This window comes from Streptomyces sp. NPDC058257 (assembly GCF_042881845.1).
Lineage (GTDB): Bacteria > Actinomycetota > Actinomycetes > Streptomycetales > Streptomycetaceae > Streptomyces.
Window position 1 is genome coordinate 1 of record NZ_JBHVXJ010000014.1, and the last position, 227720, is coordinate 227720.

Sequence of the window (227720 nt, forward strand, 5' to 3'; positions counted from 1 at the left end):
GCATCCCACCGCCCCCGCCTCCGTCGTACGTCTGCCCCCGCCTCCGCCGTACGTCACCGATCACTCTCCGAGCAGCCTGCGGGCGCCGAGGGCCAGCGAGATCTCCACGACGTCGCCGACGCGGGTGAGGCTGCGGCCGGTCAACTGCTCCACGCGCCGCAGCCGGTTGAGGACGGTGTTGCGGTGGCAGTAGAGGCGGGCGCCCGCGCGCTGCGCGGAGCCGTCGGTCTCCAGCCAGACGGCGAGCGTATCCAGGAGAAGGTCGCGGTCGGCGGGGTCGAGGGAGCGCAGCGGACCGAGGACCCGCTCGGCGAGCGCCTCCGCGAGTTCGGGCGACGAGACGACGAGGGCGTCGGGCAGACGTTCGTCCAAAAGGACGGTGCCGCCGCTGCGGGGGCAGGCACGCAGCGCCGTGTCGGCGAGCCGGCGGGCGTGCGGGACGGCGGCAAGGCCCTGCACGGGTGAGCCGATGCCGACGCGGGCACCGGCGGGCAGGGTGAGGGCGGCGCCGAGCGCGGACAGTTCGGCCGCCGGGCCGCCATCGGCGGCGCCGAGCAGCACCAGGGCGTACTGGACCCCGGGAGCGGAGTGGCGCAGCATCCGCGTTCCCGTCGGCGGAGTCAGGTGGTCGCAGTGGCTGTCCTCCCCCGCCAGGGCGATCACGGCGTACCACCCGGCCTCGGGCAGAGCGAGGACGTCGGCGGCGGTGGGCAGGTCGGTGAGGCGCGCGCTTCCGTCGAGGAGACTCGCGGTCAGCAGCCGCAGCCGGTTCTCGTGCTGCCAGGCCATGCGGCGCTCGGTGCGGCGGTAGGCGTCGGCGACCACTCCGCAGTGTTCGTCGACGAAGTTCCATACGTCCGTGGCCACATGGATGAGCAGCCCCATGTCGTCGGGATTGCCGCGCGAGACCTCCTCCACCAGGCCCTGCCACACCATCGCCCCGCCGAGCCGGAAGGCGTGCAGCAACGCGTCGAGGGGCAGGCCCCGTTCGGCCCGTGCCCCGGCGATCTGGATGGACGTGCGGTGGGCGTCCTCCCTGGTCTCCCCCGGCTGGAGGAGCGAGGTGACGCTGCACCGCAGCGAGCGGTGCACCTCCTGCCACACCTCGGTGGGGCGGGCCTCGATGTCCGGCCGGTAGGCCGGCTCCTGTTCGCGCAGTGTCGCGACGAGCCGGTCGGTCATCGAGGCCAGGTCTCTCAGCAGGGCGCGGGTCGCCCGGTGCAGCACGGCGACGGCTTCGGCGTCGAGGAGGGAGCGCGAGCCCGGTGCGAGCGGGGTGATGGCGGGCACTTCGTGCAGGGGCCCGGCCCGTGACCGCAGAACGTGTGGCATGGGGCCTCCCCGGGGAATGTGCGCACAGCAGGATCTTCCTGACGCCCGAAGAATGGCATACCGCCCAGTCGGTACCTAGAGGTGTGCGGCAATCTCCACATCACGGTCCGGCAACCCGCCGTCACCGGCGAGCAGGCGCGACAGCTCGACGCGGGAGCGTATGCCCAGCGCGGCGAACACATTGCGCAGGTGGTGGTCGACGGTGCGGTGGCTCACCGAAAGGCGCACCGCCACCTCGCGGTTGGTGGCTCCCTCCGCCACATGACGGGCGATACGCTGCTGTTGCGGGGTCAGTGCCGCGAGCGGCCCGGGGCCCGGCTCGCCCGCCACCGCTTCGCCGGCGGCGCGGAGTTCACCGCGGCTGCGGTCCGCCCAGGCGCGCGCTCCGCACCGGTCGAAGCCCACCAAGGCGTCCCGCAGCGGACCGCGCGCCTCGCGGGTGCGGCGCCTGCGGCGCAGCCACTGGCCGTAGAGCAGCTGCGTACGGGCGCGTTCGAACTCGCCGGGCGAGCGGTCGTGGTGCGCGAGTGCGTTCTCGTACGCGGCGGCCGTCTGCTGCGGCGGGGCGAGGAGGGCGCGGCAGCGGGCCAGCTGTGCCGGGGCGAGCCGGTCCGCGGTGGATCCGGCCCAGCGGGTGAACTCCACCGTGGCGCTCTGGGCTTCCGCCGTGCGCCCGGCCCGGACGGCCGCCTCCACGAAGCAGGGGACGGCCAGCATCCGGACGGCGAAGTGCCCGCGCCGTGGGCCCGGGGCGACCAGTGGAGCGAGCCGGGCGGCCGCGTCCGCCGGACGTCCGGCGGCGAGGTCCGCTCGGGCGACGGCCCAGACGGCGAGCGTGGCGGCCTGGGTGAGCCCGTGCGGCCCCGCCCCCGCCGCCACGGCCGCCGCGTGCGCCGAGCAAGCCTCCGCGTCGCCCTCGACGGATGCGGCGAGGGCGAGTACGGCGTGCAGGGACACCGCGACATTGGGCTGCCCGATGCGGTGCGCGGCCCTGAGTCCTTCCAGGGCGTGCGCCCTGGCTCTGGTGTGGCGGCCCGCGCGCAGTTCCCCGTAGGCCAGATGTTCCAGGGCGCGTGGCAGCAGGACCTCGGGGCCATAGGCGCGTACGGCCGCGAGTGCTCGGGCGCCCGCCCGGCAGGCGCTCTCGACCTCGCCGACGACCAGAGCCGCGGATCCGGCCCGCAGCAGCGCGGCCGGTTCCCCCGTCGTGGGTACGTCGTCCACGCAGCGGCGCAACAGGGCGTGCCCCTCGGCGGTGCGGCCCGCGAGGACGGCGCACATCCCGGCGCGGTAGGACTCGAGGGACGGGTCGTCGGCGCATACGGGTAATCGCGCCATCGCCTCCTGGTAGGCCGCGACGTCGCCCATCGCCCAGGCCGCCTCCGCGGCGCCGATCAACGCGTGGCGCGCCGGTTCCGGCGGCAGCAGGACGGCGGCGGTGAGCAGGGCCTCCCTGGCATCGGCAGCCGGGCCGTCGGAGAGCGCGAGCAGTCCGCGCACCCGGTGGACGCCACCGTGGGCGGGGACGGCAGCGGTGCGGGCCAGGAGGGCGCGGGCCCGTACGGGGTCCCCGGCGAGGCGTGCTGCTTCGGCCGCGTCGGCAAGGCGGTCGGTGCGCAGTGCCGTGTCGGCGGTGAGCTCCGCGGCACGGGCCAGCGCGGTGGAGCGCTCAGCGTGCGGGCGGGGTGCGGTCGCCGCATCGGCGAGGGCTCCGGCGAGCCGCGCGTCGTGGTCCCCTGCCGCGCAGGCGAGTTGGATCAGGCGGGAGAGATGGTCCCGGCAGACCGCGGCGAGGCGGGCGTGGGTGGCTCTGCGGCGGGCGATCGGGGTGCGGCGCAGTACCGCGCGGCGCAGGAGCGGGTGAGTGAAGTGGATGCGGCCGCCCGCTCCGACGACCGCACCGGCGGCTTCGGCGGGCGCGAGTCCCGAGGGGTCGCCGCCTGCCCGCAGCAGCAGGGCGAGGTCCGCGCCCGCGCCGTCGGGCTCGTGCTCCCCGGCCGCCGCCGCGAGCAACAGCAAGGAGCGGGCGTCGCCGGGCAGCTCGTCGATGTGGGCGGCGTAGTCGTCGAGGAGGTCTTCTCCGCCGGGCAGTGGGTCGGGCAGCGGGGTGCGTCCGGCCAGCTGGTCGGGGGTCAGGGCCTCGACGAGCGCGGTGAGCAGGCGCGGGTTCCCCGCGGCCTCGCGTATCAGCCAGGCTCCGACTACGGGGTCGGCGCGGTGTTGGGTGAGACCGTCGAGCAGGGCGACGGCCGCGTCATCGCCGAGCGGACTCAGACGCAGGGCGGTCAGACCGTTCAACTCCTCTGCTCCTGAACGGTGTTCGGCGAGGGTGAGCAGTACGGCAACGGGTCTTTCGGCGGGCAGCCGACGGAGCTCCGCCAGGAGCGCGGCCCGGGCGGCGGGGTGCCAGGTGTGCACGTCGTCGATGCGGACAAGCAGCGGACCCTCGTGCGGCAGCGCTGCCGGGACGACTGTCCGCACCGATGGGACCGGGTCACAGATCGCCCGCGCGTACTCCACGAGTGCGGTGCGGCCGAGGCCGGGCTGCCCGGTGAGGACGAGCACTCCGCCGCGACCGGCGCGCAAGCCTCCCACCAGGGATTCCACGGCGGCGATCTCCTCGCTGCGGCCGTGGAGCTCGGGGGGCCTGAGCGCGCGGGGTACGGTCGTCGAAAGGGTCACGCCCGCACGTTACTTCCGCGTAACACAGTCCGGAAGTCCCGCGTCCGCAGGGCTGGGCACGCCACCAACGGCCGCCGTCTCCCGGTGTGCGCGGGCACAGTCGGGGATGGACGAAGGCCCCTCAGTGACGGAACGTCAGGATCAGCTAGTGTGCGGGCAGTTGCCGCGGTACTCCTCGATCGTGAGGCTCGGCTTCGGCAGCGGGCAGAGGAACTGCTCGTAGCGGGTGTCGTTGTCGATGAACCGCTTCAGCCAGGAAATGCTGTACTTCGCGATCGTCGTGTTGGACGAGTTCGGCGTGAAGTGGGTGGCCCCGTTGAGCTCCAGGTACGCCTTGTCCAGGGAGCTCGGCAACGACTGGTAGAACGGCTCGGAGTGGGTGGCGACGGGGGCGACGGTGTCACCGTCCGCGCCGACGACGAGAGTCGGCGTCTTCAGCTCGGGCCAGGTCGTGTCGAGGTTCCAGCCGGTCAGCGGGATCGCCGCCTTCAGGGACGTACGGCTCTTGGCGGCCTCCAGGGTGCCTCCGCCGCCCATCGAGTGCCCCATCACACCGAGTCTGGAGACGTCGACGCGGCTCCGTACCGAGCTCGTCTTCGTCAGGTAGTCGAGCGCGGAAAGGAGTTGCCGTCCCCGGCTGTCGGGCTGGTCGAGCGTGGTGAGGGTGTCGATGGTGAAGACCACGAAGCCCTGCGACGCGAGCCGCGGACCGAGCCAGGCGATGCTCGACTGGTACGCGGTGAATCCCGGGGAGATGACGACCGCGCCGAAGGTGCCGTCGGCGGTGGACGTGGGGTAGTAGACGGTGCCGCCGCCGAAGCCGGACACGCTCAGCGAGGAGACGCTGGTCTGCGAGACGGCGTAGGAGCCGCGCGAGGCCTCGATGCTGGAGACGCTCGGCGCGGGGCCACGCTCGTACGGGTTGTCGGCGGCGGCCTGGGCGCCCGGTGCGAGACCGGTGCCCAGGAGGCCGGCGGTGGCGACCGCGGCGGCCAGAGCTGCCCGCACCACAGGGCGGGAGAAGACGTGCAGGCGCACGGAGGGGTCCTCTCTGTCGTGGCGGGGCCACACAGGAGGAAGGAGATACGCCCCGGTGGAGACCGCCGTGTTCGTTGGCGGTCCCCACCGTGGCGGTGTCGACGGGGTGTCGACATCGGTGAAATCACCGGTGTCGTACGGACGTCGTCCCTCTCGTCCCCGTCATCCGCGCAGCGGGCCCTCGCATGTGTAATCCGAGGTTCCGGCGCGTCCGCCGGTCCAGATGTCCACCTCGCCGAAGGCGCAGTTCATGTCGGTGAGGTTGTTGGCGCCGCCCGACGAGCGGTCGAGGATGTAGGCATCGACGGTCTCGGACATGTCCTTGAACACCAGATCGGGGTCTGCCGCGTCGCTGAGGTTCGCGGTGATCCGACCGGTGCACACGAACCGTGGGCGTGCGGGGGCGCTGGTGGCGCGGCAGTCGGGCGCGATGCCGGTCATCGCGGTGAACGAGGAGCGGACCTGGTCGGCGGTGCTGTCGCGCAGCCGGTCCAGAGGGACGTACTCGGTGTCGGGGACGAACAGGTCCTCGACATGCGCGATCTGCTTGTCGAGGAAGGCGTCGTAGGCGCTCTGCAGCCCGGCGTCCCTGCCGAGGCGGTCGCGCCACGCGTCAAACGCGCCCGGGTCGTCGGAACGCAGATGGCGGTACATCTCCTTGACCAGCGCGGGGCGTTCGGTCCACAGGAACTCGAAGAACGTGCCCGCGTAGTCGTAGAAGCGGAAGCCGTCACCGTCGTAGGTGGCGTGCAGCAGTTGGTTCACGCTCATGCGCGGCCCGCCGCCCGCCGTGTCATCGATGATGCCCTGGATCAGGGACTTGCGGACCTTGATGCCGTCGTCGCGCGTGGCACCGTCGAAGAACTCGGCCGTGCCCTCGTCCATCGCGGTCGTCCGGTCGCCCTCGTACCAGCGTCCTTCACCGAAGAAGCCGGGTACCGCCCAGCGGCCGTTGAGGTAGTGCGTGTACTCGTGGCGGAACAGCTCCTCCAGCGTCAGCGTGGAGTCCTGGGGAACGCGCCGCTGGTAGGTGTAGAAGGTCGCGCCCTGCTCGATGTAGACGCCGCCGTTGTCGGTGCCCATGCCGGTGAGCAGCGGATGGAAGTTCTCGTAGTCGGCGCGCGAGGCGTACAGGACGGTGTTCAGGGTGGCGTTGGGGTCGCCGCCGAGCGGTTCCTGGGTGCCGACGACGCGGTGGAACTGCGCCTTGACCTGCTTGCTCGCGTAGTAGAGCTGATCGACGGTGTCACGGCCGAGGGCGGTGCGGACCTTCATGCCGTCCTCGTCGTACGTGTACGTCTGGGGGAAGAGGCGGCGCTCGATGTCGTCCCTGCACACCTTGTACGGCTTGCAGGCGTCGAACTCGATCAGCCAGGTGACGGCCTTCGCCCACGGAGCGCTGCCGTCGCCGAAGGTGCGGGCGGTGATGTCCAGGAGCGGGCCCAGCCCGGTGACGATCTCGGTGCGCAGGGCGTCGATCTGGCCCATCCGGCCGTACTCGCTCACCGCGTCGCGCACCACCCAGGCATTGGGCCTGCCCTTGAGGTGGGCGTATCCGCCGAACGCCTTGAATGCGGCGCGGTAGGGGGCGTCGGCGGCCACGGCGGCGCGGAAGGCGGTGTCCTGGTTGCCGGGGTAGACCCCGAGGTAGTTCAGGGAGAGCGCGGCGAGGGCGGCCCCTGCCCAACTGGCGTCCTGGGCGGTCTCGGGGTGGGCGGCGCCCATGGTCGCCAGGACCCGCTTGACGAGCGGGAGTTGATGCTGGCGCAGCCCCGCCGCACTGGCCGCGGTCAGCGCCTCGCGGAGCGTCTCGGCGTTGGAGCGGGTGGCGTCGAAGGCGTGGGCGCCCCTGCCGAAGGCATCCACGGCCTGTCGCATGGCGGCCAGGGTCGCCGGGTCGCTGATGTCGACCTCGTCGTGCGAGAAGCCCTGGTAGGAGACGGCATGCAGGTACGTGAACATCTCAAGGAGGTGGTTGCCGTCGGTGCCGTCGTGGGATGCGGCGAGCTGGGTGATGCGCTGGGAGACGGCCTGGATGTGCGCCCGCGACATCACCGGGGCGAGGCGCTGGTCCCAGCTCCAGATGAGACCGCGCAGACAGCCGTCGGCGGTGACGGCCGGATCGGCGAGGAACGCCGTGAACTCCGCGGGCGACAGACCCTTGACGCCGTCGAGGGTGCACGGCACCGACTCCTTGCCGACGGTGGCGCGGGGCGCGTCAGCAGCCGTGGCCCTCGCCTTTCCCTTCGGCTTGTCCGTACGGGGGCCGGGGACGCGGCCCTCTGCCAGTCCGCCGGGGGCGGGGAGCTTCGGGGCCGCGGACTTCGGCGCCTTGGCGCGACGGTCGACCCGGTCGAACGGGCTCGGCGCCTCAGGCCCTGGCGCGGCGGGTGAGGCGGTGGCCGGGCGCCGGGCCGGAGCGGCGCCGTCCGCGCGAGCGGCCGGTGCGGCTGTGGCGCACAGGGTCACGGATATCGCCGCGGCGAGCACGGATCTGCGCAGGGTACGGGGCTGGTGCACGACAGGCTCCTGATGTGTGGGAGGTGGGCCGAGCAGTGCGTACGCAAGGCGCGAGGAGACCTGCTGGCCCCAACTTGCCTATGTGCAGCGGCATGTGAGAAGCAGAGGTCGCGCCATGTGATGCGTAACGTAGTAATGTGAAATGGTACTGACAACCCCTCAGGCACGGCGGCTGCGTACAACTCCCCTACATCACAGGAGCGTTGGCCCTGACCAGGTATCCTGACGGCACATCAGATTCTGAGCGAGAACAACGTGACATTGTACGCTGGTGAACCACTCGGGCACGGGCACGCGGGCCACGGCGCGCGGGCCACGAAGGGATCACCGCCATGGGCCACCTCACGCAGCGCACCCTCGTCATTCCCCGGGAGCGGCTGCGTGATCAGGTCGCCCACCATCTGCGGGCCGCGCTGATATCCGGCGAACTCAGGCCCGGCGAGGTCTACTCGGCGCCCGTGCTCGCGGAGGACTTCGGGATCTCCGCGACGCCCGTGCGCGAGGCGATGCTCGACCTGGCCCGCGAAGGCCTGGTGGAGCCGGTCCGCAACAAGGGCTTCCGTGTCACCGAGGTCGACGAACGCGATCTCGACCAGTACACCGAGATCCGCACCCTCATCGAAGTCCCCATGATCGGCCGCATCACCCGGTCCGCGGCGCGCACGGATCTTGAGCAGCTGCGCTCCGTGGCCGATGAGATCGTGCGCGCGGCCCGCGACCACGACCTCATCGGCTACCTCGATGCCGACCGGCAGTTCCACCTCTCCCTGCTCGCGCTCGGCGGCAACGACCGTCTCGTCGAAACCGTCGGCGACCTGCGCAAGCGCTCCCGCCTGTACGGGCTGACGGCACTCGACGAGCGCGGCCGGCTGATCCCGTCCGCGCAGGAGCACATCGAGCTCCTCGACCTGATGGTGGCGGGCGACGCGGAAGGCGCGGAGCAGTGCATGGCACGCCATCTCGGGCATGTGCGCTCACTGTGGGCCCAGGGCACCAAGGAGCAGGACAAGGTGCAGGACAAGGAGTAGGACAAGGAGTAAGGCTCAGCAGGACCTACTCGCGGGTTCGTTTGATTCTTCAACGCACCGCGCGATTCGTTGACGCGGACCGTTCACATCTTTATGGTCGCCTGACCTTCCCGGCGACCACGCAACGGAGCACAATGAGGTCCCTCCCCCGCACGGTCCGGTTCATCGCACCCTTGCTCGTGGGTGTGCTTGCGGCGGCCGTTCCCCCCACCGCGGCGGCCGACAACGCGACCCCGAGCACCGAAGAGCCGGCGACGCCGGCGCCTTCCCCCGGTGACGGCTGGACGATGACGTCGACCCGCATCGACGCGAAGGACACATACCACGCCTTCGTCGGCAACGGCTATCTCGGCCAGCGCGTCGCCCCCAACGGAGCCGGATACCCGGCCCCCGACGGCGCCAAGACCGGCTGGCCGCTGTTCACGCCCCGCTACGACGGTTCCTTCGTCTCCGGGCTCTACGCGCACACCAAGGGCACCACCGAGAACCGCCAGGTCGCCGCCGCCCTGCCGACCTGGACCCCGCTCACGGTGTCCACCGGCGGGCCCGGATCCGAGACGTTCACCTCCAGAACGTCGGCCGCCCGGATCTCGCACTATCGGCAGAGCCTGGACCTGCGCCGCGGTCTGGTGCGGACCGAACTCACCTGGACGGCCGCTGACGGCCGGGCCACCGATCTCGTCTACGACGTCCTCGCGGACCGTGCCGACCCCCACGTCGGCGCCGTACGCCTGCGCATGACCCCGCACTGGAACGGCGACGCGAAGGTCACCGACCGTATCGACGGACGGGGCGCGCGGCGCATGACGCCCACCGGCGGCGGCGCCCGCACCGGCGGGCGGACCATGGCCGTGGGATTCCGCACGGACGGCACGAAGACCGAAGGGGCGGTCGCGTCGACACTCCGTGCCGGGCAGGGCGTACGTACAGGAAATGAACAAACCTCGGCTGACGCACATAAGTTGAGCGCCCATCAGTCCCTCGGCCTCCCCGTCCGGTCCGGCCGGACCTACGAACTCACCAAGTACATCGGCGTCGACACCGCGCTGACCTCACGCTCCCCCGAACACGACGCCGTAGCGGCCTCGCAGCGGGCGGCCGGGCGCGGCTGGGACGCACTGTTCGCCCGGCACACCGCCGCCTGGCGCAAGCTGTGGCGCAGCGACATCGAGGTGCCCCGGCAGAGTGACCAGGGTGACCGGGGCGGACAGGGTGATCTCCAGTCATGGGTGCGGTCCGCCCAGTACGGACTCCTCTCCAGCACCCGCACCGGCTCGGCCGACAGCATCTCCCCCACCGGCCTGAGCAGCGACAACTACGCCGGGCTCGTCTTCTGGGACGCGGAGACCTGGATGTACCCGGCACTGCTCGCCGCCCACCCGAACCTCGCCAAGTCCGTGGTGGAGTACCGCTACCGCACCCGGGACGCCGCCCGCGCCAACGCGAAGAAGCTCGGCCACCGCGGTCTCTTCTACCCCTGGACCAGCGCGAGCAAGGGCGACCTCACGTCCGAGTGCCACAGCGTCGACCCGCCGCACTGCCGCACCCAGAACCATCTGCAGAGCGACGTGGCCCTGGCGGCCTGGCAGTACTACCTCGCGACCAAGGACACCCACTGGCTGCGCACCCGCGGCTGGCCGGTGATCCAGGGGATCGCCGGGTTCTGGGCCGACCGCGCCACGCGCAACGCCGACGGCAGCTACTCCGTCAAGGACGTCGCAGGTCCCGACGAGTACAGCAACGGCGTCGACGACGGCGTCTTCACCAACGCGGGCGCCGCCACCACGCTGCGCACCGCCGCCCGCGCCGCGAAGATCCTCGGCAAGGACGCCCCGGCGAGCTGGGGCACCGTCGCCGACAAGCTGCGCATTCCCTACGACAAGAAGAAGCAGGTCTTCCAGCAGTACGACGGCTACAAGGGCTCGGTCATCAAGCAGGCGGACACCGTGCTCCTGATGTACCCGCTGGAGTGGCCGATGTCGAAGCGGGCCGCCACCAACACCCTCGACTACTACGCGGCCCGCACCGACCCCGACGGCCCCGCCATGACCGACTCGGTGCACGCCATCGACGCCGCCTCGATCGGTGAGCCGGGCTGCTCCGCGTACACCTACCTGGAGCGTTCCATCCGGCCCTTCGTACGCGGCCCGTTCAACCTCTTCTCCGAGGCGCGGGGCGACAAGGCGGGGGCCACCGACCCGCTTTCGGGCTCCCCGGCACAGAACTTCACGACCGGCCAGGGCGGCTTCCTCCAGGTGTTCACCAACGGCCTGACCGGGCAGCGGCTGCGCGAGAACAGCGTGCACCTCGACCCCATGCTGCCGCCGCAGCTGTCCCAGGGCGTCAAGCTGAACGGGCAGCACTGGCAGGGCCGTACGTACGACATCGCCATCGGAGCGCATGGGACCACCGTGCGTCTCACCCACGGCGAGCCCTTCGAGATCGAGACCCCGCAGGGCAAGCAGATCGTCAGCCAGGGCGCACCCGCCCACCTCAAGACCCGCCGCCCGGACCTTGAGCCGACCGACAATCTCGCCAGGTGCCGTACGGCGAAGGCGACTTCGGAGCAGCCCGGCCAGTACGCGGGCGCCGCATTCGACGGCAGCACCGCCACCGCCTGGGTCTCCGACGCCGCCCGCGCAACCCTCACCACGGACCTCGGCGAGGTCTCCCGTATCTCCAGGATCACCCCGCACTGGACGGACGTGAAGCCGACGAAGCACAGCGTGCAGACGTCGCCGGACGGGCGGCACTGGAGCCATGCCGCACCGGACGGAGACACGGCAGCCCGCTATGTCCGGGTGAAGATCACCTCCAAGAGCGCGAAGAAGCCCGCAGGCATCAAGGAGTTGACCGTCAACCGATAGATCGCGGCGGGAGCGACGGTGAGGGCACGAAAAGGAGTGCCTCCACCGTCGCTCCCGTTGTTAGCCTGCCGGGCATGGCAGACGAGGCGTACGAGAATCCGAGACTGGCGGCGCTCTACGATCCGCTCGACGCGGACCGCGGCGACCTGGACGTGTACGCCGATGTGACAACGGAACTGAGAGCCCGTCAGGTACTCGATGTCGGGTGCGGCACGGGTACGTTCGCCCTGCTCCTGGCCAAGCGCGGGCTGCGGGTGACGGGCGTCGAACCGGCTGCGGCCTCCCTCGACGTGGCGCGGTCCAAGCCCGGCGGCGAGCATGTGCGGTGGATCCACGGCGACGCGACGGCGCTCCCGGAGCTGCACGTCGACCTGGCCACCATGACCGCCAACGTGGCCCAGGCCATCGTGGACCCCGAGGTGTGGGACGGCACCCTGCGCGGCATCCGTGCCGCGCTGCGGCCGGGCGGCCATCTCGTCTTCGAGACCCGCGACCCGGCCCGACGGGCATGGGAGCAGTGGAACCGTGCCGCGACCCGGCGCACGGTCGCCGTCGAGGGCGTCGGTGACGTCGATACCTGGGTGGACGTCACCGAAGTCAGCCTGCCGCTGGTGTCCTTCCGCCACACCATGATCTTCACCAGGACGGGCGAGACTCTCACCTCCGACTCGACCCTGCGTTTCCGCGAGCGCGAGGAAGTAAGCGCCTCGCTCACCGCGCACGGTTACGTCGTGGACGAGATCCGCGACGCCCCGGACCGCCCCGGCAAGGAGTTCGTCTTCTTCGCCCACCGCCCGGAGCCCGGCGAGCGCGTCAGTGCAGCTTCATCCGGTACCTCAGCGGCGAACGACCGGTGACCAGTACCCGTATCCCGTCCGGGGTCAGGGATCCGTTCATCCAGGTGTAGCGCTCCCCCGGTTCGACCACGGCAGGCTGCTTGCCGCCCTTGCCGTTCCCGGGGCCGAAGGTGATCCAGTCGTCGCCGACCGTGTAGCTCGCCTCGCCGCTGACCAGCTGGTAGGTGTCCTTGGCCCCGGCGACCGCCTCCAGGCCATCGCCCGACAGTTCGCCGCCCCGCCGGAAACACAGCTCAAGGGCAAGGGGCACCGCGGACTCCGTCACCTCGAAGGAGAGCTCCCAGCCGCCACCGTCCGTCTCACGCACCAGGATCTCGGTACGCAGTGCCCGGTGCTCCTTGGGCCGGTGCGGGAAGTCCATCGCCGACCAGAAGCGCCCGTCGTCGGTGAGGGGGTACAGCCCGTCCTCGCGCCGGTGGCGGCGTGGCAGCGGTTGGTGGAACGCGGCGCGGACCTCCGCGTGCAGCCGCCACGCGTCGCCCCGCCGATCGAGGCCTTCGGACCGGAAGGGGCCGAGCGAGAAGAACTGCGGGGCGAGCCGCAGCGAGTCGAGGATCGCGGCGCCCTTGCGCATCTTGAAGAACGTGGGGTTGGTGGAGAGCCCCGACGAGATGGCGTGCGTCTCCGGCAGGTCCGTGCCGCCGAAGATGGTCGCCGTTCGCTCGCCACGGCGCACACGCACCAGGCGGCAACTGTCGTCGTGGTGCTCGAAGTCGGTCGGCGGTGCCTTCACCGCCGGCAGCTCACGGGCGAGCTCGGGGCGGTCGAGAACCTCGGCGAGCCGGTCGCCCAGCGGGGTCTCTCCGAAGGTCTGACCGGCTCCGCGCTCCCGCAGCAGCGCGGCGACCCCCGCGAACGTTGCGTTGCCGTCGCGGATCGCCAGCTCCCGGTACTGGAGCCAGAACTCCGGCAGATGGCGCGGTGTCGCCTGGTCCTGGCGCCGCGAGTGGACGGACTCCACCTCGCCGTTGGGCTCGGTCACGTACAGCGAGGCCGTGAGGTTGTCCCGTACGTGTGCGTACAGGTCGCGCCGGTCGTGGAAGCGGGCGATGGTCAGCAGGGCGGGGTTGGTCACCACCGCCGAGTAGGTGGGACTGCGCTCGCTGTACTCGCCGCCGGAGAGCTGGTCGATGCCCTCCGCGAGCCAGGCGTCGATGCGCCGGGGGTAGGAGGGGTCCGGCCAGCGCCGGTGGATGCGGGAGAGCGCGGCGCACACCAGCCAGCGGTGGTTGGCGGTGTGCACACCGCCGTTCGCGAGACCCAGACCGGCCTTGCGCAGGATCCGCTCGACCGTGGACCGCAGCTTCGCGGTGGCCCGTTCGCCGTCCTTGTCGAGCAGGGCGTGGGCGATGTTGAGGTCGACGATGGAGAAGGCGGTGTCGGGCGGTGAGTGGACGGCGCCCTGGTCCCACAGCCCGTCGTCGAACTGTTCGTCGGCGAGCGCGTCCGCGAGTTCCTTCAGCGGGCCCAGAAGCGCGCCGTCGTGATGATGCCGGGACGCGGCGTGTACGTAGACGGAGGTGAGGGTGCGCAGGCCGCGGGCGGCGGCGCGGGCCTTGCCCTGGTCGCGCAGCTCGGTGATGTTGCCGTCGTACCCGTCCAGGACGGCGGTGGCACGCGCGTCGGCGGCCGTAGTGAGGAAGTCGACGAAGTCCTCGTCCCGCCGGGGTTGTGCGGATCCGACACCCTCCGCCGCTGCCGCCGGCTGGCCTGAGATGCCCCCGAACCCGGCTGCGGTGGCGGTGGCCGTGGCCGTGGCGGAGGTGACGATGAAGGTTCTGCGGGCTATCACGCGGTCTCCCCATGAGGCATGCGTACGTGGCGTACGTCGATGGCGGTGAGTGCCATGACCAGCGGCCCCGGCACGAGGAACGCGAGCGGCAGCATCATCCAGGCGCACAGCACGGACGCCGCGAGAGCGAGCAGGACCAGGGCGCTGCCGCCCACGTCCCGCGCCGAGTCACCGGCCGCGGCGCGCGCCGCGGCCCGCCAGTCGCCGATCGATTCGGGACGGGCGCAGGCGCGCAGGCCCACGATCACGGCGCAGGCTCCGATCACCGCGGCCGTCACGGCGAAGACGCGGGCACCTGGTAGCCCCGCCCCGGCAAGGGCCAGATCCGCCGCGAACAGCAGCGCCCCGGCGAGGGCGACCGCTCCCGCGACGAGGTCACCGGGACGCAGTCGTTCACGTAGAAGCGCCACGTACCGCCGCGCCGTGACCGGCTTGTCGTCCCTGGTGTCGCGCACGAGGGCGCAGGCGGTGGAGAGCGCCGCCGGAGCGGTGATCAGCGGCAGACAGGCGAGCGCCGTGACCACACCCAGAGCAAGGACATCGGCGAACAGAGTCATCCGCGGCCCGAACATCTCGCCCGTCTCGCGGGTCCGGGCGCTCATCCCTTGACCCCGGAGTTGGCCATGCCCTCGACCAGGAAGCGCTGGAAGGCGAGGAAGAACAGCACGATCGGCAGGAGCGCGATCACCGACATGGCGAACATCGGGCCGAACGCCGACTGGCTCGACGCGTCCACGAACGACCGCAGCGCAAGCGTCAGCGTGAATTTCTCCGGCGAGAAGAGATAGATCAGCTGGGTGAAGAAGTCGTTCCAGGTCCAGATGAAGGTGAAGATCGCGGTGGTGATCAGCGCGGGCCTGGTGAGCGGCAGGACCACCAGGAAGAAGCTACGGAACGGGCCGCAGCCGTCGATGCGGGCGGCTTCCTCCAGCTCGCGCGGCAGGCCGCGCATGAACTGCACGATGAGGAAGACGAAGAAGGCCTCGGTGGCGAGGAACTTCGGCAGGATCAGCGGCCAGTAGGTGTTCACCATGCCGAGCTGGTTGAAGATGATGTACTGCGGGATCAGGACGGCGTGGTGCGGCAGCATGATCGTCGCGATCATGAAGGCGAAGAGCGGTCCGCGGAAGCGGAAGCGCAGCCGGGCGAACGCGTACGCGGCGAGGGAGCAGCTCAGTACGTTGCCGATGACCGCGCCGCCCGCGATCAGCAGGGAGTTGGAGAGCAGCCGGCCTACGGACACGTCGTCCACGCCGTCGAGGGCGGTCGTGTAGTTCGACCACTCCAGCTTGCTCGGCAGCAGGTTCAGGCTCGCGATCACCTCGTCGGCGGGCTTGAGGGACGTGGCGACGAGCCAGGCCAGCGGATACAGCATCACCAGGAGCGCGGCCAGGCATCCGACGTGCAGGGCCACCCGGCGCCAGGGAAAGGGCCGACGTCCCACGGTGCCCCCGGTGTCGGCGGTGGTGGTCATCGCTCCCCCTCGTTCGCGTAGAAGACCCAGGAGCGCGAGGTGCGAAAGAGCACCGCGGTCACGGCTCCGATGGCGATCAGCAGGACCCAGGCCATGGCGGACGCGTAGCCCATGTGGGAAGCGACGAAGCCGCGGTCGTAGAGGTAGAGCGTGTAGAAGAGGGTGGAGTCCGCGGGACCGCCCTTGCCGCCGCTGACCGCGAAGGCGGGGGTGAACACCTGGAAGGCCTGGATGGTCTGGAGCACCAGGTTGAAGAAGAGGACCGGCGACAGCATCGGCAGCGTGATGGAGATGAACTGCCGCTTGCGGCTCGCCCCGTCCACCGCCGCGGCTTCGTAGAGCTCGGTGGGGATCTGCTGCAGACCGGCCAGGAAGATCACCATGGGCGCACCGAACTGCCAGACCGTCAGGAGCGCCACGGCGAACAGCGCCCAGCCGGGCTTGTTGACCCAGCCGCCGGTATGGATGCCGATGTCCGAGAGGAGGTTGTCGACGGTGCCGCCGTCGTTGAACACCGCCCGCCACACCAGCGCGATCGACATGGAGGCGCCGAGCAGCGAAGGGGCGTAGAAGGCCGACCGGTAGAAGGACTTGCCGCGTCTCATGGACTTCAGGGCGAGGGCGACGGCGAGCGCGAGCGCCAGTTGCAGCGGCACCGCGATCACGACGTACATCAAGGTCGCGCCGACCGAGCGCCAGTAGCGCGGGTCCTCGGTGAACATCTGGACGTAGTTGCGCAATCCCACCCAGCGCGGGGCGTTGAACAGGTCGTAGTCGGTGAAGGACAAATACAGCGAGACGGCCATCGGCAGGAGCGTCAGGACGACGGCGCCGAGCACCCAGGGCGAGAGGAACACCCAGGCAGCGCCCTCTCGCCGGAGCCTGCCGCGCTGCCGCGGGGGTGGCTCGGGGCTCTTCGCACGCGCGGTCTTCGCGGGTATGTCAGTGGTGGTCATGACCTCAGCTCCGCCTTCGCCTCGGTGATGAAGTCCTCCGCGGCCTCGCGGGGTGTCATCTGCTCGAACGACACCTGGTCGTAGTCACGCCCGAAGGTGGTCTGCAGGGCGTTGTCGCCGGAGGGCGGTGCCTGCGGGGGCGCTTCGAGCTTCCCGTCGACGGAGTCCTGGTAGTCGGCGACGGTCTTGTCGAAGTCCTTGAGGCCGGGGCCGATGTCGTCGCGGATCGGCTCGTTGACGGGAATACCCCGGGAGGCGCCGAGGATCTTCGCCGCCTTCTCGTCGTTGATCATGAAGTCGATGAACTCGGCGGATTCCCGGGGGTGTTCGCTGGTGGCCGCCGCGCCCATGAACATCGAGGGCTTGAAGTACTGACCGGGCGTGCCGTCCGCGCCCGACGGCATCGGGGCGAGCGTGAGGCCTTCGCCCACGATCGCCGTGAACCCGCTCGATGGCGCGTCCCAGTTGAAGTCGGAGACGGCCTTCCCGCGGGCCAGCGGCTGGTTCTCCACCGATCCGTCGAGCTGTGTGGTCTGTTCGGCGGCCGACACCGCGCCCTCCCGCCGCAGCTTGTCGGCGAAGGTCCACCAGCGGGTCAGGTCGTCGGCCGTGAAGCCGAGTTCACGCTCCTTCGTGTAGAGGGCCTTGCCCTGGCCGCGCAGCCACACCTCGAAGCAGTCCTCGCTCTGTCCGGGGTCGACGGAGCCGGGCTTCCCGGTCCTCTTCGCCAACTCCCGCATGGCGTCGGCCCAGTCGTCCCAGGTCCAGCCGTTGCGCGGGGGCCTCACCCCGGCCTTCTTCCACTGCTTGGCGTCGTACACGACACTCTCGGTGCCGCGGCCCTGCGGGATCGCGTACTGGGTGCCGTCCACGACACCGGTGGCGAGGAGACCGGGGTCGATCTGGTCGGTCCCCAGGGCCTTCTTCTGCTTTCCGAGGTCGAGGAGGATGCCGCCGGACGCGTACTGGTCGATCTGCCGGTAGTCGAGCTGCATCACGTCGGGTGCGTCACCGCCCGCCGCCTGGGTGGCGAGCTTCTGCTTGTACGCCTCGTAGCCGGCGAACGAGGCCTGCACCTTGATCCCCGGGTGCTCCTTCTCGAACAGCGCGACAGCTTCCTGGGTACGGGCCGCCCGGTCGGGGTTGCCCCACCAGGTGTAGCGCAGAACGGTCTTGCCGCCGCCGCTCGATTCGTCCGAGCCGCCGCAGCCGGTGAGCAGCACGCTGAGCGTGAGCACCGCGGCCGTTGCGCAGGACCGCTTTGTCCTGTTTCCGGGCATGCCGATGACACCTCTCCTCTCTGGTTTCTTGACGGGCGTTCTCAGTGCCGAAAGGAGCGGTTACTCGCCTTGGTACGGGAGCGTGGTGCCCGGCAGCTCGTACTCGTCGCGACGCCCGCACATGCCGTAGCCGCCCCGGCGCGAGGGCCGGCTGTCGTGCGAGCCCGATCCCGCTAGGTAGTCGGGGGTGCCGGATTCAAGGGCGTCGAGTTGCGCGCCGGTGCGCTCGGCGGTGGCGAGCGCACCGGCCCGCCACAGCTCTCGCCAGGTGGGGACCTTGTCCTTCACGATCCGGGCTGCTGCCTGCTGGAATTCGAGGTAAGGGCCGTTGTCCCCGGCCCGCAGCGCCTCGCGCAGCGGCAGGTATCCCTCGACGGCCAGGTCACGTCGCTTGCGGGCGGCGGCTTCCGCCTCCGGCCCCTCCTTGGCGGGGAGCTTCGCCGCGGCGGCGTACCGCTCGGGGTCGGCGAGCACGTCGGGCGGGAAGGTGAAGACGGCGTCCCCGGCCTCGGGCAGGCCGCTGTTCTGCATGAGGACCGTGATCCGCAGCTCGCCGCCCTGCACCATCCGGTGCACGGTGCCGGGCGTGAACCAGGCGACCGAGCCCGACTCCAGGGGGACCTCGCGGTAGCCGTCGGGGCTGAGCGTCTGGACGGCGCCGCGGCCACCGGTGACGACATACGCCTCCGTGCACACCAGGTGCAGATGGGGGCTGCCGCCGCACACGCCGTCGGCGGCCTCCCAGTCGTAGGCGGTCAGGTGCGAGAGGCCGACGGCTCCCGGCAGCGGGTGCGGAAGGCTCACCATGTCAGTCCCTTCAGGTGGGTGGCGACGCGGTCGCTGTCCCAGGCGCCGTCGGCGACCACGACGCGGTAGCGGTAGGTGAAGGACGCGCCGGGCGGCAGCGCGAACTCATCGAAGAACGCCCAGGAGAAGGCGACGGTGGGGATGGGCTCGGAGCGTACGAACCAGTGCGATTCGTGGATCGCGCTCGTCTTGTCGAGGTTCTCGGGGGCGTGCGCGAAGACGAGCGTGGAGTGCGCGTCGACGTCGTCGTGCTCGGCGGTGAAGGCGAGCCAGGGGCCCTGGGTGCCCATGAGACCGGCCGCGTCCTTCTCGGCGTCAGGCCCGAAGGCGTCACCGCCGGTGAAGTCACGCGGTCCGCGCCACTGCAGGCCCGTGTATCCGGCCATGTCGCGGCCCGCGGTGGTGGGCGAGCCGAAGCGCAGCGGCTCGTCGCGGATGTTGGTCAGGCGGATCGACCAGTCGAGGGCCCAGGACCCGGCGTCCTCGTCGACCGAGTGGACGGTGATGCCGCGCTCTTCCCTGGCCCACTCCTGGCCGCCGTTCTCGACCCAGGTGAGCTCTTCGGTGAGGTGGAGGCGGTCGTCCTCGACATCGAGGGCGGGGAAGCCGTCGTGGCGCATGGATCCGACCCGCTCCGGCAGGCGCAGGTACCCCTCGCCGTGGACATAGCAGTTGCCGCCCCAGAAGTTCTGCCCCGACAGATGGCTCGCGGTCATCTGGAGGCCCTTGTGCCAGCGGTGGTCGTTCGGGCGGTATCCGGAGACCTGGTGTCCGGCCAGCGTGCGCAGGGGGTGGATGTAGGGCTTGCGGGCCTCGAAGGCGTCCGGGTCCGGCGCGTAGACGTAGCTGAGCAGCTCGACGTCGCGAGACCTGACCGTGATCCGCTCGCCGTGGGTGTGGGTGACCTGAATCGTCATCGCTGGGGGCTCCAGTCGGGGTGGCTGCCATGCATGGCCGGGTAGTAGGGGTCACCGGCGGCGATCTCGCCCGCGAGCACCGGCGCTCCGGTGAACGCCGACTTGTAGAGCGCCGCGGCGAATTCGAGGGTGCGCCGGGCGTCGGTGCCGCTGCCCGGCGGCCGTACGCCCTGCTCGTACGCGTCCAGGAGGGCGCCGAGCTGGGCGGCGTGCGAGCTGGGCACGTCGGTGGCGTGGGTGCGCCAGGCTTCGGCGCGCGCGGCGTCGACGTGCGGGGCCGGGGTGTAGGTCCAGTCGTCGTTGGTGTGCCGGTAGAGGTGGGTGAGTTCGACCGTCGCGTCGGCGCAGTCGACGCGGATGCGGCTGACCTCGTCCGGGGACAGGACGCTGTTGACGACGGTGGCCAGCGCGCCGCTCTCGAACCGCACCAGGGCGGTCGAGACGTCCTCGCTCTCGGTGTCGTGGACGAGGCGGGCCGCCATGGCGCGCACCTCGGTCCAGTCGCCGAGCAGATGCAGGAGCAGGTCGAACTGGTGGATGCCGTGACCCATGGTGGGACCGCCGCCCTCGCTCTCCCACCGGCCGCGCCACGGCACCGCGTAGTAGTCGCTGTCGCGGTGCCAGGTGGTCTGGCAGTGCGCGACCCGGGGCGCGCCCAGTTCACCGCCCGCGATCAGCTCGCGGGCGTGGACAGCACCGGAGCCGTAGCGGTGCTGGAAGACCACCGAGGCGTACGCTCCCGAGGCCTCCTCGGCGGCGGCGATCTCGTCGTACTCGGCGAGCGAGAGGCACAGCGGCTTCTCGCACAGCACCCAGGCGCCCGCCTTCAGCGCGGCCACGGTCTGCGCCCGGTGCAGCGACGGCGGGGTGCCGATCAGGACCAGGTCGGGGCGGACCGCGTCGAGCATGGCGTCGAAGTCGGCGTAGCCCTCGACGTCCATGCCCATCGTCTCTGCCTCGGTGCGAAAGGCGGCGAGCCTGGCCGGGTCGACATCGACGGCGGCTGTCAGCTCGACCCGGTCGCAGTGGGCCCGCAGGGCGGGCAGATGGCTGCCGGTCACGATGCCGCCCGTGCCGACGACAGCGGCACGTGGACGGGTGGGGGTGGAGGACATACGGTCTCCTCGAACGAGCTTAGAAAGCGCTTGCACTGGGGCAGACCCTAGGCACCCCGGGAATGTCAGGACAAGACCTCGGAGCCGAAAACTGAATCGACTCAATACGTGGGCGGTGAGGTTTGCCCACCCACCGCCCATCACCCCCGCGCCGACCTGGGTCTTCGCCAATACCGGCGGAGGCCCTCCAAGTCATCGACGCAGCAGACGCGTTCGCCCCCCTTGCTCGACACGGTCGCACCTGCAACCGTTGCGGCGCGATCACCGCCTCCCCCGCCCCGCCGTGACGCCCGCCCACGGACATCCCGCACGCCCCCTCTCCTCGAACGGAATCCGCATGCCTTTCGACGCCTCGCGCCGTCGCCGCTGTGCCGTGGTGGGACTCGGCGCCCGCGCCCAGCTCTTCACCGAGGCGCTCGCCGGTCCCTACGCGGACCGGATCGAGCTGGCCGGCTTCTGCGATGTCAACGCCCACCGCATGGCCGTCCACAACGACTGGATCGCGACCGCCCACCCCGGCCGCCCGCCCATACCCACGTACTCCGCCGACGACTTCGAGGAAATGCTGCGCCGTGAGCGCGTCGACCTCGTCGTGGTCTGCACCGTCGACCACCTGCACGACCACTACATCGTGCGGGCGCTCGAAGCGGGCTGCGACGTGGTCACCGAGAAGCCCATGACCACCAGCGCCGAGCGCGCCCACCGCGTCCTCGACGCCCAGCGCCGCACGGGCCGTGAGGTACGGGTCGCCTTCAACTACCGCTACAACCCCGTGCACTCAGCGGTGCGGGAGCTCCTCGCGGACGGCGCGATCGGCGAAGTCGGCTCGGTGCACTTCGAGTGGCTGCTCGACCTGCGGCACGGCGCGGACTACTTCCGCCGCTGGCACCGCGACAAGGCCAACTCGGGGGGCCTGATGGTACACAAGGCCACCCACCACTTCGACCTGGTCAACTGGTGGCTGGGCGCGCGGCCCGAGACCGTCTACGCACAGGGCGGACTCTTCTTCTACGGCGACGACGCGGGCAACCGGCGCGGCCTGGCCCGTGACTACACCCGCGCGCACGGCTCCGCCGCTGCCACGGGCGACCCCTTCGCCATCCGCCTCGCCGACTCCTCCGTACTCAGCGCCCTCTACTTGGACGCGGAGGCGGAGGACGGCTATCACCGCGACCGGAACGTGTTCGGGCCCGGGGTGAGCATCGAGGACGACATGGCGGTCCTCGTGCGGTACTCCTGCGGCGCGACCCTCACCTACCACCTCACCGCGTACGCGCCCTGGGAGGGCTACCGGATCGCCTTCAACGGCAGCGAGGGACGCGTCGAACTCCTCGTGGAGGAATCCACCTGGACGCGCCCCGACGTACGGAACGACGGCGCGAGCGCCGTCATGCACGGTGCGGCGGTCGGCGACGAGGCGGGCCGCACCCAACTGCTGCTCCGCCGCTTCTGGGAGGAACCCCGGGAGGTGAAGGTGCCCACGGGCGAGGGCGGGCACGGCGGCGGGGACGCGCGCATGCTGGCCGATCTCTTCGGCGAGCGGGTCCCCGGCGACGCCGACTCCCTGGGCCGCGCGGCGGACGCGGGCGACGGAGCCCGTTCGCTGGTCACGGGCCTTGCCGCGAACCACTCCTTCGCCACGGGGCTTCCGGTCGACGCACGCGGCCTCCTGGACATCTGAAACGACGTCCGGGCCGGCCCACATGGGCCGGCCCGGACGTCTCGCTCAGAGCTGTCGGACTCAGACGAGGTCGAACCGGTCGAGGTTCATGACCTTGTCCCAGGCCGCGACGAAGTCCTTCACGAACTTCTCCTTGGCGTCGTCGCTCGCGTAGACCTCGGCGAGCGCGCGCAGCTCGGAGTTGGAGCCGAAGACGAGGTCTGCGCGGGTGCCGGTCCACTTGACCGCGCCGCTCGCGTCACGGCCCTCGAACTCGTCCTGCGCCGCGGACGTCGACTTCCAGGTCGTACCCATGTCGAGCAGGTTGACGAAGAAGTCGTTCGACAGGGTGCCCGGCTTGTCGGTGAGCACGCCGTGCTTCGACCCGGCGTGGTTGGCGCCCAGGACGCGCAGACCGCCGACGAGGACCGTCAGCTCGGGCGCGCTCAGGGTCAGCAGGTTCGCCTTGTCGATCAGCAGGAACTCGGCCGGCAGGCGGTTGCCCTTGCCGGCGAAGTTGCGGAAGCCGTCGTTGGTCGGCTCGAGCGCGGCGAACGACTCGACATCCGTCTGCTCCTGCGCGGCGTCGACACGGCCCGGCGTGAACGGCACCTCGACCTGGACGCCGCCGTCCTTGGCCGCCTTCTCGACCGCCGCGGAGCCGCCCAGGACGACCAGGTCGGCCAGCGAGACCTTCTTGGCACCGGAGTTGAAGGACGACTGGATGCCTTCGAGGGTGCGCAGGACCTGCGCGAGGTCGTCCGGGTTGTTGACCTCCCAGCTGCGCTGCGGCTCCAGACGGATACGGCCGCCGTTGGCGCCACCGCGCTTGTCGCTGCCGCGGAAGGAGGACGCCGCGGCCCAGGCCGCGGAGACCAGCTGCGAGGTGGTGAGGTCCGAGCCGAGGATCTGCTCCTTGAGGGAGGCGATGTCCGCGGCGTCGATCTGCTGGTCCTCGGCCGCCGGCAGCGGGTCCTGCCACAGCAGCACCTCGGAGGGCACCTCCGGGCCGAGGTAGCGCACGATCGGGCCCATGTCACGGTGCGTCAGCTTGTACCAGGCGCGGGCGAACGCGTCCGCGAACTGGTCCGGGTTCTCGTAGAAGCGCCGCGAGATCTGCTCGTAGACCGGGTCGAAGCGCAGCGACAGGTCGGTGGTGAGCATCATCGGGAGGCGCTTCTTCGACGCGTCGAAGGCGTCGGGGATGATCGCCTCGGCGTTCGTCGCCACCCACTGGTGGGCGCCCGCCGGGCTCTGGGTGAGCTCGTAGTCGTACTCGAAGAGGTGCTTGAAGAAGTCGTGGCCCCACTGCGCGGGGGTGGTGGTCCAGATGACCTCGAGACCGCTGGTGGTGGCGTCGGGGCCCACGCCGGTGCCGTGGGAGTTCTTCCAGCCGAAGCCCTGCTGCTCCATGGGCGCGGCCTCGGGGTCGTCGCCGATACTCTCGCTCGGTCCTGCGCCGTGGGTCTTGCCGAAGGTATGGCCACCGGCGATGAGCGCGACGGTCTCCTCGTCGTTCATCGCCATGCGGCGGAACGTCTCACGGATGTCGCGGGCCGCGGCGACCGGGTCCGGGTTGCCGTTGGGGCCCTCGGGGTTGACGTAGATGAGACCCATCTGGACCGCGCCGAGCGGCTTCTCCAGCTCGCGGTCGCCGGTGTAGCGCTCGTCGTCGAGCCAGGTGGTCTCGGGGCCCCAGTACACGTCCTCGTCGGGCTCCCAGACGTCGGCACGGCCGCCGGCGAAGCCGAAGGTCTTGAAGCCCATCGTCTCCAGGGCGACGTTTCCGGTGAGGACCAGGAGGTCGGCCCAGGAGAGGTTCTGGCCGTACTTCTGCTTCACCGGCCAGAGGAGCCGGCGGGCCTTGTCGAGGCTGACGTTGTCCGGCCAGCTGTTGAGCGGCGCGAAGCGCTGCTGGCCGGCACCGGCTCCGCCGCGGCCGTCGCTGATCCGGTAGGTGCCCGCGCTGTGCCAGGCCATGCGGATCATCAACGGGCCGTAGTTGCCGAAGTCGGCGGGCCACCAGTCCTGCGAAGTGGTGAGGACCTCCGCGATGTCCCGTTTCACGGTCGGCAGGTCGAGGGTGTTGAACGCCTCGGCGTAGTCGAATGCCTCGCCCAGGGGGTTGGCCACGGCGGGGTTCTTGGCGAGGATCTTCAGGTTGAGCCGCTCCGGCCACCACTGGCGGTTTCCACCGCCCTGGGTCGGGTGCGGCGCGCGACCGTGTGCGACCGGGCAGCCGCCAGTCTCTTCCGGCTTCGGGTCTGTGACGATCGCGTCATGGTTCTCAGTCATGGGAATCCTTCCGGACGGGGCGGATCACGGTGCTCAGGAACTGCGAACGGCAGAGCAGTCGGGGGCGACGGGGGTGCGGCAGGCAGGATTGTCCAACGGGGCGGTTTCCTGTATCAGTTGCAGGCTGAGGACGCCCACCTGCTCGGCGGATCGCTGCTCCGCGAGCGGGGTATCGGATGCCGGGGCGTACGGATCCGCCTCCTGAAGTCACGCGCTGTTCCCTGCTGTTGCCCTGTCCCTTGGCCGTCGGCCGGAACTGATCCTACGATGGACTAAGTCCAAGTCAATACGACAGACGGGTCCGTACGAATTCATTCGTCAGACAATGCACAGTTAGGCTGGTAGGCATGAGCGATCTTCTGGAACGGCTCCGCGGACGTGGCTGGAGGATGACCGCGCAGCGCCGGGTGGTCGCCGAGGTGTTCGACGGTGAACACGTCCACCTGACCGCTGACGAGGTGCTCGCGCGTGCCACTGCCCGGCTGCCGGAGATATCTCGCGCCACGGTCTACAACACCCTCGGTGAGCTGGTCTCCCTCGGCGAGGTGATAGAGGTGTCCACCGGTCGCGCGAAGCGGTACGACCCCAACGCCCATCACCCCCACCACCATTTGGTGTGCTCGAGCTGCGGCGCCATCAAGGACGTACACCCCGGCGGCGACCCGCTGTCGGCGCTGCCCGCCTCGGAGCGGTTCGGCTTCACCGTCTCCGCGGCCGAGGTGACGTACAGGGGAGTGTGCCCGGACTGCACCGCATCCGACTGAGCGGTGTGGCGCGGTCCGGGCTCCGGTCACTGGGGGCGCGCCACCGCATCAGGCCCGCGCGCCGCCCTGGCCCCGCAGGACCCTGCCCGTCACGAAGGAAGAGCGGTCGCCGAGCAGCCAGGCCGCGGCCTGGGTGCTCTCGTCGGGGTCGGCCGCCCCGCGCATCGGAGTCAGTGCCTTGAGCCGCTCGGTGAGTTCGGTCATCAGCACCCGGCGCATGGACGCGCCCCGCTCAGCCATATATGGCGAGTGTTACGGCGCCATCTCGTACTCCCCGGCCAGCGCCTCGACGCGCTCCCACACCCGCGCCGAGCGTGCGTCGTCGACGACCGGGCGCCGCACCGCGCCGAGCGCCCAGCTCTGCTGCTGAGCGGTGGCGGAGTCCTTGCCGTGCAGTTCGACGGCGTGCGCGGAGAAGTCGCGTACGAGAACGGCGAACAGTTCGTCGAGCACGTCCCCGTCGAGGCCGGTCAGGCGCGCCTGCTCCAGGATCAGCTGGCCGTGCACGACAAGGGCGAACAGTTGGCCGACGGAGAGGAGAAGGTCGAGGTCGCGGCTCTGCTCCTCGCCGGGGGCGGCCGTCTTGACGAACTCGCAGAGGGCGTCGGCCTGTTCGCGCAAGCGGGCGACGTTGGGCATATCGGCGTACGCGTCGTAGGCGGTGCGCCAGTCGTGGAAGCGTACGGAGCCCAGGCCGCGGGCCGGTCCCTGCCGGAAGAGGAACGCGTCGTCGGCCGCGTCGAGCCGCGTCGGCACGGGCTCGTACTCGGCGGGGTTCAACAGGTGGTTGCCCATGAACTTGAGGATCAGCGCGAGGTTGACATGGACGGTGCCCTCCAGCTTCGGCAGGCCGCGGATCTCGACGGCGGCCTGGGCGAAGTAGGTGTCCTTCTCGAAGCCCTTGGCGGCGATGACGTCCCACATCAGATCGATGACCTTCTCGCCCTCCGTGGTCACCTTCATCTTCGTCATGGGGTTGAAGAGCAGGTAGCGGCGGTCGTCAGGGCCCGCGGAGCGGAAGTAGTCGACGGCACGGTCACTGAACAGCTTCATCCCGACGAGGCGGACATACGCGTCGGTCAGCTCGCGGCGCACGTGCGGGAAGGCGGTGACGGGGCGGCCGTAGAGGATGCGCCCGGTGGCGTGGGTGACGGCCTCGTACATCGCGTGCTCGCAGATACCGATGGAGGCGGTGCAGAGGTTGAACTTGCCGACGTTGACGGTGTTGAGGGCGGCGTCGAAGGCGGCGCGGCCGGTGTGCAGCACGTCGTCGGGGCCGACCGGATAGTCCTCCAGACGGAACTCGCTGACGTACTTCGACGAATCGACGACGTTCTTGACCAGGTGGTACGACGAGTGGCGGCTGTCGGCGGCGAAGAAGACGTAGCCGTCGGGGCCCTCGACGTCGGTGCGGCGGCCGAAGACGGAGACGAGTCCCGCCGCGTTGCCGTTCCCGATGTAGTACTTGGAGCCACTGGCCCGGAAGCCGCCGTCGCCGTCGGGCTCCAGGAGCATGTCCGTGGAGTAGATGTCGGCGCCGTGGGTCTTCTCGGACAGGCCGAAGGCGAACACCTCACCCTGGGAGAGGAGTTCCGCCGCACGGGTGCGGGCAGCCCCGTTCTCGCTCTGCCAGACCGGGCCGAGGCCGAGGATGGTGACCTGCCACGCGTACCAGTAGTCGAGCCCGTAGAAGCCGAAGATTTCGTTGAGGGCGGCGATCCGCGCGGTGTCCCAGCGCGCGTCCGGCTTCCCCTCGGCGGAGGCGGCCGGGGTGAGGAAGGTCGCGAAGAGCCCCTCCTTGGCGGAGAAGTCGAGGAAGTCCGCCAGCCAGGCGCGGGTGCGGTAGTCCTCGATCAACTGACGCTTGCCACGGGCCTCGAACCAGTCGACGGTGGCGCGCAGCAGCCTGCGGGTCTCGGGGTCGAACTGCTTCGGGTCGTAGGTACGCGGGTTGAACAGCAGCGGGTCGGCCATGAGTGTTCGCCTTTCCGGCTCGGGATGTTGGGGATGTTCGGCGGGTGAGGGGCGGCGGGGTGGAGGAGCGGCGGGCCGGGTCAGGCCGCGGGGCCGAGCCGGTGCAGGGTGTCGAGCACGTCGTCGAGCCAGGCGAGCGTCATCCGTTCGTACGCGATGCCGCCGCGCAGCACGACATGCTGGAGCTCCCGACCGGCATCGGGCGTGGTGGGCGCAGAGGCATCGGACCCGGTGAAGTCACGCCGCTCCCCCGCCAGATAGCGCGCGAGGCGGTCGGCGTGCGCCTGGCGATGCCGCTCGACCTCGCGGATCAGCGCGACCGGGTCGTCGAAGGCGGCACCGCGGATCTTCACGGCGAGCTCGTGCCGCACACTCTCGGGTTCGATCGGCTCGTGCAACCACCGCGAGAGCACGGACCGCCCGAGAGCGGCGACGGAGTACTCCTTCTTGTCCGGCCGTGCCTGCTGCGGCACCTCGCGGGCGTCGATCCACCCGTCGCTCTCCATGCGTTTGAGCACTCGGTAGATCTGCTGGTGGGTGGCGGTCCAGAAGTAGCCGATGGACCGCTCGAACCGCCGGGCCAGCTCATATCCGGAGCCCGGCTGTTCCAGCAGCGAGACGAGGATCGCGTGCTCTAGCGCCATGCCCCGATCCTGCTATGCAACTCGTTGCATAAACAAGTGGAGCCGCCCTGGTGAGACACGGCTCACCCGGCGATCGACGACCGCTCCTCGCCAGTGGCGTGACCGGCCCGGCGCCACACGGCGTTGGAGGCGCGCAGTCGGCCGAGCGCGGCGAAGGGCAGTGCGCGCGGCGGGGCCAGGGGGATCGTGAAGACGGCCAGGAGGTCAGCTGGCGCCAGACATCGGCGGCCTCCTCGGCGGTGCGGCGCTCGTCCTCGGCGGAACGGCGCACGGTGAGAGTGCCAAGAGCCAGGAGCAGGCCGACCAAGACCAGCAGCGTGGTGGACTTGGCCGGACCCGGCGCCCTCCGCGGCTATCGGGCCGTGGACGACACCACCAAGCACCGCTGCTCTTTTGCTCTTTCGAGGTACTGCTCGATCTCACTCCCGAATCCCAGGGCTCCGAACCGTCGAGCGGTTCGAACGGACCCTCGCCGAAGCCGATGAGGTCGTCGAGCTGCGCCGCCTGTTCGGCAGCCCCGACCGTGTCGTGCGCGTCGCCGTCGCCGTCGCCGATCTGGCCGTGTACGAGACCTTTCCGAGCGAGCCGGTCACGACCATCCCGCGCGTCGAGAACGCCACTTCGCACTTCCCCATGAACAACGTCAAGCCGGCGCCGTGGACCGGTTGCCCGTAGGGCGGGGCGCCCTGATGGGGTGTCCCGATCCGTCCCCTCCAAACCCCTTCGCGGCAAGACTCTTTCGCGGGCGCGAGTGCTGGTTGCGAGGCGCGTGTGGCTTGAGCGATGGTTGCTCAAAGGCAATGTTCCTTCTAGTCGATGAGGTGAGGGATTCGCGTAGCGAGTCCTCAATTTTTGGTCTCTCCCCCAGCGCACATCGGCGCCGTCCCGGAGCATGACTCACCGTTGAGCCGTGCTCCCTATCCCGTCCTCGTCGCTGACGTCGAAGGCACCATCGTGCTGCGCAGTGACGCGGCAGGTGCGCTCCTGCCCGGGGCCCTCCCCGGAACCGTCCTCACCGATGTGGTCCCCACCTGGCTCTCCGCCGCGCATGACGCGCTGAAGGCGCCTGGTCGGCGCGTCGGGCGAGCAGCGGACACACCGGTCTCGGGGACCGTCAGCGAGCGCAGCTTCGAGGCGCACTCCAGCGTGCAGGACGATGGCACCGTGGTGTGGTGGCTGGTCGACGACACCGATCACCAAGTGGTCCGTGAGGCTCTGCGAATGGAGCGTGAACGGACCGAGTTCCTGGCCACGGCCTCCAACCTGCTGCTCTCCTCCCTGAATCTGGAGCGCTGCATGGACGTGACCGCGCAGCTGGCCGCGGAGCACCTCGCCGATACCGCGCTGGTCATCGCGCCCTCGCGCGGGCAGCGGCTGCCCGTCGTGACGTGCCTGCACGGCGCCGCACCCGTCCGGTCCCAGGAGTCGGTCGATCCGGACGACGTGCCCGGTCTCAGCGAGGCGCTGCGCGGATTCCCGCCGGTGCCCTCACGATGGATCGACCCCTCCGTCGCACCGGACTGGATGGTGCCCGAGGACTTCGGTCCCGTCGGCTCGATAGTGATCACCCCGCTGCCCGGTCACGGTGTCGCAGCCGGTGCGCTCGTCCTGCTGCGCCGCTCCGGCACGGCGGCGTTCACGGACGGTGAGGAGGTCTTCGCCCGGCTGTTCGCCACGCGCGCCGGAGCCGCCATGTCGGCCGCACGTCTGTACGCGGAGCAGATCTCCATCACCGAGGTCCTGATGCGGGAGTTGCTTCCCCCCTCACTGCACCAGATCTCCGGAGTGGACTTCGCCGGTGGCTACCGCCCCTCGGAGGACCATGAGCGGATCGGCGGGGACTTCTACGACGTGCACCCCGCCACCGCCGAGGGCGAAGAGTCGTTCGTGGCGCTCGGGGATGTCTGCGGCAAGGGTCTGGAAGCCGCCGTACTCACCGGCAAGATCCGCAACACCCTGCATGCTCTGCTTCCCCTGGCGGACGACCACCAGCAGATGATCAGCCTGCTGAACACCGCTCTGGTCAATTCCCATCACACCCGGTTCGCCACGCTGGTGCTGGCCTCCGCCGTGCGGGAGGGCAGCGGGGTGAGCCTGCGGCTGACCAGTGCCGGTCATCCGGCTCCGCTGATCGTCCGTGCGGACGGTGTCGTGGAGGAGGCCGAGACACGCGGCACGCTGGTGGGGGCGATTCCCGAAGCCCGTGCCCACACCGCTGCTGTCACGCTCGCGCCCGGGGAGTCCTGCGTCCTCTACACCGACGGGATCACCGAGGCCAAGGGCGGGCCGTTGGGCGGGGCCGAGTTCGGTGAGAATCGGCTCCAGCGTGTCCTCACGGAGTGCGCGGGCATGCCGTCCGCAGGCATCGTGGAGCGTGTCCAGATGCTCGCGTCCCAGTGGGTCGGAAAGGGGCGGCACGACGACATGGCCGTCGTGGTGATCTCCGCGCCACGCACCCATTATCTCAGTGCGGTGAACGGCCACACTCGGGGCAGGTACACGGCATGAAGACCTGTACGCCACACCGGCCGGCAGCCGGCGAAACGGTCCGGCAACTGGCCGACGAGCTCTGGGAAGCCGTGTCGGCGGCCGACGAATACGCCGCCACCGACATGGTGCTGCACGCCCTGGACGACGGCGTCGCGCCGGAGAGCGTGCTGCTCGATGTGGTCGCGTCGGTGCAGGGCAAGGTCGGTGAGGAGTGGGCCGCCAACCGCCTCACCGTGGCCCAGGAGCACGCAGCGACCGCCATCAACGAGCGGGCGGTGGCCGCGCTCTCGGTGCACCCGGCCGCACGCACCACCCCGGACCTGGGCAGGATCACGGTGGCCTGTGTGGACGGCGAATGGCACGCGCTGCCCGCGCGTCTGCTGGCCGAGGTCCTCAAGCTCCGCGGCTGGCACGTCGACTACCTCGGCGCGCAGGTCCCCGCCCCGCACCTCATAGCCCACCTGCACCGCACCGACACCGACGTGGTCGCGCTCTCCAGCTCGATCGCGGCCCGGCTGCCCACCGCGCACGCCGCGATCACCGCCTGCCAGGCCGTCGGCGTACCCGTGCTCGCCGGTGGAGCCGCGTTCGGACCCGACGGCAGGTACGCCCGCCTGCTCGGTGCCGACGCCTGGGCTCCTGACGCCCGAGCCGCGGCCGACCGGCTCGCCCGGGCACCGCTGCCGCGCCCGCTCCCCGATCACCAGCCCATCGACGACCTGCCCCACCTGGAAGACCAGGAATACACCTTGGTCTCCCACAGCAGGCCCACCCTCGTGCGCTCCGTCTTCACCGCCCTCGAAGACGCGTTCCCCGCCATGCGCACGTACAGCGAAGCGCAGCGTGAACACACCGCGGAAGACCTCGCGCACATCGTGGAATTCCTCGCCACCGCCCTCTACCTCGGCGACGAGGACCTCTTCACCAGGTTCCTCACCTGGACCGCCCAGATCCTCACCGCCCGCGGCGTACCCGCGCACAGTCTGCCGCCGGCCCTGAGCATCCTGGCCCGCGAGCTCAAGGACTTCCCCAGAGCCACCCGAACCCTCGAACACGGCATCGACGCACTCACGCCGCAACACCCCCTCACCGCCGGAAAGCCCGCATGACCACCACGCCGCCCTCCCCTCCGCGCCTGACCACGGTCGACACCGAGGACACCGTCCGCATAGAGCTCCACGGCGATCTCGACTACGACCACGCCGACCATCTCCTACGCGCCGTCACCGACAAGCTCACCGAACACCCGCTCCTCGGCGACCTGCACCTGCACTGTGCGGGGCTCGACGTCATCGACTCCACGGGGCTCTCGATCCTGCTGATGATCCACCGCAGGACCAGCGCGGCGGGCGTCCGGCTCCATCTGGACGACCGCACCGCGAAACTGGATCGGCTCCTGGCCCTCACCGGTACCCTGGACCATCTGACGGCACCCCTCACCGGGCACCGTGAACACCCCCTCGGCAGCACGGCAGAACCCCCGATGACTAGCGGGGAAGCGAGACCGGCCCGCCCCACCGGACCGCACCGCACCACCGGACCGCACCGCACCACCTGACGCAGCTCCACCCCCCGACCAGGACCGGGGAACGGAGCCCGACACACTGACGGGGCGCACATGCCAGTACCAGAATCCACCTCACGCAGCTACTCCCACGAGGCCACCCGGTCCGCCGGTGAGATCGTCGAACTCCTCGACGTGATGTGGGAACACGCCCGAGAATCCACCGCCATCGCCCCCGCGTCCACGTCGCAACTACGCCTGATGTACGTCGTCGACCGTGATGAGGGGATCCGCATGCGCTCCCTGTGCAAACGGCTCGCCACTTCCCCTCCCTCCGTCACCCGCCTGTGCGACCGCCTGCAGGCCATCGGCTTCCTGGAACGGCGACCGTGCCCCGGCAACGGACGGGAGGTCACTCTGCGGCTGACCGTCGAGGGCAGGACTCATCTGCAACGCGTCCGCGGGCAGCGCGAGAACACGCTGCACCACGCGATCAATGCCCTGCCCACCGCCGATCGGCGCGCGCTGGCCAGAGGGCTCGCAGGACTCCACACCCAGCTCACCACCGACGCCGACTCCCATGTCGACGCCGACGAGAACAGCAGACCCGGCTTCATCCCCGCGGCCTGACCCTCGGTCCACCTCCAGTGATTCCATCGCTGTTCCCAGCGACGAGAGGTCGGCGAGGTCCAGCCGTACGGCCCGCACCCGCGCGCCGGGGACACGCGCACGGCACGGATCGAGGCCATGGCGGCCTCGGCCCTGGCGGGATTCCGGCTGCCGAGTACGACGGTGGCTCCGGTCGCCGACAACTGCTCCGCGACGAAGTACCCGATGCCGGCGTTGCCGCCGGTGACCAGGAAGACGCGGCCATCGGCACCGGCAGCCGTTGGACATTCCAGGGCGGGGCGGTGGATGTGGATGACATGGCGACGGGGGTCCCTTGCTGTCGAACGCGGCTGCGGCTGCGGCTGCACTCATGGGGAACTCGGCAGCCTCGGTTCCAGCGGCCACCGGCACATCGCCTATGGATCTGGATCACCGACAGTTCCGCCGAACGTCCGGCGTCCCGCCGAGGCGGCACCTCGGACACGGGGGGCCACGGGCACAGAATCGATGTGCGGCGGCTCGTGCCCTTGCCGGGTGCGACATCGAGGTGGCCCCTCGCCAGGGCATTCATCCGGTTCGATCAATGATCGACAAGACGGCCCCCGGGGCAACCGGATACATTGCGCGTCGACTGACCGGCTACTTCAGGAGGGGAAGCGTGACCGACACCAGCGAAGCCCGATCCGCGGACGTTTCAGCGCACGCGACCCAGCAGAGCCGACTGCGCCGGCTGATGCGCTACATCCCTTTGATCGCCCCCGTCCTGCTGTGGACCGTGCCCTGCTGGGTGCTGCTGTACACCGGCCAGCACTGGCCGCTCCCCGTCACGCTCGCCGGCACCGCGCTGTTCGCCCTCGGCCTGATCGGTATGCCGCTCGCGATGACGCGCGGCCACGGCCGACGGCAGCAGGACTGGGCGGCGATCGTCGGTGACACCCTGCTGGGCGCCAGCTGGGTGCTGTTCACCTGGTCCGTCCTGCTCGGCGCCCTGCTGCGCCTCGCCCTGACCGTGGCCGGCGTCAGCGACGGGCCGAGCCGGGCCCGGATCGTCACCTGGGCCGTACTCGGCACGGCCACCGCGCTGCTCGCCTGGGGGTACGCCGAGGCCCGCCGGGTGCCACGGGTACGGCAACTCGACGTACAACTCCCGCGTCTGGGAGCCGGACTGGACGGCACCCGCGTCGTCCTCATCACCGACACCCACTACGGCCCGCTCGACCGCGCCCGCTGGTCGGCGCGGGTCTGCGAGACGGTCAACACCCTGGAGGCCGACCTGGTCTGCCACACCGGCGACATCGCGGACGGCACGGCCCAACGCCGTCGCGCCCAGGCCGCCCCGCTCGGCACCGTGCGAGCCACCCGGGCCCGGGTCTACGTAACCGGAAACCACGAGTACTACAGCGAGGCGCAGGGCTGGGTCGATCTGATGGACGAGCTGGGCTGGGAGCCGCTGCGCAACCGTCATCTGCTGCTCGAACGCGGCGGCGACACCCTCGTGGTCGCCGGCGTGGATGACGTCACCGCCGAGTCCTCCGGCCTGGCCGGCCACCGCGCCCACCTCGCCGGAGCCCTGACCGGCGCCGACCCCGACCTGCCGGTCCTACTCCTGGCCCACCAGCCCAAGTTCGTCGACCGGGCCGCGGCAGGCGGCATCGACCTGCAACTCTCCGGCCACACCCACGGCGGCCAGATCTGGCCCTTCCACCACCTCGTCCGCATCGACCAGCCGGCCCTCGCCGGCCTCAGCCGCCACGGTGCCCGCACCCTCCTCTACACCAGCCGCGGCACCGGTTTCTGGGGCCCGCCGTTCCGCGTCTTCGCCCCCAGCGAGATCACCCTGCTCGTACTCCGCTCCCCGCAGCGGTCCCCCACGCCCTGACCCGGAGCGGGCCGACAATCCCGCACGGACCGGCTCACCGAGTCGGACATCGGACAGTCGTCGGCTGCGCCCACCACGCCGAGCCGAGCCGAGCCGAAGGCGCGGAGTCCACGTACGATTCGGTGCTCGCCTGCTGACGGCTACGGCACCGAGTCTCTACGACCCGTCAGGTTCACATCCCACTCGTCACACGGAGTCGAAGCCGACCGCCGCATCCGGTCAGGACCTCGGCCACCTGGATGCGGCTGGCCCGGGGCCGACGACGCTCGGCATACCCCTCGCACAGCGAGTCCTGAGCCGGCTCAACGGGTCGGCGCGACGTCGGCTTCCTTGTGGGCGGGTTCGCGGGCCTCGGGGACCGTGCTGCTGAGGTTCTCGCCTTCGACATCGACGTGCGGCAGACGTCGATCGAGCCAGCCGGGCAGCGACCAGGCCCGCCCGCCGAGCAGGGCCAGGACGGCGGGCACGATGGTCATGCGGACCACGAACGCGTCGAAGACGACCCCGATGGCCAGACCGAAGCCGAGCGACTTGATCATGGCGTCGTCGCCGCCGATGAACCCGGCGAAGACACCCGTCATGATCAGCGCGGCCGCGATGACGACCTTGCCGCTGTGTCGGAAGCCCTCGGTGACCGCCTGCCGCGGATCGGCGCCGTGGACGTACGCCTCCCGGATCCGGGTGACCAGAAAGACCTGATAGTCCATGGCCAGGCCGAAGACGATACCGACCAGGAGGATCGGCATGAGGCTCATGATCGGACCGGTGGTCTCCAGGCCGAACAGGTCCTTGAACCAACCCCACTGGAAGATCGCGACCACCGCGCCGAGAGAGGCCAGGACGGACAGCAGAAAGCCGAGCGCCGCCTTGAGCGGCACCAGGATCGAGCGGAAGACAAGAATCAGGACCAGAAAGGCCAGGCCGACGACGAGCGCCAAATAGGGGACGATCGCGTCCGCGAACTTCGAGGCGACGTCAATGTTCATCGCGGTGGTGCCGGTGACCATGGCCTGTGCGCCGGTGGCGGTCTGGACGCTCTTGGCCTGGTCGCGGATGGTGTGGACGAGGTCTTTGGTCTCCTCGCTCGCGGGCGAGCTATCGGGGACGAGGGTGACCATCGCCGTGTCACCGGTCGGGTTGTACGTGGCCGGGGCGACGGTGGCCACGTCCTTCAAGCCCTTTACAGTGCCGTCGAGTTGACCGACCGCGGTCTTCGTGGCAGCCGGATCGCCGCCGCTGACGACGAGCGTCAGCGGGCCGTTGAAGCCGGGGCCGAACGACTCGGCGAGCATGTCGTAGGCCTTGCGCTCGGTGGTGGAGACGGGCTTGCTGCTGTCGTCGGGCAGACTCAGTTCGAGCCTGGTCGCGGGCAGCGCGATCACACCGAGGCCGAGTACCGAGAAGAGCAGGACCTTCCACGGGCGGCGCAGCACGAAGGCCGCCCAGCGCTCCGCCAGGGGCGGCTTCGTGGCCTTCGTACCGGCGGACTTCTTGCGGGAGGGGCGGCCGAGAACGCGCTCGGGGGCGAAGGCGAGCAGGGCCGGGACCAGGGTGACGGCGACCAGGACGGCAACGACGACGGCACCGGCGGCGGCCATGCCCATGGCCGTGAGGATGGGCAGGTTCACCACAGCCAGGCCGACCAGGGCGATGACGACGGTCAGACCGGCGAAGACCACCGCGGACCCCGCGGTGCCGTTCGCCCGGGCGGCCGCCTCGCGGGCGTCGTGGCCCACGGCCCGCTCGGATCGGTAACGGGAGACGATGAACAGGGAGTAGTCGATGCCCACCGCGATGCCCAGCATGGTCGCGAGGGACGAGGTGCTGCTGTTGAGATCGAGGGTTGTGGTGAGCGCGGTGATGGCGCACACGGTGATGCCGACACCCAGCAGGGCGGTCAGCAGCGGCATGCCGGCCGCGACGAACGAGCCGAAGGTGACGATCAGGATCAACGCGCCGAGCACGAACCCGATCGCCTCGGAGGAGCTGCTCGCCTCGGCGGGTGCCAGCGCGCTGCCGGACGCCTCCACGGTCAGCCCCTGGCCGCGTGCCGCGTCAAGAGCGTCGTCGAGGTGGCTGTGGTCCGCGTCCGTCAGTTCGGCGGGCTTGGTCTTGTACGTGACCTGGGCGTAACCGGTGGTGCCGTCGGCGCTGATGGTCTTGCCCTTGAACGGGTCGGCGACCGAGGCGACGCGCGGCGAGGAGTTCCGCAAGTCCTTGAGCAGTGAGGAGACTTCGGCCCGCGGCTCGCCGACGGCAAGCTTCTCCCCGTCGGGTGCCCGGACGACGACACGGACGCCCGCCCCGTCGGCGTTGGCCGCGGGGTACTTCTCACCGAGCACGTCGTACGCCTTCTGCGCCTCGATGCCGGGCAGGGTGATATTCGAGTCGCCGCTGCCGCTGCTCCCCGCCGCCGCGGCGCCCGCGACGCCGAGTACGACCGCCCAGAGCAACAGGGTCAGCCAGCGACGCTTGAACGCGCCGCGCCCGAGCCGGTGCAGAAAAGTAGCCATGAGAACAACAGACTCCGTACGTCAGGAACGGGACGAGGACGGGAAGCGGTTGGGACCCCGGGCTGCTCGCCCGGAGAGTGTGCCGGGCGCTGTCCCCACAGGCCGCGGCACACCCTCCGGGCGCCGTACGCCTGGGAGCGCCCAAGAGGTCCGGACGCTGACCGTCGTCGTCGATGGGCCGGGCGGGGCACAGGCGCCGGGGGAACGCCCGTGCCCTCGAACCATGCTGCGGCAGCACGCGACGGCGCGGCGTCAGCCCTGGGTACGGAGTGCGGCGTTCCGTGTCGGTCATCCGGCCGACACCACAAGAGCCATCCGGCTCCCTAGGCTGGTGGCGTGGACTGGAAACTTCCTTTCTTACCCGGCATCCGCCGCGTCGTCTCCACCGCCGCGGTGGCGTCCCTGGCCCTGCTGTGGGCGGCCGACATCCTGGTGCTGCTGTTCGTGACCGAGCCGCCGATCGCGCCCACCAGTTGGCTGCCGGTGTTCGTCACCGGCCCCTTGGCCGCGCTCGCGCTGCCCGGGACCCACCACCCGCTGCCTTTCCCGGCGCGGGCGGTGGGTGCGGCCGCCATCTCCCTCACGCTCAGCTGCGTATGCCTGTTCGCCCCGGTGAGCGGGACGGACTTCGGGTATCTGGAGATGTTCGCGCTGCTGTTCCTGATCATCCGGACACTCGCCCAGGTCCACAGCACCCGCACCATGGCGTGGGCAGTCGCCGCCCTGGCCGTCGGCATGCTGATGCAGACGTTGCGCACCCGGACGCTGGACGGCTTCGTCGGGGGCAGCTACATGGTGACGATCCTGCTCTCGCTCGGCATCGCCATGGGGTGCGTCGTCCGTGCGTCCGAGGCCCGTCGGCAGCGTGCCGTACGGGATGTGCGGCACGCCGAGCGGCTGGCTCTGGCCCGTGATCTGCACGACCTGATCGCCCACCACATGACGGGCATCATCGTGCAGGCCAACGCGGCGAGCACCGTTCACGCGACCGCGCCCGAGAAGGTCGAGCCGGCCCTGGAGGCGATCGCCCGGTCCGGTACGGAGACGTTGGAGTCGATGCGGCGGCTGGTGCGGGTGCTTCGTGAGGACGACCATCAGGCGCTGCGGCCGGGCGACCTCCTCGCCGAACTCGGCGATTTCGTCGGTGAGTTCTCCCGGCGTCGGCCCGACGCTCCGGCGGCCCGGCTCGAGGCGAGCGCCGCGGTCCGCACGACCCGGTTGAGCCCGGAGGTCGAGGCGACTGTGCTGCGGGTGGTCCGGGAGTCCCTCACCAATGTGCTGCGCCATGCCCCGGGCGAGGCGGTGACCGTACGTCTCGACTCCGACCCGGGGTGGGTACGGGTGACGGTGATCAACAGCGCGGGGCAGCGCCAGGCGGACCATCCGGCGGGCGGGCGCAGCGGCTTCGGTCTGATCGGTCTTCGCGAACGCGTCGAGGCGCTCGACGGCACGTTCCGGGCCGGTGTCACGAGCTCCGGTCAGTGGGAGGTGGTGGCCGGACTGCCACGCCCCCTCACTGGCGCGGGTCCCGCGAGGTGACCACACCGTTCTCCCATGCCCAGGCCGCGATCTCCACGCGGTTGCGGGACTCGACCTTGACCTGGATCCGGGCCAGGTACGTCTTCACCGACGACAGCGACAGGAACAGTTCCTCGGCGATCTCCTGGTTGGTGCGCCCCACGGCCACGAGGCTGGCGATCTCCGTCTCCCGGGCGCTCAGCCCGGCGGCCTCCTGCTGCTCCTCGCCGCCGGCTCTGTGCTGCAGCCCGCGCAGCAGCCGCACGGTGACCGCGGGCGAGACCAACGCGTCGCCGCGAGAGGCCGCCCGCACCGCCTCCACTAGCAGCGCGGGCGGAGCGTCCTTGAGCAGGAAGCCGCAGGCGCCGTAGCGCAGAGCGTCGCGTACGTAATCGTCCTGGTCGAAGGTGGTGATCACGACGACGTTCATCGCTGATTCGCCAGCCAGGGTGCGAGTGACCTCCAAGCCGTCCATCCGCGGCATGCGGATATCGGCCAACACCACCGCTGGGCGCAGCTGTCGGGCCAGCTCGACGCACTCGACACCGTCTCGGGCGACACCCACGACCCGGATGCCCGGCTGGGCATCGAGGATCATCTCGAAGCCTGCCCGGACCAACTCCTGATCGTCGGCGATCACCACATCGATCAGCTCATCGGCCACAGCCCGTTCCTTCCGTCTCTGGCAGGATTCGCCCCGCACAGGCGCCCACTGCCATGCGACACCGCCCAGCCGCCACCACCAAGTCCCCCTCCGTCCGGAGCTGGGGCTCATCGTAATCTCGGGCAGCCCGCGGGCCGGGCGGGTCCGAGCCTGCGGCTCAACGTGGCCGGAACGGAAGCCGGCCCCCTGCCGGAGGTGGGAGGGACGGCTCCGTCGCCTACACCCACGACAGGCGCCAGGCGGTCTCGGTCAGCCCAGGAAGCTCAACCGCACCTGACGGTCGGGGTTGTCCTGGTTCGTGTCCACCAGACACACCGACTGCCACGTCCCCAGCTCCAGCCGCCCCCCGAGCACCGGCAACGTCGCATGCGGCGGCACAAGTGCCGGAAGGACGTGGTCGCGGCCATGGCCGGGGCTGCCGTGGCGGTGCTGCCAGCGGTCGTCGGCCGGGAGCAGGGTGTGGAGCGCGGCCAGCAGGTCGTTGTCGCTGCCCGCGCCCGTCTCCAGGATCGCGATGCCGGCGGTCGCGTGGGGGACGAAGACGTTGAGGAGGCCGTCGCGGCCGGACGCCGCCTCGCTCAGGAAGCTCTGGACGGCGTCGGTGAGGTCGAAGACCTTCTCGGCCGAGCCGGTGGTGACGTTCAGGACACGGGTGGTGAAAGCGTCGGACATGGGTCCATCCTCCCTCACGTCTCTCCCATTCGCTGATACGCGGCGTCCGCCTTTCGAGACGGCATTGACCGTACGCTGACGATCTGGCTACGTTCAGCGGCATGTTGCGTTCAGCTCTGCTCACCACGCGCGGTCACATCGACCTGCTGCGGGTGGCTTCTGCTGCGTGTCGTCGCGGCTGCTGACGCCCTCTCAGCCTCAGCCCGCTTTTCACCCTCTGCGTTTCTCTGCCCTGATGCCTTCGCGCGGTTGATTTCGCCGTCCCTCGCGTAGGCCTTGCGGGCTTCCCTCCCTCCTGCCGTGGAGCACCCATGAGCATCAGCCATGCACCACCGGACTCCGAGTCCGACATTTCGGGTATATCCAAGTCCGACGCTCCCTCCGAGGACGCCCAGGACGCCAGAGACAGCGATGGCACCGAAGACGCCCGGGCGGCCGAGCCCGATCTCGTCCCCATCGTTCCCGCCTCCACCCGCCGCGCCCGCGTCCCCCGCTGGCTACGCCGCACGTCCGGGCCCGTCGCGCTCCTCGCCCTGTGGCAACTCCTCAGCTCCACAGGAGCGTTGAGCCAGGACATCCTCGCTTCGCCGGGGACCATCGCCGGCGTCGGCCGTGACCTCCTCGGCGACGGTTCGCTGACCTCCGCCATGGGGGTCTCACTGCAGCGGGTCGCGGTGGGGATGCTGCTCGGCACCGTCGTCGGGATCTCGCTCGCGCTCATCTCGGGGCTCTTCCGCGTCGGCGAGGATCTCGTCGACGCCAGCGTGCAGATGCTGCGCACCGTGCCCTTCGTCGGGCTCATCCCGCTCTTCATCATCTGGTTCGGCATCGGCGAGGCGCCCAAGGTCGCCATCATCACGCTCGGCGTCACGTTCCCGCTCTATCTGAACGTGTACGCGGGAATCCGCGGGGTCGACTCGCAGCTCATCGAGGCCGGGGAATCCCTCGGACTCTCGCGGTGGGGTCTTGTGCGCCACGTCATCCTGCCGGGAGCGCTGCCGGGTGCGATGACCGGCCTCCGGTACTCCCTCGGCATCGCCTGGCTCGCCCTCGTCTTCGCCGAGCAGATCAACGCGGACGCCGGGATCGGCTTCCTGATGGTCCAGGCGCGTGACTTCCTGCGGACCGATGTGATCGTCGTCTGCCTGATCGTCTACGCCTTCCTCGGCCTCATCGCCGACTTCATCGTCCGCACCCTCGAAAGGCTGCTGCTGCAATGGCGACCGACGTTCACCGGCCGGTGACCCCCACCGCTCCCGCTGCCGCCGCGGCCACCACCCCCACGGCACGGGCCAATTCGGCCGTACGGGTCGAAGGTCTCACCCGCTCCTTCGACGGGCGCGCCGTCATCGATCAGCTCGACCTGGACGTGCGCCCCGGCGAGTTCGTGGCGCTGCTCGGGCACAGCGGCTGCGGCAAGTCGACCCTGCTCCGCATCCTTGCCGGGCTCGACCGGGACATCGAGGGGACGGTCCTCGTGCCGCGCCGCAAGGCCGTCGCGTTCCAGGCACCCCGGCTCATGCCCTGGAAGCGCGTGTGGCGCAACGTCCTGCTCGGCCTCAAGGGGAATCCCGAACGCGCCGTCGCCGAGCGGGCGTTGGAGGAGGTCGGCCTGGGGCGCCGTACGAACGCGTGGCCCAAGACGCTCTCCGGCGGAGAGGCCCAGCGCGCCTCGCTGGCCCGCGCCCTGGTGCGTGAGCCCGATCTGCTGCTGCTCGACGAGCCGTTCGGCGCGCTCGACGCGCTCACCCGCATCAAGGCCCAGCGCCTCGTCGACGAGCTGTGGCAGCGGCGCGGCTGCGCTGTCCTGCTCGTCACGCACGACGTCGAGGAAGCCGTACTCCTCGCCGACCGGGTGCTCGTCATGGACGACGGGGTCATCGCGCACGAGGCGGAGATCGACATCGAGCGGCCGCGCGGCATCTCCGACCCGCGCTTCGCCGAGCTGCGTGCCGAGCTTCTGCAGCGCCTGGGCGTCGACGCGGATGCCTCCCCCGAACTCTCCCCCGAAGCCGCCTCGGCCTGAACCAGCACCCGAATCCCCCTCCCCGTGAACACCACGAACAGACCGAACGGACTCACCATGCGACGACACCTCGCCGCCCCCGCCCTGCTCCTCCCCCCGGCCCTGCTGCTCGCCGCATGCTCCGGCTCCCCCTCCGCCAGCACCTCGTCCGCGGGCGCGGGCGGAAGGACCGACGGCAAGGGGTCACTCACCCTCGACGTCGGGGACCAGAAGGGCGGTTCGGAGGCCGTGCTGCGCGCGGCCGGGGAGCTCGACGACCTCAAGTACAAGATCCACTGGTCCACCTTCACCTCCGGGCCGCCCCTCCTTGAGGCCATCAATGCCAAGGCCGTCGACGTCGGAGCCGTCGGCAACACGCCGCCCGTCTTCGCGGCCGGGGCGAACTCGAAGATCTCCGTCGTGGCCGCGAGCCACGGCACCGCGTCGGGCGAGGCGATCCTCGTCCCGAACGGCTCGTCCCTGAAGAAGGCCGAGGACCTGAAGGGCAAGTCCGTTGCCGTGACCCAGGGTTCGTCGGCGAACTATCAGCTGATCGCGTCCCTCAAGAAGGTGGGTCTCGGCCTCAAGGACGTCAAGGTCAAGTATCTGCAGCCCGCCGACGCGCTGGCCGCGTTCACCAGCGGCAAGGTGGACGCCTGGGCGGTATGGGACCCGTACACATCGCAGGTTCTCGAGAGCAAGAAGGGCCGCATCCTGACCGACGGCGACGGCCTGGTGAACGGTCTCAACTTCCAGGTGGCGGCCCCGGACGCGCTCAAGGACAAGAAGAAGTCCGCGGCGATCGACGACTACCTCAAGCGGCTGCGGAAGGCCCAGGCATGGGTCTACAAGCACCCGGAGGCATGGGCGAAGGTCTGGGCGAAGGACACCGGCCTGCCCTACGAGGCCGCGCTCGCCGCCGTCAAGCGCAGCAACGGCACGCGGGTCCCGGTGGCCGTGGACAAGAACGTGATCACCTCCGAGCAGGAGATCGCGGACACCTTCACCGACCAGAAGCTCATCCCGCGGCGCATCGACTTCGGCGACTTCGTCGACACCCGCTTCAACCGCGACCTGCCGCCCTCGACCAGCGAGCCGCGCACGTACGGCAAGGAGTCCTGACGATGACCGTCCACCTCAACTGGTTCCTGCCGACCGGCGGCGACGGTCGCACCCTCGTCGACCGGCACGCCTACACCGACGGCGGTGTCAAGCGCTCCCGTGTCACCCCGGTCAGCGGGGTTCGGGCCCCCGACATCGACTATCTGATCCAGATCGCCAAAGCGGCCGAGCAGTTGGGTTTCGAGGCGGTGCTGACCCCGACCGGCACCTGGTGCGAGGACGCCTGGCTGACGACGGTCGCGCTGGCGCAGCACACGGAGCGGCTCAAATTCCTGGTGGCGTTCCGGCCCGGCGTCATCTCCCCCGTGCTGGCGGCGCAGATGGCGTCCACGTATCAGCGCATCACGCGCGGTCGCCTGCTCCTGAACGTCGTCACGGGCGGCGACTCGACCGAGCAGCGGCGCTTCGGCGACCATCTCGACCACGATCACCGTTATGCCCGTACCGACGAGTTCCTGTCCGTCGTACGGGGCGTGTGGGGCGGTAGGCCCTTCGACTTCCACGGCGAGCACTACGACGTGGAGGGCGGCCTCACCGCGCTGCCGCCGGATCCCCTGCCGGAGGTGTTCTTCGGTGGTTCGTCCGCGGCGGCCGGGCCGGTCGCCGCGCGGCACGCGGATGTCTATCTGACGTGGGGTGAACCGCCGGAGCAGGTCAAGCAGAAGATCGACTGGATTCGCGGGCTCGCCGAGGAGCGGGGGCGTACGGTCCGGTTCGGGATCAGGCTGCACACCATCTCGCGCGACTCCGCCGCCGATGCGTGGGCCACCGCGAACCGGCTGCTCGACGACCTCGACCCGGACACCGTCGCCGCAGCCCAGCAGGCGCTCGGCCGCAGCGAGTCCGTCGGCCAGCAGCGGATGCTGGCGCTGCACGGCGGCTCCCGGGACAAGCTGGAGATCTCGCCGAACCTGTGGGCAGGCGTGGGTCTCGTACGGGGTGGCGCGGGCACCGCGCTCGTCGGCAGCCACGCGGATGTCGCCGACCGGATCGAGGAGTATCACGCGCTCGGTGTCGAGCACTTCGTCTTCTCGGGCTATCCGCATCTGGAGGAGGCGTACTGGTTCGGCGAGGGCGTGATCCCGGATCTGGCGGCGCGTGGGCTGCTGCCCCGGATTCCGGCCTCGCAGCTGACCGGGGCACCCGCGGCGAACGGGCGTCCGGCCTCGGCTCCGGGCGGCGCGCCGCTCCTGGTGGCGGGCGGACGCTGACCCGCGCTCCGGTGAGGGAAGATCCCTGGCCCCGATGGAGTTAGTAGAAGCGTGAACGACATCGGGGCACGGGACGCGGCCGGAATCGAAGCGGCACAAGAGGCGGCGCAGGAAGCGGCACACGAGGTGGACGCGGTCGTCATCGGCGCCGGGCAGGCGGGCCTGTCCAGCGCCTTCCACCTGCGCAGGGCCGGCTTCGAGCCGGACCGGGACTTCGTCGTCCTTGACCACTCGCCCCGGCCGGGCGGCGCCTGGCAGTTCCGCTGGCCCTCGCTCACGTACGGGAAAGTGCACGGGATGCACCAGCTTCCCGGCATGGAACTGACCGGGGCCGATCCCGCACGGCCCTCGTCGGAGGTCATCGGGGAGTACTTCGAGGAGTACGAGCGGCGCTTCGATCTGCGGGTGCACCGGCCCGTCGACGTACACCAGGTACGCGAGGGCGACGGCGGGCGGCTCCTTGTGGAGACGTCGGCCGGGACCTGGGCGACCCGCACCCTGATCAATGCCACCGGTACGTGGGACCGCCCTTTCTGGCCGCGCTATCCGGGGCAGGACACCTTCCGTGGACGGCAGTTGCATACGGCCTTCTATCCCGGGCCCGAGGCGTTCGAGGGGCAGCGGGTGATCGTCGTGGGCGGCGGGGCTTCGGGCACCCAGCATCTGATGGAGATCGCTCCGTACGCCGCCGGGACCACCTGGGTCACCCGTCGGCCGCCCGTCTTCCGTGAAGGGCCGTTCGACGAGAACTGGGGGCGCGAGGCCGTCGCCATGGTCGAGGAGCGGGTGCGCCAGGGGCTCGCGCCGCGGAGTGTGGTGTCCGTGACCGGGCTGCCCGTCAATGACGCCATCCGGCGGGCGCGGGCCGACGGGGTGCTCGACCGGCTCCCTGTGTTCGACCGCATCACGCCGAGCGGCGTGGAGTGGGACGACGGGCGGCGCGTCGACGCCGACGCCATTCTCTGGGCCACCGGATTCCGGGCGGCGATCGAGCACTTGGCGCCGCTGCGGCTGCGCGAGCCGGGCGGCGGCATCCGGATCGAGGGCACCCGGGCCGCCGCCGACCCCCGCATCCACCTGGTGGGCTACGGGCCGTCGGCCAGCACGATCGGCGCGAACCGTGCGGGGCGGGCCGCGGTGCGGGACATCCGGCGGCTCCTTGCGGGCGCGCCGGTCACGGTGTGACGCGAGGGTGCGTCCCTGACGGTCGGCTCAGGGGGCCGGGACGTTCTCCAGGCTCCTGTACGGGCGATAGCGCGGCACGTCGAGCCGGGAGTGAGCCGGAGTGACGCCCTCAAGGGTGCCGATCACCGTGCGCAGCTCGTTCGTGCCGCCGTCATCGGCGAATCGCCGCCAGGCCTCCGTGTCCTGCCACTCCACGTAATTGAGGACCCGTCGACCGTCCTTGCTCGCATGGAAGTGCGCCCCCAGCAGCCCGGCCGGACGGATCCGCTCCAGAATGCCGATGACCGCGTCGCTCAGGGCGCGCTGGCCCTCCGGTCCCCGCGTATCGAAGGTGGGCGTGACGAGTGCCCCCGGACGCCGGGGCGCGCTCTCCCGTGGGGCGTAGCTGCGGTACAGCGCGTAGCGCACGACACCGGGGCGCTCGATGCCCGGGAGTGTCTCATCGATCTTGCCGATGGCAGCGGGCCGCCGGTCTCGTACCCATTCCCGGTGGGCGTCGTCATCCGTCCACTGGGCGTAGTTGAGAACGTGCGAGCCGTCCTCGCTCAGGAACGTGGTGAGCGAGAGCATCGCGGCCGGGCGTTCCTGGCGTTCCCACTCCTCGATCACGAGGTCGGCGGCGCGGCGCTGGACGTCCGGGGCCGGCACGATCCAGGAGCTGACGAGGATCGTGCCGGCGTCGGCGCGCCGGACGTCGGGGAACGGTGCGGACATCGGTGCGAGCATGGTCGGTCCTCCCAGAGTCTGCGATGAGGTCAAGGCAGACACTCACACCTCAAGTGCGATCGAGGTCAAGGGAAGGACTCCCGGGCTCCTAACTGTCCCGCTGCTGCTCGTCCCCGCCCTTGCCCTTGTTCTTGTTGAACTCCGCCACGTTCTTCTGCTGCTCCTCGAAGCTCGAAGTGAAGCGGGTGTCCCCCGGCTTCACCGTGACGAAGTACAGCCAGTCACCCTGCGCCGGGCTGGTCGCCGCCCGCATCGCCTCCTCGCCGGGGTTGCCGATCGGGGTGGGGGGCAGGCCCATGCGCGTATAGGTGTTGTAGGGGTTGTTGATCTTCGTGTCGCGGTCTCGGGTGTTGAGCGTCGAGCGGTTCAGGGCGTAGTTGATCGTCGAGTCCATCTGCAGGGGCATGCCCTGGTCGAGCCTGTTGTAGATGACACGGGCCACCTTGCCCATGTCCGCCTTGGAGCCCGCCTCGGCCTCGATCATGCTGGCGATGGTGACGGTCTGGTAGACGTTCACGGCGTTGCGGTCGGCGCCCGCGGTGACCTGGCTGCCGCCGAACTTCTTGGTGGACGTGTTCACCATGTACGACAGAACGGACGCGGGAGTCGCCTTGTCACCGATGGGATACGTGGCCGGGAAGAGATAGCCCTCGGGGTTCCCGCCCGCGTCACTGGGGAGTTTGAGATCGGCCTTGGGAATGGCCTTCTTCGTGGTGCCGGCCGGCACGCCGAGTGCCTTGTCGACAGCCCCGTACACCTGGCCCGAACGCCAGCCCTCCGGGATGGTCAGCGACTCGGGGCGTCCGCTGTCGTCCGGGAGCAGCAGCGGTACCGCCACGGCGGTGACCGCCGCGACGGCTCCGGTCGCGATCAGGGCGATCCGGCCCCGACGCGTCAGTCGAATCGTGCCCCGGCGCGGAGTCTTGGTCTGCAGCATGCAGGCACATTATCCTGCAAATGCGGACATTCGATGCATATCGTCATGTCGCGGGCTCCAGCTGGGCGTCTCTCCGCACCAGGGCGGCGTAACGTCCGTCCCTCTCCAGGAGCTCCTCGTGGGTGCCGCGCTCGACGCTCCGGCCCGCTTCGAGGACCACGATCTGGTCGGCGCCGCGGACCGTGGAGAGCCGGTGGGCGATGGTGAGCGTCGTCCGGTCGGCGGACAGGGCGTCGATGGCTTCCTGCACGGCGTGCTCGGTGTGCGTGTCCAGAGCGCTGGTCGCTTCGTCCAGGATGAGCACGGGCGGGTCGCGCAGGATCGTACGGGCGATGGCGAGGCGCTGCTTCTCGCCTCCGGAGAAGCGGTGGCCGCGCTCGCCGACCACCGTGTCGTACCCGTCGGGCAGGGACGCGATGTGGTCGTGGATCTGGGCCGCGCCGGCGGCGGCGATCAGCTCCTCGTCCGTGGCGTCGGGCTTGGCGAAGCGCAGATTCTCGGCGACCGACGCGTGGAAGAGATACGTCTCCTGGGAGACGACGCCGACCGCCCGGGCCAGCGTGTCGAAGTCGAGGTCGCGCACGTCGACGCCGTCGATCGTGACGCGGCCGCCCGTGACGTCGTACAGGCGCGGCACGAGATAGCTGAGGGTCGACTTTCCGGAGCCGGTGGGGCCGACGACGGCCAGGCTGCCTCCGGCGGGGACGGTGATGTCGATGCCGTCGAGGATCGGGCGGCTGAGTCCGTCGTCCCCGTCGTAGCGGAACTCGACGTCCTCGAAACGGACTTCGCCCTTGACCTTGTCCAGGCGCACCGGGCGCACCGGCTCGGTGATGTCGATGGGCAGGTCCAGATACTCGAAGATGCGCTGGAAGAGCGCGAGCGAGGTCTGGATCTGCACGCCGGTGGAGAGCAGGCTCACGGTGGGCCGGAACAAGCCCTGCTGGAGCGAGACGAAGGCGACGAGCGTGCCGATCGAGACCGTCGGGCCGCCCAGCTGGAAGGCGAGGCCCGCGGTCCAGTAGATGACGGCGGGCATGGCGGCCATGACGATCGAGATGACGGCCATGCGCCAGCGCCCCGCCATGTTCGAGCGGACCTCCAGGTCGACCAGTTGCTCGGACTCCTCGGCGAAGGACTTGGTGAGCGAGTCGGAGCGGCCCATCGTGCGGCCGAGCAGGATGCCGCTCACGGAGAGCGACTCGGTGACCGTGGCGGCCATCGCGGCCATCTGCTTCTGCCGCTGCGTGGCTATCTTCTTGCGCTCGCGGCCGACCCGGCGGCTGATCCACACGAAGACGGGCAGCAGGAGCAGCGAGACGACCGTCAGGCGCCAGTCCAGCGCGAGCATCGCGACGATCGTCGCGATCACGCTGGTGAGGTTCGAGACCAGGGAGGTGGCGGTGGAGGTGACCGTCGCCTGCATGCCGCCGATGTCGCTGGCGATGCGGGACTGGACCTCACCGGTGCGGGTCCTGGTGAAGAAGGCGAGCGACATGCTCTGCAGTCGGCCGTAGACGGCGGTGCGCAGGTCGTGCATGACGCGCTGCCCGACCGTCGTGCTGATCAGGGTCTGCAGGACGCCGAAGACGCTGGTGACGACCGCGCTGAGGATCATGCCGAGGGCGAGCAGGCTCAGCAGGCCCGTCCGTCCCTGCGGGATCGCGGTGTCGAGGATCTCCTTCAGCAGGAAGGGGGTGGCGACCGAGACCAGGGATGCGGCGCCGACGAGCAGGCCGACGATCGCGAGGCGGGCGCGGTAGGGACGGAAGAGGCGCAGGATGCGGCGGATCTGCCGCGGCTGCTCCTCCTGGCCGGGGGCCTGGGGCTGCGGTGTCCACTTGGGTTCGTCGTGACGCATGGGCTCCTACGGGAGGTGAGACGGCAGCCGGCGCACACACGGCCCGGCGAGGGCGGTCGGAGGCCGGGTCGACGATGAGCGCCGGGGTACGGCCGATGACGATTGAGGGAGCATAGCTCACTGTTACCTATACTCACAATGTACAAGGTCCTGATAATGTTCCCGCATGAACACCCCGGACGCCGACGGACTGCTCGCCGAACAGCTGCTGCGACTGACCCGCAGACTGCACCGCATCCAGAAGCGCCATCTGGTGCCGACCGGCATCACCCCGGCCCAGTCCCGCCTCCTTCGCACCCTCGTGCACTACGAGGCGCCGCCGCGCATGGCCGACCTCGCCCAGCGCCTCGAAGTGGTCCCGCGCGCCGTGACGAGCCTGGTGGACGGCCTGGAGGCCGGTGACCTCGTGCGCCGTGTCCCCGATCCCACCAACCGCCGGGTGATCCGCATCGAGCTCACGGACGCGGGCCGCAAGGCTCTCGGGGAGCTGCGCGACGCGCGCCTGGCCGCCGCGGAGGACATCCTGGCTCCACTGGACACCGAGCAGCGCGAGCAGCTCGGCGGCCTGCTGAACGCGCTGTTCGATGTGCCGGACGTCCGTCGCTGCTGAGGAGAGTTCATGCCGTTGCTGGAGCCCACGCCCAAAGCCCTGCGCCCCGCGTCGCGACCGGCGGGTCCGGCCCACGACCGGGTGCCGGACCGGCAGGCCAAGGGCACGCCCGAGCCGCTGCGCTCGGAGCTGACCGCACTCCTCGGCGCGGACAAGGTCCTGACGAAGATCTCGGATCTCGTGCGGTACGCCTCCGACGCGAGCCCCTACCGTTTCGTGCCGCAGGTCGTGGTCGTCGCACAGGACATCGACGACGTCTCCGCCGTCCTGTCGTACGCGCACGGCAGGAGCCGCGAGGTCGTCTTCCGCGCGGCGGGCACCTCGCTCAACGGCCAGGCCCAGGGTGAGGACATCCTGGTCGACGTGCGCAAGCACTGGGCGGGCGTCGAGGTCATCGGCGACGGCGAGCAGGCGCGCATCGCTCCCGGCACGACGGTTCTGCGGGCCAACGCCACGCTCTCCCGGCACGGGCGCGTCCTGGGCCCCGACCCGGCGAGCGCCATCGCCTGCACGATCGGCGGGGTCGTCGCGAACAACGCGTCCGGGATGACGGCGGGCACCACCCGTAACTCGTATCGCACGGTGGCCTCGCTGACCTTCGTCCTGCCGACGGGCACGGTCGTCGACACGGCCGAGCCGGACGCCGACGAGCAGCTGGCGCATGCCGAACCGGACCTGTGCGAGGGCCTGTTGACGATCAGACGGGAGATCGAGGCGGACGAGGAGCTCACGGCCCGCATCCGCGCCAAGTACGAGATCAAGAACACGAACGGCTACCGTCTGGACGCGTTCCTGGACGGCGCGACACCGGTCGAGATCCTGCGCGGCCTGATGGTCGGCTCCGAGGGCACTTTCGGGTTCATCTCGGAGGTCGTCTTCGACACGCTTCCGCTGGACCGGAAGGTCACCACGGCCCTGCTCTTCTTCCCGTCGCTTCCCGCGGCGGCCGCGGCCGTCCCGCTGTTCAACGAGGCGGGCGCGCCGGCCGTCGAGCTGATGGACGGCAACACCCTGCGCGCGTCGACCAGCGTCGCGGGAGTGCCCGCCGACTGGGCGCGGCTCCCGAAGTCGACGGCCGCGCTCCTGGTGGAGTTCCGCGCACCGGACGAGGCGCGCCAGGAGGCGTACGAAGCGGCGGCGGCCAAGGTCGTCGACGGACTCGAACTCGTCGCACCGGTCGACTCGGTGACCAACGCGTTCACCCGCGACGCGAAGACGATCGGGGCCTATTGGAAGGCCCGTAAGGCGTTCGTGACGGCGGTCGGCGGCTCTCGGCCCTCCGGGACGACGCTGATCACGGAGGACTTCGCGGTGCCGCCTTCCCGGCTCGCCGACGCCTGCGAGGCCCTCCTTGAGCTGCAGACGCGGCACGGCTTCGACGCGGCCGTCGCGGGGCATGCGGCGCACGGCAATCTGCATTTCCTGCTCGCTTTCGACGCGGGCCTGCCGGCGGACGTGGAGCGCTATGCCGCGTTCATGGACGAATTCTGCAAGCTCACCGTCGAGCGCTTCGACGGCTCACTCAAGGCCGAGCACGCGACAGGACGCAACATCGCCCCGTTCCTGGAGCTCGAATGGGGGCCGAAGGCCACGGAGTTGATGTGGCGCACCAAGCAGGTCATCGACCCGGACGGAGTGCTCGCCCCGCGCATCGTCCTCGACCGCGACCCGAAGGCCCACCTCCGCGGCCTGAAGACGATCCCCAAGGTGGAGCTGATCGCGGACCCCTGCATCGAGTGCGGGTTCTGCGAACCGACCTGCCCCAGCGGGGACTTGACGACGACTCCGCGCCAGCGGATCGTGCTGCGCCGCGAGATGATGCGCCAGACGCCCGGTTCCCCGGTCGAGGACGGACTCGTGGAGGCGTACGGATATGACGCCGTGGACACCTGCGCGGGCGACTCGACCTGCAAACTGGCCTGCCCGGTGGGCATCGACACGGGCGCCCTGATGAAGGACTTCCGCCGCGCACGGCACTCGCCGCGCGAGGAGAAGGTGGCCGCCTTCACCGCCAGGAACTTCAAGGCGGTCGAGGCCGCCGCCCGGCTCGCGGTGGCCGCCGCCGACCGGATCAACGACCGGCTCCTGACCACGGTGACGCGCACCGCGCGCAAGGCCGTCCGCCCCGATCTGGTCCCCGAGTGGCTGCCGGACATCCCGGGAGCCGCCGCCCGCAAGCTGCCGCGCACCACACGCGTGGGCGCGAGCGCCGTCTACTACCCGGCGTGCGTCAACCGCATCTTCGCAAGCCCCGGTGACCGCTCGCTGCCGGAGGCCGTGGCCGCCGTCTCCACGCGCGCGGGGCGGCCCGTCTGGATTCCGGACGATGTCTCGGGGACGTGCTGCGCCACGATCTGGCACTCCAAGGGGTACGACGAGGGCAACACGGTGATGGCCAACCGCATCGTCGAAGCGGCCTGGGGCTGGACGGCGGGCGGCAGGCTGCCCCTGGTGGTGGACGCCTCGTCCTGCACGCTCGGCATCGCGCACGAGGTCGTGCCCTATCTCACCGCCGACAACCGGCAGTTGCACCGGCAGCTGAACGTCGTCGACTCCCTCGTCTGGGCCGCGGACGAGCTGCTCCCGCACCTGACCGTGCACCGGACGGTCGGCTCCGCCGTCCTGCACCCCACCTGCTCGATGAGCCACCTCGGCGACGAGGCCCAGTTGCGCGCGGTCGCCGAGGCCTGCGCGGACGAAGTGGTGGTCCCGGACGACGCGGGCTGCTGCGCCTTCGCCGGTGACCGCGGCATGCTGCACAAGGAGCTGACCGAGTCGGCCACCCGTAAGGAGGCGGCGGAGGTCACCGCCCGCGCCTTCGACGCACACCTCTCGGCGAACCGCATGTGCGAGGTGGGCATGGATCACGCCACAGGCCGCGCCTACTACTCCGTACTCCTGGAGCTGGAACGCGCGACGCGTCCGTGAGCAACGGCGCCCCAGAAACGAGGTCCCCGAGACCGGACGCGAAATAAATCCAACTCCCTGGCCACTTCGGTCCCTTGCGCCACGCCTCTCCCCCTATCAGGGTTGCATCCGTTCCAGCGCAGGCATCCAAGCCACGGAGGTCCGATGCACGACGAGCACGCGATACCGAACTTTGACGAGTCCGACGAGTCCGCGACCCCTGACGACCTTGCCGACCTTCCCGACGGCGCATCCCGCCGCGCCGTACTCCGCACCGCGGGCCTCGCCGGGGCCGGGCTCGGCCTAGGCGCCCTCGCCGGCGGCACGGCCCACGCCGAAGCCCCGCAGGGTGCGCCCGCCGCTGTCGCCTCGGCCGCCGAGGCGCCGCCGCGCAAGGGCAAGACCATGGTCGGCGTACCGTTCGAGCGGCGCTCCACGGTGCGTGTCGGCATCGTCGGGCTCGGCAATCGCGGCGGCAGCATGATCGATCTTTTCCTGGCGATCCCGGGAGTGAGGGTCGTCGCGCTCTGCGACCCGGTCAAGGACAAGACCGCGGCCGCCGCGAAGAAGGTCACCGCCGCGGGCCAGCCCGCCCCGGCGACGTACACCAAGGGCGATCACGACTTCGAGAACCTGTGCAAGCGCGGGGACATCGACTTCGTGTACGTGGCGACGCCCTGGGACTGGCACTTCGACATGGCCAGGACGGCGATGCTCAACGGCAAGCACGTCGGCGTGGAGTGTCCCATCTCGCTCCAGCTCGACCAGCTGTGGGAACTGGTCGACCTCTCCGAGCGGACCCGCAGACACTGCATGCAGTTGGAGAACTGCTGTTACGGCAAGAACGAGATGCGTGTCCTGCGTATGGCCCACGCGGGCAAGTTCGGCGATCTGCTGCACGGCGCCGGCGCGTACAACCACGACCTGCGCGGCCTGATGTTCGACCCGGACTACTACGAGGGTCCGTGGCGGCGCCTGTGGCACACGCGGCTGCGCGGCGACCTCTACCCCAACCACGGCTTCGGCCCGGTCTCCAATTACATGGACATCAACCGCGGCGACCGCGTCACGCACATCTCCAGCTTCGGTACGCCCGCCCTCGGCCTGGCCGAGTACCGCAAGGCGAACATGCCCGCGGGCGACCCGAGCTGGAAGGAGACGTACATCGAGAGTGACCGCACCATCAGCCTCGTCCAGACGGCGAAGGGGCGGGTCATCCGTCTGGAGCACGACGTCTCGACCCCCCACCCCTACAGCCGCATCAACAGCCTCGGCGGCACCAAGGGCGTCTTCGAGGACTACCCCGAGCGCATCTACATCGAGCCGGACCACACGAACGACGAGTGGGGCGACTTCGGCAAGTACGCCGCGGAGTTCGACCACTGGCTGTGGAAGGAGCACTCCAATCCGCCGGGCGGGCACGGCGGCATGGACTACATCATGATCTTCCGCCTGATGCAGACCATGCAGCTCGGCCTCGTGCCCGACTTCGACGTCTACGACGCCGCGACCTGGACGTCGCCCGTCCCCCTGAGCCATCTGTCGATCAAGGCGAAGGGCGCGCCGCAGGCGATCCCGGACTTCACTCGCGGTCTGTGGAAGAAGGCTCGGCCGGGAGTGGACTCGCAGAAGCCGAAGGCGTAAGTGCCTTGGGCCCGGCGGTGCCTCCAGCGGCGCTGCCGGGCTCCTCGGCCGGTGCGGCCGATTCCGCCGATTCCGCCGACTTGGCCGCCTCGGCCGCCTCGGCGGGCTCCGCCTGTTCCGGTACGAAGGTGATCTCTCCGGAGAGGACCTTCTTGGCCCGCGCCGTGTCCAACGCGCCCTCCCAGCGCGAGACCACGAAGACGGCGACACAGTTGCCGAGCAGATTCGTGGCCACGCGCATGGCGTCCATGATGCGGTCCACGCCGAGCAGCAGGGCGACCGCGCCCGCGGGGATGACGCCTAGCGCGGAGGCGGTCGCGGACAGCGCGAGGAACGCCGAACCGGGCACGCCCGCCATGCCCTTGCTGGTCAGCATCAGGACGAGGACGACCGTGATCTGCTGGCCCAGACTCAGGTCCACTCCCACGGCCTGCGCGATGAACAGCGTACCGATGGAGAGGTAGATCGAAGCGCCGTCGAGGTTGAAGGAGTATCCCGTCGGCAGGACAAGGCCCACCGCGTCGTCGCGGCAGCCCGCCTGGCGCAGCTTCTGCATCATCCGCGGCATGACGGCCTCGCTGGAGGCCGTGCCGAGCGCGAGCAGCATCTCCTCGCGCGTGTAACGGACGAACTTCCACAGACTCAGGCCGGTCAGCACCTTCAGGGCGACGCCGAGCAGGACGAGGAAGATCAGGGCCACTGCGTAACAGACACCGATGAGCTTGCCGTACGTCGACAGGGCGCCGATGCCGTACTCCCCCACCAGATGCGCGGTCGCACCGAAGACGGCGAGAGGCGCCAGCTTCATGATGAAGCCGACGATCGCGAAGACGATCTCCTGACCCTGCTCGATTGCGGGCAGGATCGCGGGGACCTTCGTGTTGCCGAGATGCAACAGGGCCGCGCCCACCAGGCAGGAAAGGACGAGGACTTGGAGCAGCGAGTTCTCGGCGAAGGCGCCGATGGCGCTGTCGGGGAGCGAGTGCAGGAGGAACTCGCTGGTCGAGGGCAGCTCACCGCCGCCGGTCTTCGCGTCGACGGCGGACGCGTCGAGTTTGGAGGGATCCACGTTCATTCCGGCGCCGGGGCTGACGAGGTTTCCGGCGAGCAGACCCACGACGAGGGCGACCGTGGTCGCGACCTCGAACCAGATGAGGGCCTTGATCCCGATGCGGCCGAAGGCCTTGAGGTCTCCGGCCTTGGTGATTCCGGCGACGACCACGCAGAAGACGAGCGGGGCGATCATCGCTTTGATGAGACGTACGAAGCCGTCGCCGAGCGGTTGGACGGCGGTGCCCGCATGGGGCCACAGCCGTCCGACGAGGACTCCGATCACCAACGCGCAGGCGACCTGCGCGAACAGTGAGGTTCGCAATGTGCGTGCTACGCGTCGCGGTATGGACGGTACGGACTGCGGCACGGGCACTCCTGTAGTGAGGCTTCAATTAACTTCTGCCATACGGAACTTTCCTTCCGCGAGGCGCCACTATGGCGGAGTGGGCGCTTCCGTAAAAGACCTCTAGATCACATCGGCGTAAATCTTGGACCATGCTCCAAACCGTCGAAGCGGAGCAAGGGGCTCCGGGGTGGAGGAGAAGGCTCCGGAACGCTTCAAGGGGCGGTCGTCGCACGGAGGGGGCTTCTTCGGAACCGCCTTCGTGACCCCGACCGCCCCTTGAAGGACAGGTATGGGCCGGTCCTTCAGCAGCGCGGCCTGTTCACCGTCAGGGCTCCCTGCTCGGTGGCCAGCGTGCGGTCGTAGCAGCCGCCGTCGCCGTACACGCGGTAGCGCTCACGGGACGCGCCGACGGCGTGCCGGTCCTCGCGGGGGACGTTGGCGGTGTACGTCGCGTCGCCGTCGTAGCGGTCGTCGGTCACCGAACGAGTGCGGCGGCCGTCGTGCGTGATCACGGTTTCCGCGCGGTCGCCGAGGGAGATCTCGGTGCGCAGCCGGTCACCGGCGCCGAGCGTCGTCGTACCGTCCATCGAGTACGTCCGGTCGGTGCGGGTCGCGCGTCCGTCCGTGGTGACCGTCTCGCGGTCCGTCCAGGTGGACTTGAGCGCGTCGGTGGACTCGCCCCCGGTCCAGCGGTGGACGGAGGTGTTGGCGAGCGCGCGGCTGACGGTCGTCTCGACACGGCCGTGGGAGGTGTCGACGTATCCCGAGACGCTGAGCCGGTGGCTGCCCTTGGTGTCGAGACGGTGATCGCGCTCGGGTGAACCGGGCGTATACGTCGCCTTGTTGGCGAGGTCGCTCGCCGTGTGTCCGGTCAGCTTGCCGGAGACGTGCTCGCGCTTCTCATCCTGCCAGACAAGGATGTTGGTCGGCGTGTGCCAGCCGGCCGTCGCCTCCGGCCTGCCCGCGACGGACACCTCCACCTGGTGCTGACGGCCGTCGTTGAGCAGCCCGGCGAAGGGCGTCAGGTCGTACTCGATGGGCTTGATGTCGAAGGCGCGCGGGCCCGGAATCACGTACCACAGAAAGGGGTTGGACCAGCCGCCCGTCCACACGGTCGGGAACGGCGTGGCGATACCGGCGAGTTGACCGTCGACCGTGACCTGCACCTCGCGGTAGGGCCCGTCCTCGGCCTTGCAGGAGTACGGAGCCGCGTCCGGGACCGTCAGATACCAGTACTCATCGCAGCCGCCGCCGGAGCCCGTCGCGTAGACCTCGGCGACGATGCGCTCGCTGTTGCGCGGGGTGGTGAGGGTGGTGCCGTCGCCCAGCGGCAGGACACGGTCGGGTGGTGTCCGCTCGCGCTTCGCGCCGCTGTTCCGCGCCGCGTAGAACGTCAGGGTCGCCTTCACGTCGATGACGCCCGTGTACGTCTCGTTGACGACGTTCCCGATGAGCATCTCGACCCGCTGGTCGCGCCCCAGGGTCTCTCGGTAGCGCGTGACGTCCTTCTCCACGGACCAGGTGATGCCGTCGGCGGACGGCTCCGGAGTGGACGTACGGAAGACCTCGACGCCGCCTATGCGGAGATAGCCGAGGCGGTCGTACTGCCGCCCCTTGACCTTGCCGTCGAGGCGGAGGACCACCTTGCCCCAGTCACCCGCACCACACTTGGCGGGCGGGCTGTAGGCGCCCTCATAGGGCGTGAAGTCCTTGAACTGCGCCTCCGCGACACTCACTTCGCACGACTTGGTGTGCGGCTTCGGAACGGGCGGGGCGGCCGTGATCGGGTCGTGCCAGTCGTTGCCGAACTCCGGTGGTGGCGTGTCGGCCGCTGCCGGACCCGCGCTGAAGAGGGTGCTCGCCGCAAGGGTGACCCCGGCGAGCATGGACATGACGCGTCTTCTCATGGGGGAGTTCTACGGCGAGTCGACGATCACCGCAATGCGTTCCGAGGAGTTCCGAGGAGGTCTTGAGGAGCCCGAGGGAGTCGCGGGGGCTAGGCCTTCAAATTCCCCTTGTCGCCCATCACCACGACCGGATGCTGCTTCGGGTCGAGCTTCTTCAGGAGATACTCCATGCCCGTCCTGGACAGACTCACACAGCCCGACGTACCGCTGCCGTGGTCCATGTGCAGCCAGATGCTGCCGCCCTTGGACTGGCCCTGGGGGCGGGTCGGGTCGTTGGGCGGGGTGCCCTTGGCACGGTTGTAGTCGATGGCGATGACGTAGTCGAAGTCGTGCCAGTGCGACTTGGACCAGTAGTGCGGCGCCTGCATCGAGGCACTCTCGGTGTACGGGAGTCCGGCGCCGGGATCCGCGAGGACACCGCCCGCGTCGGTGAGCGAGTAGACGCCGACGGGGCTGCGCTTGTCGTTCTCCCGGTGGTCGGCGGTCCAGCCCTTCTTGCCGTTGTGCGCGGCCCAGCTACGGGTCTTGTCCCATGTCGAACCGGACTTCGTGTACAGGACGACCGTGGACTTCGCCGAGTCCTCGCCCTCCCCGTAGACCGCGACGACCTGCCGTGAGTTCTTGGGAATCTTGTTCTGGAGGCGGTCGCCCACGTCGGGGATGCTCTTGAGGTCGGTCGTCGCAGACGGCTCGGCCCTGTTCGCCTGGTCCGTGCCCACGTCACCCTTCCCCCCGTCGTCCGCACTTCCGCAGGACGTCAGAAGAACACCGCAGGCCGCGAAGGCAGCCACCGCTCGCACCGCACCAGCTATACGCATCCGTCCATGGTCGCACCCGGATCACGTGAGCCGTCCCGGCGCCCGGCCGCGGGCGGAGAAGGGGCCGAATCTTTACTCCCCGACGGAAAATCGTTTGCTTCGCACCACCGTCCGAGGCGAACCTTTCACCGCCTGTTACCGCTGCTTGTCGCCTGTCGTCGTTGCTTGTCACCTCTTTCGCAGCACCCGTTCACCACCTCCCGTGCACCACCGCCCGTTCATCACCATCCGTTCACGCCGCCCGTGCACCACCGTCCGTTCATCACCGCCCGCGCACCACCGCCCGTGCACCACCGTCCGTTCACGCCGGCACGCTCCGCCGAACCGACGGTCCGCCTCTCCGACCCCGACCCTGGGACGTCACACGTCATGCAGATTCGCGATCTTCCGTTCACCGACCCGGGCATGCCGGATGCCCGCTCGGGACCTCACTTCCTGCGCTGGCTGGGACGCAACCAGCTCGGCGGCCAGCTGAAATCCCTTGCCTGGGGTCTCCTGCACTTCGGCTCCATCGCGGTGCTCCCGTACCTCGTCGGCTTCGCCGTGCAGGCCGTGATCGACCGCTCCGGAGGGCGGCTTGCCCTCGCGGGCGCGGTGATGGCGCTGTTCGGCATCGCCATCGCCCTGGGCGACACGATGCTGCACCGCACGGCGGTCACCAACTGGATCACCGCCGCCGCCCGCGTCCAGCAGCTCCTGGCCCGCAGGACCGCGCAGCTCGGCTCGGCGCTCACGCGGCGCGTCGCCGCCGGTGAGGTGGTCGCGGTCTCCACCGGTGACGTCGAGAAGATCGGCTGGTTCGTGGAGGCGGTCTCACGGTTCGCGGCTGCCGCGCTCACGGTCCTGCTCGTCTGCGTGGGCGTCGTCATCTACCAGCCCGCTCTCGGCATCGTCGTCGCGGTGGGCGTCCCGGTACTCGCGCTCGCCGTACTGCCTCTGCTGCCGCGCGCCACCCGGCGGGCCGACCACCAGCGGGAGAAGGCAGGGCGTGCGACCGAACTGGCATCGGACACCGTCGCCGGGCTCCGGGTACTGCGGGGCATAGGCGGCGAGGAACTCTTCCTCGACCGCTACCGCCGCGCCTCGCAGGAGGTCCGTACGGCAGCCGTACGCAGCGCCAGGATGTGGGCGGTGATCTCGGCGGTCCAGGTTCTGCTGCCGGGGCTGCTCCTCATCGTGGTCGTCTGGCACGGCGTGCACCTGGCCCGCGAGGGCCGGATCACCGTCGGCGAACTGGTCACCGTCTACAGCACGGTCACGCTGCTGACCTATCCCTTGCGGCACTTCGAGGAGATCGCGATGGCCTACAGCTTCTCGCGCCCCTCGGCCAAGCGCGCCGCCCGCGTGCTCTCGCTCCAGCGCACGACGCATGCGGGGGGCGGGCTGCCGGACGGCACGACCCCGACCGTTGGCGAGCAGCGCGACCACGTGGAAACCCCCTCCGGTGATCTCTACGACCCGGTGAGCGGGCTTCTCGCCCCCTCGGGCCGTCTGACCGCCGTCGTGTGCGGCGACCCGGACGAGGCGGGGCGGCTCGCCGAACGCCTCGGCGGGCACGCGGCGTTCGACGACGCGGAGAAGCTGCCGTCCGTGCTGCTCGGCGGGGTACCCCTCGACGAGGTGCCGCTGGCCACCGCCCGCACCGCCGTCCTCGTACAGGACAAGGACCCGGTCCTGCTCTCCGGCACGCTCCGGGGGCTCCTCGACGTACCGGCGTCGGGAGCGGTGGACGCCGACGAGGCTCTGGAGGCCGCGCAGTGCGCGGACGTCCTGGAGGCCCTGGCGCAGGCTTCGGTGGACGAGGCCCCGCTGGACGCCCATGTCACGGAACGCGGGCGCTCCCTGTCGGGCGGACAGCGGCAACGGCTCGCGCTGGCCCGCTCGTTGGTCACCGACCCGGGCGTCCTCGTGCTCGACGAACCGACGTCCGCCGTCGACTCGCACACCGAGGCACGGGTCGCCGAGGGCATCAAGGGACTGCGCAAGGGACGTACGACCGTGGTCCTCACATCGTCGCCGCTGCTCCTCGACCGGGCCGAACGCGTCGTCTTCCTCCATGAGGGCGAGGTCGTGGCAGTGGGCGAACACCGCGCGCTCGTACACAGCGAGCCGCGCTACCGGGCCGTCGTGACGCGCGAGACGGACGAGGAACAGGCGCCTCAGGCTCCCACCGGCACGGAGACCGGCACGGAGACCGGCACAAGGACGACCGACATCGAGATCAACATCGACATCGAGGAGACGGCATGATCGGCCTGGCGCCACCGGAGTACGACCCGGCGGCCCCGACCACCGCGGACACCCTGCCCGTCGGCGCGCCCGCGACGGTCGGAGCCTACGTACGCGAACTGGTCAGGCGGCACCGCCGGGCCTTCGCCCTGCTCATCACGGTCAACACCTGCGCCGTGGTCGCCTCCATGGCCGGTCCCTATCTGCTCGGCGATCTGGTCGAGAACGTCACGGACAGCGCCCGCGACCTGCATCTGGGGCGCACCATCGGGCTCTTCACCGTCGCCCTTCTCGTCCAGGCCGTCTTCGTCCATCAGGTGCGGCTGCGCGGCGCGATGATCGGTGAGCGGATGCTGGCGGATCTGCGCGAGGACTTCCTCGTCCGTTCGGTCGGGCTGCCGCCGGGCGTGCTCGAGCGTGCCGGGACAGGGGATCTGCTGTCGCGGATCACCACGGACGTCGACCGCCTCGCGAACGCCATGCGGGAAGCGGTGCCGCAGCTCGCGATCGGCGTGGTGTGGGCCGCTCTGCTCATCGCCGGTCTCGCCGTGACCGCGCCGCCGCTTGCGCCCGCGATCCTCGTCGCCGTGCCGCTCCTCGTCGTCGGCTGCCGCTGGTACTTCAAGCGTGCGCCCTCCGCCTACCGTTCGGAGGCCGCCGGGTACGCCGCCGTCGCCGCCGCCCTCGCCGAGACCATCGACGCGGGGCGCACGGTGGAGGCGCACCGGCTCGGTGAGCGCCGCGTGGAGCTGTCGGAGCGCCGCATCAAGGAGTGGACGGCGTGGGAACGTCACACCCTCTACTTGCGTTCCGTCCTCTTCCCGGTCATCACCTTCACCCACACCCTCGTGCTCTGCTCCGTCCTGATGATCGGCGGCGTGTTCGCCCTGCAGGGCTGGATCGGCGTCGGCCAGCTGGCCACGGGTGCCCTGATCGCGCAGATGCTCGTCGATCCGCTGGGCATCATCCTGCGCTGGTACGACGAGCTGCAGGTCGCCCAAGTCTCGCTCGCCCGGCTCGTGGGCGTACGGGACATCGAACCGGACTCGGGAGAGGGCTCCGCCACTCCGGACGGACGCGATGTGCTCGCGGACGACGTGCACTTCGGCTACCGCGCGGGCGTCGATGTCCTTCGGGAGGTGTCGCTCGCGGTCGAGCCGGGTTCGCGGGTCGCCCTGGTCGGCCCGTCCGGCGCGGGCAAGTCCACGCTCGGCAGGCTGCTCGCCGGGATCTACGCACCGCGGAACGGTCACGTGACGTTGGGCGGAGCGGAGCTTTCGGCGATGCCCGCGGAGGAGGTCCGCGCCCACGTGGCCCTGGTCAACCAGGAGCACCATGTCTTCGTGGGCTCCCTGCGCGACAACCTCCTGCTCGCGAGGACCGGGGCGCGGGACGCCGAACTGTGGGCCGCGCTCGGCGCGGTCGACGCGGACGGCTGGGCTCGGGCTCTGAGTGAGGAGCTGGACACCGAGGTGGGCTCGGGCGGCTTCGCCCTCACCCCGGCGCAGGCCCAGCAGATCGCGCTGGCCCGCCTCGTACTCGCCGACCCGCACACGCTGGTCCTCGACGAGGCGACCTCGCTCCTCGACCCGCGCGCGGCACGCCACCTGGAACGCTCCCTCGCCCGCGTCCTGGACGGCCGCACCGTCGTGGCCATCGCCCACCGGCTGCACACCGCGCACGACGCGGACGTCATCGCCGTGGTCGAGAACGGCCGGATCAGCGAGCTGGGCAGCCACGACGAGCTGGTGGGGGCGGGGGGCGCGTACGCCGCGCTCTGGCGGTCCTGGCATGGATAGGACGCCCGGGCGGTGGGCGAGGGACTGGGTGGGGGGCACGGTCACGGTCGGGGTCAGGGGCGGGGTCAGGGGCGGGTCAGGGCCCGGCCCTGGGTCCGTCCAGCTTCGTGCCTGGCGTATCGCATCACGCGCTGCTGAGTCGACTGCCGCCAGACGACATAGTGGCCGAACTGCCCCTCATCCAAGGACAGTTCCTCCGTGTTGCGATCGGCAAGGGCCTGGTGGTGCGGTTCGCCCGCACCGAGGCGGCAGCGGCCCGGCTGACCGCGCGGGCGGCTGGCCTGCGCGTGCTCGCCGGGCTCGACCTCGGCTTCCGGACACCGGAGCCCCTGCTCACCGGCGGCGCGCGCGGCACGGACGAGCCGCCTTACCTGGTGCTCACCCGAGTCCCGGAGGGCCTCTGCCGGATGGCACACCGGTCCACCCCCGCTGGCGGCGTCGGTCGCGGCGCAGTACTCCACGCTGCTGACCGGCCTGGCTGAGGCGGGCACCGACGCGTACGTACGGGCGGCGCTGCCGCATGCGCCCGAGGGCGGGTGACGGCTCTTCGCGGCGGGCGTCCGCGCGGAGCTGTTCGGCCTCATGCGGAATGTCGGGATGCCGGGATGCCGGACGCCGGGCGGCTGCGCGCCGCGCGGGAGCTCACGGCGCTCGACGGCCTCCCCCACGCCACCGGGGCGGTGGTGCACGGCGGCCTCGACGGGGAGAACGTGCTGTGCGAGGACACCGACGGGTGGCCGCGGCTCAGCGCAGTGGTCGCCTGGGACGAGGTCGCGCTCGGCGACCTGGCAGAGGACCTCGCGGCCATCGGCGCCCGCCACGGCGAGGCACCGCTGGATCGGGTGCTCGCGCAGAGCGGCCGACCACCGAAGGCCGATGACGGGGTGGCCGCACGTGCCGCCACCATTCGCGGCACGTCCGCCCTGCAGCAGGCACGTCCGCCCTGCGGCAGGCGCTGTCCGCGTATCGCGACGGCGACGAGGAGGGGCTGACGGAGGGACTGGCGGGGTGCGCCTGAGGGACCACGCCCCGCCCCTCTCAGATGAAGTTGAGCGCGGCCGCGCCCCCCACTCCCCCGAGCAGCATGAAGACCGGCATCAGCACCTTCAGCTCGATCCAGCTGCCCGCCCGGAACCGCATCAGCTTCGGCGGCCCGATGGGGTACCAGCGCTTGCGGCCGATGGGGATGGGCCACAGGATCGGGCAGCCGGAGACCGTGAGCGCGTCCCCGAGGTCGTGCACCAGGGCGCCGAGCACGATCGGCAGGCCCAGCCACAGATATTCCTGGCCCGGCGCGGTGAACAGCCAGTCCGCTCCGTTCCCGGGCTTGTCCAGGACTCCGGCGAGGATCCAGGCGCTCGTCGCGGCGAGCAGCCAGACCAGCACATCGCTGCTCGAACCCCGCGCGGCACGCCACAGCAGGCCCTCGATGGCGAGCACCATGTGGATGAAGAGCAGTGCGAGGACCGCCCAGCGGCCGCCGAAGATGGCGAGGGCCGAGGAGCCCGCGCCGATGAGGACGGCCCACAGCCAGGTGTGCGTGAGGGTGCGGTGCCCCCCGGCCCGGCGCGGGTCGCCCTGCTTGCGCGTCGCCTTGTAGACGGCTGCCGAGAGCTTGTCGACGATCTCGCACAGACCTCTGGAGACGGGTCCGAAGGCCCGCGAGATGGTCGCCGATTTGTGGTCGAGATCGGGCGCGAGCGCGGCCCCGGCGCAGATCAGGGCTCCGACCAGCAGGACCGGCCAGGGCATCGTGTGCCCCGCGGCTGTCGCGGCCGCCCCGACGCCCAGCCAGGCCGCCGCTCCCGACAGTGAGTGTGCCGGACCCATCATGGCTTTTCCCCGCCCCATTTCCGTTGTACTGATGCCCCGTTGGCGACACAGCGTAGCGTTCGTGATCTTCGTACGGTCCGCCGGTTCCCTGATCGAGGGTGAAGAAGGGCAAGATGGGGGTGTGACACTTATTGATCAGCTGCCGCCGGATGCCGACCCCGATGCCCTCTTCGAAGCGTTCTCCTCTTGGGCCGAGGAGACGGGGATCACTCTCTATCCGGCTCAGGAGGAGGCGCTGATCGAGGTGGTCTCCGGAGCCAACGTGATCTTGTCCACTCCGACCGGTTCCGGAAAGAGCCTGGTCGCGGCGGGCGCGCACTTCACGGCGCTGGCCCAGGACAAGGTCACCTTCTACACGGCACCGATCAAGGCGCTGGTGTCGGAGAAGTTCTTCGACCTGTGCAAGCTCTTCGGCACCGAGAACGTCGGCATGCTGACCGGTGACGCGTCCGTCAACTCCGACGCGCCCGTCATCTGCTGCACGGCCGAGGTCCTCGCGTCGATCGCGCTGCGGGACGGCAAGAACGCCGACATCGGCCAGGTCGTGATGGACGAGTTCCATTTCTACGCGGAAGGGGACCGCGGCTGGGCCTGGCAGATTCCGATCCTCGAACTGCCGCAGGCGCAGTTCATCCTCATGTCCGCGACGCTCGGCGACGTCTCGATGTTCGAGGAGGACCTGACGCGCCGCACGGGACGCCCCACCTCGGTGGTCCGCTCCGCGACACGCCCGGTGCCCCTCTCGTACGAGTACCGCCTGACGCCCATCACGGAGACCCTCACCGAGCTCCTTGAGACCAAGCAGGCGCCGGTCTACATCGTGCACTTCACACAGGCACAGGCTGTCGAGCGCGCGCAGTCGCTGATGAGCATCAACATGTGCACCCGCGAGGAGAAGGACAAGATCGCCGACCTGATCGGCAACTTCCGCTTCACCACCAAGTTCGGCCGCAACCTCTCGCGGTACGTACGCCACGGGATCGGCGTGCACCACGCTGGCATGCTGCCGAAGTACCGGCGGCTCGTGGAGAAGCTGGCGCAGGCCGGTCTGCTGAAGGTAATCTGCGGCACGGACACTCTCGGCGTCGGCGTCAACGTCCCCATCCGCACGGTGCTGTTCACCGCCCTCGCCAAGTACGACGGCACGCGCGTGCGGACCCTGCGTGCCCGGGAGTTCCACCAGATCGCGGGCCGCGCAGGGCGTGCGGGCTTCGACACCGCGGGCCTCGTCGTGGCGCAGGCGCCCGAACACGTCATCGAGAACGAGAAGGCGCTCAACAAGGCGGGCGACGACCCGAAGAAGCGCCGCAAGGTAGTGCGCAAGAAGGCGCCCGAGGGCTTTGTGGGGTGGACCGAGGCGTCGTTCGAGAAGCTCATCGGCTCCGAGCCCGAGCCGCTGACCTCCCGCTTCCGCGTCACGCACACCATGCTTCTCGCGGTGATCGCCCGTCCGGGCAATGCCTTCGAGGCGATGCGTCACCTCCTTGAGGACAACCACGAGCCGCGCAAGCAGCAGCTGCGGCACATCCGCCGCGCCATCGCCATCTACCGTTCGCTGCTCGACGGCGGCGTGGTCGAGAAGCTCGACCAGCCGGACGCCTCGGGCCGCATCGTGCGTCTGACGGTCGACCTGCAGCAGGACTTCGCGCTCAACCAGCCTCTGTCGACCTTCGCGCTCGCCGCCTTCGAACTGCTCGACCCGGAATCCCCCTCGTACGCCCTCGACATGGTGTCCGTCCTCGAGTCCACCCTCGACGACCCGCGCCAGATCCTCGCCGCCCAGCAGAACAAGGCGCGCGGCGAGGCCGTGGCCCTGATGAAGGCCGACGGCGTCGAGTACGAGGACCGCATGGAGCGGCTCCAGGACATCACGTACCCCAAGCCCATGGAGGAGCTCCTCTTCCACGCGTACAACACCTACAAGACGAGCCACCCGTGGGTCGGCGACCACCCGCTCTCCCCCAAGTCCGTGATCCGCGACATGTACGAACGAGCGCTCTCCTTCACGGAGTTCACGTCCTTCTACGAACTCGCTCGCACCGAGGGCATCGTGCTTCGCTACCTCGCGAGCGCGTACAAGGCACTTGAGCACACCATCCCCGACGATCTGAAGTCCGAAGACCTCCAGGACCTCATCGCCTGGCTGGGCGAGATGGTCCGCCAGGTCGACTCCAGCCTCCTCGACGAGTGGGAGCAGCTCGCCAACCCCGAGGTCATGACCGCCGAGGAGGCCCAGGAGCGCGCCGACCAGGTCAAGCCGGTCACCGCCAACTCCCGCGCCTTCCGCGTCCTGGTCCGCAACGCGCTCTTCCGGCGCGTCGAGCTCGCCGCCCTCGACCACGTCGAGGAGCTGGGCGAACTGGACGCCGAGTCCGGCTGGGACGCGGACGCCTGGGGCGCGGCCATGGACAAGTACTGGGACGAGTACGACGACCTCGGCACCGGTCCCGACGCGCGCGGCCCCAAGCTGCTGCTCATCGAGGAGGACCCGGACCACGGTCTGTGGCGCGTCCGGCAGACGTTCGCCGACCCGAACGGCGACCATGACTGGGGTATCGGCGCGGAGGTCGATCTCGCGGCCTCCGACGAGGAAGGCCGCGCCGTCGTCCGGGTCACCGACGTCGGCCAGCTCTGAGCACGCCACGCTTCCCCCGGACAGGAGTCGAGGAACCGTCATGAACAATCCCGTCGACCGTCTTGTCGATCTGCTTGACCTGGAGCAGATCGAGCTCAACATCTTCCGTGGCCGCAGCCCGCAGGAGTCCCTGCAGCGGGTGTTCGGCGGACAGGTCGCCGGGCAGGCCCTGGTGGCCGCTGGACGTACCACCGAGGGCGAGCGCCCGGTGCACTCGTTGCACGCGTACTTCCTGCGGCCCGGCCGTCCGGGCGTGCCGATCGTGTACCAGGTCGAGCGGGTGCGGGACGGGCGTTCCTTCACCACGCGTCGTGTCACCGCGGTCCAGCAGGGGCGCACCATCTTCAATCTCACCGCTTCCTTCCATCAGCCCGAGGAGGGCGCTTTCGAGCACCAGCTTCCGCCGCGCATCACGGCTCCCGATCCCGAGTCGCTGCCGACGGTCGCCCAGGAGATCACCGAGCATCTGGGCGAGCTGCCCGAGCAGCTGGAGCGCATGGCCAGACGTCAGCCCTTCGACATCCGCTACGTGGACCGGCTGCGCTGGACCCCCGAGGAGATCAAGGACGCCGAGCCGCGCAGTGCGGTATGGATGCGTGCGGTCGGCCCGCTCGGCGACGATCCGCTCGTCCACACCTGCGCACTGACCTACGCGAGCGACATGACGCTCCTGGACGCCGTCCGCATCCCCGTGGAGCCGCTATGGGGCCCACGCAGCTTCGACATGGCCTCGCTGGACCACGCCATGTGGTTCCACCGCCCCTTCCGCGCGGATGAGTGGTTCCTCTACGACCAGGAGTCCCCGATCGCGACGGGCGGCCGCGGTCTCGCGCGCGGCCGTATCTACGACATCGAGGGCAGGCTGCTGGTCTCGGTCGTACAGGAGGGTCTCTTCCGGGCCTACGGGGAGCGGCACATGGACGGCCGCCCGTCGACAGGATGAGGCTATGGGCGCATGAGCTACTTCATGTACGACGTCATGGGCGAGACGGTCGACGAACCTGATCCGGAGACGATGAGGCACGTGTTGGACGGCCTCGCGAACGCTGACGACGAGCATCCCGATGTGTCGTTGTCCCACGAGAGCGGGTGGTCTCTCAGCGCGTTCCGGGGCGGGCTGCTGACCTGGGCGAACGCGGAGGACGACTCGGTGGCTCCCCGCCGGATGCGCGAGGTGGCCCGTGAGGAGACCCTCCGGCTCTTCGGGCTTCTGGCAGCCGGTGACGTCGTATCGATCGAGGCGCTTTCGTGGCAGAGATGACCGGCCTCCATCGGTACGGCGCCCCGGGGGGGGGCAGGGCCCTTTGCCTCGCCGCACATGCCGTCGGTGATCACCTCCTGAGTTTGATGAGCCCTTGCCCACTCCAGCAGCCTCAGCGGTGGCCTTCGGCGAAGGCGCGGGTGCGGGGTGCAGGGTGCGGGTCACATGGGAGCTGGGGGGCGGAGTGAGACAGAGAGAGGGAGAGGGAGAGGGCATGACCAGGGACGAGGACATGACCGGTCACCGCGACCGCCGGCTCGCCGAGGCCGTTCGACTGCGCGAGGCCGGTCTCCGCGAAGAGGCACGGGAGCAGTTGCTCGCCCTGTGCGAGCAGTTCCCCCTGGACGCGGAGGTGGCGTACCAGACCGCGTGGGTGCACGACACACTCGGCCTTGAGGCCGAGGCGGTGCCGCACTACGTGCGCGCGGTCGAGAACCCGGGCGGCCTCACCCCCGATGACCGTCGGGGAGCACTGCTCGGACTGGGCAGCACCTACCGCGTCCTTGGCCGGTATCCGGAAGCTGTCACGACCTTGCGGGACTCGGTGGCCGAGTTCCCCGACGACGCTGCCCTCAAGACCTTTCTGGCCATGGCTCTCTACAACACCGGCCGGACACACGACGCGATGGAGATCCTGCTGACCCTGCTCGCCACCACGAGCCAGGACCCGGACATCGCCGGCTACCGTCCCGCGATCGAGCACTACGCCAAAGATCTCGACACGATCCTGTAGCGAAGCTGACCACCGGCCGACCCCGCCTCCGCCTTGGTCGCCGCCTGACTACGCTCCCCTGCGTCGCATCCACTTGAACAGACCTCGCGGCTCCGGCGCTCTCCCTTTCGTCTCTCCGTCGGGAAGTGCGGCGTCAGGCAGCGCCGCAAGGGGTGCCTCGTGATCCGGTGCGGGATGAGGGCTTGGACGAGCGCCGAGTTCCGCCCGAGTACCGGGAGCGAGACCAGGGCCGGGACCGGGACCGGGATCACCACCAGGGCCAGAACCGGAGTCCGGCGCGGGCCGCGGCGCAGGCCGCTGTCCTCGGGCCTGGGAGAGACTGATGGTCAGATTCGCCCGCAGCCAGCGGATCTCGTCCGGATCGTCCGCGGTCGTGATCTTCTGAATGATCCGTCCCGCCGGTGACTCGGGCGCGCCCTGGCCGAAGGGCTCGGGCATGAGCCTGCGTACGTAGGCGCGTTCATACGGGTCCTTGATGATTTCCGTGATCTGGACCGGGTCGAGCAGCGAGGCCACGACCGCGGCACGCTCCCAGAGATCTTCGGACTGCCGCAACAGCGCTCCCGCGTGGCGGCCGCGCCAGTTCCGTGCCCGCAGGTCGGCGCCTGCCTCCAGCTGAGCGCGGAGCGTGCCAGGGGCACGGCCGGTGAGCAGACTGGCGTTGACCTCGGATTCGGCGAACTGCCGTAGCTCCTCGGCCAGATACAGCCAGACGACCGCCCTGTACCGGTTGAGGTAGAACTTCACCGGCGTCACGAAACCCGCCTTCGTGAGCCGGGTGAAACGGGCCGTGGAGATACCCATGAGAGTCGCCCCCTCTGTGGTCCCCACGGCCCTGACGCGCTCGACCCACACCTCGGGAAAGTCCTCCCCGGCGCGGACGCGCTCGATCTCCTCGCGCGTGACACGGCGCCGTCCACCGACCGCGTCGCTGACGGTGCGGATGCGCCCCAGCATCACGGCGAGTTCGAACTCGCCGCGCTTCAGACCCAGTTCTCGTGCCGCGCGGGTCTGCGTGACCGATGTCTGCGCTGTCGTGTCCGCGGCTTCCTGCATGATCGTGTGACCTGACATGGTGGTTCTCCCCCGTGAGGCGTCTTTGCTCTCGGGAAAACCGTAGCGCGATCACCGCAATCCGCGCCGAGCCTGTGGATAACTCTCATCGCGCCGACGTTTCAGCTGGTCAGAGGTCTACCACGGGTGTCCGCTCCAGCTGTCGCGCATCCACGCCGAGGTGCTCGCCGACACGATTGACGAGCAGTGTCATCTCGTACGCGACCTGGCCGATGTCCGCCTCCGCGGAGCTGAGGACGCACAGGCAACTGCCGTCGCCGGCCGCGGTGACGAACAGCACCGCGTCGTCGAACTCGATCATCGTCTGACGCACGTTGCCCGCATGGAAGTGTCGACCTGACCCCTTGGCCAGGCTGTGCAGACCGGACGAGACCGCGGCCAGATGTTCCGCGTCCTCCCGCCTCAGTTCGGAGCTCGCGCCGGTCACCAGACCGTCATTGGACAGCACCAGCGCGTGGCGCACGGACTCCATGCGCTTGGTCAAGTCGTCGAGCAGCCAACCGAGCCCCGAGTTCTGCACCATGTTCCCGTCTCCCCGCCTCACTGCTCCCCCTGGCTGGAGGAACTGACCTGCCAGCCTTCCCCACCATCGGCGCCTCGGCAAGCATGATGAGGACATGGCACAGAAGATGACCGATGACCAGTGGCGGGCATTCGTCTCGCAGGGCACCCGCACCGGCAAGCTGTCGACCGTCCGGGCGGACGGAAGCCCACATATCGCACCGATCTGGTTCCTCTTGGACGGGGACGAGTTGGTGTTCAACACCGGAGCCGAGACCGTCAAGGGACGGAATCTGGCGCGGGACGGGCGTGTCGCCCTGTGTGTGGACGACGACAACCCTCCGTTCGCGTTCGTGGTACTGCAAGGGCGGGCCCGCCTGAGCGACGATCTCGACGAGGTGCGGCACTGGGCGGCCCGGCTCGCAGCCCGCTACATGGGTGAAGGGCGCGCCGAGGAGTTCGGCGAGCGCAATGGCGTGCCGGGCGAACTCCTCGTACGCGTCAATATCGACAAGGTGGTCGCTCTCGCCGCCGTATCCGACTGACGCCTCGGCCCACCGTGTGACCCCTAGCCCACCGTGTTGAGCAGCCGGGCGGTATGCATCCGCCCGGCGTACTCGACAAGACGTATCAGCACTTCCTTTCCCGAATCCCGGTCCCTTGCGTCGCACAGCACCACGGGGGTGCCGCGGTCGAGGTCCAGGGCGCGTGACACGTCATGCGCACCGAACGTACGCGCGGTCGCGAAGCAGTTCACGGCCACCACGAACGGGATGTGCCGATGCTCGAAGTAGTCGACGGCGGGGAAGCAGTCCTCGAGCCGGCGTGTGTCCGCGAGGACGACGGCACCGAGCGCGCCCTGGGACAGCTCGTCCCACAGGAACCAGAAACGGTCCTGCCCCGGTGTACCGAAGAGGTACAGCGACAGGCCCGACCTGATGGTGATGCGACCGAAGTCCATAGCGACCGTCGTCGTGGTCTTGCGGTCGACTCCACCGGTGTCGTCGACCAACTGGCCCGCCTGGCTGAGCAGCTCCTCTGTGCGCAGCGGGCGGATCTCGCTGACCGCGCCGACCAGGGTGGTCTTACCCACCCCGAAGCCGCCCGCGACCAGAATCTTCAACGCCATGGCATTCGTGTCGTCACCGTCGGCGTCAGAGCGCTCGGAGCCCATCGATCACCTCTCGCAGAATCTTCTCGTCGGGTAGCTGCGCGGGTGGCACGGGTCGGCTCACCTTCACGCAGCCCATTTCCAGCAGGTCGCCGAGCAGCACCCTGACCACTCCCACGGGCAGATCGGCGTCGGCCGCCAACTCGGCGACCGACTGGGTCTCGGTGCGGCACAGTTCGATGAGCGACCGGTGCTCCGGTCCGAGCGCGGTGTCGTCCCTGGCGTCCGGCGCGTTCTCGTCCAGCGTGACGAGTGCGATCAGATCGAAGCGCACCGCGCTGGGTCCCGGTTGGGTCCGCCCGCCAGTCATCGCGTAGGGACGGACCAGCGGCCCGGCCTCGTTGTCGTACCACTGGCTGCCCGCGTCGTGCGGGACGCCACTCCTGTCCTCCGTCATCTTCGTCGACCGCCCTGCGTCATCCGGCGGCCGGTGGCTGGGAACCGAAGCGCGATGGGGTGTAGAGATGCTCGCCCACCCGCTTGACCAGGCGTGCCATCTCGTAGGCGACCAAACCGATGTCGGCCGTCACGGAGCTGAGTACGGCGAGGCACGAGCCGTCGCCCGCCGCCGCCACGAACAGGAAGCCGTCGTCCATCTCGACCATGGTCTGGCGCACTCCCCCGGCCCCGAAGTGCCGACCCGCGCCCTTGGCGAGGCTGTGGAACCCTGAGGCGACCGCGGCGAGATGTTCGGCGTCCTCACGGGTGAGGGCGGTCGAGGCCCCGACGGCCAGCCCGTCGTTGGACAGCACCACGGCGTGCCGTACCTCGCCGACGCGCAGTACCAAGTCGTCCAGCAGCCAGTCGAGTTCGCCGGACCGGCCGGCGGTGATGCTCTTGTCCTGGATCATGCGGAGTCTCCTTCGGTGCCGTCACTGGCCGGTGCGGGCCCTGGAATGTCGCGGACCGCGCCGACGATGCCCGGCCGGCGACCGCCGCCTCGGGCCCAGCCGTCGCGGTAGGCGGTCATGCGATCCCGTACCTCGTCAGGGCTGCGTTCGGTCTCTTCGCGAACGCTCACGGATCCGGCCGCGTCATCGGGGCGCCCTTCTCGCAGTTGGGGAGCCAGGCTGGCCTGGCGCACGCGGCGCGGGAGGTCTTCCGAAGGTTCCGGGACGCTGTCGGGTTCCGTGTCCGGGGGTTTGCTCAGCCGGAGTGTGGTGACGCCCGGTGGTGTCGTCTGCGGCGCCTGCGCCGACGCTCCCAGTGCGGGGCGGGCGGCCGGGGCGGGAACGGGGTTGCCGTTCATCGATACGGCATCGGGCACGCGCGCGTGCCCGCCCTGTTCGCGGTCACGTTCCATGGTGTGGGCTCCGGGGCTCTCCGGTGTGAGGCTCTGCAGCAGTGCGGTGGGCAGGAGGACAACCGCGGTGGTACCGCCGTAGGGGGACGTACGGAGGTGCACTTTGACCCCGTGTCGCGCGGCGAGCCTGCTGACCACGAAGAGCCCCAGTTGGTCGCTGTCGAACAGGTCGAGCGCCTCGGACCGCTCGATACGGCGGTTGGCCTCGGCCAGGGCCTCCGCGCCCATGCCGAGGCCGCGGTCCTCGATCTCCAGGGCGTAGCCGTTACCGACCGGCTCGCCGTTGACCCGCACTTTGGTGTGGGGCGGCGAGAACTGGGCGGCGTTCTCGACGAGTTCGGCCAGGAGGTGGATGAGGTCGGCGACGGCCGTGCCGACGACCGCGGCAGCGGGGAGCTGTCGCAGCTCCACGCGCGCGTAGTCCTCGACTTCGGAGACGGCCGCGCGGACGACGTTCGTCAGAGCGACAGGCATGCGCCAGGCGCGTCCCGGCGCGGCTCCGGAGAGGATGATCAGGCTTTCGGCGTGCCGCCTCATCCGGGTGGTGAGGTGGTCGAGCCGGAAGAGGTCGCTGAGTTCGTTCGGATCGTCCGACCTGCGCTCCATGCTGTCGAGGAGGTTGAGCTGGCGGTGGACGAGGACCTGGCTCCTGCGGGCGAGGTTGACGAAGACGCCCGAGATGCCGCTGGCGAGTTCGGCGCGCTCGATGGCGGCGTGCAGGGCCGCGCGGTGCACCGTGCCGAGCGCTTCGTAGACCTGCCCCGTCTCGTCCTCCGCGGGCGGGCCGGGTGGCGCTTCGGCGCGAATGTCGATCTCCTCACCGGCGCGCAACCTCCGCATGGCATGGGGAAGTTTGTGCCGGGCGATCTCCAGCGCGCCGTTGCGCAGGCTCACCAGCTCGACGACCAGGCCTCGCCCGATGCGTACGGAGATGACCAGTGAGGCGACTACTGCCATGAGTCCAAGGAGCACGGCGGCGCCTGCCGGAGTGAGCAACCCGCGGGTGAACGGGTCGGCCCGGTCGGCGGCGCCGCGGCTCGCGCCCACGTCGATCGCGCGGAGCTCGTCCCGCACCACGCCATGGGCGCTGTCCCATGCGGCGGCCGGTGCCGCGGCGGCGGCTTGTCTCCCCGGGGGTGCGACGATCACCTTGTCCTCGACTGCGCGCACGTCGGCGTACGCGCTGCCCTCCACGAGGTTCCGCCAAGCTGCTCGTTCGGGCCCGTGCAGATCCGCCACCGCCGCCTCGGTCAACGTCCGCCGGGTGTCGACGGCTCCGGTGAACTGCCGCAGCCGCTCCCGGTCCAGAGACCCGTCGAGCCGGGCGCTGGACAGGACAGCATCCTCGCGCGCCAGCATCTCGGAGGCCCTGGCGAATTCGAGCAGCACGCGCGCGTCGGAGCCGAGTTCGGCCTCCTGGATGCCGGTGAGCGCGCCGCCGACTCCGAAGGCTGCCGAAATGGTCCTCGTGTACTGGCCGTAGGTCGCGTCCCAGGCCGTGCGGTGGTCGAGCACGTCGGTGCGCAACGTGCTCAGGTCCTCGGCCTCGGAGACGAATGTCGCGAGCCTGGACGCCACGCCGGTGGGCAGATCGCTGCCATCGGCGATCGTCCGTCCCTCGCCGCGACGCAGCTTCGCCACAGCGCGTTCCGTACCTCCTGCCTGCCTCTTGAGTTCGCCGCCACGCTCCGGCGTGGGCTCGGTCGCGTAGCTCACAGCTGCCACTCGCTCGGCCTGCAACGCGGCGATGGCAGCGTCGACCGGGCCGCGCACCTCCGCGTCGACGCGCTGCAGCTGTCGGAGGCGCGCCACGTCTTGAGCCGTGGTGACCGTGGCGTATCCCCACAACGTGAGCAGGGAGATGACCGGCACCATGAGCAGGCAGAGGATCTTGGCTCGTACGGTACGGGGGCGCGGCCACCACGACCCCCGGGGCGCGGGGGTCGTCAGCGGCCCGGGCTCCAAGGAGGCTTCCACTTCGGGCCGCTCATCGGCGGGCGCTCCCGCGTGCGCGCGGCGACCACGTGCCGGGTCCCCGGACTGCGGCGGCGAAGTGCCGTCGGCCGGGTCGGGGGTCCTACGGGGTGTGCGCATGGCCTCCTCGTTCGGAAGGTTTCGAGGCGTGTGTCCGCCCGACCGTGAGTGTCCTGGTGCGCCGCTACGGGGCGGCTCCCTCCACCGGTCGCTGGGCAGCCACGGAGGCTTCACGCTCCCCCGAGGTCGGGGACAGCGCGACAAACGCCGAGGTCAGGAAGAGGTACGACCCAAGGCCGACCGCAAGGGGGAAGATGAACTGCATCGTCGTGGCCCCGGGCAGTGCAGCGCCCGACTCCGTGACCCGCACGCTCACGGCCAGCATTCCGGTGTAGTGCATGCTGCTCACCGCCCCGCCCATGACAAGCGACGCGACGGCGACCGCAAGAGGCGACTTGATGTTGAGCGCCGCCCACAGGGCCGCGGTCGCGGCGACAACGGCGATGACTACGGAGAGGCCGACCAGTACAGGGTCGTATCGCACATCGCCGTTCAGTCGCAGCGCGGCCATGCCCAGGTAGTGCATGCTCGCCACGCCGAGCCCGGTGGTGAGCCCGCCGAGCGCGAGCGCACGCCCGCGGTCACGGCCATAGCCGACGGAGAAGACGCCGACTCCGACGACGGCCATCGCGACGATCAGACTCAAGATCGTCAAGGGCACGTTGTAGTGGATTTCGGTGCCGGTGACGCCGAAGCCGAGCATGGCCACGAAATGCATCGTCCAGATGCCCGTGCCGATGGCCGAGGCCGCCGTGATGAGCCAGTTGCGGCGCGAGGCGCCCGTGGCGCCGAGCGCACGAACGGTACAGCGCAGCCCGAGGGCGGCGCCGATACAGGCCATCGCGTACGACAGCACGGGGGTCAGCCAGCCGAAGGTGGCGTGGTCCAGGTGTCCCATGGCTCCGGGACGCTAGTCCGGGCAGGGGCGCACAACGGGGGCGCAGTTCGAAAGGTGTTGGAATATGACTGAGAGAGGGTCCTGAACGATCGCAGCACGCTCGAACGTGTGCCCCCAAACGCGTATGCGCGTCATTGAGCAATCATGACCACATGAGCGACGACCACACGCGTGTCCGTGACTTCTTCTCCGCCCGAGCGGCCGACTGGGACACCCGGTTCCCCGACGACGGGCCCGCCTATCGAGCCGCCGCGTCCGAGCTCGGCCTGCGCCCGGGCGGCCGCGTCCTCGATGCCGGGTGCGGCACCGGGCGGGCGCTACCGGCCCTCAGGGAGGCCGTAGGGCCCTCCGGGTCCGTACTCGGGGTCGATCTGACTCCCGCCATGCTGGAGGCCGCCACACGGGCCGGCAGGCACTGTGAGGGACAGCTCCTGCTCGCGGACGTGACCCGGCTCCCCTTGCGTGACGCGTCACTCGATGCCGTGTTCGGCGCGGGCCTGATCTCCCATCTGGCCGATCCGGTGGAGAATCTGCGGGAGTTGAGGCGCGTGGTGCGGCCCGGAGGAGCCCTCGCCCTCTTCCACCCCATCGGCCGGGCGGCACTCGCGGCGCGGCAGGGCCGCCAGATCACCACGGACGATCTACGGGCCGAGGGGAATCTCCGCCCGCTGCTCGCCGGTTCCGGCTGGCGGCTGACCTCGTACGTAGACGAGGACACGCGGTTCCTCGCTCTGGCGGCACGACAGGACTAGGCCGGTTCGGGCCGCAGACGGGAGACGACGGCTATCGGCGTCCGGCGACAGCCGAGGCGAAGCCCTCCGGGTTCTCGAACATGACGTTGTGCCCTGCCTCCAGCACGGTCAGCACCCGCACCCCGGACGCCACGAGCTCGCCCGCACCCACGAGTTCGCCGCTGCGCGCGCCCTGCAGGAAGACACGCTCCACGGGCAGTTCCATCAGCATCGCGCGCATCGTGGGCTGTGTCCCTCTGACGAGCCCTGTCGCGCTGCGGTGCAGGGCTCGGGGATCGGCGAGCCGCATGGTCGCCGCCCACAGGGGGCCGACCTTTTCGAGCACGCGCGCGTGGCCTTCGGCCACGAAGTTCTCTTCTTCGTAGGCCGCGATTCCACTGCTGCCCTCCGTCACGGCCGGGTTGGAGCCGAGGTTGGCCTCGGTGCTGAAGCGTCCGCCTACTCGTCCGTGTGCGCAACCGGGCAGCCCCGGACGCCGGGCACCGGGAACGTACCGAGCTCGCCGACCCGATATCCCTTCGGGTAGCCCTTGATCTCCCAGTTCTGCCGGGCATAGTGCGGTGCGGTACGGGGCGGCATCAAGCGCACGGCACGGCCGCGCAACCGCACCGCGCGCCTGACCAGCGTGCGGGTGACGGCGCCCGGCGGTTCGTAGCGGAACGCGCGCAGAAGGGGCTCGTCGAGCAGGGCGAGGGTCGATACGCGCAACAAGGGCGCCAGAGGGCGCGGATACCAGGAGGCCATGAGATCGAGGGTCGCGTCGGAGACCTTGCGCGCACCCTCGTCCCACGCGAAGTGGTCCTCCTCATAGGCATCGAGACACTTCTCGAAGGCTACGTAGGAGTCCGGGATGTCCTGGATCCCCATGCGCTGCCCCAAGGTTCGGTAGTAGACGGCGGCCGCGGTCGTCTCGTGGCGAGACAGCCTCCGCCATCCGTAGACGTCGATCCAGCGCTTTGGCACCACCACGAACGTGCACAGCACGTAGCGCATGTCGTCATTACTGATGTCGTAGCTGCGGTGCATCTGGTTGATCCGGCGGATCGCCGTGCGGCCTTCGTCCGTGCCGAAACCGTGCTCTACGACGGTGTCCAGGAGCAGGGCCGTGTCGTCGTACCGCTTCTGCGTACGGTCCGTCAGTTCCGCCGTCTCGGCCAGGAGCCGACCGATGCTCGGCACGGCGTATGTGCGGTAGAGCGCCAGCTCAAGAGCTCGGGTGTAGTCCCAGGGGAACTCGTACGCCGCGCTGAGCCGGTAGACCGTCAGGGCGTCCTTCTCCGGGTCGAGACGCCGAATCTCCTTGAGCCGGTCGTAGCGCTTCACCACCCGGTCCCCCTTCTGCCGTCGGGACTCCAACTCTACTTTGGAGTGAGGCAGATGAGTGGTCATCAGTGGTAACCAGAACCGGGGGAAGGTGGCCCACATGTTCGACAAGCTCCGCAAATTCTGGCGCTCCGACGACGCTGTTCGCAGCAGGCAGCAGCGCCCGCACAACCTCTTCGAGGCGGCCGCCGCATACGTGGCCGCGTGCGCCGAGGACGACCAGGACCGAATGGACGAAGCCACGGACTGGGTCTCGCCGGAGGCCTTGTCCTTCGGCGTCAGCGAACTCGCCTGTCGAGCGGTCATCGCCCTCGCCAGGGATCGCGACGAGTCTCCGACGGACGTGGCGCGTACGCTCCTCGGCCTGCCCGCCGCCTGACGTCCGTGTGCGAGTTCCTGGTGCGTACGGGAGAGTTTCCTGGTCACGCACCCCTCGACGATCAACCGGACCTGTGGTTAGGGTGCGCCGACGGATGAAGCGATGGGGAGGCTGGCATGGCCGGAACGGACGACGCTGTCGCCGCCGAGGACGACGCGCTGTACGTACTGACCGCGGTGCTGCTGACGCCCGCGAAGTTCCCGAGTGTGCTCGGTGACGACTATCCGGAGGCGTGCACGGCTCTGGGGCTCGCGCCGCTCGCCGACGGGTACGGTCTCGTCCTCGGTCAGGACGGTGCGGGCGCCCGGTGGACCGTCGTCGTCGACGACGTGTCACTCGTGGCCGTCGCGATCGCTTCCTGGGACTGCGGCATGGAATACGATCTGTCGCCCGACGAGCGTACGGTGGTCGCCGCGCTGCCCGGCTGGCCACTTGCGGTCGCCGTCGCGGCGCCCAATGTGCCCCCGCCTCACGACCCCGACCCTGAGGACGAGGACGAGAAGCCGCTCTCTCCTCCCCAGTCCGACTCGTGGGGGCCGGCTCAACGACGGCTGGGCGCCGACGAGATCGCGCTCCAGTGGGCGGCGTGGCGCGAGCAGATCGACGACGCGGACTTCTTGAGCGACGGTGCCGGGTCTGGCGCGGCTCAGGAGGAAGGCGTTGCTCAGGAGGGCGAGAACCCGCGCCCGGCGAGCAGTGACGCCGACGCCCAAATCGAGCAGGGGCCGCTCACCGGGGTACGCCGTGTCCTGGCCGAAGCACGGGCGTACGTGAGTACGCCGCCCCCCATGGGCCGCGTGCGATCCTCGTTCGCCTCCGGAGAGGCCCGCACCCTGCGTGCCGACGGCCCTGGCTGGTCCATGGTCGCCAGGACCGACGACATCGCGTTCGTGCTCCTCGACGAAGAGCCGGGAGAGGTGCTGCCGGTGGGGCGCGGACCCGAACTCCCCTGGCTCCTCGACGCGCTCGACAAGATGGCCGTACGCCCCACCTGATCCCTCTGCTCCGGTGCCCCCGTCTGCTCCGGTGCCCCCGTCATTGGTTCTGCTCAGGGTCGAGCAGCAACGCGGTCATCGCTGTGTCATGGTCCGCGCTCCGCCGCCAGACCCGCGATCGCGCGGTTACGGGTCGTGAAGCGGTGGTGGTCTCGGTTGGCGCGGCTCTCGCCGCGTGTGACGAGCAGTCGGGCCACGGCGAGCGGTGCGGAGCGGGTCAGCGCGCTCAGTGCGCCCGGGGGCGGACCGAGTCGGGGCAGCCCCGCGTCGGTTGTCTCGGCGGGGCATGCGGGCAGGAGCAGGGAGGCATCCCTGGCACCGAACCGTTCGTAGACCTCTGGCAGGAGGCGTGGGGCGAGGCCGCGACGGCGGCTCAGGCGCAGAACGCGGTGCGTCTCGTGCCGCGTTCTGCGCCTATGTCGCTCAACGACAGTTGCTCCGGGGCCGCGTCCGGGATGGGAAGCCGAATGGCGGCCGAGAGGGCGCGGCGGCGCAGGAGGGGGTCGGTCAGGGCCTCGGCGGCGGTGGCGAGGTCGCGCCGGGTGACGGCGAGGAGGAGGCCGGTGTGGCGTTCGTCGGGGGTGCCTGCGGCGAGGGCGTCACGGAGTGTTCCGTACGCGTCCGCAGGGAGTGCCCGGGCGTAGCGAGCAAGTGCGCCCATGCGGGCCGGAAAGGGCAGGAGGTCGAAGTGGGCCCTCAGCCAGGCCGATGTCCGGGGCGCGGGAGTGGGCTGAGGCTGGGAGGGCGGCGTCTGCGACGCCTCGTATGCGGCCATCAGCGATCACCGAGGGATCGCTGAGCCTCCTTTCGGGAAGTCATGTGCGTCATAGACACCGCCGAGTTACCGGGGCGCAATGGGTTCTCCGCTCGCGGAGCCGCCCCGGGCGGGACCGCGAGCGGAGCAGCCGTCAGGCCCAGTTCATCGAGCGTCCGCTCACCGGTGCCGAGCGCCGTCCGGGGTGGCGGGTCAGCGGCCGAGCTCCTTGCGGGAGACGCGGCGCAGCCTGCGCCGCTGTCCGGGGTCGAGGGTCAGATAGGCCGCGGCCGGGACCCCGAGCACGATCAGGAGGGCGGCCCACCAGGGCAGCCAGATCAACAGGATGATGCCGGCCGCCACACCTCCTGCGGCGATCTTCGCGTTCTTAGACATGTGTGTCGCCTCCTCCGCGGCTGTTGCCGCTCTCTGTCTTGAGAAACGGGCTCGGGCCGCACACAGTTCCAGTCTGCTCCCCTGATTGATCCCTGAGGAGCGACCCTGACGCAACCCTGAGCCGCACCTCGGCCGACGCTGTCACTCGACCCGCAGGGGCTCGCCGACCTCGTACATGTGGCGTAGCACCTGACGGTAGGAGTCGATGAATCCCGCCTCCGCGTACGGCATGCCCAGCTCGGCGCAGTGGGCACGGACCAAGGGCTGGGCACGTCGCAGGCTGGGGCGGGGCATGCTCGGGAACAGGTGGTGCTCGATCTGGTAGTTGAGTCCGCCCAGGAACCAGTCGGTCAGTACGCTGCCGCGGATGTTGCGTGAGGTGAGGACCTGGCGGCTGAGGTGACCCCAGCGCTCGCCGTCGGGGTCGGGCATCTCCATTCCCTTGTGGTTGGGCGCGAAGGCAAGTCCGAGGTGCAGGCCGAAGAGAGCCTGGTGGATGGCGGCGAAGGCAAGGGCGTGGCCCACCGGCATGGTGGTGATCAGGAGCGTCACGTATCCGACGAGGTGGGCGACCAGGAGAAGGCCTTCGAGGATGCGTTCGCGCGGGGACTGGCGACGCAGGTCCCGGAAGCCGTAGATCTTCATGGCGATGCCCTGGAGCAGCGTCAGAGGGAAGAACAGCCAGGCCTGGTTGCGGGTGAGCCAGCGCCGGAAGCCCACACGGACCTTGGCCTGCTTGCTGGTCCACACGAGGACGTCCGCGGCGACGTCGGGGTCCTTGTCGATGTGGTTGGGGTTGGCGTGGTGGCGGTTGTGCTTGTCGTTCCACCAGGCCGAGCTCATGCCGAGGAGGAGATTGCCGTGGACGAGGCCGATGGCGTGGCTCACGCGGCGGTCGCCGGTGATCTGGGAGTGCCCGGCATCATGGCCTATGAACGCCGTGCGGGCGCACAGTGCGGAGAGTACGGGCGCCAGGAGCAGCACCCACCAGGAGCCACCGATGAGGAACATGCCCGTCACCACCACGGCCAGCGCCAGGGTGTTGACCACGATGGTGCGCGTATACCAGCCGGTGCGGCGCCCCAGGAGCCCCTGCTCCTTGACGGTACGCAGGAGAGGCGCGAAATCGCTCCCGGCGGGCTGCCTTGGGATGGTGCCTGGGGAACGTTCCGCGACTGCTGCGGCGGCCTGGGACATGGTGAGGTCTCCGGTCTCTGACTGGATCGGGCTGACGTGACACAACGTATGAGCCCGTGACCTGGGGCGACCATGGCGCCTTCACCCGTCTCCCGGCGGGGGCCAGCACCGCCGGCGAGGGGGGTTAAGTACACCTCCGAGGTGACGTGACGGGGATCACTGGACCGTCTCTCACGCCTTAGGCGTGGCGTGCTGTACTCTCGGCCGGTCCAGACCCAGTAGTCAAGTTTGAGGAATGCGCCATCGCCGTGCCCAGGCCCCCTGCCGCGTCACCTTCCGAGATCTCTGAACTGTCCCGCTGTTCTGTGCTGTTCGTATCCGCCGATCCGGCACGCACCGGCCGGGTCGCCTTCTGGCGGCCCGACGGGGACGCGCCGCCCGCCTGCTCCGCGGGCACCCTCGAAGAGCTGACCATCGCCGTGCCCGGCGACGACGGAGCGCAGCTGAGCGACATCTCCGCGGTGGTGCTCCCGGTGCGCGCGGCGCTCCCGGTCCTGACACGCGCGCGTGCCACGACGGGGGCTCATCCGACGGCCGCGTTCTGGGGCACGGCAGGCGTGCTGGCGCTACAACTCGCCGCACGCGGGCTGCTGCTGCCCGGCCTTTCGCCGAATGATCACGATGCGTGGCGCTCGGGCCCGCTGGGCGAAGACGACCTGCGGCGTCTGCGCGACCTAGCCGCCGCCATGCCGCCCGCCGCGCATGCCCTCCCGCTTGACGAATCCGAACCACTGCGGCTGCCCGAACCCGAGCGGCTGCTCCGCCAGTTCCTGGACTCGGTGGCCGATACGCTGCCGCGCACCCCCGCCGCGACACTCGCCGCGGGCGCTTCACCCTTCGCCTCTCCGCGGCCGCAGCGCATCCCCGAGCAGCGCCCCTGGGCCACCGATGTCGCCGCCGGGCACGACGCAGGCGTACGGATCTCGCTGCGCGTCGAAGTGCCCGGCCTGGTGTCGGACACTCCCGACGGGAACCGGCTGCCGTTCCGCGCCGTACTGCAGATGCACAGTGTCAGTGACCCCTCGCTCGTCGCGGACGCGGCCGAGGTCTGGGCGGGTTCCGGCGCCTCGGCACAGGCCTTCGGGCCGCGGTCACGGATGGATGCCCTGCTCGCGCTGCGTCGAGCCACGCGCGCGTGGCCGCCGCTCGCCCCGCTGCTCTCGGCCGCCGTCCCCGATGCGGTCGAGCTGGCCGACGACGAGGTCACCTCGCTCCTGGGCGAGGGATCCCGCATGCTCGCCACCGCGGGAGTCGCGGTGCACTGGCCCAAGGAGCTGGCGCGCGACCTGACCGCCCGTGCGGTCATCGGCCCGCCCGACGACGACACGAAGGACCCCGACAAGCCGTCGTCGGACACGCCGTCGCACCTCTCCGCCGACGCGTTGCTCGCCTTCAACTGGCGGTTCGCGCTGGGCGGTCAGCAACTGTCACGCGAGGAGCTCAACCTCCTCGCCGAAGCCAACCGTCCGGTGGTTCGCCTGCGCGACCAATGGGTGCTCATCGACCCCGAGGAGGCCCGGCGCGCTCGCGTACACCAGGACCACAAGGTCACGCCGATCGACGCACTGAGCGCCGTTCTGACGGGTACCACCGAAGTGGCGGGTCGCCGTGTGGACGTTCAGCCCACGGGCTGGCTGGCCACACTGCGCGAACGCCTCGCTGACCCCGAGGGCATGGAACCCGTCGGCCAGCCCGAAACACTCGCCGCGGACCTGCGCGACTACCAGCTGCGGGGCCTGAACTGGCTGGCCCGGATGACCTCTCTGGGCCTGGGCGGCTGCCTCGCGGACGACATGGGCCTCGGCAAGACGATCACTCTCATCTCCCTGCATCTGCATCGGCAACTGGACAGTGAGTCCGCAGGACCCACCCTCGTCGTCTGTCCCACGTCCCTCATGGGCAACTGGCAGCGCGAGATCGAGAAATTCGCCCCCGGCACCCGGGTGCGCCGCTTCCACGGCGCCCAGCGCGGCCTGGAGGACCTCGCCGACGGCGAGTTCGTGCTCACCACGTACGGCACGATGCGACTCGACGCGGACAGCCTGGCGCACGCCCAGTGGGGCATGGTCGTCGCCGACGAGGCCCAGCACGTCAAGAACCCCTACTCGGCCACCGCCAAGCAGCTGCGCACCATCGGCGCACGCGCGCGCGTGGCGCTCACCGGCACCCCGGTGGAGAACAATCTCTCCGAGCTGTGGGCCATCCTCGACTGGACTACACCTGGCCTCCTCGGCAAGCTCGGCACCTTCCGCACCCGCTACGCGCAGGCCGTCGAAGGCGGCAAGGACCCGGCAGCCGCCGAGCGGCTCGGCCAGCTCGTACGCCCTTTCCTGCTGCGCAGACGCAAGTCCGATCCGGGCATCGCACCCGAACTGCCGCCCAAGACGGAGACCGACCGGGCGGTGTCCCTCACCGCGGAGCAGACGGGCCTCTACGAAGCAGTGGTGCGCGAGACCCTCGCGGAGATCTCCGGCGCCGACGGCTTCTCCCGCCGCGGCCTGATCGTCAAGCTGCTCACCGGCCTCAAGCAGATCTGCAACCACCCCGCGCAGTACCTCAAGGAGGACAAGCCGCGGATCGAGGGCCGTTCCGGAAAGCTGGAACTCCTCGACGAACTGCTCGACACGATCCTCTCCGAAGACGCGAGCGTGCTCATCTTCACGCAGTACGTCCAGATGGCACGCCTCATCGAGCAGCACTTGGCAGCGCGTGGCACTCCGTCCCAGTTCCTGCACGGCGGTACGCCCATCGCGGCGCGCGAGGCGATGGTGGAACGCTTCCAGGACGGCGAAGTCCCTGTCTTCCTGCTGTCGTTGAAGGCCGCGGGCACCGGGCTGAATCTGACGCGGGCCGAGCACGTCGTGCACTACGACCGCTGGTGGAACCCCGCGGTCGAGGCGCAGGCAACCGACCGGGCCTACCGCATCGGGCAGACGCAGCCGGTGCAGGTGCACCGGCTGATCGCGGAGGGGACGATCGAGGACCGCATCGCCGAGATGCTGGTGCGCAAACGGGAGTTGGCGGACGCGGTCCTCGGTACCGGCGAGGCGGCGCTGACGGAACTCACCGACGCCGAGCTGTCGGATCTGGTGGAGCTTCGAGGGGGGACGCGATGAGCGACATGTACGACGAGTCGAACGGCGAGACACACGCGGACGGCCGCCATGGTGAGGGTGGGCACGAGCGCACCTTCGCCGCCCTTCCGGCCACGCACGGGCGTGGGTTCGCGCAGAGCTGGTGGGGCCAGGCCTGGCTGAAGGCGCTCGAGGAAACGGCACTTGACCTCGCGCAGTTGAAGTCCGGCCGCAGGCTCGCGCGCTCGGGAGCCGTGGGCGCGGTCTCGGTGCGTCCTGGTCGGATCACCGCCGTCGTCCACGACCGTGACGGCACCCCGCACCGCTCGGACGTACTGCTTCAGCGGCTCAGCGAGGACGAATGGGACCGTTTCCTGGGCATGGCCGTCGAGCGGGCCGGGCACATCGCGGCGCTGCTCGACCGCGAGATGCCGCCGCACCTGGTGGAGGACGCAGCGGCAGCGGGTGTCGAACTGCTGCCCGGCATCGGCGACCTGGAGCCGCAGTGCGACTGCGACGCCTGGGACCACTGTGGGCATACTGCCGCGCTCTGCTACCAGGTGGCCCGGCTGCTCGACCAGGATCCGTTCGTGCTGTTCCTCATGCGTGGCCGTGCCGAGCGCGAGCTCCTTGACGCGCTGCAAGTACGCAGCGTGGCAGAAGCTGAGGCCGAGGAGACGTCCGCGGAGGAGCAGGAGGGGGCCCAGGAGGGCGTGCGCGCCGACGAGGCGTACGCGGAGGGAGCCATCCTGCCCCCGCTGCCCGACCTCCCTCCGCTGCCGCCAGAGCCGGGCCTGCCGCCCGCCCTCGACACGGAGGCGGATCCCGCGCCCGGTCTCGATGTGGCAGCGCTCGAGTTCCTGGCGGCGCGGGCGGCCGTGGAGGCGCACCGGATGCTGGCCGAGGCACTCTCCCCCGGGCACGAACGGCAGCCGGTCGAACAGGAACTGACGCCGGACGAGGATGCCGTACGCCTCGCGGCCGCGGCTCCCGCGACAGCGGTGGCCGCGCGCCTCTCGACCGCCGCCGGCCGCGGCAAGGACGGTCTCGCGATGGCCGTGCGGGCCTGGGGGTACGGGGGCGCAGCCGCGCTGTCCGTCCTGGAGGAGGAGTGGACGCCTGAGGCGGACGCACTGGCACGCGCGCGTGCGGCGCTGGAGGCGGCCTGGGACGAAGGCGAGCGGCCGCGGCTGCGCGCGGCCCGCAATCGCTGGACCGTGGTCGGGAGCGACGCCCAGCTGCGGCACGGGACCGACGGCCGCTGGTGGCCTTACCGCAAGGAGCGCGGCCGCTGGACCCCGGCGGGCCCCGCGGCCCATGACCCCGCGACGGCACTGGCCTTGGCGACCGGCGGCGAATGAGGCAGGCAGGTCTGGTGCGGGCCTCCCCCTACGCCCGCACCGGGCCGAAGGCGCGACCCCATCACGACGGCGACCGTCCGGAACCGTCCACGCCCCCGAAGCACACCCCATCTCCATAATGCGCACGGCTGCCACCGGCGCATCCAGGCCGCTGACACACGCGCCGGGAACACGAGCGCGTGCACTCCCCCCGTCCAGCGATTGAGCGCGAGCATGACATCCGGGAGCGTGGATCACGCCGGTTCAGGGGGTGCCGACCGCGACTGGGCTCCCCCGCCCCGCAGGGCCGCCCGGGACTGATTCAGTACGTCAGCGCGATCCAGACGAAGGGGGACGAGGAGGGCCAGGCGCCCAACCACCGCTGACCGGCCTGCGGGTGACGGCGGCGCCTCCTGCCCCTCGCGGGAGGCGCCGTCAGCATGCCCCCTCGCGTTCACCTCTCTGCCTCTCTGTGTTCGCGGCGACGGCGAAGTCTGATCCCTGTCACCGAACACTTGCGCCCTAGGAGGCACTCATGTCCCCGCACGCCGCCCGTAAGCGTCGCGTCCGCCGTTCCGTAGCCGCGGGCGTGCCGTTCGCCGTGCTCGCCGCGATCGCGGCGACGGGTACCGCCACGGGCGCACAGACCGGCGGCGATGAGAAGACGCCGCGGATCACCTCGACGGCGACCCTGGGCGACGTCCCGCTGGGCACCTTCAGCAACTCCCTGCTGCCCGGAACAGTGAGCGACGACCGCGGTGTGGATCTCGGCGGCATCGGTAGTGACATCTACCCGGCGGGCCGCAAGGGCGAATTCTGGACGGTCACGGACCGGGGGCCCAACGGCCAGATCAAGGTGGACGGCAAGAAGCGGCGCACCTTCCCCGTCCCCGGATTCGATCCGGCGATCGTGAAGGTCCGCGTCTCCGGTGACTCCGTGAAGGTCATCGACGCACTCCCGCTGACGACTTCGTCCGGGAAGCCCGTCACCGGACTGCCCAACCAGAAGGGGCGCGACGAGGCGCCGTACACGTACGACGCGCAGACGGCCCTGGCGTACGACCCGAACGGTCTGGACACCGAGGGCATCGTGCGGGCGCACGACGGCAGCTTCTGGCTGGTCGACGAGTACGGGCCCTCGCTCGTCCACGTCTCCGCGCGCGGGAAGGTGCTCAAGCGCTATGTTCCCCAGGGGCTGAAGCTGTCGGGCGCCGACTACCCGGTCGTCGAGGCGCTGCCGGGCGTGCTGCTGCACCGCAAGGGCAATCGCGGCTTCGAAGGGCTCGCCCAACTGCCGGGCGGAGATCTGGTGATGGCGGTGCAGAGCCCGCTGTCCCTCCCGGACGAGGACGCGGGTGACGCATCGCGCACGACGCGGCTGCTGCGCTTCTCACCCAAGAAGCAGGAGGTCACCGCCGAGTACGCGTACCGCTTCGACGCGGTGGGGGTCGTCGACCCTGGCGAGGACGACACCTCCGAGCTGAAGATCTCCTCTGTGGTGGCCGTCGGCCGTGACCGTCTCCTCGTAGAGGAGCGCACCGACAAGGCCGCGCGGCTGCAGACGGTGAGGTTGGACCGCAGCGCCGACATCCTCGGCAAGCGGTGGGACGATGCCGCCACGAAGCCCTCCCTGGAGCAGCTCGGCGATCCGGCGGCCTCGGGGGCACCCGTCCTGAAGAAGCATCTCCTGGTCGATCTGGGCAGCATCGACGGCGTGCCAGACAAGATCGAAGGCGTGGCCCGCGTGAACAGTCACACCCTTGCGCTGATCAACGACAACGATTTCGGGATGACGGACGGGGCGGAGGCGTTCGACAAGGACGGCCGGCTCGTGGACAGCGACGTGGAGACGACAGTGACGTATGTGAGGCTGCCGAAGGGCATCTGACCTCGCGCTCGAGGCACCCGTCAACACGGGCGGATCGGTGAAAACAGCGGGGCACTTCGCTGTCCGGACGTCACGGAATCAGGGAGTCCAAGCCGCTCGGCAGATCGCTGGGGAGGTCCGAGGGCAGGTTGCTGGGCAGATTCGATGGCACCTCCGTCGGCAGCTTCGAGGGGATCTCGGAGGGGATGCTCAGCGACGGGGTGGGCTTGCCCTCTGAGCTCGTGCTGGTCCCGGAGGGGCCCTTCTTGCCATCGGAGCCGTCCCCGCTGGTGACCACAAGGAACACCGCTACGACGGCTCCGACCGCGATGATCACGGCAAGCAGGATGAACAGCCCGCTCCGCCGTCCGGAGGGCCCTCCGGACGGCGGCTGAGGCGGCCACCCGCCTCCACCACCAGGGGGCGCACCGCCGCCTCCCGCGGGAGGCCATCCCCCGCCGCCCGGGGGTGGCCCGTACCCGTCGCTCGGGGGCGGTCCATACCCTCCGCCGGGCGGTCCGAAGCCACCGTCGCCCGGAGGGGGCGTATCACCCGGCGGAGGGGGAGGCTGCGGCGGTACGGGCGGCATGGCCATACCATCAAGAGTCGCCTCGAAAGGGTCAAGATGCGACCCCTGTGCGGTACTTGCCGCCTCCGGAGTTGGAACCTCCGGTCAGCCCCGCGCCCCAAGGAGATGATCCATGGCCAGCTGATCGAGGTACTCGAAGGCCATGCCACGGTCCCCGGCGGCCGTCACGTCGAAGTCCTCGAAGGCGCTGCGGTCGGCGAGGAGGCCGGAGAGGCCGTCCTCGGCGGTCGGCAGGGACAGCTCGTCCAGTCGGGATGCCCGCAGGGCCTCCTGGACCTCCGGGTCGGCGCGGAACGCGGCTGAACGCTCCCGGAGGATGAGGTAGTTGCGCATGCAGCCGGACGCCGACGCCCACACTCCGGCGTAGTCCTCCGTACGCGGCGGCTTGAAGTCGAAGTGCCGCGGCCCCTCGTAACCGCCCCTCTCCAGGAGGTCGACCAGCCAGAAGGCGCTTCGCAGATCGCCCGCCCCGAAGCGCAGGTCCTGGTCGTACTTGATGCCGGTCTGGCCGTTGAGGTCGATGTGGAAGAGCTTGCCCGCCCACAGCGCCTGGGCGATGGAGTGCGGAAAGTTGAGGCCGGCCATCTGCTCATGGCCCACTTCGGGGTTGACGCCGAACAGTTCGGAACGCTCCAGGCGCTCGATGAAGGCGAGGGCATGCCCGACGGTGGGCAGCAGGATGTCACCGCGCGGCTCATTGGGCTTGGGCTCGATCGCGAAGCGCAGGTCGTACCCCTGTTCCGTGACGTAGTCGCCGAGCAGGTCGAATGCCTCCTTCATGCGGTCGAGAGCGACGCGCACGTCCTTCGCCGCACCCGACTCCGCGCCTTCCCTGCCGCCCCACGCGACGTAGGTGTGGGCACCCAGTTCCACCGCGAGGTCGATGTTGCGGATCGTCTTGCGCAGCGCGTAGCGGCGCACGTCGCGGTCGTTGGCGGTGAACCCCCCGTCCTTGAAGACAGGGTGGGTGAAGAGATTCGTGGTCGCCATCGGCACGACGAGGCCCGTTGCGTCGAGCGCCTGCCGGAAGCGCTTGATGTGCGACTCGCGCTCGGTGTCCGTGGCGCCGAAGGGGATCAGATCGTCATCGTGGAAGGTCACTCCGTAGGCACCCAGTTCAGCCAGGTGACGCACGGAGTCGGCCGGGTCGATGGCCGCCCTGGTCGCGTCACCGAACGGGTCCCTTCCCTGCCAACCGACGGTCCACAGGCCGAAGGTGAACTTGTCCTCAGGAGTGGGCTGGTACGTCATGTGCGGCTCCCTGGATGGCTGATGCACGTCTGCGCGGCCGACCCGGGCACGACTGCGTGCCCGTGCACGTCTGCCGCGACTATTTCGTCATGGCGCTTAACAAATTAGTATCCGGAGGCATCCCTGGGAAGGTCGGACGGAAAGAAGTCCGGGCACGCCCGGAAAGAGCCGCGGGAACGGAGACCCCCGATGTCATCAGCGCCAGCAGCCGACGGACCCCTCGTCGTCGGCGTGGACAGCTCCACGCAGTCCACCAAGGTCCTGGTCGTCGACGCCGCCACGGGCAGGGTGGTGGCAAGCGGTCAGGCGCCGCACAGCGTCAGCTCGGGCACCGCCCGCGAGAGCGATCCCGAGGAGTGGTGGAACGCCCTGTGCTCGGCGCTCGACCAGTGCGGCGACGCGGCACGCGAGGCCGCCGCGGTATCGGTCGGCGGTCAGCAGCACGGGCTCGTCACGCTGGATGCGCGGTCCAGGCCGGTGCGACCCGCGCTGCTGTGGAACGACGTGCGCTCGGCCGAGCAGGCCCGCTCGTTGGTGGAACGCCTGGGGGGCCCGAAGGCGTGGTCGGAGCGCGTCGGCAGTGTGCCGGGGCCCTCCTTCACGGTGACCAAGTGGGCCTGGCTCAGCGAGCACGAGCCCGCGGCGGCCCGTGCCACCGCGGCCGTGCGACTCCCCCACGACTACCTCACCGAACGCCTCACGGGATGCGGCACGACCGACCGGGGCGATGCCTCCGGCACGGGGTGGTGGGCGTCGGGGACGGAGGCGTACGACGAAGAGATCCTGGGATTGGTGGGCCTTGACCCCGATCTGCTGCCGCGCGTGGTCCGCCCCGGCGAGGTCGCCGGCACCGTGCGCGGAAGCGGTGAGCTGCCCTTCTCCAAGGGCACGCTGGTCGCACCCGGCACCGGCGACAACGCGGCGGCCGCACTCGGGCTCGGTCTGCTCCCCGGCACCCCGGTGCTGAGCCTGGGAACGTCGGGCACCGTATACGCGGTCTCCGGCAGGCGCCCCGCGGACCCGACGGGGACAGTGGCCGGGTTCGCCGACGCGCGCGGCGACTGGCTGCCGCTGGCCTGCACGCTCAACTGCACCCAGGCCGTGGACCGGGTGGCCGCGCTCCTCAGCCTCGATCGTGAGGCGGTGGAGGCGGGAGGCGCCGTCACCCTGCTGCCCTATCTGGACGGCGAGCGTACCCCTGACCTTCCGCACGCCTCGGGGCTGCTGCACGGCCTGCAGCACGACACGACTCCGGGGCAGGTGCTGCAGGCGGCCTATGACGGGGCCGTGCACTCGTTGCTCGGCGCCCTCGACCTGGTCCTGGACGCGAACGCGGACCGTTCGGCTCCGCTCCTGCTCATCGGCGGCGGGGCACGGGGCACGGCCTGGCAGGACACCGTGCGGCGTCTGTCCGGACGAGCCGTTCAGGTGCCCGAGGCAAAGGAACTGGTCGCGCTCGGCGCCGCCGCACAAGCCGCGGGCCTCCTCACGGGCGAGGATCCGGCGGCTGTCGCGCGGCGCTGGGGTACGGCTGAGGGGCCTGTACTGCCCCCTGTAGGGCGCGACGAGTCGGCGCTCGCCCGGATCGCCGGGGTAGTCTCCGACGCGGCGCCGCTGCTCGGTGCCACGGGCCGCGAGGAAGCACGGCCATGAGGACGGAAGAACAGGGACTGACGGGGGCATGACCGCACCACCGCATGACGCGCGCCGGGGCACGTCCGGAACACCGCTGCCCGATACCCAGCAGGGGATGCGCCGTCGCAACCTCTCGCGCGTCATGCACGCCGTCGCGGCGCACGGGCCGTTGTCCCGTGCCGCCGTGGCCACCCGGATCGGTCTCACGCGGGCCGCCGTCTCCACCCTGGTGGACGAGTTGATCCGCTCCGGGCTCCTGGACGAGCTGGGCCCAGAGCGCCCGGCCAAGGTGGGGCGTCCCGGATCCGCACTCGCGGTCAGCGGAAGCGGTCCGGCCGGGATAGGCGCCGAGGTGGGCGTCGACCATCTCTCGGTGTGCGCCGTCGACCTGCGCGGAGAGGTACGCGCGCGTGCCGTGCGGCAGGGCGACAACCGGGGGCGCGACCCCGAACCCGTCCTGGCCGAACTCATCGCCCTGGTGCGGCAGGTGAGCAGCGAGGCCCGGCTGACAGGGCTGCGTCCGGCGGGACTGGCTGTCGCCGTCCCGGGCCTCGTCGCCCGCGGTACAGGGCTGATCGTCCGCGCCCCCAACCTCGACTGGCACGACGTCGACCTCGGCGCTCTGCTGCCGGGCAGACTGCCCCTGACGGTGGACAACGAGGCCAACTTCGGCGCACTGGCCGAGCTGTGGCTCGGCGACGGGGTGCCGCAGGACTTCCTCCACGTATCGGCGGAGATCGGCATCGGTGCCGCCCTGGTCGTCGACGGGCGGCTGCTGCGCGGGACGCGTGGCTTCGCTGGCGAGCTGGGGCATGTGCCGGTGTGGCCGGACGGTCCGGCGTGTCCGTGCGGCGGACGTGGCTGCCTGGAGCAGTACGCGGGCGAGGAGGCGGTGTTGCGCGCAGCCGGCCTTGATCCGGACGCGGATCGCGTCGGGCTGCTTGCGGAGCGCGCCGCGCAGGGCGACGAAGACGTACGAAGCGCGCTGCACGGTGCTGGTACCGCACTGGGCATCGCGCTCACCGGTGCGGTTAATCTGCTGGATCCGCGCTCGGTGGTGCTCGGCGGCGCCCTGTCGCGGCTCGCCCCGTGGCTGCTGCCGCCGCTGGAGGCCGAGTTGGGGCACCGCACGGCGGGCACGACGTGCGACGTCGCTGTCTCCGAACTGGGTTCCGATGGCCCCCTGCTGGGGGCCGCACACTCGGTCGTGCGGGCGGTGCTGGATGATCCGGCGGGTGCGGTGGCATAGCGTCGACGGTTCCGCCATGGCACTACGTAGCTGTGCGGCTGCCTCCTTGTGGCCCGCTTCCTCGCGGCGCTACTCCTTGTGGCGCTACTCCTTGTGGCGCTACTCCTTGTGGCCCGCTGCGCTGGCGGAACGGGTTCCGGGGCTTCGGGTCCGGTTGGTCCAGGACGCCCGTGAGCGGCGTATCGACGCACTACGGAGTGGCGAGTTGGATGCCGTGCTCATCCGCGGTGGAACACCGCTACCCGGGCTTGCGGCGCCCGCTGGCCGGCCTTGTGATCGGCTGCACCTTCGCGACGCTGCGCACGACCGGCGGCGACCTCGCCCCTGACGGCCGCGTCACCGAGACGATGTCCTGGCTGAGCAGCCTCGACATGGTCGGCGGTGCGTTGGGTGCGGCGGTGTTCGCACGCCTCGCGGTGGCCGAGGGAAGCAGCACGGCACTGCTGCTGGTATCGGCGGTCACTCTGCTGACCTCGGTCATCGGCTGCAACACGCGGACGAGGCGACCGTGACGGGTCTGCTGTCCAAGATCGGCAGCAACCCGTATCGCGGCAATATGTCGTTCCGGTGAACCGGGCGTCGTCCTCGTACCGCGCGGGCAGAATCGCGAGACTGGACGGAACCGACGGGAGAGGCGAAAGCGATGGGAATGGACCGGCATGCCCACGTCCTGAGTGGCGCCAGCGACGAAGCCGCGCGCCACTACGAGCGGGCGCTCGACGCGCTGTTGTTCTTCCGTGGTGAAGTCGCCGACGAGGCGCGGGCGATGGCGGCGGCGTCCCCGGATTCCGCCATCGCGCACGTCTTCGGCGCCTATCTCGGGCTTCTCGGCACCGAGGAGAAGGATGCCGCCGAGGCCCGGCGGTCCTTCCGCGCCATCCGAGGCGCGGGTGGTCTTGCCGGGCTCTCGCCTCGCGAGAAGATGCACACGGCGGCTGCCGAGGCGTGGCTGGACGGGGACATGCTTCGGGCCGGTGAGATCCTCGGCGAGATCAGCACCGAGTTCCCCCGCGACGCCCTCGCCCTGGCCGTCGGTCACCAGATCGATTTCTTCACCGGTGACGCCCAGCGGCTGCGCGACCGAATCGGTGGCGCGCTCTGCGCGTGGGACAGCGACGACCCACACTTCGGCCCACTGCTGGGGATGTACGCCTTCGGACTCGAAGAGGCAGGACACTACGGCCACGCAGAAGAGATCGGACTTCGGGCGGTAGAACTCCATCCGCGGGACGTGTGGGGGATCCATGCGGTCGTCCACACGTATGAGATGCGGGGGCTGTTCGGCGACGGGATCCGCTACCTGGACGCGCGGACCGAGGACTGGGCCGACGGTAACTACCTCTCCGTGCACAACGCGTGGCACTACGCCCTGTACGCGCTGGAGGCCGGGAGCATCGAACGAGTGCTCGGCGTCTACGACAGCACACTGCACAACGAGGCGTCGCAGGCAGTCGCCATGGAACTCCTGGACGCCTCCGCTCTGTTGTGGCGGCTGCTCCTTGCCGACATCGACGCCGAGCCCCGCTGGGCGGCACTCGCCCAGGCATGGGCCGGGCGCGAGGACGGCGCCTACTACGCCTTCAACGACGTCCATGCGGTGATGGCGTACGCGGGGGCCGGGCGGCTCTCCGATGCCGAACGGCTGGTGAAGGACCGTGAGCAATGGCTCACCCGGACCGATCCCGTCGTGTCGAACCACGCGATGACACTCGAGATCGGGATCCCGGTGTGCCGCGCCCTCATCGCGTACCGGCAGCGGCAGTACGGACGGGTGGTCGGGTTGCTCGCCCCGATCCGCTACCGCCTCGGCTCCTTCGGCGGTAGCCACGCGCAGCGCGACGCCATCCAGCGCACGCTGGTGGAGGCAGCCATCCGCTCCGGCCGGCACGACCTCGCCCGCACCTTGCTCAGCGAACGCATCAATCTGCGTCCCATCTGCCCTTACAACTGGCGGGCCCGTGCCCGGCTGGCCGATCAGCTCGGAGAGACGTCGAAGGCGGCGACCGCCCGCGCCCGTGCGGAGGAACAGGCCGCTGTGGGGGCGGTTGCACTGGGCTGACCACGGCTCGTTCATCGCGCTCATCTCGCCCGGGACCAGGCCGCGAGCCCAGCCCCGGCTCCCTCTCGAGGGTGGCCGAGTTATCCACAATCACGGTGCCGTACACAGATTTCGATCGCGCTCTTCCGCCTCAACCAGCCAGCGCCGTAACGTAATTCACGCGAGACGCTCCCCCGATCCACGTGAACCCGACCCGGTTGGCGTCGTGGCACCCACGGCGCTCCCTGCGGCGCCGCCCCGGGCACATACCAAGGCGGCGCGCGTCCATATCGACGACAAAGACGATCCCGAAGAACACGACAACCTCGACGCCCACGACGTCGACCACGACCACGCCCCGGCAACGCGACCAACCCCGTTTCCCCACAGAGCGGAGCAGCCCGCGTGACAGCGACTTCGAGATCGCGCTGCCGATGGACCCGACGCACGGGACGGTCGGCGTCGCGTCGGCCAATCTGGAGGTGCGCACGGCGCTCGTGCCCGACGCGCAATGCGGCGACATCCTTCCGAATATCCCAACTCGACCTCGTGCAATGGCTGGTACGCGACCACGGCTTCAGCCAGCTCGACGCCTACCAGTTCGTGACGCCGACCGTCGAGTCGCCGCTCGCCAATGTCTGCGACACCAACTACACATGCGCGGCCAAGCTCCGCAAGGAGTGGCTGCCCGCGCGCGAAACTCACAGGGGACTGCACGCGCGACCGCGAGGGGCGGCCACGCTACCGCCCCATTGAGAACTCCAGCTGTTCCCCCACCGAGAGGTAGACCAGCCATGGATCGAGCGAGACGTTTCCCCAGCAGGCGCAGGCTGTTGCAAGGAGCAGCCTTGGCCGCCATCCCTGCCGCGCTCCTCCCCACCACCCGCGCCACGGCCCGACCTCAGGCGGTCGACTACCCGCTCGCCCAGTGGGTTCCGGCAAGCACGTCCAACTACACGGTCGCCAACCGCCCCAGCACCTACCCCGTCGACTACGTGATCGTCCACGTCACCCAGGAGACCTACGCCGACACTCTCGCCATCTTCCAGAACTCGGCAAAGAAGGTGTCGTCCCACTACGTGGTGCGTTCCAAGGACGGTCACATCGCCCAGTGCGTCCGTGAACGCAACGTCGGATGGCACGCGGGCAACTGGGACTACAACACCCGCAGCATCGGCATCGAGCACGAAGGATGGGTGGATCAGCCCGAGTACTTCACCGACGCGATGTACGAGCAGTCGGCGCAGCTGACCTCGGCCATCTGCGATACGTATGGCATCCCCAAGGACCGCAAGCACATCATCGGGCACGTCGAAGTGCCCGGTACCGACCACACCGATCCGGGACCGCACTGGGACTGGACGCGCTACATCCGACTGGTCAACTCTGCCTGATGCCGCCCGGCTGATGCTGGGGAGCTTGTCGGGGAGCCTGTCGGGGTGCTTGTCGGGGCATGCTCACGGGGGCGACGATGGCAGCACCGCATCGCCGTCCCGGGAGGCCGAATTGACCGAACCATGGGTGGCCCTGGAGGCGGGTGCCGATCCTGCCGAGCGGATGCGGATGCTGCAGCGCGCGCACGAGAGGTTCACCCAGGCGGGGACGGTCGCGCGGCCGGTGCGTTCCGTAGTAGCCGACTCGTGGCGGCGTTCGGCCAGGGCCAGAGTCAGCCCGGAGGACACCGGCGCGGCGGTGGAGCTCACCGACGGGGACCTCGGTTCGTACCGGGCCGAGCATCCGCTGGCCGGGGTGATGCCGCTGTTCCGGGAGCTGATGGGCACGTTCGCGATGGACGGTGAGCATCTTCTCGCGGTGTGCGACGCGCACGGCAGGCTGCTCTGGGTCGAGGGTCACTCCGCGACCCGGCAGAAGGCGGGGCGGATGAACTTCGTGCCGGGCGCGCGGTGGGCGGAGTCCGCGATGGGGACGAACGCTCCGGGTACGGCGGTGGCGGTGGATCGGCCTGTGCAGGTGTTCGCCGCCGAGCACTTCATCCGGCGCGTCCAGCCATGGACGTGCGCAGCGGCTCCGGTGCACGATCCGCGGACCGGGCGGCTGCTCGGGGCGGTGGACATCACCGGAGGTGACCGTCTCGCGCATCCGCACAGCCTCGCCTTCGTGCAGGCGGTCGCTCGGGCGGCGGAGTCCCACCTGGCGCTGCTGGCGCCGCCGGTGGCGACCAGGGACATCATGGGGCTCACCGCGCTCGGCCGTGATGAGGCGCTGTTGCTGACAGGTGGCCGCAAGATTCGGCTGAGCCGCAGGCACAGCGAGATCATCTTCCTGCTGGCTCGGCACCCGGAGGGTCTGACCGGCGACGAACTGCTGTGCGCGCTGTACGAGGACGAGTCGGTGACACCCGTGACCCTGCGGGCCGAACTGGCCCGGCTTCGGCGGCTGCTCGGGCCGGAGCTGCTGAGATCGCGCCCGTACCGGCTAGCGGCGCCGGTCGATTCGGATGTCGACGCCGTCGAGCGACGGCTCGGTTCGGGGGCGGTCACCGCGGCCGCCGCCGCGTACGCGGGTCCGCTCCTGCCCGCTTCGCAGGCACCCGCCGTGGCGCGGCTGCGGCGCAGGCTCGCCGATCAGCTACGGGCGGCACTCATCGCACGCCGCGACCCCGACCTCCTGACCGACTGGGTGCACACCCCGTGGGGCGAGGACGACCTGGCGGTGTGGCGTGCCCTTGCGCAGGTACGGACGATCCCACCGGTGCTGGAGCGCCTCCGCGAATTGAACGCGGAGTTGACAGATGCGGGACAGGAGAACTGATCCCGCCGGTCAGCTTCCGCAACGTACCTGCAACGTACGCGCTCCTACGCTCCGGGCGAGAGCTGCCCAACGGCGGGCAGCCTTCCCCGGGAGGCCAGCAAGATGACCCGTTACGCAGCGCCCGGCACCGACGGTGCGGTTGTCTCCTACCAGGCCCGCTACGACCACTTCATCGGCGGCGAGTACGTCCCGCCCGCCCGCGGCCAGTACTTCGAGAACCCGAGCCCGATCAACGGGCAGCCCTTCACCGAGATCGCCCGCGGTACAGCCGAGGACGTGGAGCGGGCCCTGGACGCGGCGCACGCCGCCGCGCCCGCCTGGGGCCGCGCCTCCCCGACCGAGCGCGCGGATGTCCTGCGGAAGATCGCCGACCGCATGGAGGCGAATCTCGAACAGCTCGCGGTGGCCGAGAGCTGGGAGAACGGTAAGCCGGTCCGCGAGACACTGGCCGCCGACATCCCGCTCGCCATCGACCACTTCCGCTACTTCGCGGGTGTTCTTCGCGCGCAGGAGGGGTCGCTAAGCGAGGTGGACGAGGACACCATCGCGTACCACTTCCACGAGCCGCTCGGCGTCGTCGCCCAGATCATCCCGTGGAACTTCCCCATCCTGATGGCGACATGGAAGCTCGCGCCGGCTCTGGCGGCGGGCAACGCGGTCGTCCTCAAGCCCGCCGAGCAGACCCCGGCCTCCATCCACTACTGGATGAGCCTGGTGGCCGACCTGCTGCCGCCGGGTGTCGTCAACATCCTCAACGGCTTCGGCGTCGAAGCCGGCAAGCCGCTGGCCTCCAGTCCGCGTGTCGCGAAAGTCGCCTTCACCGGTGAGACCACGACGGGGCGGCTGATCATGCAGTACGCCTCGGAGAACATCAAGCCGGTGACGCTGGAGCTGGGCGGGAAGTCGCCGAACATCTTCTTCGACGACGTGTGGGCCGCCAACGACGACTTCCGTGACAAGGCACTCGAGGGCTTCACCATGTTCGCCCTGAACAACGGCGAGGTCTGTACCTGCCCGTCGCGTGCCCTCGTCCAGCGAGGTCACTACGGCGAGTTCATGGAGGCCGCGGTCGCCCGCACGGAGCAGATCGTGCCGGGCCACCCGCTGGACACCGACACGATGATCGGCGCCCAGGCCTCCAACGACCAGCTGGAGAAGATCCTCTCCTACCTGGACATCGGCCAGCAGGAGGGCGCCAAGGTCCTGACGGGCGGCCAGCGCATCACGTACGACGGAGAGTTGGCCGGTGGCTACTACGTCCAGCCGACGATCTTCGAGGGCGACAACCGCATGCGGATCTTCCAGGAGGAGATCTTCGGCCCGGTCGTCTCGGTCGCGTCGTTCAGCGACTTCGACGACGCCATCAAGACGGCCAACGACACGCTGTACGGCCTGGGCGCGGGAGTGTGGACACGCGACATGAACACCGCATACCGAGCGGGCCGGGCGATCCAGGCGGGCCGAGTCTGGACGAACTGCTACCACGCGTATCCCGCACACGCGGCCTTCGGCGGCTATAAGCAGTCCGGGATCGGACGCGAGACACACAAGATGATGCTGGAGCACTACCAGCAGACGAAGAACCTTCTGGTGTCGTACTCGCCGAAGAAGCTGGGCTTCTTCTAGCCGCCGGAGGAAGGGCGCCTGACCAGGGGGTTTCCCCTTAAGGCGCCCTTCCTTCCGCGCATCGAAGTCACGCGTCAGAATACGAAGCTAATCCCGATATCTCCCACCCCCCTCCCACCTCTGACCAGCTGTTCCGGGGCATTTCCGGGCCAAGGTCCTACCCGGGCCCGCCCTACGCACCGCGCTCCGGCTCGTCCCACCGCCGCATCGACTCGCCAATCAGCTTGTTCGCGTGGTTACGCGCTTCGGCCAGGAGCTTGGCGTAATACCGGAAGAGAACCTGGATGCTCTGTCCGGCCCTGCGCGCACACTCTGCGGGGTCGACACTTCCTCAGCGGCCAGCGGAATGCGGACCTTCTCGGCCTGGCAGCCGCCTGCGCCGACGAACTCGCGGTGCGGGCAGTTGGTCTGGTAACCGTTGTGGCAGTTCGGGCAGGTGTTGTCGGAGGCGAAGAAGGATCCGACGACGAACTGACCCGGCTTGATGTTTTTCACCCCGTCGCCGACTTCCTCGACGATGCCGACATACTCGTGCCCGAACGGGGTGGGCTGCTCGACGTGCCGGCCCCCTGCAAGGGGGCGGGGCCGGGACGTCGCGGCAGAGGGGGCCGGTGTCCGGGGCCGGCGGCTAGGGCCGCCTGTACTGCTCGTCGGTGACCGGCTCCAGCCAGGCCCTACCGCCTCCGCCGCGCTCGCCCCGACGAGCCTGGCGACGTGCGCCATGAGAGATCACTCTGCGAGCGGGCAGGCCGACGCGCCAGTGAACGCCACCTCGGCGTCGACGTCCGTCGGCACGGATGCGTCGGCTCGGTGCGCCAGAGCCGCCCCGCGCCGGCGCTCGCCTGGCGTCACTTGCCGCTGTAGATGGGGAAGGCGCTGTGCTCGCCGTAGTCCACGTCGCGCAGGCCCCGCAGGGCGTCCATGTCCTGGTCGGAGATCTGGAAATCGACCTGGGCGTTGGACCGCATGTGCTCGGGGTTCGCCGTCTTGGGCAGCGACACGGTGCCCAGCTGCAGGGTGTAGCGGATGCACAGCTGAGGGACGGACACGCCGTACTTCTCCGCCATCGCCTGGACCTCGGAGTTGTCCAGGATCGCACCGTGGGCGATCGGCGAGTACGCCTCGACGAGGATCTGCTTGCTCTCGCAGTACTCCAGGAGCTCGGAGGGGGTGTTGCCTGCGTGGACGAGGAGCTGGTTGACGTGCGGGACGACGCTCGCACCCCGCAGGATGTTCTCCAGGTCGTTCTGCTGGAAGTTGGAGACCCCGATGGAGCGGATCTTGCCGGCCTGGTGAGCGTCCTCCAGGGCACGCCATGCCTCGCGGTTGCCCTGGGCGTAGTCGCCGCCGCGGAAGTCGTCCCACGGCTGCGGGCTGTGGATCAGCATCAGGTCGATGCGGTCCAGGCCAAGCTGTGCAAGAGAGCCGTCGATCGCGGCCACCGCCTGGTCGTAGTCCTTGATCTCCGCCGCGAGCTTGGTCGAGACGAACAGCTCATCGCGGGGCACCTCCGAGGTCCGCACCCCCTCGCCGACGCCGCGCTCGTTGCCGTACGCCTGGGCGGTGTCGATGTTGCGGTAGCCGATCTCCACGGCTGCGCGGACCGCGTCGGCCGCCTTGTCGTCGTCGATGAACCAGGTGCCGAGCCCCAGCTTGGGAATCTCGACGCCGTTGGACAGGGTGTAGGTCTCCTCCAGGATCGTCATGCGTTCGCTCCGTTCTTCGGCAGCTCGCCGTACACCTCATCGGTGACCGGCTCGAGCCACTCGTTGCTGACGTCCTCGCCCGGCGTGATGAACGCGACGTGGGAGAACCACGAGTCGGCCTTCGCGCCGTGCCAGTGTTTCGTGCCCGCCGGAACGCGGACCACTGCTCCCGGCTCCATGCTGACGGGATCCTCGCCCTCGGCCTGGTACCAGCCGCTGCCCGCCGTGCACATCAGAATCTGGTCACCGCCGCCGGCCGTGCCGTGGTGGATGTGCCAGTTGTTGCGACAGCCCGGCTCAAAGGAGACGTTGCTGACGGGAACGCTCCCCGAGGCGAGCGGAGCCAGGTAGCTCTGGCCGATGAAGTACTGCGCGAAGGCGTCGTTCTTCTCCCCCAGGGGGAACACCTGGTCAAATTCGTTGACAGCCATCTCGTTCTTTCCTTTGATTCGATCGGCCCCGCTGATCGTGCGGGGCGTGGTTGCGCTGTGTGCGCCGGTGATCAGGCGGAACGCTCGTCCGCGATCTTCTTCAGCTGGGTGATCGCGGTCATGGCGTTGGGCCATCCGGCGTAGAAGGCCAGGTGCGTGATCGCTTCGGACAGCTCCTCCACCGTGAGTCCGTTGTCCAGCGCCACGCCCAGGTGATACGGCAGCTGCTCACTGCGGTACAGCGCGGCCAGCACGCTGACCGTGACCAGGCTGCGGTCCCGCGGGGCAAGCCCGGGGCGCTCCCACACGTCCTGAAAGAGGACTTCGTTGGTGACCTCGACCAGTTTCGGCGCGATACCGGCCAGTTCCTGAGGTGCGGACTGCTGTGCCATGGGGCGGCTCCCTGCGAAGGTGTGAACATGAGGACGCGGCGTGCTCACTGTCGGCCAGAAGAGGCCGGCAGGCATCTGGAGGAAGGCTCTTCCCGCCTCGCGGACGCGGACCGCATCTGCTGCCACCATCAAGGAAACCGCAGCTCACAGCCGTGCGGAAGGTACTGCTGTTACAGGTACCGACAGGACCCCCAGGGCTGTTCCACCCGGCCTAGCCTGGACGGCATGGACACCGCCCACGAGATCCGAGAGTTCCTCGCCAGCCGCCGCGCGAAGATCACCCCGCAGCAGGCCGGTCTGCCGGCCTTCGGCGGCGCGAACCGCAGAGTGCCCGGGCTGCGCCGCGAGGAAGTCGCCATGCTCGCCGGTGTCAGCATCGACTACTACGCCCGCCTGGAGCGCGGCCAGCTCGCCGGCGCCTCGGAGGAGGTCCTCGACGCCCTCAGCCGGGCCCTCCAGCTCGACGAGGCCGAACGCGCCCACCTGCACGATCTGGCCGCCGCCCAGCGTCACCGCCCGCCGCGCCACGCCGCCCGCAAGGCCAAGACGTCCGTCTCGGCCAGCCTCACCCGCGTTCTGGACTCCATGACCGATGCCCCGGCCTTCATCCGCAACGGCCGCCTCGACATCCTCGCCGTCAACCCGCTCGGGCGGGCCCTCTATGCCCCCGTGTTCTTCGGCTCGGCCCGCCCGGTCAACATCGCCCGCTTCCAGTTCCTCGACCCCACCAGCCGCGACTTCTTCCCCGACTGGAACGCCTCCGTCAACACCACCGTCTCCCTGCTGCGCACCGAAGCAGGCCGGGCCCCCGACGATGCCGAACTGACCGGGCTGATCGGCGAGCTCGTCACCCGCAGCGACGAGTTCCGTGCGGCCTGGGCCAAACACAACGTGCGCCTGCACCACACCGGCCGCAAGCCCTTCCGCCACCCGGCCATCGGCGCGATCACCCTCGACTTCGACGCCATGGAACTGCCCGCCCACCCCGGCCTCACACTGACCGCCTACAGCGCCGAACCAGGCACACCCGACCACGACGCGCTACAGCTGCTCGCCTCCTGGGCCGCAACCAGCCCGGACGAAACCCACCAGGACGCATCCCGCCCCTGACCCGCCCCTCACAGAACGTGGACCCGCCCGATTCAGATGGCGTCCACACGCGCGTAGAGATCCGCCTGCGTATCCGCCCAGTCAGCCAACTGCCGTACGCCCTCCGCCGACGCACTGCCCGCGTCCGGCGTGAGAACCGACAGCATCAGATCCGGCCGGCCCGGCAACGTCAGCGTCTCGAACGGCAGGGTCAGGCGCCCCACCGCCGGATGTTCGTATTCCTTCACCCCGCTCCAGTGCAGCCGCACGTCGTGATCGCGCCAGCACCGCGCGAACGGCTCACTGGCCGCCGACAGCTCTTGGACCAAGTCCTTCATACCCTGGTCGTCAGGCATCATCCCAGCCCCCATCCGTAGCAGCGCGACCGTGTTTTGAATCGATGTCTCCCAGCCGCAGAAGAACGACCGCGCCGCCGGATCGAGGAACTTGAACCGCACGATGTTCACCGGCCCCGACGACGCCTCCACAAAGAGCGGTGCGTACAGGGCGTAGCCGAGATGATTCGCCGCCACCAGGTCCAACCGCCGGTTCCACACGAACCCCGGCACCGCCGTCAGCGCGTCCAGCACCCGCTGGACCCCCTCCGGCACGCCCTGTTCCCTCGCCTCCAGCCCCCTGCCTCGGCTCGCGCGAGCTAGATCAAAGAGGTGGGACCGCTCCGCTGTATCGAGTTGCAGTGCGTCGGCCACTGCATCCAGCACGGAATCCGACGCTCCCGCCAAGTGACCGCGCTCCAGGCGCACGTAGTAGTCGACGCTCACGCCGGCCAGCAGAGCGACCTCCTCCCTACGCAACCCCGGAACCCTGCGATGGGCTCCCAGCGCAGGCAACCCCACCTGCCTCGGCGACACCCGGCCGCGCCGCGACACCAAAAAGTCTCTGACCTCACGCTGCCTGTCCACCCCACCACACTAGGCACCACAGGCCCCCACCGCCGCCCATGCACCTCACAGACACGACCGAGTCGAATACCGATCGATCCTCAGCAATCGCACCCTCATGCAAAAGCGGCTCACTAATTGGGTCTTTGTCACCCAAGTTAGTCGCCGCAGGTCACCGCGTCGCCGACGACCAGGTTGACTGTCGAAGGACACGAACGTTGTCCCAGCGCACTTCGCAGGACATCTTCTGAGCCTCCTCGGCTGCGGTGGCGGGCGTGCGTTGGTAGTGGCAGACGAGGCATTCGCCCACTCCCACTCCCACTCCCACTCCCACTCCCACTCCCACTCCCATGCCGAGCTCGTCGCCACAGTCGGCGCTGAACGCGGCGTAGCCGCAGACCGGGCAGTCCTCCAGGCCGAGGCCGTCCGGGTTGTGCTTGGGGTGGTAGGGCGTGTGGAGCTCAGCGGCCTCTTCCGCTCAACGAGCCGCGGCCTCGTCGCCGATACGCGAAAGGAGGGCAGCCGCACGGGCGCGTGAATGGCGATCCTCGTCCCTCGTGCTTTCCCACGCGCGATCTGAGTGCTCGGCCCCGAGGCTTCGCAGCCTTTCGTGGTCGTCGAGCGCTAGCAGCGCATCGACGTGTTCGCGCCGCAGGCCGCCTTCGCCGCTGGCATGTCGTACGGGCCGAGTCGTCGTGGGGCGCCGGGCGGCCAATCGCTGTAAGCCACAAACGGCAGAAGTCAGCTAGCCACACCCGACACCCCTGGGCGGGCCAACCATACGAAGGGCTCGCCCGGTCCCGTAGAACAACGTAGGGAACTTAGTCGTGCGCAACGCGCCGCGCTGATCTGGGGCGACTGAGTTGGATGTCAACGCGAAGTCGCCGTAGAGCCGGGAACCTCCGCGTCGAGGTCGTCACCGAGGAGCCGAGGAAGTATCGGAGGTCCGCTCAGGGCTTGTGTGTGCTGTGTTGGTCGCCGGCGAGTTCGGTGTTCGGCTGCTCGCTCTGTTCGTGGGTGGCGGCCCAGCTGGCCAGAAGGCGGAGGCCGTCGTGGGATGCGGTGCCGGGCTCGGCGCTCAGTGCGGTGAGCGTGAGGCCGGGATCGTTCGGGATGGGCAGTCCCTCGAAGGCGAGAGTGAGGTCGCCGACGACAGGGTAGTGGAAGCGTTTGAGGCCGGTGCGGTGCAGGCGCACGTCGTGTGCGGCCCACAGGGTGCGGAAGTCCTCGCTGCGGGTGGAGAGTTCACCGATCAGGTCGCTGAGTTCACGGTTGTAGGGGTCCTTGCCGGCCTCGGTGCGCAAGAGAGCCGCCGAGGCGGCTTTTTGGTAGTCGAGTTCGGTCATGTACTCGCCGGCGCCGGGGTTGAGGAACTGGTAGCGGGCGAGGTTGACCGGCCGCGCGGGATCCTGGAAGACAGGCCAGTACAGGGCTTCGCCGAGGCGGTTGGTCGCCAGGATGTCGAGGCGGCCGTTGCGGATGAAGGCGGGTGCCTCGGTCATCGCGTCGAGCAGCTGCTGCAGGGCGGGGCGGATCGGCTGCGGGCCGCGGCGGCTTGCGGGCTTGCGGGTGGTGCTGGCGGTGCGGGCGAGGTCCAGGAGGTGGGCGCGCTCGGATTCGTCGAGCTGCAGCGCCTTGGCGAGGGAGTCCAGGACGGCTTCGGAGGCGCCGGAGAGGTTGCCGCGTTCCATGCGGGCGTAGTACTCGGCGCTGACGCCGGCGAGCATCGCGACTTCCTCGCGGCGCAGCCCTTTGACCCGGCGGTGGCCTGCGGCGGGCAGCCCTGCCTGCTGGGGTGTGATCTTGGCGCGGCGGCTGGTGAGGAACTCGCGGACCTCGCTGCGGTTGTCCATGTCTTCGAGGCTACGACGGTTCCGCGATGCGAGAGGTGTACTACCAGTACACGTATCAAGGGGTCCTTCCCCGCACTCGTGACCTGCCGTTTCATCGATAGCAGGCCGGTAAAGGGCCGGCCGTCCACTCTCCGGTGGCGCACACCGTGACGGCGGGCCCGAATGGAGAGAACGGTGCCCGCTCCCCGCCCTTGCGGGGACATGCCTGGGCGCCCCTGCGGAAGGAGCCGATCATGGCGGAGGACAAGAAGCCTGAGGGCCCGCGTCAGCAGTTCGGGGACGTCGCCCCGGCCTTGGCCGGGATACAGCGAGGACGTGCTGTTCGGGCAGGCGTGGGAGGACCCTGACCTGTCCCCGCGGGACCGCAGCCTGGTCACGGTGGCCAGCCTGATCACCAGCGGCAGCAGCGAGCAGCTCGCCTTCCACCTGGGCAAGGCCCGGGAGAACGGGGTCAGCGACAAGGAGCTGATCGCGACGATCACGCACCTGGCGTTCTACGCCGGATGGTCCAAGGCGATATCCGCACCCACCGCCGCCCGCAGCGTCCTCACGTCCTCACGTCCTGCAGGACCAATAGCGGGCAGTGAGGGCCCAAAGGCCCGGAACCAGCCGCCAGCGAGCTGGGCAACACCGGTGGCAGAGAGTGCGGGTCGCTTCTGTCTGCCCGCCCGCTCCCACCACCCGCCCCCTCGTCCCTCCGTGACTCGATTACGACTGTACGTATGCAAGGAGACCCCCATGGAGATCCTCAAGCCACCCGCGACGGCGAAGCTGCCCGCGGACATGTTCACCGGGGACGCCTGGGTGGATGTCATCTACCGCGGCGAGGACCCTCCCGCGCACGCGCCAACATGGTCCGCTTCGCGCCCTGCGCCCGCACCGCCTGGCACTCCCACGGCCTGGGCCAGACCCTCGACATCGTGGAGGGCATCGCCCTGATCCAGTCCCGCGGCGGCGACATCATCGAGGCCCGCCCCGGAGACGTGATCTTCACCCCGGCCGGTGAGGAACACTCGCACGGCGCGACCCCGGACCGGTTCATGGCGCACATCGCGCTGTGGGAGGGCGACGACGTCGACTGGCTGGAGCACGTCACCGACGACCAGTACACCGGCCCCCGCCGGCCCGCCCACGCCCTCTGACCCGCACCCGCACCCGCACCCGCACCCGCACCCGCACCCGCACGAAACGGAAGAGGACCATGCGCGCAACCGTCCTCCACGCACCCGGTGACGTCCGGGTCGAAGACCGCCCCCAGGCCGCCGTCCAGCAGCCCACCCACGCCACCGACGCGGTGATCCGCACCGTCGTCACCTGCATGTACGGCTCGGACCTGTCGGACTAACGCGGCATCAACGGCGTCGCCGAGCCCAGATGCGCCCTCAAGAACCTCCTGCCCCCTACCCCCTCGCTTGCCCGCGGACGCATCCGAGCGCCGCCATAGCGGACCGGCAACCGCGCCGCTCACAGCAACCACCAGATAGGACCCTCATGAACCCGCAGTACAACTTCGACGGCCAGGTCGCCCTGGTCACCGGTGCCGCTTCCGGCATGGGCCTGGCCGCCGCCCGTGCCTTCGCCCAGGCCGGTGCCGCCGTCGTGCTGGCCGACGTCAACAAGGACGCCGTCGACAGCGCGGCCAAGGACCTCACCGACGCCGGACACCGAGCAATCGGCGTGGTGTGCGACGTCACCGACGAAGCGCAGGCCGCCGCCATGGTCGAGCAGGCCGTGGCCACCTACGGCCGTCTGGACATGGCCTTCAACAACGCCGGCATCCAGGCCCCGCCCTCGGACGCCGCAGATGAGAAGGCTGAGGACTTCGACCGCGTCAACGCCGTCAACCTGCGCGGCGTGTGGGCCGCCCAGAAGCACGAGCTGCGCCAGATGCGCAAGCAGGGCTCCGGCGCCATCGTCAACAGCTCCTCCCTCGGTGGCCTGGTGGGCCTGCCCGAGCGCGCCGCCTATCACGCCTCCAAGCACGGCGTGATCGGCCTGACCAAGAGCGCGGCGGTCGAGTACGCGCCCAAGGGCATCCGCATCAACGCCATCTGCCCCGGCGTCATCGAGACTCCGATGGTCGCCGACATGCTCGAAGGCCAGGCCGAAGCCATGGCCGAGATCATGAAGCAGCAGCCCATCGGCCGCCTCGGCCAGGCCGAAGAAGTTGCCGCGGCAGCCGTGTGGCTGTGCAGCGACGCCGCCAGCTTCGTCATCGGCGTCGCCCTGCCCGTCGACGGCGGCTACACCACCCACTGACACCCCCTCCCCCGGGGCGCACTGCCGAGCCGGCCGCCCCGCCTCACTCAAGGAGCCAACGCCATGGAATACCGCCGTCTGGGCACCAGCGGAACTCTGGTGTCCAATCTGGCCCTGGGCACGATGAACTTCGGGACCTCGGAGACGCCCGAGGAGGATGCGTTCGCGCAGATGGACGCCTTCCTCGACGCCGGCGGAAATCTGCTCGACACCGCCGACGTCTACAACGGCGGAGTGGCTGAGGAGAGTGTCGGCAGGTGGCTTGCCGCCCGCCCGAGCGAGGTCACCGACCGCGTCGTCCTCGCCACCAAGGGCCGCACGCGCACCGGCACTGACCCCAACGAAGCCGGGACCTCCCGCCGCCATCTGGACCGGGCGCTGACAACTTCCCTGCGCAGGCTGGGAGTCGACACCATCGACCTCTACCAGCTCCACGCCTGGGATCCCCTGACCCCGATCGAGGAGACGCTGTCCTTCCTCGACTCGGCCGTCCGCGCGGGAAAGATCCGCTACGTCGGCCTGTCCAACTTCACCGGCTGGCAGCTCCAGCTCGCCGTCTCCACCGCGCAGGCCCACGGCTACCCGGTACCGGTGACGCTCCAGGCCCAGTACAACCTGGCCACCCGACAGACCGAATGGGAGATGGCAGCCGCCGCCCAGTACAACGGACTCGGCATCCTGGCCTGGTCCCCCCTCGCGAGCGGCTTCCTCACCGGAAAGTACAAGCGCGGTGCCCAGCGGCCGACCGACACCCGGGCCGGCCAGGACCACGCCCTCTACCAGTACACCTCCTCCAACTACGAGCACTCCGACCGCACCTGGAACTCCGTCGACGCCCTGCGCAAGGTCGCCCAGGCCCACGGCGTCACCCCCGCCCAGGCCGCACTCAGCTGGGTCGTCAACCGCCCCGGCGTCACCTCCGCCATCGTCGGCGCCCGCACCCTGGAACAGCTCACCGGCAACCTCCCCGCCGCCGACCTGCGCCTGGACCCGGACTCCGTCAAGGCACTCGACACGGCCAGCGACCCGCACCCCGCGCCCTACCCGTACGGCGCCTTCGGCTCCGCGCAACGCGACCGCACCCCCAACGACCCCGAGGCACTCGGCGCGCTCATCGAGAAGCACGCCAACTCCGTCAGCTCCCGGCAGCACTGAGCCGCGCAGGCGGAAGCACACGAAGGGAAAACTCACCATGGAGTACGTCCGCCTGGGCGCCACCGGCCTGAAGGTCAGCCGGCTCGCGCTCGGCTGTATGAGCTACGGCGATCCGACGGTCCCTGGCGCCCACCCCTGGGCACTGACCGAGGACAAGACCGGGCCCTTCTTCCGCCAGGCCGTCGAGCTGGGCATCACCTTCTGGGACACCGCCAACGTCTACCAGGCCGGCACCTCGGAGGAGATCGTCGGCCGCGCGATCCGCGAGTACTCCCGGCGCGAGGAGATCGTGCTCGCCACCAAGGTCCGCGGGAAGATGCACGAAGGCCCAGGCGGCGAGGGCCTGTCCCGCAAGGCCATCCTCGAACAGGTCGACGCCTCCCTGACCCGGCTCGGCACGGACTACATCGACCTCTACCAGATCCACCGCTTCGACGACGAGACGCCGGTCGAGGAGACGATGGAGGCGCTGCACGATGTCGTCCGGGCCGGGAAGGTCCGCTACGTCGGCGCCTCGTCCATGTACGCCTGGCAGTTCGCCAAACTCCAGCACGCCGCCGACCGCGGCGGCTGGACCCGTTTCGCGGCCATGCAGAACCAGTACAACCTCCTGCGCCGCCAGGACGAGCCCGAGTTGATGGCCATGTGCGGCGACATGGGGGTAGGGCTGGTGCCGTACTCACCGAACGGCAAGGGCCGCCTTGCGCGGCCCGCGGGAGAGCAGAGCCTGCGCTCCCGTACCGACCACGTCGTGCAGTCCTTCGACAACCCGCACGACGAGCCGGTCATCAACGCGGTCCAGCAGGTCGCCGAAGCCCGCGGCGCCGGCATGGCCCAGGTCGCGCTGGCCTGGGTCCTGCGCAACCCGCTGGTCTCCGCCCCCATCGTGGGAGCCACCAAGCCCCACCACCTGTCCCAGGCCGTGGACGCACTGTCCCTCACGCTGTCGGACGAGGAGACGGCCATGCTGGAAGCGCCGTACACCAACGCCGGCCCGTCCTGGTTCTGAGCAGTCGACCCAGCACGTTGCCCACGGCTAAAGGGCCTCAGGACTTCAGGAAGGCGCTGCGAACGGGCGGCCCGCCAGCCCGGGCCGGAGGGGAGTTCAGGTCTCCTGGAGGCAGGGGGCGAAGATGTCACTGCTGGTCAGCCGGTGCTTCGACAGGCCCTGTTCGTGGTGGTAGCGCAGGAAGGTGTCGACGGCTGTGCGGTTGGCTTCGAGGCCGTAGGGCCACCAGTCCTCGCCCAGTAGACGGCGGTTCTCGGCGAAGAGCTCGCTGAACCAGGGAGTCATCAGTGCCATGTGCTGTTTGACCGCCCCCGCTCGGTACTGGCGTGCTGCGATCTCCTTCGCCTCGGTGAACGCGCGGTAGACCGCGCGCACCACGTTCGGGCTTTCCACGAGTTCCTTGCGGACTGCCACGACGTGCATCGGGGGGAAGATCCCGGTGCGCCGGTAGTAGTCCCGCTCCACCCGCTCGTAGTCGGGAAAGAGACGGGCGACCTTCGGCGACTCGTCGAGCAGGGCCTGTGGGGCATCGACGGAGATGAGCGCATCGATCTCACCGGTTTCGAGCATGGCTCCCAGCGTTTCGCCGGCCGCCGCGTGCCGGACGTCCACGTCTGCGGGTACGGGCTGCGGGATCCAGTCGAACGACGGGATGGGGTGGTTGGTGCCGCCGACGACCCAGCGGGACTTCTCCGGCGTGACGCCGTAGTCGTCAGCCAGGATGCCCTTGGGCCAGACGCCCGCGTCGTGGCCGTACAGTCCGAACTCGCCGATGGTCCTGCCGGCGAGATCCTGTGGTTTCTCGATGCCGCTCGCGGTGTTGACGAAGATCGCCGAGTGCCGGAAGTTGCGGTTCGGGAAGATCGGCAGTGCCACGAACGGCGGGTCGTCGAGATCGAGGGTGCGCAGGAAGTACGTCAGGCCCAGCTCCGCGACGTCGAACTCGCCCTGCACCATGCGCTGGAAGATGTCCGACACCAGGGGCGCCGTTTCGAACGTGGCCTCCACCCCCTCGACCGTCACCGTGCCGTCGAACAGCACCGCGGTGTGCTCGTACTTGTATGCGCCGACTGTCAGTTTCGGTTGGTGCATGGTGTCCACCCCTCGGTGGGTTGCCAAAGGCGGAGGGCTCGAAGCCTATGTACGTGAATGGCCATTCATTTTTAACGTAGGGGGATAGCATGGGGCAGTCAAGGTGAATGGTCGTTCATTTTCATGGGCTGTCTCCCATGGGGAGGGGTGGAGTGATGCCGCGGATCACCGAAGCGAGTCGCGAGGCGCGGCGGGCCGAGATCGTGGCGGCGGCCCGCCGGTGCTTCTCGCGCGACGGCTTCCACCAGACCTCCATGCAGGAGATCGCGCAGGAGGCCCAGCTGTCCGCAGGCGCCTCCTACCGCTACTTCTCCAGCAAGGACGAGATCATCCTGGAGATCGCCGGTGACGCGTTCCGCGTGATCTTCGAGCCGGTCACGCAGCTGCTCGACACCGCGGACTCGCCCACTGTCGCCGATCTCGTCGCCGTATCGGTTGACCCCGTCGGCCGCGACCTGACCACCGACGCCGCAGGGCAGCAAGTCCCTGTCGACGAACTGCTGCGCTGCGCCGTCCAGGCATGGGGCGAATTGCTGCGCAATGCGGACCTGCGCAGACAAGCGGTCGACGGGTTCGAACAGGTCCGCCGACGCATGGCCGACGTGCTCCGGCACGGGCAGGCCGCCGGAACGGTGCCATCGGGCCTCGACCCGGAACGCGGTACCAGAGTCGTCATGGCGCTCGTGCACGGGTTCGTGCTGCAGCGCGTCGCCTTCGGACTCGACGATCCTGAGGGCTTCATCAACGACGTACGAGCAGCCCTTGCCGACGCCGGGGTCCTGCGACCGCCTCAGCCGTAGACGCCTGCCGTCCCTCTCCACTGCGGTGTCACGGAGTGCCGTGCAGTGCTATCGCCGCTGGCCGGTGGGCCTGGTCTCCTGGGATCGGGTCGCTGCCAGGCTGGTGAGAAGTCTGAGCCGGTCCTCGGAAGGGGTGCCGGGTTCGGCGGTGTAGAGGGTCAGGTCGTGCACCGTCCGGTGGGGCGTCGGCAGGTCCATGGACTGGTAGGTCAGCTCCAGGCGGCCCACCTCCGGATGTTCCAGGCGCTTGGTGCCGTCGTGACGGATGCGGACATCGTGCGCGGCCCACATCGTGCGGAACTCGGGGCTGAGCGTGGACAGTTCACCGACGATGTCGCGCAGCGCCCGGTCGTTGGGCTCACGTCCCGCCTCCGCACGCAGCAGCGCGACGGTGGCGTGGGCGGCGTCCTGCCAGTCGACGAAGAACTCCTGCGCGCCGGGGTCGAGGAAGTGGTAGCGGGCGAGGTTGGCGCGTCCGTGCTGGTCGGTGGTGTCGCTGTCGAACATCGGGGCGTACAGGGCGCGGGCGAGGGGGTTGCTGGCGACGATGTCCATGCGGCCGTTGCGTACGAAGGCGGCGGACATCGTGACGGAGTCCAGCAGCCACTGCACGGGCGGCGGAACCTGGACATCCTTGCGGCGCGACGGTGTGCGGCGGGCGGGGCGGGCGGCGCGGGCCAGGTCGAACAGGTAGGTGCGTTCGGCCTCATCCAGCTGCAGGGCCTGGGCGACCGCGCTGAGCACGTCTTCGGACACGCCGCTGATGTGGCCCTTCTCCAGGCGGGTGTACCACTCGGTGCTCACCCCTGCGAGTACGGCGACTTCCTCCCGCCGCAGGCCCGGGACGCGGCGTCGCCCGCTGGTGGGCAGCCCGACCTGCTCCGGGGTGATCTTCGCTCGTCGGCTGGCGAGGAAGTCCCGGATCTCGGTGCGGGTATCGGCGCGGTCGCCGGGTTGCGGGTCCATGCCATCCACCGTATCGGCGGATCGCCGGTGAGGGAGGTCGAGCTTGTCCCCCCTATAAACACAGCCTTCTAGCCGCGCGAGGAAACCTGTTCCGTGGGATCAGTACCTCGATCCCCACTCCCACGGAGAGATAAGTATGAGTTCGCGAGGAGGAGTCCTCCAGGCCCCCGCCGACGCCCCTGCCGAAGGCCGCGCCCCGGCGCCGCCCGCCCGGCTGCCGCTCGTCGTGTACATCCTGGCGCTCGGCACGTTCCTGATGGGCACCACCGAGTTCGTGGTGGCCGGCCTGCTGCCGGAGATCGCGGGCGACCTGCAGGTCAGCGTCGCCCAGACCGGCCTGATGATCACCGTTTTCGCCGTCGGGATGATCATCGGCGCCCCGCTGATGGCAATGCTCACGCTGCGGCTGCCCAAGCGGCTGACGCTGATGCTCGCCCTGGGCGTCTTCGCCGCCGGGCACATCATCGTCGCCCTCAGCTCGAACTTCACCCTGGTCCTGGCCGCACGGTTCCTGACCGCGATCGCCACCGGCGCCTTCTGGGCGGTGGCCAATGTGGCCGCTGCACAGGCCGCGGGCCCTGCCGCCAGTTCCCGCGCCCTGGGTCTTGTCGGAGCCGGCGCCATGCTCGCGAACGTCGTCGGCGTGCCGGTGGGAGCTTTCGCCGGTCAGGCCATGGGCTGGCGCGGACCGTTCTGGGCGCTCGCGGCCCTCTCCGCGGCGGCCATCGTCCTGATCGCCCGCACCGTCCCGAACGACGGCGGTGACCAGCAGGCGGTGTCGATCCGCTCCGAGCTGACCGCTCTGCGCTCCGGGCGCCTGTGGCTGGTCCTGGCGGCCTGCGCCACCACGACCGGCGGCGTCCTGGCCGCGTACTCCTACATCTCGCCGCTGCTGACCGACCGTTCGGGCATCGCCTCCGGGATCGTGCCGCTGGTCCTGGTCGGATTCGGCCTCGGCGCCCTCGCCGGTTCCCTCGTCGGAGGCCGCCTCGGCGACCGCCGCCCGCACACCGTGACCGTCGTGGCCGCCGCAGGAGCCACGCTCCTACTGCTGGCGATCTCCCTGCTGGCCGGCTACGCCGTGCCCACCATCATCCTGGTCGCCCTGCTGGGCTTCTTCGGACTCGGCGCCAACCCGGTGCTGATGTCCCTGGCCGTCCGCTTCGCACACCAGGCGCCGGTTCTGGCCTCCGCCCTGACCGTCTCGGCCTTCAACCTCGGCACCGCCGTCGGCTCCTGGATCGCCGGCCTCACCCTCGACACCACGCTCGGGACCACCGGCCCCGCCATGGTTGGCACCGCCATCGCCGCCCTCACTCTGATCCCCACCACCGTCATCGCTCTCCTCCAGCGCCGCCGCACGGCAGCAGCCGCCTGAGCCGCAGACATCGGCGCCACGCAGGAAGCAGGGAACCTAGACCCGCAAATAGGGTCCCAAACTCTGGCAAACGGGCGAGAGTGGTCACGGCTATCGCTCCCCCACACGGAAATGGGAACGAAAATGGCCCGCCTCGACAACGCGGTCACCATCGTCACCGGAGCAGGCGGCGGCGTGGGCCTGCTCCTGGCGCAGTGGGCCCAGCACCTCGGCGCACGCGTCATCGGAACGGTGTCGACCCAGGAGAAGGCGGAGGCGGTCCGCGAAGCGGGCGCCCACGACGTCATCCTCTACACCGAGCAGGACTTCGCCGAAGAGACCCTGCGTCTGACCGACGGACATGGCGCAGACCTGATCATCGACGGCGCCGCAACGACCACCTTCGCCGGAAACCTCAAGGCCGCCGCCCTGCGCGGACACATCGTGATCTTCGGGGCGGCCAGCGGCCCCGCCGAACCCATCTCGCCCAACGTGCCGCGAGAACCTACACACCTCCTACGCCCACCCGCAGGCCAACTTCTGGGACGGTCTGCCGGACGAGGGCGCCCAGGCCGAAGCCATCCGTGTGCCGCTGGCCGACGGAACCCTCGTCAAGCTGCCCGTCCCCGCCGACTCGGCCCTCGTCCCGTCCCTGCTGACCCTCTCCGACGTCTTCGGCACCGGCCACCACGCAGCCGTGATGGGCGGCGTCAACGAGCGCACCCGCGTCACCGTGATCGGCGACGGCGCGGTCGGTCTGCTCGCGGTGCTCTCGGCCAAGCTCCTGGGCGCCGAGCAGATCATCCTCATGGGACGCCACCAGGAGCGCACCGACCTGGGCCGCGAGTTCGGCGCCACCGACGTCGTCGCCGCCCGCGGCGAGGAAGGCATCGAGCAGGTCCGCCAGCTCACCGGCGGGCACGGCACCCACGTCGTCCTCGAAGCCGTCGGCCACATGCCGGCCTACGAACAGGCCCTCGGCGTCGTACGCCCGGGCGGCGTCATCAGCCGCGTCGGCGTTCCCCAGTACGACGAGGCGCCGGTGGGCTTCGCCAGCCTCTTCGGCCGGAACATCCGGCTGGCTGGTGGACCTGCCCCGGTCCGCGCCTACATCGAGGAACTGATGCCCGCCATCCTCGACGGCCGCATCGAGCCCGGAAAGGTCTTCGACGCCACCACCAGCCTCGACGGCGTCCCGGCCGGCTACCAGGACATGGCCCACCGTAAAAGCCTCAAGGTCCTGCTCACGCCCTGACGCGACTCCGCTTGCCCCACCGAGAGGGAAGCGGTGGATGCCCCATGCACGCGGGAGGCCGCGTTGTCCGGCCGGTGGTCGGAGCCGGGGGCGAGGCGCCGCTTCAGCATGCGGGTACGCCGTTGATCTCCCCAGCCGCCGTTTCGGTCGCGGGACGAAGCCCTTACCGCGGCCTGGTTGCGACGAACTGCCACACGGAGGTGGGGGGTTGAGCTTGTACCCCCCACAAACCCGACCTGCCACCCCTGGCGCAGAAGCGGTCTCCTGGAACCGCGCCGCGGTCACGACACGACCGGCCGTCGCGCCCTTCCCTCCGCCGATCGAATATGAGGCCCACCCCATGGAACGTCGCAAAGCGCTCGGACTGATCGCCGGTGGCGGCGCTGTCGCCGCCGCGTCCTTCACGGCTCTGCCAGCCTTCGGTGAAGAGGCCAGCCGTGCCGCGGGCACCGCAGGACAGGGCAAAGTCACAGCCACGGGCGGCTACACCTTCGCGCTGGACAAGAACGTCCGGCGGACCTCGGTACGGTTCAAGAACCGCTACGGCATCGAGGTCACCGCAGATCTGTACGTGCCGAAGAACGCCAGGCGCAAGTTGCCCGCCCTGGTGGTCAGCGGCCCGTTCGGAGCGGTCAAAGAGCAGTCCTCGGGGCTCTACGCCAACGAGTTCGCCCGCCGCGGCTACGTCACCCTCGCCTTCGACCCCTCCTTCACCGGGGAGAGCGGCGGCACGGTGCGCGACGTGGCCTCGCCCGACATCTACACCGAGGACTACAGCGCCGCCGTCGACTTCCTCGGCCTGCAGAAGATCGTCGACCGCGAGCGGATCGGCGCGCAGGCCATCTGTGGCCTGAGCGGTATGGCGCTCACCGCGGCGGCGGCGGACAGCCGTATCAAGGCCGTCGCCACCGCCTCGATGTATGACATGTCGCGCAGTATGTCCCGCGGCCACGAGGACTTTTACACCCGTGAGCAGCGCCAGAAGGTCGTGGACCACCTCAGTCGGCAGCGGTGGATCGACGCCGAGAGGGGCACCTACGCCCGGCTCTCCCACGAGGTCCCCTTCGACGAAAACGGCAACGTCGCCCCCTCGAACCGCGTCCTGCCCAAGACCCTCCCAGCGGACGCCGACCCGATCACGAAAATCTTCTTCGACTACAACCGCACCGAGCGCGGCTACCACCCGCGCTCGATCAACTCCACCACCGCATGGACCGGCACCACGACGATGTCGTTCTTCGCCTTCCCGCTGATGACGAACATCGACATGCTGGCGCCCCGCAAGGCCCTCCTGGTGGCCGGAGCCGACGCGCACTCCCGCTACTACTCCGAGGACATCCAGACCAAGGCTCCCGGCAGCGTCGACCTCCTGATCGTCCCGGGCGCGGACCACATCGACCTGTACGACCGCAAGGACCTCATCCCCTTCGACAAGCTCGACGAGTTCTTCACCAAGAACCTCGCCTGACCTGAAGTACCCCCGGCAGGCCGGTGCCGCCACCGGCCTGCCGGGAAGCCCACACGGCGGAAGCGACCCCTCATGGGGCAACTGACCAGAGGGCCGACGGCTTGTCGTCGGCCCTCTCTCGTTGCGTGGTTCTGGGCCGCGCCGGATGCGGCACGACTCGGTTCGATGGCAAAACGACTGAGTTCGACGTCAACGGACACGACCTGCCAGTTTCGCGCGCACCCGGTGGCTGCGGCCCGGGGTTCTGCGGCGAGCCGGGCCCGCTGATCTCTGACTGCTACGCACATCCCGGACCCCGCCGGACCGCCGTACATCGGCCCGGACCGCGAAGCCCCGCAGCGGCCCGTCTGCGGGATCTGTCCGGCCACCCTGTATCCGCGTATCCGCGCGAGCAGTTCGTGGTCTACAGCAGGCCGACCTGGGAGTGCCCGTTCCATCCGGAGAACGGGCACCGCTATATCCACGACGGCAGGGTGCCGACCTGCGTCCACCCGGACAAGATCGGCCTGCGACCCGACAGGATCGCCCCGCCGCCGAGGGCGATGCCAGAGCCGGATGTGAGCGATCTGGGCGTTCACTCGGTCCCACTCTGATCGGTCCGTCAGACGCTGGCTGCTGAGGTCGATCACGCCGGGTGAGCAGGCGACGGCTCGGCAGCCGACCATGAGCCGGTGGATCACCTGGCGGCCGAGCACGGCCGCCAGGCCCTGCCCACGCCACGCAGGATCCAATGTCACCCGGTCCATGACGAGCAGGGCGGAGCCGACGCAGTCCAGCAACTCGCTGACCTCGCTGGTGACGAAGCCCGTCTCGGGATCGAGGAGTACCTGGGCGGTTTCGTACAGCTCCTCCGACTCCTCTTCCATCGCCCAGTAGGCATTCCGGCCGCGGTCGAGGTGCACCCGGTAGAACGTCATCGACCCCACGGTGACGTCCTCAAGCGTGCTCGTAGGAGATGCGCAGGTACAGGTCGGAGGGATCAACTGGAAGCTGGGGCCACTTGCTCACTCGCCAAACCTAGACGTTGAGGCCCTGCACGATGGCGTCCAGGACCGCACGCGAACCCCTCGATGGACGCAGGCAGGACGACACCGACCGCCGTTGTCCCGTCTCATGGATCTGGCTTGTGGGCGTGGCTGTGACCTGCGGTGAGCAGATGGGTTGAGACGCTGGGCCGGGGGTTTTCTCAGCTGGTGTGGTCCGGCGTGTGTGAATGTCGCTCGCTGTCTCAGTCGACGTGGTCCGGCGCTGGAAGAGGGGGTGCACGGCTTCAGCGTCAGTTGAGTGCGAGTACCCGAACGGCCCCGGAGCCCGCTGTGGGACGCCCCGCTTCCGCCGATGGGTCCCGGCGTTGGTTGCGCGGGTGGTGAAAAGCTGTGTCCCTCGCCGCCCCGCGCGGTCAGAATGGCCGGATGCGCCGTCTCGTTGTCATTGATGCTCCGTCCAACCTCGGCCTCCGGCCGCCCACCCAAGGCAGCGTGCCCGGGTGCTACAAGCTGGCGGGTGCGCTGCGCGAGCAGCGGCTGGTGCAGCGGCTCGGGGCGTACGAGGGAGGAGTCGTCGTTCCGCCCCGCTACGACCGCGGCGACTGGAGGGCGGGCGACGGCGTGTTCAACGCTGAGGCGATCGCCACGTACACCCGCAAGCTCGCCGACCGCATCGAGCACCACATCCGGGCAGGAGACTTCCCGGTCGTCCTGGGCGGGGACTGTTCCATCCAGCTCGGCGCCTCCCTCGCCCTGCGCCGCATAGGCCGGTACGGACTCGCCGTCATCGACGGATCCGCGGACTTCCGGCACCCTGGGAACTCCGACCGTATCGGTGCCGCGGGCGGCGAAGAGCTGGCCATCGCGACCGGCCGTGGCCAGAGGGACCTGACGGACCTCGAAGGACTGCAGCCGTATGTCAGGGACGAGGATGTACGGGTCTTCGGCATCCGGGACTACGACGAAGAGCGGGCCGAGCTCGCAGAGTTGAAGATTCCGAACGCGACAGTCGGAGAGATCCGGGAGTGGGGCGCCAAGGAGCTGGCCGGCGCGGTTCTGCAGACTCTTGAAGTGCCCGTGACCGAGGGGTTCTGGGTACATCTGGACGCGGACGTGCTGGACCCGTCCGTCATGCCCGCAGTCGACAGCCCCGACCCCGACGGGCTCCTGCCCGACGAACTCGCCCTGCTGCTAGGCACCTTGGTGCGGTCGGAACGGTGCGTCGGATTCAACCTCACCATCTACGACCCCGATCTCGACCCCGACGGCTCCTGCGCGGCACTCCTCGCCGACCTCCTCCAGACGGCCTTCACCCGCCCCTGACCGGGAGCGAGCCAGGACCAGTTCACCGGAGACGGCGAGCCGAATCGGACCCGATCGATTGAGACCGGGACCACTTCGGCTGCAACGGGACACCGGGACACCGAGCCAGCGCGGAAGAGGGAATTGTCCTGTCTCAGCTAAGTGTGGGTAGGTCGAGGCCGTAACTGCGGTGCTTACATTCGTGTGAGACAAAATTGCCGCTTGCCGTTCCGGCCAACCGTAGGCAGAGTGCTGGTCAACTCCCTGGCAGGACTGTCAGGTGAGGCGTTCTGCCAGGGGGGAATCCCTAGATCAACAGCGGTGTTGGATCCTGCTGTCAGCATCCGCAGTGTGAAGGGCTTCTCGTGCGCGCCATACAGATCGATCGCTTCGGTACCCCTGATGTCCTCGACATCGTCGAGGCTCCCGAACCTCAAACGGGTCCCGGCGAGGTCCTGATCCGCACGGTGGCGACCAGCATCAATCCCGTGGATGACAAGACGCGGGAAGGCGCCATCGGCGAAGGCACACCGCCGCTGCCTCTGACGCTGGGGTGGGACCTGGCCGGGATCGTGGTCGACGGTGGCGACAGCGGGCTGCGTGCCGGTGAGGGCGTGATTGCGATGTCGCACCAACTCAGCTCCGGTCGCGGGACATGGGCTGACCTGGTCGTGCTTCCCGCCCACGCAGTGGCCACGGCGCCTCGTTCGATCAGCCTGGTGGAGGCGGCCGCCCTGCCGCTTCCCGGTTTGACGGCCTGGCAGACGTTGGGCTGGCTGAACGTCAAGGCCGGCGAGCGACTGCTTATCGCCGGTGCCGCTGGTGCAGTTGGCGGATTGGCATTGCAAATCGCGCATGCCCGTGGGGTGAGGGTCGATGCGCTGGTCTCGCGCGACGCTCACATTGCCTTCGCTCGCGACCACGGGGCTGAACTCGTCACCACTGATCCGCACGCTCTCGCAGATCGCTCTTATGACGCCGTCTTCGATACCTTCGGGGCGTTCGTCACGGAGGCGGTAGCCGACGGCGGCCGGTATGCCTCGATCGCCACTCAAGCAGGCCCGGTCCCGGACCTCTCCTCCCGCGGCGTCCGCACCACGGTCAACCAGGTGTTCGAGGACGGCGAAGGACTGAACGAGCTGTCCAAGCTCGTCGACAGCGGTTCGTTGCGTGTGCGGGTGCACTCCTCCTTCTTGGGGCTCCAAGAAATCCAAGCCGCCCATGAGCGCTTCCTTCAGGGCGGTCTGGACGGCAAGGTCACCGTGGTCTTCTGATGCGGCTTTGCCCCTTCACCTCACCAGCGGATCGAAGTCGAACAGCATCAGGCGGTCACGCTCCAGCCACGACTCATAGCCCACATGCCCGCCGCAGGTCGCCGACCAGTACCAGCCGCACCAGTTGCCCTGGCCGCGGAAAGCCGGTAACCGGCACTCGGGCGGTACCGACTCGAACGGCACCGGCCACAACCGGCTCACAGGCCCGCGTTCGCGGACCCTGGCTGTGCTGACGTACTCCAGCTCGATGTCCTCCGCCGACACCTCATCCGCATCCATCCCGGGCCTCCGGGACGACATCGACCAGACATCCGGGCCGCCGTACGGGCGAACCAGCGCGTCGGTCTGCACCGCAAGCTGATGATGACGGCGGCCGCCGACCTGTACCCGGTCTCCATCGGCACCGACGCCATCGTCCACCCCTCGCCGGGCCTGTCCCCGCTGGACGTCCTGCCGCACACCGACGAAGGCAAGCCCGTGCCGGGGACTTTCCGGCTCGGCCGGCAGTCGCATCTGGAAGATCGCCACCCGGCGGTCCCTGGTGACCATGCCTCGCCTTCCCTCGTCACGGATGCAGGCTCCGCGACGAGGGAAGGAGTGCGAGATGGAACCCGCCTTCGCACGCTACGACGCCCTGGTAACACGGTTCACACCGTCCCCGAGCCCGAGCAGTGCCTCATCGACAGCACTCGCCAGCTCCACCATCGACGATCCCTGGACGTCGGCCACCCCCCGGACAACGGCCCGGCTCCGTGCCCGGCGGGCTACCTGCATGCCGCTCACGGACGCCACGGCCTCAAGGCCGAGTAGGTCGCTGCCCAAGAGCCGGTGGCGCACCAGATCTATTGACCGCCGGTGCTCGCGCACGGCATGTACGTCGTAGCGCGTAAGGTCGCCGGCGATGCAGATCAGCCGCGGGCCGCTCCACAGGACCTGGGACGCCGCCGTCACCCCGAACCGATCGCGGACCACGCGCTCGAACTCGGCCCGGTGATCCATCAGCCACGCCAGGTAGAACAGGTCCTGGTTGATGACGCCTTCTCTGAACCACGAGTTGCGAGGATCGGGGCCGACGCCAGACCGACATGCCCGGTCACCCTCCGATGAAGCTCACTGTTTCTGTCATGTCTGCCCGCCCGGTACGCAGCCGCGGCACGCCCTCCTTCTCGAATCCCACCGAGACACCGCAGAACAGCACGAGCCCGTCATCGGCTCCGACGATCTGGCTGACAGTCTTGCGATACATCGTCCACATCACCTGAGGGCAGCTGTGCAGCCCTTCCGCCCTCAGTAACAGCATGACCGTCTGCAAGTGCATCCCCGCGTCCCCCCACTGCCCGGGCCCCATCGTCCGGTCGAGGTAGCAGAACAGCACGACCGGTGCCCCGAATGCCTCCGAGTTCAAGGCGGCGATCTTCATGGGCCTGTCGGGGTCGTCGCGCTCGATCCCCAGCGCCTTGTACCGCTGGGCAGCCGCGGCGGAAAAACGGTCCACATACGGCGAGGTCAGTTCGGCCGGGTACATCGGATACTCCCGCTCATCCCCCGAGTCTCCCGCCAGTGCCCTGGCCGTTGCGCGCCTCTTCAGCTCGGCCAAGGGCTCGCCGGTCACGACATACACATGCCACGGCTGGAGGTTCCCGCTCGACGGAGCCCGCGTCGCTGCGGCCAGCACACGTTCGAGTATCTCTTTGGATACCGGCTCATCGCTGAACGCCCGCACAGCCCGGCGACTGTCCACAGCTTCATACACATCCACGTCGACTCTTCCCCTCACTCAACGACAACCACCTCTCTACCGTCTTCAGCACGCACAAGAGGCAACAGGTGATCCGGATCGCATTTCGGATCTGCGGCAGGCGGCAGCGCTGTTCCTTAGCCTGTCGATGCGATCGGCCTCCGCCTGCTCCACGAGGCGGCGGACCGGTTCGTCGGTGATCGGCTTTTGCCGAGGCATTGGCAGCGCTGTCCTGCGCGTGCACTCCCGGCGGCCCCGCCGAGGACCAACTCCGCGGAGGTGACGTACGAGGCCGTCCCTCACACCAGTCGGGTTCGCCAGTTGGAGCCCCTTTTCGCGGGCACCGGCCGCGTGCTGGTGCCCGCACAATCGTGGAGTCCACGGAGACGGCCCCGGTTACCCAGCACAGCCGGACGCGCACCTCGTCGACGCCGACGGCATCACCTTGTCGGCACTGGTCTGCGAAGTGGCACAACCGCACGCAGTGCTGCTGGCTCTGCATGGCGGCGGCACCACCTCTACCTACTTCGACTGCCCAGGTAGACCACGCCTCTCGCTCCTGCGCACGGCAGCGTCGCTCGGCTTCACCGCAATTGCACTCGACCGGCCCGGGTACGGGATCTCCGAGAAGCACGCGGAGAAGATCACGGACACCGGCCACCAGGTCGACCTCGCCTTCGCGGCGCTTGACACACTGCTCATGGACCGACCACACGGTGCTGGCGTGTTCCTCCTCGCGCACTCGGCGGGCTGCGAACTCGCCCTGCGGATGGCGGCCACCGAGCGTGGCCGCGACATGATCGGCCTGGAGCTCGCGGGCACCGGACGACAGCCCCAATGGACCGCCAGAAACATCCTCGACTCGACAGAGCGGGACGCGGCCTCGCGGCCCACACGCCCTCAAGGGCTCCGCGCCCTCCTATGGGGACCACGCCACCTGTATGCCCCAGACGTGTACGCCGACAGGACGATCTCCGCACGCTCGCCCCGCTACGAGCTGGAGGCACGCCACTGGGTGGACGAGTTTCCCGAGCTGGCCGCACAAGTCCGCATCCCCGTGCAATTCAGCCTCGGCGACCACGAAACGGTGTGGCGAGCTGGGCCGGACGCACTCGCCGACGTCGCTGCGCTGTTCACGGCATCACCAAATGTGCGGGTCAACGAGCAAGCGAACGCGGGCCACAACCTGAGCCTGAGCCTGACCGCACGCGCCTACCACCTCAAGGTGCTGTCCTTCGTGGAGGAGTGCGCGATACCGCAAGGACCGGACGGCCACGGATAACCTCGACCGACGCCGACCCTGTACCCCTCTGAGCGGAAGCCGCCAGCCATTCTCCGGATGCCGTCTGGTGCGCCACTGCTATAGAAGAAGGCCAAGGAAACGAAGAGGGAAGCAAGGCGCCAGGGGGCGCTGCCCGAGCTACGGCACAAGCGGGGGCTTCGTGTCCACCCCGGCTCGACGGGCGGTCGAGCACGCCGTCTCGGCCGGACACTGCGCCTGCCGAGAATGCCATCCATGCAGCTCAGGAGCCTTTGCGACGGTGCGGCAGGATGTGCACTTGTGCTGCTGCGTCTTGTCTACTTGTCCGTCACCAACCTGTTCGGCGCGCCGCGGTTGCTGCCGGTGAGCGACCGCGACAAGGTCACGGAGATCCTCGCCCCGCGCCACCAGCTCACCGTCCCTGAGCGACAACTCGGCGCGGACCGAGCGAAGCTTGCTCCGGAAGACCGGGTGTTCCTTGCCGCTCTGCTGGTGCCATCACCCCCGCAAGGTCCTGCGCCGACTGCACCTACTGATCCGGCCTGACACGGTGCTGCGCTGGCACCGCGACCTGATCAAACGGCGCCACGCCCGCACCTGCCGGCCGAAGAAGCCGGGCCGACCGCCCACGCTCCGCTCGATCCGCAGACTGGTCCCGCGTCTGATCCGTGAGAACCCCTCGTGGGGCTACCGCAGGATGCACGGCGAACTCACCACCCTCGGAATCAGAACCGCCGCCTCCACCGTCTGGGAGATCCTCACCTCCCAGGGCATCGACCCGCGCCCGACCGGGCCACCACCACCTGGGCCGACTTCCTACGCTCCCAGACCGGACGTGCCCGCCTGAACTGGTGGACCGGCAGGACGGAGACCTCCCTCAGGAAGAGCCGCACCCAGTCGGGTCGCCCGGGTGAGAGACTCCCCCGGGCGACGCAATGTGTCAGGGCTTACGGGCCACCGCCCCGTACATGGCGATGGCCCGGTCGTCGATGACGTCCTGCTTGGGACCGGGCCGCCACTTGTGGACCTGGGCGACTCCGGGGTCGACCAGGTCCATTCCGTCGAAGAGAGAGGTGGCGGTCGGCAGGTCGCGCAGCGCCATGGGCATGCCCTGCTGGGCGTACTCCTCAGCGACCCGGCCGACCTCCTCGGGCGCGAAGTCGGCGGTGCCGATGGTCATGGCCAGGAAGCTGCCCGACGGCAACGGTTCGAGCAGTCGCTGCACCAGACGCCGGTCATCCGGCGGCAGGATGAAGTGCAGAATCCCGATGACCATCAGGCCCACCGGCTCGTTCACATCGATCAGCGCACGGAATTCGGGACTGTCCAGGATGGCGTCCGGATCGTGCATGTCGGCGTCAACGTAGGCGGTCGCCCCCTCGGACGAGCCCTGCAGGAGGGCGCGGGCGTGAGCCAGAACGATGGGGTCGTTGTCGACGTAGACCACGCGGGACTCCGGTGCCACCTCCTGCACCACCTCATGCAGGTTGGGGGCTGTGGGCAGGCCGGTGCCGATGTCGAGGAACTGCCGGACACCCTGTTCCTGGGCAAGGAAGCGCCCGGCGCGATGCATGAACCGCCGGTTCTCCAGCATGTGCACGGGCAGCGCCGGCCAGTGCTGGCACATGGCGTCGCCCGCCTCGGCGTCGACAAGGTAGTGGTCCTTGCCCCCCAGGATGTAGTCGTACACCCGCGCCGAATGCGCCGTCGAGGTGTCAATCCGATCGCCTGCGCTATGCATGGGCCGCTCCGCTCTTCACCGCTGAAAATGTTCTTCAGACGCTACAGCGGGTCCAACCGCCGCTCGAACAGCATGACAACTTTACGGCGCCATCGGCCGCCGCACCATCTGAAGTTGAGTAAGTGTCAGATCGCAAGGGGGCAGCATTCCGCTACGGCATCCTCGTCACCCGCTCCCGTCGCACTCCAAGCACGGCGTCGATGACGGCCCATGGACGATCAACGGCTACAACGTGCGAGGCAATCTGCGCCTCACGCCACTGAGTCCAGACCCGCGGGTGCTCCGTTCGTGGCCCAGGCAGGCACCCGCAGGCGTAAGCGCCCTGCTATTCGAACGGCGGTGATGTCCACCCGGGTGTTCAGCTCGGACTGGCGGGCCATGCCCTTCACGTCGAACAGCTCGTTGAAGCCGGCCACGCCTTGCTCGAAGTCCTCGATCCCGCGGTCGGCGAGCGTCCCGGCACCGATCGCGGTGACCTGAAGCACTCGCGAGAGCAGGTCCTTGTCCGCGCGTAGCAACCGCTGCCACAGGTCGAACTGGAACTCCTGCCACGCGTCGGTCACCGCCCATCCCGCGTGCAGGAACAGGGAGCGCACCCGCTCGGGGTGCTTTCCGGCGACAGCAGCTGCGACCGTCGCCCCCAGAGAGTGCCCGGCCAGGTGGAAGGCGTCCAGATCCGCCGCGTTCACGGCGCCCAGCACCTGGGCGGCCAGGTCGTCGACGGTGAGCGGGGAGCCGGTGTCGGTGGTGGCGCCCGAGCCGGACAGAGCGGGGGCGACGATGGTGTAGCGGTCCTTGAGGGCCTCGATCACCACCACGCCCTGGGGCGCCTCATGTTCACCGGCCTCGGCGCCTGTCCCTGCGCCCCACGACGCTACCGGGCAAGAAAGGCGCTTACGGTCTTGCCGCCGACCTTTTGACGGGTCACCGCCGTGGTGCGGGCCAGGTGGTTGATCATGGCCCAGCCAAACCCTCCGGTGCCGCCGTTCAGGTCGGGGGCTCGCATGCGTGGCGCCTGCGGACTGCCGTCATGCACAGCCACCGCGATGCTGTCCGGGTGCGCCGCCAGGTCCAGGGTGCAAGAACCCCCGCCGTGGCGCAGGGCGTTGGTGACGAGCTCCGAGACGACCAGGACCACGGTCTCGGCAGTCTCGGCGGCGATGGCCGGCTGCACGAGACCCGCGAGGAAAGCCCGGGTGTTCTCGCGTGCGCCGGCGACGGATGCCGCCGAGCGGACGGTTGCGACGTCGACGCTCATCGTGTCCATCAGGTCACCCTCGTCTCTGGATCGTCAGTGGCCAGGCTTGTCTGACCGGTCCTCCTGCCCCGGCCTGCCGCGCGTCAACCGCACGAAGCCCCGGCAGTGGAGCGTGCCGGATGAACACCCACGCAGTCGGACAGAGGAGCTCCGGTGTTCGCGGAGCGAGGGGGCGGCGTAACGCCGCCGGTCGGAGCGGGTGGCCCCTCTGGAGTACGGCCGCCGCGCGCCCCGTCTGCGATCGCGGTCGACTATCTCTCTGGCAAGCGCACAGAAATCTATGTCGGCCAGGGTAGACATTGGATGGTGGTGTGGTTATGGTTTCTCTCGTAGCCGAGATCAGCAGAGCCCGGCAGAGATGAACTGCCGGGCAGCAGTACACGCAAGTGCAGTACGCAGAACGGTGCGGTGGTGGAGTTCCGAAGCCAGAGCGGTTGCAGGTCGGCGACGGGACTGACGACCGGACCGGGTGGCCCGCAGTGATCAGGGGCTGCCGCTCAGCAGGACTGCGGTTAACGCAGAAGCAGTACCCGAATGTGCAGTGCGCAGGACCCAGCAGTGAAGTTCAGTGAGCAGCACCTTGGTGAAGGCGTCGGCTGCGGGCGCGCGCACCGGGAAGTTCGGCAGCGGGGTTCTAAGCCAGCGCAGATGCAGGAGAGGCGACGGGGCTGGCTGCCGAAGAGTGACGCTTACCCAGGTCACCACCAGTATCAAGCAGTTCGCATCACCAGCAGTACGCAGTACCAGTAGGGCAGTACCAGTAGTACGCAGTTTCGCCAGGTAAGTGATTGATCCCAGAGGGAAGAACGGAGGAGCCGAGCGCCATCAGGATCGCCCGGGTGGAATCTTGAGCCCGGGTACCGCAGGACATCGATAGTGAGGTGGTCTCCGGTCAAGCAACCGCGATCCCCGCGTCCCCCATCTGCTCCCAGGTGGGCGTGCGGACACAGAAGGCCGGCGCAGCACTAGGGCCGGCAGATGGTGTAGCAAGTTCCTTCGGGGCCCGGGTGCCAGTACGGCACCCGGGCCCCTCCACGCGTTCCACAGAGAGGTGCGATGACCGCAGACGACTCGTTCGGCCGTCTCGACGACGACGACTACCCCGCCTACACCATGGGCCGGGCCGCCGAAATACTCGGCACCACCCAGGGCTTCCTGCGCGCCATCGGCGAAGCCCGCCTCATCACCCCACTGCGCTCCACGGGCGGCCACCGCCGCTACTCCCGCTATCAACTGCGCATCGCCGCCCGCGCCCGCGAACTCGTCGACCAGGGCACCCCCATCGAGGCCGCCTGCCGCATCGTCATCCTCGAAGACCAGCTCCAAGAAGCCCAGCGCATCAACGCCGAACACCGAAGGACCATCGCATCAGCGGGCCCACCGGCAGCGGTCTGACGTGGTGCGCAACCCTGATCTGCGCCGACGCCGCCGTACGTGCCGTCGAGGCTGGCGTCTGTCCGGTCGGCGCCCCTGGAGTATTCGTGACCCTCGAATCGTGACGTGACCCTCGAATCGTGAAGCGTGACAACTTCGCCGCAACGCTGCGCTCCGGGTGGATCAATATCTGTGACCGCGAGCTGAGGATTTAGCGCTCCACACTGGGAGTGTTTTTACCGCAACGAAGAGAGCGGAATTATTCAGCGTACGCGGCCCATAACGGCATGCTACTGTCGTCCTCAGTTGCAGTTGTGGTTCCCAAAACTTCAAGCCCTTCGCCACTTTCTTTCGGTGGAAGTGTTTCTGAATTTCCGGTCATTCTCCGGGCGGGGCATCATCACAGCGACCCGGTGTCCGTGCATTGCGGGTCCCGGCGTACTGCCCCCAAGGAGATATGACATGGCATCAGGCACTGTGAAGTGGTTCAACGCGGCCAAGGGTTTCGGCTTCATCGAGCAGGACGGTGGCGGCGCTGACGTGTTCGCCCACTTCTCGAACATCGCCGCCCAGGGCTTCCGTGAGTTGCTCGAAGGCCAGAAGGTCACCTTCGACATCGCACAAGGCCAGAAGGGCCCGACGGCCGAGAACATCGTTCCGGCCTGACGCCGACGCGCACTTCGTAGCTGGGGCCCGCATCCCTCGGGGTGCGGGCCCCAGCTACGGGCATTTTCCGTGGTGATGTCGTACGGAGCCGAGCAACCGTCGCCCGCGGCTCCTTCTCCAAGGGTGCTCGCTCGATCGGGTCTGCCCCGCACTCCTTCGACATCCTGAATTGCACGTCCACATGACGTCGCCCATTTCGCCGCCTGCACCCCGCCCCGGGTTCACCGCAGGCCAGATTAACTTTCGCATTCTCTTCGGCCCGTTCTTGTGATTCCCCGCGCTGTTCTTCCGCTGCGGGAATTCCTTGATACGCGCCGTATCAAGGAAGGTTCTGAATGAACCCCACACGTACGAACGACCGATCCTCCCGCACCCGCAGCCGCACCGGCGCCCCCGCTTTCGGCTCCGGCGCCCGTTCGGACCGGGGCAGCCGCTTCGGCTCGCCCGCCCCGAGCCGTTCAGGGAACCCGCGCCGCTCGGGCGGCCACAGCCGACGGCCCGCAGCGGTCCAGGGAGAGTTCGCCCCGCCGAAGACGATCACTCCCGCGCTGCCCGCCGTCGAGGCGTTCGCCGAACTCGACATGCCCAAGCAGCTGCTGGCCGCGCTCACCGCCCAAGGCGTGAGCGTCCCGTTCCCGATTCAGGGGGCGACCCTGCCCAACACCCTCGCGGGCCGCGACGTACTCGGCCGAGGGCGCACCGGCTCCGGCAAGACCCTCGCCTTCGGCCTGGCTCTGCTGGCCCGCACCGCCGGACAGCGCGCCGAACCCCGCCAGCCGCTCGCCCTGGTCCTCGTGCCGACCCGTGAGCTGGCCCAGCAGGTCACCGACGCACTCACCCCCTACGCCCGCTCGGTCAAGCTACGTCTGGCCACCGTCGTCGGCGGCATGTCGATCGGCAGGCAGGTGAACGCGTTGCGCGGCGGCGCCGAGATCGTCGTCGCGACGCCGGGCCGGCTCAAGGACCTCATCGACCGGGGAGACTGCAGGCTGAACCAGGTCGGCATCACCGTCCTGGACGAGGCCGACCAGATGGCCGACATGGGCTTCATGCCCCAGGTCACCGCGCTCCTCGACCAGGTACGCCCCGAGGGCCAGCGGATGCTGTTCTCCGCCACCCTCGACCGCAACGTCGACCTGCTTGTCCGCCGCTACCTCACCGACCCGGTCGTCCACTCCGTCGACCCCTCGCAGGGCGCGGTCACCACGATGGAACACCACGTGCTGCACGTCCACGGCGCCGACAAGCACCGCACGACCACCGAGATCGCGGCCCGCGACGGCCGGGTGATCATGTTCCTGGACACCAAGCACGCCGTCGACCGCCTCACCGAGCACCTCCTGAGCAGCGGCGTCCGCGCCGCCGCCCTGCACGGCGGGAAGTCACAGCCGCAGCGCACCCGCACCCTGTCCCACTTCAAGACCGGTCATGTGACGGTGCTCGTGGCGACCAACGTCGCCGCACGCGGCATCCACGTCGACAACCTCGACCTGGTCGTGAACGTCGACCCGCCCACCGACCACAAGGACTACCTCCACCGCGGCGGCCGCACGGCCCGCGCCGGTGAGTCCGGCAGCGTCGTCACCCTGGTCACACCGGGCCAGCGGCGCGACATGAGCCGCCTGATGGTCGCCGCGGGCATCACCCCGCAGACCGCCCAGGTGCGCTCCGGAGACGAGGAGTTGAGCCGCATCACCGGCGCCCGGACCCCCTCCGGCATCCCCGTGACGATCACCGCGCCGGTGCCCGAGCGACGAAAGCGCGCTGTGGCCTCACGCGGCCGACGCAGTCCCGCTTCCGCTGCTCGGCGCGCCAATGTGCGGCAGTCGGCCTTTGACGCGGCGGCCTAGAACCTTCGTGATCAGGAAGCTGACCCATCTCTGCAGGAGGTACGTTTTGACGCTGGTTCAGATGCAGCCCCGCTCGGCGAATGCAACCCCCGTACGCAGGACGGTGGCCGACACCATGGACGCGGCCGCACCACAGGTCTGTGACGACATGACCATCGAGGTCGCCCTGTCCGTCATGGACAGCGCCCGCACCGGCCACCTGCTCGTCTGCGACAACGACGGCCTCTGCACCGGCCTGGCCACCCACGCCCAGCTCGCCGCACTCCGCGACAGCCCCGCCTACACCGACCGGGTCCAGCTGCGCGACATCCTCGGCAACCGCGGGCCGTTCACCTCACCCGTGACCACGATGACCGAGGCCGAGCACGCGATGCGCAGCCGCCGGCTCGACGCCCTGCCTGTCGTCGATGAACACGGAAGCGCTCTGGGCGTCCTCGCCCTTGTCGGCTGAACCACCTCACGGCGGAAGAGACCTAGCTCCACATGATGCGTCATCGGGAACAGGGCAACGAGACTCAGCAACGTGACTCAAGCCGGTACCGAGAGACAGCAGGACGGTGTGACTACGACTCCGCGATCGGCACGGCCACCTGAGTACCCCTCATGCCGGCGAAGAGGCCGGCCGCAGCGAGGCCTCATACGTCGTGAAGCCGGTGGAGGGCATTCTCGGAAGCAGTGACGACGTTCGACGGCGCCGTCGTCCACCGAGGGGAATCGGACGGCGTCGCGGTCCGCGTCCGGAGCGGCCCGGCGCGTGACCCGCCCCGCTCCCCCTCGGTTTGGTACCTTTCACTGGACACGTAAATCGATCGGATGTTCGTTTTCTGGGATCTCCGAGACGTCCGTTGTCTGCAGTAGACGCCCACGTTCTCCGACGTGCGGCGTGCCACACAAGCGGACCGGGTGAAAGCTCATGGCAGGAACCGACCACGAAAAGGCGCTGGACACCGCGCTCGCACAGATCGAACGGAAATTTGGCAAGGGTGCGGTCATGCGCCTCGGCGAGCGGCCCAATGAGCCCATCGAGGTGATCCCTACCGGATCGACCGCGCTGGACGTGGCGCTCGGTGTGGGCGGTCTGCCCCGCGGCCGTGTGGTGGAGGTGTACGGGCCGGAGTCCTCCGGCAAGACGACGCTGACGTTGCACGCGGTAGCGAACGCGCAGAAAGCCGGCGGCTCGGTGGCGTTCATCGACGCCGAGCACGCCCTCGACCCCGAGTACGCCAAGAAACTCGGCGTCGACACCGACAACCTCATCCTGTCCCAGCCGGACAACGGCGAGCAGGCGTTGGAGATCGTCGACATCCTGATCCGCTCCGGCGCGATCGACTTGATCGTCATCGACTCCGTCGCCGCGTTGGTGCCACGCGCCGAGATCGAGGGCGAGATGGGCGACTCCCACATGGGTCTGCAGGCCCGTCTGATGAGCCAGGCACTCCGCAAGATCACCAGCGCGCTCAGCCAGACGCGGACGACGGCGATCTTCATCAACCAGCTCCGCGAGAAGATCGGTGTGATGTTCGGCTCCCCGGAGACCACGACCGGTGGCCGCGCGCTGAAGTTCTACGCCTCCGTGCGTCTCGACATCCGCCGCATCGAGACCCTGAAGGACGGCACGGACGCGGTCGGCAACCGCACCCGCGTCAAGGTCGTCAAGAACAAGGTCGCGCCGCCCTTCAAGCAGGCCGAGTTCGACATCCTCTACGGCCAGGGCATCAGCCGCGAGGGCGGCCTGATCGACATGGGCGTGGAGAACGGCTTCGTCCGCAAGGCAGGTGCCTGGTACACGTACGAGGGCGACCAGCTCGGCCAGGGCAAGGAGAACGCCCGCAACTTCCTCAAGGACAACCCCGACCTCGCCAACGAGATCGAGCAGAGGATCCTCCAGAAGCTCGGAATCGGGGTACCGGCGAAGGCCGCAGCCGCCGAGGACACGGGCACCGTCCCGGCCCCTGCCGCCGCACCGACCTCGGCGGGAAACGCCGCCTGACAGTCAAGGGCGTGGCCCTGCCGGATGTTCCGTCACGCAAGACCCGGACCGTTCCCGGACCGAGAACCAGCCCAGTGACCACCCTCGTTCTCCGGTGACCCAGTGCACCTACGTCGCTGACCGTGTGGCGAAGAAGTCGCGCTGGCAGCTCTTCGTCAAAGAGGCCGAACAGACGGGGGTCCGCGGCCGACCGCGTCCTGGATCACCTCCCACCACTGCCGGCGACCTCGCCGGTTCGCCTGATGCGGTGAACGCGACAGGGGCGGCGTCCCTTTCGGACGCCGCCCCTTACATGACCGACCGGGGGTTACTTGACGTTGACGCCGGTCCAGGCAGCGGCCACGCGCTTGTATTCGGTGGAAGTCGCGCCGTACAGGTCCTTCGCGGCGCGCAGCGTGCCCTTACGGGCCGCCTTGTAGTCGGTGGTCGACGTGAAGTACGTCGTCAGGGCCTTGAACCAGATCTTCTCGGCCTTGCCGCGTCCGATGCCCAGCACCTTGGAGCCGTCGGCGGTCGGCGAGTTGTACTGGACGCCGTTGATCCGCTTCTTCCCGCTGCCCTCGGACAGCAGGTAGAAGAAGTGGTTGGCGATGCCCGAGGAGTAGTGGACGTCGACATTGCCGGCGTTGGCGTTCCACTTGTCCAGGGAGCCGCCGTCCTTACTCGGCTTGTCCATGTAACGCAGCGGGGTGCCGTCGCCGTTGATGTCGATCTTCTCGCCGATGAGGTAGTCGCCGACGTCCTTGGGGTTCTTGGCCTTGAACTCCACGGCAGTGGCGAAGATGTCGGAGGTGGCCTCGTTCAGGCCACCGGACTCGCCGCTGTACTCCATGTTGCCGGTCGCCGAGGTGACACCGTGCGTCATCTCGTGGGCCGCGACATCGATCGAGGTGAGGGGCTTCTTGTCACCCTCGCCGTCGCCGTACGTCATGCAGAAGCAACTGTCGTCCCAGAAGGCGTTGACGTAGCCGTTGCTGTAGTGGACGCGGGATGTCGCGCCCTTGCCGTCGCCGTTGATGCCCGTTCGGCCGTGGACTGACTTGTAGTAGTCCCAGGTGAGCTGGGCACCGTAGGCGGCGTCGACGGCGGCCGTCTGCGCGCTCGAAGGCTTGCCGTTGCCCCAGATGTCGTTGGCGTCCTTGAAGAGCTTGCCGGCGCCGCTCTCCGCGTGCTTCAGGTCGAAGGTGCGGTGGCCGCCTCGGGTCTTGTCGGTCAGCTCGTAGCCACTCGTGCCCTTCTTGGAGCCGACGGTGACCTTGCCGCTGTACTGGCTGTTGCCGGTGCCGTTCTCGATGGCCTGGTATTGGTACAGCTTCTTCCCGCTCGCGGCGTCCGTGATGACGTGGAGCCTGCTGGGCGTGCCGTCCTTCTGCACACCGGTGACGACCGTCTCGTACGCGAGAACGGGCTTGCCGGAGGCGGCCCAGATCACCTTGCGCGGAGCCTGCGCGTCGGCCTGCGCGGTCTTCGCCTTCGCGGCGGTCGACTCGGCGGACTTGGCGACCGAGCCCTTGGCGAGCTTCGCGTCGGTGGAGGCGACCTTGACGGTGGCCTCGGTCGCCTTGGTGACGCCCTTCAGTTCGCCGCTCTTGGCGGTGTGCACGACGAGGTCGCCGCCGAGGACGGGCAGGCCGTCGTAGGAGCGCTCGTAGCGGGTGTGGGTGGTGCCGTCGGCGTCCTTGACGACGTCGCGCACGACGAGCTTCTCCTTGGCACCGAGGCCGATCCGCTCGGCGGTCGCCGATCTCTCGACGCTCGCGTCCTGGAGGAGGTCCGCGCGGGCCGGCACCGAGAGGGCGACGGGGGAACCGGACGGCTCGGTGTCCTTGTCCGGCTGGGCGGAGGCGCCGGTGGTCAGTCCGGCGGTGAGCAGCGCTCCGGCGGCGACGGTGGTGGCGATCGCGAGCGTCGAACGCTTACGGGATATATCAGAGGTCACGCGGGCTCCATCTGTGGGGGCCCGGGAGGCATGGAGGGCCGCCCGGAGCAGAAAAGGACGCGATGCGGGCGTGCAGCGTGTTGCTGTACGTGCAGCGTGTTGCGGGGGAGCGTGTCATTCCAACCAGGTACATGTCAGCATTCTGACGGGATATTGGCCGGATATGGTCCGTTGAGCGATGGTCGACATACGCAATGCGAACAGGTCATGAACGCGGTCGGCATCGGCAACGCGCGTGCCACGCCGATGAGTTGATCACCCGCGACGGCGATGTGCCTCGGTGAGGGCGGGGCAGCCTCTGTGCAGGGCGAGGCTTACGGGCAGGTCACCTGTCAACTGATGAGGACCATCCAGAGCCAGTTCATTCGTTTCCCCCCTTCCCCCTGACTGGTGAGGTTCAGGAGGGGGCGGGTTCGGCTCGTGGACCGGATCAGAAGTCTCAACTGGTGCGGGTTGCCTTGCACTACAGGAACTGTGACGCGTTCCCGCCACGGTGCAGGGTGGCCGCCAGGCGTCAGAGAGTCCGCTGGAACGGCCGGCTCGCCGTCGCCTGGTGCGTGGGCCTCGCGGTACTCGGCTGCTTCTGGTCGACCGTGAAGTTCAACCGCGCCCCCGAGTCACAGTGGCGGGGCGCTCGGCGAGGGCGTCCTGGAGGAACCGCACCTGGATCTTGAGGAGGCTCCGTTGGATATCGATGTCGGCGACCATGTGTGCTGTGCCCGGAATCGGCAGCACGGTGTGCGGACGGCCCGCCCGGAGCAGCGCTTCGGACAGCCGGAACGTATGGGCGCTCACCACGTTGTCGTCCGCCGTTCCATGGATGAGCATGAGGGGCCTGACCAGGTTGGGCGCGTCTTCGAGCAGCGACGACCGCGCGTAGTTGCCGGGTTCACGCTCCGGATGACCCAGATGCCGCTCACGCCAGTGGGTGTCGTAGAGGGTCTGGTCGGTGACCGGAGCACCCGCCACGGCGGCATGGAAGACATCGGGCCTGCGGAGCACGGCCAACGCGGCAAGGAAGCCCCCGTAGGACCAGCCGCGGATGCCCACCCTGCCGAGATCTAGGCACTTGAGGGCGTCGGCGGCCCCGTGCAGGCCGTCGACCTGGTCCTGAAGGACCGGGGTGGCGATGTCTCCGTGGATGGTCCTCTCCCACTCGGGGCCGCGGCCCGGAGTGCCCCGGCCGTCGACGATGACGACGGCGAAGCCCTGTTCCGCGAGCCACTGCGGCAGCAGGTACCCGTCCTGCTCCTCGGTGACGCGCTGGAGGTACGGCCCGGCGTAGGGATCCATCAGGACAGGCAGGCGGCGCGCCGGGTCCGCCCCGGACGGCAGGACGACGGCGACCCGCAACTCACGGGGGCCCACGGTCAAGTGCCGTACGTCGGGGGTGAGCACCGGCTGCTCGGCCAGACTGCGAAGGGTGCAGGCCGAGCCGGTGCGTCGGTGCGCAGTCACCGTCCAGCCGGCGCGGTCCGGCGTACGACCGTACGACACGACCGTCCCGCCACCGGCCCGCCCGTTCCACACGCCCGGGAGCCGGGTCTCCTGCACGAGTCCCGCGGAGGGCGACCAGCTCCACAGGTGCGTGCGCGTCGGCTCCCGCGAGGCACGGAAGTGGACAGTGTCCCCGTCCGTGCCGACGACCTCCCGGATCTGGAGCCCCGGAGGGGTGACCGGCGAGCCGTCGACCAGCAGTCGGCGAGTGCCCTCGCGGTCGGCCACCCACACCAGAGCGCCCGATGCGGTGACGGCCGGAACGCCGCGTACGACGGAGATCCAGGAAGCGTCCGTCTCCTCGTGCACGACCCGCGTCAGACCCGTGTCCGCCGCGACCCGCAGAACGCGCATGCGGCGCTGGCCGCGGTCCTGGACGACCACGAGGGGTTCTTCGTCCCGGTCCCAGTTCACCTCCACGACGTACTCGAACGCCCCGCGGTCCCAGATGACGGGGACAGGTTCCCCGTGCGGGCCGAATATCCACAGGGAGACGTCGGCGTTCTCGGTCCCCGCCGCGGGGTACGCGATCTCCCGGGGCGGCACGGCCGGCTGGGCGGGGTCGTTGATGTACCAGCGTTGGACCCTGGCCGTATCCACGCGCGCGACCAGCAGCTTCTCGCTGTCCGGCGACCACCAGAAGCCCCGCAGGCGTTCCATCGACTCGGCGGCCACATGCTCCGCGAGGCCGTACGTCACGTGTTCGCCGTCCGGCGCGGCCACGAGCCGGTCGCCCGATCCGTCGGCGGCGACGCGGCGCAACGCGCCCGCGTGCACGTACGCGATGTGCCTGCCGTCGGGGGACGGGCGCGGGTCGAAGGCCGGCGGGAGACCGTCGAGGAAGCGGGTCGTACCGCTCTCCGGCTGGGTGGTGCCGAGCAGCCGGGTGGTGCCGATTCGGCCGTTGACCGTGAACGCTGCCATCGACACGGCTGCGTCGGTCGCATAGCCGGTGATACCCCGGGAGCGTTCACGGGTTCGCTCCCGCATCCATGCGTCGGCTTCGGCTCCGGCCTCGGCCTCGGGCCCGGCACCGTCCCCCGTGGCCGCGGAAGCCTGTGCGGGGTCTGCCACCAGCACTTCCCTGGCTGTGTCGAAGGAGAACTGCCAGAGACACGACATGGGGTCGGTGCCGCTCTGCGAGCGCAGGAACAGGATGCGCTGCCCGTCCGGCGACACCGTGAACGATGTGGGCACACCGAGTTGGAAGCGATGCGTGCTCAGGTACTGGTCGAGAAACGCGTCGGCGGTACTCATCGGGACTGGTTCTCCGCCGGTGGACGGCTCTCCGACAGGCGCGACCACAGGAAGTAGTAGTCCTCGAATCCGGGCCCGCAGTCGAAGGTGCCGACGGTCTCCAGACCGGCGCCCTCGATCATCTCCGTGAAGTCCGACGGCTGCGAGAAGCGGTAGTTCTCCTGGATGACCACCGATCCCCCGGGACGCAGGAAACGCGGGGCGGCGGCGTAGAAGTCCCGGTGGATGGACCAGTCCGTGTCCTTCCAGATCAGCGCCGAGTGACTGTGCTGGTAATCCGAGGCCGGAGCGGCCTGGTTGACATGCGGCGGGTTGCCGACCATCAGGTCCCACCGGAGACCTGCGGCGACCTGGGTGAAGCTGTCGGAGAGGTGGAACCGTACCTGTCCGTCCAGACTGTTCTCCCGCACGGTGGCCTCAACCGCACGCTCGGCGTCAGGATTCACGTCGCTGAGGTCGAGGGTCTTGCAGAGACCGGACGCCAGGAGCGAGAAGCCGATGAAACCGGGCCCGGCACACCACTCGAAGACGCTCTCGACGCTTCCGAAGTGCTGCCTGACGAAAGCCTCATAGGTCCGGCCGAAGGTGTTTCCGCCGCCGTCCAGGTCCTGCGTGTAGGAAACCAAGACCGAACCGTACGGCGCCTTCAAATAGCTGGGCATTCTCTCTCCATGTAAGGGGGAAGTGGCCGAGTGGGAACCCGGCCGTCAGTAGATGACGCGCTCGTGGGCGGCTGTACGCGCGTCACGCGACTTACGGAGATCCCTCGTGACATTGATGCGCTTGAGCCAGCGGTCCTTGCCGTCGTAACGCGCCTTGAAGGGGCGACGCCCGTGGATCGCCTTGAAGTTGTCGATGAAGATGACCTGGCCCGGCTGGAGCACATCCTCACGCATACACGTCTCGACCTTTTCGGAGAAGACCGCCATGGCGGTACGCGCCGCCTCGTTCTGGATCGGCGCCATGTAGTAGGGGTGGACACGCAGATAGGGGTCGGCGGGGTCGCCGAATAGAATCGGCACCGGTTCCGGCTGGTCGAGCATGCGGCGGATCCGCGCGTAGCTGCGTTCTTGCAGTTCCGCCGTGGCGGCGTCGGCCCCTGGCTCACCACGGTTCTCCGGCCGGTGGGCGTCGTCGGGAACCAGCGGGAAGAACGCGCCACTCAGGGTTTCCCTGGTCCGCTCGTCCAGGTCCAGGTCCGCTACTCCGACATAGGTGGTCCGGGCGGCGTCGGGATTGCGCAGACACATCAAGCCGACGTAGTCGGCACGGTAGGGATGGAAGGCATCCTCGGTGTGCCACTCCAGCGGGGTGCTGCTGCCCGTGCCCAACTGCCCAATCTCATGGCCCTTGATCGGCATGACATCGTGCATGATGCGGCCCTCCTGCTGCGTCGCCCACCCGATGGGGTCGCCGAGAAGCTGGCCGCAGAGCAGGAAGAACAGTTCCTCTTCGAGGGTGGGCGACTGGGCCGACCGGCTCTTCCAGTGTTCCGGAGTGGCCCCGATGGCGTCGTCGTCGACCCGGAACCCGCTGACCACACAAGCCACTTCTGGTTCCTTCATACGGAACTCGTTGAGTGCGGCACGGAGCCCTCGCGGAAGTTCCTGGGCGTACACGGAGGCGTTGTCCAGGAACTCCCTGGATTCGACTGAGGCGTGCTCCTGAGCCAGCTCCGCGGCCAACGCACGGCATTCTGCGGCTTCTTCGCGGGTGAGGGTGATTCGGTACATCACGAATTCCTTCGGTACGGAGGTGCTGAACGGCCGGCGGCCAGGCGCCCTGCGCGCGGTTCAGCGCCGGGCGAGGGCTACGGTCGGCAACGCGCCGTGCCCGTGAATGCTGACGACCCCGTGCCGCCCGGGCGGCAGGTAACGGACCATGCAACCGCCGGGCCGGTCGTCGAATACGTAGGGGCTGAACACCGGGAACACCTCGGCTTCGTAACTGCCCGTCCCCTCGGCTTCCGCGAACTCCATGGAATATGGGGCGGGACGCACGTACTCCTGGACGATGTGGTCCTCGCGCTCCACTGCCCGACTCACCGTGCTGTCCCACAGTTCGCGGTCGCAGTGGCGACCGACGAGGACGTCCTGCGCCTTCATGCCGATGGCGGGCTTGAGGACGAACTCCTCCGGGCTGTCGAGGAGCAGTTCGGGAAGGAAGCGCTTGGCGCCCCGCCAGTGTGTGCTCCGCCCGCTCACCACACGCGTCCACGGAAGGTAGCGCTCGACTGTCTCGCGATCGCGAGCGGACATCCAGGGCTGCCCCTCGGAGACCCAGCCGAGGACCTTCTTGTTGGAAATCAGATACGCGGTCTGTGTCGCGATCAGGGTGCATCCCGCGTCCAGCGCCGTGCGGACCGGAGCGAGGTCGATCGCGTGTCCGCGCCACTCGGGAATGGTGAAATGCCGCAGGCCGATGTCGTAGCGAGGGCGGCCGGGCAGGCCGAGTCCGGCGAGGAGATCCTCGGGCTCGAAGAACTCCGCCTCCAGCCCCCGGCTCCTGAGCGAGTCGACCTGAACGTCGTAGTAGCGCGTCGTCCTGCTGCCGTTCAGGTCCCGGGCCGTGCCGACGATGGCCACGCCGGGCCTGACGCCGAGCTCCCGGACGGCCCGGACGAATATCTGGTCGCGCACCGCGAGCGGGTCGGGACCGGTGAACGGTGCCAGCTCACGGCCGCCGTACGCCTCGATCCACGCCGCGGAGTTCAGCGAGGTGTCGACCACACCACCGATACCGGCGCCGATGTTGAACTCGACGAACTTGGGTCCAGTGGCGTCGACCATGACATCGGGGCGGGCGATACAGGTGGCGAAGTCCTCTTCGGCGGCGCTGTCGACGAAGAGCGGGTACATCTCCTCGTCGGCGCCCAGCGCCGCGATGCGGCCGGCCGCCGTGGGCGCGGCCTCCAGCAGCGTCCTGCGCAGCAGGCGCAGGAGCGCGGCGGCCGCCGTGAACATCTCCTGGTAGGACTCCTCCGGGAGGACCACGGGGCGCAGGGAGGCCGGGGACATGGGGAAAGCGATGTCGTCCATCGCCCGGGTGAGCCCGTCGATCAGAGCGGGAGCGGGCAGCCGGGAACCGAGTGGAATCGGCTCGGATCCGTACCACTGCGGCGTCTGTGTCGTCATGAGTGTGCCCTCCTGGCAAGACCCTTGGGAACGGTGGCGAGGAATGCGTCCAGGTCGATGTGCCGGGCTCGTTCCACACCAGGGGATTTCGCCGAGTAGTCGATGCGGGCCGCTCGGTCGGCGTCATGGAAGTAGACGGCTTCCAGAGCGCCGTCCGCCCCCTCCGCCAGGAGTGGATTGGCCACGAGGAAGTCGCGCACCTCGGGTGTGTCGCTGCGCACCTGGAACCACAGCCGCTTGTTCCCGAAATGGTTCGGCGGAAGAACGACCCGGGTCCCGAACCGCCGCTTCCACTGGTAAGTGCCCTTGCTCAGGAATGATTCCGTGCCCTGGAAATCGAGCGCACGGACTCCGTTGTCGGCCGACCATCCGATCAGAAAATGGTAGATGGCCTTGAAAGCCCCGCTGTCGTAGTGCTCCTTTGCGCCGTCGACCACCCCGAGCAGCCGGAGGGTCAGAGTGCGGGAGGCGCGGTCCCAGTGGCAGAGAGCTCCCCCGACGCGCTTGCCGTTCTGGGAAAGGCTGAACATGCGGCCCTCGCGGAACAGACACTCGTAGGAGACGTCCTTGGTCTCGGTGCGCTCCCGCGCGCCGTGGCGTTCGCGCATCGTGGGGCGGTAGAGCCGCTTGTAGAACACGTCGAACCAGGCCGGATCGTGTTCGACGGCCCACGTCCACTCATGGCGCCGCATAGCCCGTCTGAACTGCTCGCGTTCACGCTTGGAGATCTTGCGTCGTACGGCATCGGAATCGCCGTCGTCGGTGTCGATGACGAAGTGGACGCGCATGGGCACGATCAGCGAGGCGTCGGTCGGCAACCGCCGTGCCTTTGCCGCACTGGTGCCCACGATGGCGATGTCGGAATCCGGCAGCCGGTCAGGGTCGCGGAGTGCCTTCCCCGAGATCTCGGATTCCGTACGTCTAGCCGCGTTCCCGTCCCTCGATTCTCGGCGCAGCTCGGTGAATTCGAGCGTGTAGGCAAGACCTTCGGCCAGACCCGAATACGAAACGGACAGGCCACCCAGGGACGAGCTGACGGCCGGGAACACGGCACCGTCGCGGGTGTCCACCGCGGTGCGCAACCAGGTCAATACGGGGTGGCCGCTGTTGCGCCAGCGGTATCCGGTGTGCATGCGCAGCCTGCGGTGCAGCGAGGCGCGTGGGGGTGGGGTCACTGCTGACATGGCGTTCATTCCTCGGTCATGGGTACGTCAGTGGGGCACCGGTGCCGAGAACGCGGCGAAACGCAGCTCGGATGTGTAGTGGCCGGCCTGGTCGGACACCCACAGGTGTTCAGGACCGGGCAGCATCTCCGACAGTTCGACGGGGCCTGTCGCCTGCCCTGCCAGACGGGTGAGTTGCCGCACCAGCAGCGGGCTGTCCAGATCGCAGTAGACGGGCTTCGTCTCCCCGGGGATCTTGGCGTAGAGGTGCCGGGTCAGGCCGACCTCCTCCCGCAGCTCCTGCACCTTCAAGAACGAGTCCCGTCGGTGCCGGGCGGAGAGATCCGGGGCGGCGACCCGCCAGGACTGCCGCTGGAGCACCACCGGGCCCATCCGGATCCGGGGCATGTGCGCATGGTGCCGGCCCGCGAGAAGCTTGCCGCCCTGGCACCGGGCGAAGCCGAAGGGGACGAACGGGTTGTGCCGTACCCCCAGCCAGGCATACGGCAGCGCGGCCATACGCAGGAATCGGTCGCTTCCCGGTCGGCGCAGCCGCAGGCTCCCCTCGGCCCTGGTGACCCGGAGGTCGGCCAGGCCGAGGACCTGTTCACGAGGGAGCGGGGAGCGCCCGCTCGCCTCGATCTCGACGGTGTTCAACGGCACTCGGATATAGGACTTGTTACGGTGGGCGAGGGTCACGCAGGCGATGTCCTCGTCCGCCGCGAGCAGCCGCCGGTACCCATCGAGAACCGAGTCCGCGAAATCGGGATACCGCTCGTCGAGGGTCGGGCCGAACAGACCGTGGCTCAGGGACTCCTCGTTGGCGTGCAACTCACTGATCACCGCGTAGAAATCGCCGGTCGCGAGGTGGGCGGGCGACTCGGCCGCGATCATCAGGTCCGGATTGCAGAGCACGGGACAGCTGTCACCGGTCGCGGCCACGAGCTCGCGCACCTCGCCGGGGCTCACGGTCACTTCCGTATCGCCGTAAGTGCCCCCGGAGAGCAGGGCGTTCTCCACCTGGTCGAGGAAGTCCGTCTCCGCGGCGTCGATCTTCGCGTACGGCGCGGCAAGCGCCTCGGAGTCCGCCACGAATCCGTCGAGGAAGTCGTAGAGGGGGACCTCCGACCGCCCCGGGAACCGTGCCGCGAACCAGTCGCCGAGCAACTCCGACTCGGCGGCGATCCGCAGCCGCGGTGCCGCCATGGACAGATCGTAGGCGAGTGGGAGTTCGTCGGCGAGGAACTCCGTCACAGGGTGCCCTATGGACAGGTCGGCGTAACGTCCCGAGCAGTCCTCGTGCAGCACGGTGCGGTCGCCGTAGAACGTGCCCCGCCCTCGTTCCGCCGGAACGCCCGTGTAGGTCTCGAAGTCGGACTTCAGCCCGTCGAGCGCGGCGCGCCGCACGGCGGTGCCGCTCTCCACCGCACCGAAGTCGCCCAGGTGCCGGGCTGCCTGACGCAGCATGCCGCGCCAGGCGACCGCCTCCGGATCGCCTTCGTACGCGCTGAGTTCGGGCAGTGGGTCGGGCACACCGTATGGGAGCTCGGGGCCCACGAGGATGGCTCCCAGCTGCTCCAGTCGCGCGACCGAGTCAAGGACGGCCTGGGGCAGCGGGTCGCCCGGCCGGTACCGGGAGTCGACCTCGCGTGCCACTTGGGCGGTTGTTCTGTCGCCGTCGCAGTGGGCGAAGACGGCCAGGTCGAAGGCAGCAAGCGGCACCGGCGGCCGGATGCGGGTGGCCTCCCTGACGTCCTTGACCTTCGCCGTGTAATCGATCGAGAACACCGTCAGGGTGTCGCCGGACACGGCCGCGCCGGGGGCCCTGCGCGGGCGGCACTGCGGGAGCACCTCCGGGTCGTCCCGCATGGCCGCCGCGATGGCCTCCCCCGCCCAGCGCGAGAGCAGGGGGTGCCGACGCAACGGCACGGACTCGGCGGACATGCCACGGCTTCCGGGTGCGAAGACGCCCAGGGTGAAGGGGCCCAGATGCCCGGTGGTGTCGTTCTTGGCGCAGACTCGCTGGAGATGCCGGACGAGCGTGTCGATCCTGGGGCGGTCGTCCTTGTGCCAGCGCCACTCGGGTTCGAGGGTCTTGGCGATCCAGCGCGCGAGCACCGGCTCAGAACTCTCGTTGGAGACCAGCAGGGCGTCTCTCAGCTGCGCGCTCTCCTGGAAGAGCTTCAGGACGCGGTCGGACGTCCCGAGCTCCGCCAGCGGAAACAACTCCAGGAACCGCTCGTTGGCGTGCGCTTCTTCGTCGAGCAACCCGGCGAACTCCTCCAGCATGGCCCGGATCTCGTCGGAACCGACCTCGGACCGTATCTGGGCGGGAGGCAGCTTGCGCTTGCGCACCGCGCGCAGGGCCGCACCATCCTGACGGCTGTGCGCGGTCGCGAGCAGGTCGGCCGAGTGCGACGCGGCCACGGCTCGCTCGAGTCCGCGGCGCGCCCTGACGAGCCGTCGCGCCGCTCCGGTCGCGTCGTCCGATACGAGCAGTTGCATCAGTTCGAAGGGAAACCCGGACATACGGAGCGCGAAGTGCGGCAGTGTGACCCAGCCTCCGCCCAGAACGGGGGCCGCTGTGGCGGGTTGAGGTGCTGCTGACGACAAGGGGGTATCCATGGCAGGCCTTCCAGGAGCCGGCGTGACGTGTGAGCGCATGCGTCACTTACGGCGTGAGGGCGTCGGACACGGGCCAGTACCTCAGCCGTTCACAGCCTGAGGGCGCCCGTCACCGGGTGCGTGAGTCGGTCCTCACGCACCCGCGGCCTTGAAGACCACGTCCTTGAGCATGTCTCCGGTCTCGACCCGGTGCAGGGAGGCCGGGGGGAAGGGTGTGTAGTCGTGCCTGCTGTAGCAGCCCGAACCGTGCACGAGGATGTCCTCCTCCGGGACGAGGCCACGGTCGACGGCGTTGAGGATCCCGGTCATCGCCATGATCAGGGACCATTCGCGAAGGTCTCTGGGGTCGGCGGGCAGTTCCACGCCTGCCGGTCGCAGCAGGGCCCTGATCCGCGGGTACCTCGTCAGGCATTCATGGAGGGAGACAACGATGCCGCCACCGCCGTGCGTCCGGATCAGTTCGTTCATCCGGGGCGACGTCGGCGGGTTGCGCGTGTAGAAAGTGGTGTCGAGCGTCTCGCCGGGGTTCATCGTTGTGTACGGGAACCTGGGGTCCGCCTGCTGCTCGTAGAGCCCCGTCGACTCGTCGTAGCCGTACGAGGGCACCAGATTCGCGTTCGTGGAACCGTGGTAGAGGCTGAGCACCATGTCCGGGGCGCCGAGGTGCTGGACCAAGAAATAGCGGGGGTGTGCCATCGAGCCGCGCACGGACTCGTCCAGCAGGGCGTGCCCTTGCGCGTGACCGAGCAGTCCATAGGCGCTGGATACCGCGTGAACGTGCAGACGAGGCGTGGCGGAGGGAAAGAGATCGGCCTCGGCGAAGGCACGCACCACGTCAGCGGCCATGTAGTTGTTCAGACCGAGCGTGTACCAGAGGTTCACTCCGGTGGAGTCCTTCAAGGCCGCCGCGTGCTCCTCGACCACATGGCGGGCCAGTGCCTTAACGTGGGCCGGCTCGGCTCCCTGGTACACCGCCACCGGATTGCGGTCCTTCAGCTCCAGGTCACGGCTCAGCTCGGATTCCCACAGCTTGGGCGTCGAGCCCTCCGGAACGACGACGGAGACGCTGAGTTGGTCGGGCGTAACCAAGTTCAGGCGTATGGCGCTCAGCACCGCATCACGCATCGCGGTGGCCTTGTTGGCCGATGACGGGGTCAGGATCATGACCCGCTGACCCGTCTCCTGAATGAACCGCACCGCGCGAGCGACCACCACAAGCGAGGCGAAGGTCTTCGTAGTGCGAGTACCCGGGTTCTGTGCCAGGTTCAGAAATGAGAGACGCTTCCCCGCATATTCACCCAGCGGCGTATAAGCAAGGCGGGAGGCGGAGAAGAATTCGCGGAACTTCGGGGTCATGCCGGGGAGTTGAGGACCCGGATTGAATTCACTGGAGCCGACTGCATCCTCATCGAGGAGCATCTTCGCGGCCGGCGCAATGTAGGGATAATAACGATCGATGGAGTTCTCGACCCTGACTTCTTCCCGACTTCCCCGCACTGCCTCTGATTGCACTGCCACTCCCCCGTAACGATGTGTCGTTGTGTCGTTGTGTCGTTCCTGTCTGGCGCTGGAGTGATGCGACCAGACCCCCGCATCCATCGCAAGACTTGTGTGGTACATGTCACATACAAGAACTTCCATGCCGGTTGGGAGCAAGCCACAAGAGTCGAACCGCCTCCGACCTGGTCACGGACCCGCTCGGCACGACACGCCCCCGGCGAGCAGACCCGTCGGCCAGGGCCAGCCGGGGTGCGGTGATGACATCGCGACGATCCGGGCAAGCGGAGGGGGGAGGCGCCGATCGGACGGCCAGGGGCGTTGACAAGACGGCCACGGACATGACTAAAAACTCTCATGACACCACCACCGTCGGACATCAGCGACCAGGACGAGGAAGCGAAGCCGCAACGCCTCCTACACAACCGGGATTTCCGCCTGTTCTGGCTCTCCAGAGTCCTGTCCGGTGCAGGGTCCGCCGTCTCCTACGTGGCCATGCCGATCCTGGTATACAGGGAAACCGGATCTCCGCTGCTCGTCTCCCTGGTCGCGGCGGGCGAGGCGATGCCCTACGTCTTCTTCGGCCTGCTCGCCGGGGCGCTCGCCGACCGGATGAACCGTCGCCGCCTCATGATGGCTGCCGACATTTTGAACGCCCTTTGCTTGGCGAGCATCCCGCTGGTAGCCGCCTTCCATTATCTGACCGCCGCCCATATCGTCATTGCCGCTTTCCTGTCCTCAAGTCTGTACGTATTCTTCGACGCGGCTGGATACGGGGTGGTGCCGACAGTGGTGGGCAAGGCCCAGATCCCCGAGGCCAACAGCGCGATCTGGGGTGCGGAGGCCACTGTCCGCATCGTGGGAACCGCCATGGCGGGCCTCCTGGTCGCGGCCCTTCGCCCCACCGGAGTGCTTGCCCTGGACGCGGCCACTTTCCTGGCTTCGGCGTTGCTCATTCGGGCGCTGACGACCCCTCCCGACGACTCCGGGCCAACCGCGGTCGACCGACCTCGATTTCTTGAGTCGATCAGGGAAGGGCTCAGATTCCTGTGGGGTCAGCCCGAGTTGAAGGCCATGACCGTCTCCGGTTGCCTGCAGTCGTTCGCGGGCGGCGCCTTCATCGGACAACTCGTGATCTTCGCGGACCGCTGCCTCGGAATCAAGGAGTCCGACCCCCGCATCGGACTCATGTTCACGGCGTGGAGTGTCGGCGGCGTGTTGGGATCGCTCGCGCTTCCACGTCTGCTCCGCAGGGTCGGGGCTGTGCAGATCATGCGTGTGGCGCTGCCGGCCAGCACCGCCCTCGGCCTGCTGACCGCTCTCGCCTCCGACTGGCGACTCGCCCTGCCGACGATCGCGGCCTGGGGAACGGTGTACTTGATGGTCATCGTCAACACCGTGACCTACGCCCAAACCGTGACCCCCGGCCCTCTGCAGGGCCGTGTCAACACCACGCGGCGCATGCTCTCATCCGGCGTGGGGGCGCCCGCCGGAGCCATGGCCGCCGGCCTGGTCACGGCGTCGTTCGACGTCCGCGCGGGTCTGCTGATGGCAGTCTCGGCCATCGCCCTCAGCGCGGTCTTCGCCTGGACCCTGCCCACGTCGGCAGCCCCCTCTTCGGCGACCAGAGGGGGGTGAGCAACAGAAACCCCAGGTCACGGGTTCGGCTGCCTCTTCAGTCGCGTCGGCGGGCACGGCCCGCTGGGGAGGGCGGGAACCGGGCCGGCGAAGTCGGCGAACAGTGTGCGCCAGTCGCCGGCCGGAGGGGTGGGAGCGGAGCTGTTGATGTCGGCGTAGCGGCGCCGCCGGTGCCGTCGGAGAAGGTCACGGTCCCGTCGTCGGTCACGGCGTGCACCTCGGTCTCGTACCGGACGGCGGTGCCGTCGACGGCGTCGCGCAGCACCGTGTGCAGCTCGCCCCGGGCCATCGCCAGGCACGGGCCGACGTCACCCCAGATCCGGTCCACGGCGAACTCGGTCAGCACCCGCCCCCGGTGGTCGTGCAACCGCTGCCGCGTCACCGGCGCGGCGTACTCGGCCACTTCGTCCCCCACGCCGATGGCATCAAGGGCCCGTACGGCGTTCGCTGGAAGGTACAGACCGGCGCCGAGTTCCGGTGCGCCCTCGGCGCGGCGCTCGACGACATCCACCGCCACTCCGCGCTCCAGCAGAACCTTGGCCAGTGCCAGGACCGGAGATGCCGGCCCCCACGATCAAAATGCGAGATGTCTTCACAGCCGTTCCTTTTCTTCATGGTCCGAGCCGCCTGGAAGAGCTTGAGCGCAGTCAGGCCGCGGCGTCCTGCGGGTACCAGCGAAGTTCCACAGTGTTGCCGTCCGGGTCCTGGACATAGACCGACGTGGCGGTACCCCGCGCGCCGAAGCGTTCGACTGGGCCTTCGAGGACGGTAAAGGCACCCGAGGCGATGAACTCGTCCCAGTCCAGTGGTTCCACAGTGAGACAGATGTGGTCGACGTTGGACTCGCCCCGAGGGCGACTTACCAGGTCGATGATGGTCTCAGCGGTAATTCTCACCGATGGGAACGGGATCTCGCCGGCTCGCCACTCGGCAACGCGTACCGGTTCCAGGCCGAGGAGTCCGGAGTAGAAGTCCAGGGACCGCTCGACATCCTCGACGTTGAGGACTAGATGGTCGAATGCTTTTACGCGCAGCGAGGGGGAGCCGAGTCGGTCACCGGGGCTCCGTGCGGGGTGGCCGTGTTCCCACGAGGGCTCGTCGGTCCGGGTCGGGCGGGTGGTGATGTCCGAGACGTTCATGAGGCTTCCTTCGATGGTGGAGTCCAGGTGTGCGCCTTTTACGATCCGCTCAGAGGAGTCCGCCATCAAGGCAGGATCGGAATACGATCGTTGAGCCTGATTCAACGAACGGGGGCATCATGCTGGAACGGGTGGAGATCGAGACCTTCCTGATGCTTGCCGAGGAGCTGCACTTCGGCCGTACCGCCGAGCGCCTGTGCGTCACGACCGGCCGGGTCAGTCAGGTGATCAAGAAGCTTGAACGGCGGGTCGGCGGCATGCTGTTTGAGCGGACCAGCAGAACGGTTCGGCTCACGGCGATCGGGCGACAGTTGGCCGACGATCTGGCGCCCTTGGTCACCGGGATGGAGGAGGCGCTCCGAAGGGCCACCGATGCCAGTCGCGGTGTCACAGGAGAACTGCGGGTCGCCTTCCTCGGCGAGTGGACAGCACCCGCGCTCCTGAAGGTGGTGGGTCTGTTCAGCGAGCGCCACCCCGATTGCAGGGTCGACGTACGGGAGGTTCAGCTGTCCAACTCGCGTGCGAGCCTGCTTGACGGCTCGATAGACGTCCTCATCGCTTCGTACCCGTTCGACGGAATGGCCTGTGGGCCAGTACTGCTGACGGAGAAGCGAGTGCTCGCCACCGCGGCCGGGCATCCACTCGCCGACGAGGAGTCGGTGTCGCTCGAAGTGCTCGCGGAACACCCCGTGGTGCAGTATCCGGAGGTGACCTCAGCGGGATTCAAGCGAGATCGCACACCGGACTACACCCCGTCGGGCAGGCCAGTTCCGAAGGGGCCGACCGGAGGATCGTTCTCCGAAATGCTCACGCTGGTCGCGATGGGCAGGGGCATCCTGCCCGTCGGAGAACATTCCCGGCGTTACTACCCTCGACCGGACGTGGCCTACGTGCCTCTGCACGACGCACAGCCGATCGAACGGGGACCGGTCTGGCTGGAGGGGAACACCACAGAGCACGTCGGCGAGTTCGTACGGGCCGCGGCGGCTGTCGCCAAGAAGTTGCCGACTGCTTGAGCGTGCCGGCGGAAGTCGTCTTCCCCGCGCCACATGAGGGTGTGCCGCCGCCGCACTCACCTGGCCGACCGCCCCCCCTGCTGGCGCGCTGGTCGGCAGGATCCCGGCCACTGTGGCAGCCGCTGCCCTGTCTCCGCCGACGGTGCAGCGGTGGTGGGTCATGCCGGGCACGGCTGTTGGCTGATCTCGCCGACATCACCGGACTGACCCGCGCGTCGCGAACTACGCGAACTACTCGACACGCCCGTGATCGATGAACGCGGTCAACACGTCCACAGTTGCGTCGGGCTGCTCGTCGGGAATGAAGTGTCCGGCCTGCGGGATGACGACGCCGGTCGCGTTCTCTGCCCACGGGCTGATGGAGGCGGCCATGTCGGGGATCGAGCCATGGGTACTGGAGATTCCCAGGACCGGGACGGTCAAGTGCCCTCGTTCGAGAGCGTCATGATTCTTACGCGCTGATTCCGCGGCGTCGCGGTAGTAGGCGAGAGACGCTGAAAGACCTCCCTCGGCCGCGATGGCGGCGGCGTAATGGTCGATCTCGGCGCCGTCGAAGGTGTTCGGGGACAGAGCTTTGACCTTCAAGAACCAGCCGACGTAGTCACGCTCGCGGCCGGTGAGCAGGGTCTCGGGCAGTTCGGGCACCAGGTGGAAGGCGAAGTGCCAGGTCTTCCAGGCCCGGTCGGGATCCGTTGGGATGGAGTCCGGGAGGGTGATTCCGGGAATGCCGGCGTCAAGCAGAGCGACACCATGCAGGCGCTCTTCGTACTTCAGGGCCAGCGAGAAGGCAACCCAGGCCCCGATGTCATGAGCGACGAGCCAGTATTTCGACACGTTGAGCGCGGTCAGCGCCGCCTGGACACGCGAAGCGACGGTGTGCGTGTCGTAGCCCCCTTCGGGGCGCTCCGAGTGGCCCTGCCCCGGCAGGTCGATGGCGATCACGTGGAATCGCTCGGCAAGGCCTGGCATCACCTTTCGCCAGGCCCACCAGGTCTGCGGGAATCCGGCGAGCAGGACGACAGTGGGTCCGGCCGGCCGGCCGCCCTCCACGGCGTGAAGTCGGATTCCTTCCGCGTCGACCCAACGGTGAGTGAAACCCGCAAGGTCGTACAGCGGCACCCCGGGGACCGGGTTCTGGTCACGGGAGCGGTTCGGGGCTATGGCGTCGTCGGTCATGCCTGGAGCCTACTGCATCTTGTACTGGTTAGTTCAAGATAGGATGGGCAGGGCCACAACGGCTGGTCCAAGAACGAGGTGCATGCGTGATGGCCGGGAAGAAGCAGTTCGACGTGGACATGGCGCTCGACGCGGCGATGGTCCAGTTCTGGCGGGCCGGATACGCCGACACATCTCTCGACGACCTCTCCAGGGCGACCGGACTGAACCGCAGTTCCATCTACTCCTCGTTCGGCGACAAAGACTCGCTCTACCTGCGCTGCTTGGACCGCTACGCCGCGCTCTACGGAAACAGGTACGACCAGGCACTTTCACGTGCGGCCGAGGAGCCGCTCCAGGCGGTACGGGCGTTCTTCGAGGTCACCCTGCGGCGCATCGCCGACCCTGACGTACCTGATGGATGCCTGATCGCCCAGACCGCGATGGCGGCGCCGGTGCTCAGCCACACCATCGCCGCACGCGCGATCGAAGCTCTGGGCTTTCAGCACGCGCGGCTGCGGACCGCCTTGAACGCCGCACAGTTGACCGAAGGCGATGCCGACGACTTCGCGGTTCACATATCGGCGGTCAACCAGTCGCTCGCCGTGATGAGCAGGACCAGAGCGAGCCAGAAGCAGCTCCGCACGGTCATCGACATCAGCATGAGCGCGCTCTCGCAGGCCTTGCGTGCCCGGAGCTAGCCTCGCTGGCCGATCTCGCTGATACCACCGGGTGCCAGCGGCGTGGACCTGGAGGCCCTGTCCATCACCACTCCCGGCACCCAGCCCCGGCCGACGCGGGTCGCCCTCCCGCGCGCCGGGGACGCGAAACGACATGCTCGCCGATGCCGTGCGGCTGATCATCCCGGGGAAGGCGCTACTTGAGGTCGCGCTGCTCGGGGACCACGACGCCGAAGCGGTCCTGGATCGTGGCGAGGGCGACCTCGTGCACCTGCTTGGCGGGGATGCCGCGAGGGTTGCCATTGACCGGGAGCGGGCGAGTCGCAGAGGCGTCGCCGATCACGGTCGGGTTGTAGCCGTTGTAGACGGCTCCCTCGGTGGTGAAGAGGGTGCACATGTGGGTCATGAAGCCGGAGATGATCACGTTCTTGCGACCGGTCTTCTTGAGCTCGGCGTCGAGGCCGGTGTCGTGGAAGCCGTTCGGTACTGCCTTCTCGACGACGGTCTCCCCCTTGGCCGGTTTGAGCGCCGGGATGATCTGGCCCGCCTTCGACTTGAGGTCGTATCCCTTTTCCACGATGTGGATGACAGGCGTGTGTGCCTTACGGGCCCGCTCCAGGAGGGTCTTGGTGTTCTTGACCGCGTCGCGCCAGTCCGTGAGTTCCATCGCGCCGTCGGTGTAGACGTTCTGATAGTCGACAAGTATCAGTGTCGAGTCAGCCAGCTTCGCGGGTGTCTCGTCCAGCTTCATCAGCTGACGCAGCGTCGTGGTGTCCTTGGCGTAGTTCTTCTCGTGGCGCTGGTCGCGGCTTTCGGTACGCGTGGCGGCCTCGGAGCTTCCGGCGCACGCTGTCATCGTGGCGGCGAGCACGGCGGCGGCACCCAGGGCGGCGGCCGAACGGAGCAGTTTGGCCTTCATCAGACGATGTCCTTCTGCGTGGGAACCACGACCCCGTACAGGTCGGCGATGGTGGCGAGGGCGCTGTCGTGCACCTGGCGGGCGTCGAGGTCGGTGCCCATGACCGGCAGCGGGCGGGTTGCTGTGGCTTCGGCGACGACGGTGGGGCGGTTGCCGTTCAGGAAGGCGCCCTGCGCGGTGAACATCACGCACATGTGGGTCATCCAGCCGGCGATGACGACGTCCTGGCCCGCTGCGAGGTGTGTGTCGAGGTCGGTGCCCAGGAATGCGTTCGGGGCCTGCTTCACGATGACCGGCTCGCCGTCGAGGGGCGCGACCTCGGGGTGGATGTGGCCGATCTCGGCACGGATGTCGTACGGGGTGCCTTCGCCGCCGTCGTTGATGACGTGCACGATCTTGGTGCCGGCTTCGCGGGCCCGTGCCAGCAACTGCGCTGCGGCGTCGAGGGACTTCTCCCAGCCGTCGAGTTCCATCACGCCCTGGGTGTAGGTGTTCTGGAAGTCGATGAGGATCAGCGTCGAGTCGGCCAGCTTCGCGGGTGCCTGGTCGAAGCCGTTGAGCTCGCGCAGCGTCGTTCTGGACATGGGGAAACCGCCTCCGGAGATACGTGGGATGTGTGCAGTTCGCGGTGCTCCGTCGAGCTGCGTCCACCACGCTAGGACCGAGTCAGGACGTCGGCAATGACATGTAACCTGCAGATACGGACATGCGCCGCTCAGCTGACCGGGGAGAGAGAACCGTGCCGGACACCGCCGCCAGACGGCTCATCGTCATCGTGCTCTTCGGGGGCGTCGACCTGCTCGATGTCACCGGGCCCCCCGAAGTGTTCTCGCTCGCCCTGCGCGAGACCGACGAGGCTGCGGGCTACCAGGTCGTGCTCGCCGCCGCGACCATGGACCCGGTCACCACGGGGGCGGGCGTGCGCATCCTGCCCGACCTCACTTTCGAGGAAGCCGCACGCCGCGGCATCGACACCCTTCTGGTACCTGGTGCCGTGGAGGTGGATGAAGAACGCCGCGTGCACCCGCTCGTCGATCCCGGTCTTGTCGAATGGGTGAAGGTGCTCGCCGCGCGGTCGCACCGGATCACCTCCGTGTGCGTGGGCGCGCACCTGCTCGCCGCGGCGGGGTTGCTCGACGGCAAGCGGGCGACCACGCACTGGTCGACCGCACAGCGGCTGGCCGCCGATCACCCGGCCGTAGAAGTCGACGCCGACCCGATCTTCATCCGCGAGGACAACGTGTGGACCGGAGCCGGCATCAGTGCCTGCCTCGATCTCTCCCTGGCTCTGATCGCCGACGATCTCGGCGAGGAGGTCGCGCTACGGGTGGCCCGCCAGCTGGTGATGTACCTCAAACGCCCCAGCGGTCAGAGCCAGTTCAGCGTTCCGCTGACCCAAGTCTCCACGACACGGCGCATCGAGGACCTGCGCCACCACATCCTGCGCCGCATCGCCGAGCCGTTGACCGTGGCTGAACTCGCCGAGTACGCACACGTCAGCGACCGGCACCTGACGCGCCTGTTCAAGACCGAACTGGGCGTGACCCCGCACGCGTACATCGAATCGGTGCGCGTGGAGAAGGCACGCCACGACCTGGAATCCTCCGACGCCACGCTCGAACGGATCGCGTCCGCCTGCGGTTTCGGCACCGTGGACACGCTGGTGCGAGCGTTCCGACGCCGTCTGAACACGACACCAAGCGAGTACCGGCGGCGATTCCGGGTGCCTCAGATGCCGTGAAGCGCACAAGTGCGAGGACAGCTGACTCTGGCTCCCCCTCACAAGCCGAGTCAGCGGGCAGCGCGGGTGCGGCCGAGGCGGCATCCGGGAAGCCCTGGCACTGGTCTATATCAGGCACCGACCCTCATCACCGCTACCCGGGCCTTCCTCCCCCTGCGGCGCCACGACCCGGAAGCACATATGCCGGGCTGAGCCCCTACCAAGTTCTGGACGTCCTCCACGACCTGCTGCGGTGCTGGACCGGCACCCGCACCACCTGCCGTGTCGACCTCTCACCACCGGCAGAGACCCAGAGCCCGACGATGCACTACGAGGGCCTTACGCAAGTTGAGGACCCACACAGGCCACGGCCATGCCGTCGCCCCGCCCGATTACAGTTCACTGTCAATGCCGGTGACTACCGGGGAGCCGAGTGGGGCATCAGCTTCGTTGATTCCCGCTTCCTTCAAAGCAGCCACGACAAGCCTGGTGGCCTGCAGTTCCGCCTCGTAGCGGTCTACAGCGTCCACTTCGAGGCGGACCGAGAAAGTACCGCCCTCGTTCAACGTCAGCAGGTCAACCCCTTCACTCTCGCTCACGTCAGTGTGCCGAGAAGCCAGCTCCCGCTCGAGAGCCCCGCGTGCCGAGTCATTGATGTCGCTGAGGAAAGTGCCAGGGACAGTGATGACGAACGTGGTCATGTCGGCTCCTCACTTGGGCGGTGTCGTGTGCCGTTTCCCCTGCCCACATACATTGCAGCGAATCCGGCACCGGGCCGTCGCATGACACGCACCAGTTGCACGCACCGGTGCCGCGATGCAGTGAGAGCGGCTGGGTATCTGCACCGCAACGACGGTGCACTGCTGCTCGCTCGCCATCCGGGGCGGCACAATCCGACCGCGATGACCCGCACCCCCGGCCTCACGCAAATACCGGAGTATGGGCTTATGGGCGCCTCCAGCTCCGCGAAGCGGTCTGGCGCGACGGCGACTTACGCATACGGCCTGTCCCGACGGCGCGGGACGGACCGCACTTCGACACTCGCGACGTGCCACGTGCCACGTGGCACGCTGGCCCCTCGCGGTTCCGTGATCGTCGAGGAGGTTTGCCACGTGGCGCAGCAAATGCCGGCGGAGACTGCCGGATCCCCCGATGTCCGCGCCGAGGAGAGCCGACTGCGCAAAGACCTGGGGTTCTGGGCTCTGACCGCGATCGGCTTCTCCAACATCCTCGGCTCGGGCTGGCTGTTCGCCGCCATGTACGCCGCCCAGACCGCAGGTCCCGCCGCGCTGCTCTCCTGGGTCGCGGCCGGCCTGCTCTGCGCACTGGTGGCCCTGGTCATGGTCGAACTCGGCGCCACCAGGCCGGAAGGCGGCGGAACGGTCCGCTGGCCGCTGTACGCGAACGGCCGGCTGGTCGGCACGGTCGTGGGCTGGTCCGTCATGCTCTCCGTGGGCGGCACCGCGGCCGAGATCAGCGCGATCATGCAGTACGCCGACCACTACGTGCCCGGGCTCTACCACGGCGGCAGCCTCACCGCGTCGGGCCTGGGCGTCGCCGCCGCCCTGAGCGTGCTGCTCACCGCGCTGAACTGGTTCGCGGTGCGGATGTTCGCCCGCGTCAACAACCTGGTGTCGGTGTTCAAGGTCGTCGTCCCGGTGCTCACGGTGATCGCCCTGTTCCTTTCCGGCACCCACTCGGGTCGCCTCACGGAGCACGGCGGGTTCGCCCCGTACGGATACGCGGCCTGCCTCACCGCACTCGCCGGCGGCGGCATCGTGTACTCCGTGAACGGGTTCCAGGCCCCTCTGGACTTCTCCGGAGAAGCCCGCAATCCGCGCCGCAACGTCCCCGCCGCCGTCCTCACCGGCATCGGCCTCGCGGTGCTTGTCTATCTCGGGCTCCAACTGGCCTACCTCTACACGGTGCCTGACTCACTGCTCGCGCACGGCTGGCAGGGGGTCAACTTCGAGTCACCGTTCGGTCAGCTAGCCCTCGTCCTCAACCTGCACTGGCTTGCCACACTGCTCTACGCCGACGCGGTGGTGTCCCCCGGCGGCTCCGCCTACGTGGGCGTCGCGATCGACGCCCGCCACACCTACGCCCTCTCGAAGAACGGTCTGCTGCCCCGCTTCTTCATGCGCATCGATCCCCGCTCCGGCATCGCACGCCGCGCCCTGGTCCTCAACCTCGCGGTCATCATGCTCTTCATGCTGCCGTTCGGCGGCTGGCAGGACATCGTGAGCGTGATGGGAGACATGTATCTGATCATCTACGCCGCCTCGGCGGTGGCCGTGGCGTCCTTCCGAGCACACGACCGGGAGCGTGGCGTGCCTCTGGCGGACGGCCACATGCCGGGGGTGCGCTGGATCGCACCGGTCAGTTTCGCCGTGGCGACCGAGTTCGTCTACTGGTCGGGCTGGGACGACCTGCGGCTCGCCCTGCCTCTCGTCCTTGTTGGTGTCCCGCTGTTCCTGCTGCAACGACGCAGAACGGCGGGCAGCCCCCCGGCCGAGGAACTGCGCCAGGGCGCCTGGCTCGTGTTCCACCTGGCGGCGCTCGCCCTGTTGTCGTGGCTCGGCACGTTCGGCGGCTCCGGACATCTGCCGGCGCCGTACGACTCGGTCGCGGTGGGCGTCGTCGCCTTCGCCGTCTTCGGCTGGGCGGTGCGTTCGGGCGCCGCCCACCTCCGTACGAACCCCGCTCACTGAGCGGGGACCGCCGTACACGCGCCCGGCCTCGACGAGGACGACGGTGCCGGAGACTGACAGCTGTCCTCGCGTGCGTGGGATCCGGCGCCGCCGCCGTCGGCTGAGCCCGGCAGTTCTCGGTCAAGCTCTGGCCTGTTGTCCGTCCGGAGGTTTGGCACGGCGCCATCCATCCGTCCGAGTGATCAGCGCGGAACGCTCCCCCGGGGTGATCTTGGCTGGGTGAGCATGTCGCTGACACCTCGTTGCCATCCCTTTCACAGAAGGCGGGTACAGCCATGTCTGTTGACGAAACCGCGGAGAACCCGTTCACGCTCGGCGCCGACGACCTCACGAAGCTGGACGCGATCCGGGAAGCGCTGCTGGACCCGTCGCCGCGCCGGATCGGCCGTCTGGACCAGTGGGGCCTGGCCGACACGTACGAGACGTACGCGGAGATCGCCCGGTACTCGGAGGTCTCGCTCACCATGGCGGACGGGACGGTCCTGGACGCGTCACTGAGCGTCCCGCGCGACCTCGCACCCGGACAGACCTGTCCGGCGGTCGTCCTGCCCGCCCCGCTGATCAACATCGGACACCGGGCCTACCTCGGCATGATCTCCCGCTGGGCGCTTGGCGGCTACGTCGTCCTGGCCTACAGCCAGCGCGGCCTCGCCAGGTCCACGGGGGAGATCCACGTCGCAGGACCGCAGGACGTCGCCGACGCCACCGAGGTCATCGACTGGCTGATCCAGCAGGACGGTGTCGACGGGGACCGGATCGGATTCTTCGGTTCCTCATACGGCGCCGGGACGAGCCTGCTCGCGGCCGCGCAGGACCCGCGGATCAAGGCCGTCGCGGGCACCAGCGCCTGGGCCGACCTCTTCACCTCGCTGTACGAGAACGGCACCCGCCACCTCAAGGCGTTCGAGGCGCTCGTCCAGCTCTTCGGCGAGGACCGGTGCTCGCAGGAGTTCCGCGAGATCATTCAGAAGATCCGCGCCAACACCATCGACGACCAGGTCGGGGAGTTCGCCGCGCAGCGCTCGCCCAATAACCACCTGAACACCTACAACGACGCCGCGACACCCATCCTGCTGACCACCGCCTGGCACGAGACCATCTTCTCGGTGCCCGCCGTCATCGACTTCCACAACCGTCTGACCGGGCCCAAGACGCTCCTGGTCCAGGTCGGCGACCACGGCAACGCCGAACTCCCGGGCCTGGCCGGCCTCCCCGCCAAGCCCACCGACATGGCCTACCGGTGGATGGACCATCACCTCGGCGGCAGCGCCGGCGACGGAGCGACTCCGCGGTTCGATGTCCGCTCGGAGTACATGTTCAACCCCCTCTCCGACCTCCGCCACTCCTCCTGGGACAACTACGCCCTGCCGAAGAAGCGGTTCCACCTCGCCGACGCGCCCGCCGGACAGCGCGACGGGCAGCTTTCCGAGGGCGACCCGCAGGCCGGCTGGACCCGTTCGGTGAAGGCCACCGGCAAGGGCACCGACATCGTCGTCGCCCCCAAGCTCGTCCAGACCGGGCTGGCCGAACGCATGGGCCTGCCCCACGTCTACAAGACCGCAGACATCGACCGCGGTCTGGCCGCCGTCTTCACCACCACGCACCTGCCGCAGTCCTCACGCGTCCGTGGCGAACTGGAACTGCGGGTGACGGTCAAGCCCCAGCAGGCGGACGCCACGATCGTCGCCTACCTCCTCGACGCCGACCCGGCCACCGGCAGGGCCCACATCATCACCCACGCCCCCTGCTCCTTCACCGCCGAGCACACGGGCCAGGCCACGACCGTGGCCATCCCCCTCCAGCCCGCCGACTACGTCGTGGCCAAGGGACACCAGCTCCAACTGGTCATCGACACCCACGACCCCCTCTTCGCCCAGGACAACAACACCGCCCCGGTGTTCACCATCGACATCACCTCCCCGACCGACGCCGAGTCCTACCTCGACATCCCCCTCCACCCCATCGACCGGCAGTGAGGGTGAGCACCTGCTCCGCGATCAAGGTGCCGGTCTCCCCGTCGGATCCGCCCGCGGCAGCAAGCTCCACGGCCGGACCACCGTCAAAGCCACCACCGAAGACGGCCAGGAATTCCTCTACGCCCAAGCCGGCTGACGCGGTGACGGCCGCCATCGCGCTGCTGCCTACGAGACCGGCGAGCCTCATGAAGTCACCTGTGTCGTCATTCGCCCGTTGAGGGCCGACGGCCAGGACCGCGTACTCGACGCTCTGGTGCAGCGTTCGGCGCCGTCGCCCCTCGCCCGTTCATCCCTGTCCTGGAGTCACGGCACGGGCCGCGGGCACGAGCGGGTGCGCCACCGTCGGCGGCGCACCCGTCACTTCGTTGCCGTCTCAGATCTGTCGACCGAGGAAGGCCAGCAGTCGCACGTGCGGCGGTGCGCCCTCTGAGGCAGGCGTCTGCGGGCCGAACATGCCGGGGCGGCGGAAGGGCTCCATGTCCATCTCCCGCATGCTTGCGAGCAGGTCCGCGCACAGGTGCTGGTCGATCAGGTCGGTGCGGTCGATGGCGACGGCCAGGTCGACGCCGTGGACGAGGACCTCGGTGAGGTGGATCAGCGCCGCCATCGGTCCCGGGACGGATCCGAAGCCGAGGCGGACCGTCGCCTTGGCCAGGTCGATGCCGGTGGGGGCCGCGTGCTGCCAGGCGGCGCGGTCGGCTTCAGCGGCGGCCCGGTAGGCGCCGGAGGGGTCGGCGCCGAGCCAGTCGTCGTGGTGTTCGCCCCCGGGGTCGGTGCCGGTCAGTTCAGCGGCGAAGATCCGCATGCCGCCGACGAGGTGGTTGAGCGTGGCGTGCGCGTCCCATGCCCGGCAGGGGGTGGGGACGGACCACCGATCTCCGGCGTCGACGGCCTCGACCACCGCGCCCGTCATGACCAGCGCCCTGCCGATGGACCCGACCACTGGAGGACGGCGGGCCATCACCCGGTCAAGCCAGTCGTAGACCCGGGCGAACGCCAGCTTCTGGGCGCCGGACTGGCAGTGCGCATCGGCGCCCTCGGCATCGGTGAACGCCAGGAACGTCTTCTCACACCGCAGATGGTCGTACAGCTTCTCCGGCTGCCCCTTGAAGAAGCCGTCGTCCTCACCGGAGCAGACCAGTACCGGACAGGTGATCTGTTCGGCGATGCCCTCGCGCAGGTGGTAGTCGAGGTAGGCGGCGCAGAAGGCGCGCGGGGTGCCGGCGCCCATGGCGAACATGCCGTGCTCGATGGCCCACTTGATGCTGGGGTCGGCGGCCATGGCGGCCGCCAGTGCGGCGTCCAGCTCGGGGTCGTGCGGGGCCCGCAGCCGACGCTCGGCCTCGGCGCGGGGCAGCGCGAGGGGGGCGGTGCTGATGTCGCCGAGGTCGAAGACGCCGTCGAGAGCGACGACGGCGGCGATCCGTCGGTCGAAGGCGGCGGCACGGGGCGCGAGATAGCCGCCCATGCTGACGCCGAACACGGCTATCCGCTCCGGGTCGATCTCGGGCAGCGTTGCCGCGAAGTCGAGCACCGGGGTGATGACGTTCTCCCAGTCCGGGCGGAACAACAGGTTCTGGTGGTGGCGGGTGCCGGGCTGGCCGGGACCGTCGAGGACCAGGACGGTGTAACCGCGTTCGACGGCGGCCGCGGCGCCGAAGAAGTGCATCTCCTCGGCGGTGCCGTCGAAGCCGTTGAACATCACCACGGTCGGGCGCGGCAGGCCGGAGGTGTCGGAGCGGTAGAGGTAGCCGGGGAGCGTCGTGCCCTCGTAGGGGATGGTGACCGGCTCGATCGCGGGGGTGAACAGTTCGGCGGCCTGGCGGAAGCAGCCGACGGAGGCGTCGTATGCGTGGTGGATGCGCGGGTCGGCGGCGTCGCCGTGCAGGAAGAACTCCGCGCAGCGGTAGTAGTTCGAGGCGCGCAGGAACCCGTCGCGGGCGCTGGTGCAGTGGCCGCCTTCCCGTGAGGTGCGGGCCTGGTCGGCGACCCGGTCGGCAGTGGCCAGCCACTGGTCGTGCCAGCTGTCGTAGTCGCCGGGGGCGATGTGCTCGGCGGTGGTGGCGACCTCGCCGAAGTCGGCGCCGCCGTAGGCGATGTGCCCGAGCGTCCGCAGGGTCTCGTACCAGAACGGGGGGTGGCCGGGGAAGAAGATCGGATTCACCACAGACTCCTAACGCAGTTGGCTACTGCTTTTAGTGGGACCATAGGCGCGCCATCGCCATAAACGCAAGCAGCAACTGCGTTAAGCTTGGTGTCGTGCATGAGAACCCCTCATCGGCCACTTCGCCGACACCGCCTACCGCCCGCCGCCCGGGAGGCCGCAGCGCCCGGGTCCGCAGCGCCGTCCACCAGGCCGTCACCGACCTGATCGCCGAGCGTGGCTACGGCACCTTCGCGGTGGGCGAGGTCGCCGCCCGCGCAGGTGTGGCCGACAGCAGCATCTACCGCCGCTGGGGCACCCTGGAGGCGCTGCTGATGGACGTGGTCGTCAGCCGCCTGACCGAGGGCTCGCCCATGCCCGACACCGGCAGCCTCGCCGACGACCTGCGCTCCTTCGCCGCCAAGGCCGCCGAGGACGTCACGGGGCCGGACGGCTTGGCCCTGCTGCGCACCGTCGTCACCGCGCTGGGTACCGGGCCTGACGGCGAGTCGGCCCGTGACCGGTTCCTCTCCGTCCGCTCCGAGCAGCTCCAGGGCATGCTGGAGCGGGCCCGCACCCGCGGCGAGGACGCCCCCGACGTGCTGGAGGTACTGGACGGCATCCTCGCGCCGATCTACGTCCGGGTGCTCTTCGGCGTCGTACCGCTGACACCCGACTATCTCGACGGCCTGGTCGACCGCGTGCTCGCGAGCCGACCGGAGTGACCGCTCGCCGGAGCAATGTCCACGAGACGACCCCCGGCAGCCCGGCCGTCGATCCCGTCCCGGCCGTACGTCAATCCCGTCCCGCCCGTCCCGGCCTTCAACCCCGTCGGGGCGCGCGGTACCGGGGAGCGAATTCTTCCTCGATGAAGCGTTCGATGGAGGTCGGGGTCGATGTGCGGGCGGTACGCGGCTGCTCCGTCCGCGTGTACCGGGAGTTAACGGCTTCGCCCACCTCGGCCATCATGTCCGCGACGTCGACGGACACGCCTTTGCTGCGGAGTTCCGCGTGGAAGTCGGCGAGGCTGGTCTGTTCATAGGTGAGGGAGTCCGCACGCACGGCGTTCGCGATCACTCCCACGACTTCCCGCATGCTCACGTCGCGTTCCCCTTGGAGCTCAAGGACCTCCGTACCGTGCCAGGTCCCGGTGGCGAGTTCCTCCCCGGCTCGGGCCCCGATGTCTGAGGTGGTGACGAAGGGCAGGGGAATGTCGGGATCGAAGGGGGCGCTGATGCGGTGGTGCGCCCTGGCGGTGTCGATGTGGTCCAGGAGATTCTCCGCGAAGTAGCCGGCGCGCAGCCACAGCGCGTCGACTCCAGGGACGGTCGAAAGGCGCCGCTCGAAGCGGTGAAGCCCCATGACCGGGCCGGTGCCTTTGGGGTGTCGGGCTCCCCAACTGCTGAGCCCGACGACGCGGGTTACGCCGGACTCGGTGACCGCCTTGGTCAGGGATGCCGCCGCCTGGTCCTGGAAGGCGCCGAAGTCGGGGTGGTCGGGAATGTAGTTGGGCTGGATCACCGCGTAGATGCCCTCCGCGCCACGGAAGGCGCTCGTCAGCGCGGCCGGGTCCATCGGGTCGGTTCCCCACACCTCGGCGCCCCGTGTGGCAAGGTCGGCGAGCCGCTGGGCCGACCGGCCGACGGCTCGGACCCGGTATCCGGCTGCGAGCAGGTACAAGGCGGCGGCCCTTCCGGTGCGGCCGCCGGCGCCGGTAATGACGAACATCGACATATCTCTTTTCATTGGTCTTCTGTACTGGTGCCGGGAAACCAGCCCGCAACCACAGGCCCCGGCGCCTCTTCCGGGGGAGGGCAGGGGAAGCGAGGCCGTGGTTCCGCTGAGATCCGACCTCTCGGTAGGCATGCGAAACGCTAGCCACCCGGCGAACCGGGCGGGTAGGAGCGATACACCCACCCCGGAGAACCAGCCGTGCCGGGCAGCGCCGGGCAGCGCCGGGCAGCGCCGGGCAGCGCCGGGCAGCGCCGGGCAGCCCCTTCGCCCTGAGGGGCCCATCCCGGTGAACGCCTCGTCCTTACGCTGGCTGTATGAAGGCTTCAAGGGAGCACAGCAGCGGCGAGCCACTGGCGGCCTTCCTGCGTGCCAGACGGAATCAGGTGCGGCCTGAACATCACCGGCTTGCGGCGGGGGCACAGCGCCAGGTGCCCGGGCTGCGGCGAGATGAAGTGGCGTTCCTGGCCGGGATCAGCACCGACTATTACGTGCGCCTCGAACAGGGAAGGGAACGCCGACCGTCCCGCGCAGTGGTGAACGGCCTGTGCACGGCGTTGCTGCTGGACGACGTGGCGGCGCGTTATCTGCGCGAACTCTCCGATAGAGGGGCTGCCGTCGGCGGAGAGGCGCCAGGCATGGACACGGATCGCCTGGGTGCCGTCCACCAACTGCTCGGCTCCATGACGGTGCCCGCCCTGCTGGTGAACCGATGGCTCGACATCGTGGACAGCAACGTACTCGGCGATCTTCTCCACGAAGGGTTGGAACCCCGGGACAATTACGCCCGCCTGGTCTTCCTGGCTCCCGGAGCTCAGACGTTCTTCACCGACTGGCCCGAACTCGCCCGCTGCATGGTGGCGGCCCTACGCGCACAGGCCGGATCTGAAGCCGGGTCAGCCCGCCTGACAGGTCTCTTGCGGGAACTGGCCGCGCACAGCGATGTCTTCACAACCGCCTGGGGCAAGCACCGCCTCTACGAGAAGGCGATCGACCGCAAACTGTTCCGGCATCCCAGGGTCGGATCGCTGGCACTCGACCAGCACGTCCTGGAACTGCCGGGAAGCGAAGGCCACAGGGTCTGGGCCTTCCACCCGGCGGACGGCGCGACCTCTGACGCCCTGCTCCGCCTGGCAGCCCCGGCGCTGCCGTCCGGCCGTCCGGACCCGGAGGCCGACGTCCTGCGAACAAGGGTCTCATTGCCAGCAGGGTACGACGGGGGTTAACTGGATTCGTGTCCGCCAGCCCTGGCGCGCTGGAGTCCTTCTGGCCCTCCCGCCGCGCCTATCTGTTCGACCTGTTCTGTCGCTAGGTCACTTCCGTGCGCCCGGCACGAGGCTCGCTCCTCCCGTGCCGCGCATCCCTGAAGCAAGCCCAAGACGACACACAAGAACAGAGGATCACCATGTCTGTGACCGATGAACTGCTGGCCAACAACGCGTTGTACGCGGAGTCCTTCGCCGGCCCGCTGCCTCTGCCGCCCGCCAAGCATGTGGCAGTTCTGGCCTGCATGGACGCACGGCTCGACGTCTACGCGCTTCTCGGCTTGCACGAAGGCGAAGCCCACGTAGTGCGCAACGCGGGCGGCGTCGTCACGCAGGACGAGATCCGATCACTCGCCATCAGCCAGCGTCTGCTCGGCACCACCGAGATCATCCTCATCCATCACACGGACTGCGGGATGCTCACCTTCACCGATGACGGCTTCAAGGACGAGATCCAGCGCGAGACGGGGATCCGACCGCCGTGGGCGGCGGAAGCCTTCACTGACCTGGCGACGGATGTGCGGCAGTCCATCGCCCGGATCAAAGCCGACCCGTCCATCGTGCACAAGGATGACGTGCGAGGGTTCATCTTCGACGTGGCCAGCGGCAAACTCAGCGAAGTGGTCTGAGGCCGGGCACGTCTGAAAGCCGCGTGAACCGCCGACTGGCCGACTCGGGACTCCGGGCCCTCTGGCTCACCCAGAGACTCCCCCAGAGACTCACCCAGCGTTCAGGACGCCGCCGGAACGGACTCCTGCTTCTCCTGGGCCTGCGCCGCCAGTCGGCGGCGGCGCGTGGCCGGTGCGAAGACGGCCAGCACGAGGGCTCCGACGACCCAGGTTCCGGCGATGAACACGAAGACCGCCTCGTAGCCGACGCCGTTGTAGATTCCGGCGATCATCAGCGGTCCTGCCGCGTTCGACAGGCGGCCCAGGCCGTAGGCGATGCTGGTGCCGAGCGAGCGGCCCCGGGTGTCGAAGAGTTCCGGCGAGTACGCGTAGGCCAGGGCTGTGTAGCCGCGCTCGAAGAGGTTGACCATGAACCCGAACACGACGATGAGGACCGGGGTGAACGTCAGTCCGTACAGCAGACCGGACGCGGCGATGATCAACCCGAAGACCACCAGGCACCACTTGCGCTCGAACCGGTCGGTGACCATCGCCGCGAGGAAGGAGCCGAGCGGTGCGCCGACCGTCGTCAGAGCCACGTAGAAGATCGAGTCCTCCACGCTGACGCCCTCGGCGGCCAGCAGTGTCGGCGCCCAGCTCGAGTAGCCGAAGAAGCCGATGGTCTGGGTGATCCACAGGACCGACAGCAGGATCGTGGGGAGCAGGAACTTTCTGTCCTTGAGCATGGCAAGACCGGTCCTGCCGACCGGGCCCTGCGGCTGCGGATTCCGCGCGGCGGGCAGCTCACCGTGCTCGGCTGCCGCGCCCGCCTCGATGCGCGTCAGGACGGCGTCGGCCTCCTCGTGTCGGCCGCGGGACTCGAGCCACTGCGGAGACTCCTCGAGTTTCCGCACGAAGAACAGGAACAGGACGCCGATCGAGCCCCACAGGTAGACCAGGCGCCAGGACCAGTCGGACATGGGCACGACAGCGGAGGCGATGAGGTTGGTGACGGGGGTGCCGCAGATGCCGATGACGATGGCGTACGCCTGGAACTTTCCGCGCTTGGCTCGCGGGTAGAGCTCGCTGATGTAGACGACGGCGATGACGGTCATCGCGGAGAGGCCCGCGGAGGTCAGCACGCGGAAGACGCCCAGGGACCAGATGTCCCAGGCGAAGACGCAGGCGAAGGACCAGACGGTGTACCAGAACGTGGTCACGATGAGCATGCGCCGGCGCCCCAGCCGGTCGGCGAGTCCACCGGCGACCACGGCCCCGAAGAACATGCCGACGAAGGACAGCGAGGTCACATAGGCGATGTGGTTGACGTCGGAGCCCCACTGTTCGCGCACCACGGGGGCCGTGATGGCGAAGGTGTTGATGTCCGCGAACTCGAAGAAGTAGGCGAACGCCACCGCGTAGAGCGTGGTCTTGTGGAATTTCGAGATGGGCAACCGGTCGAGCCGGTTGGCCGCGTTGGGGGCGGGGATGTGCTGCACTGCACGCTCCTGGAATGGGGACGCGGCGCCGTTGCCGGGCCGGTGGTTTGCGGTCAGCCGGCCTCTTCGGGCCAGTACAGACGCCGGGGGTTGTCGACCAACAGGGCCTGCTGCCGGGCAGCGGTCGTGGCGACATGCGGGATGTGGTCGACCAGCAGACCGTCGTCGGGCATGTGGTTCTTGAGGTTGGGGTGGGGCCAGTCGGTGCCCCACAAGGCCCGGTCGGTGAACTCGTCGACGACCTTGCGGGCGAACGGCACGACGTCACGGTAGGCATGGCGCTCGCCGTCCAGGGCGGGCGGTCCGCAGATGGTCAGGCGCTCGGGGCAGGAGACCTTGACCCAGACGTCGTTGGTCTCGACGAAGCGCAGGAAGCGGGCGAACTCGGGGCCGTCCGGACTCCGGGTGACGTCGGGGCGGCCCATGTGGTCGATGACGAGCGGAACGGGCAGGGAGGCGAAGAACGTCTCCAGGTCGGCCAGGTCCGGAGCCTCGAAGTAGAGGACGACGTGCCATCCCAGCGGTGCGATCCTGCGGGCGATGGTTGCCAGGGCCTCGGTGGGCGGGGCGTCCACCAGGCGCCGCACGAAGTTGAAGCGCACCCCTCGCACTCCCGCGTCGTGCAGGCGCCGCAGTTGTTCGTCGCTGACGTCGGGGCGCACGGTCGCCACCCCCCGGGCCCGGTCACCGGCGCTGTACAGGGCGTCCACCAGAGCGCTGTTGTCGGCGCCGTGACAGGTGGCCTGCACGATGACGTTGCGCGCGATGCCGAGGTGGTCGCGGAGGGCGAAGAGGTCGTGTTTGGAGGCGTCGACGGGCGTGTACTTGCGTTCGGCCGCGAAGGGAAACCCGGCGCCAGGGCCGAACACGTGGCAGTGGGCGTCCACGGTCCCCGCCGGCAGGGTGAAGGCGGGCTTGGTGGGGCCGCGGTACCAGTCGAGCCAGCCGGGGGTGACGGCGAAGTCCTGGTCGGTCATCGGGAGTGCTCCTCGTACTGTCAGTCGACCTGTCAGTCGACGTAGGTCAGGCCGTGCTCGGCAAGGCGTCCGCGCATGGCGTACATGTCCAGGCCCAGCTCGCCCGCCTTGAACCGTTCCCGCTTGCCCTCCTCGGCGGCCTCGCGCCTTGCGGCCGCCTCGGCCACCGCGGCGGCCCGGGCTGCGGGCACGACGACGACGCCGTCGGTGTCAGCGACGATCACGTCACCCGGGTTGACCAGCGCGTTGGCGACGACGACAGGAACGTTGACCGAACCAAGCGTGGCCTTGACCGTGCCCTTGGCGTTGATCGCGCGGGAGAAGACGGGGAAGTCCATCCGCCGCAGCTCGTCGACATCGCGGCAGCCGCCGTCGATGACAAGGCCCTTGGCCCCACGGGCGCGGAGGGAGGTGGCGAGCAGCTCGCCGAAGAAGCCGTCCTCGCTCTCGGTGGTGCAGCCGGCGACGACGACGTCGCCCTCGCGCACCTGCTCGGCGGCCACATGCAGCATCCAGTTGTCGCCGGGCTGCAGCAACACGGTGACGGCGGTGCCGCAGAGCTTCGCGCCCTCGTAGACGGGCCGGATGCCGGGACGCATCAGGCCGAGTCGGCCCATGGCCTCGTGGACCGTGGCGACCCCGAACCGGGACAGGGCCTCGACCGCCGCGCGATCGGCGCGTTCAATGTTGCGGTGGACGACTCCGAGTTCGTGCATGGTGTGGCTCCTTGCGCTGTCGTGAGTGGTCGGATCGGTCGGATCGGTCGGATCGGTCGGATCGGTCGGATCGATCCGCTCCAAAGGCGAGACCCGGCCGGAGGTCGCGAGGGGGCGACGGGGGGGGCTCAGCGGCCCTGGGCGGTCAGGCGCGCGTCCAGGCGGGGATAGACACGCCTGGCGTTCCGTTCCTCGATCGCGGTCAGTTCCTCGTCCGCCAGGCCCGCGTTCTCGACGTAACGGCGGGTGTCGTCGAAGTGGTGGCCGGTGTGCGGGTCGATGCCACGGACGGCTCCGATCATCTCGGAGGCGAAGAGGATGTTGGCGTACGGGACCACTTCAAGGAGCAGGTTGATGCCGGGCTGGTGGTAGACGCAGGTGTCGAAGAAGACGTTGCGCAGCAGTGACTCCACCGCCTCCGGCTTGCCCAGCGCCTGCGCCAGACCCCGGAATCGGCCCCAGTGGTACGGCACGGCGCCGCCGCCGTGCGGGACGATCAGGCGCAGGCCGGGGAAGTCGGCGAACAGATCCCCGGTCAGCAGTTGCATGAACGCGGTGGTGTCGGCGTTGAGGTAGTGCGCCCCGGTGGTGTGGAAGGCCGGATTGCAACTGGTGGAGACGTGCACCATGGCCGGCACGTCCAGCTCGGCGAGCTTCTCCCACACCGGGTACCAGGACCGGTCGGTCAGCGGTGGTGCCGTCCAGTGACCGCCGGAGGGGTCCGGGTTGATGTTGACGGTGACGGCGCCCAGCTCAAGGACGGCGCGTTCGAGTTCGGGGATGACGGTGGCCGGATCGGCCCCCGGTGACTGCGGCAGCATCGCGCCGGGGGCGAATCGCCCGGGGTAGAGCTCGGCGACGCGGTGGCACAGGTCGTTGCAGATACGGGCCCACGCGGAGGAGGTGGCGAAGTCCCCGATGTGGTGGGCCATGAACGAGGCGCGGGGGGAGAAGACGGTGACGTCGATGCCTCGCTCGTCCATGAGACGCAGTTGGTTCGTCTCGATGGACTCGCGGATCTGGTCGTCGCTGATGGCGGGCCCCGCGGGGCCGGGTGCCTGTGCCGGGTCGGTGAGCGCGGCGGTCTGCGCCTTGCGCCACTCCCCCAGCGGGGCCGGTGCCGTCGTGTAGTGGCCGTGGACGTCGATGATCACGCGGTGTTCTCCAGAGCGGTGGGAGTGGGGTCCCAGAGGGAACGGGGTATCAGCAGATCGCCGGCCATGATGAGACGGGCGGTGCGCAGCAGTGCGGAGCGCGTGACCTGCTGGGGATCGTCAGGGGCGAGGCCGAGGGTGACGCTGAACTCTCCGGACGGGTGCTCGACGGAGACGGTGGGCTCCGTGCCGGACACATCGGCGGCGACGTCGCGGGCGACGCTGCCTTCGAGTACACAGGCGGTCGCGGCAGTGACGGCGGCGAGCACGCCGATGGACTGGTGGCACACCCGTGGGATGAGGCTGCGCGTGGAGAGGGTGCCCCCGTGACGCGGCGGCGCCACCAGCGTCATCTTCGGGTAGTTCTTCTCCGTGACGTCGCCGAGGCCCATGGCTTCGCCGCAGATCAGGCGCAGCGCCTCGACACGGGTTCTGAGCCCGCCGTCGGCGTCGATCTGTGCCGGTGTCTCGTAGCCGGTGGCGCCGAGGCGCTCGGCTGCCACGATCACCAGGGGCTGGCCGTTGTCGATCAGGGTGACATCGACGGCGCCGAATCCGGGGACCTCGACGGTGTCGCGTGTGCGCCCGGTGGGGAGCAGGGATCCCGCGACGGAGCCGGCCGTGTCCAGGAAGCCGATCTCGACCGGAGCGGCGGTGCCGGGGACACCGTCGATACGGGCCTCGCCCCGGTAGTCGACGTACCGCGCCCCGTCCGTGCCCAGTGGGGTGGCGACGGTGATCTCGGCGACCATGCCGGTGTTGCGGGTACGCACGCGGGCGGTGGTGCGATCGGCTTCGGGGACGACCATGCCGGTCTCGACGGCGAACGGCAGTACGGCAGCCAGCATGTTGCCGCAGTTGGATGAGGTGTCGGCGGTGTCCCCGCCGGGCTGTATCTGGACGAAGGTCCACTCCACGTCGACGCCGCGTTCCGTGCCGGGCCCCACGATGCCGACCTTGCTGGTCAGCGGGTTCCCGCCGCCGACACCGTCGATCTGGCGCGGGTCGGGAGATCCCATCGCGGCAAGCAGTACGGCATCACGGAGCCCGGTGTCCTCGGGCAGCAGTCGCGCGTCGAAGAACGGCCCCCGCGACGTTCCGCCTCGCATGAACAGGCACGGAATCGCGGTCTGGGAGCCGTGGCGGCGCGCCCCGCGGGTCCGGGCGACTGCTTCGGCAGGCATCGGCACTCCTTCGTCAACTGGGATACGCAGAGGAAACTAGATCATCAACCAGATTGTTGACAAGATGTTTGATGAAATTACAAAAGAAGTCCCCCCGGGCACGCCCTGAGCCCCCACGGCTCTAGGCTTCACCTGCACGGACCTGCCGATGAAAGAGGTCGAACGAGTTGACGGACAAGCTGACGGGCGCCGCCGCACGCCAGTACGTGGCCGACGCCATCAGGCATTCCTTGCGCTCCGGGGACCTGGTGCCCGGACAGCGACTTGTGGAGAACGACCTCGCCGAGTCCTACGGGACGACCCGCAGCGCCGTCCGCGAGGCCCTGCAGGACCTCGCCGCCGAGGAGATCGTCGAGATCATCCCCCGCCGCGGCGCCCGCATCCGGGCGGTCTCCGTGGACGAGGCCGTCCAGATCACCGAGTGCCGCTCCGCCCTTGAGCAACTGTGCGCCATGAAGGCCGCCACACAGGCGAACGAGGCGCAGCGTGCGGAGCTGCGCCGGATCGGCACAGAGATGCGCCAGGCCGTCGCGGACGGAGCGGTGCACACCTACTCCGCCCTCAATCAGCGCCTGCACGAACTGGTGGTCGAGGCCAGCGGTCAGGAGGTGGCCAGGCGCCAACTCGAACGACTCAACGGACCGATGGTGCGCTTCCAGTTCCGACTGGCCTTGCGCCCCGGCCGTCCCGCCCAGTCGTTGCAGCAGCACCTGGACATCATCGACGGAATCGTCAGCGGTGACGCCACGGCAGCGGCACGGGCCGCTGCCGTGCACTTGGCCGACGTGGTCGAACAACTGCGGTCGTCGGCCGCCACATCGTCCGCACCGGTACCGACCCGCACATGAACCGCCGCACGCGACGAGCGGGCCGACGAACGCTCACAGCCTGCTGTTCGAACGACTGATCAGTTGTGCACACGCAGCCCGCGGCGGCGCCACACCCGAGCGTGGCGCCGCGCAAGTTCCCCGGGCCACCACGCGACGGTCGTGGAACTGTCGTGTAGGGATTCCGCAGGCCGAAACCGTAGGTCGGCGGGCCCGTTGGGCCTGGGAGAGGTTCCCCCGCGTTCCCGCGTTCCCGCCTTCGTCGTGACGGAGTGAGGCCATGGCTACGCCCAACGATTCTCTGCTGAGCCTGATCCGTGAAGCGGGCTGGACGTACGAGGCGCTGGCCCGCCGCGTCAACACCGCCGCGTTCCGACGCAAGCCGGGTACGAGCTTCGACCGGACGACGGTGGCGCACTGGGTGCGCGGCTCTCGCCCTCGCAACCCTGTGCCGGAACTGCTGTGCGGGCTCTTCACACAACGGCTCGGGCGTCTGATCACGCCGGTGGAGCTGGGGCTCGCCGACGCCCGTCCACCGGTGATCAGGGGTGCGGCCGCACTCATCGCCGCCATCCCCGGCCTCGAAGCGAGCGGCCTCCAGGAGACCGGCACGGGCGACGGGGCACCCCGCACCCGCGTACCCGGACAGAGCCCAGATCCCGACAGCGGGAACAGGCCCGTTCAGGCCTGGCACGAGCAGATGTGGCGAGGGGCCGAGCGGTTCTTCGTGGGGCAGACAGCCGCCTTGGGCGGGAAGCGCACCGGGCCGGTTCTTCTGGCCTACCTGCGGTCCACCTTCAGCCCCGGAGGCAGCGCCGCGCCCCTGGGAGCGGAGTCGAGGGCGGGTCTCGTTCATGTTGCCCGCACCGCAGTCCTCCTGGCCGGCAGCTACACCGACGCATGCCGCACCCAGGAGGCGCAGGATGCGCTGACCGCCGCCGAAGCGCTCGCCGACCACGCGGAGGACAGAGCCGTCCAGGCCATCGCGCTGCGGCAGTTGAGCGAGAGCGCCCTGCTGCGGGGCAGGACCGCCCTTGCGACGGGATATCTGAACCGCGCTCTGGAGATCTCCCGCCACACGTCGAGGCCGGTGCGTGCGTACGTCGCCGCTCAGGCGGCCCGGGTGTACGCGGCGAGCGGGGAACGGCCGGCGGCGCTGAACTGGCTGGAGACCGCGTCCCGGTTGATGCCTCGCTACACCGGCGGCGAGGAACCCTTCGCGGTCTACTCGGCGGCGGCCTTGCACTATCAGCAGGCAGCCGTTCTGCTCCGCCTCGGTGAGCCGCGCGAGGCCCATGCGGCACTCACCGCATCGCTCGACGCGCGGCCCGCACAGGAAGCGCGCGCGGTTCTGTTCACGCTGCTCGCCAGAGGGTGGCTGCACCACGCCGAGGGCCACAGCGAGGCGGTGAACGCGGCCGCGGACACCGCATCGGAGATGAACGCCACCATCGCTTCGGTCAGGGCCGCCCGGGAAATCGCACGTATCCGCTCGGCACGACGGTCTTGAGCGGCGCGCCGTACGAGCGCGCGGACACGCACGCGCTGAACGGATCACCGAGCATGGAGACATGAACGATCCCTGGCTTGTCGCGCGTCTCCGCACCGTTCACGGCTCGTCCCGCCCGAGTGCCGCGGAGACGGACGCGGACGCGGCCCGCGAGTGCCCTGCTGGCGACGGCGTATCGCCACAGGAGAGAACCGACGCTTCGCACACCGAATTCAACACGTTCAACAACGCCCCCAGGCCGATGTCGACATTGCCGACCGGGCCGGTCGTTCACCGACCAGGACGCGGATGACCGAGGTGTCTCCGCACCCTGTCTCACGACTGTCCCCGGCGTCACACCTGCACCGCAGGAGCCGAAAATCTTCACCCCTTGGCGTGACTCTCGTTCGGCGCAGCGGCCGTAACGTTCCTGCAGCAGCCCGTGTGAGCTGCGCGATCACCGGCAACTCCCGCGTCTAGGTCTTTCGTTCGAGGACCACGCCATTCTCCCCAAGATCCTTTGCACCCATAGGGTCATGCCGATTCCAGCAGGACGCGATTCCGGGTGAGGTGTGGGTGTCTGGCGAACTCTTGTGCTCCGCAGCCAAGTTCCGGCTCAGTGCTACTTCTGAGTGGAGGCGGCCGACGAGAGGTACGGCACGCCGCGGAGCGGCCGACGGCGAGAAGAGGAACCTCCAGTGACACGGTCGCACGCACCGGGGGCGGCCAGCGAGCGGACGGCCGTAATCGAGGGTCTCGCCGGCGTCGTGCCGCCTCGCGCGGTGAGCAACAACGAGCTACCGGCAGCCTGGGAGACCGACGACGCCTGGGTGCGCCGTCGCACCGGCATCGGAACGCGTCACTGGGTCGGCCCCGGAGTGTCGACCGGCGACCTCGCCCTCCGGGCCGCGGCCCGGGCGCTGGATGTGGCAGCCGCCGCGCCGCTCCACCGGCTCGACGCGGCCACCGATCACCCTGTCGACGCGGTCATCGTGGCTACGTCCACGCCCGACCGGCCGATGCCCGCCATGGCACCACAACTGGCGCACCGGCTCGGTCTCGGCCAGGTCGCGGCGTGGGACGTGGCCGCCGCGTGCAGCGGATTCGTCTACGCCCTCGCCACCGCCGCCGGTGTGATCGGGGCGGGGATCGCCCATCGGGTCCTGGTCGTCGCGGCCGAGGTGTACTCCACGCTGATCGCCCCGGGCGACCGTGGCGCCGGCGTCGTCTTCGCGGACGGGGCGGGTGCGGTGGTGCTGCGCAGCGGCGAACACGGGGAGCCGGGCAGCATCCTCGGCTTCGACCTGGGCAGTGACGGCGCCGGTCATGAACTGATCGAAGTGCCGGGCGGTGGCGCGCTGGCCCGCTCCGCGCCCGACCGCTACACCCCGCAGGACCTGCACTTCCGGATGCGAGGACGTGACGTGTTCCAACATGCCGTCACCCGCATGACGCTCTCCTCACAGGTGCTGCTCAAGGATGTGGGCTGGACGGTGGACGACGTCGACCGGTTCGTGGCGCACCAGGCCAACGCACGCATCCTGAGCGCCGTGGCCGACCGCATCCCCCTGGCCGCCGACCGGCAGGTCTCCAACATCGACCGCGTCGGCAATACCGGGGCCGCCTCCATTCCGCTGGCACTGGCCGACGCCGCCGCGAACAGCAGCCTCCACGCCGGGCAGCGCGTGCTGCTCACCTCTTTCGGGGCGGGTCTCACCTGGGGCTCCGCCGCCCTGCTGTGGCCCCGGCTCGCCGCGGTCCCCTCCGTCCACAGCACCGGCGACGACTCCCCGCGCGACGCCTGATCACCAGTCCTCCCGCACTTCCCCCCATTCCCCCCCCTCTCCCGGCTTCCGTTCCCTCACCTGTCTCCCGTTCCAACACCTGAAAGGGCACAGCCATGTCTTCGATCGACACCGCGATCCAGTCCGTACTGACCGGAAAGTTCGAGGTTCTCCCGGACCACATCCTCCCCGGGGCCACACTGGAGAGCCTCGATCTGGACTCCCTGGCCCTGGCCGAACTCGCCCTGGCCCTCCAGGAAGAGCTGGCCGTCGAGGTGCAGGAGCACGAGGCGACGAAGAGCACCACGATCGCCGAGCTCACCGCCACCTTGGCCGCCAAGCGCACCGCGGCGGGCGCGCTGTGACGGTGGACAGCCGTACGGTCGCCGTCACCGGCCTGGGGCTCATCACCCCGGCCGGTGTCGGCCGCGAGACGACCTGGGCGGGCGTACTGCGCGGTGAATCCACGGCGGCCCACGATCCCCAGCTCAAGGAACTTCCCGTCGACTTCTCCTGCCGCATTCCGGAGATGACCCCGGAACAGGCCAGGATCGGCGGCGGCAAGGCCTGGCGGATGGGCCGGTTCTCCCAACTGGCCGTGCTCGCGGCGCGTGAGGCGGTGGCCGACGCGGGTCTCGTTCCGGCCGACTGGGACGGCGCCAGGGTGGCTGTCGTCATCGGTTCGGGGCTGGCCGGCGCGGCCCACCTGGAGGAGCAGACCCTGCGCATGCAGGCGGGCCCCGACCTGGTGTCCCCCGTCCTGATCCCGATGCTGATCTCCAACATGGCCGCCGGTGAGGTCCTGCTCGATCTGGGCGCACGCGGTCCGTCCCTGGCCACGGAGACCGCCTGTGCCTCGGGGGCCAGCGCCCTGGCGGTCGCCCGTGACCTGCTCCTCTCGGGCGCCTGCGACATCGCGGTGGCCGGCGGCACCGAGGCCGCGATCAGCCCGGTCGTCACCACCGGCTTCCACAGGATGGGCGCCCTCTCCTCCCGTACGGACGATCCCTCAAAAGCCTCCAGGCCGTTCGCCGCCGACCGTGACGGCTTCGTCATCGCCGAGGGTGCGGCCGTCCTCGTACTCGAACGCGCCGAGGACGCGCGAGCACGCGGGCAGAAGCAGTACGCCCAGCTCGTCGGCGTCGGCCTGAGCTCGGACGCCCACCACCCCACGGCCCCCGCCCCCGGCGGCACGGTGGCGGAAGTGGCACTGCGCGCCGCCATCGGCGAGGCCGGGCTCGCGCCGGGGGACATCGATCATGTCAACGCCCATGGCACGTCGACCCCGTTGAACGATCAGACCGAGGCCGAGGTCATCGCACGTGTCCTGCCCCACGGGCCCACCGTGACCTCCGCCAAGGGGGTCCTCGGGCACAGCCTCGGCGCGGCCGGTGCGATCGAGGCGGCCCTGACGGCCCTGACGATCCACCACTCCAGCGTCCCTCCGGTCGCCAACCTCGCGTCCGGCACTCTGGCGTATCCGCTGGACTGCGTGGTGGACCGGCCCCGGCAGCAGACCGTACGGGCCGCCGCCAGCCATTCGTTCGGCTTCGGCGGCCACAACGTGGTGCTCGTCCTGCGCGCGCCGTGAACCGGACTCGCCTCCCCGCAGCGTTCCCCGCACCTCTTCGCCCTCAGAAAGTCACCTCCCCTGTGACCGTGTACAGCGCGCTCGCCCACGCCAGCGTCCACATTCCCCTCGGCCGGCAGACCGTGGCCGAGGCCGAGGACCGGTTCCGGGCCCACAACCCCGGCATCTCCCTGTCCCCCGGTGTGCTGCGCCACATGTACGGGCTACAGGCGCGCAGCGTCGCGCCCGCCGACGAGCAGCCCTCCGATCTCGCCGCCCAGGCCGCCCGTGCCCTGTTCGACGAACACGACACCGGCCCCGGTGACATCGACCTGTTGCTGTTCGCCGGCATCCTCGCCGACATGGAGGAGCCGGCCACGGCCCATGTCGTCGCCGCCAAACTGGGACTCGGCTGTCCCGTCTTCGATCTGAAGAACGCCTGCAACGGCGTGCTCAACGCGCTGGAAGTCGCCGACGCGTTCATCAGGACCGGTCAGTACCGCCGCATCCTCATCACCAGCGCCGAGGTCAGCACCCGAGAAAGCCGGTGGTCGGTGGATGACGCGGCCGACGTCCTGCACGCACTGCCGAGTCTGAGCACCGGCGACATGGGATCCGCCGTTCTGGTCGAGTCCGCCGGGCGGCCCGGCATCCTCGGCAGCCGGTTCTTCGCCAACTCCTGGGGCTGGCAGGCCGCGACCCTGCCCAACCCCTACGCCCAGCACCGCACTCTCGGTCATCTGCGCATCGATTCCGCCGAGTTGGTGGCTTCCTTCGAGGGCATGCCCGAGAAGGTGCGCGGCGCCCTGCACGACTTCGGGGTGAAGGCCGGCGACCTGGATCTCGCCTGCATCCACCAACCGTCAGTGGCCTTCACCAAGATCGCCTGCGACTGGGTCGGCGTGGATCCCGGGCAGATTCTCGCCACCTTCCCTGCCCACGGCAACGTCGCCACCAACACCATTCCCCTCCAGCTGGCCACCGCACTGAAAGCCGGGCGACTACAACGCGGCGATCTGGTCGGCCTGTTCGGCTTCGCCAGTGGAGCCAGCAGTGGCCTGGTCCTGTGCGAATGGTGAGAGCCCACGCACCTTCGGCCGACCAACCAGCCCTGTGTACGGAGCCTCCGCAATGACCTCCCTGTCCCCCGCTCGGGCCCTCGCCGTCGAGACACCCCTGAGCCCTTCCGGCAGACAGCCCCGCATCGCCCCCGTCCCCTCGGACCAGTGGCCACCCGCCCTGCACGCGGTCCTCGACGCGTCCCGCGAGGACGGGCCGGGACGGATCAACCTGTTCGGCACCCTGGCCCATCATCTTCCGCTGGCCGAGGCCTGGTTGACGCTCGCCAAGATTCTCACCCACGACGGCACCCTGGCCGCGCGCGATCGCGAACTGACCATCCTGCGCACCGCCCACCGCCTCGACTCCGCATTCGTCCACGACCGCCACACCCCCCAGGCCGGTGCTGCCGGACTGCACCCCGACGAGACGGCTGCCACCGCCGCACCGCTGGAGGCCCACGGCTGGAGTCCGGACGACTTGGCGCTGTTGCAGACCGTCGACGCGCTGGCCGACCGCGCCGATGTACCGGATGCCACATGGGAGCGGCTGGCCCAGCGGCTGCGCCCCGATCAGCTGGTCGAACTCCTCGTACTGGCCGGGCAGTCGGCCATGATGTGCATGACGCTGCGCACCCTGCGTACGCCGCCTGACAGTCCCGGCACGGATCACGACCGTGCGGACGCCGAGCGCGACAGCCACCGGGCAGCCGAGCGGCCTCCCGCGGAGCGCGTCCATGCCACGCCGGACCAGGACGTCGACGTACGCGTCGACCGTCGGCGGTGCTGCAGCTCGGGTCAGTGCGTCACCACCGCCCCCGACGTCTTCGAGCAGAACGACGACGACGGCCTCGTCATGCTCCGCCCGGGGCATCAGACGTCCTCGGCGCAGCGCAGTGTCCGGTTGGCCGCCGCACTGTGCCCTGGTGGGGCGATCATCCTCACGCCCAAGCCGTAAGCCCTCCCCCCCCTTCGCCACCCACGGAGAGCCCTGCCCCATGTCACACACCTCCACGGCATCCGCCCTCACGCTTCCGGCGCCATACGGCAGTTGCCCCTACGACCCGCCGCCCGCCTATCTGGAAGCGGCAGCCGAACGGCCCATCACCCGCACCGTGTTGCCGGACGGTTCACCGTGCTGGCTGATCACCGGATACCAGGAAGTCCGCGCCGTCCTCGCGGACGCCCGCTTCAGCGCCGACGCCCGCACCCCCGGCTTCCCCTTCCTCTCCCCGGGCCAGCGTGAACTGGCCACCGCCAAACCGAGCTTCATCCGCATGGACGACCCCGAGCACGCCCGACTGCGCCGCATGGTCACCAAGGACTTCCTGGTGAAGCGCATCGAGGCGCTACGTCCCGGCATCCAGCGCATCGTCGACGAGGCCATCGACCGCATGGTCGCCAAGGGGGCGCCCGCCGACCTGGTCGGTGACTTCGCGCTGCCGGTTCCTTCCCTGGTCATCTGCCTGATGCTCGGCGTCCCCTACCAGGATCACGATCTCTTCCAGTCCCTGAGCCGGACCCTTCTCGACAACAGCACCACCCACGAACAGGCCGCCCGAGCCCACCACGAGCTCACGGCCTATCTGACCCGACTCGCCTGCGACAAACAGCGAGAGCCCGGTGACGACATCCTCAGCCGGTTGGTGGCACGGGACGACCTCACCCCGCAGGAGACCGCCTCTTTGGGCTTCCTGCTCCTGGTCACCGGCCACGAGAGCACCGCCAACATGAGCGCCATGTGCACCCTGGCGCTGCTGCGCGACCCGGATCAGATCACGCTGCTGCGCGAACGCCCGGAGCTGATCCCCGCAGCAGTCGAGGAGTTGCTGCGCCACCTCACGATCATCCATCTGGGACTGTCCCGGGTGGCCACCGAACCTGTGGAGATCGCGGGCACGTCCCTGGCCGCCGGCAGCGCGGTGATCTGCATGCTGTCCACAGCCAACCGCGACGAGGACCTGTTCGGCACGGAGGGCTGCGCCCACCCCTCACAGCTCGACCTCACGCGCGACGCACGCCGCCATCTCGCTTTCGGCTTCGGGGTCCATCAGTGCCTCGGACAGCCGCTGGCACGCGCCGAGTTGCACATCATCCTGGAAACGCTTCTGCGTCGTCTGCCCGGGCTCCGCCTCGCGGCGGCGGAGGAAGAGCTCGACTTCAGCACGGGGAGCATTGTGTACGGGGTGAAGGCGCTGCCCGTCTCCTGGTGAACCTGCGGCCCGCTCCACCCGCCAAAAGGGCCGTCGGAGCATCGGCGCCGTCGGACACGTGAAGAGCGGCCGAAGCCCGTTCATCGGGCTTCGGCCGTCTCTGTGCCTCCGCGTCCCGCGTCAGCCTTGGTCGAGCGTCATCTCGCCGAGCAGCGACCAGTCGGCGTGTCCTTCGAGTGCGCGCCGGAGGTTCCCTTGAGCGTCTGGGAGGCGTCCGCGTACGACACCCTGGTCCAGGCCCTCCTTGAGATGGACGGCAACAGATTGCTGGCGGCACAGCGGCTCGGTCCGGTATCTCCCGTACGACGGTCTACCGCACGATGAGGGCCTACGGGATCACGCTTCCCGCGCGCTCCTGAGACGGGCCGGGTCAGGCAGTACTCATCCGGTTCGCACACGGCAGTCCGCACAGCCGTCCGCACGCTGTTCACAACCCGGGCGGCCCGGCTGGTCCGCCACCGCAACGGATGAGAACGACGACAGACGTACCCCTGTTCGTCCAGGAACCACCGGACGCGCTAGAGGTCCCGAGGCCGCACCGTCATCCGGATCCCGTCCCGTGCCCACAGCACGAACCGTTCCACCGGCGTCACTTCGTGCCCCGGCGCGGGCCGAAAGCTCAATCGTTTGAGGAGGACGGCCAGGACGAGCTGAGCCTCGACCGTGGCCAGCGCGGCGCCCTCGCAGCTCCGTGGCCCGATCCCGAAGGGGACGTACGCGAGCCGCGGCCGCTTGGCCACCTCCTGCGGCGTGAACCGCTCGGGGTCGAACCGGTCCGGCTCGGGCCAGTGCTCGGGGTTCAGGTGCACCGCCCAGAACGGATAGAACACCGTCGTCCCGGCCGGGATCTCGTACGGGCCGAGAACCAGGTCCTCTGTCGTCTCGCGTGCGCCGTACGGACCTGGCGGGAACAGGCGCATCGACTCCTTGAGCACCATGTCCAGATACGTCAGCCGCCGCAGATCACCGTAGTCGGGCGTGGCGCGCTCGCCCAACACCCGGTCGAGTTCGGCGGCGACGCGCTCGGCCACACCGGGATGGCGGCCCAGCAGGTGCAGCGTCCACGAGACGGCGACACCGGTGGTGTGGTGAGCGGCGAGGAGCGTCACCATCACGGTGTCCCGGATCCGCGCCGGGGTCTCGCCGGCCTCGACGAGCGCCCCGATCAGGTCGCTGCTGTCAGTGCGCCCGTCCGAGCGGTGCGCCGCCACCACACGGTCGACCGTCGCGCGCAGGTAGGCGAGGGCCGCCTCGGCCCGCTCCGCCGAGCGCGGATCGGCCCGCGGCACCTGGTAGAGCCGCCCGAGGTGCTCGGTGAGTACCTCCTCGAACGCGGTGACGACACGGTCCGTGTCGGTCTCCGCGCCGCCCAGCGCGAACCCGCAGATCATTCGGAGCGACAGTGCGGTCAACTCCCCTTGCAGCTCGACGGGTTCACCGTCGGCCTGACCGGCCCAACGGTGCGCGAGCTCTCCCGCCGACTCGGTGAAGCGCGCGAAGTGCCGCTCGTGAGCCGGCCGCCCGGCGAGCACCGAGAGCAGCAGTCGGCGCCAGGGTGTGTGCTCGTCGGCGGGAAGCACTTGCAGGTTGCCCGCCTCGCACAGCGGGTCCAGGAACGCGAACAGTTCCTCGGGCCGCTTGTCGATGTGCGCCGTGGCCTCCAGCAGCACGGGGTCGGCGACCGACACGACCGTGTCCGCGCCCGGCAGTTGGAAACGTACGACGGGTCCGTGCGTCTCGTGCAGACGTAGCTGGTACCGGTGCAGTCCGCCCGCGGCCGCGACGGCGCTCAGCCCGCCGTCCTCCTGGTGCTCGGGTCCGGGGATGCGCATAACGGTGTCTCCTGTCCCAAGGTCCGGCCCCCGAAGCTGTCCGAGGGCCCTTCAGCTCGCCCTTGCGTCAGCCAGTTTCCCCCGCCTCCACGTCGGCGGCGGCCGTTCCGAAGGACCAGGCCCTCTCCATCCCGGGCCTCCATCCCGGGCCTCCGCACCGCGCCTCCGACATCGTTGTCGGAGGCGCGGCCTGCACAGATCGGGGCCTTAGGGGATGCGACAGGCTCCGAGGGAGAGGGGGCACCGCGCACTGGAACGTGCGGTCGCCTTACGGCGTGTAGACGGCGTCACTGCCGTACAGCTCCCTGGTGAACGCGGAGACATCGGCGCTGCGGTCGGCGCCGTCGAGGTTGTACGTCAGATAGACGCCGTACCCCTCACTGACGGTGCGGCGGGCGAAGCTGGTGATCGTGCTTTGCGAGGTCCGCCCGATCTCGACGGCCGCCGGCGACAGCTTCGACTTGGGCAGTGCGATGCCGGGGACCTGCCAACTGCCGTAGTACGGGTTCCAGGCGTAGTCGAACTTGGACGAGACGTCGACGCCGCCGTAGGAGAGGCGCGTCGCGGCCGGGCCGATGTTGTAGAGGCTGATGATCTTGTTCGGCATGTTCGCGCGCAGCGCCGTCACCAGGTGCACGAAGGAGCTGGCGTTGGGCTGGCCGGTGCCGTTGTTGCCGTACTCGGCGTACTCGTCGTCGAAGTCGATGCCGTCGAGGCCGTACTTGGTGACGGTGTCCGACATTTGTTTCGCGAACGCCGAAGCCGCTTGCTGGGACGGGAAGTTCGCGAAGCCCGCTCCCTGGTGGTTGCCGAGCACCGAGAGGACGACCTTGATGCCCTTCTGCTGAAGCGGTCGTATCTCCGTGGCGGCGTTGTCGAGGACTCGCTGCACGTTCTCGTTGAAGTGCAGGTACGCCGCCTTCTTACCCGTGTCGTAGTTGATGTTCGCCGCGAAGATGACAGCGACGTCGAAGGCGTTGCCCCCGCCGTTGGCGAGGGAGTACTTGCCGACGTTCCGCATGCTGTTGTTGTTCACCTCCACGTACGCCACCGAGGTCGGTCCCTGTTTCTTGGGAGCTGGGGTGGGAGCGGGGGCGGCTGCCGCGCCAGTCGTGGCGGCCGTGCCGAAGGTGAGGGCCGCGACGGCCGAGAGCGCGAGCGCGGCCAGCCGCACTCTGCTCCGTACCAAAGTGAACATCGTTGATCGGTCTCCCATCGCAAGGGTCGGCGCCCGACCTGTTCGAAAGCGCCGAGTGAGCCCTCCGAGTTTTCCTCTCCCATCACCGAATCCCAAGAATCGTGCACGAACTCTTCACGACTCCCACGCACCGCACGCCGCAGCCCGGCACCCGGGCAAGGGAGTTGGTACGGGTACGTCCTGGCCCACGGTCGGCATGCCGCTGAGAGCGGCAGAGCACTCCGGTACCCGAAAGTTCCGTTCTGCGGAGACTGTGCGGCGGTATCCCCGATGATGGGATCGCCTGGGAATGGATCACGCAACGCGGAGAGGTACGTACATGGTGGAGGTCGGCAGACAGCAGGACGAGCGCGTCGCGGGGCGGGTGTGGACGGTGCGCCTTGACCCCTACGGACGTCTGTCCGCCGGCGCGGTCAAGCTCTCCTGCTCCCGCCAGGCCTGCACCGAGCAGCGCTTCCCCGACGGGACCACCGCGGGGCGCAAGGCCGCGATCGGCCATGTCAACACGCACCTGGCCCACATCCGCACGGGCGGCGGGCCGCGCGGCGAGGCGTGGTGCGCCTGTCGCGCCGCCGACTGCGCGTGGCACACCCCCGATCCCGAAACCAACCGCCGGGTCGGGTCGCGGCAGCCGGACGCGGTGCGGTGCGGGGGCCCGGTGGTCCTGACCGTGTACGCCGACCGCACCGGACGGCTGTGGCGGATCGCGGAGATGTGCGCGCGCTGCGCGGCCGCCACCCCCAACTGCCGCGTCCTCGACACCGCGCCGCCCCCGGCACGCACCGCCACGACCGGGCCGGACCCGGCCTCGGGGGCACCGGATGCCGGGTCCGCGGGAGCGGGCGGCACGGGCGAGGACGGTGTCGCGGCGGTGTTCTCCGATCACACCCTCCTCTCCCCCGCTGCCGGAACTTCACCGGCCGCCCCACCGGCGTCGGTCCCTCGCACCCGCGCCGCCTCACCAGGGGCGGAGCCCCGGCGGACGAAGCGGTGGGGGAAGATCGCGCAGCGGACCGTTCCCTACGACCTCGAGCCCGATGTCCTGCGTCTGGAGCTCATCGAACTCGGGGACGCGTTCCGCGCCTACCAGCGGCGCCCCGAGCCCGACCTCGTCCTTCTCGCCGAACTCCACGAACGCAAGGCCCGCGCCTTCCGCCTGTGGGCCGACGTGAGCGGTGACGACGCGCTGCGTCATGAGGCACAGCGCGCCGAGACGGCCACGCAGACCACCCGGGAGATGCACGCCAACCGCAACGGCCAGTTGGTCGGCGACCTGGAGGGCGCCGACGGGCCGTTGGTGGAACGGCTGCTGACCCGGGGCCAGGGCGTGCACGCCCGCACCGTCCTTGACCACGTCGCCACCCACGCCCCGCACCCCGAGGCCGAGGTGCGCCTCGGCGTCCTCATGCTCACCCTGCGGGCCGCCCGCGCCGGTACCGGGAACGTCACCGGCCAGGACCTGACCGGCTGGCTCCAGGACGATGCCGAACGCGTCCTTGAGCAGTTGGTCGTATCCGACTGGCTCCATCTGCCCGCAACCGGCACCGTCGCCGACTTGTTGGCCTCCCGGTCCGAGGACCCCACCTCGTTCACCGTCCCCACGCTGCTGCCCGATCAGCCCCGCCCCTTCACTTTCGGAAAGAACAATCGCTCAAGAATCTCCGGCTGGGCCCAGAAGATCGTGGGTGACCGGAAGCTCCGTAAGAAGAAGGCCACCGCGACCACCCGGCTCCTGGCCCTGCACACCGCCGCCCACGCCCGCCCCGACGGCGGACTCGGACGCCCCGAGGACGGCGGTGGGCTGCCCTTGGATCAGGTCGCCGCTTTCTGCGCCCTGCCCCCCGAAGAGGTCGGTGAGCACGCCGAACTGCTGGTCGCCGCAGGCTGGCTCACCGAAGCCGACACCGCTGGGGGACGGCTGCGCGGGCAGCTCACCGAGCGCGTCCTGCCCCTGAGCGGGCTGCTGTGACAGGACCGCAGGGCATGCCGGGCATGCGGGTCGTACCGAGTTCGGCGGCACCCCATGGAACCGCACCCCATGGAACCGCACCCGAACGGATGATCGCCTTGATCAGCTGAAGGGCCCCGGTGCGCGGATCATCGTTGCACCGGCGAAGCCGGAAAGGGCGAGAGCCCGCGTCCGGTCGAGGCGGAGCATGCGGCCGTTACCCGCGCCGTCGGACCGGTCCCGTCACGGCTTCGCCATACGCAGTTCGGCCCCGCTCGCGCGGACTCCCTCCGCGGCGGCATCGGCCAGTGCGGTGTCAGTGATCACCGTGTCGAACGCCGTCAGCGGCGCGACGCGGTACTTGCCGAAGGTGCCGAACTTGGACGAGCCCGCGACAAGGACCGAACTCCCCGCGGATTCCATGGCCGCCTGTTTGACCTCGACCTTCGGCTCCGACGGTGTCGTCACCCCGCGCAGCAGGTCCCAGGAACTGGTGCTGATGAACGCGAAGTCCAAGGCGAGTTGACGCAGCGTCGCCGCGGCGAGGCGGCCCACGCTGGAGCGGTTGGCCACGTCGATCCGGCCGCCGATGTGCACGATGTCGAGGTGCGGTGCGCTCATGAGCTGGTCGGCGGTGGTGAAGTCGTTGGTCACCACCGTCAGGGAATCCAGCCGGGCCAGTGCCGGAACCATCGCGAGAAGCGTGGTGCCCGCGTCCAGATAGACGGTCATCCCTTCCTGGACGAGACCGGCGGCCCGCGCGGCCATGGCCTGCTTCTCGGGCTGCTCGACGAGCGACTTGTCCTGGAAGCTGGGCTCGGTGTTGACGTGGCTGGCGATCCTGACTCCGCCGGGGACCGAGAAGACCAGGCCCTGGCGCTCCAGTTCGGCGATGTCCCGGCGGACCGTCATGTGGGAGACACCGCAGAGCTGGGTGATCTGCTGGACGCTCAGCACCCCTTCCTTGCGCAGATGCCGCAGGAGTTGTTCGCGCCGTTGGTCCGGAATGAGCGGCAGGGGTTCCTGAGCGGTCATCGTCTGTCTCCTCGTCTTCTCTTGCCGTACGCGACGGTAGCCGATGATCTTCTTTTACGGCCCGGACGCGTCAGCCTCCGACGAACGTGCTGAGCAGCAGGACGCCGCCGAGGCTGAGCAGCGACTGCAGGGACAGCATCAGGGTCCAGGTGCGGAACGTCTGCGACACCGACAGCTGGAAGTACTCCTTGAACAGCCAGAAGCCGGAGTCGTTGACGTGCGAGAGCATCACCGCGCCCGAGGCCGTGGCGAGCACCATCAGCTCCGGGGAGACACCGGGATAGGCGGTGAGCAGCGGAGCGACGATACCGGTCGCCGCCGCCGTCGCCACCGTGGCCGAGCCCAGGCAGATCCGAAGCAGCGCGGCCACCAGCCAGGCGAGCAGCAGCGGTGGGACCGACCAGTCGACCGCGTAGTCCGAGATGATCTGGTCGATGCCGGTGGCGGTCAGCATCGCCTTGAGGCCGCCGCCCGCGCCGAGGATCAGCACGATCGCGCCGACCGGACCGAGCCCCTTGCCTGCCATCTTCTGAAGCTGCGTCAGCCCGAACCCGGAGCGGACCCCCAGGGCGAAGAAGGCGAAGATCACGGCCGCGAGCAGGGAAAGCACCGCGGAGTCGCAGGCCTCGAAGAAGTAGTACGGCAGCGTGCCCTTGGCGGTGTTCGCGGTGCCGAGCGTGCCGATGAGCATCAGCACCGGCGGCAGCAGGACCGTGATGAGTGCGAGGGTGAAGGAGACCGGGCGTCGCTGATTGTCGGGCACGGGGTCCGGCTGGGGCACGGGGCCGCGGTCCAGGTCGGGCGCGGGGCCGAACCACCGCGATGCCACCTTCGTCAGGAGCGGCCCGGTGATGACGGCCAGCGGGATGCCGATGATGAGCCCGTACATGATGGTCAGGCCCGTGCTCGCCTCGTACGCGGAGACGGCGAGTGTCGGCGAGGGGTGCGGCGGCAGCAGGCCGTGCGAGACGTACAGGCCCGCGGCCAGCGGCAGGCCGATGTAGAGGAGATGGGTCCCGGTGCGCTTGGCGACGGCGTAGACCAGCGGCACGAGCATGACGAAGCTGACGTCGAAGAGGTGCGGCATGCCGATGATCAGGGCGGCCGCGGTGATCGCGGTGGGGATCCACTTGACGGGGCGCGCGCCGATGAACTTGGTCGCGATGCGGTCGGCGCCGCCGGACCCGAGCAGGATGCCGCCGAGCAGGGTGCCGAGACCGATGGTCGGTCCGCTGCTGGCGAGCGCGTCGCCGAAACCCTCCTGGAAGTGCTCGACGGTGGTGCCCGGTGCGATGCCCGCGGCGAGTCCGAGTCCCAGCGCGGAGAGCGCGAGGGCGAGGAAGGGGTGCAGCTTGAACTTGGTGATCAGCACGACGAGTACGGCGACGGCCAGGGCGCCGAGCAGCAGGTGCTGGACGTCGGTGCTCACGAGCGGACCACCCCGGTGGCGGTGGTACGGGTGGCGCGGTCGGCCGGACGGGCGGCGCGGCCCGCGGTCCAGGCGCCGCTGAGTGCTTCGTCGGCGTCGGCGAGGTCGCCCAGGCGGATCAGTTCGCCCGCCGCGACGGGGCGCGCGAGGGTGGTGTGCGCGGCCAGATAGAGCGGGGCGATGTCGTCGGGCGTGTCATCGGCGCGGAGCAGGACCGCCTGCACTCCGGTCACGTCGTGGTGGTGACCGCCCATGTCGAGGAGGGTTCCCGCGGGCAGGTCCTGGCGTGCGCGGCCCGCGAGAGCGGCGTGTCCGCGCGGGTCGACGCCTCCGGAGGGGCGGTGGTGCAGCACCGCCGAAAGGAGGGAGAGCGGGGTCTCCACTCCCATCAGGTGGTATGGGAGATAGACGGCCGCGTACCCGCCGTCCTGGCTGACGACGTGCCCCTTGCCGCGCAGCGTCTCCCAGGTCACGGAGTCACCGGTACGGACCACGACGAAGACACCGCCCGCGAACGACGCCTCGCCGGGCAGCCGCAGCGCGCTGAAGACATCCACCGCGCCGGGCCGGTGAAGCACTCCGCCGTCCTCGCGCGGCCGGTAGACGTCGGCGAGTTCGGCGATCCGGGCGACCGGGTAGTGCAGCCGCTCGGCGTCGGGCTCGAAGCCGGTGTTGGTGGCGACGACCGCCATCTCGCAGTAGTCGGCGGTCGCGCCGACGGGCAGCGCGGACACCGCCTGCGCACGGGCCTCCAGCGTGGCCGGTACGTCGTCGCCGAGCGTGAGCAGTTCCGCGAGCCCCGGCGCGTCGACGGTCGTGTCGAGCTGGGTGACGGTGCCGCGTTCCGGATCGAACACGAGGTCGTACTCGCTGGACTTGCCGATCGCCACGATGTCGAGGCCGATGAACTGCGCCCAGGTCACCAGGCCGATGAGGTTGGCGGGCTGGTCACCGTCGGCGGTGGTGTAGACGACACCGGCCTGTTCGGCCAGGTCGGCCAGGTGCAGTCCGGCTACCGAGTCGACTTCCTTGCTGACCATCGCGACGTGCCGGCCGGCCTCGATCGCCGCCTTCGCCATCGCGTAACCGTGCACGGGGCTGCCGGTCGCCTCCACGAGGATGTCCCACGCCGCCGCGCCGAGCAGAGTGCTGTCGGCGACCAGGGCGATACGTCCGTCCCGCTCCGCGCGAGCCACATCGGCGGGGCTCTCACAGTCGGCCAGGCGTGCCGTCTCGTAGCCGAGCTCGCCGAGCATCGCGCGCAGCCCCGGCAGGTCGCGGTCACAGAGCACCGCGGGCCGGAGCGCGGTGCCACGCGGGGTCTGGGCGAGGAGCGTCCGGGCGAAACCGCCTCCGGCGCCGGACAGTGCGTAGTGCACGGTCCGGCCCTCGGTGGCGGCGAACAGGTGGTGCAGGTTCATGGGCCCTCCTCGATGAGCGCTCATACGCAGTGGCGGCTCGCATGAGTGGCTGGAAACAGTCCGCCGATTAACAACATGTATCAGGTACGCTCACACGAGTAAAGCTTGTTAACATTTTTTCACATCCCGGGGTGCCGGAGTCTCACCCGCCGGTACCGCGCCAATCGAAAGAGGGAGGTCCGATGCCGCTCCTCGGAGCCATCGCCGACGACTTCACCGGAGCCACCGATCTCGCCACCATGCTCGTCGCCCGCGGGTTCCGGACCTTGGTGGCCATCGGTCCGCAGGCTCTGCGCCACGACGGGCCCGCCGCCCGCGAGGTGCGACAGGCCGACGCGGTGGTCGTCGCGCTCAAGTCCCGCACCGCACCGGTCGCCGAGGCCGTCGAGGCATCACAGGACGCCCTGCGCGCGCTCCGCGAGGCCGGTTGCGAGCGCTTCTACTTCAAGTACTGCTCGACGTTCGACTCCACACCGCGGGGGAACATCGGCCCCGTGGCCGACGCGCTCCTGGATGACCTCGGCGAGCGTTCGACCGTCGTCGTGCCGGCCTTCCCCGCCACCGGCCGCACTGTCTACAGGTCACGGCTCTTCGTCCACGACGACCTGCTCGACGAGAGCCCGATGCGCGACCATCCCCTGACGCCGATGCGCGACTCCCACCTCGGGCGCCTCCTCGCACCGCAGACCCGCCGACCCGTGCGGAGCATCGGCCTCGACACCGTCCGGGAAGGCACCCACGCCCTGCGCGAGACCCTCGCCGCCCCCAAGTACGCCGACGCCCTCACCGTCATCGACGCCACCTGCGACGACGACCTGCGCACCATCTCCGCCGCCACCGCGAAGCTGCGTCTCGTCACGGGCGCGGCGGGACTCGCCCTCGGCCTCATCGGGCCGCACGAGGGAGCGGCGCGGGCCTCGGCGGCGTCCCGGTCCACCGACGTAGGCGCCGTCCTGGCGGGCAGCGCCTCGTCGGCCACCCGCGCGCAGGTCGCCCACGCCCGGGAGCACCTGCCGTACCGCAAGCTCGACATCACCGCCCTGCGCTCGGACCCCGCGGCGGCCGTCGCCGACCTGGTCGGCTTCGCCCGCGCGTGCTGGCAGAGCGACCCGGGACGCCCGCCGCTCATCTATGCCGTCGACTCACTGGACGACCTCGAACAGGACACACCCGAGGGCCAGGCGCCCGCCGCCCAACTGATCGAACAGGCCCTGGCCGACTGCGCCACTGCACTCGTCCGCGCCGGTGCACGCCGCCTCCTGGTCGCGGGCGGGGAGACCTCCGGCGCCGTGGTCACCGCACTCGATGCCCATACCCTCGCCATCGGCACCCAGATCGCCCCTGGTGTCACCTGGGCCCGCACACAACCAGGTGTGGGCGGGAGCGCCGACGGCATCGACCTGGCCCTGAAGTCCGGCAACTTCGGCGGCACGGACATCTTCACCTCGGCATGGGACGAACTCGCATGAGCACGGCCCGCCACGACCTGGCAGCCGCAGGCGCCCGCCTCGCGTCCCTCGGCCTCAGCCCCGGCTCCTCCGGGAACCTGAGCATCCGCGAGGGGTCTCGGGTCCTCATCACCCCGACCGGCACGGACCTCTCCGCGATCGACGCCGACGGCCTGACCGTCCTCGACCTGGACGGCACCCACCGGGAAGGCCCCCGCCCGTCCAAGGAGTTCCCCCTGCACACCGCCTTCTACCGGCGTGACCCGGCCGCACAGGCGGTCGTCCATCTGCACTCCCGCCACGCGACGGCGGCCTCCTGCCGCCTCGCCTGGTCGGAGCAGAGCGCGCTCCCTCCGTTGACTCCGTACTTCGTGATGCGTGTGGGCCAGACTCCCCTGCTTCCCTACGCGCCCCCTGGAGATGCCCGACAGGCGGCGGAACTGGAGCAGTTGCCCTTCCCCTTCCGCGCCGCCCTGTTGCAGAACCACGGCCCGGTGGTGTCCGGCACCTCCGTCACGGCGGCCGTCGACTCGGCCATCGAACTGGAGGAGACGGCGGCGCTCGTCCTCGCCTTGGGGACGTTGCCGAAGCGGCTGCTCACAGCGGAGGAAGCGAGCGCACTGGCCGCCAAGTATGGGACGCCGTGGACCGGTTGAGACGAAGATCAACCGCTCGTTGCCGTTGCCGCGACTCACGTCACGGGCATGAATTCGGGCAGGGTGAGGGCCGAATGAGCCGGTCGGCCCTCCGTGGAGGGCACGGTGCTGAGGTTGCGCAGCATGGCGTTGCGCTGCTCCAGGGCCCGAGCGGTGGTCGGGAAGAGAGCGGCATCGCCCTTGCCGACCTGCTCCTGATTGACGGTCACGAACTCACGGGTGTCGTGTTCGTAGGCGGCGAAGCCCGCGGCATGGTCCCGGTCGGCCAGGGAACCGGCGAGCATGTACGCGCCGACGAGCGCGAGGCTCGATCCCTGTCCGGTGAGGAAAGAGGGCGCGTACGCGGCGTCGCCCACCAGCGCGACCCGGCCGCTGGACCAGCGGGGCATGCGGATCTGGCTGACCGCGTCGAAGAACAGGTCATCCGCGTCGCGCATGGCGGCAAGCATGCCCGGGACTTCCCATCCCGCGTCGGCGAAGACCGCGGCGACGAGGTCCCGTTGGGCTGCCGGGTCGCGGAACGCGTCGAACGGCGGTTCCGGTCGGGCGAAGTTCAGGAAGCCGTGCACGTCGCCGCTGCCCCCGACGGCGTAGAGTGCCGCGGCTCTGCCCGGGGTGTTCCACATGATGACCTCGTCGCGGAGCCCGAAGGTGTTGCGCAGGGTGAATCCGGCGAAGCAGTAGCCGAGGTACCGGTGGAACTGCTCCTCGGGCCCGAACAGGAACTCGCGGGTACGTGAGTGCAGACCGTCCGCGCCGAACACCATGTCGAACGTACGTCTGCCGCCCCCGCGGAAGGTGACGTCGACCCCGTGGCTGGTCTGGTCGAGAGTGTCGATGGAGTCGTCGAACAGGAACTCCACGTCGTCACGGACCGCCGTGTGGAGCGCGTCGGTCAGATCCCCGCGCCGTATCTCGAGGTCCTCCCCCGCGACACCGCCGGTGAGGGCGTGGGGGTTGACCGAGGCCACCTCCCTGCCGTCCCCGTCGAGGAAGGTCAGCCGACGCAGGTCGATGTGCGCGTCCCGCAGTCGCGGCAGGATCCCCATCCTCCGGACCACTTCGAGTGCGGTGCCGCGCACGTCGACGGGGTAACCGCCGCCACGTAGTGCGCCCGCCTTCTCCACTACCGTGACCGCGAATCCGTAGCGGTTCAGCCAGAACGCGAGGGCGGGCCCCGCGATGCTGGCCCCGGATATCAGGACCTTGCGCGCAGGCATACTACGGACGCCACTCGACAGGTCGGTGCGGCTCATTCCTTGACTCCTTTGCTCATGGTGCGGACGACAAGCAGGGACAGCGCCGTGACGGCGCCGGCTATGACGAAGCCGATGACGAAGGCCGATTCGGCCGGAACGTCCGACCCGGAGGGGGTTGTGGCCGTGAGGAGCGCGCCACTGAGCTGCACACCGACGGCGAAGCCGAGCACGCGAGTCACCAGGACCAGACTGGTGGCGATGCCGGTGTCACCTTGGTCGACGGATGTGGCGGTGTTGGTCACCATCGCCGTGACGCACAGCCCGTTGGCGAGCGCGATCATCATCTTGCCGACGACGAGGTGCCAGACCTCGGTATGCGCCGCTGCCAGGGCCATCAGGGCCGCGACCATGATGACGATCCCAGCGGTGACCACGGCACGCGAGCCGAAACGGCGCGCCCCGATCCCACCGATCGGCCCGGCAAGGGACGCGGCCACGGCGCCGGGCAGCAGGAAGAAGCCGATCTCGGTGGCGCCGGCCCCGAAGCCGTACTCACCGGCGGGCACCGCGAAGAGCTGTGGGACGAGATAGACCGGCACCGAGGTGCCGACGCAGATCACGAAGGTCAGCACACACGACTTCCACACCGCGGGCCGTGCCAGCATGCGCAGATCGACCATCGGCGATGCCGCACGACGCTCGACGGCTGTCCATCCGGTCACGAAGGCGGCAAGGATCAGGATGAGGGCGCCGAGCACGAGGGGCTGCGAGGCGATGTCGGGTGCGAGGGCGAGCACGAGCATGAGCGTGACCAGCGTCCCGCTCAGGAGAACCAGGCCTGGCCAGTCGACTCCGGCGCCGTCCGGCCGTCCGGGCGGATCATGCGGCATCAGCCTGTTCACCAGGATGGTGGCCCCGATGACCGCGATCGTCGGCAGCGCGAACATCCAGTGCCGGGAGAGCCCTTCGGCCACGGGCCCGGCCGACAGCGTTCCTGCCATCCCGCCCCCGACGAACAACCCGCTGACCGTCCCGATGGCCACCTTCGACTCACCCGCCGGGAGGTGTTCGCGCACCAGGATGAACGACAGGGGCAGCGCGCCCACCATCGCTCCCTGCAGAATCTGACCGAGGAGCAGCACCGGCAGGTTCGGCGCGAGGGCGGACACCAGGCCACCGGCGCAGACCACCGCCATCAGCCGGATCAGGACTCGTTTTCCGCCGTAGCGGTCGCCGAACTTGCCTGCGACCGGCGTGACGAGCGCGCCGGTGATGAGGAGCACGATGCTGAGTAACGCGCCTTCAGCCGGACTCATGTCCAGCTCGCGTTGCAGGAGCGGGAGCGTCGGCGTCACCACCGACTCCAAGGCGCCGGTGGCGAGTGCCAGCATGCCGAGGGCCCAGACGGCGGCCCTACCGATGCGGACCGGGGGAGCCAGAGTTGCGGTCATGGACGTCCTTCCGTCATTGCCGGGTATGTGAGGGGCGACCGTTCGCATGTGACGCGTGGAGCCAACTCACAGACCTCGTAAACGAGTTGACGCATGCACTGCACCGCCGGGAGGAGTGGGTGCGGCAGGGCGGTGCGCGCCGATTCGATTATTACACTACACCGTGCAGTGTAGGTAGCGGGGAAGCTAAGATGTGCCCATGCCGACCACGAAGACACTGCGCGAGGGATCCACGCGGAAGCGGGCCGCCATCCTCTCGGCGGCCCGGGAACTGTTCCTCGCCGACGGCTTCGACCGGTCCAGCGTCGACGCGGTCGCCGCCCGGGCCGAGGTGTCCAAACGGACGGTCTACGACTACTTCGGCGACAAGCAGACGCTGCTGCAGGCAGTCGTCGACGCCGTCGGCCAGTCAATGATCACCACGATCCGGCGCACTCTCGACGACACTCTCACCGGCCTCATCGAGGACGCCGAACTCGAGGACGCCCTCATTACGTTCTCGATGCGCATCGCGACCGACATGCTGGGCTCGGCGGAGTACGCGACGCTGCAACGACTGGTCCGGGCGGAATCCGGCAACCTGCCGCATCGGGGCTACAACTCCATGGCCGACACCCCCGACGAGGCGATCGCCGAGCGGTTCGCCGCCTTCGCCGCGGCCGGTCTGCTCGAGGTCCCCGACCCCCGCCTCGCCGCCGACCAGTTCATCGCGCTGACCTTCGGCGTCGCGCTGGACAGGCTCGGCTCCGCGAATGCCACGGAGGACGCCCGTGTCCGCCCGCTCATCGTCGAGGGAGTGCGGACTTTCCTCCGGGCGTACCGAACGAGGTAGGGCCGGGGCGGCACATGTGCGTCCACGCCCGATCGGCCGTGTGCGCGTCTGCCCCTGTCGTCGGCATCCGGAGACCAGACGGCCCGGAGCCCTCACTCCACGAGAGTGAGGGCTCCGGGCTGCGTGGAAACAAGCAGGCGTCAAACGTTCGCGGCGGCCATCCGGTTCAGGAGACCCGCCACGAGCGCGACCCGGTCCGGGATGTCGTCCACGATCACATGCTCGTGGCGGGCGTGGGGGCCCGCGCCGCCGCAGCCGAGACCGTCGAGGACCGGCACGCCGAGCGCCGCGATGAAGTTCGCGTCGCTGCCGCCGCCGACGCTGATCGGCTCGAGGGGCCCGCGCAGCTCGGTGGCGACCTCGTCGGCCAGGCCGAACAGGGCCTCGCTCGCCGGGGTCAGGCGCATCGCGGGGCGGTTCCACTCCCCGCCGATCCGCACGTCGACGCGCGGATCGCTCGGCCGCAGCGAGGCAAAGGCCTCGTCGACGCGGTCGGCCTCGTCCTGCCGGGTGATGCGGACATCGACGAGGCAGTGCGCGCGGCCGGCGACGACGTTACGGGCCGTACCGCCGTCGAAGGTGCCGATGTTGATCGTGGTCCCGGCGTCGGGGTCCTGAGACGCGGCGAGTTGGGTGACCAGTTCGGCGAGGGCGTGGACCGCGCTGGCGCCGCCCGCGGGATCGTTGCCGGCGTGGGACTCGATGCCGGTGGTGGTGATGCTGAAGGTGCCCACGCCCTTGCGTTCGGTCTTGACGTCCCAGCCGATTCCGGGTTCGAGCACCAGCGCCGCCGCGCAGTCGCGCGCCGCGTCCTCGATGAAGGGTCGCGACTTCGGGCTGCCGAGCTCCTCGTCACCGGTGAACACGAACGTCACCGTCGGGTGGGGCAGCCCAAGGTCGCGCAGGGCCCGCAGCGCCCAGACTCCGTTGACGAGCCCGGCCTTCATGTCATAGACACCCGGCCCCCTGGCGATGCCGTTGTCCACGGTGAAGGGCCACTCGGCCAGCGTGCCCGCCGGCCACACCGTGTCGTAGTGACAGATCAGGAGCACCGGCTTCCCCGGAGTGCCGGGGTAGGTCGCCGTCAGGACGTCTCCGTGCTCCGCCTGCTCGTGGCGGATCCACTCGGCCGGCGGGCCGAGTCGGTCCTCCACCCATGACCTGATCGAGGCGGCGGTGATGTCCAGCAACGCCTTGTCGGAGCTGGGCGATTCGAGGCCGACGAGCGCCGACAGATCGCCGAGCAGGTCGTCGAGGTGGGTTCGGGTCCAGGTGGACAGCGGCTTCGCGGACAAAATGGGTGCGCCAATCTGTGTGGGGGGGGACGGGTCAGGGATTCACCGGATATGGGGTGCGGGATCTATCGGACGGGGACGCCTGGACCGAGCGGTATGCCCAGCGCGTACCAGGCGAGGAACATCGCCAGCCATACGACGAGGTTGACCACGGCCAGCGGCAGGACCAGGGACATCAGCGTGCCGATCCCCGCAGACGGCCGGTAGCGGCGGATGAACCCCAGGGCGATGACGAAGTACGGACTCATCGGACTGAGACTGTTGGTAGGCGCGTCGGCGATACGGAACAGCGCCTGTGTGGTCTCCGGCCGGATGCTCAGAAGCATCAGCATCGGCACCAGGACCGGTGCGACGAGCGACCACATCGCCGAGCCGCTGGTGAGGAACAGGTTGAGCAGACTGACGAGCAGCACCGCACCGACGAAGATCACCACGGGTTGCGCGCCGAGTGAGTCGAGCACCTTGGCGCCGGAGATCGCGATGACCTGTCCGATGTTGGTCCACTTGAAATAGCCGAGGAACTGCGAGACCGCGAAGAACAGCACGAGGACCGGGACCAGTTCGCGCAGACCTCGTCCCATCAGGTCCGGGATGTCCTGCGCGGCGGTGATGGTGCGCACGGTCAGTCCGTAGACGGTGCCGATGATCATGAAGAACACCATGAGCACCACGGCGACGTTGTCGAGCAGCGGCGATTCCACGATGGAACCGCCCTCGCCGCGCAGGGGCGAGCCGGTGGGCACCATCGCGAGGACCACCGCGGCCACGTACAGCGCTCCGGCGGCGATCGCCCGGCGTACACCCTTGCGCTCGTCGTCGGACAGGGTCATGTCGGGCAGCTCGTCGACGTCGGTCAGTTCCGGCTCGACGGCGTTCATCGCGGCGACCCGGCGCGCGACGACGGCTTCGGTGACGAACGTGATCACGACCGCGAGCAGCAGACAGGACGCCGCGGAGAAGTACCAGTTCGACACCGGGGTGACCGAGTAGGACGGGTCGATGGTGTGCGCCGCCGATGTGGTCAGGCCCGCGAAGATCGCGTCGGACCCCTCGATCACCGGGCTGACGCTGCTCGCGCCGCCCACGGCCACGTACGACACGACCGCGCCGATGATCGGGCTGCGGCCCACCGCACGGAACGCGATCATGCCGAGCGGGATCATCACCACGAACGCGGCATCTCCCGCCACGTGGGAGAACATGCTGGTCAGCGCCACGGCGAAGGTCACCATTCTGACCGGGACCCGGGCGAGCGCGGCGCGCATCAGTGCGGGGAGCAGACCCGTGCCGTCCGCGATCGCGACACCGAGCATGACCACGACGATCAGCCCAAGGGGCGGGAAGTTCACGAAGTTCGTGATCAGGTCGCCGAGGACCATCTCCACGCCTGCGTCGGACACGATGCTCTTGACCCCGATGACCTTGCCGTCGGCGGGTGAGACCACCGAGACATCGAGGGTGGCGAGCAGCCAGCTCGCCACCACGATCAGCCCGCTCAGGATCACGAACAGCCAGAACGGGTGCGGCAGTTTGTTGCCCGCCCGGTCCACGAAGTCCAGCACACGAAGGATCACCGTCGTCGGCGACCGCCGTCGTTTCGTCGTCACCTCGGTCATGAGAGCCTCCCGCTGCTGTCCAGTGGCGTTATGGCTCGTCATAAGACAGCGTGATGCTTCTTTGTGTCAAGCGTCAGATATCTAACGACAGAATCGCTCTGTGTAGGCTGTGTGCATGCAAGAGATGGAGCATGGGCTCGACGACGCGGACCTCGATCTGGTGGCTGCGCTGCAGATCGCACCCCGAACGCCGCTGAACACGGTCGCCGACATCCTGGGCACCTCGGCCAGCACGGCGGGGCGGCGCATCCAGCGGCTGCAACAGCTCGGGCTCCTGCGCTTCATCGGCACCGTGCACTGGTCGCTCCTCACCACCGGCAACCCCTACGTGGTGTGGATCAAGTGCAGACCGGGTGCCACGGTCGACGTCGCGACGGCCATTCAGAAGGTTCCGCAGGCCCAGTCGCTCATCACCACCACCGGCGACTCGGACATCTACTGCACGCTCTATCCCCTGCCCGGCACGGACACGCGCCGCCTGCTGACCCGGACGCTGCCCGAGATCCCCGGCATCGCGTCCATCCAGTCGCACCTGGTCCTGCGCTCCGCCCGCGAGGCGTTCACCTGGCGGCTCGACCGGCTCACGGCACGGCAGACGGAGGAGCTGCGCCAGCAGGCCGACCCCCTCCCCGACGCGGCCCCCACCAGCGTCGGGCCCCTCAACGAGATCGAGTTCCGGACGCTCCAGCTGCTGGTCGACGACAGCCGGATCTCCGCGGCGCAGGTCGCCCGCGAACTCGACGTCAGCCGATCCACCGCCTACCGGACGATCCAGTCGCTCCTGGAATCAGGTGCCGTCCGCCCCCGGGTGGAGATCGAACCGGCCGTCCTGGGGTTCCCGATCACCGCGCTGTTCACCCTCGACGTCCAGCCGCGGCACATCCCCGCCGTCCTGACCGCACTCGGTGAGCACTCCTGCGCGCGGTTCACCGTCATGACCGCGGGACCTGCCTCGATCCTCCACCACGGCGTCTTCACCGACGAGGACCACCTGTCCAGGTTCGTCACCGACGACCTCGGCGCACTCCCCGGCCTCAACGGCGTCAACACCTTGATCGCGCTGTCCGTCCTGCGCCGCCAGTGGATCGACCGCGACGACGATCTCGTACTGGGGCACAGGGCCCACGACATCCTGTCGCCGAACCACCACAGCCGATGACGAGGTTCAGTTCTCAAGTCCGGTGTGCAGCAGACGTTGAAGCGGCTTGCGGGCGGCGAACAGTGCAAGGCCGACGCCGATTCCGATCACAGCGGTGATCCTCGACGCCGACGCCGTCAATAAGCGGATCGCCGTCCGCCCGGCGCTCGGCGGCCTGCTCACCCGCACCACGGCCCGCGTCGACCCGGCCAAGCTCGTCCACGGCCTCGCCGACGTCGTTACCGCCAAGGGCGTACGCGTCCTGGAGCACACCAGCGCGACCCGTATCGCGCCCGGCGCCGTCACCACGTCACGCGGGAGAGCCGGCCGCCGTTGCGCCCCGATGCTTTGTAGCCGACCTCTTCCGCCTCCAGGACGGTGATCTTCGCGGTGGGGTGCGCCACGGCGGCGTGGCAGGCGGTCATCCGTGACTCCTTGGGCATGCGGTGGTGCGGCGTTGCGACAGCGCGGCGGCGCGCGTCCGTCGGGTCGGCTCAGCGCGTGCGCTCAGTAGGTGGGGGCGCCATGGTCCACAGCACTCTGGCCTCTTCCGTGCCCGTGGCCTCAGCGACGCGGTGGGGATCGCTGCTTCGGTAGTGGATCGAGTCGAGGGCGGAGAGCCGGTGTCGCTGACCCCGCACCCAGACGTCCACCTCACCGGTCAGGACCAGGAGCAACTCCTCGCAACTGCCGTGGGTGTAGGGATCGACTCCGGTGGAGCCACCTGCCGTGAAGTGGCCGAGGAGCACTTCCAGGTGGTCGAAGGATCCCGGGGTGAGCTTGATCTTCGTAGCCCCGTCCCCGAACGACATGCCGTGGGTGTCACGGAAACGCAGGACGGGGCCGGCCGCGCTCCCCCCATGGTCGAACAGGTCACCGACGTTCAGCTTCAGGACCTCGCACAGCCGTTGCAGGGTGCGCACGCTCGCGTTGGCCTGGTCGCGCTCGACCTGGGAGAGATGCCCCTCGGTGAGCCCGCTCTGCTCGGCCACTTCCTTGAGCGTCAGATGCAAGGCCTTCCTGCGGCGGCGCAGCCGCGCGCCGACCTCGGCCGGAGAACTGGAGTGATCTTTCGCCATGGCCGGAAACGTGACAACGATGCACCGTCGCCACAATGGAAAGGGTGACGGCGAGCCGCAGAGCCATCGCCGTCACCCTTTCCCTGGAGTTACATGCCGGGTTTCACAAGTGGCGGCCGATCGCGGGCATCAGGTCCTGGAAGGTGCGACCGGTCGCGGGCTCGCCGATGGCCGTCAACCGCCAGCCGCCGTCGGCTCGTTGGACCTTCGCCATGATCTGCGCGGTGTGGTTGCCACCACCGGCGAGCGTATAGCGGGCCAGCTCCTGGCCCGTCGCCTCGTCGAGCAGACGGCAGTAGGCGCTGCTCACCTCGGTGAAGGTCTGGCCCGTGAAGGAGTTCACGGTGAAGACGATCTGGTCCACCTGCGGGGGAACGCGCTGAAGGTCCACGGCAATGGATTCGTCGTCACCCTCACCACTGCCGCCGACCAGGTTGTCGCCGCTGTGCCGCACCGAGCCGTCGTTGCTGACCAGGTGACGGAAGAAGACGACGTCGGCGTAGCTCTGCCCGGCGAAGAGCACGGCCGACGCGTCGAGATCGATCTCCCGGGAGCCGGTCAGCTTGGCGAAGAACCCCTTGCGGGGCGCGGCCTGCCAGCCAAGGCCCATGCGGACGACGGTGAGCGCGGGGCCCTCGGACTTGCTCAGGCTGATCTGCTGACCCTTGGCCAGGTTGACGGACATGCGGGTGTTCTCTCCTTGGTAGGTACGGTCGCGCGAGGCGCGAATGGCCAGGTGGCCCGGCGCCCGGGTCCGCTCACGCGCGGAGGCGTCAATGCGGTCGGGCGACGGGCCAGGGGTGGGTCGGAAGTGGGTCGGGAGTGGGTCGGGAGTGGGTCGAGGGTGGGTCGGGAGTGGGTCGAGGGTGGGGCAGGAGATGGGCCAGGGGTGGGTCAGGGGTGGGTCAGGATCGGGTCAGACGTTCACGCCGAAGTCGGACGCGATGCCCGCGAGCCCCGACGCGTAGCCCTGACCGACAGCACGGAACTTCCACTCTCCCCCGTGTCGGTACAGCTCACCGAAGACCATCGCGGTCTCGGTGGAGGCGTCCTCGGACAGGTCGTAGCGAGCGATCTCGGCGCCACCCGTCTGGTTCACGACGCGGATGAAGGCATTGCTGACCTGCCCGAAGCTCTGCCCGCGCGACTCGGCGTCGTGAATCGACACCGGGAAGACGATCTTGTCGACCTCGGCAGGCACGGCAGCGAGGTTCACCTTGACGCTCTCGTCGTCACCCTCGCCCTCCCCGGTGAGGTTGTCGCCGGTGTGCTCGACCGAGCCGTCCGGGCTGGTGAGGTTGTTGTAGAAGACGAAATGCCGGTCCGATACGACCTTGCCGGACCCGTCGCACAGCAGGGCGGACGCGTCCAGGTCGTGGTCGGCACCCGTGGTCGTACGCACGTCCCAGCCCAGGCCGATCAGCACCGCGGTCAAGCCCGGCGCCTCCTTGCTGAGTGACACGTTGCCGCCCTTGGCCAGGGAAACTCCCACTGCGATTACCTCCATCGTTCGAGCCGTTGTTCACGGCGTGCTCTTACCCGGGACAACGTCGCCGGGGAAGCAATGGTTCCATGGTTGCGCAATAGATAAAGTATGGGTGGCGATGGCACGCCACACCGTCAGGCAAGGAGTGCCGGATGTTCGCGGACGTGGGGCCCATGGAGCTGATCACGATCGCGGTGATCGGCGTGCTGCTGTTCGGGCCGGACAAGCTGCCGGAGTTTCTGCAGAACGCTGCGCGCACGGTACGTAGGATCCGCGAGTTCTCCGAGAGCACACAGGAGGAGATCCGCTCCGAACTCGGCCCGGAGTTCAAGGACTTCGACGCCCGGGACCTGCACCCGAAGACGTTCGTGCGCAAACACGTACTGAACGGCGAAGGCGACCTCGGTCGCGAACTCACCGACATCCGGGACGCGCTCGATCCCCGACGCGAACTGGCCGCCACCGCCGAGGCCCTGCGGGATGCCGCCACCGCCGAACCGGCCCGTGGCACCGGCGCCACGCCGCGCCCCGCCGTCAATCTGGCGAAGCCAACGGCGGCATCCGGGCGCGCGCAGGCCGTCTTCGATCCTGACACCACCTGAACCTGGCACCACCTGAACCCGACACCACCTGACCGCGCCCCACATCACACCGACTCAAGGATTGCGCAATGCTCAAAGCCACGTCCAAGTCCACGTCCACGTCCACGTCCACGTCCACGGACAGCCGCAGCCAAGCGGTCCGAGAACTCGCCGTCCTCGAGGGCGGACCAGCCCATGGTCTGCGCCTGCACGTCACGGACAGACCGCCGGTGGTGCAGGTCACCCGGCCCTGCGACGTGGACGAGGCCGGGCCTGACGGCCTGCGGGCCGAGGCGCTGTACGTGTACCGGCGCGACCTGCGCGTGCAGGACGAACCGCTGCGGTACGGGTTCGACGAGGCGAGCCCGTGACGGCGTGAACGTCCGGACCGCGCCGGGCGGTACCGATCACCACCACAGTCACCACCGAATCGCAGTTCTTGTGCCGGATCCGTGCCGTGTGCGACTTCACACGCCTCACCGGCGCATCCGTCGCCGTATCCATGCTGAACTGCGAGCCGTCCAGTGTCTTCGTGGCCGACGACGACCAGCACGCCACGCGATCTGACCCGCGACACAACGGCTCGACGAAACAGAGAAGGCGAGTAGCGTCATGAATGTCAGCGCGCACATCGAGGCCGTCCACGCGCAGGTCCGCCGCCGCGACCCCGGGGAGGCCGAGTTCCACCAGGCGGTCACCGAGGTCCTCTCCTCCCTCGCGCCGGCCCTTGAACGGCACCCGGAGTACGTGGAGACAGGGATCGTCGAGCGACTGTGCGAGCCCGAACGGCAGTTGGCCTTCCGGGTCCCGTGGGTCGATGACCAGGGTGATGTGCGGGTCAACCGCGGCTTCCGGATCGAGTTCAGCAGCGCGCTCGGTCCGTACAAGGGCGGCCTGCGGTTCCACCCGAGCGTCAACCTCGGCATCGTGAAGTTCCTGGGGTTCGAGCAGATCTTCAAGAACGCGCTGACCGGCATGGCCATCGGCGGCGGCAAGGGCGGCGCGGACTTCGACCCTCACGGGCGCTCCGACGGCGAGGTCATGCGGTTCTGCCAGTCCTTCATGACCGAACTCCACCGCCACGTGGGCGAGCGGACCGATGTGCCGGCCGGTGACATCGGCGTGGGCGCCCGTGAGATCGGCTACCTCTTCGGCCAGTACAAGCGCATCACCAACCGCTTCGAGGCGGGTGTCCTGACCGGGAAGCCGGTCGCCTGGGGCGGTTCGCACGCCCGTACCGAGGCCACCGGATACGGCACGGTCTACTTCGCCCAGGAGATGCTCGCCACCCGCGGCCACGACTTCGACGGGCGCCGCGTGGTGGTCTCCGGCTCCGGGAACGTCGCCGTCTACGCCATCGAGAAGGTGCACGCGCTGGGCGGTCGCGTCGTGGCCTGCTCCGACTCCTCGGGATACGTCGTCGACGAGGACGGCATCGACCTGGAACTCCTCAAGGAGATCAAGGAGGTGCGTCGCGCCCGGCTCTCCGCCTACGCCGAGGCGAAGCCGACCGCGCGCTTCTCGGCCCGGGGCACCGTGTACGACCTTCGCTGCGACATCGCCCTGCCGTGCGCGACCCAGAACGAGTTGGGCCGCGAGGACGCCGTCGCGCTGGTGAAGAACGGAGTGCTCGCCGTCGCGGAGGGCGCGAACATGCCGTGCACGCCCGAGGCGGTCCAACTGTTCCACGAGGCCGGGGTGCTGTTCGGGCCTGGCAAGGCGGCCAACGCGGGCGGAGTCGCCACATCGGCCCTTGAGATGCAGCAGAACGCGGCGCGCGACCAGTGGCCCTTCGAGCAGACGGAGAGCCGCCTCGCCGCCGTCATGCGCAACGTGCATGCCGAGTGCCGCCAGACCGCCGAGGAGTACAGCGGGACACCGGACGACTACGTTCTCGGCTCCAACATCGCGGGCTTCCTGAGGGTCGCGGACGCCATGTCGGCGCAGGGCATCGTCTAGGTCGTCACCATGGAGAGGCGGCCGGCCCCTTGATGATTCGGGACCGGCCGTCACTTCGGGGCGGGGTCTGGTCAGGCGCCTCGGTCGGCCGGACCGACGGCCCGCTGAGAGCACAGGGCGGGCCCGGCAACTCCCGCGCCCTCCCTGCCTCTTGCCCCCCCCTTCCTGTTCCCTGTCGGCGTCACCGCACGCGCGTGTACCGGTCCACCCCGTTCTTGTCGTGCACCACGGTGACCCGCCCGCGCAGCACGAGGACGTCGAGGTGCGCCGCCGTCTCGTTGACCGCGAGCATCTGGTTGAACGCGCTGAGCTCGCCGAACGGCACCTCCCGGCGCGTCCAACGCAGTTCGCGCGCCACCGCGTGGGCGTCCAGCGTGCCCTCCCCCAGCGCCTTCAGACACTGGGCAAGGCGGTTGCCGTGGTGCGTGAGCAGCTCGGCGACCCGGGTGTGCGAGCTGCTCGACACCGGACCGTGCGCGGGCAGCAGACGCGTGTCGGCGTACCGGGTCATCAGCCGCAGCGAGTCCAGGTAGTCGGCGAGCGGGCGGCCACCGGGCTCGGCCAGCTCGAAGCCGATGGACGGGGTGATGTGCGGCAGGACGTGGTCCCCGGAGAACAGCAGCCCGCGCTGTTCGTCCAGGAAGACCACATGTCCCTTGGTATGTCCGGGCGTTGGCACGACGCGCAGCTCACGGTCGCCGAACCGGAGGGTCTGAGCAACGAGCCATTGGTCGGGCGCCTCCCACACACGCGGGTCGTAGCCGCCGTGGTCCATGCCCTCGACGTGGTCGGCCAGTTCGTCCGCACCCGCCCGGCGCAGGGTCTCCAATGAGCCTACCGGTACGTCGCTGCGCAGCCGGTGGAGCATCTCCAAGCCCGGCCGCTCACCCGCCCCCAGGTACACGCGCGAGCCAAGGAGTCGGCGCAGCTCCACGGCGTTCGTGTAGTGGTCGCCGTGGATGTGGGTGACCAGGATGTGGCTGATGTCGCCGAGATCTCTGCCGATGGCCGCCATCGCCTCCTCCAGCGCCTTGCGCGCCTCGGGGATCGCCCAGCCGCCGTCGATCATGACGATGCCGTCGTCGTCCGCCAGGTCCTCCAGCAGATAGACGTTGACGGCGTGCAGGCCGTCGTTGGGCAGCGGCAGGGGGACACGGTGCACGCCGGGCTGCACGGTCTGGATTCCGGCTCCGGCCCACGCGCCTTGGTCGAACCGCGTTGCCATGACTCTCCTTCGCTCTCGCTTGCTGAACCGCCCTGGTCCGTCGTGGTGCGGGCCGCGCACTGCGGCCGCATGCAGGTGGAACGTAGCCGCAGGGTCAGTTAGCGCGCCCTGGACCTGTCCAGCTTGCCCACCTTCGTCTGGTTCAACTCCTCGACGGAGTAGACGAGTTCGGGCCATTCGGCCTTGGCGAGACCGACGCTCTCCAATTGCCCCGCCACCTCCACCAGGTCCGTGGCCATGCGCGGGTGGGCCGCACATGGATAGGCGCCGGAGCCCCCGGCCTGCGCGGTGAAGTGGACGGCCTGCCGGGACCGGGGTGGGGGTGAGGGTGGGGGTGGGGATGCGTCGTCGTGGCCGACGACCGCTACCGCACTATCGTGACTCTCCCACACCGCGCGACGGCAGCCGCCGCGTGATCCGGTCGAACAAGTCCGTCAGCGGTTCGCCGATCTCCTGGCCGAACTCGGTCAGCCCGTACGTGACTTGGGGCGGCGTCGTCGGCTCGACCTCTCGCCAGACCAGGCCGTCCTGGACCAGCGCGCGCAGAGTCTGAGCGAGCATCTTCTCGCTGATGCCCTGGATGCTGTCGCGCAGCTCGTAGAACCGAAGGTCGTTGCTCCGCAAGGCGATGAGCACCCAGACGCCCCACCTGCTGGTCACGTGGTCGACCACGCCGCGAGCGGGGCAGTCGGTGTGAAACACGTCATACCGACTGCCTGTGTCGGCCTGCGTACGCTGCGCGCCTTCCCTCATGTCCGGAGCTTACCTCTGGGTATGTTCTTACGGAAAGTGAGCCCGGCTCCTAGCGTCAATTGCCGTAGTGCACAACGGACTAGGAGCTGAACATGATCGTGGTGACCGGGGCTACCGGCAATGTGGGCCGGCCTCTGACGCAGGCCCTGACCGAGGCGGGCGAGCAGGTGACAGCCGTGTCGCGGCACGCCGTGGCGGTGCCGGAAGGCGTCCGGCACGTGACAGCCGACCTGGCCGATCCGGCGGGCCTCACACCCGCGTTGGAGGGGGCGAAGGCACTGTTCCTCCTGCTCTCCGGCGACCTGCACGCCCCCGAGGCCAGACCGACCGACCTCATCGACCTGGCCGCGGCCAGCGGGGTCCGCCGGGTCGTCCTGCTGTCCTCACTGGGAGTGGCGACCAGGCCGCTCGGCCCGACGCGGGTCGCGATGCGTGCGATGGAGGACGCGTTGCGGGAGTCCGGCCTGGACTGGGCCGTCCTGCGACCGGGCGGTTTCGCCTCCAACGCCTTGGCCTGGGCTGAGTCCGTCCGGACACAAGGGACGGTCGCCGCGCCCTTCGGGGATGTAGGGGTGCCGGTCATCGACCCGGCCGACATCGCCGAGGTCGCGGCGGCCTGTCTGCTGGACGACCGCCACACCGGCGGGGTGTACGAGCTGACCGGACCGGAGGTGATCACTCCGCGTCAGCAGGCGGCGGCGATCGCCACCGCGCTCGGCTCGCCGGTGCGGTTCCACGAACTCACCCGCGACGAGGCCAAGGCCGCGATGACCCGGCACGTGCCCGCGGAACTCGCTGACGACACCCTGGACATCATCGGCGCCCCTAACCCGGCCGAACTGCGGATCAGCCCGGATGTGGAGCAAGTCCTCGGCCGCGCCCCGCACCCCTTCGGCGACTGGGTCGCCCGCAACATCTCCGTCTTCCGCTGAGCCACCACTCAGCTGAAGCACCCGGGAGATGGGCGCCTCGCACGGCTGCGGCTGCGACCGCGGCTTCGGCTGCGGTCGCACGAGGCGCCCACCTCCGTAGCGCCGCTGTCGACGGCACGCCAGGAGACGGACGCCTTTCGCCCTACGGCCGGTCTCCGGATCCGAACCGGGTCAGTACCCGCTCGGCCTGATCCATCATCTCCCGGACGATGGCCTCGGCAGGCTTGACGTCGTGGACCAGGCCGACGCCCTGCCCCATCAGCCACGGCATCTCCTCCCAGTCCCCCTCCGTCCCCGGCATCGGCGGCAGCACGTTGAACTTGCGCAGCACGGTCTCCTCTCCCTGCAAGACCGCGGTGCCGATCTGGTCGAGCGAGTCACGGTCCTTCGGCACCTGGTCAAGGCGCTCGTTCCACTCGGACACCACGCGATTGCGCTGCACCCGCATCGGATTGAAGTCCGGCCACTCAGGACCGAAGATCGCTGAACGGACCGAGTCCTCCCCCAGGGCGGAGATCAGCCGCCGGTGGTGCTCGGGATGGACCTGCGCCTCACGCGATGCGACAAGGCGTGTTCCCACCCATACGCCGTCGGCACCCAGGCACAGTGCCGCGGCGGCCTGGCGCCCGTCGGTGATCCCGCCCGCGGCGAGTACCAGCGCACGGTCCCCCACGGCGTCCACGACGGAGGGCACACCGACCATGGTGGGCAGGCCGCCGTAGTTGTGACCACCGGCCTCCCAGCCCTGGGCGACCACGACCTCCACGCCGTCGTCGACGGCGAGCCGGGCCGCGTCGGCGGAACCGACCTGCTCCCACACCGACACCCCGGCCGCACGCAGCTGCTTGAGCTCGTCGCCGGGCGGGTGCCCCCAGTGGTAGGAGACGATCGGCACCCTCTCGTCGGCGCAGACCCGGACATGCTCGGAGTTGTCGAAGTACGAGATCAAGTTGATGCCGAACGGCGCACTCCCCACGGCGTCGCGGACCTCATGGATGATCTGCCGGAGCCTGTCCGCGGGCATGAGCGCGGCGCCCACCGCGCCGACACCTCCCGCTCGGGAGACGGCAACCGCCAGATCTGGGGTGCCGCCCGCGAAGGCCATTCCGGCACAGGCGAACGGATACGGTACGGCGAACTTCTCGGTGAACCTGGTGGACAGCACGCTCATGACGGCTTCCTCCTGGAGCTCGTGAGGCACGGGCCCTTCCCTCGCCCGTTCCGCAGGTTCCCACCGCATGACAGGACGAGGCCAGCGTCCGGTGCGGAAAGGCGCGAAGCGTACCGTCGGCAGACACCTGACCTGGAACCTTCCCGTCAGGCGCCTGCCGCTCGGCTCGCCCCTCGCGGAGCCCGGCGCTGTCGGAGCTCTACCTCTGGCGCCGAACGTACAGCCGGTTGCCCTTCGGGCCCGTCCATTCCAGGCGGACGACACCCGCCACCGCGGCATCATCGCTGCGGGACGGGTCGGCCCAGTAGCCGAAGGCCGGGTTGCGGAAGAAGGTCGCCCACAGGTCGCCGTCGCGGTCCTTGAAGAAGTTGTTGTGCCCGGCGCCCACGCCCGCGGTCCAGCGTTCGGAGTACGGGCCTTCGAAGTGGTCCGCTACGGCGACGATCGCGTCGTACTGGTACTGCGTCCGGCCGGCGCCCCCGACGTCGTAGGCATAGCGGGTGCTGCCGTCGGCGTTGGCCGACGTACGGTCCCACGCGGCGTGCACCAGGTAGTACTTGCCGCCGTGCTTGAAGACGTAGGCGCCCTCCAGGTACGGCTCGGGCGCGTACGGGGTCTGCTTGAACGCCGGGAGGTTCGTCGTCGGGACGATGTCCTCCATGTCCTTGCGGAACTTGGCGTAGACGTGGTTGTGCAGCACCAGCCACGCGTCGGAGCCCTCCGAGTACAGGCTGCCGTCGATGTGGTGGTACGCACCGGGCTTGATGAACGACGGCCCGCCGATGAACGAGTCACCGAAGGGCTTTTCGAGATTGCCCTCGACGAGGCGGTACGGGCCCGCGACCCCGCCCTCGCTCACCAGCATGAACGAGCCGACCTTCTGGGAGTGGTCGCCCATGCACGCGACGAGGTACCACTTGCCGCGGAAGTAGTGCAGCTCGGGCGCCCACGCCTGGCCGCGCTTGCCGAACTCGTCGTCGTACCAGTACTCCTGCCAGGGGGCGACGACCGTGCGGCCGGGGCGGTTCTCTCCGACGAACTCGGGCGACCACACCTTGCCGCGCTCCGCGCCGGGCCGAATGCCCGTGGTGTCGGCCAGTCGCCATGGGCCGTGCAGGGACGGCGCCGTCCATACGAAGAGGCCGTCGTTCCAGGGCCCTGCCGCCGTGAGGCCGGGCACGCGGGTGGTGCCGGTGGCGACGTAGAGCGGACGGCCGTTGACGACGAAGCAGTTGACGTAGGTGTCGCGCATCCAGACGCGCCCCAGCTCCTTGTCGCGGGGACGGAGCTGGAGGGGCAGGACGAAGGAGTTGTCCTCGCGCGGCCACAGGTCCTCGCGGGCGTCCGCGACGCCGTACGGCTTGGGGTCGGGCCAGTTCGACGGGTGATGCTTGTGATGCTTCGTCGCCGCGGCCTCCGCGGGCAGTGCCGCCTCCGCGGACAGTGCGGCCTCCCCCGGCAGCGCCTGGGCAGTGGCCGAGGGCAGTGCGGCTACTCCCACGGTGCCGGCGATACCGGCCAGCATGGACCGTCGGCCGAAGTGCGTTCCGTTCTCGGATCTGGTCATCAGTAGCGAATCCTTTGTCGTCGAGGACACCGGTGCTGTCGGAAAATCAGTGGGGGCGTGCGGCGCTGCCCTCTGAAGGCGCTTCGAGACCGCCGGTTTCGAACGCGGAGAGGGTCGTGTCGTAGTCCGTCTCCACGTCGTACATCGGCGTCATCCAGTGGTAGAAGTTGTCGCCGCGCTCGCGGAGCAGGTCGTACAGCTGCCGGGTCAGTGCCGTGCGTATGCCCAGCATTTCGGGGTGGTCATGGCGGTTGTGCAGTTCGTCGGGGTCGGCATCGAGGTCGTACAGCTCGTTGCGGGATTCCGGGTTGATCACCAGCTTGTGGCTTCTGGTGCGCAGCATCCGCTGCGGGTAGGGGAAGTGGTGGCCGTGGAATTCGGCGAGGTGGTGCTCGTCCCACTGCGGGTGCTCGCCGCGTACGAGGGGCAGCAGGCTGCGGCTGTCCACGGCCGGCTCGGTCTTGCTGCCCGCCAGGTCGAGAATGGTGGCGGTGCAGTCGGTGAGGGAGACGAACTCCTCGCGGACCTGGCCCTGCGGGGCGCCGGGGACCTTCAGGAGCCCGGGGATGCGGTAGATGTCCTCGTACATCGCAGGGCCCTTGTCGTGCAGCCGGTGGGCGCCGGTGAACTCGCCATGGTCGGCGGTGAAGAAGACCGCAGTCCTGTCGTCCAGGCCCAGCTCCCGCATGGCGTCGAGGATGCGGCCGATCTGCTCGTCGATGAGCGTGACGTAGCCCCAGTAGACGGCGATCAGCTTCCGCGACTCCTCAAGGGTCATGGTGTCGAAGGCCCACAGCTTGCTGTAGTTCTGCTGGACGGCCGGTTTCGCCGCGAAGGTCTCACTCACGGAGGCGGGCAGTTCGACGAGATCGGGGTCGTACATGTCGTAGTACGCGTCCGGCAGGATGTACGGCAGGTGCGGGCCGAAGAAGTGGGTGGCCAGGAAGAACGGCGCCCCATCGCCGTCGTCCTCCTGCGCGGCGAAGCGGCGGAGCATCTCGATGGCGCGCGTCGCCAGGTAGTACTCGAAGGTGGCTTCGACCGGCTGGTGGAGGCGGGCGGCGAGGAGGTTTCCGGGGCTGCCGTTGGGCGTGGTGCCCCGCACCGGATCCGTGATCCGGTACGGCGGCAGGGCGTTCTCCGCCAGGTAGGCGAGGTAGTCGGGGTGGTCCACGGGGTTGTGCCAGCCGACCAGGTCGGGGCCCTCGAAGCCGTAGTCGGCGGCGTTGCGCCGTACGCCGCCGTGCCACTTGCCGAGCAGGCCCAGGTTGTAGCCCTCGGAGCGCAGTTGCTCGGAGAAGGTGAACTGGCCGTCGGAGAGGTCCTCGAGATAGCCGACGTTGCGCTCGTAGTTGGCGAGCAGCTTGTGCCGGAACGGCGCCGCCCCGGTGAGCAGGCTGGCGCGCGCGGGTGTACAGATCGCGGTGGGGGTGTAGAAGCTGTCGAACCGTGTGCCTTCGGCCGCGAGCCGGTCGAGGTTCGGGGTGTGCGTGTGCGGGTTGCCATACGCGCCCAGGGTGTCCACCCGGTGTTGGTCGGTCATCAGGAAGAGCATGTTGTGGCGCACGGAGGGCCTCTCGGGTCGGTCGGTCCGGCTCGCGCGGCGGCCGGGGCGGGCCGACGCATCGGACGTCTGGATGTCTGGCACGCCGTCATGACGCCTCGGCGGGGGCCGATTCGGGGTGGCCGACGCTGCCGCTTTCGGAGCGTGACGCGGTTTCCGGTGTGTGACGCGGCTTCCGGTGCGTGGCCGATGGTGCCGTGCGATGCATGCTCCGACCCGGCGATCATTTAAGTCAAGAGTACGGACGTAAAACGTGCAGAGGTACCCCTTCGAGACGTACTGCCGCCGTTCCGCGCCGCCGAAGGCTTCGCGAGGCCAGGTCCCCGGGCGGGCCTGCCCGTACGTGTGAGCAGGTCAGGCCGGTATCGACGAAGAGCCTCGTGAAGGGTGTGGCATTCACATGAACAATTTGTTTCGACTCATTGACGAAAATACTCGGCGCTCACATGCTGTCCTGCATGCACGAACACGACGGCCCGCTGACGCGGCTCCGACGCAGCCATGAGCAAGCCGTTCTGGAGCTGCTCCGCAAGCACGGTCCGCTGAGCCGCGCCGAGTTGGGCGAGCGCAGCGGGCTGTCCCGAACCACGCTCCACGACATCGTCGCCGGGCTCGTGGGCAATGGCTCCGTGGTCGCGGGCACACCGCATGTCGAGGTGCGCAAGCGCGGCCGGCCGGTGGAGAAGCTCAGTCTCAACCCGGCCGCGGGCGAGGCGGTCGGCATCGACTTCGCACGCCGTGCCGTGCACGTCGCGGCGGTCAACTTCGCCCATGAGGTGATCGGTTCGGCGAGCGAGTCCCATGCCGCGGACCTGTCCTGGCCCGAGCGGATCGATATCGCGGAGCGCCTTCTCGCCACGTCGGCAACCGGATCGTCCGAGGGCCCGGCGGCTTCGGCGGGCCCGGCGGACGGCGGCGGGCGTGACTGGTCGGGCCCCGTCCACCTCGACGCGCTCAGCGCGATCGGCGTCGGCGTGGTCGGACCGATCACCGATCCCGGCAGCGAGAACGCCCGTGCTCAGGGCATCGACGGCCTGCCGGACCTGCTGCGCAAGCAGTTCGGTGTGCCGGTTCTCCTGGACAACAACACCCGGCTCGCGGCGCTCGCCGAAGCCGTATGGGGCGCGGCGGCGGACAGCAGCGACGTGCTCTACCTGCGGTTGTCGCACGGCGTCGGCGGCGGCCTCGTCGTGGGCGGCGCGCTGCACCGCGGCCGCAACGGCCTGTCCGGCGAGTTCGGGCACATCACCGTGGACCCCGCGGGCAGACCGTGCGAATGCGGCGGGGTCGGCTGTCTTGAGACCCGCGCCTCCCTGGACGCGGTCCTGAACCGCTACCGCGAAGACGGCGGCCGGGCCGACGACCTCGCCGGACTCCTCGACGCGGCCGCCACCGGCGAACCGTCCGCCCTGCACGTCCTTGAACGCGTCGGCAGCGACGTCGGCGGGGTACTCGCCGCCGTCTGTCATGCCGTCGGACCGGGCGTCATCGTCGTCGGCGGCGAGCTGGCAGAGGCAGGTCCCGCCCTCCTCGAACCGGTCGAACGGGCCCTGCGGCAGCAGCTGATGCCGCTGGCCCGCCAGCACGTGGACGTACGGCGCGCGACGCTCGGCGAGGCCGGCAGCGCGCTCGGCGGCATCGCCCTCGTTCTCCATGAATCCCCCCTGCTCTCCCATTACCCGCAGCCCGTCTCCGAGGAGAACGCGTGAAGCCACCAGCGAGGAACCCATGGCTGTGATCACTCCTGTCGACAAGACAGCCGCCGAAGGCCGTAGGGAGCGACCGCGCCGCTCCCGGCACCGGCCCCTGCTCCTCAACGCCGCCGCGGTGGCGGCAGGCATCGGCGTGTGGGGCGTCGTGGCCGCCCTGGGCCTGGTCGAGAACCTGCCCACGCCGACGGCGGTGGCGCAGAAGGCCGGCACCATGATCTCCGACGGCACCCTGGCGTCCGATACGTTGGCCAGTCTGCGCCGGGTCTTCCTCGGCTACGCCATCGGCGTGGCCGTGGCCGTACCGGTCGGCTTCCTCATGGGCTGGTATCCCACCGTGCGCGCCCTGGTCGAGCCGTACATCCAGTTCTTCCGCACCATTCCGCCGCTCGCGCTCATTCCGCTCGCGGTCGTGCTCTTGGGGATCGGCGAGGTGCCGAAGATCGCCGTGATCTTCCTGGCCTCGTTCATGGCCTGCGTCCTCTCCTCCTTCCAGGGCGTCATCGACGTCGACAAGACACTGATCAACGCGGCCCGGGTGCTCGGCGCGTCGGACCGCACGATCTTCGCCAAGGTGGTCGTCCCCGCCTCCACGCCGTTCATCCTCGTCGGCATGCGGATCGGCCTCGGCGCCTCCTGGGCCACCGTGGTCGCCGCCGAACTGATCGGCGCGCAGGAGGGGTTGGGCTACCGGATGCAGAAGGCGTCCACCTGGTTCGAAATGGACACGATCTTCGTGTCCCTGATCACGATCGGCGTGCTCGGGCTCATCATGGACCGGCTGCTGCTGCTGGCCGAGCGACGCCTCACCGGCTGGCAGGAGCGACGATGAACAGCAAGATCAGTTTCCGCGACGTGGTGAAGACCTTCCCGCTCAAGGCCGCGACCTTCACCGCTCTCGGCGGGGTGAGCCTGGACATCGCGGACCAGGAGTTCGTCACCGTCGTAGGGCCCTCCGGCTGCGGCAAGTCCACCCTGATGAGCATGGCCGCGGGGCTCCAGGAGCCCGACTCGGGCAGCGTCCTGGTCGACGGCACGCCGGTGTCGGGGCCAGGCCCCGACCGTGGAGTCATCTTCCAGCAGTACGCCCTCTTCCCCTGGCTGACCGTGCGGCAGAACGTGGAGTTCGGGCTCAAGCTCGCCTCCGTACCCGCCGTGGAGCGGCGTCGGCGCACCGATCAGGCCATCAGCCTCGTCGGCCTGGGCGACTTCGCCGACGCCCTGCCCAAGACGCTCTCCGGCGGGATGAAACAGCGCTGCGCCATCGCCCGCGCCTACGCGGTCGATCCCCAAGTGCTCCTCATGGACGAGCCGTTCGGCGCGCTCGACGCCCTGACCCGGGTACAGCTGCAGGACCAGCTGCTCGAGACCTGGAGCCAGGAGAAGCGCACCGTCCTCTTCATCACCCACGACGTGGACGAGGCCGTCTACCTCGCGAGCCGGGTCGTCGTCATGGCCGCCAAGCCCGGCCGCATCCACCGCGTCATCGACGTGGATCTGCCCTACCCCCGCACCGAGGAGATCCGGCTCTCGCCCGAGTTCCGGCACATCCGCAACGAGGTGTGGACCTCCGTGTACCACCAGGTAGCCCCGCCCCGGGCCGCCGCCTGAGGCGACGTCACCCGAACCGTCGGGCCCCGGGCACTTCGCAGAACCAGCACGTCACAGATCCAGCACGTCGCAGAACCAACCCCGCGCACCACCCCGAGAGGACATCCCGCATGCCCAGAAGGTCGATCAGGCACGCCGTCACGGCGCTGCCCGTCGCGTTCATGCTCTCGCTCTCCGCCAGCGCCTGCTCCAACAGCGCTTCCGAGGACAACAACACGGTCCGGTTCGGCTACATCGGTGACTACAACGGTGCCAGCCTCCTCGCGGTCGCCGAGAAGCAGGGGATGTGGAAGAAGGCGGGCCTGACCGCGCAGGTGAAGTCGTTCAACAACGGCCCCGTGCAGGTCCAGGCACTCAGCGCCGGCGACCTCGACTACGGCTACATCGGCCCCGGCGCGATGTGGCTCCCCGCATCCGGCAAGGCCAAGGTCGTCTCCATCAACACCCTCACGTACGCCGACCGGGTCATCGGCCAGCCCGGCATGAAGTCCATGAAGGACCTCAAGGGCAAGCGGGTCGGTGTACCCGAGGGCACCTCCGGCGACATGGTCCTCAACATCGCCCTGGCGAAGGCCGGGATGACGACGAAGGACATCGAGAAGGTCAACATGGACCCGTCCACGATCGTCTCCGCCTTCTCGTCCGGAAAGATCGATGGTGCGGGCTTCTTCTACCCCGCCATCGACACCATCAAGAAGAAGGTCCCGGGCCTCGAGGAGATAGCCAGCACCAAGGACACCGGGGATGCCTTCCCCACCGCGTTCGTCGCCGGTACCAAGGTGCCCGAGGGGAAGAACAGCAAGGTGATCAAGGTGTTGCAGCAAGCCAACGACTGGCGTACGCAGCACCCGGAAGAGACCATCACGCTCACCGCCAAGATGCTCCAGGTCACCGAGGCCCAGGCCAAGGCCGACGCCTCTCACGTCCAGACCCTCTCCACCAAGGACCTGGCAGCGAAGACCAAGAGCGGTGAGGTGGACAAGTGGCTGAAGAGTCTGGGCGACTTCTTCGTCCGCAACAAGCAGCTGGACGAGAACCCGGACCCCGGTGAGTACTACACGGGCGATCTCTACACGAACGCGTACAGCAAGTAGTCCTGGACCACCGGGCCGGAAATGAGCCTCCCCATGAAGAGCTGCTGCGCCCCCTCCGGCCCGAAGCCGCAGGCGCGCGATCTCCCCCACACGCCCGAAGGAGCAGTTCGTTCCAGCACCGCCGTGTGCCGCCCCGCGCACGCCGGGGACGCCGAGTACGCCGACCGCGTCCCCCTCCCCGGCGGAACCTTCCGCATGGGCAGCGAGGACGCTGACGCGAACCCCGGTGACGGCGAAGGCCCCGTACGCGACGTACCGGTCCCGCCCTTCGCCATAGACATCTACGCGGTCACCAACGCCCGCTTCGCGTCCTTCATCGAGCAGACCGGCTACGTCACCGAGGCGGAGGAGTTCGGCTGGAGCTACGTGTTCGCGAAGTTCCTGCCGGGCCCCCTGCGCAAGGCGTCAGCACGCCCGCCGGGGACCCCGTGGTGGTGCGGCGTCCAAGGCGCCGCCTGGAACAGACCGGAAGGGCCGGACAGCCGCCTCGACGGCCGCTGGGACCATCCCGTGATCCACGTGACGTGGCGAGACGCGACCGCCTTCGGCCGGTGGGCCGGCGGGCGACTGCCCACCGAGCAGGAGTGGGAGTACGCCGCACGCGGTGGCCTCGACCAGGCCCGCTACCCCTGGGGCGACGAACTCACGCCGGGTGGGGAGCACCGCTGCAACATCTGGCAGGGCACCTTCCCGTTCCGCAACACCGAGGCCGACGGCTTCGCGGGCACCGCTCCCGTCCACGCCTTCGAGCCCAATGGGTTCGGTCTCCACAACGTCGCGGGAAATGTCTGGGAGTGGTCCGCCGACCCCTGGCAGAACGGTGATCCCGACCGTCGCGCGATGCGAGGCGGTTCCTACCTCTGCCACGACTCGTACTGCAACCGATATCGTGTCGCCGCCCGCACCGCGAACACCGTCGACAGCTCCGCGGGCAACCTCGGCTTTCGCATGGCCTGGGACATCGACTGACACCGAGCGAGCGGCAGGAACGTAGACCGATCTCTTCTCCGTGCAGCGCATGTGAGGTGCTCGCGCCGGTGGAAGCGGCCGAATCGGGTGACTGGGAGACCGTGAAGACGGCCCTCGCACCCTTCGATGTCGGCCACGACCACCAACGCCATGCGATGTCGATCGGTGTCGACCCGGTCGGAGGGTCAGTTCCCACCTGCTTCGAACGTGCGCAGCAGATCGGCGGCGACGCTCACCGCGATGGTCGCGGGTTCCTTGCCGGTGATGTCCGCGAGGCCGATCGGCGTCTTGATCCGATCGATGGTGGCCTCGTCGTGACCGCCCTCGGTGGTGAGGCGTTTACGGAAACGCACCCACTTGGCCGCCGACCCGATAAGGCCGATGGAGCCGAGATGGGTGGTGCGCAGAGCGGCGTCGCACAGAGCGGCGTCCTCGGCATGATCATGAGTCATGATCAGGACGTGGGTGCCGCGCGGCAGCTCCGCGAGGACCCCTTCGGGCAACAGCAGCGTGTGATGTACGTGCACCTGCCCCACCGCGTCCGCCAGCACGCCGAGCCGCTCCTCGGTGAGGATGTCGGAGCGCGTGTCGATCAGATGGAGATCGAGGTCCTGGCGTGCCAGGATGCGCGCCAGCTCAAGGCCGACGTGCCCGACACCGAAGATCGCCACCGCCCGTACCACCGCCAGCGGTTCGAGCAGCACCGAGACCGTGCCGCCACAGCACTGCACGCCGTGCCGGTTGGTCACCTTCTCGTTCAGAGCGAAGTCCATCAGCTCCGGCTCCGGCTTGGCGGCGGCCATCATCTCCCGGGCCCGATCGATCGCGACGGCCTCGACATTGCCTCCACCGATCGAACCCCACGTCTCGGTCTCCCCCACCACGAGTTTCGCACCGGCGTCGCGCGGGGCGTGTCCGCGCACGGTCGTGACGGTCACCAGCACACCGGACTCCCGGCGTGCCCGCAACCGTGCGACCGCGGCGACCCACGTCATGTCAGGCACCGCTCAACGTTGCCGCATTCGTACGGATCTCACCGTTTCCTGGGTGGCCGCCGACGACAGAGCCGTGGTGGGCGAGCCCTGCGAATCCGGCGAATCCGGCCCGGGGGCCCTCATCCCGGCGAGCCGCCTGGATCGCCCAGTACACCGCCTCCGGCGTCGCGGGCGAGGCCAACTCGACGCTGACCCCGCTCGGCCCGAATGCGGCGGCGGCCTGCCGAAGGGCTTCCCGCACCGAGAACGCCAGCATCAACGGAGGCTCACCCACTGCCTTGGACCCGTATACCGCGCCTTCTTCCGTGGCGTTCTCCAGGAGCGTTACGTTGAACTCCTCGGGCATCTCCGAAAAGCTCGGCAGCTTGTAGGTGCTCGCGGCCTGGGTGAGGAGACGGCCGCGGTTCGGCCCGTCGCCGGTGTCCCAGCGCAGGTCCTCAAGTGTCAGCCACCCCGCGCCCTGCACGAACCCGCCCTCGACCTGTCCGATGTCGATCATCGGGGACAGGCTGTCGCCGACGTCATGCACGATGTCCACCCGCCGGATGCGGTACGCGCCGGTGAAGCCGTCCACCTCGACCTCGGCCGCGGCGGCGCCGATGGCGAAATACTTGAACGGCGTGCCGCTGAAGGACTTCGCGTCCCAGTGCAGACCCTCCGTCCGGTAGAAACCGGCCGCCGACAGCTGAACCCGCTGGAAGTACGCGGTGCGCACCAGGTCGTCCCAGGCCAGCTCCTTGTCACTGCCGAGGCTGCGAGCGACGCCCTCGACGATGCGCACATCCGCGGCACTCGAACCCAACTGGGTGGCGGCCACCTGCAGCAGCCGCTCGCGCAGCTGTTGGCAGGCGTTCTTCACCGCCGCGCCGTTGAGATCCGCACCGGAACTCGCCGCGGTGGCAGAGGTGTTGGGCACCTTGTCGGTGCGCGTGGGGGCAAGGCGTACCTTGTGCGGCGGGATACCCAGTGTGGTCGCGGCCACTTGCAGCATCTTGGTGTGCAGGCCCTGGCCCATCTCTGTGCCGCCGTGGTTGATCAGGACCGAGCCGTCCTTGTAGATCAGCACCAGCGCGCCGCCCTGGTTGAAGGCGGTGAGGTTGAACGAGATGCCGAACTTCACGCCGGTGATCGCGAGTGCCCGCTTGGTGTGGGGGTGCGCGGAGTTGAAGGCCGCGATCTCGCGCTTGCGATCCGCGAGTCCTCCGGTCTCCTTGACCTGCTGCCAGACGGCGGAGATCCGTTCGGGCTGAGCAACCGACTGTCCGTACGGCGTCACCTGACCCTGCGCGTAGAAGTTGCGCTCCCGCAACTCCATCGGATCCAGGCCGAGCAGCGGCGCGCACCGGCCCATGATGTCCTCGATCACCAGCATGCCCTGGGGGCCGCCGAAGCCGCGAAAGGCGGTGTTGGAGGCCTTGTTGGTCTTCGCGATGCGACCGGCGACGCGCGCGTTGGGAATCCAGTAGGTGTTGTCGATGTGGCACAGTGCGCGAGCCACCACCGGCTCGGACAGGTCGAGGCTCCATCCACCGTCGGCGGTCAAGGTGGCGTCCAGGGCCCGGATGCGACCGTCGGCGTCGAAGCCGATCTTCCACTGGGCGTGGAACCCGTGGCGCTTTCCGGACATGGTCAGATCCTGCGTCCGGTTGAGCCGCACCCGCACCGGCCGACCGGTCAGCTTGGCGCCGAGCGCGGCAATGGCCGCGAACCCGTGGGGCTGCATCTCCTTGCCGCCGAAACCGCCCCCCATCCGCAGACACTGCACGGTCACCTCGTGGCTGTGCAGGCCGAGAACGTGCGCGACGATTTCCTGGGTCTCCGAAGGATGCTGAGTGCTGCTCTGGACGAATACCTGCTCGGCCTCATCGACAAGGGCCAGCGCCGCGTGTGTCTCCAGATAGAAGTGTTCCTGATCGGAGAACTGGAACTCGCCGGTGAACACATGCGCGGAGTCCGCGAAGCCGGTCTCCGCGTCGCCGGTCAGCATCACGGGCCGGGCGCCGTGGAAACTGTCGGCCGCGATCGCGTCCTGCAGCGTGACCACGGAGGGCAGTTCGTCGAGTTCCACCTCGACGGCCGCGGCACCCAGCCGGGCCGCCTCCAGGGTCTCGCCCAACACCCAGGCGACCGCGTGGCCGTAGAACATGACGGTGTCGGGGAACAGCGGTTCGTCGTGCTTCATCCCGGCGTCGTTGACGCCGGGCACATCGGCGACGGTCAGCACGCGGACCACACCTGGCACGGCTAGCGCGTGCTCGGTGCGCAGCGCGGTGATCCTGCCATGGGCCTTCACGGCCTGGACCGGGTAGGCGTGCAGCACGTCCTTGGTGCGGTGGATCAGATCATCGGTGTAGAGCGCGGCACCGGTGACGTGCAGGGCAGCGCTCTCGTGCGGCAGGGAGACACCGACGACTGATTTCTCGGGGCGCTCGGACAACTCGCTCATGACGACACCGCCTCGGTGGTTTGTGCGTACAGCTTCAGCAGGCTCTGACCGAGCATCGCGGAGCGGTAGTCCGCGCTGGCACGGTGGTCGTTCATAGGTGTGCCCTGGGCCCGCAGCAACTGGGCCGCGGCCTCGACGGTCGGCGCCGCCCACGGCTCACCCTCCAGGGCCGCCTCGACGGCGAGGGCGCGGACCGGGGTGGCGGCCACGCCGCCAAGGCCGATGCGCGCCTTGCGGACGATCCCGTCCTCGATGTCGAGTGCGAAAGCGACCGCGACACTGGAGATGTCGTCGAAGCGTCGCTTGGCGATCTTGTGGAAGGCGGCGACCGGCGACAGTGGCAGCGGGATGCGCACGGCGCGGATCAGCTCGCCGGGACGGCGCACGCTCTGCCGGTAGCCGGTGAAGTAGTCGGACAGGGGGATCTCGCGCTCACCGTCGGCGTCGGCGAGCACCACCGAAGCATCGAGGGCGAGCAGCGCCGGCGGACTGTCACCGATCGGGGAGCCGGTACCCAGGTTGCCGCCGAGGGTCGCGCTGTTGCGGATGAGCCGGGATGCGAACTGCGGGAACAGTTCCGCCAACAGTGGGATGCGGCCATCGAGACGGCGTTCGATCTCCGTGAGCGTCAGCGCCGCCCCGATCTCGACGTGGTCGGATTCGACCAGCAGTTCCCTCAGTTCGGCCAGGCGGTCGACTGCGACCACGCAGTTCTCCCGCCGGGACCGGATATTCACCTCCACGCCCCAGTCGGTACTTCCGGCAACCACCACGGCGTCAGGCCGGTCACGCATCAGCCGCAGCACGTCCGCCAGGGTGCCCGGGCGCAGGAACTCCCTGCCGTCCTGGGTGTATTCGGTGGCAACCGGTGCGGGCGCGGCTTGCTCGCGACGCCGCGCAAGCAGGTCCTCGTCGGTGGGCGTACCGACGGCGAACGCGGCATCGCGGATCGGGCGATATCCGGTGCAGCGGCAGAGGTTTCCGCTCAGCGCGTGCAGATCGAACCCGTTAGGACCGTGCTCGGAGTCGGCGCTGTCGACCGAGTCGGTGCTGCTGGCCGCGGAGGTGCTGTCGGCTGCGGCGGTGCTTCCGGCTACGGCGGTGCTTTCGGCTGCGGCGGTGCTTTCGGCTACGGCGGTGCTTTCGGCCGAGTCCGCGGGCGCGCAGCGGTCAGGTCGGTAGTACTCAGCTGCCATGCTGCAGATGAATCCCGGTGTGCAGTAACCGCACTGGGAGCCGCCGCGGACGGCCATCTCCCGCTGCACCGGGTGGAGCGTGGGCGGCGCGCCGGGTTCACCGGCGGTGGCGAGACCCTCGGAGGTGATGATCTCCTGGCCGTCAAGGGCGGCGGCAGGCACCAGGCAGGCGTTGACAGCGACCCAGTCGGTGGGCTTGTTCACTCCGGGACGCGCGACCAGGACCGAACAGGCGCCGCATTCACCCTCGGCGCAGCCTTCCTTGGTGCCGGTGAGGCCGCGCTCGCGCAGGAACTCCAGTGCTGTGGTGTGGGTCGCAGCCGGTGAGATCGGTGCTTCTTTCCCATTGACCGTGATCCGCGCCGCTACCATGACAGGCCTTCGTTTCGGTACGCGATCGGTCGCTTCATCATGTTCGCCAATTTCAGGCAGCTTTCTGTGTTCAGAGGCGCCACAGAAGAGGAGTGGGCGCAAAAGGGCACGCGAGAGTTGCGTGCCAGAAGATGGTGAAGGTGAATCCGGAATGTGCCGCAGACAGGCACATCAGAACGGCGTACTTAGCTGCCGTGTGCGATACGACCCGGAACCCAGACGGTGCGCTGGGCGAGGCGACCGAGATCAGAGCTGGTGTTCATCCGCTGGTCGCCTCCTTCGGCAGTTACAGTCGTTGGCCACCGCAACCTAGTAGCTGGGGGCACAGCGGTCAAGAGGTCGGGCTCTGAATGCTGTCGCCGTTGTTGCCGATCAGGACGTAGGTGCCGATCCGCCGGAAATCGTTCATCACACCGAACATGCTCTTGCCCGACGGCATGAGGGCCTGGAGAGACGGGTCCTGCGTCAGCTGGGCGCTGAACATCTCCTTGTACGCGTTGTAGACCCTCGCCGTGTAGGTGGGCTCCTTCGCCGCGTTGGTCCTGTGGTCGTTGGTGAGGGCGATGGAGGCGAGGTCCATGAGGTAGCAGTCGATCAGGTCTGTGACGTCCTTGGCCTTGGCCCCCTTCGCTTCCGTCTCTGCATCTTCCGCGAAGACACGGGCCATGCCCAGGACGATGTCGCGGTAGATACGGTGCCTCGTGCTGCTGGGGAAGGCGGCCATGATGTGGTCGGCCTGACCCGCGCCCTCGGTGTTCATGGTGCGCGGCGTCTTCAGATCGTCCAGTCCGGGAACGGCCAGCGGGACCCCTTCGAACATCGACTCCTCGTCAGGAATGTCCGTGTTCCGTGAGGCGAGGGGATGCAGACCGATCTCATGGGCCAGCATGCCCATGATGTAACCGACGTCGTACTTCTCGAAGTAGTAGCTCGCCAAGTTGATATCGACACCTGCGTCGCCGCGGTCCTGCACATCGGCCGGCGTCTCCGTAGTACGCACGTGCAGAGTGATCCGGACCTGACGGTCACCGACATAGTTCCGGATCGTCTCGTGCCTCCGCAACAGATCGATGATGCGGGCGGCCTTGTCGCGGTACGTCTCGTTCGAGTGCTTCAGGTTGGTGAACTCGTAGTTCCCCGTTGCTCCATCGGGCGCGGGGCTCGGGTCCTGCGTGCTGGGGTTCTGCGTGCTCGGGTCCTGCGGCATGCGGGCCGGAGCCTCGGCGCCCACCGTGTCGCCGTCGGCCGACATGGGCAGAGAGACCGGGTCCACCCAGACCGACTCACGCAGAACTGGGGCAGCGCCCGTGCGAGCCGCGTCCCAGCTCTGCTCGCTGTCCTGCTCACTCTCCTGCTCGGTCAGCTGATGCGGCGGCGGCACATCACCGATCAGAGCGCCCATCAAGGCCAGATGACGGCCACGAAGACCAGCCGCAGCAAGCGATGACTCCTCTGGATCCGCATAAAGGTCTCCCAGCAAACTGCCCTGAATGTGGGGCCGGTGCGGGGAATCAGCGTCACGGTACTCATCCCGCAGACCAAGCTGATGAGACAGCTCATGCACCATCTGTACGGGATCAGCGTCCGCCCACCACGTGTTCTGATCCATCGCACGGTCCCGGCCCACCAAGTCCACGGTCAAGTGGGGGGCGTCGGCGGGGTCGACGTGCTCGACGGTGACGTGCAGCAGGTCACCGTTGGGCAGGCGGTGGCCGGGCGCGTTCAGGAACTCGGCCACACCCGCGCCGAGTTGCGCGAGAGCATGCGCGGCTTGCCCGTCCGCGCCGCGCATCGCGATGCGGACGGTCAGATCGGTGACCGGATCGGCGTCGTACGTGAACCGCCGCGCGTCGAACCCTGAACGCACCACGAACCGGGGCCGACTGTCACGCGGCCTCCGCGGCTGGGTCTGCGACGCGGTGTCGGTGCTGCCTTGCGGAAGCCGGGGACGGGTCTCGCCGGTGTCGCTACTGGCGGACACCGGATCAGCAGTCTGGATGCTGTCGCCCCGGTTCTTGAACGCGACGCTGCCGCCCAGGCCGAGGAAATTGCCCGTGACGTTGTACCAACTCTTGTCGCCCGGCAGCAGGTCCCGTACAGGACTGTCCTGCGCCAACTGCTCCGCGAACTGCGCCTTGTACGCGTTATAGGCCCTCGCCGTGTAAGCGGTGTCCTTGATCGCCTCCCTCCGGTGATCATTGGTGACCGCGATCGTCGCCAGGTCCATCAGATAGGTGTCGACCAGATCGGTCACGTCCTTGGACTTGGCACCCATCACACCCACCCGCGCACGCCGCGCGAGCACCTCCGCCATCTCCACGACGATGCCGCGATAGATACCGTGCCGGATGGATTGCGGGAGGGCAGCCATGATGTGATCCGCCTGCCCCGCCCCCACGGTGTTCATGAAACGCGGCGTCTTCAGCGTCTCCAACCCCGGCACCTGCAACGGCATCCCCCGGAACAGATCCTCCTCCTCGAAGATCCGCGCATCACGAGCAGCCAGAGGATGCAGACCGATCTCATGAGCCAGCATCCCCATGATGTAACCAGTGTCGTACTTCTCGAAGTAGTAGCTCGCGAGAGCGATGTCGACACCGTCGTCGCCACGGTCGATCACATCGGCCGGAGTCTCCGTCGTCCGCACGTGCAGGGTGATTCGGACCTGGCGGTCACCGACGTAGCCCTTGATGGTCCTGTGCTCGTCAAGCAGCTCGATGATCCGGACCGCCTTGTCGAGGTACCTCTCCGTCTGCTTCAGGTTGGTGAACTCATAGCTCCCCAGCTTGAAGGGACGGAGGACCGGCTCCGACGCGGCGGGCGCCGCATCGGGGTTCTCCGTGCCGTCGGTGTTGGCCTGGGGCAGTCGGGGACGGGCCTCGCCGGTGTTGCCGCCGGTGGTGGTGTCGCCGATGGTGGTCTCGCCGGTCTGGTCCCGAGTGACAGCGACGGGCTGCTGGATGCTGTCGCCCCGGTTCTTGAACGCGGCACTGCTGCCCAGGCCCAGGAAATCGACCGTGACGTAGTACCAGTTCTTCTCGGCCGGCAGCAGTGCCAGCACCGGACTATTCTGCGCCAACTGCGCGGCGAACTGCGCCCTGTACGCGTTGTAGACCCTCCCTGTGTTCCGCGGCTCCCACGCCGCGTCCACACGATTGTCATTGGTGACCGCGATCGTGGCCAGGTCCATCAGATAGGTGTCGACCAGGTCGGTGACATCCTTGAACTTCGCGCCCATCACGCCGACCCGCGCGTGTCGCGCGAGCACCTCCGCCATCTCGATGACAATGCCGCGGTAGATGCCGTGCCGGGTCGACTCGGGCAGAGCAGCCATGACATGGTCCGCCTGACCCGCCCCCACGGTGTTCATGAAACGCGGCGTCTTCAGCCCCGGCACCTGATAGGGCGTTCCCCGGAGCAGATCCTCCTCCTCAACGATCTTCGTATTACGGTCGGCGAGAGGATGCAGACCGATCTCATGAGCCAACATCCCCATGATGTAACCGATGTCGTACTTCTCGAAGTAGTAGCTCGCGAGATTGATGTCGACACCGCGATCGCCGCGGTCGATCACATCGGCCGGGGTCTCCGTCGTCCGCACATGCAGGGTGATCCGGACCTGCCGATCACCGACATAGCTCCGGATCGTCCCGTGCTCGTCGAGCAACCCGACGATCCGGACCGCCTTATCGAGGTACGCCTCCGTCTGATTGAGGTTGGTGAACTCGAAGTTCCCCAGCCTGAAGGGACGGAGGACCGGCTCCGAAGCGGCGGGCGGCGGGGCGGCGGTGTTGGCCTGGGGCAGTCTGGGGCGTGCCTCACCGGTGGTGCTGTCGGTGGTGGTCTCGCCAGTCTGGTCCGGAGTGACAGTGACGGGTTGCCGGATGCTGTCACCGCGGTTGTTGGTTCCGACGCGGGTGGCAAGTGCGGCGAAGTCCCCAAGGACACCGAGCCTTCCCTTGTCCGCGGGCAACAGGGCACGCACGGCACTTTCCGGGGCAAGCTGCTCGGCCAGCTGCGCCTTATAGGCGTTGTAGACCCTTGCCGTATAGGACGGGTCCATGATTGCCCTCGCCCGGTGGTCATTGGTGACCGCGATGGAGGCCAGGTCCATCAGGTAGGTGTCGATCAGATCGGTCACGTCCTGGGACTTGGCACCTTCCACGCCGACCCGTACGTGCCGCGCGAGTACCTCGGCCATCTCCAGGACGATGCCCCGGTAGATGCCGTGCCGGATCGTGTGAGGGAAAGCGGACATGACGTGGTCCGCCTGACCCGCTCCCTCGGTGTTCATGAATCGCGGCGTCTTCAGTGTCTCCAACCCCGGCACCAGAAGAGGCATCCCCTGGTACAGCTCCTCCTCCTCGAGGATCCGCGTATTACGCGAGGCGAGGGGGTGCAGACCGATCTCATGGGCCAGCATCCCCATGATGTGACCGATGTCGTACTTCTCGAAGTAGTAGCTCGCCAGCGCGATGTCGACACCGTCATCGCCGCGGTCGATCACATCGGCCGGAGTCTCCGTCGTCCGCACATGCAAGGTGATCCGGACCTGCCGATCACCGACATAGTCCTTGATCGTGCCGTGCTCGTCGAGCAACTCGACGATCCGGACCGCCTTGTTGAGGTACGCCTCCGTCTGATTCAAATTGGTGAACTCGTAGCTCCCCAGCTTGAAGGAGTTCGGTGCCGTGTCCGAGTCCGGCGGAGCGTGCGCCGGTATCTCGGTGGCTGCCGTGCCGTCGGCAGGCCGGGGCAGGGAGACCGGGTCGACCCAGATCGCCTCGCGGGTCTCCACAGGAGCGGCATTTCGGGCGTCCGCCCAGCTCTGGTCGGTCAGGTCATCGCTCGGCTGCGGCGCCGGCGTCACGTCACCGATGAGCGCTCCGAGCAGGGCCAGGTGCCGGTCACGCAGGCCCGCAGGGGCCAGCGACGGGTTTTCCGGCGCCTTGTTGAGGTCACCGAGGAGGCTGCCCAGGATGTGGGCGCGATGCGGCGAATCGGCATCCCTGTACTCATCGCGCAGGCCCAGCTGGTGGGTGAGCTCGTGCACCAACTGCACCGGGGCGGCATCCGCCCACCAGGTCGTCTGATCCATCGCCTGATCCCGGCCCGCCAGATCCACGGTCAGGTGCGGGGCATCGGCATCGGCATCGGCATCGGTGGGAGCGACATGTTCGACAGTCACGCGCAACCGGTCACCGTTGAGCAGGCGATAATCCGGGGCGTTCAGGAACTCCTCCACACCCGAACTGAGTTGGTCAAACACGCGGGCGGCGTCGCCGTCCGTACCGCGCAACGCGACACGGACCGTCAGCTCGGTGACCGGCGTTCCCTGATACGAGAACCGCCGCGCGTCGAACCCGGAACGCACCACGAACCGAGGCCGACTGTCACGCGGAGCACGCGCCGATGTCGCGACGGTCGGCGCCGTGTCGATGTTGCCCTGTGGCAGTCGGGGGCGTGCCTCGCCGATGTCGCTACTGGTCTGCGTCGGAGCAGCAGGCCGTTGGATGCTGTCGCCCTGGTTGTTGAACATGACGCTGCCGCCCAGGCCGAGGAAATTGCCCGTGACGTTGCGCCAATTCTTGTCCGCCGGCAACAGCTCCCGCACCGGACTGTCCTCCGCCAACTGCGCGGCGAACTGTGCCTTGTACGCGTTATAGGCCCTCGCCGTGTACGAGGGGTCCTTGAACGCCTCCCCACGATGGTCATTGGTGACCGCGATCGTCGCCAGGTCCATCAAATAGGTGTGGATCAGATCGGTCACATCCTGGGACTTCGCACCCATCACCCCAACCCGCGCATGCCGCGCCATCACCCCGGCCATCTCCACCACAATGCCCCGGTAAATGCCGTGCCGGATCGTGTGAGGGAAAGCGGCCAAGATGTGGTCGGCCTGACCCGCCCCCACGGTGTTCATCAAACGCGGCGTCTTCAAAGTCTCGAGCCCCGGCACCATCAAGGGCGTGTCCCCGAACTCCCTCGCATCCCGCGGCATCCTCGCGTCGCGGGCCGCGAGAGGATGCAGACCAATCTCATGAGCGAGCATCCCCATGATGTAACCGACGCCGTACTTCTCGAAGTAGTAACTCGCCAAAGCGATGTCCACACCGGCATCACCACGATCGATCACATCCGCCGGAGTCTCCGTCGTCCGCACATGCAGAGTGATCCGAACCTGACGACCACCGACATACCTCTTGATCGTGCTGTGCTCGTCCAGCAACCCGACGATCCGCACCGCCTTGTCGACGTACTTCTCCGTCTGATTCAGATTGGTGAACTTATAGCTACCCAGCCTGAAGGACCCCATCGCCGGCTCCGGAGCAGTAGGTGCTGTGTCCGAGTCCTGCGGAGCGTGAGCCGGTACCTCGGTGACTGCTGCCGTGCCGTCGGTGTCGGTCTGGGGCAGGGAGACCGGGTCGACCCAGATGGCCTCGCGGGTTTCCGCAATGGCGGAGTTCCGGGCCGCGGCCCACGTCTGATCGGCCTGGTCACCGTCCTGCTGCGGTGCCGGGGTCACCTCGCCGATGAGCGCTCCGAGCAGGGCCAGGTGCCGGTCGCGCAGACCGGTGGGGGCGAGGGACGGGTCTTCGGGAACCTCATTGAGGTCGCCGAGGAGGCTACCGAGGATATGGGGGCGGTGCGGGGAATCGGCATCCCGGTACTCGTCACGCAGACCCAGCTGATGGGTGAGCTCGTGTACCAACTGCACCGGGGCCGCGTCGGCCCACCAGGTCGTCTGATCCATCGCGCGGTCCCGACCCGCCAAATCCACAGTCAGGTGCGGCGCATCGGTGGGAGCCACGTGCTCGACGGTCACATGCAGTCGGTCGCCGTTGAGCAGACGGTAGTCCGGGCCGTTCAGGAACTCGCCCACACCCGCACTGAGCTGGTCGAACACGTGAGCAGCCTCGTCGTTCCCGCCGCGCAACGCGACGCGGACAGTGAGCTCGGTGACCGGCTCGCCCTGGTACGAGAACCGCCGGGCATCGAAACCGGAACGCACCACGAACCGGGGACGGCTGTCGCGCGGGCCGCCGCGCACCGGCGAGGTGACGGTGGACCCTGTCTGCGGCACAGGGTCCGTGCCGGCCTCGGGCAGTCTGGGGCGTGCCTCACCAGCGGTGTCTCCGGTCGGGTCCGGAGTGACAGTGACGGGCTGCTGGATGCTGTCGCCGGAATTGTAGGTAGCGATGCTGGTGGCGAGTTGGGTGAAGGACCGAGCGACGCCGAACAGGCTCTTGTTCGACGGCAGGAGGTCCCGAAGAGCAGTGTTCTCCGCCAACTGGGCGTGGAGCATCTCCTTGTAGGCGTTGTAGACCCTCGCCGTGTAGTTGGGTTCCTTGACCGCGTTCATCCGGTAGTCGCTGGTGACCGCGATGGAGGCGAGGTCCATCAGGTAGGTGTCGAAGAGGTCGGTGACGTCCTGGGACTTGGCGCCCGCCACGCCGACCCGCGCACGCCGAGCGAGCACCTTGGCCATCTCGATGACGATGTCCCGGTAGATGCCGTGCCGGATCGTGCGGGGGTAGGCCGCCATGATGTGGTGGGCCTGCATCGCCGAATCGGTGTTCATCATGCGGGGCGTCTGCAGGTCGGTCAGTCCCGGCACCGGCAGGGGCATGCCCTGGTACGCCTCCTCCTGCTCGGCAATGTCCGTGTTCCGGGAGGCGAGCGGATGCAGGCCGATCTCGTGGGCGAGCATGCCCATGATGTAGCCGGTGTCGTACTTCTCGAAGTAGTAGCTGGCGAGGTTGATCTGGACGCCGTCGTCGCCCAGATCGCGTACGTCGGCCGGGGTCTCGGTCGTGCGCACGTGCAGGGTGATCCGGACGGGGCGGTCGCCGACGTAGTCCTTGATGGTGCTGTGCTCATCGAGCAACTCGATGATCCGGACCGCCTTGTCCAGATACCTCTCCGTCTGATTCAGATTGGTGAACTCGTAGCTACCCAGCTTGAAGGGACGGAGGACGGGCTCCGGTGGGGCGGGCGTCGCGTTCGGGTTCTGCGGCGTACCGGCCGGGGCGCCGGTGGTCTCCGAGCCGTCGGTGTTGGCCTGCGGAAGTCGGGGGCGTGCCTCGCCGATGTCGCTACTGGTCTGCGTCGGAGCAGCAGGCCGTTGGATGCTGTCGCCCTGGTTGTTGAACATGACGCTGCC

The 227720-nt window shown here is 69.2% G+C and carries 187 protein-coding genes and 8 pseudogenes; 96 read left to right on the forward strand and 99 right to left on the reverse strand.

Annotated elements, in window-relative coordinates; all coding sequences use genetic code 11:
• Positions 1 to 60: 60 nt before the first annotated feature.
• The 4 genes from ACFVXC_RS28660 to ACFVXC_RS28675 form a co-directional block, all read right to left on the reverse strand.
• Complete coding sequence (locus ACFVXC_RS28660; RefSeq protein ID WP_389910650.1) at positions 61 to 1332, reverse strand: PucR family transcriptional regulator; 1272 nt, start codon at positions 1330 to 1332, stop codon at positions 61 to 63.
• 75 nt (positions 1333 to 1407) lie between these two features.
• The gene (locus ACFVXC_RS28665; protein ID WP_389910653.1) at positions 1408 to 4014 is read right to left on the reverse strand and encodes a LuxR C-terminal-related transcriptional regulator; all 2607 of its coding nucleotides are present in this window, start codon (positions 4012 to 4014) and stop codon (positions 1408 to 1410) included.
• 141 nt (positions 4015 to 4155) lie between these two features.
• Positions 4156 to 5052 (reverse strand): alpha/beta hydrolase family protein, encoded by an 897-nt coding sequence (locus ACFVXC_RS28670; RefSeq protein ID WP_389910656.1) that lies wholly within the window; start codon positions 5050 to 5052, stop codon positions 4156 to 4158.
• Between the two features lie 162 nt (positions 5053 to 5214).
• A complete protein-coding gene (locus ACFVXC_RS28675; RefSeq protein WP_389910659.1) occupies positions 5215 to 7572 on the reverse strand; it encodes a collagenase in 2358 nt (785 codons plus the stop codon).
• Positions 7573 to 7904: 332 nt separating this feature from the next.
• Between ACFVXC_RS28675 and ACFVXC_RS28680 the strand changes: the two genes are divergently transcribed.
• From ACFVXC_RS28680 to ACFVXC_RS28690, 3 genes are all read left to right on the forward strand, one after another.
• On the forward strand, positions 7905 to 8600 hold the full coding sequence (locus ACFVXC_RS28680; protein WP_389910662.1) for a GntR family transcriptional regulator: 696 nt from the start codon (positions 7905 to 7907) through the stop codon (positions 8598 to 8600).
• A 134-nt stretch (positions 8601 to 8734) separates the two neighbouring features.
• Positions 8735 to 11467: a discoidin domain-containing protein gene (locus ACFVXC_RS28685; protein ID WP_389910664.1), complete on the forward strand. Its 2733-nt coding sequence runs from the start codon at positions 8735 to 8737 to the stop codon at positions 11465 to 11467.
• Between the two features lie 74 nt (positions 11468 to 11541).
• On the forward strand, positions 11542 to 12324 hold the full coding sequence (locus ACFVXC_RS28690) for a class I SAM-dependent methyltransferase (protein WP_389910667.1): 783 nt from the start codon (positions 11542 to 11544) through the stop codon (positions 12322 to 12324).
• Here ACFVXC_RS28690 and ACFVXC_RS28695 read toward each other — a convergent pair.
• Genes ACFVXC_RS28695 through ACFVXC_RS28730 form a run of 8 tightly spaced genes read right to left on the reverse strand, consistent with a single transcriptional unit; the run spans position 12281 to position 20665 of the window.
• A complete protein-coding gene (locus tag ACFVXC_RS28695) occupies positions 12281 to 14116 on the reverse strand; it encodes a hypothetical protein (protein ID WP_389910670.1) in 1836 nt (611 codons plus the stop codon). The genes ACFVXC_RS28690 and ACFVXC_RS28695 overlap by 44 nt on opposite strands.
• Positions 14113 to 14718, reverse strand: a complete 606-nt coding sequence (locus ACFVXC_RS28700) for a hypothetical protein (protein WP_389910673.1) — start codon at positions 14716 to 14718, stop codon at positions 14113 to 14115. Before ACFVXC_RS28700 ends, ACFVXC_RS28695 begins: the two co-directional genes overlap by 4 nt.
• Complete coding sequence (locus tag ACFVXC_RS28705) at positions 14715 to 15590, reverse strand: carbohydrate ABC transporter permease (RefSeq protein ID WP_389910675.1); 876 nt, start codon at positions 15588 to 15590, stop codon at positions 14715 to 14717. The genes ACFVXC_RS28700 and ACFVXC_RS28705 overlap by 4 nt, the downstream gene beginning before the upstream one ends.
• Positions 15587 to 16546, reverse strand: coding sequence for a carbohydrate ABC transporter permease (locus ACFVXC_RS28710; protein ID WP_389910678.1), 960 nt, complete (start codon positions 16544 to 16546; stop codon positions 15587 to 15589). Before ACFVXC_RS28710 ends, ACFVXC_RS28705 begins: the two co-directional genes overlap by 4 nt.
• Complete coding sequence (locus ACFVXC_RS28715; protein WP_389910681.1) at positions 16543 to 17826, reverse strand: ABC transporter substrate-binding protein; 1284 nt, start codon at positions 17824 to 17826, stop codon at positions 16543 to 16545. The genes ACFVXC_RS28710 and ACFVXC_RS28715 overlap by 4 nt, the downstream gene beginning before the upstream one ends.
• Before the next feature lie 60 nt (positions 17827 to 17886).
• Complete coding sequence (locus ACFVXC_RS28720; RefSeq protein WP_389910684.1) at positions 17887 to 18633, reverse strand: cupin; 747 nt, start codon at positions 18631 to 18633, stop codon at positions 17887 to 17889.
• Positions 18627 to 19550 (reverse strand): PmoA family protein, encoded by a 924-nt coding sequence (locus tag ACFVXC_RS28725; RefSeq protein WP_389910687.1) that lies wholly within the window; start codon positions 19548 to 19550, stop codon positions 18627 to 18629. The genes ACFVXC_RS28720 and ACFVXC_RS28725 overlap by 7 nt, the downstream gene beginning before the upstream one ends.
• Entirely contained in the window at positions 19547 to 20665 is a 1119-nt protein-coding gene (locus ACFVXC_RS28730; protein WP_389910690.1) for a Gfo/Idh/MocA family protein, read from the reverse strand. Before ACFVXC_RS28730 ends, ACFVXC_RS28725 begins: the two co-directional genes overlap by 4 nt.
• 337 nt (positions 20666 to 21002) lie before the next feature.
• On the opposite strand from ACFVXC_RS28730, the gene ACFVXC_RS28735 reads away from it, so the two are divergent.
• Positions 21003 to 22346, forward strand: coding sequence for a Gfo/Idh/MocA family protein (locus tag ACFVXC_RS28735; RefSeq protein ID WP_389910693.1), 1344 nt, complete (start codon positions 21003 to 21005; stop codon positions 22344 to 22346).
• A gap of 60 nt (positions 22347 to 22406) precedes the next feature.
• On the opposite strand, the gene katG is transcribed toward ACFVXC_RS28735, so the two are convergent.
• Positions 22407 to 24620, reverse strand: a complete 2214-nt coding sequence (gene katG / locus ACFVXC_RS28740) for a catalase/peroxidase HPI (RefSeq protein WP_389910696.1) — start codon at positions 24618 to 24620, stop codon at positions 22407 to 22409.
• A gap of 347 nt (positions 24621 to 24967) precedes the next feature.
• Here katG and ACFVXC_RS28745 point away from each other — a divergent pair, with 347 nt between their 5' ends.
• Positions 24968 to 25384, forward strand: coding sequence for a Fur family transcriptional regulator (locus tag ACFVXC_RS28745; protein WP_389910699.1), 417 nt, complete (start codon positions 24968 to 24970; stop codon positions 25382 to 25384).
• A 48-nt stretch (positions 25385 to 25432) separates the two neighbouring features.
• On the opposite strand, the gene ACFVXC_RS28750 is transcribed toward ACFVXC_RS28745, so the two are convergent.
• The 3 genes from ACFVXC_RS28750 to ACFVXC_RS28760 form a co-directional block, all read right to left on the reverse strand.
• Positions 25433 to 25624 carry an SDR family oxidoreductase gene (locus ACFVXC_RS28750; protein ID WP_389910702.1) on the reverse strand — a complete coding sequence of 64 codons (192 nt, stop codon included), beginning with the start codon at positions 25622 to 25624 and terminating at the stop codon, positions 25433 to 25435.
• A 12-nt stretch (positions 25625 to 25636) separates the two neighbouring features.
• On the reverse strand, positions 25637 to 27358 hold the full coding sequence (locus tag ACFVXC_RS28755) for an acyl-CoA dehydrogenase family protein (RefSeq protein ID WP_389910705.1): 1722 nt from the start codon (positions 27356 to 27358) through the stop codon (positions 25637 to 25639).
• Between the two features lie 80 nt (positions 27359 to 27438).
• Positions 27439 to 28002: a PadR family transcriptional regulator gene (locus tag ACFVXC_RS28760; protein WP_389910708.1), complete on the reverse strand. Its 564-nt coding sequence runs from the start codon at positions 28000 to 28002 to the stop codon at positions 27439 to 27441.
• A 393-nt stretch (positions 28003 to 28395) separates the two neighbouring features.
• Here ACFVXC_RS28760 and ACFVXC_RS28765 point away from each other — a divergent pair, with 393 nt between their 5' ends.
• From ACFVXC_RS28765 to ACFVXC_RS28785, 5 genes are all read left to right on the forward strand, one after another.
• Entirely contained in the window at positions 28396 to 28677 is a 282-nt protein-coding gene (locus ACFVXC_RS28765) for an Lrp/AsnC ligand binding domain-containing protein (RefSeq protein ID WP_389910710.1), read from the forward strand.
• Positions 28678 to 28905: 228 nt separating this feature from the next.
• Positions 28906 to 30510: a PP2C family protein-serine/threonine phosphatase gene (locus ACFVXC_RS28770; RefSeq protein ID WP_389910713.1), complete on the forward strand. Its 1605-nt coding sequence runs from the start codon at positions 28906 to 28908 to the stop codon at positions 30508 to 30510.
• On the forward strand, positions 30507 to 31601 hold the full coding sequence (locus ACFVXC_RS28775) for a B12-binding domain-containing protein (RefSeq protein ID WP_389910715.1): 1095 nt from the start codon (positions 30507 to 30509) through the stop codon (positions 31599 to 31601). The genes ACFVXC_RS28770 and ACFVXC_RS28775 overlap by 4 nt, the downstream gene beginning before the upstream one ends.
• The gene (locus ACFVXC_RS28780; RefSeq protein ID WP_389910718.1) at positions 31598 to 32050 is read left to right on the forward strand and encodes an STAS domain-containing protein; all 453 of its coding nucleotides are present in this window, start codon (positions 31598 to 31600) and stop codon (positions 32048 to 32050) included. Before ACFVXC_RS28775 ends, ACFVXC_RS28780 begins: the two co-directional genes overlap by 4 nt.
• Positions 32051 to 32110: 60 nt before the next feature.
• Entirely contained in the window at positions 32111 to 32626 is a 516-nt protein-coding gene (locus tag ACFVXC_RS28785) for a MarR family winged helix-turn-helix transcriptional regulator (protein WP_389910721.1), read from the forward strand.
• On the opposite strand, the pseudogene ACFVXC_RS28790 reads toward ACFVXC_RS28785, so the two are convergent.
• Positions 32627 to 32924: pseudogene (locus tag ACFVXC_RS28790) on the reverse strand (SDR family NAD(P)-dependent oxidoreductase); the annotation flags it as partial.
• 339 nt (positions 32925 to 33263) lie between these two features.
• On the opposite strand from ACFVXC_RS28790, the gene ACFVXC_RS28795 reads away from it, so the two are divergent.
• Positions 33264 to 34484, forward strand: a complete 1221-nt coding sequence (locus ACFVXC_RS28795) for a metallophosphoesterase (RefSeq protein WP_389910724.1) — start codon at positions 33264 to 33266, stop codon at positions 34482 to 34484.
• 302 nt (positions 34485 to 34786) lie between these two features.
• Here the strand turns inward: ACFVXC_RS28795 and ACFVXC_RS28800 are convergent, their stop codons facing one another.
• A complete protein-coding gene (locus ACFVXC_RS28800) occupies positions 34787 to 36997 on the reverse strand; it encodes an MMPL family transporter (protein WP_389910727.1) in 2211 nt (736 codons plus the stop codon).
• 336 nt (positions 36998 to 37333) lie between these two features.
• On the opposite strand from ACFVXC_RS28800, the gene ACFVXC_RS28805 reads away from it, so the two are divergent.
• The gene (locus tag ACFVXC_RS28805) at positions 37334 to 38536 is read left to right on the forward strand and encodes a sensor histidine kinase (protein WP_389910730.1); all 1203 of its coding nucleotides are present in this window, start codon (positions 37334 to 37336) and stop codon (positions 38534 to 38536) included.
• On the opposite strand, the gene ACFVXC_RS28810 is transcribed toward ACFVXC_RS28805, so the two are convergent.
• Positions 38511 to 39179, reverse strand: coding sequence for a response regulator (locus ACFVXC_RS28810; RefSeq protein WP_389910733.1), 669 nt, complete (start codon positions 39177 to 39179; stop codon positions 38511 to 38513). The genes ACFVXC_RS28805 and ACFVXC_RS28810 overlap by 26 nt on opposite strands.
• A gap of 249 nt (positions 39180 to 39428) precedes the next feature.
• On the reverse strand, positions 39429 to 39851 hold the full coding sequence (locus tag ACFVXC_RS28815) for a secondary thiamine-phosphate synthase enzyme YjbQ (RefSeq protein ID WP_389910736.1): 423 nt from the start codon (positions 39849 to 39851) through the stop codon (positions 39429 to 39431).
• A gap of 101 nt (positions 39852 to 39952) precedes the next feature.
• Between ACFVXC_RS28815 and ACFVXC_RS28820 the strand changes: the two genes are divergently transcribed.
• The 6 genes from ACFVXC_RS28820 (at position 39953) to ACFVXC_RS28845 (ending at position 45374) form a co-directional block, all read left to right on the forward strand.
• Positions 39953 to 40036 (forward strand): putative leader peptide, encoded by an 84-nt coding sequence (locus tag ACFVXC_RS28820; protein WP_349817350.1) that lies wholly within the window; start codon positions 39953 to 39955, stop codon positions 40034 to 40036.
• Between the two features lie 126 nt (positions 40037 to 40162).
• Positions 40163 to 41095: an ABC transporter permease gene (locus tag ACFVXC_RS28825; RefSeq protein ID WP_389910738.1), complete on the forward strand. Its 933-nt coding sequence runs from the start codon at positions 40163 to 40165 to the stop codon at positions 41093 to 41095.
• Complete coding sequence (locus ACFVXC_RS28830; protein ID WP_389910741.1) at positions 41068 to 41877, forward strand: ABC transporter ATP-binding protein; 810 nt, start codon at positions 41068 to 41070, stop codon at positions 41875 to 41877. The genes ACFVXC_RS28825 and ACFVXC_RS28830 overlap by 28 nt, the downstream gene beginning before the upstream one ends.
• Positions 41878 to 41934: 57 nt before the next feature.
• On the forward strand, positions 41935 to 42978 hold the full coding sequence (locus ACFVXC_RS28835) for an ABC transporter substrate-binding protein (protein WP_389910744.1): 1044 nt from the start codon (positions 41935 to 41937) through the stop codon (positions 42976 to 42978).
• A 2-nt stretch (positions 42979 to 42980) separates the two neighbouring features.
• Positions 42981 to 44189 carry an LLM class flavin-dependent oxidoreductase gene (locus tag ACFVXC_RS28840; protein ID WP_389910747.1) on the forward strand — a complete coding sequence of 403 codons (1209 nt, stop codon included), beginning with the start codon at positions 42981 to 42983 and terminating at the stop codon, positions 44187 to 44189.
• A gap of 84 nt (positions 44190 to 44273) precedes the next feature.
• Positions 44274 to 45374, forward strand: a complete 1101-nt coding sequence (locus ACFVXC_RS28845) for an NAD(P)-binding domain-containing protein (protein WP_389911125.1) — start codon at positions 44274 to 44276, stop codon at positions 45372 to 45374.
• Between the two features lie 27 nt (positions 45375 to 45401).
• On the opposite strand, the gene ACFVXC_RS28850 is transcribed toward ACFVXC_RS28845, so the two are convergent.
• The 3 genes from ACFVXC_RS28850 to ACFVXC_RS28860 form a co-directional block, all read right to left on the reverse strand.
• Positions 45402 to 46088, reverse strand: a complete 687-nt coding sequence (locus ACFVXC_RS28850; RefSeq protein WP_389910750.1) for an antibiotic biosynthesis monooxygenase — start codon at positions 46086 to 46088, stop codon at positions 45402 to 45404.
• Between the two features lie 100 nt (positions 46089 to 46188).
• Positions 46189 to 47034, reverse strand: a complete 846-nt coding sequence (mltG, locus tag ACFVXC_RS28855; RefSeq protein ID WP_389911127.1) for an endolytic transglycosylase MltG — start codon at positions 47032 to 47034, stop codon at positions 46189 to 46191.
• Between the two features lie 46 nt (positions 47035 to 47080).
• Positions 47081 to 48898, reverse strand: coding sequence for an ABC transporter ATP-binding protein (locus tag ACFVXC_RS28860; protein ID WP_389910753.1), 1818 nt, complete (start codon positions 48896 to 48898; stop codon positions 47081 to 47083).
• Positions 48899 to 49064: 166 nt separating this feature from the next.
• On the opposite strand from ACFVXC_RS28860, the gene ACFVXC_RS28865 reads away from it, so the two are divergent.
• The 3 genes from ACFVXC_RS28865 to ACFVXC_RS28875 all read left to right on the forward strand — a co-directional run bounded on the left by ACFVXC_RS28865 (position 49065) and on the right by ACFVXC_RS28875 (position 54059).
• Positions 49065 to 49508, forward strand: a complete 444-nt coding sequence (locus ACFVXC_RS28865) for a MarR family winged helix-turn-helix transcriptional regulator (RefSeq protein ID WP_389910756.1) — start codon at positions 49065 to 49067, stop codon at positions 49506 to 49508.
• A 9-nt stretch (positions 49509 to 49517) separates the two neighbouring features.
• Entirely contained in the window at positions 49518 to 52436 is a 2919-nt protein-coding gene (locus ACFVXC_RS28870) for an FAD-binding and (Fe-S)-binding domain-containing protein (RefSeq protein WP_389910759.1), read from the forward strand.
• A 144-nt stretch (positions 52437 to 52580) separates the two neighbouring features.
• Entirely contained in the window at positions 52581 to 54059 is a 1479-nt protein-coding gene (locus ACFVXC_RS28875; protein WP_389910762.1) for a Gfo/Idh/MocA family protein, read from the forward strand.
• Here ACFVXC_RS28875 and ACFVXC_RS28880 read toward each other — a convergent pair.
• From ACFVXC_RS28880 to ACFVXC_RS28890, 3 genes are all read right to left on the reverse strand, one after another.
• The gene (locus tag ACFVXC_RS28880; protein ID WP_389910765.1) at positions 53998 to 55479 is read right to left on the reverse strand and encodes a cation:dicarboxylate symporter family transporter; all 1482 of its coding nucleotides are present in this window, start codon (positions 55477 to 55479) and stop codon (positions 53998 to 54000) included. The genes ACFVXC_RS28875 and ACFVXC_RS28880 overlap by 62 nt on opposite strands.
• A gap of 281 nt (positions 55480 to 55760) precedes the next feature.
• A complete protein-coding gene (locus tag ACFVXC_RS28885) occupies positions 55761 to 57365 on the reverse strand; it encodes a peptide-N4-asparagine amidase (protein ID WP_389910767.1) in 1605 nt (534 codons plus the stop codon).
• An 89-nt stretch (positions 57366 to 57454) separates the two neighbouring features.
• Entirely contained in the window at positions 57455 to 58183 is a 729-nt protein-coding gene (locus ACFVXC_RS28890) for a L,D-transpeptidase family protein (protein WP_389910769.1), read from the reverse strand.
• A gap of 369 nt (positions 58184 to 58552) precedes the next feature.
• Here ACFVXC_RS28890 and ACFVXC_RS28895 point away from each other — a divergent pair, with 369 nt between their 5' ends.
• From ACFVXC_RS28895 to ACFVXC_RS28905, 3 genes and pseudogenes are all read left to right on the forward strand, one after another.
• Positions 58553 to 60433 (forward strand): ABC transporter transmembrane domain-containing protein, encoded by a 1881-nt coding sequence (locus ACFVXC_RS28895; RefSeq protein ID WP_389910772.1) that lies wholly within the window; start codon positions 58553 to 58555, stop codon positions 60431 to 60433.
• On the forward strand, positions 60430 to 62211 hold the full coding sequence (locus ACFVXC_RS28900) for an ABC transporter ATP-binding protein (RefSeq protein ID WP_389910775.1): 1782 nt from the start codon (positions 60430 to 60432) through the stop codon (positions 62209 to 62211). Before ACFVXC_RS28895 ends, ACFVXC_RS28900 begins: the two co-directional genes overlap by 4 nt.
• 107 nt (positions 62212 to 62318) lie before the next feature.
• Positions 62319 to 63229, forward strand: a pseudogene (locus ACFVXC_RS28905) (phosphotransferase family protein).
• A gap of 20 nt (positions 63230 to 63249) precedes the next feature.
• Here the strand turns inward: ACFVXC_RS28905 and ACFVXC_RS28910 are convergent.
• Entirely contained in the window at positions 63250 to 64044 is a 795-nt protein-coding gene (locus ACFVXC_RS28910; protein WP_389910778.1) for a metal-dependent hydrolase, read from the reverse strand.
• Between the two features lie 31 nt (positions 64045 to 64075).
• Between ACFVXC_RS28910 and ACFVXC_RS28915 the strand changes: the two genes are divergently transcribed.
• The 4 genes from ACFVXC_RS28915 to ACFVXC_RS28930 all read left to right on the forward strand — a co-directional run bounded on the left by ACFVXC_RS28915 (position 64076) and on the right by ACFVXC_RS28930 (position 68673).
• A complete protein-coding gene (locus tag ACFVXC_RS28915) occupies positions 64076 to 66679 on the forward strand; it encodes a DEAD/DEAH box helicase (protein ID WP_389910781.1) in 2604 nt (867 codons plus the stop codon).
• A 40-nt stretch (positions 66680 to 66719) separates the two neighbouring features.
• The gene (locus ACFVXC_RS28920; RefSeq protein ID WP_389910784.1) at positions 66720 to 67622 is read left to right on the forward strand and encodes an acyl-CoA thioesterase; all 903 of its coding nucleotides are present in this window, start codon (positions 66720 to 66722) and stop codon (positions 67620 to 67622) included.
• 12 nt (positions 67623 to 67634) lie between these two features.
• Positions 67635 to 67940, forward strand: coding sequence for a hypothetical protein (locus ACFVXC_RS28925; protein WP_389910787.1), 306 nt, complete (start codon positions 67635 to 67637; stop codon positions 67938 to 67940).
• A gap of 214 nt (positions 67941 to 68154) precedes the next feature.
• On the forward strand, positions 68155 to 68673 hold the full coding sequence (locus ACFVXC_RS28930) for a tetratricopeptide repeat protein (RefSeq protein WP_389910790.1): 519 nt from the start codon (positions 68155 to 68157) through the stop codon (positions 68671 to 68673).
• A gap of 48 nt (positions 68674 to 68721) precedes the next feature.
• Here the strand turns inward: ACFVXC_RS28930 and ACFVXC_RS28935 are convergent, their stop codons facing one another.
• Both ACFVXC_RS28935 and ACFVXC_RS28940 read right to left on the reverse strand, forming a co-directional pair.
• A complete protein-coding gene (locus tag ACFVXC_RS28935) occupies positions 68722 to 69747 on the reverse strand; it encodes a DUF6397 family protein (RefSeq protein WP_389910793.1) in 1026 nt (341 codons plus the stop codon).
• A 109-nt stretch (positions 69748 to 69856) separates the two neighbouring features.
• On the reverse strand, positions 69857 to 70270 hold the full coding sequence (locus ACFVXC_RS28940; RefSeq protein WP_389910795.1) for a roadblock/LC7 domain-containing protein: 414 nt from the start codon (positions 70268 to 70270) through the stop codon (positions 69857 to 69859).
• A gap of 94 nt (positions 70271 to 70364) precedes the next feature.
• Between ACFVXC_RS28940 and ACFVXC_RS28945 the strand changes: the two genes are divergently transcribed.
• Entirely contained in the window at positions 70365 to 70793 is a 429-nt protein-coding gene (locus ACFVXC_RS28945; RefSeq protein WP_389910798.1) for a PPOX class F420-dependent oxidoreductase, read from the forward strand.
• Between the two features lie 23 nt (positions 70794 to 70816).
• On the opposite strand, the gene ACFVXC_RS28950 is transcribed toward ACFVXC_RS28945, so the two are convergent.
• The 5 genes from ACFVXC_RS28950 to ACFVXC_RS28970 all read right to left on the reverse strand — a co-directional run bounded on the left by ACFVXC_RS28950 (position 70817) and on the right by ACFVXC_RS28970 (position 75654).
• Positions 70817 to 71422: an ATP/GTP-binding protein gene (locus ACFVXC_RS28950; RefSeq protein ID WP_389910800.1), complete on the reverse strand. Its 606-nt coding sequence runs from the start codon at positions 71420 to 71422 to the stop codon at positions 70817 to 70819.
• Positions 71403 to 71816 (reverse strand): DUF742 domain-containing protein, encoded by a 414-nt coding sequence (locus ACFVXC_RS28955; RefSeq protein ID WP_389910803.1) that lies wholly within the window; start codon positions 71814 to 71816, stop codon positions 71403 to 71405. The genes ACFVXC_RS28950 and ACFVXC_RS28955 overlap by 20 nt, the downstream gene beginning before the upstream one ends.
• A 19-nt stretch (positions 71817 to 71835) precedes the next feature.
• On the reverse strand, positions 71836 to 72270 hold the full coding sequence (locus ACFVXC_RS28960; RefSeq protein WP_389910806.1) for a roadblock/LC7 domain-containing protein: 435 nt from the start codon (positions 72268 to 72270) through the stop codon (positions 71836 to 71838).
• On the reverse strand, positions 72267 to 74816 hold the full coding sequence (locus tag ACFVXC_RS28965) for a nitrate- and nitrite sensing domain-containing protein (protein ID WP_389910808.1): 2550 nt from the start codon (positions 74814 to 74816) through the stop codon (positions 72267 to 72269). Before ACFVXC_RS28965 ends, ACFVXC_RS28960 begins: the two co-directional genes overlap by 4 nt.
• Positions 74817 to 74880: 64 nt before the next feature.
• Positions 74881 to 75654, reverse strand: coding sequence for an MHYT domain-containing protein (locus tag ACFVXC_RS28970; RefSeq protein WP_389910811.1), 774 nt, complete (start codon positions 75652 to 75654; stop codon positions 74881 to 74883).
• A gap of 152 nt (positions 75655 to 75806) precedes the next feature.
• Here ACFVXC_RS28970 and ACFVXC_RS28975 point away from each other — a divergent pair, with 152 nt between their 5' ends.
• Positions 75807 to 76406, forward strand: coding sequence for a class I SAM-dependent methyltransferase (locus ACFVXC_RS28975; RefSeq protein ID WP_389910814.1), 600 nt, complete (start codon positions 75807 to 75809; stop codon positions 76404 to 76406).
• A gap of 31 nt (positions 76407 to 76437) precedes the next feature.
• On the opposite strand, the gene ACFVXC_RS28980 is transcribed toward ACFVXC_RS28975, so the two are convergent.
• Together ACFVXC_RS28980 and ACFVXC_RS28985 are read right to left on the reverse strand one after the other, a co-directional pair.
• The gene (locus ACFVXC_RS28980) at positions 76438 to 76800 is read right to left on the reverse strand and encodes a hypothetical protein (protein ID WP_389910816.1); all 363 of its coding nucleotides are present in this window, start codon (positions 76798 to 76800) and stop codon (positions 76438 to 76440) included.
• A gap of 44 nt (positions 76801 to 76844) precedes the next feature.
• The gene (locus ACFVXC_RS28985) at positions 76845 to 77729 is read right to left on the reverse strand and encodes an oxygenase MpaB family protein (protein WP_389911130.1); all 885 of its coding nucleotides are present in this window, start codon (positions 77727 to 77729) and stop codon (positions 76845 to 76847) included.
• A gap of 100 nt (positions 77730 to 77829) precedes the next feature.
• On the opposite strand from ACFVXC_RS28985, the gene ACFVXC_RS28990 reads away from it, so the two are divergent.
• Both ACFVXC_RS28990 and ACFVXC_RS28995 read left to right on the forward strand, forming a co-directional pair.
• Complete coding sequence (locus tag ACFVXC_RS28990; protein ID WP_389910819.1) at positions 77830 to 78108, forward strand: hypothetical protein; 279 nt, start codon at positions 77830 to 77832, stop codon at positions 78106 to 78108.
• 116 nt (positions 78109 to 78224) lie between these two features.
• Positions 78225 to 79103 carry a hypothetical protein gene (locus tag ACFVXC_RS28995; RefSeq protein ID WP_389910822.1) on the forward strand — a complete coding sequence of 293 codons (879 nt, stop codon included), beginning with the start codon at positions 78225 to 78227 and terminating at the stop codon, positions 79101 to 79103.
• A gap of 373 nt (positions 79104 to 79476) precedes the next feature.
• Here the strand turns inward: ACFVXC_RS28995 and ACFVXC_RS29000 are convergent, their stop codons facing one another.
• The 3 genes from ACFVXC_RS29000 to ACFVXC_RS29010 form a co-directional block, all read right to left on the reverse strand.
• Positions 79477 to 79878, reverse strand: coding sequence for a hypothetical protein (locus ACFVXC_RS29000; protein ID WP_389910824.1), 402 nt, complete (start codon positions 79876 to 79878; stop codon positions 79477 to 79479).
• A gap of 192 nt (positions 79879 to 80070) precedes the next feature.
• Positions 80071 to 80253 (reverse strand): hypothetical protein, encoded by a 183-nt coding sequence (locus ACFVXC_RS29005; RefSeq protein ID WP_383264082.1) that lies wholly within the window; start codon positions 80251 to 80253, stop codon positions 80071 to 80073.
• 141 nt (positions 80254 to 80394) lie between these two features.
• A complete protein-coding gene (locus tag ACFVXC_RS29010) occupies positions 80395 to 81450 on the reverse strand; it encodes a fatty acid desaturase family protein (protein WP_389910827.1) in 1056 nt (351 codons plus the stop codon).
• A 248-nt stretch (positions 81451 to 81698) separates the two neighbouring features.
• Between ACFVXC_RS29010 and ACFVXC_RS29015 the strand changes: the two genes are divergently transcribed.
• The 3 genes from ACFVXC_RS29015 to ACFVXC_RS29025 all read left to right on the forward strand — a co-directional run bounded on the left by ACFVXC_RS29015 (position 81699) and on the right by ACFVXC_RS29025 (position 87752).
• On the forward strand, positions 81699 to 84566 hold the full coding sequence (locus ACFVXC_RS29015; protein WP_389910830.1) for a DEAD/DEAH box helicase: 2868 nt from the start codon (positions 81699 to 81701) through the stop codon (positions 84564 to 84566).
• Complete coding sequence (locus ACFVXC_RS29020; protein WP_389910833.1) at positions 84563 to 85885, forward strand: SWF or SNF family helicase; 1323 nt, start codon at positions 84563 to 84565, stop codon at positions 85883 to 85885. Before ACFVXC_RS29015 ends, ACFVXC_RS29020 begins: the two co-directional genes overlap by 4 nt.
• A gap of 514 nt (positions 85886 to 86399) precedes the next feature.
• Complete coding sequence (locus tag ACFVXC_RS29025; RefSeq protein ID WP_389910835.1) at positions 86400 to 87752, forward strand: esterase-like activity of phytase family protein; 1353 nt, start codon at positions 86400 to 86402, stop codon at positions 87750 to 87752.
• Between the two features lie 70 nt (positions 87753 to 87822).
• Here ACFVXC_RS29025 and ACFVXC_RS29030 read toward each other — a convergent pair whose 3' ends face one another.
• Together ACFVXC_RS29030 and xylA are read right to left on the reverse strand one after the other, a co-directional pair.
• On the reverse strand, positions 87823 to 88068 hold the full coding sequence (locus tag ACFVXC_RS29030; RefSeq protein WP_389910838.1) for a hypothetical protein: 246 nt from the start codon (positions 88066 to 88068) through the stop codon (positions 87823 to 87825).
• A gap of 336 nt (positions 88069 to 88404) precedes the next feature.
• A complete protein-coding gene (gene xylA, locus ACFVXC_RS29035; RefSeq protein ID WP_389910840.1) occupies positions 88405 to 89571 on the reverse strand; it encodes a xylose isomerase in 1167 nt (388 codons plus the stop codon).
• Between the two features lie 189 nt (positions 89572 to 89760).
• Here xylA and xylB point away from each other — a divergent pair, with 189 nt between their 5' ends.
• From xylB to ACFVXC_RS29075, 8 genes are all read left to right on the forward strand, one after another.
• Complete coding sequence (xylB, locus tag ACFVXC_RS29040; protein ID WP_389910843.1) at positions 89761 to 91224, forward strand: xylulokinase; 1464 nt, start codon at positions 89761 to 89763, stop codon at positions 91222 to 91224.
• 28 nt (positions 91225 to 91252) lie between these two features.
• Complete coding sequence (locus tag ACFVXC_RS29045; RefSeq protein WP_389910846.1) at positions 91253 to 92455, forward strand: ROK family protein; 1203 nt, start codon at positions 91253 to 91255, stop codon at positions 92453 to 92455.
• 170 nt (positions 92456 to 92625) lie between these two features.
• Positions 92626 to 92967: a hypothetical protein gene (locus tag ACFVXC_RS29050; RefSeq protein ID WP_389910849.1), complete on the forward strand. Its 342-nt coding sequence runs from the start codon at positions 92626 to 92628 to the stop codon at positions 92965 to 92967.
• A 131-nt stretch (positions 92968 to 93098) separates the two neighbouring features.
• Positions 93099 to 94514, forward strand: coding sequence for a tetratricopeptide repeat protein (locus tag ACFVXC_RS29055; protein WP_389910851.1), 1416 nt, complete (start codon positions 93099 to 93101; stop codon positions 94512 to 94514).
• A 528-nt stretch (positions 94515 to 95042) separates the two neighbouring features.
• Positions 95043 to 95249 carry a hypothetical protein gene (locus ACFVXC_RS29060; protein WP_389910854.1) on the forward strand — a complete coding sequence of 69 codons (207 nt, stop codon included), beginning with the start codon at positions 95043 to 95045 and terminating at the stop codon, positions 95247 to 95249.
• Positions 95250 to 95287: 38 nt separating this feature from the next.
• The gene (locus ACFVXC_RS29065; RefSeq protein ID WP_389910857.1) at positions 95288 to 95887 is read left to right on the forward strand and encodes an N-acetylmuramoyl-L-alanine amidase; all 600 of its coding nucleotides are present in this window, start codon (positions 95288 to 95290) and stop codon (positions 95885 to 95887) included.
• 112 nt (positions 95888 to 95999) lie between these two features.
• Positions 96000 to 97265, forward strand: coding sequence for a GAF domain-containing protein (locus ACFVXC_RS29070; RefSeq protein WP_389910860.1), 1266 nt, complete (start codon positions 96000 to 96002; stop codon positions 97263 to 97265).
• A 102-nt stretch (positions 97266 to 97367) separates the two neighbouring features.
• Positions 97368 to 98891, forward strand: coding sequence for an aldehyde dehydrogenase family protein (locus tag ACFVXC_RS29075; RefSeq protein ID WP_389910862.1), 1524 nt, complete (start codon positions 97368 to 97370; stop codon positions 98889 to 98891).
• 315 nt (positions 98892 to 99206) lie between these two features.
• Here the strand turns inward: ACFVXC_RS29075 and ACFVXC_RS29080 are convergent.
• The 4 genes and pseudogenes from ACFVXC_RS29080 to ACFVXC_RS29095 all read right to left on the reverse strand — a co-directional run.
• Positions 99207 to 99455, reverse strand: a pseudogene (locus ACFVXC_RS29080) (alcohol dehydrogenase catalytic domain-containing protein); the annotation flags it as partial.
• A gap of 284 nt (positions 99456 to 99739) precedes the next feature.
• A complete protein-coding gene (locus tag ACFVXC_RS29085; protein ID WP_389910863.1) occupies positions 99740 to 100597 on the reverse strand; it encodes an aldo/keto reductase in 858 nt (285 codons plus the stop codon).
• Entirely contained in the window at positions 100594 to 101028 is a 435-nt protein-coding gene (locus ACFVXC_RS29090) for a cupin domain-containing protein (RefSeq protein WP_389910866.1), read from the reverse strand. Before ACFVXC_RS29090 ends, ACFVXC_RS29085 begins: the two co-directional genes overlap by 4 nt.
• A gap of 71 nt (positions 101029 to 101099) precedes the next feature.
• Entirely contained in the window at positions 101100 to 101420 is a 321-nt protein-coding gene (locus tag ACFVXC_RS29095) for a carboxymuconolactone decarboxylase family protein (RefSeq protein WP_389910869.1), read from the reverse strand.
• A gap of 225 nt (positions 101421 to 101645) precedes the next feature.
• Between ACFVXC_RS29095 and ACFVXC_RS29100 the strand changes: the two genes are divergently transcribed.
• Entirely contained in the window at positions 101646 to 102530 is an 885-nt protein-coding gene (locus ACFVXC_RS29100; RefSeq protein WP_389910872.1) for a helix-turn-helix transcriptional regulator, read from the forward strand.
• A gap of 32 nt (positions 102531 to 102562) precedes the next feature.
• Here the strand turns inward: ACFVXC_RS29100 and ACFVXC_RS29105 are convergent, their stop codons facing one another.
• The gene (locus ACFVXC_RS29105) at positions 102563 to 103432 is read right to left on the reverse strand and encodes a helix-turn-helix domain-containing protein (protein ID WP_389910875.1); all 870 of its coding nucleotides are present in this window, start codon (positions 103430 to 103432) and stop codon (positions 102563 to 102565) included.
• Positions 103433 to 104361: 929 nt separating this feature from the next.
• On the reverse strand, positions 104362 to 105264 hold the full coding sequence (locus tag ACFVXC_RS29110; RefSeq protein ID WP_389910878.1) for a helix-turn-helix transcriptional regulator: 903 nt from the start codon (positions 105262 to 105264) through the stop codon (positions 104362 to 104364).
• Positions 105265 to 105465: 201 nt separating this feature from the next.
• Between ACFVXC_RS29110 and ACFVXC_RS29115 the strand changes: the two genes are divergently transcribed.
• From ACFVXC_RS29115 to ACFVXC_RS29140, 6 genes are all read left to right on the forward strand, one after another.
• Positions 105466 to 106203 carry a carboxymuconolactone decarboxylase family protein gene (locus ACFVXC_RS29115; RefSeq protein WP_389910881.1) on the forward strand — a complete coding sequence of 246 codons (738 nt, stop codon included), beginning with the start codon at positions 105466 to 105468 and terminating at the stop codon, positions 106201 to 106203.
• Complete coding sequence (locus ACFVXC_RS29120; RefSeq protein ID WP_389910884.1) at positions 106116 to 106406, forward strand: cupin domain-containing protein; 291 nt, start codon at positions 106116 to 106118, stop codon at positions 106404 to 106406. Before ACFVXC_RS29115 ends, ACFVXC_RS29120 begins: the two co-directional genes overlap by 88 nt.
• 59 nt (positions 106407 to 106465) lie before the next feature.
• Positions 106466 to 106609 carry a hypothetical protein gene (locus ACFVXC_RS29125; protein WP_389910886.1) on the forward strand — a complete coding sequence of 48 codons (144 nt, stop codon included), beginning with the start codon at positions 106466 to 106468 and terminating at the stop codon, positions 106607 to 106609.
• A 146-nt stretch (positions 106610 to 106755) separates the two neighbouring features.
• Positions 106756 to 107523, forward strand: a complete 768-nt coding sequence (locus tag ACFVXC_RS29130; protein WP_389910889.1) for a glucose 1-dehydrogenase — start codon at positions 106756 to 106758, stop codon at positions 107521 to 107523.
• Between the two features lie 63 nt (positions 107524 to 107586).
• Positions 107587 to 108678, forward strand: a complete 1092-nt coding sequence (locus ACFVXC_RS29135; RefSeq protein WP_389910891.1) for an aldo/keto reductase — start codon at positions 107587 to 107589, stop codon at positions 108676 to 108678.
• A 37-nt stretch (positions 108679 to 108715) separates the two neighbouring features.
• On the forward strand, positions 108716 to 109687 hold the full coding sequence (locus tag ACFVXC_RS29140) for an aldo/keto reductase (RefSeq protein ID WP_389910894.1): 972 nt from the start codon (positions 108716 to 108718) through the stop codon (positions 109685 to 109687).
• A 96-nt stretch (positions 109688 to 109783) separates the two neighbouring features.
• On the opposite strand, the gene ACFVXC_RS29145 is transcribed toward ACFVXC_RS29140, so the two are convergent.
• Positions 109784 to 110779, reverse strand: coding sequence for a 4,5-dihydroxyphthalate decarboxylase (locus ACFVXC_RS29145; RefSeq protein ID WP_389910897.1), 996 nt, complete (start codon positions 110777 to 110779; stop codon positions 109784 to 109786).
• Positions 110780 to 110934: 155 nt separating this feature from the next.
• Between ACFVXC_RS29145 and ACFVXC_RS29150 the strand changes: the two genes are divergently transcribed.
• Entirely contained in the window at positions 110935 to 111579 is a 645-nt protein-coding gene (locus ACFVXC_RS29150; protein WP_389910900.1) for a TetR/AcrR family transcriptional regulator, read from the forward strand.
• 48 nt (positions 111580 to 111627) lie between these two features.
• Here the strand turns inward: ACFVXC_RS29150 and ACFVXC_RS29155 are convergent, their stop codons facing one another.
• The gene (locus tag ACFVXC_RS29155) at positions 111628 to 112545 is read right to left on the reverse strand and encodes a helix-turn-helix transcriptional regulator (protein WP_389910903.1); all 918 of its coding nucleotides are present in this window, start codon (positions 112543 to 112545) and stop codon (positions 111628 to 111630) included.
• Positions 112546 to 112681: 136 nt separating this feature from the next.
• Between ACFVXC_RS29155 and ACFVXC_RS29160 the strand changes: the two genes are divergently transcribed.
• The 6 genes and pseudogenes from ACFVXC_RS29160 (at position 112682) to ACFVXC_RS29185 (ending at position 120187) form a co-directional block, all read left to right on the forward strand.
• On the forward strand, positions 112682 to 113923 hold the full coding sequence (locus ACFVXC_RS29160) for an MFS transporter (protein ID WP_389910906.1): 1242 nt from the start codon (positions 112682 to 112684) through the stop codon (positions 113921 to 113923).
• 123 nt (positions 113924 to 114046) lie between these two features.
• Positions 114047 to 114328: pseudogene (locus ACFVXC_RS29165) on the forward strand (zinc-binding dehydrogenase); the annotation flags it as partial.
• A gap of 67 nt (positions 114329 to 114395) precedes the next feature.
• Positions 114396 to 115157: pseudogene (locus tag ACFVXC_RS29170) on the forward strand (zinc-binding dehydrogenase); the annotation flags it as partial.
• Between the two features lie 340 nt (positions 115158 to 115497).
• The gene (locus ACFVXC_RS29175) at positions 115498 to 116625 is read left to right on the forward strand and encodes an alpha/beta hydrolase (RefSeq protein ID WP_389910909.1); all 1128 of its coding nucleotides are present in this window, start codon (positions 115498 to 115500) and stop codon (positions 116623 to 116625) included.
• 1412 nt (positions 116626 to 118037) lie between these two features.
• Entirely contained in the window at positions 118038 to 118934 is an 897-nt protein-coding gene (locus ACFVXC_RS29180) for an arginase family protein (protein ID WP_389910911.1), read from the forward strand.
• A gap of 344 nt (positions 118935 to 119278) precedes the next feature.
• A complete protein-coding gene (locus tag ACFVXC_RS29185) occupies positions 119279 to 120187 on the forward strand; it encodes an NADP-dependent oxidoreductase (protein ID WP_389910914.1) in 909 nt (302 codons plus the stop codon).
• Between the two features lie 15 nt (positions 120188 to 120202).
• On the opposite strand, the gene ACFVXC_RS29190 is transcribed toward ACFVXC_RS29185, so the two are convergent.
• The 3 genes and pseudogenes from ACFVXC_RS29190 to ACFVXC_RS29200 form a co-directional block, all read right to left on the reverse strand.
• Positions 120203 to 120736, reverse strand: coding sequence for a hypothetical protein (locus tag ACFVXC_RS29190; protein WP_389910916.1), 534 nt, complete (start codon positions 120734 to 120736; stop codon positions 120203 to 120205).
• 84 nt (positions 120737 to 120820) lie between these two features.
• Positions 120821 to 121225, reverse strand: a pseudogene (locus ACFVXC_RS29195) (transporter); the annotation flags it as partial.
• 55 nt (positions 121226 to 121280) lie between these two features.
• Positions 121281 to 121946, reverse strand: coding sequence for a nitroreductase (locus ACFVXC_RS29200; protein WP_389910919.1), 666 nt, complete (start codon positions 121944 to 121946; stop codon positions 121281 to 121283).
• A gap of 445 nt (positions 121947 to 122391) precedes the next feature.
• On the opposite strand from ACFVXC_RS29200, the gene ACFVXC_RS29205 reads away from it, so the two are divergent.
• Both ACFVXC_RS29205 and ACFVXC_RS29210 read left to right on the forward strand, forming a co-directional pair.
• On the forward strand, positions 122392 to 123207 hold the full coding sequence (locus ACFVXC_RS29205; RefSeq protein WP_389910922.1) for an alpha/beta hydrolase: 816 nt from the start codon (positions 122392 to 122394) through the stop codon (positions 123205 to 123207).
• Positions 123208 to 123486: 279 nt separating this feature from the next.
• Positions 123487 to 124014 (forward strand): annotated as a pseudogene (locus ACFVXC_RS29210) (hypothetical protein); the annotation flags it as partial.
• A 112-nt stretch (positions 124015 to 124126) separates the two neighbouring features.
• On the opposite strand, the gene ACFVXC_RS29215 reads toward ACFVXC_RS29210, so the two are convergent.
• From ACFVXC_RS29215 to ACFVXC_RS29225, 3 genes are all read right to left on the reverse strand, one after another.
• Entirely contained in the window at positions 124127 to 124927 is an 801-nt protein-coding gene (locus ACFVXC_RS29215; RefSeq protein ID WP_389910924.1) for an SAM-dependent methyltransferase, read from the reverse strand.
• Between the two features lie 251 nt (positions 124928 to 125178).
• Positions 125179 to 125892 (reverse strand): alpha/beta fold hydrolase, encoded by a 714-nt coding sequence (locus ACFVXC_RS29220; protein WP_389911132.1) that lies wholly within the window; start codon positions 125890 to 125892, stop codon positions 125179 to 125181.
• Complete coding sequence (locus tag ACFVXC_RS29225) at positions 125802 to 126194, reverse strand: ATP-binding protein (RefSeq protein WP_389910927.1); 393 nt, start codon at positions 126192 to 126194, stop codon at positions 125802 to 125804. The genes ACFVXC_RS29220 and ACFVXC_RS29225 overlap by 91 nt, the downstream gene beginning before the upstream one ends.
• A gap of 1047 nt (positions 126195 to 127241) precedes the next feature.
• On the opposite strand from ACFVXC_RS29225, the gene ACFVXC_RS29230 reads away from it, so the two are divergent.
• The 5 genes from ACFVXC_RS29230 to recA all read left to right on the forward strand — a co-directional run bounded on the left by ACFVXC_RS29230 (position 127242) and on the right by recA (position 132065).
• Positions 127242 to 127580, forward strand: coding sequence for a MerR family transcriptional regulator (locus tag ACFVXC_RS29230; RefSeq protein ID WP_389910930.1), 339 nt, complete (start codon positions 127242 to 127244; stop codon positions 127578 to 127580).
• A gap of 441 nt (positions 127581 to 128021) precedes the next feature.
• Complete coding sequence (locus ACFVXC_RS29235) at positions 128022 to 128225, forward strand: cold-shock protein (protein ID WP_030304224.1); 204 nt, start codon at positions 128022 to 128024, stop codon at positions 128223 to 128225.
• Between the two features lie 335 nt (positions 128226 to 128560).
• Positions 128561 to 130075 (forward strand): DEAD/DEAH box helicase, encoded by a 1515-nt coding sequence (locus ACFVXC_RS29240; RefSeq protein WP_389910933.1) that lies wholly within the window; start codon positions 128561 to 128563, stop codon positions 130073 to 130075.
• Between the two features lie 46 nt (positions 130076 to 130121).
• Positions 130122 to 130526, forward strand: a complete 405-nt coding sequence (locus tag ACFVXC_RS29245; protein WP_389910936.1) for a CBS domain-containing protein — start codon at positions 130122 to 130124, stop codon at positions 130524 to 130526.
• 462 nt (positions 130527 to 130988) lie between these two features.
• On the forward strand, positions 130989 to 132065 hold the full coding sequence (gene recA / locus ACFVXC_RS29250) for a recombinase RecA (protein WP_389910939.1): 1077 nt from the start codon (positions 130989 to 130991) through the stop codon (positions 132063 to 132065).
• Positions 132066 to 132372: 307 nt separating this feature from the next.
• Here recA and ACFVXC_RS29255 read toward each other — a convergent pair whose 3' ends face one another.
• The 8 genes from ACFVXC_RS29255 to ACFVXC_RS29290 all read right to left on the reverse strand — a co-directional run bounded on the left by ACFVXC_RS29255 (position 132373) and on the right by ACFVXC_RS29290 (position 145321).
• Positions 132373 to 134004 carry a M4 family metallopeptidase gene (locus ACFVXC_RS29255; RefSeq protein ID WP_389910942.1) on the reverse strand — a complete coding sequence of 544 codons (1632 nt, stop codon included), beginning with the start codon at positions 134002 to 134004 and terminating at the stop codon, positions 132373 to 132375.
• A 600-nt stretch (positions 134005 to 134604) separates the two neighbouring features.
• A complete protein-coding gene (locus ACFVXC_RS29260; protein WP_389910945.1) occupies positions 134605 to 136758 on the reverse strand; it encodes a prolyl oligopeptidase family serine peptidase in 2154 nt (717 codons plus the stop codon).
• Positions 136755 to 137420: a methyltransferase gene (locus ACFVXC_RS29265; protein WP_389910948.1), complete on the reverse strand. Its 666-nt coding sequence runs from the start codon at positions 137418 to 137420 to the stop codon at positions 136755 to 136757. The genes ACFVXC_RS29260 and ACFVXC_RS29265 overlap by 4 nt, the downstream gene beginning before the upstream one ends.
• A 45-nt stretch (positions 137421 to 137465) precedes the next feature.
• Complete coding sequence (gene gntD / locus ACFVXC_RS29270; protein ID WP_389910951.1) at positions 137466 to 138491, reverse strand: guanitoxin biosynthesis L-enduracididine beta-hydroxylase GntD; 1026 nt, start codon at positions 138489 to 138491, stop codon at positions 137466 to 137468.
• A gap of 60 nt (positions 138492 to 138551) precedes the next feature.
• Complete coding sequence (locus tag ACFVXC_RS29275) at positions 138552 to 139892, reverse strand: hypothetical protein (protein WP_389910954.1); 1341 nt, start codon at positions 139890 to 139892, stop codon at positions 138552 to 138554.
• Positions 139889 to 141076: a hypothetical protein gene (locus ACFVXC_RS29280; protein ID WP_389910957.1), complete on the reverse strand. Its 1188-nt coding sequence runs from the start codon at positions 141074 to 141076 to the stop codon at positions 139889 to 139891. Before ACFVXC_RS29280 ends, ACFVXC_RS29275 begins: the two co-directional genes overlap by 4 nt.
• Before the next feature lie 27 nt (positions 141077 to 141103).
• The gene (locus ACFVXC_RS29285; RefSeq protein ID WP_389910960.1) at positions 141104 to 143560 is read right to left on the reverse strand and encodes a lantibiotic dehydratase; all 2457 of its coding nucleotides are present in this window, start codon (positions 143558 to 143560) and stop codon (positions 141104 to 141106) included.
• Positions 143561 to 143812: 252 nt separating this feature from the next.
• Positions 143813 to 145321 (reverse strand): DUF6002 family protein, encoded by a 1509-nt coding sequence (locus ACFVXC_RS29290; RefSeq protein WP_389910963.1) that lies wholly within the window; start codon positions 145319 to 145321, stop codon positions 143813 to 143815.
• Positions 145322 to 145534: 213 nt separating this feature from the next.
• On the opposite strand from ACFVXC_RS29290, the gene ACFVXC_RS29295 reads away from it, so the two are divergent.
• Positions 145535 to 146815 (forward strand): MFS transporter, encoded by a 1281-nt coding sequence (locus ACFVXC_RS29295; protein WP_389910966.1) that lies wholly within the window; start codon positions 145535 to 145537, stop codon positions 146813 to 146815.
• 37 nt (positions 146816 to 146852) lie between these two features.
• Here the strand turns inward: ACFVXC_RS29295 and ACFVXC_RS29300 are convergent, their stop codons facing one another.
• Positions 146853 to 147365, reverse strand: coding sequence for an FAD-dependent monooxygenase (locus ACFVXC_RS29300; protein WP_389911135.1), 513 nt, complete (start codon positions 147363 to 147365; stop codon positions 146853 to 146855).
• 97 nt (positions 147366 to 147462) lie between these two features.
• Positions 147463 to 147849 (reverse strand): VOC family protein, encoded by a 387-nt coding sequence (locus ACFVXC_RS29305; RefSeq protein ID WP_389911137.1) that lies wholly within the window; start codon positions 147847 to 147849, stop codon positions 147463 to 147465.
• Between the two features lie 224 nt (positions 147850 to 148073).
• On the opposite strand from ACFVXC_RS29305, the gene ACFVXC_RS29310 reads away from it, so the two are divergent.
• Complete coding sequence (locus ACFVXC_RS29310) at positions 148074 to 148970, forward strand: LysR family transcriptional regulator (protein ID WP_389910968.1); 897 nt, start codon at positions 148074 to 148076, stop codon at positions 148968 to 148970.
• 231 nt (positions 148971 to 149201) lie between these two features.
• On the opposite strand, the gene ACFVXC_RS29315 is transcribed toward ACFVXC_RS29310, so the two are convergent.
• Positions 149202 to 150146 (reverse strand): alpha/beta fold hydrolase, encoded by a 945-nt coding sequence (locus tag ACFVXC_RS29315; protein ID WP_389910971.1) that lies wholly within the window; start codon positions 150144 to 150146, stop codon positions 149202 to 149204.
• An 89-nt stretch (positions 150147 to 150235) separates the two neighbouring features.
• On the opposite strand from ACFVXC_RS29315, the gene ACFVXC_RS29320 reads away from it, so the two are divergent.
• Positions 150236 to 150826: a TetR/AcrR family transcriptional regulator gene (locus ACFVXC_RS29320; RefSeq protein WP_389910974.1), complete on the forward strand. Its 591-nt coding sequence runs from the start codon at positions 150236 to 150238 to the stop codon at positions 150824 to 150826.
• Between the two features lie 175 nt (positions 150827 to 151001).
• Here the strand turns inward: ACFVXC_RS29320 and ACFVXC_RS29325 are convergent, their stop codons facing one another.
• The gene (locus tag ACFVXC_RS29325; RefSeq protein WP_389910976.1) at positions 151002 to 151724 is read right to left on the reverse strand and encodes an isochorismatase family protein; all 723 of its coding nucleotides are present in this window, start codon (positions 151722 to 151724) and stop codon (positions 151002 to 151004) included.
• Entirely contained in the window at positions 151724 to 152308 is a 585-nt protein-coding gene (locus ACFVXC_RS29330; protein ID WP_389910979.1) for an isochorismatase family protein, read from the reverse strand. The genes ACFVXC_RS29325 and ACFVXC_RS29330 overlap by 1 nt, the downstream gene beginning before the upstream one ends.
• A gap of 122 nt (positions 152309 to 152430) precedes the next feature.
• On the opposite strand from ACFVXC_RS29330, the gene ACFVXC_RS29335 reads away from it, so the two are divergent.
• Complete coding sequence (locus tag ACFVXC_RS29335) at positions 152431 to 153465, forward strand: GlxA family transcriptional regulator (protein ID WP_389910981.1); 1035 nt, start codon at positions 152431 to 152433, stop codon at positions 153463 to 153465.
• A 371-nt stretch (positions 153466 to 153836) separates the two neighbouring features.
• Here ACFVXC_RS29335 and ACFVXC_RS29340 read toward each other — a convergent pair whose 3' ends face one another.
• A complete protein-coding gene (locus ACFVXC_RS29340) occupies positions 153837 to 154145 on the reverse strand; it encodes a hypothetical protein (RefSeq protein ID WP_389910983.1) in 309 nt (102 codons plus the stop codon).
• A gap of 423 nt (positions 154146 to 154568) precedes the next feature.
• On the opposite strand from ACFVXC_RS29340, the gene ACFVXC_RS29345 reads away from it, so the two are divergent.
• Together ACFVXC_RS29345 and ACFVXC_RS29350 are read left to right on the forward strand one after the other, a co-directional pair.
• A complete protein-coding gene (locus ACFVXC_RS29345; RefSeq protein ID WP_389911138.1) occupies positions 154569 to 156155 on the forward strand; it encodes an APC family permease in 1587 nt (528 codons plus the stop codon).
• A 275-nt stretch (positions 156156 to 156430) separates the two neighbouring features.
• Positions 156431 to 158131 carry a CocE/NonD family hydrolase gene (locus ACFVXC_RS29350; RefSeq protein WP_389910985.1) on the forward strand — a complete coding sequence of 567 codons (1701 nt, stop codon included), beginning with the start codon at positions 156431 to 156433 and terminating at the stop codon, positions 158129 to 158131.
• A 373-nt stretch (positions 158132 to 158504) separates the two neighbouring features.
• On the opposite strand, the gene ACFVXC_RS29355 is transcribed toward ACFVXC_RS29350, so the two are convergent.
• Positions 158505 to 160295, reverse strand: a complete 1791-nt coding sequence (locus tag ACFVXC_RS29355; RefSeq protein WP_389910988.1) for a TIGR03086 family metal-binding protein — start codon at positions 160293 to 160295, stop codon at positions 158505 to 158507.
• A 95-nt stretch (positions 160296 to 160390) separates the two neighbouring features.
• On the opposite strand from ACFVXC_RS29355, the gene ACFVXC_RS29360 reads away from it, so the two are divergent.
• Positions 160391 to 160999: a TetR/AcrR family transcriptional regulator gene (locus ACFVXC_RS29360; RefSeq protein ID WP_389910990.1), complete on the forward strand. Its 609-nt coding sequence runs from the start codon at positions 160391 to 160393 to the stop codon at positions 160997 to 160999.
• 97 nt (positions 161000 to 161096) lie between these two features.
• Here ACFVXC_RS29360 and ACFVXC_RS29365 read toward each other — a convergent pair whose 3' ends face one another.
• Positions 161097 to 162002: an NAD(P)H-binding protein gene (locus ACFVXC_RS29365; protein ID WP_389910993.1), complete on the reverse strand. Its 906-nt coding sequence runs from the start codon at positions 162000 to 162002 to the stop codon at positions 161097 to 161099.
• Positions 162003 to 162322: 320 nt separating this feature from the next.
• Here ACFVXC_RS29365 and ACFVXC_RS29370 point away from each other — a divergent pair, with 320 nt between their 5' ends.
• Both ACFVXC_RS29370 and ACFVXC_RS29375 read left to right on the forward strand, forming a co-directional pair.
• Entirely contained in the window at positions 162323 to 163231 is a 909-nt protein-coding gene (locus tag ACFVXC_RS29370; protein WP_389910996.1) for a helix-turn-helix transcriptional regulator, read from the forward strand.
• A gap of 179 nt (positions 163232 to 163410) precedes the next feature.
• Complete coding sequence (locus ACFVXC_RS29375; RefSeq protein ID WP_389910998.1) at positions 163411 to 163899, forward strand: beta-class carbonic anhydrase; 489 nt, start codon at positions 163411 to 163413, stop codon at positions 163897 to 163899.
• A gap of 101 nt (positions 163900 to 164000) precedes the next feature.
• Here ACFVXC_RS29375 and ACFVXC_RS29380 read toward each other — a convergent pair whose 3' ends face one another.
• The 5 genes from ACFVXC_RS29380 to ACFVXC_RS29400 all read right to left on the reverse strand — a co-directional run bounded on the left by ACFVXC_RS29380 (position 164001) and on the right by ACFVXC_RS29400 (position 169408).
• Entirely contained in the window at positions 164001 to 165377 is a 1377-nt protein-coding gene (locus tag ACFVXC_RS29380) for an MFS transporter (protein ID WP_389911001.1), read from the reverse strand.
• A 53-nt stretch (positions 165378 to 165430) separates the two neighbouring features.
• Complete coding sequence (locus ACFVXC_RS29385) at positions 165431 to 166354, reverse strand: amidohydrolase family protein (protein ID WP_389911004.1); 924 nt, start codon at positions 166352 to 166354, stop codon at positions 165431 to 165433.
• Between the two features lie 32 nt (positions 166355 to 166386).
• Positions 166387 to 167070 (reverse strand): 4-carboxy-4-hydroxy-2-oxoadipate aldolase/oxaloacetate decarboxylase, encoded by a 684-nt coding sequence (gene ligK / locus ACFVXC_RS29390; RefSeq protein WP_389911007.1) that lies wholly within the window; start codon positions 167068 to 167070, stop codon positions 166387 to 166389.
• A 128-nt stretch (positions 167071 to 167198) separates the two neighbouring features.
• A complete protein-coding gene (locus tag ACFVXC_RS29395) occupies positions 167199 to 168224 on the reverse strand; it encodes an amidohydrolase family protein (RefSeq protein ID WP_389911011.1) in 1026 nt (341 codons plus the stop codon).
• Positions 168221 to 169408: a 4-oxalomesaconate tautomerase gene (locus tag ACFVXC_RS29400; RefSeq protein ID WP_389911014.1), complete on the reverse strand. Its 1188-nt coding sequence runs from the start codon at positions 169406 to 169408 to the stop codon at positions 168221 to 168223. Before ACFVXC_RS29400 ends, ACFVXC_RS29395 begins: the two co-directional genes overlap by 4 nt.
• A gap of 167 nt (positions 169409 to 169575) precedes the next feature.
• Between ACFVXC_RS29400 and ACFVXC_RS29405 the strand changes: the two genes are divergently transcribed.
• From ACFVXC_RS29405 to ACFVXC_RS29440, 8 genes are all read left to right on the forward strand, one after another.
• Positions 169576 to 170256 carry a GntR family transcriptional regulator gene (locus ACFVXC_RS29405; protein ID WP_389911017.1) on the forward strand — a complete coding sequence of 227 codons (681 nt, stop codon included), beginning with the start codon at positions 169576 to 169578 and terminating at the stop codon, positions 170254 to 170256.
• Between the two features lie 259 nt (positions 170257 to 170515).
• Positions 170516 to 171745 (forward strand): tetratricopeptide repeat protein, encoded by a 1230-nt coding sequence (locus ACFVXC_RS29410; RefSeq protein WP_389911020.1) that lies wholly within the window; start codon positions 170516 to 170518, stop codon positions 171743 to 171745.
• A 677-nt stretch (positions 171746 to 172422) separates the two neighbouring features.
• On the forward strand, positions 172423 to 173529 hold the full coding sequence (locus ACFVXC_RS29415) for a beta-ketoacyl-ACP synthase 3 (RefSeq protein ID WP_389911023.1): 1107 nt from the start codon (positions 172423 to 172425) through the stop codon (positions 173527 to 173529).
• Between the two features lie 95 nt (positions 173530 to 173624).
• Positions 173625 to 173873 carry a phosphopantetheine-binding protein gene (locus ACFVXC_RS29420; RefSeq protein ID WP_389911025.1) on the forward strand — a complete coding sequence of 83 codons (249 nt, stop codon included), beginning with the start codon at positions 173625 to 173627 and terminating at the stop codon, positions 173871 to 173873.
• Entirely contained in the window at positions 173870 to 175099 is a 1230-nt protein-coding gene (locus ACFVXC_RS29425) for a beta-ketoacyl-[acyl-carrier-protein] synthase family protein (RefSeq protein WP_389911027.1), read from the forward strand. Before ACFVXC_RS29420 ends, ACFVXC_RS29425 begins: the two co-directional genes overlap by 4 nt.
• A gap of 62 nt (positions 175100 to 175161) precedes the next feature.
• Positions 175162 to 176157: a 3-oxoacyl-ACP synthase III family protein gene (locus ACFVXC_RS29430; RefSeq protein ID WP_389911029.1), complete on the forward strand. Its 996-nt coding sequence runs from the start codon at positions 175162 to 175164 to the stop codon at positions 176155 to 176157.
• Between the two features lie 52 nt (positions 176158 to 176209).
• Positions 176210 to 177094, forward strand: coding sequence for a 4Fe-4S domain-containing protein (locus tag ACFVXC_RS29435; protein ID WP_389911031.1), 885 nt, complete (start codon positions 176210 to 176212; stop codon positions 177092 to 177094).
• Between the two features lie 40 nt (positions 177095 to 177134).
• Positions 177135 to 178349, forward strand: a complete 1215-nt coding sequence (locus ACFVXC_RS29440; RefSeq protein WP_389911033.1) for a cytochrome P450 — start codon at positions 177135 to 177137, stop codon at positions 178347 to 178349.
• Between the two features lie 518 nt (positions 178350 to 178867).
• On the opposite strand, the gene ACFVXC_RS29445 is transcribed toward ACFVXC_RS29440, so the two are convergent.
• Positions 178868 to 180181 (reverse strand): cytochrome P450, encoded by a 1314-nt coding sequence (locus ACFVXC_RS29445; RefSeq protein WP_389911036.1) that lies wholly within the window; start codon positions 180179 to 180181, stop codon positions 178868 to 178870.
• 268 nt (positions 180182 to 180449) lie between these two features.
• Positions 180450 to 181379: an endo-beta-N-acetylglucosaminidase H gene (locus ACFVXC_RS29450; RefSeq protein ID WP_389911039.1), complete on the reverse strand. Its 930-nt coding sequence runs from the start codon at positions 181377 to 181379 to the stop codon at positions 180450 to 180452.
• A 289-nt stretch (positions 181380 to 181668) separates the two neighbouring features.
• On the opposite strand from ACFVXC_RS29450, the gene ACFVXC_RS29455 reads away from it, so the two are divergent.
• Positions 181669 to 183348, forward strand: coding sequence for a hypothetical protein (locus ACFVXC_RS29455; protein ID WP_389911042.1), 1680 nt, complete (start codon positions 181669 to 181671; stop codon positions 183346 to 183348).
• Between the two features lie 222 nt (positions 183349 to 183570).
• Here the strand turns inward: ACFVXC_RS29455 and ACFVXC_RS29460 are convergent, their stop codons facing one another.
• The 3 genes from ACFVXC_RS29460 to ACFVXC_RS29470 all read right to left on the reverse strand — a co-directional run bounded on the left by ACFVXC_RS29460 (position 183571) and on the right by ACFVXC_RS29470 (position 187212).
• Complete coding sequence (locus ACFVXC_RS29460; RefSeq protein ID WP_389911045.1) at positions 183571 to 184362, reverse strand: DeoR/GlpR family DNA-binding transcription regulator; 792 nt, start codon at positions 184360 to 184362, stop codon at positions 183571 to 183573.
• Positions 184363 to 184432: 70 nt separating this feature from the next.
• Positions 184433 to 185791 carry a gluconate:H+ symporter gene (locus ACFVXC_RS29465; RefSeq protein ID WP_389911047.1) on the reverse strand — a complete coding sequence of 453 codons (1359 nt, stop codon included), beginning with the start codon at positions 185789 to 185791 and terminating at the stop codon, positions 184433 to 184435.
• Positions 185788 to 187212: a homoserine dehydrogenase gene (locus tag ACFVXC_RS29470; RefSeq protein WP_389911049.1), complete on the reverse strand. Its 1425-nt coding sequence runs from the start codon at positions 187210 to 187212 to the stop codon at positions 185788 to 185790. The genes ACFVXC_RS29465 and ACFVXC_RS29470 overlap by 4 nt, the downstream gene beginning before the upstream one ends.
• 182 nt (positions 187213 to 187394) lie before the next feature.
• On the opposite strand from ACFVXC_RS29470, the gene otnK reads away from it, so the two are divergent.
• Both otnK and ACFVXC_RS29480 read left to right on the forward strand, forming a co-directional pair.
• Positions 187395 to 188681, forward strand: a complete 1287-nt coding sequence (gene otnK, locus ACFVXC_RS29475) for a 3-oxo-tetronate kinase (RefSeq protein ID WP_389911052.1) — start codon at positions 187395 to 187397, stop codon at positions 188679 to 188681.
• The gene (locus ACFVXC_RS29480) at positions 188678 to 189316 is read left to right on the forward strand and encodes a class II aldolase/adducin family protein (protein ID WP_389911055.1); all 639 of its coding nucleotides are present in this window, start codon (positions 188678 to 188680) and stop codon (positions 189314 to 189316) included. The genes otnK and ACFVXC_RS29480 overlap by 4 nt, the downstream gene beginning before the upstream one ends.
• A 35-nt stretch (positions 189317 to 189351) precedes the next feature.
• On the opposite strand, the gene ACFVXC_RS29485 is transcribed toward ACFVXC_RS29480, so the two are convergent.
• Both ACFVXC_RS29485 and ACFVXC_RS29490 read right to left on the reverse strand, forming a co-directional pair.
• Positions 189352 to 190572, reverse strand: a complete 1221-nt coding sequence (locus ACFVXC_RS29485) for an FAD-dependent monooxygenase (protein ID WP_389911058.1) — start codon at positions 190570 to 190572, stop codon at positions 189352 to 189354.
• The gene (locus ACFVXC_RS29490) at positions 190569 to 191966 is read right to left on the reverse strand and encodes an MFS transporter (RefSeq protein WP_389911060.1); all 1398 of its coding nucleotides are present in this window, start codon (positions 191964 to 191966) and stop codon (positions 190569 to 190571) included. The genes ACFVXC_RS29485 and ACFVXC_RS29490 overlap by 4 nt, the downstream gene beginning before the upstream one ends.
• Before the next feature lie 199 nt (positions 191967 to 192165).
• On the opposite strand from ACFVXC_RS29490, the gene ACFVXC_RS29495 reads away from it, so the two are divergent.
• Positions 192166 to 192798, forward strand: a complete 633-nt coding sequence (locus ACFVXC_RS29495) for a TetR/AcrR family transcriptional regulator (RefSeq protein WP_389911063.1) — start codon at positions 192166 to 192168, stop codon at positions 192796 to 192798.
• 140 nt (positions 192799 to 192938) lie between these two features.
• Here the strand turns inward: ACFVXC_RS29495 and ACFVXC_RS29500 are convergent, their stop codons facing one another.
• A complete protein-coding gene (locus ACFVXC_RS29500; RefSeq protein WP_389911065.1) occupies positions 192939 to 194093 on the reverse strand; it encodes a M20 family metallopeptidase in 1155 nt (384 codons plus the stop codon).
• 65 nt (positions 194094 to 194158) lie between these two features.
• Complete coding sequence (locus tag ACFVXC_RS29505; protein WP_389911067.1) at positions 194159 to 195709, reverse strand: AbgT family transporter; 1551 nt, start codon at positions 195707 to 195709, stop codon at positions 194159 to 194161.
• Between the two features lie 115 nt (positions 195710 to 195824).
• On the opposite strand from ACFVXC_RS29505, the gene ACFVXC_RS29510 reads away from it, so the two are divergent.
• Together ACFVXC_RS29510 and ACFVXC_RS29515 are read left to right on the forward strand one after the other, a co-directional pair.
• Positions 195825 to 196868, forward strand: coding sequence for an Lrp/AsnC family transcriptional regulator (locus tag ACFVXC_RS29510; RefSeq protein ID WP_389911070.1), 1044 nt, complete (start codon positions 195825 to 195827; stop codon positions 196866 to 196868).
• A 94-nt stretch (positions 196869 to 196962) separates the two neighbouring features.
• Positions 196963 to 197109 (forward strand): annotated as a pseudogene (locus tag ACFVXC_RS29515) (FAD-dependent oxidoreductase); the annotation flags it as partial.
• Positions 197110 to 197149: 40 nt separating this feature from the next.
• Here ACFVXC_RS29515 and ACFVXC_RS29520 read toward each other — a convergent pair.
• From ACFVXC_RS29520 to ACFVXC_RS29535, 4 genes are all read right to left on the reverse strand, one after another.
• Complete coding sequence (locus ACFVXC_RS29520; RefSeq protein ID WP_389911145.1) at positions 197150 to 197272, reverse strand: hypothetical protein; 123 nt, start codon at positions 197270 to 197272, stop codon at positions 197150 to 197152.
• Between the two features lie 69 nt (positions 197273 to 197341).
• Positions 197342 to 197926, reverse strand: a complete 585-nt coding sequence (locus ACFVXC_RS29525) for a helix-turn-helix domain-containing protein (protein ID WP_389911073.1) — start codon at positions 197924 to 197926, stop codon at positions 197342 to 197344.
• 103 nt (positions 197927 to 198029) lie between these two features.
• The gene (locus ACFVXC_RS29530) at positions 198030 to 198611 is read right to left on the reverse strand and encodes a TerD family protein (RefSeq protein ID WP_389911076.1); all 582 of its coding nucleotides are present in this window, start codon (positions 198609 to 198611) and stop codon (positions 198030 to 198032) included.
• Between the two features lie 231 nt (positions 198612 to 198842).
• The gene (locus ACFVXC_RS29535; RefSeq protein WP_389911078.1) at positions 198843 to 199418 is read right to left on the reverse strand and encodes a TerD family protein; all 576 of its coding nucleotides are present in this window, start codon (positions 199416 to 199418) and stop codon (positions 198843 to 198845) included.
• A 146-nt stretch (positions 199419 to 199564) separates the two neighbouring features.
• Here ACFVXC_RS29535 and ACFVXC_RS29540 point away from each other — a divergent pair, with 146 nt between their 5' ends.
• From ACFVXC_RS29540 to gdhA, 3 genes are all read left to right on the forward strand, one after another.
• Positions 199565 to 200014, forward strand: a complete 450-nt coding sequence (locus ACFVXC_RS29540; protein WP_389911081.1) for a sec-independent translocase — start codon at positions 199565 to 199567, stop codon at positions 200012 to 200014.
• A 68-nt stretch (positions 200015 to 200082) separates the two neighbouring features.
• Positions 200083 to 200364 (forward strand): hypothetical protein, encoded by a 282-nt coding sequence (locus ACFVXC_RS29545; RefSeq protein WP_389911084.1) that lies wholly within the window; start codon positions 200083 to 200085, stop codon positions 200362 to 200364.
• A gap of 241 nt (positions 200365 to 200605) precedes the next feature.
• Positions 200606 to 201952, forward strand: coding sequence for an NADP-specific glutamate dehydrogenase (gene gdhA, locus ACFVXC_RS29550; RefSeq protein WP_389911086.1), 1347 nt, complete (start codon positions 200606 to 200608; stop codon positions 201950 to 201952).
• A 181-nt stretch (positions 201953 to 202133) separates the two neighbouring features.
• On the opposite strand, the gene ACFVXC_RS29555 is transcribed toward gdhA, so the two are convergent.
• The 3 genes from ACFVXC_RS29555 to ACFVXC_RS29565 all read right to left on the reverse strand — a co-directional run bounded on the left by ACFVXC_RS29555 (position 202134) and on the right by ACFVXC_RS29565 (position 203930).
• Positions 202134 to 203177 (reverse strand): MBL fold metallo-hydrolase, encoded by a 1044-nt coding sequence (locus ACFVXC_RS29555; protein ID WP_389911089.1) that lies wholly within the window; start codon positions 203175 to 203177, stop codon positions 202134 to 202136.
• 98 nt (positions 203178 to 203275) lie between these two features.
• A complete protein-coding gene (locus tag ACFVXC_RS29560; RefSeq protein WP_389911092.1) occupies positions 203276 to 203416 on the reverse strand; it encodes a hypothetical protein in 141 nt (46 codons plus the stop codon).
• Positions 203417 to 203549: 133 nt separating this feature from the next.
• Entirely contained in the window at positions 203550 to 203930 is a 381-nt protein-coding gene (locus ACFVXC_RS29565) for a winged helix-turn-helix transcriptional regulator (RefSeq protein ID WP_389911094.1), read from the reverse strand.
• Positions 203931 to 204022: 92 nt separating this feature from the next.
• Here ACFVXC_RS29565 and ACFVXC_RS29570 point away from each other — a divergent pair, with 92 nt between their 5' ends.
• The gene (locus tag ACFVXC_RS29570; RefSeq protein WP_389911096.1) at positions 204023 to 204862 is read left to right on the forward strand and encodes an SDR family oxidoreductase; all 840 of its coding nucleotides are present in this window, start codon (positions 204023 to 204025) and stop codon (positions 204860 to 204862) included.
• A gap of 142 nt (positions 204863 to 205004) precedes the next feature.
• Here the strand turns inward: ACFVXC_RS29570 and ACFVXC_RS29575 are convergent, their stop codons facing one another.
• From ACFVXC_RS29575 to ACFVXC_RS29585, 3 genes are all read right to left on the reverse strand, one after another.
• The gene (locus tag ACFVXC_RS29575; RefSeq protein WP_389911099.1) at positions 205005 to 206063 is read right to left on the reverse strand and encodes an NAD(P)H-dependent flavin oxidoreductase; all 1059 of its coding nucleotides are present in this window, start codon (positions 206061 to 206063) and stop codon (positions 205005 to 205007) included.
• A gap of 169 nt (positions 206064 to 206232) precedes the next feature.
• Positions 206233 to 207600 (reverse strand): family 43 glycosylhydrolase, encoded by a 1368-nt coding sequence (locus ACFVXC_RS29580; RefSeq protein WP_389911102.1) that lies wholly within the window; start codon positions 207598 to 207600, stop codon positions 206233 to 206235.
• Between the two features lie 46 nt (positions 207601 to 207646).
• Positions 207647 to 209155 carry a sulfatase-like hydrolase/transferase gene (locus tag ACFVXC_RS29585; RefSeq protein WP_389911140.1) on the reverse strand — a complete coding sequence of 503 codons (1509 nt, stop codon included), beginning with the start codon at positions 209153 to 209155 and terminating at the stop codon, positions 207647 to 207649.
• 455 nt (positions 209156 to 209610) lie between these two features.
• Here ACFVXC_RS29585 and ACFVXC_RS29590 point away from each other — a divergent pair, with 455 nt between their 5' ends.
• From ACFVXC_RS29590 to ACFVXC_RS29610, 5 genes are all read left to right on the forward strand, one after another.
• Positions 209611 to 210873, forward strand: a complete 1263-nt coding sequence (locus ACFVXC_RS29590; RefSeq protein ID WP_389911105.1) for an ROK family protein — start codon at positions 209611 to 209613, stop codon at positions 210871 to 210873.
• 19 nt (positions 210874 to 210892) lie between these two features.
• Positions 210893 to 211705: an ABC transporter permease gene (locus ACFVXC_RS29595; protein WP_389911108.1), complete on the forward strand. Its 813-nt coding sequence runs from the start codon at positions 210893 to 210895 to the stop codon at positions 211703 to 211705.
• The gene (locus ACFVXC_RS29600) at positions 211702 to 212484 is read left to right on the forward strand and encodes an ABC transporter ATP-binding protein (RefSeq protein ID WP_389911110.1); all 783 of its coding nucleotides are present in this window, start codon (positions 211702 to 211704) and stop codon (positions 212482 to 212484) included. Before ACFVXC_RS29595 ends, ACFVXC_RS29600 begins: the two co-directional genes overlap by 4 nt.
• A 110-nt stretch (positions 212485 to 212594) precedes the next feature.
• Positions 212595 to 213578, forward strand: coding sequence for an aliphatic sulfonate ABC transporter substrate-binding protein (locus ACFVXC_RS29605; RefSeq protein ID WP_389911113.1), 984 nt, complete (start codon positions 212595 to 212597; stop codon positions 213576 to 213578).
• Between the two features lie 33 nt (positions 213579 to 213611).
• Positions 213612 to 214547, forward strand: coding sequence for a formylglycine-generating enzyme family protein (locus ACFVXC_RS29610; RefSeq protein ID WP_389911115.1), 936 nt, complete (start codon positions 213612 to 213614; stop codon positions 214545 to 214547).
• 185 nt (positions 214548 to 214732) lie between these two features.
• Here the strand turns inward: ACFVXC_RS29610 and xdhC are convergent, their stop codons facing one another.
• The 4 genes from xdhC to ACFVXC_RS29630 form a co-directional block, all read right to left on the reverse strand.
• Positions 214733 to 215542, reverse strand: coding sequence for a xanthine dehydrogenase accessory protein XdhC (gene xdhC / locus ACFVXC_RS29615; RefSeq protein ID WP_389911142.1), 810 nt, complete (start codon positions 215540 to 215542; stop codon positions 214733 to 214735).
• A 1-nt stretch (position 215543) separates the two neighbouring features.
• Positions 215544 to 217988 (reverse strand): xanthine dehydrogenase molybdopterin binding subunit, encoded by a 2445-nt coding sequence (gene xdhB / locus ACFVXC_RS29620; RefSeq protein WP_389911118.1) that lies wholly within the window; start codon positions 217986 to 217988, stop codon positions 215544 to 215546.
• A complete protein-coding gene (locus ACFVXC_RS29625) occupies positions 217985 to 219556 on the reverse strand; it encodes a xanthine dehydrogenase small subunit (RefSeq protein WP_389911120.1) in 1572 nt (523 codons plus the stop codon). The genes xdhB and ACFVXC_RS29625 overlap by 4 nt, the downstream gene beginning before the upstream one ends.
• 331 nt (positions 219557 to 219887) lie before the next feature.
• Positions 219888 to 227711 carry a hypothetical protein gene (locus ACFVXC_RS29630; RefSeq protein ID WP_389911123.1) on the reverse strand — a complete coding sequence of 2608 codons (7824 nt, stop codon included), beginning with the start codon at positions 227709 to 227711 and terminating at the stop codon, positions 219888 to 219890.
• Between the last annotated feature and the right edge of the window lie 9 nt (positions 227712 to 227720).

Excerpts from the sequence above, each read along its gene's own strand:
- ACFVXC_RS28660 (WP_389910650.1), bottom strand. The coding sequence starts at position 1,332 with ATGCCACACGTTCTGCGGTCACGGGCCGGGCCCCTGCACGAAGTGCCC.
- ACFVXC_RS28680 (WP_389910662.1), top strand. The coding sequence starts at position 7,905 with ATGGGCCACCTCACGCAGCGCACCCTCGTCATTCCCCGGGAGCGGCTG.
- ACFVXC_RS28685 (WP_389910664.1), top strand. The coding sequence starts at position 8,735 with ATGAGGTCCCTCCCCCGCACGGTCCGGTTCATCGCACCCTTGCTCGTG.
- ACFVXC_RS28690 (WP_389910667.1), top strand. The coding sequence starts at position 11,542 with ATGGCAGACGAGGCGTACGAGAATCCGAGACTGGCGGCGCTCTACGAT.
- ACFVXC_RS28700 (WP_389910673.1), bottom strand. The coding sequence starts at position 14,718 with ATGAGCGCCCGGACCCGCGAGACGGGCGAGATGTTCGGGCCGCGGATG.
- ACFVXC_RS28705 (WP_389910675.1), bottom strand. The coding sequence starts at position 15,590 with ATGACCACCACCGCCGACACCGGGGGCACCGTGGGACGTCGGCCCTTT.
- ACFVXC_RS28710 (WP_389910678.1), bottom strand. The coding sequence starts at position 16,546 with ATGACCACCACTGACATACCCGCGAAGACCGCGCGTGCGAAGAGCCCC.
- ACFVXC_RS28715 (WP_389910681.1), bottom strand. The coding sequence starts at position 17,826 with ATGCCCGGAAACAGGACAAAGCGGTCCTGCGCAACGGCCGCGGTGCTC.
- ACFVXC_RS28720 (WP_389910684.1), bottom strand. The coding sequence starts at position 18,633 with ATGGTGAGCCTTCCGCACCCGCTGCCGGGAGCCGTCGGCCTCTCGCAC.
- ACFVXC_RS28725 (WP_389910687.1), bottom strand. The coding sequence starts at position 19,550 with ATGACGATTCAGGTCACCCACACCCACGGCGAGCGGATCACGGTCAGG.
- ACFVXC_RS28730 (WP_389910690.1), bottom strand. The coding sequence starts at position 20,665 with ATGTCCTCCACCCCCACCCGTCCACGTGCCGCTGTCGTCGGCACGGGC.
- ACFVXC_RS28735 (WP_389910693.1), top strand. The coding sequence starts at position 21,003 with ATGCCTTTCGACGCCTCGCGCCGTCGCCGCTGTGCCGTGGTGGGACTC.
- katG (WP_389910696.1), bottom strand. The coding sequence starts at position 24,620 with ATGACTGAGAACCATGACGCGATCGTCACAGACCCGAAGCCGGAAGAG.
- ACFVXC_RS28745 (WP_389910699.1), top strand. The coding sequence starts at position 24,968 with ATGAGCGATCTTCTGGAACGGCTCCGCGGACGTGGCTGGAGGATGACC.
- ACFVXC_RS28750 (WP_389910702.1), bottom strand. The coding sequence starts at position 25,624 with ATGGCTGAGCGGGGCGCGTCCATGCGCCGGGTGCTGATGACCGAACTC.
- ACFVXC_RS28755 (WP_389910705.1), bottom strand. The coding sequence starts at position 27,358 with ATGGCCGACCCGCTGCTGTTCAACCCGCGTACCTACGACCCGAAGCAG.
- ACFVXC_RS28760 (WP_389910708.1), bottom strand. The coding sequence starts at position 28,002 with ATGGCGCTAGAGCACGCGATCCTCGTCTCGCTGCTGGAACAGCCGGGC.
- ACFVXC_RS28775 (WP_389910715.1), top strand. The coding sequence starts at position 30,507 with ATGAAGACCTGTACGCCACACCGGCCGGCAGCCGGCGAAACGGTCCGG.
- ACFVXC_RS28780 (WP_389910718.1), top strand. The coding sequence starts at position 31,598 with ATGACCACCACGCCGCCCTCCCCTCCGCGCCTGACCACGGTCGACACC.
- ACFVXC_RS28785 (WP_389910721.1), top strand. The coding sequence starts at position 32,111 with ATGCCAGTACCAGAATCCACCTCACGCAGCTACTCCCACGAGGCCACC.
- ACFVXC_RS28800 (WP_389910727.1), bottom strand. The coding sequence starts at position 36,997 with ATGGCTACTTTTCTGCACCGGCTCGGGCGCGGCGCGTTCAAGCGTCGC.
- ACFVXC_RS28815 (WP_389910736.1), bottom strand. The coding sequence starts at position 39,851 with ATGTCCGACGCTTTCACCACCCGTGTCCTGAACGTCACCACCGGCTCG.
- ACFVXC_RS28820 (WP_349817350.1), top strand. The coding sequence starts at position 39,953 with ATGTTGCGTTCAGCTCTGCTCACCACGCGCGGTCACATCGACCTGCTG.
- ACFVXC_RS28825 (WP_389910738.1), top strand. The coding sequence starts at position 40,163 with ATGAGCATCAGCCATGCACCACCGGACTCCGAGTCCGACATTTCGGGT.
- ACFVXC_RS28830 (WP_389910741.1), top strand. The coding sequence starts at position 41,068 with ATGGCGACCGACGTTCACCGGCCGGTGACCCCCACCGCTCCCGCTGCC.
- ACFVXC_RS28835 (WP_389910744.1), top strand. The coding sequence starts at position 41,935 with ATGCGACGACACCTCGCCGCCCCCGCCCTGCTCCTCCCCCCGGCCCTG.
- ACFVXC_RS28840 (WP_389910747.1), top strand. The coding sequence starts at position 42,981 with ATGACCGTCCACCTCAACTGGTTCCTGCCGACCGGCGGCGACGGTCGC.
- ACFVXC_RS28850 (WP_389910750.1), bottom strand. The coding sequence starts at position 46,088 with ATGTCCGCACCGTTCCCCGACGTCCGGCGCGCCGACGCCGGCACGATC.
- ACFVXC_RS28860 (WP_389910753.1), bottom strand. The coding sequence starts at position 48,898 with ATGCGTCACGACGAACCCAAGTGGACACCGCAGCCCCAGGCCCCCGGC.
- ACFVXC_RS28865 (WP_389910756.1), top strand. The coding sequence starts at position 49,065 with ATGAACACCCCGGACGCCGACGGACTGCTCGCCGAACAGCTGCTGCGA.
- ACFVXC_RS28870 (WP_389910759.1), top strand. The coding sequence starts at position 49,518 with ATGCCGTTGCTGGAGCCCACGCCCAAAGCCCTGCGCCCCGCGTCGCGA.
- ACFVXC_RS28875 (WP_389910762.1), top strand. The coding sequence starts at position 52,581 with ATGCACGACGAGCACGCGATACCGAACTTTGACGAGTCCGACGAGTCC.
- ACFVXC_RS28885 (WP_389910767.1), bottom strand. The coding sequence starts at position 57,365 with ATGAGAAGACGCGTCATGTCCATGCTCGCCGGGGTCACCCTTGCGGCG.
- ACFVXC_RS28890 (WP_389910769.1), bottom strand. The coding sequence starts at position 58,183 with ATGCGTATAGCTGGTGCGGTGCGAGCGGTGGCTGCCTTCGCGGCCTGC.
- ACFVXC_RS28895 (WP_389910772.1), top strand. The coding sequence starts at position 58,553 with ATGCAGATTCGCGATCTTCCGTTCACCGACCCGGGCATGCCGGATGCC.
- ACFVXC_RS28900 (WP_389910775.1), top strand. The coding sequence starts at position 60,430 with ATGATCGGCCTGGCGCCACCGGAGTACGACCCGGCGGCCCCGACCACC.
- ACFVXC_RS28910 (WP_389910778.1), bottom strand. The coding sequence starts at position 64,044 with ATGATGGGTCCGGCACACTCACTGTCGGGAGCGGCGGCCTGGCTGGGC.
- ACFVXC_RS28915 (WP_389910781.1), top strand. The coding sequence starts at position 64,076 with ATGCCCCGTTGGCGACACAGCGTAGCGTTCGTGATCTTCGTACGGTCC.
- ACFVXC_RS28920 (WP_389910784.1), top strand. The coding sequence starts at position 66,720 with ATGAACAATCCCGTCGACCGTCTTGTCGATCTGCTTGACCTGGAGCAG.
- ACFVXC_RS28925 (WP_389910787.1), top strand. The coding sequence starts at position 67,635 with ATGAGCTACTTCATGTACGACGTCATGGGCGAGACGGTCGACGAACCT.
- ACFVXC_RS28930 (WP_389910790.1), top strand. The coding sequence starts at position 68,155 with ATGACCAGGGACGAGGACATGACCGGTCACCGCGACCGCCGGCTCGCC.
- ACFVXC_RS28935 (WP_389910793.1), bottom strand. The coding sequence starts at position 69,747 with ATGTCAGGTCACACGATCATGCAGGAAGCCGCGGACACGACAGCGCAG.
- ACFVXC_RS28940 (WP_389910795.1), bottom strand. The coding sequence starts at position 70,270 with ATGGTGCAGAACTCGGGGCTCGGTTGGCTGCTCGACGACTTGACCAAG.
- ACFVXC_RS28945 (WP_389910798.1), top strand. The coding sequence starts at position 70,365 with ATGGCACAGAAGATGACCGATGACCAGTGGCGGGCATTCGTCTCGCAG.
- ACFVXC_RS28950 (WP_389910800.1), bottom strand. The coding sequence starts at position 71,422 with ATGGGCTCCGAGCGCTCTGACGCCGACGGTGACGACACGAATGCCATG.
- ACFVXC_RS28955 (WP_389910803.1), bottom strand. The coding sequence starts at position 71,816 with ATGACGGAGGACAGGAGTGGCGTCCCGCACGACGCGGGCAGCCAGTGG.
- ACFVXC_RS28960 (WP_389910806.1), bottom strand. The coding sequence starts at position 72,270 with ATGATCCAGGACAAGAGCATCACCGCCGGCCGGTCCGGCGAACTCGAC.
- ACFVXC_RS28965 (WP_389910808.1), bottom strand. The coding sequence starts at position 74,816 with ATGCGCACACCCCGTAGGACCCCCGACCCGGCCGACGGCACTTCGCCG.
- ACFVXC_RS28970 (WP_389910811.1), bottom strand. The coding sequence starts at position 75,654 with ATGGGACACCTGGACCACGCCACCTTCGGCTGGCTGACCCCCGTGCTG.
- ACFVXC_RS28975 (WP_389910814.1), top strand. The coding sequence starts at position 75,807 with ATGAGCGACGACCACACGCGTGTCCGTGACTTCTTCTCCGCCCGAGCG.
- ACFVXC_RS28990 (WP_389910819.1), top strand. The coding sequence starts at position 77,830 with ATGTTCGACAAGCTCCGCAAATTCTGGCGCTCCGACGACGCTGTTCGC.
- ACFVXC_RS28995 (WP_389910822.1), top strand. The coding sequence starts at position 78,225 with ATGGCCGGAACGGACGACGCTGTCGCCGCCGAGGACGACGCGCTGTAC.
- ACFVXC_RS29000 (WP_389910824.1), bottom strand. The coding sequence starts at position 79,878 with ATGGCCGCATACGAGGCGTCGCAGACGCCGCCCTCCCAGCCTCAGCCC.
- ACFVXC_RS29005 (WP_383264082.1), bottom strand. The coding sequence starts at position 80,253 with ATGTCTAAGAACGCGAAGATCGCCGCAGGAGGTGTGGCGGCCGGCATC.
- ACFVXC_RS29010 (WP_389910827.1), bottom strand. The coding sequence starts at position 81,450 with ATGTCCCAGGCCGCCGCAGCAGTCGCGGAACGTTCCCCAGGCACCATC.
- ACFVXC_RS29020 (WP_389910833.1), top strand. The coding sequence starts at position 84,563 with ATGAGCGACATGTACGACGAGTCGAACGGCGAGACACACGCGGACGGC.
- ACFVXC_RS29025 (WP_389910835.1), top strand. The coding sequence starts at position 86,400 with ATGTCCCCGCACGCCGCCCGTAAGCGTCGCGTCCGCCGTTCCGTAGCC.
- xylA (WP_389910840.1), bottom strand. The coding sequence starts at position 89,571 with ATGACGTACCAGCCCACTCCTGAGGACAAGTTCACCTTCGGCCTGTGG.
- xylB (WP_389910843.1), top strand. The coding sequence starts at position 89,761 with ATGTCATCAGCGCCAGCAGCCGACGGACCCCTCGTCGTCGGCGTGGAC.
- ACFVXC_RS29045 (WP_389910846.1), top strand. The coding sequence starts at position 91,253 with ATGACCGCACCACCGCATGACGCGCGCCGGGGCACGTCCGGAACACCG.
- ACFVXC_RS29055 (WP_389910851.1), top strand. The coding sequence starts at position 93,099 with ATGGGAATGGACCGGCATGCCCACGTCCTGAGTGGCGCCAGCGACGAA.
- ACFVXC_RS29065 (WP_389910857.1), top strand. The coding sequence starts at position 95,288 with ATGGATCGAGCGAGACGTTTCCCCAGCAGGCGCAGGCTGTTGCAAGGA.
- ACFVXC_RS29075 (WP_389910862.1), top strand. The coding sequence starts at position 97,368 with ATGACCCGTTACGCAGCGCCCGGCACCGACGGTGCGGTTGTCTCCTAC.
- ACFVXC_RS29085 (WP_389910863.1), bottom strand. The coding sequence starts at position 100,597 with ATGACGATCCTGGAGGAGACCTACACCCTGTCCAACGGCGTCGAGATT.
- ACFVXC_RS29090 (WP_389910866.1), bottom strand. The coding sequence starts at position 101,028 with ATGGCTGTCAACGAATTTGACCAGGTGTTCCCCCTGGGGGAGAAGAAC.
- ACFVXC_RS29095 (WP_389910869.1), bottom strand. The coding sequence starts at position 101,420 with ATGGCACAGCAGTCCGCACCTCAGGAACTGGCCGGTATCGCGCCGAAA.
- ACFVXC_RS29100 (WP_389910872.1), top strand. The coding sequence starts at position 101,646 with ATGGACACCGCCCACGAGATCCGAGAGTTCCTCGCCAGCCGCCGCGCG.
- ACFVXC_RS29110 (WP_389910878.1), bottom strand. The coding sequence starts at position 105,264 with ATGGACAACCGCAGCGAGGTCCGCGAGTTCCTCACCAGCCGCCGCGCC.
- ACFVXC_RS29115 (WP_389910881.1), top strand. The coding sequence starts at position 105,466 with ATGCCTGGGCGCCCCTGCGGAAGGAGCCGATCATGGCGGAGGACAAGA.
- ACFVXC_RS29120 (WP_389910884.1), top strand. The coding sequence starts at position 106,116 with ATGGTCCGCTTCGCGCCCTGCGCCCGCACCGCCTGGCACTCCCACGGC.
- ACFVXC_RS29125 (WP_389910886.1), top strand. The coding sequence starts at position 106,466 with ATGCGCGCAACCGTCCTCCACGCACCCGGTGACGTCCGGGTCGAAGAC.
- ACFVXC_RS29130 (WP_389910889.1), top strand. The coding sequence starts at position 106,756 with ATGAACCCGCAGTACAACTTCGACGGCCAGGTCGCCCTGGTCACCGGT.
- ACFVXC_RS29135 (WP_389910891.1), top strand. The coding sequence starts at position 107,587 with ATGGAATACCGCCGTCTGGGCACCAGCGGAACTCTGGTGTCCAATCTG.
- ACFVXC_RS29140 (WP_389910894.1), top strand. The coding sequence starts at position 108,716 with ATGGAGTACGTCCGCCTGGGCGCCACCGGCCTGAAGGTCAGCCGGCTC.
- ACFVXC_RS29145 (WP_389910897.1), bottom strand. The coding sequence starts at position 110,779 with ATGCACCAACCGAAACTGACAGTCGGCGCATACAAGTACGAGCACACC.
- ACFVXC_RS29150 (WP_389910900.1), top strand. The coding sequence starts at position 110,935 with ATGCCGCGGATCACCGAAGCGAGTCGCGAGGCGCGGCGGGCCGAGATC.
- ACFVXC_RS29155 (WP_389910903.1), bottom strand. The coding sequence starts at position 112,545 with ATGGACCCGCAACCCGGCGACCGCGCCGATACCCGCACCGAGATCCGG.
- ACFVXC_RS29160 (WP_389910906.1), top strand. The coding sequence starts at position 112,682 with ATGAGTTCGCGAGGAGGAGTCCTCCAGGCCCCCGCCGACGCCCCTGCC.
- ACFVXC_RS29175 (WP_389910909.1), top strand. The coding sequence starts at position 115,498 with ATGGAACGTCGCAAAGCGCTCGGACTGATCGCCGGTGGCGGCGCTGTC.
- ACFVXC_RS29180 (WP_389910911.1), top strand. The coding sequence starts at position 118,038 with ATGCGCCGTCTCGTTGTCATTGATGCTCCGTCCAACCTCGGCCTCCGG.
- ACFVXC_RS29190 (WP_389910916.1), bottom strand. The coding sequence starts at position 120,736 with ATGGTCACCAGGGACCGCCGGGTGGCGATCTTCCAGATGCGACTGCCG.
- ACFVXC_RS29215 (WP_389910924.1), bottom strand. The coding sequence starts at position 124,927 with ATGCATAGCGCAGGCGATCGGATTGACACCTCGACGGCGCATTCGGCG.
- ACFVXC_RS29225 (WP_389910927.1), bottom strand. The coding sequence starts at position 126,194 with ATGGACACGATGAGCGTCGACGTCGCAACCGTCCGCTCGGCGGCATCC.
- ACFVXC_RS29230 (WP_389910930.1), top strand. The coding sequence starts at position 127,242 with ATGACCGCAGACGACTCGTTCGGCCGTCTCGACGACGACGACTACCCC.
- ACFVXC_RS29235 (WP_030304224.1), top strand. The coding sequence starts at position 128,022 with ATGGCATCAGGCACTGTGAAGTGGTTCAACGCGGCCAAGGGTTTCGGC.
- ACFVXC_RS29240 (WP_389910933.1), top strand. The coding sequence starts at position 128,561 with ATGAACCCCACACGTACGAACGACCGATCCTCCCGCACCCGCAGCCGC.
- recA (WP_389910939.1), top strand. The coding sequence starts at position 130,989 with ATGGCAGGAACCGACCACGAAAAGGCGCTGGACACCGCGCTCGCACAG.
- ACFVXC_RS29260 (WP_389910945.1), bottom strand. The coding sequence starts at position 136,758 with ATGAGTACCGCCGACGCGTTTCTCGACCAGTACCTGAGCACGCATCGC.
- ACFVXC_RS29265 (WP_389910948.1), bottom strand. The coding sequence starts at position 137,420 with ATGCCCAGCTATTTGAAGGCGCCGTACGGTTCGGTCTTGGTTTCCTAC.
- gntD (WP_389910951.1), bottom strand. The coding sequence starts at position 138,491 with ATGTACCGAATCACCCTCACCCGCGAAGAAGCCGCAGAATGCCGTGCG.
- ACFVXC_RS29275 (WP_389910954.1), bottom strand. The coding sequence starts at position 139,892 with ATGACGACACAGACGCCGCAGTGGTACGGATCCGAGCCGATTCCACTC.
- ACFVXC_RS29280 (WP_389910957.1), bottom strand. The coding sequence starts at position 141,076 with ATGTCAGCAGTGACCCCACCCCCACGCGCCTCGCTGCACCGCAGGCTG.
- ACFVXC_RS29285 (WP_389910960.1), bottom strand. The coding sequence starts at position 143,560 with ATGCAACTGCTCGTATCGGACGACGCGACCGGAGCGGCGCGACGGCTC.
- ACFVXC_RS29290 (WP_389910963.1), bottom strand. The coding sequence starts at position 145,321 with ATGGAAGTTCTTGTATGTGACATGTACCACACAAGTCTTGCGATGGAT.
- ACFVXC_RS29295 (WP_389910966.1), top strand. The coding sequence starts at position 145,535 with ATGACACCACCACCGTCGGACATCAGCGACCAGGACGAGGAAGCGAAG.
- ACFVXC_RS29310 (WP_389910968.1), top strand. The coding sequence starts at position 148,074 with ATGCTGGAACGGGTGGAGATCGAGACCTTCCTGATGCTTGCCGAGGAG.
- ACFVXC_RS29315 (WP_389910971.1), bottom strand. The coding sequence starts at position 150,146 with ATGACCGACGACGCCATAGCCCCGAACCGCTCCCGTGACCAGAACCCG.
- ACFVXC_RS29320 (WP_389910974.1), top strand. The coding sequence starts at position 150,236 with ATGGCCGGGAAGAAGCAGTTCGACGTGGACATGGCGCTCGACGCGGCG.
- ACFVXC_RS29325 (WP_389910976.1), bottom strand. The coding sequence starts at position 151,724 with ATGAAGGCCAAACTGCTCCGTTCGGCCGCCGCCCTGGGTGCCGCCGCC.
- ACFVXC_RS29330 (WP_389910979.1), bottom strand. The coding sequence starts at position 152,308 with ATGTCCAGAACGACGCTGCGCGAGCTCAACGGCTTCGACCAGGCACCC.
- ACFVXC_RS29335 (WP_389910981.1), top strand. The coding sequence starts at position 152,431 with ATGCGCCGCTCAGCTGACCGGGGAGAGAGAACCGTGCCGGACACCGCC.
- ACFVXC_RS29340 (WP_389910983.1), bottom strand. The coding sequence starts at position 154,145 with ATGACCACGTTCGTCATCACTGTCCCTGGCACTTTCCTCAGCGACATC.
- ACFVXC_RS29345 (WP_389911138.1), top strand. The coding sequence starts at position 154,569 with ATGCCGGCGGAGACTGCCGGATCCCCCGATGTCCGCGCCGAGGAGAGC.
- ACFVXC_RS29350 (WP_389910985.1), top strand. The coding sequence starts at position 156,431 with ATGTCTGTTGACGAAACCGCGGAGAACCCGTTCACGCTCGGCGCCGAC.
- ACFVXC_RS29365 (WP_389910993.1), bottom strand. The coding sequence starts at position 162,002 with ATGTTCGTCATTACCGGCGCCGGCGGCCGCACCGGAAGGGCCGCCGCC.
- ACFVXC_RS29370 (WP_389910996.1), top strand. The coding sequence starts at position 162,323 with ATGAAGGCTTCAAGGGAGCACAGCAGCGGCGAGCCACTGGCGGCCTTC.
- ACFVXC_RS29375 (WP_389910998.1), top strand. The coding sequence starts at position 163,411 with ATGTCTGTGACCGATGAACTGCTGGCCAACAACGCGTTGTACGCGGAG.
- ACFVXC_RS29385 (WP_389911004.1), bottom strand. The coding sequence starts at position 166,354 with ATGACCGACCAGGACTTCGCCGTCACCCCCGGCTGGCTCGACTGGTAC.
- ligK (WP_389911007.1), bottom strand. The coding sequence starts at position 167,070 with ATGCACGAACTCGGAGTCGTCCACCGCAACATTGAACGCGCCGATCGC.
- ACFVXC_RS29400 (WP_389911014.1), bottom strand. The coding sequence starts at position 169,408 with ATGCCTGCCGAAGCAGTCGCCCGGACCCGCGGGGCGCGCCGCCACGGC.
- ACFVXC_RS29410 (WP_389911020.1), top strand. The coding sequence starts at position 170,516 with ATGGCTACGCCCAACGATTCTCTGCTGAGCCTGATCCGTGAAGCGGGC.
- ACFVXC_RS29420 (WP_389911025.1), top strand. The coding sequence starts at position 173,625 with ATGTCTTCGATCGACACCGCGATCCAGTCCGTACTGACCGGAAAGTTC.
- ACFVXC_RS29435 (WP_389911031.1), top strand. The coding sequence starts at position 176,210 with ATGACCTCCCTGTCCCCCGCTCGGGCCCTCGCCGTCGAGACACCCCTG.
- ACFVXC_RS29440 (WP_389911033.1), top strand. The coding sequence starts at position 177,135 with ATGTCACACACCTCCACGGCATCCGCCCTCACGCTTCCGGCGCCATAC.
- ACFVXC_RS29445 (WP_389911036.1), bottom strand. The coding sequence starts at position 180,181 with ATGCGCATCCCCGGACCCGAGCACCAGGAGGACGGCGGGCTGAGCGCC.
- ACFVXC_RS29450 (WP_389911039.1), bottom strand. The coding sequence starts at position 181,379 with ATGTTCACTTTGGTACGGAGCAGAGTGCGGCTGGCCGCGCTCGCGCTC.
- ACFVXC_RS29455 (WP_389911042.1), top strand. The coding sequence starts at position 181,669 with ATGGATCACGCAACGCGGAGAGGTACGTACATGGTGGAGGTCGGCAGA.
- ACFVXC_RS29460 (WP_389911045.1), bottom strand. The coding sequence starts at position 184,362 with ATGACCGCTCAGGAACCCCTGCCGCTCATTCCGGACCAACGGCGCGAA.
- ACFVXC_RS29470 (WP_389911049.1), bottom strand. The coding sequence starts at position 187,212 with ATGAACCTGCACCACCTGTTCGCCGCCACCGAGGGCCGGACCGTGCAC.
- otnK (WP_389911052.1), top strand. The coding sequence starts at position 187,395 with ATGCCGCTCCTCGGAGCCATCGCCGACGACTTCACCGGAGCCACCGAT.
- ACFVXC_RS29480 (WP_389911055.1), top strand. The coding sequence starts at position 188,678 with ATGAGCACGGCCCGCCACGACCTGGCAGCCGCAGGCGCCCGCCTCGCG.
- ACFVXC_RS29485 (WP_389911058.1), bottom strand. The coding sequence starts at position 190,572 with ATGAGCCGCACCGACCTGTCGAGTGGCGTCCGTAGTATGCCTGCGCGC.
- ACFVXC_RS29490 (WP_389911060.1), bottom strand. The coding sequence starts at position 191,966 with ATGACCGCAACTCTGGCTCCCCCGGTCCGCATCGGTAGGGCCGCCGTC.
- ACFVXC_RS29495 (WP_389911063.1), top strand. The coding sequence starts at position 192,166 with ATGCCGACCACGAAGACACTGCGCGAGGGATCCACGCGGAAGCGGGCC.
- ACFVXC_RS29505 (WP_389911067.1), bottom strand. The coding sequence starts at position 195,709 with ATGACCGAGGTGACGACGAAACGACGGCGGTCGCCGACGACGGTGATC.
- ACFVXC_RS29510 (WP_389911070.1), top strand. The coding sequence starts at position 195,825 with ATGCAAGAGATGGAGCATGGGCTCGACGACGCGGACCTCGATCTGGTG.
- ACFVXC_RS29520 (WP_389911145.1), bottom strand. The coding sequence starts at position 197,272 with ATGACCGCCTGCCACGCCGCCGTGGCGCACCCCACCGCGAAGATCACC.
- ACFVXC_RS29525 (WP_389911073.1), bottom strand. The coding sequence starts at position 197,926 with ATGGCGAAAGATCACTCCAGTTCTCCGGCCGAGGTCGGCGCGCGGCTG.
- ACFVXC_RS29530 (WP_389911076.1), bottom strand. The coding sequence starts at position 198,611 with ATGTCCGTCAACCTGGCCAAGGGTCAGCAGATCAGCCTGAGCAAGTCC.
- ACFVXC_RS29540 (WP_389911081.1), top strand. The coding sequence starts at position 199,565 with ATGTTCGCGGACGTGGGGCCCATGGAGCTGATCACGATCGCGGTGATC.
- ACFVXC_RS29545 (WP_389911084.1), top strand. The coding sequence starts at position 200,083 with ATGCTCAAAGCCACGTCCAAGTCCACGTCCACGTCCACGTCCACGTCC.
- gdhA (WP_389911086.1), top strand. The coding sequence starts at position 200,606 with ATGAATGTCAGCGCGCACATCGAGGCCGTCCACGCGCAGGTCCGCCGC.
- ACFVXC_RS29555 (WP_389911089.1), bottom strand. The coding sequence starts at position 203,177 with ATGGCAACGCGGTTCGACCAAGGCGCGTGGGCCGGAGCCGGAATCCAG.
- ACFVXC_RS29560 (WP_389911092.1), bottom strand. The coding sequence starts at position 203,416 with ATGGCCACGGACCTGGTGGAGGTGGCGGGGCAATTGGAGAGCGTCGGT.
- ACFVXC_RS29565 (WP_389911094.1), bottom strand. The coding sequence starts at position 203,930 with ATGAGGGAAGGCGCGCAGCGTACGCAGGCCGACACAGGCAGTCGGTAT.
- ACFVXC_RS29570 (WP_389911096.1), top strand. The coding sequence starts at position 204,023 with ATGATCGTGGTGACCGGGGCTACCGGCAATGTGGGCCGGCCTCTGACG.
- ACFVXC_RS29580 (WP_389911102.1), bottom strand. The coding sequence starts at position 207,600 with ATGACCAGATCCGAGAACGGAACGCACTTCGGCCGACGGTCCATGCTG.
- ACFVXC_RS29585 (WP_389911140.1), bottom strand. The coding sequence starts at position 209,155 with ATGCTCTTCCTGATGACCGACCAACACCGGGTGGACACCCTGGGCGCG.
- ACFVXC_RS29590 (WP_389911105.1), top strand. The coding sequence starts at position 209,611 with ATGCTGTCCTGCATGCACGAACACGACGGCCCGCTGACGCGGCTCCGA.
- ACFVXC_RS29595 (WP_389911108.1), top strand. The coding sequence starts at position 210,893 with ATGGCTGTGATCACTCCTGTCGACAAGACAGCCGCCGAAGGCCGTAGG.
- ACFVXC_RS29600 (WP_389911110.1), top strand. The coding sequence starts at position 211,702 with ATGAACAGCAAGATCAGTTTCCGCGACGTGGTGAAGACCTTCCCGCTC.
- ACFVXC_RS29605 (WP_389911113.1), top strand. The coding sequence starts at position 212,595 with ATGCCCAGAAGGTCGATCAGGCACGCCGTCACGGCGCTGCCCGTCGCG.
- ACFVXC_RS29610 (WP_389911115.1), top strand. The coding sequence starts at position 213,612 with ATGAAGAGCTGCTGCGCCCCCTCCGGCCCGAAGCCGCAGGCGCGCGAT.
- xdhC (WP_389911142.1), bottom strand. The coding sequence starts at position 215,542 with ATGACGTGGGTCGCCGCGGTCGCACGGTTGCGGGCACGCCGGGAGTCC.
- xdhB (WP_389911118.1), bottom strand. The coding sequence starts at position 217,988 with ATGAGCGAGTTGTCCGAGCGCCCCGAGAAATCAGTCGTCGGTGTCTCC.
- ACFVXC_RS29625 (WP_389911120.1), bottom strand. The coding sequence starts at position 219,556 with ATGGTAGCGGCGCGGATCACGGTCAATGGGAAAGAAGCACCGATCTCA.
- ACFVXC_RS29630 (WP_389911123.1), bottom strand. The coding sequence starts at position 227,711 with ATGTTCAACAACCAGGGCGACAGCATCCAACGGCCTGCTGCTCCGACG.